The sequence below is a fragment of the Asanoa sp. WMMD1127 genome (assembly GCF_029626225.1).
Classification (GTDB): domain Bacteria; phylum Actinomycetota; class Actinomycetes; order Mycobacteriales; family Micromonosporaceae; genus Asanoa.
Map to the genome: position 1 here is coordinate 1704137 of NZ_JARUBP010000001.1, position 229074 is coordinate 1933210.

The 229074-nt window shown below is 69.7% G+C and carries 214 protein-coding genes and 7 tRNA genes (2 of these 221 only partly in view); 107 read left to right on the plus strand and 114 right to left on the minus strand.

Going from position 1 to position 229074, the window contains the following annotated elements; all coding sequences use genetic code 11:
- Both O7635_RS08195 and O7635_RS08200 read left to right on the plus strand, forming a co-directional pair.
- Positions 1-128, plus strand: partial view of an organic hydroperoxide resistance protein gene (locus O7635_RS08195; protein ID WP_278079814.1) — the 3' end only. Its footprint begins 310 nt before the window's first position; 128 of the gene's 438 nt are visible here — the last part of the coding sequence; its start codon lies beyond the left edge, outside the window; it ends in the stop codon at positions 126-128.
- A 75-nt stretch (positions 129-203) separates the two neighbouring features.
- On the plus strand, positions 204-698 hold the full coding sequence (locus tag O7635_RS08200; RefSeq protein WP_278079815.1) for a carbonic anhydrase: 495 nt from the start codon (positions 204-206) through the stop codon (positions 696-698).
- On the opposite strand, the gene O7635_RS08205 is transcribed toward O7635_RS08200, so the two are convergent.
- Positions 695-1528 carry an LLM class flavin-dependent oxidoreductase gene (locus O7635_RS08205; protein ID WP_278079816.1) on the minus strand — a complete coding sequence of 278 codons (834 nt, stop codon included), beginning with the start codon at positions 1526-1528 and terminating at the stop codon, positions 695-697. The two genes, O7635_RS08200 and O7635_RS08205, sit on opposite strands and share 4 nt — an antisense overlap.
- 17 nt (positions 1529-1545) lie before the next feature.
- A complete protein-coding gene (locus tag O7635_RS08210) occupies positions 1546-2007 on the minus strand; it encodes a GNAT family N-acetyltransferase (RefSeq protein ID WP_278079817.1) in 462 nt (153 codons plus the stop codon).
- 320 nt (positions 2008-2327) lie between these two features.
- On the opposite strand from O7635_RS08210, the gene O7635_RS08215 reads away from it, so the two are divergent.
- The 4 genes from O7635_RS08215 to O7635_RS08230 all read left to right on the plus strand — a co-directional run bounded on the left by O7635_RS08215 (position 2328) and on the right by O7635_RS08230 (position 7202).
- Entirely contained in the window at positions 2328-3410 is a 1083-nt protein-coding gene (locus O7635_RS08215; RefSeq protein ID WP_278079818.1) for a helix-turn-helix transcriptional regulator, read from the plus strand.
- Positions 3407-4540, plus strand: coding sequence for a hypothetical protein (locus O7635_RS08220; protein WP_278079819.1), 1134 nt, complete (start codon positions 3407-3409; stop codon positions 4538-4540). The genes O7635_RS08215 and O7635_RS08220 overlap by 4 nt, the downstream gene beginning before the upstream one ends.
- A gap of 18 nt (positions 4541-4558) precedes the next feature.
- Positions 4559-5350 (plus strand): PIG-L deacetylase family protein, encoded by a 792-nt coding sequence (locus O7635_RS08225; protein ID WP_278079820.1) that lies wholly within the window; start codon positions 4559-4561, stop codon positions 5348-5350.
- A gap of 97 nt (positions 5351-5447) precedes the next feature.
- On the plus strand, positions 5448-7202 hold the full coding sequence (locus O7635_RS08230; RefSeq protein WP_278079821.1) for an adenylyl cyclase: 1755 nt from the start codon (positions 5448-5450) through the stop codon (positions 7200-7202).
- Positions 7203-7299: 97 nt separating this feature from the next.
- On the opposite strand, the gene O7635_RS08235 is transcribed toward O7635_RS08230, so the two are convergent.
- Positions 7300-8703 (minus strand): MFS transporter, encoded by a 1404-nt coding sequence (locus O7635_RS08235; RefSeq protein ID WP_278079822.1) that lies wholly within the window; start codon positions 8701-8703, stop codon positions 7300-7302.
- Between the two features lie 163 nt (positions 8704-8866).
- Between O7635_RS08235 and O7635_RS08240 the strand changes: the two genes are divergently transcribed.
- Positions 8867-9469 carry a helix-turn-helix domain-containing protein gene (locus O7635_RS08240; protein ID WP_278079823.1) on the plus strand — a complete coding sequence of 201 codons (603 nt, stop codon included), beginning with the start codon at positions 8867-8869 and terminating at the stop codon, positions 9467-9469.
- A 477-nt stretch (positions 9470-9946) separates the two neighbouring features.
- On the opposite strand, the gene O7635_RS08245 is transcribed toward O7635_RS08240, so the two are convergent.
- Genes O7635_RS08245 through O7635_RS08255 form a run of 3 tightly spaced genes read right to left on the minus strand, consistent with a single transcriptional unit; the run spans position 9947 to position 12985 of the window.
- Positions 9947-11095, minus strand: coding sequence for a low temperature requirement protein A (locus O7635_RS08245; RefSeq protein ID WP_278079824.1), 1149 nt, complete (start codon positions 11093-11095; stop codon positions 9947-9949).
- 10 nt (positions 11096-11105) lie between these two features.
- Positions 11106-11768: a response regulator transcription factor gene (locus tag O7635_RS08250; RefSeq protein ID WP_278079825.1), complete on the minus strand. Its 663-nt coding sequence runs from the start codon at positions 11766-11768 to the stop codon at positions 11106-11108.
- A complete protein-coding gene (locus O7635_RS08255) occupies positions 11765-12985 on the minus strand; it encodes a histidine kinase (protein WP_278079826.1) in 1221 nt (406 codons plus the stop codon). Before O7635_RS08255 ends, O7635_RS08250 begins: the two co-directional genes overlap by 4 nt.
- A gap of 129 nt (positions 12986-13114) precedes the next feature.
- Between O7635_RS08255 and O7635_RS08260 the strand changes: the two genes are divergently transcribed.
- The 5 genes from O7635_RS08260 (at position 13115) to O7635_RS08280 (ending at position 17204) form a co-directional block, all read left to right on the plus strand.
- Positions 13115-14011, plus strand: a complete 897-nt coding sequence (locus O7635_RS08260; RefSeq protein ID WP_278079827.1) for an ATP-binding cassette domain-containing protein — start codon at positions 13115-13117, stop codon at positions 14009-14011.
- Entirely contained in the window at positions 14008-14802 is a 795-nt protein-coding gene (locus O7635_RS08265) for an ABC transporter permease (protein WP_278079828.1), read from the plus strand. The genes O7635_RS08260 and O7635_RS08265 overlap by 4 nt, the downstream gene beginning before the upstream one ends.
- Positions 14803-14878: 76 nt before the next feature.
- Positions 14879-15256: a YchJ family protein gene (locus tag O7635_RS08270; protein WP_278079829.1), complete on the plus strand. Its 378-nt coding sequence runs from the start codon at positions 14879-14881 to the stop codon at positions 15254-15256.
- A 15-nt stretch (positions 15257-15271) separates the two neighbouring features.
- A complete protein-coding gene (locus O7635_RS08275) occupies positions 15272-16297 on the plus strand; it encodes an FAD-dependent monooxygenase (protein ID WP_278079830.1) in 1026 nt (341 codons plus the stop codon).
- A gap of 28 nt (positions 16298-16325) precedes the next feature.
- Positions 16326-17204 carry a LysR family transcriptional regulator gene (locus O7635_RS08280; protein ID WP_278079831.1) on the plus strand — a complete coding sequence of 293 codons (879 nt, stop codon included), beginning with the start codon at positions 16326-16328 and terminating at the stop codon, positions 17202-17204.
- On the opposite strand, the gene O7635_RS08285 is transcribed toward O7635_RS08280, so the two are convergent.
- Complete coding sequence (locus O7635_RS08285) at positions 17201-17920, minus strand: SDR family oxidoreductase (RefSeq protein WP_278079832.1); 720 nt, start codon at positions 17918-17920, stop codon at positions 17201-17203. The two genes, O7635_RS08280 and O7635_RS08285, sit on opposite strands and share 4 nt — an antisense overlap.
- Before the next feature lie 91 nt (positions 17921-18011).
- On the opposite strand from O7635_RS08285, the gene O7635_RS08290 reads away from it, so the two are divergent.
- Positions 18012-18893 (plus strand): aminoglycoside phosphotransferase family protein, encoded by an 882-nt coding sequence (locus tag O7635_RS08290; protein WP_278079833.1) that lies wholly within the window; start codon positions 18012-18014, stop codon positions 18891-18893.
- Here O7635_RS08290 and O7635_RS08295 read toward each other — a convergent pair.
- Positions 18884-21553 (minus strand): discoidin domain-containing protein, encoded by a 2670-nt coding sequence (locus tag O7635_RS08295; RefSeq protein WP_278079834.1) that lies wholly within the window; start codon positions 21551-21553, stop codon positions 18884-18886. The two genes, O7635_RS08290 and O7635_RS08295, sit on opposite strands and share 10 nt — an antisense overlap.
- A 259-nt stretch (positions 21554-21812) precedes the next feature.
- Here O7635_RS08295 and O7635_RS08300 point away from each other — a divergent pair, with 259 nt between their 5' ends.
- On the plus strand, positions 21813-22466 hold the full coding sequence (locus O7635_RS08300) for a DUF305 domain-containing protein (protein ID WP_278079835.1): 654 nt from the start codon (positions 21813-21815) through the stop codon (positions 22464-22466).
- 32 nt (positions 22467-22498) lie between these two features.
- Positions 22499-22873, plus strand: coding sequence for a hypothetical protein (locus tag O7635_RS08305; RefSeq protein ID WP_278079836.1), 375 nt, complete (start codon positions 22499-22501; stop codon positions 22871-22873).
- Between the two features lie 110 nt (positions 22874-22983).
- Here O7635_RS08305 and O7635_RS08310 read toward each other — a convergent pair whose 3' ends face one another.
- The gene (locus O7635_RS08310; RefSeq protein ID WP_278079837.1) at positions 22984-24123 is read right to left on the minus strand and encodes an epoxide hydrolase family protein; all 1140 of its coding nucleotides are present in this window, start codon (positions 24121-24123) and stop codon (positions 22984-22986) included.
- Between the two features lie 133 nt (positions 24124-24256).
- Here O7635_RS08310 and O7635_RS08315 point away from each other — a divergent pair, with 133 nt between their 5' ends.
- Positions 24257-24904, plus strand: coding sequence for a nucleoside monophosphate kinase (locus O7635_RS08315; RefSeq protein ID WP_278079838.1), 648 nt, complete (start codon positions 24257-24259; stop codon positions 24902-24904).
- A 10-nt stretch (positions 24905-24914) separates the two neighbouring features.
- Positions 24915-26411, plus strand: a complete 1497-nt coding sequence (locus O7635_RS08320) for an aldehyde dehydrogenase family protein (protein ID WP_278079839.1) — start codon at positions 24915-24917, stop codon at positions 26409-26411.
- Between the two features lie 72 nt (positions 26412-26483).
- Here the strand turns inward: O7635_RS08320 and O7635_RS08325 are convergent, their stop codons facing one another.
- The 4 genes from O7635_RS08325 to O7635_RS08340 all read right to left on the minus strand — a co-directional run bounded on the left by O7635_RS08325 (position 26484) and on the right by O7635_RS08340 (position 28796).
- The gene (locus O7635_RS08325; RefSeq protein WP_278079840.1) at positions 26484-26891 is read right to left on the minus strand and encodes a GNAT family N-acetyltransferase; all 408 of its coding nucleotides are present in this window, start codon (positions 26889-26891) and stop codon (positions 26484-26486) included.
- 2 nt (positions 26892-26893) lie between these two features.
- Positions 26894-27478 carry a hypothetical protein gene (locus tag O7635_RS08330; RefSeq protein WP_278079841.1) on the minus strand — a complete coding sequence of 195 codons (585 nt, stop codon included), beginning with the start codon at positions 27476-27478 and terminating at the stop codon, positions 26894-26896.
- A gap of 217 nt (positions 27479-27695) precedes the next feature.
- Entirely contained in the window at positions 27696-28049 is a 354-nt protein-coding gene (locus O7635_RS08335) for an MmcQ/YjbR family DNA-binding protein (protein WP_278079842.1), read from the minus strand.
- Between the two features lie 9 nt (positions 28050-28058).
- The gene (locus O7635_RS08340) at positions 28059-28796 is read right to left on the minus strand and encodes an A24 family peptidase (RefSeq protein ID WP_278079843.1); all 738 of its coding nucleotides are present in this window, start codon (positions 28794-28796) and stop codon (positions 28059-28061) included.
- A 480-nt stretch (positions 28797-29276) separates the two neighbouring features.
- Here O7635_RS08340 and O7635_RS08345 point away from each other — a divergent pair, with 480 nt between their 5' ends.
- The 12 genes from O7635_RS08345 to O7635_RS08400 all read left to right on the plus strand — a co-directional run bounded on the left by O7635_RS08345 (position 29277) and on the right by O7635_RS08400 (position 38529).
- Positions 29277-29822, plus strand: a complete 546-nt coding sequence (locus O7635_RS08345; protein WP_278079844.1) for a hypothetical protein — start codon at positions 29277-29279, stop codon at positions 29820-29822.
- Entirely contained in the window at positions 29816-30742 is a 927-nt protein-coding gene (locus O7635_RS08350; protein WP_278079845.1) for a hypothetical protein, read from the plus strand. Before O7635_RS08345 ends, O7635_RS08350 begins: the two co-directional genes overlap by 7 nt.
- Positions 30743-30768: 26 nt before the next feature.
- Positions 30769-31386: an SAF domain-containing protein gene (locus O7635_RS08355; protein WP_278085402.1), complete on the plus strand. Its 618-nt coding sequence runs from the start codon at positions 30769-30771 to the stop codon at positions 31384-31386.
- 2 nt (positions 31387-31388) lie between these two features.
- Complete coding sequence (locus O7635_RS08360; protein ID WP_278085403.1) at positions 31389-32186, plus strand: ParA family protein; 798 nt, start codon at positions 31389-31391, stop codon at positions 32184-32186.
- Complete coding sequence (locus O7635_RS08365) at positions 32176-33729, plus strand: ATPase, T2SS/T4P/T4SS family (protein WP_278079846.1); 1554 nt, start codon at positions 32176-32178, stop codon at positions 33727-33729. Before O7635_RS08360 ends, O7635_RS08365 begins: the two co-directional genes overlap by 11 nt.
- Positions 33730-33731: 2 nt before the next feature.
- The gene (locus O7635_RS08370; RefSeq protein ID WP_278085404.1) at positions 33732-34631 is read left to right on the plus strand and encodes a type II secretion system F family protein; all 900 of its coding nucleotides are present in this window, start codon (positions 33732-33734) and stop codon (positions 34629-34631) included.
- On the plus strand, positions 34631-35494 hold the full coding sequence (locus O7635_RS08375; RefSeq protein WP_278085405.1) for a type II secretion system F family protein: 864 nt from the start codon (positions 34631-34633) through the stop codon (positions 35492-35494). Before O7635_RS08370 ends, O7635_RS08375 begins: the two co-directional genes overlap by 1 nt.
- Before the next feature lie 27 nt (positions 35495-35521).
- Entirely contained in the window at positions 35522-35749 is a 228-nt protein-coding gene (locus O7635_RS08380) for a hypothetical protein (protein ID WP_278079847.1), read from the plus strand.
- A 77-nt stretch (positions 35750-35826) separates the two neighbouring features.
- Positions 35827-36195, plus strand: coding sequence for a TadE family protein (locus O7635_RS08385; RefSeq protein WP_278079848.1), 369 nt, complete (start codon positions 35827-35829; stop codon positions 36193-36195).
- 2 nt (positions 36196-36197) lie between these two features.
- Positions 36198-36644 (plus strand): TadE family protein, encoded by a 447-nt coding sequence (locus O7635_RS08390; protein WP_278079849.1) that lies wholly within the window; start codon positions 36198-36200, stop codon positions 36642-36644.
- Positions 36641-37099 carry a hypothetical protein gene (locus O7635_RS08395; protein WP_278079850.1) on the plus strand — a complete coding sequence of 153 codons (459 nt, stop codon included), beginning with the start codon at positions 36641-36643 and terminating at the stop codon, positions 37097-37099. Before O7635_RS08390 ends, O7635_RS08395 begins: the two co-directional genes overlap by 4 nt.
- 8 nt (positions 37100-37107) lie before the next feature.
- Positions 37108-38529, plus strand: a complete 1422-nt coding sequence (locus tag O7635_RS08400; RefSeq protein ID WP_278079851.1) for a LysM peptidoglycan-binding domain-containing protein — start codon at positions 37108-37110, stop codon at positions 38527-38529.
- A 430-nt stretch (positions 38530-38959) separates the two neighbouring features.
- Here the strand turns inward: O7635_RS08400 and O7635_RS08405 are convergent, their stop codons facing one another.
- Positions 38960-39421, minus strand: coding sequence for a DUF1707 domain-containing protein (locus tag O7635_RS08405; protein WP_278079852.1), 462 nt, complete (start codon positions 39419-39421; stop codon positions 38960-38962).
- An 89-nt stretch (positions 39422-39510) separates the two neighbouring features.
- Here O7635_RS08405 and O7635_RS08410 point away from each other — a divergent pair, with 89 nt between their 5' ends.
- Entirely contained in the window at positions 39511-39933 is a 423-nt protein-coding gene (locus tag O7635_RS08410; RefSeq protein WP_278079853.1) for a hypothetical protein, read from the plus strand.
- 60 nt (positions 39934-39993) lie between these two features.
- Here O7635_RS08410 and O7635_RS08415 read toward each other — a convergent pair whose 3' ends face one another.
- Positions 39994-41121: a ScyD/ScyE family protein gene (locus O7635_RS08415; protein ID WP_278079854.1), complete on the minus strand. Its 1128-nt coding sequence runs from the start codon at positions 41119-41121 to the stop codon at positions 39994-39996.
- Positions 41122-41228: 107 nt separating this feature from the next.
- Here O7635_RS08415 and O7635_RS08420 point away from each other — a divergent pair, with 107 nt between their 5' ends.
- Positions 41229-41978: a crotonase/enoyl-CoA hydratase family protein gene (locus O7635_RS08420; protein ID WP_278079855.1), complete on the plus strand. Its 750-nt coding sequence runs from the start codon at positions 41229-41231 to the stop codon at positions 41976-41978.
- Positions 41979-42387: 409 nt separating this feature from the next.
- Here the strand turns inward: O7635_RS08420 and O7635_RS08425 are convergent, their stop codons facing one another.
- The 8 genes from O7635_RS08425 to O7635_RS08460 form a co-directional block, all read right to left on the minus strand.
- Positions 42388-43143, minus strand: coding sequence for an alpha/beta hydrolase (locus O7635_RS08425; RefSeq protein WP_278079856.1), 756 nt, complete (start codon positions 43141-43143; stop codon positions 42388-42390).
- A gap of 78 nt (positions 43144-43221) precedes the next feature.
- A complete protein-coding gene (locus O7635_RS08430) occupies positions 43222-47514 on the minus strand; it encodes a discoidin domain-containing protein (protein ID WP_278079857.1) in 4293 nt (1430 codons plus the stop codon).
- A gap of 53 nt (positions 47515-47567) precedes the next feature.
- Positions 47568-50678 carry a discoidin domain-containing protein gene (locus O7635_RS08435; RefSeq protein WP_278079858.1) on the minus strand — a complete coding sequence of 1037 codons (3111 nt, stop codon included), beginning with the start codon at positions 50676-50678 and terminating at the stop codon, positions 47568-47570.
- 99 nt (positions 50679-50777) lie between these two features.
- Entirely contained in the window at positions 50778-52391 is a 1614-nt protein-coding gene (locus O7635_RS08440; protein ID WP_278085406.1) for an alpha-amylase family glycosyl hydrolase, read from the minus strand.
- Between the two features lie 84 nt (positions 52392-52475).
- The gene (locus tag O7635_RS08445; RefSeq protein ID WP_278079859.1) at positions 52476-53444 is read right to left on the minus strand and encodes a carbohydrate ABC transporter permease; all 969 of its coding nucleotides are present in this window, start codon (positions 53442-53444) and stop codon (positions 52476-52478) included.
- Positions 53445-53454: 10 nt separating this feature from the next.
- The gene (locus O7635_RS08450) at positions 53455-54366 is read right to left on the minus strand and encodes a sugar ABC transporter permease (RefSeq protein ID WP_278079860.1); all 912 of its coding nucleotides are present in this window, start codon (positions 54364-54366) and stop codon (positions 53455-53457) included.
- A gap of 70 nt (positions 54367-54436) precedes the next feature.
- Positions 54437-55804, minus strand: a complete 1368-nt coding sequence (locus O7635_RS08455) for an extracellular solute-binding protein (protein ID WP_278079861.1) — start codon at positions 55802-55804, stop codon at positions 54437-54439.
- Between the two features lie 209 nt (positions 55805-56013).
- The gene (locus O7635_RS08460; RefSeq protein ID WP_278079862.1) at positions 56014-57021 is read right to left on the minus strand and encodes a LacI family DNA-binding transcriptional regulator; all 1008 of its coding nucleotides are present in this window, start codon (positions 57019-57021) and stop codon (positions 56014-56016) included.
- Between the two features lie 134 nt (positions 57022-57155).
- On the opposite strand from O7635_RS08460, the gene O7635_RS08465 reads away from it, so the two are divergent.
- Positions 57156-57713, plus strand: coding sequence for a Uma2 family endonuclease (locus O7635_RS08465; protein ID WP_278079863.1), 558 nt, complete (start codon positions 57156-57158; stop codon positions 57711-57713).
- 57 nt (positions 57714-57770) lie between these two features.
- Complete coding sequence (locus O7635_RS08470; protein ID WP_278079864.1) at positions 57771-58181, plus strand: Uma2 family endonuclease; 411 nt, start codon at positions 57771-57773, stop codon at positions 58179-58181.
- Here O7635_RS08470 and O7635_RS08475 read toward each other — a convergent pair.
- On the minus strand, positions 58178-59536 hold the full coding sequence (locus O7635_RS08475; RefSeq protein ID WP_278079865.1) for an NAD(P)/FAD-dependent oxidoreductase: 1359 nt from the start codon (positions 59534-59536) through the stop codon (positions 58178-58180). The genes O7635_RS08470 and O7635_RS08475 overlap by 4 nt on opposite strands.
- Before the next feature lie 193 nt (positions 59537-59729).
- Between O7635_RS08475 and O7635_RS08480 the strand changes: the two genes are divergently transcribed.
- Positions 59730-60824, plus strand: coding sequence for a serine hydrolase domain-containing protein (locus O7635_RS08480; protein WP_278079866.1), 1095 nt, complete (start codon positions 59730-59732; stop codon positions 60822-60824).
- Here the strand turns inward: O7635_RS08480 and O7635_RS08485 are convergent.
- Both O7635_RS08485 and O7635_RS08490 read right to left on the minus strand, forming a co-directional pair.
- Positions 60815-62011: a deoxyribodipyrimidine photo-lyase gene (locus O7635_RS08485; protein WP_278079867.1), complete on the minus strand. Its 1197-nt coding sequence runs from the start codon at positions 62009-62011 to the stop codon at positions 60815-60817. The two genes, O7635_RS08480 and O7635_RS08485, sit on opposite strands and share 10 nt — an antisense overlap.
- Positions 62011-62952, minus strand: a complete 942-nt coding sequence (locus O7635_RS08490) for a phytoene/squalene synthase family protein (RefSeq protein ID WP_278079868.1) — start codon at positions 62950-62952, stop codon at positions 62011-62013. Before O7635_RS08490 ends, O7635_RS08485 begins: the two co-directional genes overlap by 1 nt.
- A 136-nt stretch (positions 62953-63088) precedes the next feature.
- Here O7635_RS08490 and O7635_RS08495 point away from each other — a divergent pair, with 136 nt between their 5' ends.
- The 8 genes from O7635_RS08495 (at position 63089) to O7635_RS08530 (ending at position 68659) form a co-directional block, all read left to right on the plus strand.
- On the plus strand, positions 63089-64141 hold the full coding sequence (locus O7635_RS08495) for a polyprenyl synthetase family protein (RefSeq protein WP_278085407.1): 1053 nt from the start codon (positions 63089-63091) through the stop codon (positions 64139-64141).
- A gap of 22 nt (positions 64142-64163) precedes the next feature.
- Positions 64164-65642, plus strand: coding sequence for a phytoene desaturase family protein (crtI, locus tag O7635_RS08500; RefSeq protein ID WP_278085408.1), 1479 nt, complete (start codon positions 64164-64166; stop codon positions 65640-65642).
- Positions 65639-66232 carry an isopentenyl-diphosphate Delta-isomerase gene (gene idi / locus O7635_RS08505; protein WP_278079869.1) on the plus strand — a complete coding sequence of 198 codons (594 nt, stop codon included), beginning with the start codon at positions 65639-65641 and terminating at the stop codon, positions 66230-66232. The genes crtI and idi overlap by 4 nt, the downstream gene beginning before the upstream one ends.
- Positions 66222-67133: a MerR family transcriptional regulator gene (locus O7635_RS08510; protein WP_278079870.1), complete on the plus strand. Its 912-nt coding sequence runs from the start codon at positions 66222-66224 to the stop codon at positions 67131-67133. Before idi ends, O7635_RS08510 begins: the two co-directional genes overlap by 11 nt.
- Before the next feature lie 289 nt (positions 67134-67422).
- Positions 67423-68235 carry a polysaccharide deacetylase family protein gene (locus tag O7635_RS08515; RefSeq protein WP_278079871.1) on the plus strand — a complete coding sequence of 271 codons (813 nt, stop codon included), beginning with the start codon at positions 67423-67425 and terminating at the stop codon, positions 68233-68235.
- A gap of 153 nt (positions 68236-68388) precedes the next feature.
- Positions 68389-68461: transfer RNA gene (locus O7635_RS08520), tRNA-Glu, on the plus strand.
- A gap of 37 nt (positions 68462-68498) precedes the next feature.
- Positions 68499-68572: transfer RNA gene (locus tag O7635_RS08525), tRNA-Asp, on the plus strand.
- Between the two features lie 13 nt (positions 68573-68585).
- Positions 68586-68659, plus strand: a tRNA-Phe gene (locus O7635_RS08530).
- Between the two features lie 130 nt (positions 68660-68789).
- Here O7635_RS08530 and O7635_RS08535 read toward each other — a convergent pair.
- The 5 genes from O7635_RS08535 to O7635_RS08555 form a co-directional block, all read right to left on the minus strand.
- The gene (locus tag O7635_RS08535; protein WP_278079872.1) at positions 68790-70124 is read right to left on the minus strand and encodes a site-specific integrase; all 1335 of its coding nucleotides are present in this window, start codon (positions 70122-70124) and stop codon (positions 68790-68792) included.
- A gap of 526 nt (positions 70125-70650) precedes the next feature.
- Positions 70651-72342 carry an FtsK/SpoIIIE domain-containing protein gene (locus tag O7635_RS08540; protein WP_278079873.1) on the minus strand — a complete coding sequence of 564 codons (1692 nt, stop codon included), beginning with the start codon at positions 72340-72342 and terminating at the stop codon, positions 70651-70653.
- Between the two features lie 59 nt (positions 72343-72401).
- The gene (locus O7635_RS08545) at positions 72402-72713 is read right to left on the minus strand and encodes a hypothetical protein (RefSeq protein WP_278079874.1); all 312 of its coding nucleotides are present in this window, start codon (positions 72711-72713) and stop codon (positions 72402-72404) included.
- Positions 72710-73399: a DUF2637 domain-containing protein gene (locus O7635_RS08550; RefSeq protein WP_278079875.1), complete on the minus strand. Its 690-nt coding sequence runs from the start codon at positions 73397-73399 to the stop codon at positions 72710-72712. The genes O7635_RS08545 and O7635_RS08550 overlap by 4 nt, the downstream gene beginning before the upstream one ends.
- 1 nt (position 73400) lies before the next feature.
- Positions 73401-73595 (minus strand): hypothetical protein, encoded by a 195-nt coding sequence (locus O7635_RS08555; RefSeq protein ID WP_278079876.1) that lies wholly within the window; start codon positions 73593-73595, stop codon positions 73401-73403.
- 366 nt (positions 73596-73961) lie between these two features.
- On the opposite strand from O7635_RS08555, the gene O7635_RS08560 reads away from it, so the two are divergent.
- From O7635_RS08560 to O7635_RS08570, 3 genes are all read left to right on the plus strand, one after another.
- Positions 73962-74705 (plus strand): helix-turn-helix transcriptional regulator, encoded by a 744-nt coding sequence (locus O7635_RS08560; protein ID WP_278079877.1) that lies wholly within the window; start codon positions 73962-73964, stop codon positions 74703-74705.
- Complete coding sequence (locus tag O7635_RS08565; RefSeq protein WP_278079878.1) at positions 74693-75184, plus strand: NUDIX domain-containing protein; 492 nt, start codon at positions 74693-74695, stop codon at positions 75182-75184. The genes O7635_RS08560 and O7635_RS08565 overlap by 13 nt, the downstream gene beginning before the upstream one ends.
- A 73-nt stretch (positions 75185-75257) precedes the next feature.
- On the plus strand, positions 75258-75641 hold the full coding sequence (locus tag O7635_RS08570) for a hypothetical protein (protein ID WP_278079879.1): 384 nt from the start codon (positions 75258-75260) through the stop codon (positions 75639-75641).
- Positions 75642-75643: 2 nt separating this feature from the next.
- Here the strand turns inward: O7635_RS08570 and O7635_RS08575 are convergent, their stop codons facing one another.
- Together O7635_RS08575 and O7635_RS08580 are read right to left on the minus strand one after the other, a co-directional pair.
- Positions 75644-76192: an HD domain-containing protein gene (locus O7635_RS08575; RefSeq protein WP_278079880.1), complete on the minus strand. Its 549-nt coding sequence runs from the start codon at positions 76190-76192 to the stop codon at positions 75644-75646.
- A 46-nt stretch (positions 76193-76238) separates the two neighbouring features.
- Complete coding sequence (locus O7635_RS08580; protein ID WP_278079881.1) at positions 76239-76487, minus strand: hypothetical protein; 249 nt, start codon at positions 76485-76487, stop codon at positions 76239-76241.
- Between the two features lie 107 nt (positions 76488-76594).
- Here O7635_RS08580 and O7635_RS08585 point away from each other — a divergent pair, with 107 nt between their 5' ends.
- Complete coding sequence (locus O7635_RS08585) at positions 76595-77365, plus strand: XRE family transcriptional regulator (protein WP_278079882.1); 771 nt, start codon at positions 76595-76597, stop codon at positions 77363-77365.
- A gap of 1028 nt (positions 77366-78393) precedes the next feature.
- On the opposite strand, the gene O7635_RS08590 is transcribed toward O7635_RS08585, so the two are convergent.
- From O7635_RS08590 to O7635_RS08615, 6 genes are all read right to left on the minus strand, one after another.
- A complete protein-coding gene (locus O7635_RS08590; protein WP_278085409.1) occupies positions 78394-79410 on the minus strand; it encodes a pyruvate kinase in 1017 nt (338 codons plus the stop codon).
- Between the two features lie 86 nt (positions 79411-79496).
- Positions 79497-80564, minus strand: coding sequence for a thiamine-phosphate kinase (locus O7635_RS08595; protein WP_278079883.1), 1068 nt, complete (start codon positions 80562-80564; stop codon positions 79497-79499).
- Complete coding sequence (locus O7635_RS08600; protein ID WP_278079884.1) at positions 80561-81733, minus strand: DNA methyltransferase; 1173 nt, start codon at positions 81731-81733, stop codon at positions 80561-80563. Before O7635_RS08600 ends, O7635_RS08595 begins: the two co-directional genes overlap by 4 nt.
- Entirely contained in the window at positions 81699-82985 is a 1287-nt protein-coding gene (locus tag O7635_RS08605) for an HD domain-containing protein (protein ID WP_347405266.1), read from the minus strand. Before O7635_RS08605 ends, O7635_RS08600 begins: the two co-directional genes overlap by 35 nt.
- Positions 82986-84212 (minus strand): hypothetical protein, encoded by a 1227-nt coding sequence (locus O7635_RS08610; RefSeq protein ID WP_278079885.1) that lies wholly within the window; start codon positions 84210-84212, stop codon positions 82986-82988.
- Between the two features lie 1768 nt (positions 84213-85980).
- On the minus strand, positions 85981-86613 hold the full coding sequence (locus O7635_RS08615) for a class I SAM-dependent methyltransferase (protein ID WP_278079886.1): 633 nt from the start codon (positions 86611-86613) through the stop codon (positions 85981-85983).
- A 57-nt stretch (positions 86614-86670) separates the two neighbouring features.
- Between O7635_RS08615 and O7635_RS08620 the strand changes: the two genes are divergently transcribed.
- Positions 86671-87393, plus strand: coding sequence for a Stf0 family sulfotransferase (locus tag O7635_RS08620; RefSeq protein ID WP_278079887.1), 723 nt, complete (start codon positions 86671-86673; stop codon positions 87391-87393).
- Here O7635_RS08620 and O7635_RS08625 read toward each other — a convergent pair.
- The 4 genes from O7635_RS08625 to O7635_RS08640 all read right to left on the minus strand — a co-directional run bounded on the left by O7635_RS08625 (position 87380) and on the right by O7635_RS08640 (position 90283).
- The gene (locus tag O7635_RS08625; protein WP_278079888.1) at positions 87380-87916 is read right to left on the minus strand and encodes a putative immunity protein; all 537 of its coding nucleotides are present in this window, start codon (positions 87914-87916) and stop codon (positions 87380-87382) included. The genes O7635_RS08620 and O7635_RS08625 overlap by 14 nt on opposite strands.
- 160 nt (positions 87917-88076) lie before the next feature.
- Entirely contained in the window at positions 88077-88514 is a 438-nt protein-coding gene (locus O7635_RS08630) for a PASTA domain-containing protein (RefSeq protein WP_278079889.1), read from the minus strand.
- Positions 88515-88856: 342 nt separating this feature from the next.
- Complete coding sequence (locus O7635_RS08635) at positions 88857-89603, minus strand: GNAT family N-acetyltransferase (protein ID WP_278079890.1); 747 nt, start codon at positions 89601-89603, stop codon at positions 88857-88859.
- A complete protein-coding gene (locus O7635_RS08640; protein WP_278079891.1) occupies positions 89600-90283 on the minus strand; it encodes a DUF2786 domain-containing protein in 684 nt (227 codons plus the stop codon). The genes O7635_RS08635 and O7635_RS08640 overlap by 4 nt, the downstream gene beginning before the upstream one ends.
- A gap of 101 nt (positions 90284-90384) precedes the next feature.
- Here O7635_RS08640 and O7635_RS08645 point away from each other — a divergent pair, with 101 nt between their 5' ends.
- Positions 90385-90804 carry a hypothetical protein gene (locus O7635_RS08645; RefSeq protein ID WP_278079892.1) on the plus strand — a complete coding sequence of 140 codons (420 nt, stop codon included), beginning with the start codon at positions 90385-90387 and terminating at the stop codon, positions 90802-90804.
- Here O7635_RS08645 and O7635_RS08650 read toward each other — a convergent pair.
- Together O7635_RS08650 and O7635_RS08655 are read right to left on the minus strand one after the other, a co-directional pair.
- Positions 90798-91187, minus strand: a complete 390-nt coding sequence (locus O7635_RS08650) for a hypothetical protein (RefSeq protein WP_278079893.1) — start codon at positions 91185-91187, stop codon at positions 90798-90800. The two genes, O7635_RS08645 and O7635_RS08650, sit on opposite strands and share 7 nt — an antisense overlap.
- A gap of 45 nt (positions 91188-91232) precedes the next feature.
- Positions 91233-91634 carry a hotdog fold thioesterase gene (locus O7635_RS08655; RefSeq protein ID WP_278079894.1) on the minus strand — a complete coding sequence of 134 codons (402 nt, stop codon included), beginning with the start codon at positions 91632-91634 and terminating at the stop codon, positions 91233-91235.
- A 111-nt stretch (positions 91635-91745) separates the two neighbouring features.
- On the opposite strand from O7635_RS08655, the gene O7635_RS08660 reads away from it, so the two are divergent.
- The 3 genes from O7635_RS08660 to O7635_RS08670 all read left to right on the plus strand — a co-directional run bounded on the left by O7635_RS08660 (position 91746) and on the right by O7635_RS08670 (position 93957).
- Positions 91746-93095: an ABC transporter substrate-binding protein gene (locus O7635_RS08660; RefSeq protein WP_278079895.1), complete on the plus strand. Its 1350-nt coding sequence runs from the start codon at positions 91746-91748 to the stop codon at positions 93093-93095.
- 56 nt (positions 93096-93151) lie between these two features.
- Complete coding sequence (locus O7635_RS08665; RefSeq protein ID WP_278079896.1) at positions 93152-93622, plus strand: hypothetical protein; 471 nt, start codon at positions 93152-93154, stop codon at positions 93620-93622.
- Between the two features lie 83 nt (positions 93623-93705).
- Positions 93706-93957, plus strand: a complete 252-nt coding sequence (locus O7635_RS08670; protein ID WP_278079897.1) for a hypothetical protein — start codon at positions 93706-93708, stop codon at positions 93955-93957.
- On the opposite strand, the gene selA is transcribed toward O7635_RS08670, so the two are convergent.
- From selA to O7635_RS08715, 9 genes are all read right to left on the minus strand, one after another.
- Positions 93954-95252, minus strand: a complete 1299-nt coding sequence (selA, locus tag O7635_RS08675) for an L-seryl-tRNA(Sec) selenium transferase (RefSeq protein WP_278079898.1) — start codon at positions 95250-95252, stop codon at positions 93954-93956. The genes O7635_RS08670 and selA overlap by 4 nt on opposite strands.
- Positions 95253-95272: 20 nt before the next feature.
- Positions 95273-95368, minus strand: a tRNA-Sec gene (locus tag O7635_RS08680).
- Between the two features lie 123 nt (positions 95369-95491).
- Positions 95492-96280, minus strand: coding sequence for a hypothetical protein (locus O7635_RS08685; protein WP_278079899.1), 789 nt, complete (start codon positions 96278-96280; stop codon positions 95492-95494).
- A 22-nt stretch (positions 96281-96302) separates the two neighbouring features.
- The gene (locus tag O7635_RS08690) at positions 96303-97805 is read right to left on the minus strand and encodes a DNA methyltransferase (protein ID WP_278079900.1); all 1503 of its coding nucleotides are present in this window, start codon (positions 97803-97805) and stop codon (positions 96303-96305) included.
- A gap of 175 nt (positions 97806-97980) precedes the next feature.
- A complete protein-coding gene (locus O7635_RS08695; protein ID WP_278079901.1) occupies positions 97981-99363 on the minus strand; it encodes a PrsW family intramembrane metalloprotease in 1383 nt (460 codons plus the stop codon).
- The gene (locus O7635_RS08700) at positions 99360-99923 is read right to left on the minus strand and encodes a hypothetical protein (protein WP_278079902.1); all 564 of its coding nucleotides are present in this window, start codon (positions 99921-99923) and stop codon (positions 99360-99362) included. Before O7635_RS08700 ends, O7635_RS08695 begins: the two co-directional genes overlap by 4 nt.
- Before the next feature lie 51 nt (positions 99924-99974).
- Positions 99975-100760: a class I SAM-dependent methyltransferase gene (locus tag O7635_RS08705; protein WP_278079903.1), complete on the minus strand. Its 786-nt coding sequence runs from the start codon at positions 100758-100760 to the stop codon at positions 99975-99977.
- 150 nt (positions 100761-100910) lie between these two features.
- Entirely contained in the window at positions 100911-101120 is a 210-nt protein-coding gene (locus tag O7635_RS08710) for a BldC family transcriptional regulator (protein ID WP_007073996.1), read from the minus strand.
- Between the two features lie 247 nt (positions 101121-101367).
- A complete protein-coding gene (locus O7635_RS08715) occupies positions 101368-102207 on the minus strand; it encodes a hypothetical protein (RefSeq protein ID WP_278079904.1) in 840 nt (279 codons plus the stop codon).
- A gap of 185 nt (positions 102208-102392) precedes the next feature.
- Here O7635_RS08715 and O7635_RS08720 point away from each other — a divergent pair, with 185 nt between their 5' ends.
- Positions 102393-103475 (plus strand): Glu/Leu/Phe/Val dehydrogenase, encoded by a 1083-nt coding sequence (locus tag O7635_RS08720; RefSeq protein ID WP_278079905.1) that lies wholly within the window; start codon positions 102393-102395, stop codon positions 103473-103475.
- 234 nt (positions 103476-103709) lie between these two features.
- A complete protein-coding gene (locus O7635_RS08725) occupies positions 103710-103934 on the plus strand; it encodes a DUF3073 domain-containing protein (protein ID WP_278079906.1) in 225 nt (74 codons plus the stop codon).
- A gap of 77 nt (positions 103935-104011) precedes the next feature.
- On the opposite strand, the gene amcA is transcribed toward O7635_RS08725, so the two are convergent.
- The 5 genes from amcA to O7635_RS08750 all read right to left on the minus strand — a co-directional run bounded on the left by amcA (position 104012) and on the right by O7635_RS08750 (position 108737).
- Positions 104012-104242, minus strand: a complete 231-nt coding sequence (amcA, locus tag O7635_RS08730; protein ID WP_278079907.1) for a multiple cyclophane-containing RiPP AmcA — start codon at positions 104240-104242, stop codon at positions 104012-104014.
- The gene (gene amcB, locus O7635_RS08735) at positions 104211-105317 is read right to left on the minus strand and encodes a cyclophane-forming radical SAM peptide maturase AmcB (RefSeq protein ID WP_278085411.1); all 1107 of its coding nucleotides are present in this window, start codon (positions 105315-105317) and stop codon (positions 104211-104213) included. Before amcB ends, amcA begins: the two co-directional genes overlap by 32 nt.
- Before the next feature lie 156 nt (positions 105318-105473).
- Positions 105474-106625 (minus strand): phosphoribosylformylglycinamidine cyclo-ligase, encoded by a 1152-nt coding sequence (gene purM / locus O7635_RS08740; protein ID WP_278079908.1) that lies wholly within the window; start codon positions 106623-106625, stop codon positions 105474-105476.
- Positions 106626-106674: 49 nt separating this feature from the next.
- Complete coding sequence (gene purF / locus O7635_RS08745; protein ID WP_278079909.1) at positions 106675-108252, minus strand: amidophosphoribosyltransferase; 1578 nt, start codon at positions 108250-108252, stop codon at positions 106675-106677.
- A gap of 134 nt (positions 108253-108386) precedes the next feature.
- The gene (locus O7635_RS08750) at positions 108387-108737 is read right to left on the minus strand and encodes a sterol carrier family protein (RefSeq protein WP_278079910.1); all 351 of its coding nucleotides are present in this window, start codon (positions 108735-108737) and stop codon (positions 108387-108389) included.
- A gap of 235 nt (positions 108738-108972) precedes the next feature.
- Between O7635_RS08750 and O7635_RS08755 the strand changes: the two genes are divergently transcribed.
- Complete coding sequence (locus tag O7635_RS08755) at positions 108973-110811, plus strand: carboxypeptidase regulatory-like domain-containing protein (RefSeq protein WP_278079911.1); 1839 nt, start codon at positions 108973-108975, stop codon at positions 110809-110811.
- A 60-nt stretch (positions 110812-110871) separates the two neighbouring features.
- Here the strand turns inward: O7635_RS08755 and purL are convergent, their stop codons facing one another.
- Genes purL through purS form a run of 3 tightly spaced genes read right to left on the minus strand, consistent with a single transcriptional unit; the run spans position 110872 to position 114190 of the window.
- On the minus strand, positions 110872-113244 hold the full coding sequence (purL, locus tag O7635_RS08760) for a phosphoribosylformylglycinamidine synthase subunit PurL (RefSeq protein ID WP_278079912.1): 2373 nt from the start codon (positions 113242-113244) through the stop codon (positions 110872-110874).
- Positions 113241-113924 carry a phosphoribosylformylglycinamidine synthase subunit PurQ gene (gene purQ / locus O7635_RS08765; protein WP_278079913.1) on the minus strand — a complete coding sequence of 228 codons (684 nt, stop codon included), beginning with the start codon at positions 113922-113924 and terminating at the stop codon, positions 113241-113243. The genes purL and purQ overlap by 4 nt, the downstream gene beginning before the upstream one ends.
- Positions 113921-114190 (minus strand): phosphoribosylformylglycinamidine synthase subunit PurS, encoded by a 270-nt coding sequence (purS, locus tag O7635_RS08770; protein WP_278079914.1) that lies wholly within the window; start codon positions 114188-114190, stop codon positions 113921-113923. The genes purQ and purS overlap by 4 nt, the downstream gene beginning before the upstream one ends.
- Before the next feature lie 309 nt (positions 114191-114499).
- On the opposite strand from purS, the gene O7635_RS08775 reads away from it, so the two are divergent.
- Positions 114500-115192: a trypsin-like serine protease gene (locus O7635_RS08775; protein WP_278079915.1), complete on the plus strand. Its 693-nt coding sequence runs from the start codon at positions 114500-114502 to the stop codon at positions 115190-115192.
- Between the two features lie 70 nt (positions 115193-115262).
- Here the strand turns inward: O7635_RS08775 and purB are convergent, their stop codons facing one another.
- From purB to O7635_RS08795, 4 genes are read right to left on the minus strand one after another with little or no spacing between them, the layout of a single operon-like run.
- The gene (purB, locus tag O7635_RS08780) at positions 115263-116687 is read right to left on the minus strand and encodes an adenylosuccinate lyase (RefSeq protein WP_278079916.1); all 1425 of its coding nucleotides are present in this window, start codon (positions 116685-116687) and stop codon (positions 115263-115265) included.
- Positions 116688-116715: 28 nt separating this feature from the next.
- Positions 116716-117975 (minus strand): MFS transporter, encoded by a 1260-nt coding sequence (locus O7635_RS08785; RefSeq protein ID WP_278079917.1) that lies wholly within the window; start codon positions 117973-117975, stop codon positions 116716-116718.
- Positions 117972-118520 carry a helix-turn-helix domain-containing protein gene (locus tag O7635_RS08790; RefSeq protein ID WP_278079918.1) on the minus strand — a complete coding sequence of 183 codons (549 nt, stop codon included), beginning with the start codon at positions 118518-118520 and terminating at the stop codon, positions 117972-117974. Before O7635_RS08790 ends, O7635_RS08785 begins: the two co-directional genes overlap by 4 nt.
- Before the next feature lie 54 nt (positions 118521-118574).
- On the minus strand, positions 118575-119867 hold the full coding sequence (locus O7635_RS08795; protein ID WP_278085412.1) for an acetyl-CoA C-acetyltransferase: 1293 nt from the start codon (positions 119865-119867) through the stop codon (positions 118575-118577).
- 39 nt (positions 119868-119906) lie between these two features.
- On the opposite strand from O7635_RS08795, the gene O7635_RS08800 reads away from it, so the two are divergent.
- The 6 genes from O7635_RS08800 to O7635_RS08825 all read left to right on the plus strand — a co-directional run bounded on the left by O7635_RS08800 (position 119907) and on the right by O7635_RS08825 (position 126168).
- A complete protein-coding gene (locus O7635_RS08800) occupies positions 119907-121226 on the plus strand; it encodes a 3-oxoacyl-ACP reductase (protein ID WP_278079919.1) in 1320 nt (439 codons plus the stop codon).
- Entirely contained in the window at positions 121227-122087 is an 861-nt protein-coding gene (locus tag O7635_RS08805) for a MaoC/PaaZ C-terminal domain-containing protein (protein WP_278079920.1), read from the plus strand. It abuts the gene before it with no gap.
- A gap of 101 nt (positions 122088-122188) precedes the next feature.
- A complete protein-coding gene (locus O7635_RS08810; RefSeq protein ID WP_278079921.1) occupies positions 122189-122944 on the plus strand; it encodes an NUDIX domain-containing protein in 756 nt (251 codons plus the stop codon).
- Positions 122941-123906 (plus strand): serine/threonine protein kinase, encoded by a 966-nt coding sequence (locus O7635_RS08815; protein ID WP_278079922.1) that lies wholly within the window; start codon positions 122941-122943, stop codon positions 123904-123906. The genes O7635_RS08810 and O7635_RS08815 overlap by 4 nt, the downstream gene beginning before the upstream one ends.
- A gap of 13 nt (positions 123907-123919) precedes the next feature.
- Positions 123920-124882: a hypothetical protein gene (locus O7635_RS08820; RefSeq protein ID WP_278079923.1), complete on the plus strand. Its 963-nt coding sequence runs from the start codon at positions 123920-123922 to the stop codon at positions 124880-124882.
- Complete coding sequence (locus tag O7635_RS08825; protein ID WP_278079924.1) at positions 124879-126168, plus strand: adenylosuccinate synthetase; 1290 nt, start codon at positions 124879-124881, stop codon at positions 126166-126168. The genes O7635_RS08820 and O7635_RS08825 overlap by 4 nt, the downstream gene beginning before the upstream one ends.
- Here the strand turns inward: O7635_RS08825 and O7635_RS08830 are convergent.
- Positions 126107-126691 (minus strand): TetR/AcrR family transcriptional regulator, encoded by a 585-nt coding sequence (locus O7635_RS08830; RefSeq protein ID WP_278085413.1) that lies wholly within the window; start codon positions 126689-126691, stop codon positions 126107-126109. The two genes, O7635_RS08825 and O7635_RS08830, sit on opposite strands and share 62 nt — an antisense overlap.
- Positions 126692-126800: 109 nt before the next feature.
- On the opposite strand from O7635_RS08830, the gene O7635_RS08835 reads away from it, so the two are divergent.
- The 4 genes from O7635_RS08835 to O7635_RS08850 all read left to right on the plus strand — a co-directional run bounded on the left by O7635_RS08835 (position 126801) and on the right by O7635_RS08850 (position 131468).
- Positions 126801-127253, plus strand: coding sequence for an SCP2 sterol-binding domain-containing protein (locus tag O7635_RS08835; RefSeq protein ID WP_278079925.1), 453 nt, complete (start codon positions 126801-126803; stop codon positions 127251-127253).
- Between the two features lie 8 nt (positions 127254-127261).
- Positions 127262-128476 (plus strand): acyl-CoA dehydrogenase family protein, encoded by a 1215-nt coding sequence (locus tag O7635_RS08840; protein WP_278079926.1) that lies wholly within the window; start codon positions 127262-127264, stop codon positions 128474-128476.
- Positions 128473-130245, plus strand: coding sequence for an AMP-binding protein (locus O7635_RS08845; protein ID WP_278079927.1), 1773 nt, complete (start codon positions 128473-128475; stop codon positions 130243-130245). Before O7635_RS08840 ends, O7635_RS08845 begins: the two co-directional genes overlap by 4 nt.
- A gap of 113 nt (positions 130246-130358) precedes the next feature.
- Entirely contained in the window at positions 130359-131468 is a 1110-nt protein-coding gene (locus O7635_RS08850) for a DUF5925 domain-containing protein (RefSeq protein WP_278079928.1), read from the plus strand.
- 546 nt (positions 131469-132014) lie between these two features.
- On the opposite strand, the gene O7635_RS08855 is transcribed toward O7635_RS08850, so the two are convergent.
- From O7635_RS08855 to O7635_RS08870, 4 genes are all read right to left on the minus strand, one after another.
- Positions 132015-132362 (minus strand): NUDIX hydrolase, encoded by a 348-nt coding sequence (locus O7635_RS08855; RefSeq protein ID WP_278079929.1) that lies wholly within the window; start codon positions 132360-132362, stop codon positions 132015-132017.
- Between the two features lie 720 nt (positions 132363-133082).
- Positions 133083-133625, minus strand: a complete 543-nt coding sequence (locus O7635_RS08860; RefSeq protein ID WP_278079930.1) for an SRPBCC family protein — start codon at positions 133623-133625, stop codon at positions 133083-133085.
- Positions 133625-133936: a metalloregulator ArsR/SmtB family transcription factor gene (locus O7635_RS08865; RefSeq protein ID WP_278079931.1), complete on the minus strand. Its 312-nt coding sequence runs from the start codon at positions 133934-133936 to the stop codon at positions 133625-133627. The genes O7635_RS08860 and O7635_RS08865 overlap by 1 nt, the downstream gene beginning before the upstream one ends.
- A gap of 50 nt (positions 133937-133986) precedes the next feature.
- Complete coding sequence (locus tag O7635_RS08870; protein WP_278079932.1) at positions 133987-134292, minus strand: DUF1801 domain-containing protein; 306 nt, start codon at positions 134290-134292, stop codon at positions 133987-133989.
- A 119-nt stretch (positions 134293-134411) separates the two neighbouring features.
- On the opposite strand from O7635_RS08870, the gene O7635_RS08875 reads away from it, so the two are divergent.
- Complete coding sequence (locus O7635_RS08875; protein WP_278079933.1) at positions 134412-135155, plus strand: SDR family oxidoreductase; 744 nt, start codon at positions 134412-134414, stop codon at positions 135153-135155.
- 14 nt (positions 135156-135169) lie between these two features.
- Here O7635_RS08875 and O7635_RS08880 read toward each other — a convergent pair whose 3' ends face one another.
- Positions 135170-135952 carry an SDR family oxidoreductase gene (locus tag O7635_RS08880; protein ID WP_278079934.1) on the minus strand — a complete coding sequence of 261 codons (783 nt, stop codon included), beginning with the start codon at positions 135950-135952 and terminating at the stop codon, positions 135170-135172.
- Positions 135953-136064: 112 nt separating this feature from the next.
- Here O7635_RS08880 and galE point away from each other — a divergent pair, with 112 nt between their 5' ends.
- From galE to O7635_RS08895, 3 genes are read left to right on the plus strand one after another with little or no spacing between them, the layout of a single operon-like run.
- Positions 136065-137054, plus strand: coding sequence for a UDP-glucose 4-epimerase GalE (gene galE / locus O7635_RS08885; RefSeq protein WP_278079935.1), 990 nt, complete (start codon positions 136065-136067; stop codon positions 137052-137054).
- Positions 137009-138022, plus strand: coding sequence for a UDP-glucose--hexose-1-phosphate uridylyltransferase (locus O7635_RS08890; protein WP_278079936.1), 1014 nt, complete (start codon positions 137009-137011; stop codon positions 138020-138022). Before galE ends, O7635_RS08890 begins: the two co-directional genes overlap by 46 nt.
- 52 nt (positions 138023-138074) lie before the next feature.
- Positions 138075-138677, plus strand: coding sequence for a hypothetical protein (locus O7635_RS08895; RefSeq protein WP_278079937.1), 603 nt, complete (start codon positions 138075-138077; stop codon positions 138675-138677).
- A 24-nt stretch (positions 138678-138701) separates the two neighbouring features.
- Here the strand turns inward: O7635_RS08895 and O7635_RS08900 are convergent, their stop codons facing one another.
- Together O7635_RS08900 and O7635_RS08905 are read right to left on the minus strand one after the other, a co-directional pair.
- The gene (locus O7635_RS08900; RefSeq protein ID WP_278079938.1) at positions 138702-141095 is read right to left on the minus strand and encodes a discoidin domain-containing protein; all 2394 of its coding nucleotides are present in this window, start codon (positions 141093-141095) and stop codon (positions 138702-138704) included.
- 118 nt (positions 141096-141213) lie between these two features.
- Entirely contained in the window at positions 141214-141546 is a 333-nt protein-coding gene (locus O7635_RS08905) for a YnfA family protein (protein ID WP_278079939.1), read from the minus strand.
- Positions 141547-141637: 91 nt separating this feature from the next.
- Between O7635_RS08905 and O7635_RS08910 the strand changes: the two genes are divergently transcribed.
- The 8 genes from O7635_RS08910 to mycP all read left to right on the plus strand — a co-directional run bounded on the left by O7635_RS08910 (position 141638) and on the right by mycP (position 151983).
- The gene (locus O7635_RS08910) at positions 141638-142591 is read left to right on the plus strand and encodes an ABC transporter ATP-binding protein (protein ID WP_278079940.1); all 954 of its coding nucleotides are present in this window, start codon (positions 141638-141640) and stop codon (positions 142589-142591) included.
- The gene (locus O7635_RS08915; protein ID WP_278079941.1) at positions 142591-143370 is read left to right on the plus strand and encodes an ABC transporter permease; all 780 of its coding nucleotides are present in this window, start codon (positions 142591-142593) and stop codon (positions 143368-143370) included. Before O7635_RS08910 ends, O7635_RS08915 begins: the two co-directional genes overlap by 1 nt.
- A gap of 14 nt (positions 143371-143384) precedes the next feature.
- The gene (locus O7635_RS08920) at positions 143385-144140 is read left to right on the plus strand and encodes an ABC transporter permease (RefSeq protein WP_278079942.1); all 756 of its coding nucleotides are present in this window, start codon (positions 143385-143387) and stop codon (positions 144138-144140) included.
- 103 nt (positions 144141-144243) lie between these two features.
- Positions 144244-146052 carry a gamma-glutamyltransferase gene (ggt, locus tag O7635_RS08925; protein ID WP_278079943.1) on the plus strand — a complete coding sequence of 603 codons (1809 nt, stop codon included), beginning with the start codon at positions 144244-144246 and terminating at the stop codon, positions 146050-146052.
- A 92-nt stretch (positions 146053-146144) separates the two neighbouring features.
- Positions 146145-147785, plus strand: coding sequence for a S8 family serine peptidase (locus O7635_RS08930; RefSeq protein ID WP_278079944.1), 1641 nt, complete (start codon positions 146145-146147; stop codon positions 147783-147785).
- 54 nt (positions 147786-147839) lie between these two features.
- Positions 147840-148457 (plus strand): hypothetical protein, encoded by a 618-nt coding sequence (locus tag O7635_RS08935; RefSeq protein WP_278079945.1) that lies wholly within the window; start codon positions 147840-147842, stop codon positions 148455-148457.
- A 27-nt stretch (positions 148458-148484) separates the two neighbouring features.
- A complete protein-coding gene (locus tag O7635_RS08940; protein WP_278079946.1) occupies positions 148485-149867 on the plus strand; it encodes a WXG100 family type VII secretion target in 1383 nt (460 codons plus the stop codon).
- Positions 149868-150522: 655 nt separating this feature from the next.
- Positions 150523-151983, plus strand: a complete 1461-nt coding sequence (gene mycP / locus O7635_RS08945; RefSeq protein WP_278079947.1) for a type VII secretion-associated serine protease mycosin — start codon at positions 150523-150525, stop codon at positions 151981-151983.
- Positions 151984-152924: 941 nt separating this feature from the next.
- Here mycP and O7635_RS08950 read toward each other — a convergent pair.
- The 3 genes from O7635_RS08950 to eccCa form a co-directional block, all read right to left on the minus strand.
- The gene (locus tag O7635_RS08950; RefSeq protein WP_278079948.1) at positions 152925-153209 is read right to left on the minus strand and encodes a WXG100 family type VII secretion target; all 285 of its coding nucleotides are present in this window, start codon (positions 153207-153209) and stop codon (positions 152925-152927) included.
- A 23-nt stretch (positions 153210-153232) separates the two neighbouring features.
- Positions 153233-153547 carry a WXG100 family type VII secretion target gene (locus O7635_RS08955; RefSeq protein ID WP_278079949.1) on the minus strand — a complete coding sequence of 105 codons (315 nt, stop codon included), beginning with the start codon at positions 153545-153547 and terminating at the stop codon, positions 153233-153235.
- Between the two features lie 82 nt (positions 153548-153629).
- Positions 153630-157592 (minus strand): type VII secretion protein EccCa, encoded by a 3963-nt coding sequence (gene eccCa / locus O7635_RS08960; protein WP_278079950.1) that lies wholly within the window; start codon positions 157590-157592, stop codon positions 153630-153632.
- Between the two features lie 129 nt (positions 157593-157721).
- On the opposite strand from eccCa, the gene eccD reads away from it, so the two are divergent.
- Positions 157722-159119, plus strand: coding sequence for a type VII secretion integral membrane protein EccD (eccD, locus tag O7635_RS08965; protein WP_278079951.1), 1398 nt, complete (start codon positions 157722-157724; stop codon positions 159117-159119).
- A gap of 160 nt (positions 159120-159279) precedes the next feature.
- On the opposite strand, the gene O7635_RS08970 is transcribed toward eccD, so the two are convergent.
- Together O7635_RS08970 and eccE are read right to left on the minus strand one after the other, a co-directional pair.
- Complete coding sequence (locus O7635_RS08970; protein ID WP_278079952.1) at positions 159280-159945, minus strand: hypothetical protein; 666 nt, start codon at positions 159943-159945, stop codon at positions 159280-159282.
- Positions 159942-161042, minus strand: coding sequence for a type VII secretion protein EccE (gene eccE, locus O7635_RS08975; protein ID WP_278079953.1), 1101 nt, complete (start codon positions 161040-161042; stop codon positions 159942-159944). The genes O7635_RS08970 and eccE overlap by 4 nt, the downstream gene beginning before the upstream one ends.
- 98 nt (positions 161043-161140) lie before the next feature.
- Here eccE and eccB point away from each other — a divergent pair, with 98 nt between their 5' ends.
- From eccB to O7635_RS08990, 3 genes are all read left to right on the plus strand, one after another.
- On the plus strand, positions 161141-162547 hold the full coding sequence (gene eccB / locus O7635_RS08980; protein WP_278079954.1) for a type VII secretion protein EccB: 1407 nt from the start codon (positions 161141-161143) through the stop codon (positions 162545-162547).
- 136 nt (positions 162548-162683) lie between these two features.
- The gene (locus O7635_RS08985) at positions 162684-163046 is read left to right on the plus strand and encodes a hypothetical protein (RefSeq protein WP_278079955.1); all 363 of its coding nucleotides are present in this window, start codon (positions 162684-162686) and stop codon (positions 163044-163046) included.
- The gene (locus O7635_RS08990; RefSeq protein WP_278079956.1) at positions 163039-164400 is read left to right on the plus strand and encodes a hypothetical protein; all 1362 of its coding nucleotides are present in this window, start codon (positions 163039-163041) and stop codon (positions 164398-164400) included. Before O7635_RS08985 ends, O7635_RS08990 begins: the two co-directional genes overlap by 8 nt.
- Before the next feature lie 15 nt (positions 164401-164415).
- Here the strand turns inward: O7635_RS08990 and O7635_RS08995 are convergent.
- A protein-coding gene (locus tag O7635_RS08995) for an IS5 family transposase (protein ID WP_278085414.1) occupies positions 164416-165272 on the minus strand; the annotation gives its coding sequence in 2 pieces (ribosomal slippage) (positions 164416-164927 and positions 164927-165272; 858 coding nt in all).
- A gap of 382 nt (positions 165273-165654) precedes the next feature.
- On the opposite strand from O7635_RS08995, the gene O7635_RS09000 reads away from it, so the two are divergent.
- From O7635_RS09000 to O7635_RS09015, 4 genes are all read left to right on the plus strand, one after another.
- The gene (locus O7635_RS09000) at positions 165655-166776 is read left to right on the plus strand and encodes an ATP-dependent DNA ligase (protein ID WP_278079957.1); all 1122 of its coding nucleotides are present in this window, start codon (positions 165655-165657) and stop codon (positions 166774-166776) included.
- A gap of 131 nt (positions 166777-166907) precedes the next feature.
- Complete coding sequence (locus O7635_RS09005) at positions 166908-167783, plus strand: DUF998 domain-containing protein (RefSeq protein WP_278079958.1); 876 nt, start codon at positions 166908-166910, stop codon at positions 167781-167783.
- Positions 167780-167986 carry a hypothetical protein gene (locus tag O7635_RS09010; protein ID WP_278079959.1) on the plus strand — a complete coding sequence of 69 codons (207 nt, stop codon included), beginning with the start codon at positions 167780-167782 and terminating at the stop codon, positions 167984-167986. The genes O7635_RS09005 and O7635_RS09010 overlap by 4 nt, the downstream gene beginning before the upstream one ends.
- A 38-nt stretch (positions 167987-168024) precedes the next feature.
- Positions 168025-168219, plus strand: a complete 195-nt coding sequence (locus tag O7635_RS09015) for a hypothetical protein (protein WP_278079960.1) — start codon at positions 168025-168027, stop codon at positions 168217-168219.
- Between the two features lie 47 nt (positions 168220-168266).
- Here the strand turns inward: O7635_RS09015 and O7635_RS09020 are convergent, their stop codons facing one another.
- Genes O7635_RS09020 through O7635_RS09030 form a run of 3 tightly spaced genes read right to left on the minus strand, consistent with a single transcriptional unit; the run spans position 168267 to position 171834 of the window.
- Positions 168267-169118 carry an LLM class flavin-dependent oxidoreductase gene (locus O7635_RS09020; RefSeq protein WP_278079961.1) on the minus strand — a complete coding sequence of 284 codons (852 nt, stop codon included), beginning with the start codon at positions 169116-169118 and terminating at the stop codon, positions 168267-168269.
- Between the two features lie 26 nt (positions 169119-169144).
- The gene (locus O7635_RS09025; protein WP_278079962.1) at positions 169145-170137 is read right to left on the minus strand and encodes a cobalamin B12-binding domain-containing protein; all 993 of its coding nucleotides are present in this window, start codon (positions 170135-170137) and stop codon (positions 169145-169147) included.
- The gene (locus O7635_RS09030) at positions 170134-171834 is read right to left on the minus strand and encodes a PP2C family protein-serine/threonine phosphatase (protein ID WP_278079963.1); all 1701 of its coding nucleotides are present in this window, start codon (positions 171832-171834) and stop codon (positions 170134-170136) included. The genes O7635_RS09025 and O7635_RS09030 overlap by 4 nt, the downstream gene beginning before the upstream one ends.
- A gap of 182 nt (positions 171835-172016) precedes the next feature.
- Between O7635_RS09030 and O7635_RS09035 the strand changes: the two genes are divergently transcribed.
- The 6 genes from O7635_RS09035 (at position 172017) to O7635_RS09060 (ending at position 178194) form a co-directional block, all read left to right on the plus strand.
- Positions 172017-172379: an STAS domain-containing protein gene (locus O7635_RS09035; RefSeq protein WP_278079964.1), complete on the plus strand. Its 363-nt coding sequence runs from the start codon at positions 172017-172019 to the stop codon at positions 172377-172379.
- Between the two features lie 78 nt (positions 172380-172457).
- Complete coding sequence (locus O7635_RS09040) at positions 172458-173078, plus strand: TetR/AcrR family transcriptional regulator (RefSeq protein WP_278079965.1); 621 nt, start codon at positions 172458-172460, stop codon at positions 173076-173078.
- Complete coding sequence (locus O7635_RS09045) at positions 173072-174805, plus strand: ABC transporter ATP-binding protein (RefSeq protein ID WP_278079966.1); 1734 nt, start codon at positions 173072-173074, stop codon at positions 174803-174805. The genes O7635_RS09040 and O7635_RS09045 overlap by 7 nt, the downstream gene beginning before the upstream one ends.
- A complete protein-coding gene (locus O7635_RS09050; protein WP_278079967.1) occupies positions 174802-176844 on the plus strand; it encodes an ABC transporter ATP-binding protein in 2043 nt (680 codons plus the stop codon). Before O7635_RS09045 ends, O7635_RS09050 begins: the two co-directional genes overlap by 4 nt.
- A 10-nt stretch (positions 176845-176854) precedes the next feature.
- Entirely contained in the window at positions 176855-177415 is a 561-nt protein-coding gene (locus O7635_RS09055; protein WP_278079968.1) for a GNAT family N-acetyltransferase, read from the plus strand.
- Between the two features lie 191 nt (positions 177416-177606).
- A complete protein-coding gene (locus tag O7635_RS09060; RefSeq protein WP_278079969.1) occupies positions 177607-178194 on the plus strand; it encodes a TMEM165/GDT1 family protein in 588 nt (195 codons plus the stop codon).
- Positions 178195-178202: 8 nt separating this feature from the next.
- Here O7635_RS09060 and O7635_RS09065 read toward each other — a convergent pair whose 3' ends face one another.
- The 3 genes from O7635_RS09065 to O7635_RS09075 form a co-directional block, all read right to left on the minus strand.
- Positions 178203-178721: a very short patch repair endonuclease gene (locus O7635_RS09065; protein WP_347405267.1), complete on the minus strand. Its 519-nt coding sequence runs from the start codon at positions 178719-178721 to the stop codon at positions 178203-178205.
- Positions 178697-179512: a hypothetical protein gene (locus O7635_RS09070; protein ID WP_278079970.1), complete on the minus strand. Its 816-nt coding sequence runs from the start codon at positions 179510-179512 to the stop codon at positions 178697-178699. Before O7635_RS09070 ends, O7635_RS09065 begins: the two co-directional genes overlap by 25 nt.
- Before the next feature lie 244 nt (positions 179513-179756).
- Positions 179757-181112: a DNA cytosine methyltransferase gene (locus O7635_RS09075; RefSeq protein WP_347405268.1), complete on the minus strand. Its 1356-nt coding sequence runs from the start codon at positions 181110-181112 to the stop codon at positions 179757-179759.
- Positions 181113-181505: 393 nt separating this feature from the next.
- Here O7635_RS09075 and O7635_RS09080 point away from each other — a divergent pair, with 393 nt between their 5' ends.
- Complete coding sequence (locus tag O7635_RS09080) at positions 181506-183284, plus strand: thiamine pyrophosphate-requiring protein (RefSeq protein WP_278079971.1); 1779 nt, start codon at positions 181506-181508, stop codon at positions 183282-183284.
- A 3-nt stretch (positions 183285-183287) separates the two neighbouring features.
- On the opposite strand, the gene O7635_RS09085 is transcribed toward O7635_RS09080, so the two are convergent.
- A complete protein-coding gene (locus O7635_RS09085) occupies positions 183288-185174 on the minus strand; it encodes an esterase-like activity of phytase family protein (protein WP_278079972.1) in 1887 nt (628 codons plus the stop codon).
- Positions 185175-185587: 413 nt separating this feature from the next.
- Between O7635_RS09085 and O7635_RS09090 the strand changes: the two genes are divergently transcribed.
- Entirely contained in the window at positions 185588-186379 is a 792-nt protein-coding gene (locus O7635_RS09090; RefSeq protein WP_278079973.1) for an SAM-dependent methyltransferase, read from the plus strand.
- Here the strand turns inward: O7635_RS09090 and O7635_RS09095 are convergent.
- Positions 186369-186986: an NADPH-dependent F420 reductase gene (locus O7635_RS09095; RefSeq protein ID WP_278079974.1), complete on the minus strand. Its 618-nt coding sequence runs from the start codon at positions 186984-186986 to the stop codon at positions 186369-186371. The two genes, O7635_RS09090 and O7635_RS09095, sit on opposite strands and share 11 nt — an antisense overlap.
- 254 nt (positions 186987-187240) lie before the next feature.
- Here O7635_RS09095 and O7635_RS09100 point away from each other — a divergent pair, with 254 nt between their 5' ends.
- Complete coding sequence (locus O7635_RS09100; RefSeq protein ID WP_278079975.1) at positions 187241-187636, plus strand: DUF488 domain-containing protein; 396 nt, start codon at positions 187241-187243, stop codon at positions 187634-187636.
- Between the two features lie 11 nt (positions 187637-187647).
- A complete protein-coding gene (locus tag O7635_RS09105; protein WP_278079976.1) occupies positions 187648-188370 on the plus strand; it encodes a DUF429 domain-containing protein in 723 nt (240 codons plus the stop codon).
- On the opposite strand, the gene O7635_RS09110 is transcribed toward O7635_RS09105, so the two are convergent.
- The 9 genes from O7635_RS09110 to O7635_RS09150 all read right to left on the minus strand — a co-directional run bounded on the left by O7635_RS09110 (position 188367) and on the right by O7635_RS09150 (position 200911).
- On the minus strand, positions 188367-188768 hold the full coding sequence (locus tag O7635_RS09110) for a hypothetical protein (protein WP_278079977.1): 402 nt from the start codon (positions 188766-188768) through the stop codon (positions 188367-188369). The genes O7635_RS09105 and O7635_RS09110 overlap by 4 nt on opposite strands.
- A complete protein-coding gene (locus tag O7635_RS09115; RefSeq protein WP_278079978.1) occupies positions 188765-189172 on the minus strand; it encodes a hypothetical protein in 408 nt (135 codons plus the stop codon). Before O7635_RS09115 ends, O7635_RS09110 begins: the two co-directional genes overlap by 4 nt.
- 4 nt (positions 189173-189176) lie before the next feature.
- Entirely contained in the window at positions 189177-189554 is a 378-nt protein-coding gene (locus O7635_RS09120) for a DUF2750 domain-containing protein (protein ID WP_278079979.1), read from the minus strand.
- On the minus strand, positions 189551-189901 hold the full coding sequence (locus tag O7635_RS09125; RefSeq protein ID WP_278079980.1) for a hypothetical protein: 351 nt from the start codon (positions 189899-189901) through the stop codon (positions 189551-189553). Before O7635_RS09125 ends, O7635_RS09120 begins: the two co-directional genes overlap by 4 nt.
- A 181-nt stretch (positions 189902-190082) precedes the next feature.
- Complete coding sequence (locus tag O7635_RS09130; RefSeq protein ID WP_278079981.1) at positions 190083-190481, minus strand: barstar family protein; 399 nt, start codon at positions 190479-190481, stop codon at positions 190083-190085.
- 70 nt (positions 190482-190551) lie between these two features.
- Positions 190552-191088: a hypothetical protein gene (locus tag O7635_RS09135; protein ID WP_278079982.1), complete on the minus strand. Its 537-nt coding sequence runs from the start codon at positions 191086-191088 to the stop codon at positions 190552-190554.
- A gap of 38 nt (positions 191089-191126) precedes the next feature.
- A complete protein-coding gene (locus O7635_RS09140) occupies positions 191127-191450 on the minus strand; it encodes a hypothetical protein (protein WP_278079983.1) in 324 nt (107 codons plus the stop codon).
- 288 nt (positions 191451-191738) lie between these two features.
- Positions 191739-192224, minus strand: a complete 486-nt coding sequence (locus O7635_RS09145; RefSeq protein WP_278079984.1) for a hypothetical protein — start codon at positions 192222-192224, stop codon at positions 191739-191741.
- Complete coding sequence (locus tag O7635_RS09150) at positions 192221-200911, minus strand: DNRLRE domain-containing protein (protein WP_278079985.1); 8691 nt, start codon at positions 200909-200911, stop codon at positions 192221-192223. Before O7635_RS09150 ends, O7635_RS09145 begins: the two co-directional genes overlap by 4 nt.
- 436 nt (positions 200912-201347) lie before the next feature.
- Between O7635_RS09150 and O7635_RS09155 the strand changes: the two genes are divergently transcribed.
- Complete coding sequence (locus tag O7635_RS09155) at positions 201348-202451, plus strand: hypothetical protein (protein WP_278079986.1); 1104 nt, start codon at positions 201348-201350, stop codon at positions 202449-202451.
- Between the two features lie 397 nt (positions 202452-202848).
- Here the strand turns inward: O7635_RS09155 and O7635_RS09160 are convergent, their stop codons facing one another.
- Positions 202849-203616 (minus strand): (2Fe-2S)-binding protein, encoded by a 768-nt coding sequence (locus tag O7635_RS09160; protein ID WP_278085417.1) that lies wholly within the window; start codon positions 203614-203616, stop codon positions 202849-202851.
- 327 nt (positions 203617-203943) lie between these two features.
- Between O7635_RS09160 and O7635_RS09165 the strand changes: the two genes are divergently transcribed.
- Entirely contained in the window at positions 203944-205569 is a 1626-nt protein-coding gene (locus O7635_RS09165; RefSeq protein ID WP_278079987.1) for a peptide deformylase, read from the plus strand.
- A 400-nt stretch (positions 205570-205969) separates the two neighbouring features.
- Here the strand turns inward: O7635_RS09165 and O7635_RS09170 are convergent, their stop codons facing one another.
- Entirely contained in the window at positions 205970-207085 is a 1116-nt protein-coding gene (locus tag O7635_RS09170) for a globin domain-containing protein (RefSeq protein WP_278079988.1), read from the minus strand.
- Between the two features lie 391 nt (positions 207086-207476).
- On the opposite strand from O7635_RS09170, the gene O7635_RS09175 reads away from it, so the two are divergent.
- On the plus strand, positions 207477-207839 hold the full coding sequence (locus O7635_RS09175; RefSeq protein WP_278079989.1) for a hypothetical protein: 363 nt from the start codon (positions 207477-207479) through the stop codon (positions 207837-207839).
- Between the two features lie 36 nt (positions 207840-207875).
- Positions 207876-208658 (plus strand): CPBP family intramembrane glutamic endopeptidase, encoded by a 783-nt coding sequence (locus O7635_RS09180; protein ID WP_278079990.1) that lies wholly within the window; start codon positions 207876-207878, stop codon positions 208656-208658.
- Here O7635_RS09180 and O7635_RS09185 read toward each other — a convergent pair.
- Positions 208645-210423: a hypothetical protein gene (locus tag O7635_RS09185; protein ID WP_278079991.1), complete on the minus strand. Its 1779-nt coding sequence runs from the start codon at positions 210421-210423 to the stop codon at positions 208645-208647. The two genes, O7635_RS09180 and O7635_RS09185, sit on opposite strands and share 14 nt — an antisense overlap.
- Positions 210424-210563: 140 nt before the next feature.
- Between O7635_RS09185 and O7635_RS09190 the strand changes: the two genes are divergently transcribed.
- The 3 genes from O7635_RS09190 to O7635_RS09200 all read left to right on the plus strand — a co-directional run bounded on the left by O7635_RS09190 (position 210564) and on the right by O7635_RS09200 (position 211793).
- A tRNA-Ser gene (locus O7635_RS09190) sits at positions 210564-210653 on the plus strand.
- A gap of 34 nt (positions 210654-210687) precedes the next feature.
- Positions 210688-210760 (plus strand) — tRNA-Arg (locus tag O7635_RS09195).
- Positions 210761-211058: 298 nt separating this feature from the next.
- Positions 211059-211793, plus strand: coding sequence for a DUF6082 family protein (locus O7635_RS09200; protein ID WP_278079992.1), 735 nt, complete (start codon positions 211059-211061; stop codon positions 211791-211793).
- A 377-nt stretch (positions 211794-212170) separates the two neighbouring features.
- Here the strand turns inward: O7635_RS09200 and O7635_RS09205 are convergent, their stop codons facing one another.
- Together O7635_RS09205 and O7635_RS09210 are read right to left on the minus strand one after the other, a co-directional pair.
- Complete coding sequence (locus O7635_RS09205) at positions 212171-212401, minus strand: hypothetical protein (protein ID WP_278079993.1); 231 nt, start codon at positions 212399-212401, stop codon at positions 212171-212173.
- A gap of 381 nt (positions 212402-212782) precedes the next feature.
- The gene (locus O7635_RS09210) at positions 212783-214549 is read right to left on the minus strand and encodes a hypothetical protein (RefSeq protein ID WP_278079994.1); all 1767 of its coding nucleotides are present in this window, start codon (positions 214547-214549) and stop codon (positions 212783-212785) included.
- A gap of 153 nt (positions 214550-214702) precedes the next feature.
- On the opposite strand from O7635_RS09210, the gene O7635_RS09215 reads away from it, so the two are divergent.
- Positions 214703-215413 (plus strand): class I SAM-dependent methyltransferase, encoded by a 711-nt coding sequence (locus tag O7635_RS09215; protein ID WP_278079995.1) that lies wholly within the window; start codon positions 214703-214705, stop codon positions 215411-215413.
- 14 nt (positions 215414-215427) lie between these two features.
- Here the strand turns inward: O7635_RS09215 and O7635_RS09220 are convergent.
- A tRNA-Ser gene (locus O7635_RS09220) sits at positions 215428-215514 on the minus strand.
- A 51-nt stretch (positions 215515-215565) separates the two neighbouring features.
- Here O7635_RS09220 and O7635_RS09225 point away from each other — a divergent pair.
- Positions 215566-216498 carry an NAD(P)H-quinone oxidoreductase gene (locus tag O7635_RS09225; protein ID WP_278079996.1) on the plus strand — a complete coding sequence of 311 codons (933 nt, stop codon included), beginning with the start codon at positions 215566-215568 and terminating at the stop codon, positions 216496-216498.
- On the opposite strand, the gene soxR is transcribed toward O7635_RS09225, so the two are convergent.
- Both soxR and O7635_RS09235 read right to left on the minus strand, forming a co-directional pair.
- A complete protein-coding gene (gene soxR / locus O7635_RS09230) occupies positions 216491-216952 on the minus strand; it encodes a redox-sensitive transcriptional activator SoxR (RefSeq protein WP_278085418.1) in 462 nt (153 codons plus the stop codon). The two genes, O7635_RS09225 and soxR, sit on opposite strands and share 8 nt — an antisense overlap.
- Positions 216949-217635 carry a glycosyltransferase family 2 protein gene (locus O7635_RS09235; protein ID WP_278079997.1) on the minus strand — a complete coding sequence of 229 codons (687 nt, stop codon included), beginning with the start codon at positions 217633-217635 and terminating at the stop codon, positions 216949-216951. The genes soxR and O7635_RS09235 overlap by 4 nt, the downstream gene beginning before the upstream one ends.
- A 194-nt stretch (positions 217636-217829) precedes the next feature.
- On the opposite strand from O7635_RS09235, the gene O7635_RS09240 reads away from it, so the two are divergent.
- The gene (locus O7635_RS09240) at positions 217830-219440 is read left to right on the plus strand and encodes a ricin-type beta-trefoil lectin domain protein (protein WP_278079998.1); all 1611 of its coding nucleotides are present in this window, start codon (positions 217830-217832) and stop codon (positions 219438-219440) included.
- A 40-nt stretch (positions 219441-219480) separates the two neighbouring features.
- On the opposite strand, the gene O7635_RS09245 is transcribed toward O7635_RS09240, so the two are convergent.
- The 5 genes from O7635_RS09245 to O7635_RS09265 form a co-directional block, all read right to left on the minus strand.
- Complete coding sequence (locus O7635_RS09245) at positions 219481-220047, minus strand: hypothetical protein (RefSeq protein ID WP_278079999.1); 567 nt, start codon at positions 220045-220047, stop codon at positions 219481-219483.
- A 57-nt stretch (positions 220048-220104) separates the two neighbouring features.
- Positions 220105-221511 (minus strand): HAMP domain-containing sensor histidine kinase, encoded by a 1407-nt coding sequence (locus O7635_RS09250; RefSeq protein ID WP_278080000.1) that lies wholly within the window; start codon positions 221509-221511, stop codon positions 220105-220107.
- The gene (locus tag O7635_RS09255) at positions 221504-222187 is read right to left on the minus strand and encodes a response regulator transcription factor (RefSeq protein WP_278080001.1); all 684 of its coding nucleotides are present in this window, start codon (positions 222185-222187) and stop codon (positions 221504-221506) included. Before O7635_RS09255 ends, O7635_RS09250 begins: the two co-directional genes overlap by 8 nt.
- Before the next feature lie 46 nt (positions 222188-222233).
- The gene (locus O7635_RS09260; RefSeq protein WP_278085419.1) at positions 222234-222782 is read right to left on the minus strand and encodes a hypothetical protein; all 549 of its coding nucleotides are present in this window, start codon (positions 222780-222782) and stop codon (positions 222234-222236) included.
- Between the two features lie 95 nt (positions 222783-222877).
- The gene (locus O7635_RS09265) at positions 222878-224050 is read right to left on the minus strand and encodes a thiolase family protein (protein WP_278080002.1); all 1173 of its coding nucleotides are present in this window, start codon (positions 224048-224050) and stop codon (positions 222878-222880) included.
- 77 nt (positions 224051-224127) lie between these two features.
- Between O7635_RS09265 and O7635_RS09270 the strand changes: the two genes are divergently transcribed.
- Complete coding sequence (locus O7635_RS09270) at positions 224128-224532, plus strand: PH domain-containing protein (RefSeq protein ID WP_278080003.1); 405 nt, start codon at positions 224128-224130, stop codon at positions 224530-224532.
- Here the strand turns inward: O7635_RS09270 and O7635_RS09275 are convergent.
- Positions 224529-225476 (minus strand): rhomboid family intramembrane serine protease, encoded by a 948-nt coding sequence (locus O7635_RS09275; RefSeq protein ID WP_278080004.1) that lies wholly within the window; start codon positions 225474-225476, stop codon positions 224529-224531. The two genes, O7635_RS09270 and O7635_RS09275, sit on opposite strands and share 4 nt — an antisense overlap.
- Before the next feature lie 27 nt (positions 225477-225503).
- A complete protein-coding gene (locus tag O7635_RS09280; protein WP_278080005.1) occupies positions 225504-226034 on the minus strand; it encodes a peptidylprolyl isomerase in 531 nt (176 codons plus the stop codon).
- 154 nt (positions 226035-226188) lie between these two features.
- Here O7635_RS09280 and O7635_RS09285 point away from each other — a divergent pair, with 154 nt between their 5' ends.
- Positions 226189-226848 (plus strand): hypothetical protein, encoded by a 660-nt coding sequence (locus O7635_RS09285; RefSeq protein ID WP_278080006.1) that lies wholly within the window; start codon positions 226189-226191, stop codon positions 226846-226848.
- A gap of 55 nt (positions 226849-226903) precedes the next feature.
- Here O7635_RS09285 and corA read toward each other — a convergent pair whose 3' ends face one another.
- Together corA and O7635_RS09295 are read right to left on the minus strand one after the other, a co-directional pair.
- The gene (corA, locus tag O7635_RS09290) at positions 226904-228037 is read right to left on the minus strand and encodes a magnesium/cobalt transporter CorA (protein ID WP_278080007.1); all 1134 of its coding nucleotides are present in this window, start codon (positions 228035-228037) and stop codon (positions 226904-226906) included.
- A gap of 341 nt (positions 228038-228378) precedes the next feature.
- A protein-coding gene (locus O7635_RS09295) for a PLP-dependent aminotransferase family protein (protein WP_278080008.1) crosses the window boundary here: on the minus strand, positions 228379-229074 show its 3' portion. It continues 399 nt past the right edge of the window; the window shows 696 of its 1095 coding nt (coding positions 400-1095); its start codon lies off the right edge, out of view; it ends in the stop codon at positions 228379-228381.

Consider the following 229074-nt stretch of genomic DNA (forward strand, 5'->3'; position numbering starts at 1 on the left):
CCTCGGTCGCCGACGACGCCCAGGCCGTCGAGCTGGTGCGGCTGGCCCACCAGGTCTGCCCGTACTCGAACGCCACCCGGGGCAACATCGAGGTCACGCTGACGGCCAACGGCAAGCCCGTGGACTGACTTTTCGCCGTGACGTGTGCGGCAAACCGCGGGAAGATGTCGCCGTCGCGACCGGCAGTCTGTTGTACTCCCTTTGTGTCCGCGATCGACCACCTGCTGCATGCCAACGAGACCTATGCCGAGCGGTTCCCGGGGCCTCGCCCCCAACGACCCAAGCTCCGCCTGGCCGTGGTGGCCTGCATGGACTCGCGGCTCGACCTGTTCGGCGCGCTCGGCCTGCAGATCGGTGACGCCCACCTGATCCGCAACGCCGGCGGGCTGCCGACCCCCGACGTGCTGCGGTCGCTCGCCGTCAGCCAGCACTACCTCGGCACCCGCGAGGTGATGGTGATCCACCACACCGACTGCGGGATGGAAGGCTTCGACGACGACGCGTTCCGCGAGCGGCTGACCGCCGAGACCGGGGTCGCGCCGGAGTGGGACGTGCCCGGGTTCGCCGACATCCGGCTGACGGTCCGCAAGTCGCTCGCCACGGTGCGGGGTTGCCCGTGGCTGCCGCACCGGGGCGACGTGCGCGGCTTCGTCTTCGACGTCAAGACGGCCCGCCTCGACGAGGTCGCGTCCGACTAACGGAGCTTGGGCAGCACCTCGGTGGCGATCCGCTCCACCATCGCCGGGTCGTCGGTCCAGATCGGGTCGTCCGGCCGGGGGTGATGGAAGACCAGGTCGGTGAAGCCGAGCTCGGCATAGCGGCCGACGACGTCCGTGAACGCGTCGACGCTCGCCAGCGGGCGCTCGGCGCCGTTGTCGGCCAGCAGGATGCGGTCGATCGCCCGGCCCGACTCGTCGAGGACCGCCGCGTTCGCCCGGATCGCCGCCGGGTCGCCTTCGGTGATCCACGCGTCCGCGTACCTGATGACGGTTTGCAGGGTTTTGCGCCCACCGGCGGCGACGGCCAGCGGCAGCCGGGGCTGTTGGACGCAGCCGGGCAGCATCCGCGCCTCGTCGACCGTGTAGAACTCGCCGGCGTGCGACGTCGAGGGCGAGCGCAGGAGGGTGTCGACCGTGCCGACGAACTCGTCGAGCCGGCGGGCCCGCTCGCCCGGTGTGAGCACCGTGCCGCCCAGCACGGTCGCGTCGAAGCCGATCCCGCCCGCGCCGATGCCCAGGGTCAGCCGGCCGTCGCTGACGTGGTCGAGGGTCATCGCCTCCTTGGCCAGCGTCACCGGGTGCCGGAAGTTGGGCGAGGAGACCATGGTGCCGAGCCGGATCCGGGAGGTGGCGGCCGCGATGCCGGTGAGCCACGGGATGGCCGCGTGCCAGGGGCGGTCCCGGTAGCGCCGCCACGACAGGTGGTCGTAGGTCCAGAGGTGGTCGTAGCCGAGTTCCTCGAGCCGGCGGGCCATCGCCACGCTCTCCGGCCACGGGTCGGTGGGCAGCAGCAGAACCCCGATTCGCACCCGCCGACCGTACCCGCTCAGGCTGGATCGAGATCCTTCACGAAGATCCGGCAGACGTCGGGCTCGGTGGCCACCTCCCCGTCGGGCGCGTAGTGCTCCTGAACGGTCTCGACCAGCCCATGCGGCCACTCGCGGTAGCCCAGCCGCTCGTAGAGGCCGACCACCCGCACGTTGCGCGGGTCGATGCCGGCGGCGAGGCGGCCGGCGGCGCGGACCTCGGCGAGCGCTTCGGCCGCGCCGAGCAGGGCCGTGCCGCGGCCCTTGTTGCGCAGGGGAGGCAGCACATAGAGACGGTGGAGGAACGGGACGTCGGGCAGGTGCTGGCGGACCACGTCCTCGTCGGCCGGCTCCCAGGTGACGTAGACCGCGCCGACCAGATGGTCGCTCGCCCAGGCGGTGAGCACGACTCCCCTGCGGTCAAGCCGGAGCCGATAGAAGGCGGCCCGCTCCGCGCCCAGGACACGCTCGATCGCGCGCATGTCCGCAGTGGAGGCAGGTCGGACGTTCACATGGCAATGGTGAACGCACAGACACCCTCGGTGCCGGCCGAGGGTGTCCGTCGTTTTTTTCGCGCGCTGTCACAGCCAAAGTGCCCCTGTTACGCTTCCCCCGACTTCACCCCTTCCCGTTAAGGTTCAGTGACGTCGCTTGATCTTCAGGTTAAACTTCAGCAATTCGCTGAATCAAGGTGCTATCGTGCTCTGGACGGCAGTTATTGCCGTGAATGTGGCATTCATTGGTGCTCACTCGCGCCAGGTTGACTTCAGTTAATCAACTGAAGTTCGCTGAAGGGGATGGCATGACAGGCGGCGGCCCGTCGGCGGCGCTCGCGGAGCGCCTGCGCCGCCTCCGGCTGAGCGAGTGGTCGTCACCCGTCAAGCAGCAGCAGCTCGCCCGCGCGCTCGGCGTCAGCGTCCCGCTGATCTCATCGTGGGAGCGCACCACCGACCCGCGGACGCCACCGAGCGAACGGCTCGCCGCGTACGCCCGGTTCTTCGCCACCCAGCGGTCGCTCGACGGTGGCAAGCCGGGGCTGCGCACCGATCTGTCCCCTGAGGAGGAGACCCGGCGCCGGCAGCTCGAGGACGAGTTGCTGACCCTGCGCGACGCGGCCGGCGCCCTGCCCGGTCCACGGCTGCCCGACCGGCTCGCCAACCTGCCACCCCGGGCCGGTCCGTGGTATTTCGCCGATGGGGCGCCGGTGACTATCGTCTGCGGTGAACTCCCGGCGGAGCACCGTGCGGACCCGGCCTACACCGATCCGGACAGCCCGGACTACGTCGCTCTCTACAACTACGCCGACCTGGACTCCCTGGTCGAGCTGCACGGACACGTTCGGGCGGCGAACCCGCAGAGCGACGTCTGGTTCATGCCCGCCTCGTTGGTCACGAGTGACCACCTCACCACCCACCTGGTCCTGCTGGGAGGCGTCGACTTCAACGACCTGACCACCGCCGTACTGGACTCGTTGGGTGTGCCGGTCCGCCAACAGACCCGGCTGACCGGCGACCCGGACGACGAAGGCGAGCTGGGCTTCGAGGTCCGGGAGGGCGCCGGTCAGTCGTTCCGCCCGGTCCTGCACGAGGAGAACGGCGGCCGGATCCTGGTCGAAGACGTGGCGCATCTCTGTCGGGGGCAGAACCCGTACAACGCTTTGAGGACCGTCACCGTGTGCAACGGCATGTTCGGTCGGGGAGTCTACGGCGCGGTCCGGACGCTCACCGACAAACGCTTCCGCGACCGCAACGCGAACCACATGTGGAGTCGCGTCCCCGACGCCCAGACGTTCAGCATCCTTTTCCGGGTCCGGATGGTGATGGGCGAGGTCGTCACGCCCGACTGGACCCGCCCGGAGAACGTCCTCCACGAGTGGTCCGCGTGACCGCGAGCCTGGCCCCGGCCGCCGGTCCACCGGTGCGGGCGACCCGGCACCACACCTCACACACCCGGCTGCTGCGCTACGTCGACCAACCGGCCACCTCGGCCCGGCTCGACGCGATCATCGTGCCGACGGGACGCCCGACCGTCTACCTGACGTTCGCGCTGCAGCTGGCCCGCCAGCTCGACTGCCCGCTGGTCGCCCTCTGCAGCCTGCGGGCCAGCGCCGACCGCACGTTGCGGGCCGCGCAGCGCGCCGGTGTCCAGCTCATCGCGACCGAGGTGCACGATCGCGTACGCCTGCCCGCCTTCGCCACGTCGGCGCTGCCGGAGGAGCCGCGGTTCCGCCGCAAGGGTGACCTGAGCCTGAAGCGCAACATCGGGCTTGCGCTGTCGCGGATGCAGGGCTGGGAGCGCGTCGCGTTCCTCGACGACGACATCCGCTCGGTGCGCCCCGCCGACATGCGGGCGGCCGCCGGCCTGCTCGACGAATTCAACATGGTCGGGCTGGGCAACACCGGCTTCCCGGACAACTCCGTGGTCTGCCACGCGCTGCGCGCGGTCGGCGTCGACCAGAAGACGTTCGTCGGCGGCGGCGCGATGGTCGTGCCGGTCCGGCGCACCACCAGCTTCTTCCCGGACATCTACAACGAGGACTGGTTCTTCCTGCTCGGCGAGAAGCGGCTGAGCCAGATCGCCGTCACCGGCCAGATGTACCAGGAGCCCTACGATCCCTTCCGGACGACGGAGCGGGCCCGGGCCGAGGAGTTCGGCGACTGCCTGGCGGAGGGCATCTACGCGCTGCTCGACGAGGGCGGTTCGGTGGAAGACGCCGACAAGGAGTTCTGGGCCGCGTTCCTCGCCGACCGCCGGGCGATGGTCGACCGCATCATCGCCGCCATTCCGCACTCCGACCGGTCGGCCGAGGAGAAGCGGCGGATGGACGAGGCGATGCGGGCCTCCCACGGGCGGCGGCAGTTCATCACACCCGAACTCTGTGTGCGCTACCTCGAGGCTCTCGCCGCCGACCGGGGCGTCTGGCGCGCGCGGATCAAACAGCTGCCGAAGGGCCTCGACCCGGCGCGCTCGCTGTCTCATCTCGGACTCAACGCCACGCACGTCTACGAACCCTGAAACGCATAAGGTTTGGCCGTGACTGACGTTCTGCTGCCGCCGCTACCGGAAGACTGGGAGCGGGCCATGGCCGTGGCCGCGCACCCCGACGACATCGAATACGGCACCGCCTCGGCCATCGCGCGCTGGACCGCGCAGGGCAAGACGGTGACCTACCTGCTCGCCACCCGGGGCGAGGCCGGCATCGACTCGCTCGCGCCGGAGGCCGCCGCGCCGCTGCGTGAGCAGGAGGAGCGGGCCGGCGCGGCCGAGGTCGGTGTCGACGTCGTCGAGTTCCTCGACCACCGCGACGGCGTCGTCGAATACGGCAACGCGCTGCGCCGCGACATCACCCGCGCGATCCGGCGGCACAAGCCGGAGATCATCCTGTCGGGCGCGTTCTCGATCCGGATGATCGGCGGCATGACCAACCAGGCCGACCACCGGGCCGTCGGTCTGGCCGCCCTCGACGCGGCCCGCGACGCCGGCAACCGGTGGATCTTCCCGGAGCTGGCCGACGAAGGCCTCGAGCCGTGGAACGGCGTGCGGTTCGTCTGCTTCGCGGGTGCCGAGCGGCCCAGCCACGGCGTCGACATCACCGGTGAGCCGCTCCAGCGCGGCATCGCCTCGCTGGCCGCCCACGCCGAATACACCAAGGGCCTCGGCGCCGGCGGCCCCGAACCGGGACCGTTCCTGACCTGGATGGCGGGGATGGCCGGGCCGGCGCTGGGCGTGCAGCACGCGGTGCTCTTCGACGTGCACGCGCTGCGCTTCGAGGGCCCGCCGCCGTGGGCGCAGGGCACCCAGCCACCGGTCGTCACCGATATCTGACCGACCGGCACCTAGCGCGACACCCTCATCACCGTGTAGAAACGGGTCGATCCCTTGTGAGAGCGCTCTCTCACACCCGTCCCCGTTAGGCAGGTCGATGAGAACCGTCCGTCTCCTCGCAGCCGCCACCACGGTGGTCACGCTGGCCAGCGTGGTCGCCGTGCCCGGCAGCGCGGCCGCGCACCGCGGTGGGCCCGACTTCGGCCCGAACGTCTTCGTCTACGACCCCAGCACGCCGGCCGCCGAGATCCAGGCGAAGTTCGACGAGCTGTTCGCACAGCAAGAGAAGAACGAGATGGGCACCAACCGGTACGCGGTGCTCTTCAAGCCCGGCCACTACGACGTCAACGCCAAGCTCGGCTACTACACCACCGTCTCCGGGCTCGGTCGCTCACCGGCCGATGTCGACATCACCGGGGCCGTCCGGGTGATCGGCCAGCCGAACCCGGACGCGCACGGTGGCGTCTCGGCGCTGACCAACTTCTGGCGCTCCGCCGAGAACTTCACGGTGACACCGACCGACTGGTCCAACCAGTGGGCGGTGTCGCAGGCGTCGCCGATGCGACGCGTCCACGTCAAGGGAATCCTCTGGCTCGAGCCGGGCAACGAGGGCTACTCCAGCGGCGGGTTCATCGCCAACTCCAAGGTGGACGGCATCACCATCAACGGGTCGCAGCAGCAGTGGATGACCCGCGACAGCGAGCTCGGCGACGCGTGGACCAACGGCGTGTGGAACCAGGTGTTCTCGGGCGTCACCGGGGCGCCGCCGACCGGCTTCCCGAACCCGCCCTACACGACGCTGCCGACCAGCCCGGTCAGCCGCGAGAAGCCCTATCTTTTCGTCGACGACCGCGGCCGCTACCGGGTGTTCGTGCCGGCGCTGCAGCGCAACACCTCGGGGACCACCTGGGCCGACGGCCAGGAGGCCGGTTCCTCGATCTCGATCGACGACTTCTTCATCGCCAAGCCGACCGACAGCGCGGCCCGGATCAACCTGGCGTTGGCGCTCGGCAAGAACCTGCTGCTGACGCCGGGCGTCTACCACCTGGACCGGCCGTTGCGGGTACTGCATCGCGACACGGTGGTGCTCGGGCTGGGCATGCCGAGCCTCGCGCCGGACACCGGTCAGGCGGCACTCAAGATCGCTGACGTCGACGGCGTCAAGGTGGCGGGCGTGCTGGTCGACGCCGGCGCGCGCGAGTCCGACACGCTGATCGAGGTCGGTTCCCGGTTCAGCCACCGTGACCACTCGCGCAACCCGACCTCGCTGCAGGACGTGTTCATCCGCATCGGCGGGCCCTGGGTCGGTCGGGCGCGCACGAGTCTCGTGGTCAACAGCGACGACACGATCCTCGAGAACATCTGGGCGTGGCGGGGTGACCACGGCAACGGCATCGGCTGGACACAGAACACCGGCGACGTGGGCGTCGTGGTCAACGGCGACGACGTCATCGCGTACGGCCTGTTCGTCGAGCACTACCAGAAGTGGCAGACCATCTGGAACGGCGAACGCGGGCGGACGATCTTCTACCAGAGCGAGATGCCGTACGACCCGCCGAGCCAGGCCGCGTGGACCAGCCCGACCGGGCCGGGCTGGGCGTCCTACAAGGTGGCGCCGTGGGTGCGCACCCACGAGGCGCGGGGCCTGGGCGTCTACTCGTACTTCAACCAGGGCGTCGACATCCGGGCGGCCCGCGGCATCGAGGTGCCAGAGCGGCCGGGGGTCCGCTTCCACAACATGATCACCGTCTTCCTCGACGGAAGCGGTGGCATCGAACGCACGATCAACGACGCGGGTACGCCGGTCGTCGGCTCGTTCGGCACGAGCGCGGTGACGGAGTACCCGGGCTGAGACCGCGCGGCGGGCCCACCCGGACCGGGGTGGGCCGGCCGTGCATGCGAGGGCCCGCGCCGAACCGGCGCGGGCCCTCGTCCCCCATCCCCCTTGTTCAGACCGACACGGCCGCGGGGCTTTCCTCTTCCTCGTCGACCGGGACGGGCTGCTTCTTCAGACCCGGCAGGAAGGCCGCGGTGAAGACCGCGCCCAAGGCCGCCAGGCCCGCGCCGGCCAGCAGGGCCAGCTGGAAGCCGTCGGTGGCGGCCACCGGCGGCGCGTTGCCGCTGGTGAGCGAGGCCGTCGTGGCGGCGGTGGCCACGGCGACCGTGATCGCCAGGCCGATCGAGCCGCCCACCTGCTGGGTCGTGTTGATCAGGCCGGACGCGAGGCCCGACTCGTTGGCCCGGGCGCCGGCCGTGGCGGCCAGCGTGACCGGGATGAACATCAGCGCGCCACCGATGCCGGCCAGCAGCGACGGGCCGAGCAGCTCGGTCCAGTAGCTGCCCTGTGCCGTCAGCAGCGACAGCCAGACCAGCGAGCCAGCCGTGATCACCATGCCGGCCAGCAGCGGCGTCTTGAACCCGATGCGGGTGACCAGCCGCGACGTGAGCCCGGCGAACAGGATCAACGTGATCGCGAACGGCAGCTGACCGAAGCCGGCCTTGATCGGGCTGTAGCCCCAGACCTGCTGCATGAACAGCGTCAGCACGAAGAACATCGGGAACACCGAGCCGGTCACGGTCAGGGCGATCAGGTTGGCGCTCCGCAACGTCTTCTGGCGGAAGATCTGCAGCGGGACCAGCGGGTGCTTGGCCCGCGCCTCGATGAACACGAACGCGACCAGCAGGGCGATCGCCACGGCGGCCGAGGCGATGGTCTGGACCGAGGCCCAGCCGGCGTTGTTGCCGTCGACCAGCGCGTAGACCCCCAGGGCGAGACCGCCCGTGACGGTGACCGCACCCATCACGTCGAAGCCGCTGGCGCCGATGGCCTCGCGGGCCGCCGGCAGCAGCCGCGGCGCGAGGAGCAGCGCGGCGACGCCGATCGGCACGTTGACCCAGAGGACGGCCTCCCAGCCGATCCACTCGGTCAGCACGCCGCCGAGAATCGAGCCGGCCGCACCGCCGGCACCGGCGACCGCACCCCAGACACCGAGCGCCCGGTTGCGTTCGGCGCCGGCGGGGAAGATCGTCATCAGCAGCGACAGGGCGGCCGGTGCGACCAGCGCGGCGCCGAGACCCTGCACCGCCCGGGCGATCACCAGCATGGCCGGACCCTGGGCCAGCGCGCCGGCCAGCGAGGCGACGACGAACAGCCCGAGGCCGGCCATGAACATCCGGCGTCTGCCGAGCAGGTCACTGATCCGTCCGCCGAGCAGCAGGAAGCCGCCGAAGGTCAGGGTGTAGGCGTTGGTCACCCAGGACAGCGAGTCCTGGGAGAAGTTCAGCTCGCGGCCGATCGACGGGAGCGCCACGTTGACGATCGAGGCGTCGAGGACCAGGACGAACTGAGTCACCGCAAGCAAGGCCAACGCCAAGGTCTTGTGCGGTGTTGCTTCCGCGCGTCTCATCTGCGCGTTCCCCCCGAGGTTGAAGTGGAAGTCGGATTCCGCTTCCGCTATGTTTGAACCTACGGAATCGAGATTCCGGTTGTCAATCGCATTAGCTAGGATTGGCGTGATGACCACCACAGCTCAGCCCCGCCGCCCGGGTGGGAAGATCCTCAACCCGGAGCTGGCAGGCGCCCCCCGACCGCTGCGCGGCGACGCGGCCCGCAACCGCGCCCGCGTCCTCGACGCCGCCCGAGCCGCCTTCACCGAAGACGGCGCCGACGTCCAGATGGAGCAGATCGCCCGCCGCGCCGGCGTTGGCGTCGGCACCCTCTACCGGAACTTCCCGACCAAGCAGGCGCTGATAGCCGAGCTCGCCCAGCGCTGGATGGACGAGCGGGTCGAGATCGCCGAAGAAGCACTGGCCATGCCGGATCCGGCCGAGGCCTTCGGCTGGTTCGTCCGCCGCACAGCCGAAGACATGGCCAGCGACGCGGGCCTGTGCCACATGTTCTCGGGCGGCAACTGCGCGCTGCCGAGCCTCCTGGTCGACCGCACCGAGGTCCTGCTGTCCCGCGCCCGCTCGGTCGGTGCGGTCCGCGCGGACCTGAGCGTCAGCGACTTCCAGGCCATCCTGGGCGGCCTGTCGGCCGCCATCGCCCGCACGGAGAAGTGGGAACTGTTCGCGGAGATGCTCATCACCGGCCTCCGCGCGCCCACCCCCTGCCCCTGACGCCACGCCCGCTCCCGGCCGGCGTCGCAGTTCCGCCTGCGAGGGCGCTCGGCCGCCAGCCCGTCAGCCGCGGCCGCAATTGCGCGAGCGGGCGCGCCCGTTGGCGCTATTGCGGAAGCCGAGATTCGCGCGAGCGCCGACACGTAGCCACCCGGCCGCACAGCGCGAGCGCGCACTATGACAGCAGCACACAAGCTCGGGTCCGCTCGACCGTCGCGCCGCGAGCACCGGCACCTACCCGTCGCCCGGGCAAGCCCGCCGGCCGCTCGGCCGAGTTTGGCGTTGGTCCGCGCGCCGGTCGGTGGGCTGCGAGGGCTCTGCGAGCGTGCGGGCCCATAACTATCCGCCGCGGCTTGTTCGTCGTCGGGGTCGGGGAAGGTCTCCTGGAGCGGACGTGCTTTGGCATGTGCGTACATGCAAAAGCATGTCGGCTCCCGGAGAGAGTGCCGCCCCGCGGCCCGACACACCGACCCAGGGTTAGCGGCCGAAGGTGTGCAGGTTGGTGCTGCGCGAGCGGATCAGTTCCGGCAGGTCTTCGATGATCAGGCCCACCGACATGATGGCCAGGATGGCCAAGACCTGGGCCGTCGCGTCGATGCGGCCGATGAAAACCGTCGGCAGGATCAGGACAGCCGCCATCAGGCGGTGGGGCACGCCGTGGCGGATACCCAGGATCAGCAGGAAGACCGCGTGGCCGACCAGGAACAGGGCCGCGCCGGCGGCGAGGGCCGCAGCGGCCGACCAGGCCAGCGGGTCGAAAGCCGCCGGGATCGCTTCCTTGATACCCGCCGAGAAAAGCACGATGCCGATGACCATCGGGAAGTGGGCGTGGCCGAAGGCCCAGATCGCGATCCAGGCCCGGCGCACCGGGTCGGTGATGCCGGCCAGGGCGGCGGTGGACCGCTCTTCGTCGCCGGCGAAGTACGCCCACCAGAAGTAGTAGGCGACGCCCAGACCCAGCAGCGCCAGCAGGATCGACGCCCCGTCCAGCGATACTCCAGCGAAGCCCAGGCCGATCGAGACGATGGACTCGCCGATCACAATGATCATGATGAGCCCGTGTCGCTCGACGAAGTGGCCGGCGATGAGGGAGACACCGCCCAGGCGGCGCAGGAACGGGATCACGAACTGCACCACGAGCGCCGCGCCCCACCAGATGGCGCGGCTGGACGAGGGCAGCAGGCCGCCAGCTAGGACCAGACCGGCCGAGACCAGGTTGAGCGGCGCGAAGCCGACCGCGGCGCGGACCGCCGACGCACCCGCGGAATGCAGGAACAGCACGCTGTGGGCCAGCGTCACCAGCAGATAGCCGACGCCGAACGCCCAGCCCTTGGCGCCGAACGAGCCCGGGATCGCCAACGCGATGATGAGGAAGCCGGCCATGCCGACGAGGAGCAACGTACGCCGGTAGGTGCTGCTCGGCGCCATCGCGTTGGTGAGCCAGGCGTAGCCCGAGTACATCCACCAGATGAGCGCGAGCATGAGCACGGTCTCGCCCAGCGCCGCCCAGCCCAGGTGGTCGGCCAGCGAGTCCGTGAGCTGCATGATGGTGAAGACGACGACGAGGTCGAAGAACAGCTCGAGGGTCGAGACCCGCACGCTGGTCTCGACCGGGGGCTCCGTCACGCCGGGAACCCTAGGTCAGGCCGGCATCCTGCGCCAGGAGCGCCACCTGTACGCGGTTGTTGAGGTCCAGTTTGGTCAGCATCCGGGTCATGTGCGCCTTGACCGTCGCCACGCTCATGAACAGCTCCGCGCCGATCTCCGCGTTGGACTTGCCCCGGCCGACGGCGACCGCGACCTCGAGCTCACGTTCGCTGAGCCGGGCCAGCAGATCCCGGGACCGGGTGCGGCGGGCATCGGCGCCGTCGTCGGCGACGTGGGCGATCAGGCGACGGGTCACCCGTGGCGAGAGGATGGGTTCGCCCGCGGCCACCCGGCGCACCGCCTGCACGATCTCGGCCGGCGGGGTGTCCTTGAGCAGGAAGCCGCTGGCGCCGGCCCGCAGCGCGCGCAGCACGTACTCGTCGGCTTCGAAGGTCGTCAGCACCAGGACCTCGGGCGCGTCCGCGGCCCGGCGCAGCCGCTCGGTCGCGGTCAGCCCGTCCATCTTCGGCATGCGGATGTCCATCAGCACCACGTGCGGCCGCAGCTGGGCGACCGCGGACGCCACCTCACTGCCGTCGGCCGCCTCGCCGACCACGGCGAGCGCCGGCGTGCCACCGAGGATCATCGACAGCCCGGCCCGGACAAGGGGGTCGTCGTCGACGATCAGGACACGGACGGGTTCGTCGCTCATGCGGGCCACGGTAGCCAGGCGCGCAGCTCGAAGTCGCCTGTGTCCGTGCGACCGTGGGTGAGCCGGCCGCCGGCCAACCCCGTGCGCTCGATCAGCCCGACGATGCCCGTGCCGGCACCCGGGATCATCGCCAGCCCGCCGACGGGCGCCGGGTTGCGCACCGCGACCGTGAGCCCGTCACCGGCGTTGCCCTCGAACAGCACGTCGACCAGCACGCCCGCCGCGTGCTTGCGGGCATTGGTCAAACCCTCCTGCACGATGCGGTACGCGTTGCGCCCCACCGCGGCCGGCACGGCGTCGAGGTCGGCGATGCGGCAGTCGACGCGTACCTTCATGCCGGCGCCGCGCGATTCCTCGATCAGCGCCGACACGTCGGCCAGGGTCGGCTGCGGTCGGATCGGCTCACCGTCTTCCTCGCGCAGCACGCCGATCACCTCGCGCAGGTCCTGCAGCGCCTGGTGCGCGCTGCCGCGGATCACGGCAGCGGCCTTGGCGACCTCGTCCGCGGGCAGGTCCGGGCGGATCTCCAGCGCGCCGGCGTGCAGGCTGAGCAGCGAGATCCGGTGGGCCAGGACGTCGTGCATCTCGCGGGCGATCCGGGCGCGTTCGAGGTGCTGGGCCTGGGCCACGCGCAACTGCTGCTCCGACTCGGCGCGCACGGCCCGGTCGTGCAGGGAGACCACGAGTTGGCGCCGGGCCCGCACGAACATGCCCCAGGCGAAAACGGCCAGCGTCGCCACCACGGAGAAGGCGGTCACCAACCAGTAGGGCAGGTTGGGATCGGGACGCCAGGCCAGGAAGATCGGGGCGACGGCGACGTTGAGCGCCGCGACCGTGCCCGAGACGCCGAACCGGCGGTGCACGGCCACCGTGAACAACGCGATCATGCCGGCGACGGCCGAGGTCAGCGACACCCCGCCGATCGGCACCATGATCAGCGCGATCGCGACCGGCCAGCGCCGGCGGAACCAGAGCAGCCCGGGCGAGATCGCGCCCAGGCCGATGTCGAGCCAGCGGGCCCAAAGGGCCAGGCTGTCGTCGTTCCAGACGCTGAACGCGAAGAGGATGACGAAGCCCACAGCCAGGACGAAAATGATCCAGTCGACGACCCAGTCGCGGGTCGAGCGCCGGACCGGCCGTTCGGCGTCGACGGTGCGCAGCAGCCCGCCCGGCAGCAGGGACGGAATGTCCGGGCCGTCACGGGTTGCCACACTCATGATCAAATGGTACGACCACCCGGCGCACCCGGCATCAGACCAAAGTCGGTATCGGTCGTCGACCTTCGGCGCGCGGCATCGACCTTGGCCCGACGCGCTGGACCACCCGGCGCCGGCAGGCTTGTTCGCATGATCAGTGTGACCAGCTTGACCAAGCGGTACGGGGCGCACACGGCCGTCAACGACGTCTCGTTCGAGTGCGCCCCCGGCACCGTGACCGGCTTCCTCGGCCCCAACGGCGCCGGCAAGTCGACCACGATGCGGATGATCACCGGGCTCACCCCGCCCAGCGCGGGCCAGTCGACGGTGGCGGGGCGGCCCTACCGGGACCTGCCCAACCCGGCCCGCGAGGTCGGAGTCCTGCTGGACGCCTCGGCACAGCACCCCGGCCGGACGGGGCGGGAGGTGCTGACGTTGTCCGCGCGTACCCAAGGGATGGGTAAGACCAAGGTCGACGAGCTCCTCCAGCTGGTGGGGCTGGCGGGTCCGGCGGCCGGGCGACGGGTGCGGGGCTATTCGCTCGGCATGCGGCAGCGGCTCGGCATCGCCCACGCTTTCCTCGGCGACCCGCGGGTGCTGATCCTCGACGAGCCGGCCAACGGGCTCGACCCCGAGGGCATCTTCTGGATGCGCGGCCTGCTGCGGGACTTCGCCGACCGGGGCGGCACCGTGCTGCTCTCCTCGCACCTGCTGCGCGAGGTCGAGGCGGTCGCGGATCGACTGGTGGTCATCGGGGGCGGTCGAATCGTGGCCAACGGCAGCAAGGAGGAGCTGCTCGCGGCCGGTGGCGTGCGGGTGCGCGCGCTGGACCCGGGCACGCTCCAGAAGGCCCTGGAGCGCAGCGGCCTCGCGGTCACCGCTGGCGCCGACGGCGCGCTCATCGTGCAGGGCGAGGCGGAGCAGGTCGGCCAGGTCGCGGCCGCGATCTCCGCCGTGCTGCTCGAGCTGCGCCCGGTCGACACCGGCGGCCTCGAAGAACTGTTCCTGACCCTGACCGCCGCCGAGGCCAAGGAGACCGCGCGATGACCGCGACCATGACGGAGACGCGTACGCCGATGGCGGCGCCCCGGACCTTCCCCCGACCCGGGCTGATCCGGCTCACCGGCATCGAGCTGCGCAAGATGGCCGACACCCGGGCCGGCTTCTGGCTGATGATCGCGACCGCCTTGATCTCCGTGGCGATCGTCGTCATCCAGCTGTTCGCGGCCGACCCGCCGGACCAGACGTTCAAGAACATGTTCCAGTCGACGCTGTTCCCGGTCGGCGTGCTGCTGCCGGTCCTCGGCATCCTGTCGGTGACCAGCGAGTGGACCCAGCGGACGGCGCTGACCACGTTCGCGCTCACCCCGCGGCGCGAGCGGGTCGCGCTGGCCAAGGTGTTCGCCTCGGTGGTCCTCGGCGTCGTGGCGCTGCTGCCGAGCCTCGGCTTCGCCGCGATCGGCAACGCGGTCGCGGGCGGCATGGACAGCGCGGCCGGGAGCTGGTCGTTCAGTGGACTGCTGCTGGCGTACGCCCTGCTGTTCAACGTCATGAACGTGCTCTTCGGCCTGGCGTTCGGCATGCTGTTCATGAACTCGGCCGTGGCGATCGTGCTGTATTTCATCGTCCCGACCGTCTGGTCCGTGCTGACCGGCATGATCGAGAGCCTGCGGGGCACCGCCGAGTGGCTGGACCTGTCGGTGACCTCCACGCCCCTGTTCGACGACGCCGCCCTCAGCGGCGGCGAGTGGGCGCGGCTGGCCGCGTCGGTCGGGCTCTGGATCGTGCTGCCCGGCGTGCTGGGACTGATGCGCCTGCTGAAGCGCGAAGTGAGCTGAGCTTTTCTCCACTGTGGGCGGTCGCGGGTCGGGGGTCCCGCGGCCGCCCACGTTCGCGCTGGGCCACAATGGCGGCGTGCTGTGTCCGTGCGGGTCGGGGCTCTCCTACGCGTCGTGTTGCGGCCCGCTCCACGCCGGCGCCGACCGGGCGGAGACGGCCGAGCGGTTGATGCGGTCCCGCTACAGCGCCTTCGCGGTCGGGGACGCCGACTATCTGCTCCGCACCTGGCACAGCCGGACCCGGCCGGAGTCACTCGACCTGGACCCGGCCCAACGCTGGGTGCGGTTGGAGATCCTCGACACGGTCAAGGGCGGCGCGGCGGACCAGACCGGTGTCGTCGAGTTCCGCGCCGTCTTCCGGCACGCGGGTCGGACGGACGAGTTGCACGAACGCAGCCGCTTCGTACGCGAAGACGGCTCCTGGGTCTATGCAAGCTCGCTGCAACCGCGATAGCGCACACTGATCGGCATGACGGATCCACGGGTGTTGATCGTCGGAGGCGGCATCGCCGGGCTCGGTGCGGCGCACGCGTTGCGGGCCAAGGGGATCCGGGCCGACGTGTTCGAGCGCAACCCGCGGCCCGAGGCCGGTGGCACCGGCATCTATCTGCCGGCCAACGCGGTGCGGGCGCTGACCACGCTGGGCTTCGGTGCTGAGATCCGGGCCGCCGGACACGAGATCCGGCAGATCCGGATGCTCGACCACCGCGGCCGGCCACTGATCGAGTTGCCGATCGACGCGGTGTGGGGCGGCATCGCGCCGAGTGTCGCGGTGGAGCATGCCGAACTGCGGCGGATCCTGCGCGGCGGGATCGACGTGCTCACCAAGTCGTTCGTGTCTGACGACGCGGCGCCCTACGACCTGGTCGTCGGCGCCGACGGGATCCGGTCGGCGGTGCGCGAGTGGGTCTTCCCGGACGCCGCGGCCCCGCGGCCGGTCGGCGAGGTGGCGTGGCGGTTCGTCACCGACGGCTACCCCGTCGAGCATCTGTGGTGCACGTGGCAGGGGCACGGCCGCACGTTCCTGGCCGTCTCGCTCGGCGCCGGGCGGGTCTACTGCTACGCCGACCTCACCACCGCCGCGGCCGCTCCGTCCGCGGACTGGCGCACGCTCTTCGCCGAGTTCCCCGAGCCGGTCCAGGCGCTGCTGGCCGGGGCCACCGACGTGCACCACGGCACCATCGAGGAGGTCTTCCTCGACGAGGTGCACCGCGGCAAGACCGTGCTGATCGGGGACGCCGCGCACGCGTACTCGCCGAACATGGCGCAGGGCGCCGCCCTCGCCCTCGAGGACGCCCTTGTGCTCGCCGGGACGGTCGACGACCTCGACGGGTACGCCCGGCGGCGGGTTGCCCGGGCCCGCTGGGTCCGCGGCCAGACCCGCCGCCGCGACCGGGCCCGCCACCTGCCCCCGCTCCTGCGCGACACGGTTCTCCGCACGATCGGTCCGCGCCTGTTCAAGGCCGCCTTCCGCCCGCTGCTCGACCCGCCCTGACGGGGTAGCGTTGCGTCCGGGGACCGTGATGGATCTTGATCTGCGCCGGTTGCGCTACTTCGTCGCCGTGGCCGAGGAGCTGAGCTTCGGGCGCGCAGCCGAGCGCCTGCGCATCGCCCAACCGGCGCTGAGCCGGCAGATCCGGTCACTCGAGCAGGAACTGCGCATCGCGCTGTTCACGCGCTCGAGCCGCGGCACCGAGCTCACTCCGGCCGGCGCCCAACTGCTGGCCGACGCCCGGCCGCTGCTGGCGTCCGCCGGGGCGATGGAACGACGGGCGCGGCTGGCCGCCCGGGGTGACAACCGGTTCACGGTCGCCTTCATGCCCGGCATCCTCGTGACGCCGGTGGTGCGGGCGTTCACCGACGCCTTCCCCGCGGTGAGCGTCGAGGTGCTGCGCACGTCCTACTACGAGCAGGCGGCGGTGGTGCACGACGGCCGCGCCGACGTCAGCTTCGTGCGACTGCCCGTCCCGGCCAACGGTCTGACGATCGTGCCGCTGTTCGCGGAGCCGCGGGTGGTCGCCCTGCCGGCCGGGCACCGGCTGGCCGGCAAGGACCGCGTGCACGTCAGCGACCTCGTCGACGAACACCTGTTGCAGGATCCCGCCCTCGTGCCCGAGTGGCGCAACATCGCCACCGAGGAGCGCCAGGGCGCGCGGCCGCATCATTGGCGGTCCGGTCCCGGGTCCACAATGGAGGAGAAGCTGGAGCACGTCGCGGCCGAACAGGGAATCATCATCGTCCCCCGCTCGACCGCGGCGCTCTACACCCGGTCGGACGTTTCTTACAGCGCCCTCGACGGGGTGGCCGACAACCACGTCGCGCTCGCCCACAGCGACCAGCGGGAGTCGGCCGAGGTGCGCCGCTTCGCGGAGCTGGCCGCGCGGCTCATGCGGACCGCCTAGACGAGCAGCTGGCCGCCGTCCACAGCGAGCACGGTGCCGGTGGAGAACGGCTGGTCGATCAGGTACGCGTATGCCCGGGCGACTTCTGCGGTCTCCCCCACCCGGCCGATCAGGGAGGTCTCGCCGACCTGCCGGAAGTAGGCCTCCCGGTCGTCCTCCCCCATCCCCGCCCAGAGGGGTGACCTGGTCACGCCGGGCGCGACAGCGTTGACCCGCAGCGGGGCGAGCTCGACCGCCAGCGCCTTGGTCAAGGAGCTCACCGCACCACAGATCGCGGCCGCGACCGACCACCCGGCCGACGGCCGCTCGCCCGCGGAGCCGGTGGTCAGCGTGATCGAGCCGCCCGGCCGGATCCGCGGCGCCGCGTGCTTCACGGCCGCCAGCACGCTGAAGAACCGCAGCCCGAAGAAGTCGTGGGCCCGGTCGAGCGCCATGTCGTCGACCGGGAGCAGGCTCAGCGGCTCGCCGGCCGTGTAGACGAGGTGGTCGAAGGGGCCGATCGCCTCGAACAGGCGCTCGATCTCGCCCTCGTCCCGCAGGTCCGCGACGTGGCCGGTGGCTCCCGCGGGCAGCTTGGCCAGCGCCTTGTCGACGCTCGGCTGGCGGCTGGAAACGATCACGATCTCGGCGCCGCGCGTGGCCAGCAGGTCGGCGACGGCGAACCCGAGGCCCGACGTGCCACCCAGCACGACGATCCGTTGCTGCACATCAGTCATGCCACCAACCCTCCGCCCGAACTCAGACGCCCACCAATACCTGTTGCGTCGTGGTCCATGCCGGTCCGGCATGGCCGGCAGAATGGGCCGGATGAGCGCTCCCCTCGCCGAGATCGACATTGACGCCGACCTGGTGGCCCGCCTGCTCCGCGCCCAACATCCCGACCTCGCCGATCGGCCGTTGACGCTCGTCGCCAACGGCTGGGACAACGTGATCTTCCGGCTGGGTGACGACCTGTGCGTGCGGCTGCCCCGCCGGGAGGTGGCCGTCCAGCTGATCGTCAACGAGCAGCGCTGGCTGCCCGCGCTCGCCCCGCGGCTGGCGGTGAGCGTGCCGGCGCCGGTGCGGGTCGGCCAGCCGGGCGACGGCTACCCGTGGCCGTGGTCGATCTGCGCGTGGGTCGACGGCGAGATCGCGAGCCGGGTGCCGGTCGTCGAGCGCCGCGCCGTCGCCGGGTCGCTGGCCGAGTTCATGAACCGGCTGCACGTGCCCGCTCCGGCGGAAGCGCCGGTCAACGCGGTCCGCGGCGTGCCGCTGTCGCATCGCGACGGGCAGATCCAGGAGCGGCTGACCAGCGGGAAGCTGGCCCGCGAGGACGAGCTGCGGCGACTCTGGGACGAGCTCAAGGCGACGCCGGCGTGGGAAGGGCCCGAGCTGTGGCTGCACGGCGACCCGCACCCGGCCAACCTGGTGCTGCGCGGCAACCCGGCGACGCTGGCCGCCGTGCTGGACTTCGGCGACCTGACCGCCGGCGACCCCGCAACCGACCTGGCCGCCGCGTGGCTGGTCTTCGACCCGCCCGGCCGGGCCGTCTTCCAGGCCGGTGTCGAGGCCGACCCGGCCACCTGGCGCCGGGCCCGGGCCTGGGCGCTGGCGATCGGCACCGCGATAGCCGTGTTCGCCGACATCCACCCCGGTTTGGCGGATGCCGGCGAACACGCGATCACTCAGGTGTTAGCGGATCACGGGTAGTTGTTCAGGTACTGGATCTCGGCGCCACGCCGGGCCGTACCGCCGGTGTTGTTGATGATGCGGTTGATCGTGCCCTGCCCGCCGAGCGAGACGGTCACCATGTTCTGGAACCGCACGCCTGGCTTGGTCGGCACCTCGAACGAGCGCTCCGCGACCACGGACTCGTCCAATGTGAACACACAGTACGAGCCGAGGCCGATCGCGTAGTGCTCGTTGACCGCGTCGTTGACCTTGTATGCCGCATAGCCTCTGGTCGACCCGTTCATCCAGGCCGCCTGGTTGGGCATCTCGTAGGGGAACTCGTTCTGATAGAAGTACGTGCGGCCGCGCTCGCCGTTCCAGATGGTCTGGTACTTCTGGAAGTGCTCGACGAACAGGCCGTACATGGTGACGTCGTCGCCGTTGACGGTCAGGCCCGTGTCGGCCGTGTTGACCGACCAGCCGACCCCGTCGCCGTGGTCGGCCCGCCACAACCACATGTGGTCACCGATGACGTCGTCGCTGTTGACCGTCAGGCTGTTGGTCGCCCGACCGACACCGGGGCCGCCGATCCGGAAGAACACGTCGTGCAGCGAGACCGGGTTGGCGGCGTGGTCCGCGCTGGAGCCGGCCGGGCCGACCTCCATCAGCACCGGCGAGTTGGTCGCGCCGGCCTCGAACATGATGCCGCCGACCTTGACGCCGTCGACGTCCGCGATCCGCATGCCGACCGAGCCGTTGTCGGCCTGGATGGTGGCCAGGCCCAGACCCAGGATCACCGTGTTGGCCCGGTTGACCTGGATCGGCTGGTTGACGTGGTGCACGCCCGGGGTGAAGAGCAGGTTCTTGCCCTGCGCCAGCGCCAGGTTGATGGTCGCGACCGGGGTGCCCGGACGCACGATGAAGAACGTCGACAGCGACAAGGAGGAGCCCGCCGGCGTCTTGTTGAACCACGTTGTGCCGCTCGAGTTGGTGCGCAGCGCGGGCACGAACACCCGGTACTCGCCCGAGCCGTCGACGTAGAGGAACGGCTTCTCGCGTACGACCGGGGTGTTGGCGATGACCGTGTGCGAGGGGTTCGGGAAGTGGTTGGGCGGCGCACCGGCCACGCCCTGGAACACCATGTTCCAGACGGAGCCGCTCCAGGAGCCGAACTCGCTGTTACGCGAGTACCACTGCTGCTGCGAGCCGGAGACGACCATGCCGTCGATCTTGGTGTCGGCCATGAAGCCGCCGCTCGACCAGCCGTCGCCGCCGTTCCAGAGCTGGATCTGATTGCCGCCGCCACGCAGATGCATCCGGCGGTACGGGGCCGCCTGCGAGACCGCCCACCGCTCGACGCTCACGCCGGCCGGCAGGGTGACGCTCAGGTTTTCCGCCGCGCGCCAGAAGTTCTGGGTGGCGTTGCCGCCGAACCAGAACGCCTCGGCGCGCACGTGCCCGTTGAGGTTGACGTCGTCGGGCGACATGCCGAGGCCGGCGACCTGGGTGAAGAAGCCGAGGTTGACGTCGGCGGTGTAGTTGCCCGGCTTGAACAGCACGGCGTAGCGCTGCGGGCCGAACTGGTTGGTCTCCTGCTGGGTGAAGATGGTGTTGAGCCGGCTCTGGATGGTCGAGGTCGGCGTCGACGGGTCGAACACGAACGTGTTGGCGCCCAGGTTCGGGTTGCGCGGGTCGGTCGGCTCGACCGGTTCGCCGGTGGGCGGCGGGTCGGTCGGCGGATCCGTCGGGTTGGTGCCCGTGCCGGTGAAGATGCGGATCTCCCACAGTGAGTAGCCGTAGGCCGTGCCCCGGGCGGTGCCGTAGACGCGCAGGTAGCGCGCGCTGGCGTTGGCGTTGATGGTCTGCGTGCCGCCGGTGCCGGTCGTGGTGCTGTAGATGTTGGTCCAGGTCGAGTCGTTGGTGCTGGTCTGGATCTGGAAGGCCCGACCGTACGCGGCCTCCCACTGCAGCACCACCTGGCAGATGTTCTGGACGCTGCCGAGGTCGATCCGGATCCACTGTGGATCAGAAGCGGCCGACGACCAGCGGGTGCCGGCGTTGCCGTCGACGGCCGCGCTGGCCGGGAAGCCGGCGCCCTGAGTCGACGACGCGGTGGCCGGCTTGCCCTGGGCGGCGTTGGTCGTGCCGCAGGTGCCGGGGTTGGTGCCGCCGAACGTGCCGTGGACCTGGAACTCCCACAGGCTGTAGCCGTAGGCCGTCGCCCGGGCCGTGCCGTTCATCCGGACGTAGCGGCCGCTGCCGGTCACCGGCAGCACCTGCGTGCCGCCCGCGCCGGTCGTGGTCGAGTAGATGTTGGTCCAGGTGTTGCCGTCGGCGGAGGTCTGGAGCTGGAACGACCGGGCGTACGCGGCCTCCCAGTTGAGCGTCACCTGGGTGATGGTCGCCGTGGCGCCAAGGTCGATGCGGATCCACTGTGGATCGGCGAAGGCCGAGGCCCAGCGGGTGCCGGCGTTGCCGTCGACGGCCGCGGTGGCGGGGGTGCCGGCGTTCTCGACGGACGAGGCGGTGACCGGCTTGCCCTGTGAGATGACCGGGTCGGCGGCGTGGGCCGCGGTCGAGACGGTCAGGGCGGCGGCCACCAGGGCGGCGGCGGCCAGGCCGGCGATCGCGGCGTGGCGCCGGACGCGGGTGCGGTGTTTGGTCTCCGGGACTTCCGGGGGTGGTGCGTCGGTTCTCATGTGCCTGCCTAACGGTGATAGGCGGCGCGCGCGGTGTGCACGCCGGGACGGGGGCGTGGCGCTCGGAGAGCGCTCTCCGAGCGGCTCTGAGTCTGGACCGCGGTTCGGTTCTCGTCAATATCCTGGGGAGCGCTTTCCGGGGATTGACACGCATCGCAGTCTCGCACAAACTGGCCTCCAGCGAGAGCGCTCTCTCGCAGAATTTCATCGATGGCCCAAGATTTCTCAACGACGACCGTCCCCGTCGAGGAGTCGACCGATGACCCGTCGCCGCGCCGTGCTCGCGTACGTGTCGCTCGCCCTGCTGGGCGGGTGCACGGCGGCTGATCGCGATGCCGGCGGCGGGGCGGGCAGCCCAGGTGCGGGCGGGAGCTCGGGCCCATCCGCCCCTGGCTCTGGCTCTGGCTCGGACCCCGGCCCGGGCTCGTCGGGTTCGGCGGGGCCGAACACCACCGACATCGCGTGGTTGCAGCTGTTGATCGCGATGAACGAGCGGCTGTTGCCGGTGCTGGACCTGGTGCCGAGCCGCAGCGGCGACCCAGCCGTGCAGCTCTACGCGTCGGTGGCCCGCCGTTCGCGCCAGACCGAGCTCGACTCGCTGCGCAAGCTGGCGGCGGGGTTGACGCTCCCGGAGAACGAGCACCTCAAGCACGACATGCCCGGCATGCCGACCGAGGCCCAGCGCGCCGCGCTGACCAAGCTCACGGGAAAGGAGTTCGACCGCGGCTTCGCCGCCGCGATGATCGCGCACCTCGACCAGGCCTCCCGACTCTGCGCCGGCGAGCGAAATGCCGGCGCCGACCCGGCGTTCCGCTCACTCGCTGAGACGATCGCGCGCGGAGTCGGAGAGGAGCGAGCCCGGGCGTCCGCACTGGACGCCCGGGCCGCTTCGCCCACCGCGAACACGCCTTGACGTCAGGCCAGCTTGACGGAATGTTTCTGTTCATGACGCCTGACCTGCTGGAACAGGAACACACCTTGGCGACGGCCGCGGCCCGCTATGACCAGTTGCGGACGTGGGAGGCGCTGGGCGAGCCGGCGCTGGGTCGGGCAGAGGTGTTGGAACTGCTGGCGCTGAGCGAGGTGCTGACCCGCAAGGTGGCCTATGGGCGACAGCTCAGCGTCCGCGCGGCTCGCGCCGCAGGGGCGTCGTGGTCCCAGATCGGGGCGGCGCTGGGCACCAGCAAACAGGCGGCCTGGGAAGCCCACGCCAAGTGGATCGACGACCAGGCCGACCAGCACCGCGCGACCGGCGTCGCCGGTCTGGCCGACCCGGAGATCACCCACCTACGCGACCTGGCCGGCGACGCGGACACCTAGGGTGCTGCGCGACCTGGGCCCTAACCACCGCGGACCCGGGAACACCGGTTCTTGAACGTGCCACGACGGAGCCCGCCGCGGTGAGGCGGCGGGCTTCCGGGATGGGGGTTTTAGCGGACCGTGCGGAAGAAGGTGCGGACGTCGTCGACGAAGAGGTCCGGGGCTTCGAGGGCCGCGAAGTGGCCGCCGCGGTCGTACTCGGTCCAGTGGGTGATCGTGTTGGTCTGTTCCGCGTAGCGGCGGATCGCGACGTCTTCCGCGAACACGGCGACGCCGGTCGGCACGCCGCTCGGGGTCGGCCAGTTGCCGCTGTGCATGCTCTCGTAGTAGAGGTTGGCCGACGTGCCGGCGGTGTTGGTCAGCCAATAGAGCATGACGTTGGTCAAGATGCGGTCGCGGTCGACGACGTCCTCGGGGATCTTGCCGCCGTGCGTCCATTCCTGGAACTTCTCGACGATCCAGGCGAGCTGGCCGACGGGTGAGTCGGCGAGGGCGTACGACAGGGTCTGTGGGCGGGTCGCCTGGATCTGGAAGTAGCCGTTCATGTCCTGCATGTAGTTGGCGAGGCGGCCGAGTCGGACCCGTTCCGCGTCGGTCATCGTGGCCTGCTCCTCCTCCGGCACCTCGCCGAACGGGATGAAGCCCAGCGTGGCCGCGTTGACGTGGATGCCGACCACGTGCTCGGCGTCGACCCGGCCGAGGTCCGGCGCGATGAAGGCGCCGTAGTCGCCGCCCTGTGCGCCGTAGCGCTCGTAGCCGAGGCGGCTCATCAGCTCGGCGAACGCGCCGGCGATGCGGCGGCTGTCCCAGCCCGGCTCGGTGACCCGGCCGGAGAGGCCGAAGCCGGGGATGGACGGGATGACGACGTGGAACGCGTCGGCCGGGTCGCCGCCGTGCGAGCGGGGGTCGGTCAGCGGGCCGACCAGCTCGAGGAACTCCATGATCGAACCGGGCCAGCCGTGGCTGAGGATCAGCGGCAGCGCGTTGGGCTCGGGCGAGCGGGCGTGCAGGAAATGCACCTGCTGACCGTCGATCTCGGTGGTGAACTGCGGCACCTCGTTGATCGCGCGCTCGGCCGCGCGCCAGTCGTAGCCGTCGGCCCAGTAGGCCGCCAGGTCGCGCAGGTAGTCGACGGGCACGCCGCGCGACCACTCGGCGCCCGGCAGGGCGAACGGCCAGCGCGTGTTGGCGAGGCGGGCGCGCAGGTCGTCGAGGTCGGCCTGGGGGACGTCGAGGCGGTACGGGTTCATCGTGAAACCTCCATCGGAGCGTTGCGTTCCGTTCCGGTCTGCCTCGACTCTAGCAGAACGGAATGGTCCATTCCAAGAGTTGGATCCGACCAATCTGTTGGCACGGTTCGCGCCCGAGTGGGAACGTTTTCGCATGCGGAAGTACGTGATCATGGGTGTGCAGGGCAGCGGCAAGGGCACGCAGAGCAACTTCATGCGGCGCGACCTGGACCTGACCCACATCAGCGTGGGCGACATCCTCCGGTGGCACGTCCAGCAGCACACCAAGATCGGTGCACAGGTACGCCGCACGATGACCGCCGGCGAGCTCGTCGGCGACGACCTGGTCGAGTCGATCGTGCGGGACCGGCTCCAGCAGCACGACTGGAACTACGGCTTCCTGATCGACGGCTTTCCGCGAAACGTACGCCAGGCCGAGTTCTTCCTGGAGAGCTACGACATCGACGGCGTGATCCACCTCGACCTGCCCGACGAAGAGGTGCAGAAGCGGGTGCTCAGCCGCCGGCTCTGCGCCAACTGCGGCATGGACTACAACTTGATCTCCGACCGCCCCGAGGTCGAGGGCAAGTGCGACGTCTGCGGCGGCGACCTGGTGCCGCGCGACGACGACACACCCGAGGCGTTGGCCTCCCGCTTGCGCGACTACTACACCAAGACGGAGCCGGTGCTGGAGCTGTTCCGGCGCAAGGAGTACGTGCTCACCGTCGACGCGCGGCCCGACCCGGTGACGGTCCAGGACGCGATCCGCGCCGGTCTCGGGCTGCCGCCCCACCGTCCGTAGGGTGGGTGGCATGACTGTCTACCGCTCGGTCAACCCGGCTCGGCTCGACGACGTGGTGGCCGAGGTGCCGCTGACCGACGCGGCCGGCTTCGTCGACGCGTGCCGCACCGCGCGGGCCGCCCAGCCGGGCTGGGCCGCCGTGCCGGCGCCGGTGCGCGGTCAGGTGATCGGCAACCTGGGCCGGCTGGTCCGCGCCAACTTGGAGACGTTGGCGCAGCTCGTCACCCGCGAGATCGGCAAGCCGATCGTCGAGGCCCGGGGCGAGGTGCAGGAGATCATCGACACCTGCGACTTCTTCCTGGGCGAAGGGCGGCGGCTGTACGGGCAGACCGTGCCGAGCGAGATGCCCGACAAGCAGCTGTTCACGTTCCGGGTGCCGGTCGGGGTGGCCGCGATCATCACCGCGGGCAACTTCCCGGTGGCGGTGCCGTCGTGGTACCTGGTGCCTGCCCTGCTCTGCGGCAACGCCGTCGTCTGGAAGCCCGCGGAGTACGCGTCCGCGAGCGCGGCCGCGCTGGCGGAGCTCGTGCGGCGGTCGGGGGTGCCCGACGGAGTGTTCGCGGTGGTCGACGCGGACGGGTCGGCGACGTTCGAGGGCTTGTCGTCGGCGCTCTCCGCGGGGCTGGTGGACAAGGTGGGTTTCACGGGGTCGTCGGCGGTCGGGGCGCAGATCGGTGAGTTGACCGGTCGGCATCTGCAGACGCCATGCCTCGAGCTGGGTGGCAAGAACCCGATGGTGGTCACGCCGTCCGCCGACCTGTCGCTGGCCGTCGAGGGGGCGCTGTTCGGCGGCTTCGGCACGGCGGGGCAGCGCTGCACGTCGCTGGGCACGGCGATCGTGCACGAGTCGGTGTATTCGTCCTTCGTGGACTCGCTCGGGAAGGCGTTGGCCGATGCGGTGATCGGTGATCCGACCGGTTCTGATGTCCTTTATGGACCGTTGTTGGCCGAGCGGTTCGCGACCCGGTATGAGGAGTATCTGTCCTGGATCGGCCCGCATCATCGGGTGGTGCCGGGGCCGCGCGGTCGGATCACTGCCGACAACCCCAGGCCCGGCTTCGTGGGTGATCCTTCTCTGGGGCTGTTCTACCACCCGGTGGTGGTGGCCGATCTGCGGCCGGACGACTCGCTGTTCCTGACGGAGACCTTCGGTCCGATCGTGGGCGTGATGCCTTACGGGGAGCTGGACGAGGCGATCGCGTTGGCCAACGCGCCGGGGTACGGGTTGTCGTCGTCGATCTACACCAACGATCCGCGGGAGGCGTTCGCCTTCCGCGCCGGTGTGTCGGCGGGCATGGTCAGCGTGAACAACTCGACGTCGGGGGCTGAGGCTCATCTGCCGTTCGGCGGGAACGGGCGGTCGGGGAACGGGTCGCGGCAGTCGGGCGTGTGGGTACTCGACCAGTTCACCCGCTGGCAGTCGATGAACTGGGACTATTCGGGGCGGCTGCAGAAGGCCCAGATGGACACCCAGACCGTCACCCCGGACCTGGACTTCCGCCTGTAGCTGGCCCGCGGCGATGCCGGAGGGCGGTCGCCCTCCGCGTCCGCGTTGCGAAGCCAGCCGGTGGCGCCGCTCTCAGGGCGGCGACAGGGCGATGAGGCCGGCGTCGGTCGGCGTGAAGCCGCAGGCGTCGAGGTAGAAGGCGCTCAGGTGCGGCTCGAAGTCGACGTGCAGCCAGGCCGCGCCGGCGGAGCGGGCTTGTTCGGTGGCAACGCGGAGCAGGCCGGTGCCGACGCCTTGCCGGCGGGCGCGGTCGGCGACCACGGTATCGAGGACGAACGCGTGCGTGCCGCCGTCCCAGGCCACGTTGACGAAGCCGACCAGCGCCGCGTCGCTGTCGCGGGCGCAGACCCAGCCGAGGCTGTGCCGCTGTAGCCGGTCCCACCAGTCATCCGTTGTGGTCGCGGGACCGAAGCCTTCGACGTGCAGCGCGGCTACTTCGGCGTTGACGAACCGCCCGCGCCATTCGTAGGTGAGCGCCACCCTCAGTCCGGCGCCGCGGCGACGTGCAGGGATCCGGGTGCGGGGCGGCCGTCCAACGCCGTGGGGTCGACGCTCCAGCGGCCGGCCAGCCGGGCCACGTCGTCCTCGCCGACCAGCAGGTCGTCGCCGTCGGGGGCGGTCTCGGGGATGCCCAGCGACCGTTCGGCGTCGTCCGGGTCGCCGCGCCACTCGGTGACCTTGCCGATCTCGCCGACGAAGTCGAACGCGCGGACGAGCACGCCGTCGACGGCGCGTACCCAGCGGTGCTGCTCACCCACCCGGTGCGTGGCGAAGAACTGCACCTCGGTAGCCAGCGCCACGGACAGCGCGACCGCCTCGACCGTGCTCGGGATCGTGAAGAGCCGCCGTCCGGCGACCAAAATCCAGGCGTTGTCGCGCGCCCCCGGCAACGGCGGCGGCACCACCAGGCGGTCGTCGGTCAGGTGCGCGAGATCGACACCCTCCCGCCACGGCGCCGGCCCAAGATCCCGCAGGCCGAGCGCGTCGACGATCGCTCCAGGGTCACCGCCGCGAATCGCCAACCACGCCTGCTTGCGGCCGAACCCGACCATCGTCTCCGCTGTCACCCGTGCGACGTTAGCTCGCTCACCGCCCAGTTCCGCAGACCCGCACGCACCACCTCCCGATCGCGTCCAGCTTCGCGCGCATCAGACCGGGCACGATCGAGGCCCGGCGTCGCCGCGGCGGACGCGACCCTGGCGAACGGCCCGGCGCAGCCGCCGCCACGCGCGAGATGGCCTGATGTGGGCCGCCGGCGGCGCGGCGCGCGGGCGAGCCGGCTATTCACTGCGACGTCGTTGCCTCCAGGTATTCGCGGGCTACGAATTTCGGGACGCACATGCGCCAGGAGTCGAGGACCAGCTCGTGCATCTCGGGTACGTCGATCGCCGATAGTCGGACGCGGACCCAGTTGTAGCGTTCGTCGGACTTGATGGGCATGAGGAACTTGTCGGGCTCGGCCTCGACCAGGGCGGCGCGTTCCTCCTTGGGATAGCCGAAGCCCATCAGCGTCTCGTCGCGCGAGAACGAGAGAAACACGATCTGGCCCACGCGGAACTTGACCTGGTCGCGGACCAGCACCTCATAAGCCCGCGGCAGGGTGGCGGCGAGCCTCCGGACGTCATCGATGGTGACCACATCGACACGCTACGACTGGGGTCCGACAAGAATCAGCGCCAGCACCGTGCCGGTCACCAGGAACGGGCCGAAGGGCAGGTGACTCGACCAGCGCACCCGGCCCGCCGCCAGCAACCCGATGCTGACCAGCGCCGACGCCAGCAGGCCGGCCAGCAACCCGAGCAACACGGCGCCCCAGCCGAACCAGCCGAGCAGGGCCGCGCAGCTCAGCGCCAGCTTCGCATCGCCCAAGCCGAAACCACGGCGGCCGAGCACGAACGTGGTCGCCGCGAAGAACGCCGCCACCAGCACGCCGGCCGCAGTGGGCCGCCACCACGGTCCGCCCGCGACAAACGCCGCCGCGCCCGACAACAGCACCACCCCGCCGGCAGCAGGCAACGTCAACCGATCAGGCAACCGATGCACAGCAAGATCCACCAACACGAGGGGTACGGCGAACGCCGCCCACCACGCATAAGCGGCGACAACCTGCGCCGGCACGGCGAACAGGCCCACCAGAACCGCACCCAGCGCGAGTCCCTCCACAGTGAACGGCGGCGGCCCCACCCGTACCCCACATCCACACCGCGCTCCCGGCAGCGCCGCCCGACCACCCACCGAAAAGGCGGCCCCGCACGCCGCACAGGCCCGCCGCCACGCCGCACCCGACACCACCGAATGACGAAGTGCCAACCACCGCAGCACCGGCGTCACCGACACGGCTGGTAGCCACGACGGTGCGGTCCGTACGCCCACCGGCGCCGTCATGCCAACCACCCCAGCAATACGGAGAGTGACGCCATGATCGCAACAAACGATCTTCCACAAGACTCGCCGGGTCCACACAGGACGCCAGCGACGGCACCCGCGACTCCGATACCAGAATCGGACACAAACCGACGGTCTCGCGCATATCGCGGCCTGAATCGCACAGCCTGTCCGTCGGTTGATAAGAACGGCGGGATGCGTACACCCGAGTCTTGCAACCAGTCGGAAAACATCGCCACCGTTGATCCTTTCAGGCTGGTCAGGACCACCGCCGTGACCCTACGTGTTATTTCTGATCGCCTCTGTTGCATCGGCGATCGTCAGCCTATGCTCGGCCCTCGGGTGTTGCACTACCCGCCATAAAGACACCTGGCCCACGCTTGTCATATCAATAGAAAGCGCGGTCGGATCACCGTCCGACCCTTAGTCAAACGCGCCCAGTTTCGCCCACGGTCCCAGGCGACGCAGGGAGGATGCACCGTGCCCGCACCACGATCGGCGAGCGCCGTTGTCGCCGTCGCGCTTGTGGCGGCCCTGGCCGCCTGCGGTTCCGAACCGCCAGCGACGGCCACTTTCGACAACGCGCCCGCACGCGCGGCCGAACCCGATCAGGCCGCCGCGACCAAGTCCGCACTCGACGCGTACGCCGGTTATCTCGCGGCCGCCCGAAAGGCCGAGGCAATTCCCGATCCCAACTATCCGGAGCTGAAGAAATACCTCGGCGACCCGTTGTTGACGCGGGTCCGCACGACTATTCGCGACATTAAGGAGCACGGTGCGATGCGTACCGGCAAACTCATTTCCGACCCACGCGTGACCGCCGTGAGCTTGGATTCCGTGCCGGCCACCGTCTCGATCCAGGACTGCATCGACGCCACCGGTTATGCGATGGTCGACGCGAAAACGAAGAAGCCGGTGCCGGGCCACGCGGCCGGCAGATACGTCGCCACGGCGACCGCGAGTCGCTATCCCGACGGCCGCTGGCTGATCGACTCCGGCATCGCGCACCGGGACCAGCCGTGCTGACCGGGCGCCGCGTGACCCGCTTCGGCGTGCTCACCGCCAGCCTCGCGCTCGTGTTCACCGCCAGCTTCACCACGCTCGCCGCAGCCGACGACGGTGGTGCGGAATGCCCGCCCAACCAGACCACCTGCGAGGGCTGGGGCGAGGGCGGCGGCGGCACCGGCGACGGCGGCGGCAACGGGGACGGCAACGGAAACGGTGGCGGTGGCGGCAACGGCGGTGGCGGCCCCTGCGTCCGCGACGGCGAGGAAGTGCCCTGCTACGACGACCTGCTCGGTTGGTTCAACCCCTCCGACGGCTGCTACTACCGGGTCACCGAGCCGCAGCCGGCCGGCGTGCCGGAGGGCCAGACCTCCTACACCCGCAGCTGCGGCGCGGGCGGACTGGCCGGCGGCGAGCCGGTGCTGCTCGACGACCCGCCGCCCGGCTTCGCGGCCCCGCCCGACCCGGCCGAGCTCGCCGAACGCGCACTGGCCAGCCTCGACCTCCTGCCCCCGGCGATCGGCATCGCGCCGGACCCGGCGATCGGCCCCGGCCTGGTAGGGCTGCCGATCTGGCTCTGGGTGCCGGCCGACGACAACCCGGGCGACGACGCCAGCACCTGGGGCCCCCTGACCGCCAGCGAGTCCGAGCGCGGCGTCACGGTCAACCTGACCGCGGTGGTCGGCCGGATCGTCTGGGACATGGCCGACGGCAACACCGTGACCTGCACCAACCCGGGCACGGCGTACGCGCGCCAAGGTGGCGAGTCGCCGACCTGTGGCTACGAGGGTTATCGCGCGGCCGGGACCTACAACGTGGTGGCGACGACCACCTGGTCCGTCACCTGGGACGCCGGCGGCGAGAGCGGCACGATCGAGGGCGTCACCCGGTCGAGCGACGCGGACATCCAGATCGACGAGCTTCAGGTGGTGACCAAGTGACCGCGACGCCGACCCGCAACGCCGCGATGCCCGTGCCCGCTCCGGTCGCGCCGCCCAAGGTGATCCGGCAGCGCCGGATGCGTCCCGGGCTGCTCGGGCTCGCCGTGCTGCTGATCGCGCTCGGCGGCCTCGGCGCCGCGTTCGCGATCACCTCGGTCAAGGCGACCGGCTCCTACCTCGCCGTGGCCCGCCAGGTGCCGCAGGGCACCGCGCTGACCGCCGACGACCTGGTGACCGTGCAGGTGGCTGGGGGCGCCGGGCTGGCGCCCGTGCCGGCCAGCCAACAGGCCCAGGTCGTCGGCAAGCGCGCCGCGGTGCCGCTGGTCCCCGGCTCCCTGTTGACCATGGCGCAGCTGACCGACAAACCGCTGCTGAGCCAGGGGCAGCAGCAGGTCGCGCTCGGCCTGCGGGCCAACCAGGTGCCCGCCCGCCGCCTACTACCGGGCGACCGGGTCATCCTGGTCGGCACACCGGAGAAGGGCGAGGCGCCGGCGGTCACCCGCTACGACGCCACCGTCATCGACATGGCCCTCGACCGCACCAACGCGACGGTCTACCTGGCGCTCAAGGCATCCGACGTGGCCGCCGTGGTGCTGCTCGCGGACGCGGACCGGATCGCCGTCGTCCTCACCCCCGGTGCGTGACCGTGGCGATCATCGCGCTGGTCTCGGGGAAAGGCGCGCCCGGCGTCACCACCGCCGCCCTGGCCTGCACGCTGACCTGGCACCGCCGGCTCGTGCTGGCCGAGTGTGACCCGGCCGGGGGCTCGATCCTGGCCGGCTACCTCGGCGGCGCGCTGGAGGGCCGGCGCGGGCTCGGTGAGGTGGCCGTCGCCGAGCTGCGGGACGGCAACCTGGAGGCCCACTTCTGGTCGCAGCTCGTCGACCTCGACGCGCCGAAACGCGAGCGGCTGCTGCTGCCCGGTGTCGTCGACGCCGCCCAGGCGGGCAGCGTCACCCCGCTCTGGCAACGGTTCGCGGACTTCTTCGTGTCGCTCGAGCGCGGCCAGCCGCCCTTCGACGTGTTGGTCGACTGTGGACGGATCGAGGTGGCCAACCCACCCTGGCCGCTGCTGCGCGCCGCTGCCGTCGTGCTCGTCGTGACCGGCGCCCGGCTCGCCGACCTGTCGGCCGCCCGCGGCGCGATCAAGGCGATCGAACGCGACTTCGCCGACCACCGGGTGCCGGCCGGCAACCTGCGCCTGCTCACCGTCGGCGACGGTCATCCGAAGTCCGAGATCAGCAAGGCGTTGCGGCAACCGGTGATCGGTCACCTGCCGGACGACCCGCGCACGGCCGAAGTGCTGACCCACGGCGGCACCGTACGCGCCAACCGGCCTCTGATGCGCGCCGCTGGTGCGCTGGAGGTGCCGGTGCACAGCCTGCTCGACCGCCGGAGGGCCAGGTTGAGCTGGCCGACCGCGGAGGTGGGCCATGCGGTTTGAGCCCGTCGCCTATGACCCCCGCGGCCTCGACGGCGCCACCTCAACGGTTCCCCCGATCCTGCCGAACGGCCGGCACCACCAGCCGGAGCCGCCCCCGATCAACCAGCCGGTCCAGCCGCACGCGCCGGCCCAGCAACTGCCGCAGCACCGCCGCCGCCTCGACTTCGCGCTGGTCCGGGAGCTGCGGCGGGAGCTCACCGAGCGGCTGACCCTCTGGCAACGCGGTCGCGACTACACGGCCGGTGAGGAGGACATCGAGCGCACCCGGCTGGCGGCCGAGGTCGTCGCCGCGTACGCCGACGCGGTCCGCCGGGCCGGCACGCCCCTGCACGCCGCCGACGAGCGCGCCCTGCTCGACCAGGTCACCGCCGAGCTGGTCGGCCTCGGCCGGCTGCAGTCGCTGCTGATCGACGAGTCGATCGAAGAGGTGCACATCCTCGGCTGCGACCAGGTCCGGATCACCCGGCACGGCGGCGGCGTCGACTGGGGCGACCCGATCGCCGACAGCGACGACGAGATGGTGGAGATCCTCCAGGCCGCGGCGCGCCGGGCCGGCTCGACCGAACGCTCCCTGTCGACGTCGAAGCCGACGCTCGACCTGCAGCTACCCGACGGGAGCCGGCTGGCGGCGGTGTTCCTGGTGAGCCACCGGCCGTACGCGGTGATCCGAAGGCACAACACGCTCGACGTGACGCTCGACGAGCTGGCCGGCGCCCGCGCCGACCTCGACGAGATGATCGATCCGCTGGTCCGCGACTTTCTCCGCGCGGCGATGCGGGCCGGGCTCAACATCATGGTCGCCGGGTTGGCCGGTGCCGGTAAGACGACGGTCATCCGCGCGCTGATGAACGAGATCCCGGCCGACGAGCCCTACGTGCTGCTGGAGGAGAGCCGCGAGCTCCTGCCCGCCCGCCGGCAGCTCAAGCACCGCGCGGTGATGAGCTTCGAGTCGCGCGAAGGCCATGGTGAGCGCGGCTTCGACGGTCGCCCGGCGGGTGAGGTCACGATCGCCGACCTGATCCCGGTCTCGCTGCGGATGGGCGTGCTGCGGATCATCGTCGGCGAGGTCCGGTCGCGGGAGATCGTGCCGATGCTGCAGGCGATGACCACCAGCCGCGGGTCGATGTGCACCATCCACGCGCGTACGCCCGGCGGGGTGAGCGAACGCATCATCGAGCTCGCGCTCTCCCACGGCCGGGAGATGACGGTCGACCAGGCCCGGCGGATGGCCGGCAATGCGCTCGACCTGATCGTCTATGTGACCGTCGAGGACGAGACCGCGATCGGCGGCCGCAAGCACCGGTTCATCTCGCACATCGAAGAGGTCATCGGGGTCAGCGAGCACAACCGGATCTCGACCACGACGGTCTTCGGCCCCGGCCCCGACGGCCGCGCGATCCCCCGGCACCTCCCGGAGCGGGTCCGCGACCAGCTGCTCCGGATCGGTTACGACGCCCGGATGCTCACCCGCTACATCGAGGCGGGCGCCGGCGCCTGGCGCCGCCCGCGACACACCCAGCTGCAGCAACGGAGGGCGCTGTGAGACTGCCCGCCGACGTCGAGTTGATCGCGCTGCTCGCCGGCGCCGCCTGTGTGGCCGGCGCGATCCTGGCCGTGGTCGCGATCGTCGGCACCACCCGACCGGCCCGCCCCGCCTCCGGCCCGTCTGCCCTCCGTCGACTGTGGACCGGCACCAGCGACCACCCGCGCGACCGCCGGCGGCACCAGACGCTGCTCGTCTGCGCGATCGGGGCCGGGGCGCTCGCCTTCCTCGTCACCGGCCTGCCCGTGGTCGGCCTGCTGGTCGCGATCGCCGTGCCGGGCACGCCGTGGCTGTTCACGGTCGGGCGCGCCGAACAGCGGGCGGTCGCCCGGATCGAGGCCATCGGCGAGTGGACCCGTCGCCTCAAGGACGTCTCGGGCACCGGGCAGGGCCTGCAACAGGCCATCGTCGGCACGGTCGCGACGGTGCCGGAGCAGATCCAGGAGGAGGTACGGCTGCTCGCCGCGCGACTGCAGGCCGGCTGGCAGGCGCGCACGGCGTTGCTGGCGTTCGCCGACGAGATCGCCGATCCGGTCGCCGACCAGGTGGTAGCGGCGCTGATCCTACATCTCAGCGACCGTGGCGAGCGGCTCGGCGACGTGCTGGGCTCGATCGCGTCGGCCGCCGCGGCCGAGGTCAACACCCGCCGAGAGGTGGAGGCCAAGCGCACGCAACCCCGGTTCGCGGTGCGCTTCCTGACCGGCATGGTGCTGCTGGTGCTGGGCTATGGGTTGATCAACCCCGACTACATGGCGCCGTACGGGACACCGGTCGGCCAGATCGTCATGGTCGTGCTCGGCGCCATCTTCGTCGGTCTGCTCGCCTGGGTCCGCACGATGAGCCTGCCGCCCAAGGCCGCCCGCTTCCTCGCCGCCCCCAAGCTCGAGGAGGCGGTCCGGTGATCGTCAACGTGCCGTTCGTGTCCGGCGTCCTCGGCGGGGCGCTGATCGGCGCCGGCGTGTTCGTCATCGTCCGGGAGTCGCTGCCCGCCGCGCCCGCGCTGGCGCCGGCCCTGCGCCGGCTCCACCAGTCGGGACCGCCGGTCTCGTCGCACGCCCGGCGCAACCTCGACTGGCTCGGCGGGCTGTCCCGCTGGCTGCGCCCCCCGACCCGCGACCTGGCCCTCCTGGGCCGCACACCCGAGCAGTACGCGCTGTCCCTGCTCGTCGCGGCCGGCGCCGGGCTGCTCGCGCCCGTCCTGCTGACCTTGACCTGCCAGGTCCTCGGCATCGGCGTGCCGTTCTTCGTCCCGGTGATCGGCAGCCTCGGCCTGGCCGCCGTCGCCGCGTTCGTGGCCCACCGCGACGTGCTCAGCAAGGCCGACCGGGCACGGCGGGAGTTCAGCCGGGCCGTGTGCACCTACCTCGACCTGGTGGCGCTGCAGCTCACCGCCGCGCACGGCCCCGTGCAGGCGCTCGAGAACGCGGCGGCGGTCTGCGACGGATGGGTGTTCGAGCGGATCCGCTCCGCGCTGCGGATGGCCCAGCTGCAGATGCACTCACCGTGGGAGGAACTGCGCGAGCTGTCCGAGGAGATCGGCGTGCCCGAGCTGGGCGACGTCGGCGCCATCATGCAGTCCTCCGGCACCGAGGGCGCACAGGTCCACGAGACCTTGCGCAACCGGGCCGACTCGTTGCGCGACCAGATCCGCACCGACAACCTCAGCCGCGCCGAGGCGGTCACCGGCCGTCTCGACATACCCGGAGCGATGCTCGTGTTCGTGCTCATGGGCTTCGTTCTCTACCCCTTCCTGACCCGGGTCTGACCGGGCGTCGCGAAAGGAACAACCCCCATGGCGCACCTTGCCTACCTCTACACCGTCGCGCTGCGGCGACTACGTGACATGTCCAGCGGCGGCGAAGGGGACCGGGGCGACAACCCGGTGCCGACCGCGATCATCATCGTCGGCCTGGCCCTGATGGCCGGCCTCGTCGTGGCCTGGGCCATGACGACGGCGCAGGGCTTCATGGACCAGTCCGGCAACATCGCGCCCATGCCGGGCGGCGGCGGCGACAACTGACCATGATTCGACTACCGATCCCGGGTACGGACGCGGCTTCCGCGCGCCGGCGCCCGGCCGTACACCGGGATCGGCTGTTGTCCGACCGTGGCGCCTCGCCGGTCGAGCTCGCGATCGTCGCGCCGCTGATCATCCTGCTGCTGTTCGTGGCCATCCAGATCGCGTCGATCTTCATCGCCCGCTCCGCGGCGCTGTCGGCGGCGCAGGAGGCGGTCAGCGCGCAGCGCGCCTACCAGGCACCACCCGGCGTCGGAATCTCCAAGGCACAGGCGTTCCTGGCCAACACGAGCGAGTGGCTGGGCGCGGCCTCGGTGGTGCCGGCGCCGGCGCCGGCCGACGAGGTGGCGTTCACGGTCACCGGCCAGGCCCTGTCGGTGATCCCGGGCGTCAGCTTCCCCGTGTCGCAAACCGCGCACGGCACCATCGAACGATTCACAGTGGACTGACGATGATCCAGTCGCGGGACCGCGGGTCGGCGTCCGTCGAGGTGGCCATCCTGCTGCCGGCGTTCATCATGCTGATGGTGGTGGCGACGTTCGTCGGGCGGGTCACCATCGCCCAGAACGCGGTCGACCTGGCCGCCCACGACGCGGCCCGGGCGGCGTCGATCGAGCGCGAGGGCGGTCTCGCTGCCGCCGCCGCGACCGCCGCCGCCAACGACACGCTCGACGAGCTCGACGTGCTCTGCGCGACGCGGACCATCACCCCTGACGTGGCGGCCGCGTTCAGCAACGACGACTTCGGCCCGCAGGAGGGACCGCCGCCGGTGGTCACCGTGACCGTCGACTGCACCCTCGACTTCACCGGCTTCCCGTACCTCGACTTCACGACGACGACCGTGTCCGCGCGCTACACCTCGCCATTGGACTGGTATCGCGGCCGGAGCCTCGGATGAACCGGCTGCGGCACGACGACCGCGGTCGGGTCAGCGTGTTCATCGCGGTCGCGCTGATCGGCGTGCTGGTGGTGATCGGGCTGACCTTCGACGGGATCGGCCGGATTCGCGCGTACCAGCGGGCCGCCAACATCGCCGCCGAGGCCGCCCGGGCCGGTGGTCAGGCGATCGACGTCGCCGACGCGATCGCCGGCGCACCGGCCGCGGTGGACGAGGCGGCCGCGACCGCCGCCGCGCTGGCGTTCATCGACAACCTGGACGACCCGACCGTCGTCGACCGCGCGGTGTCACTGGGCGAGGACGACGACGGCAACGAGAGCACCCAGTTCCTCACGGTCACGGTCACGATCTCGTACGACGCGGTGATGCTCGATTTCTTCGGGTTCGCCGACACGTATCCCGTGCAGGCCGAGGCCACGGTCGAACTGGTCACCACCACCGATGCCATTCCCTAGGGGGTTCCGTGAGCGTTTCCGCGCCCCGACGCGTGGGGCAGATCGTCACCGGCCTCGGCGCGCTGGTCGTGCTGGTCGGTCTGGTCGGCGGCGCGCCGGTCGCGCTGCTCGCCTTCGCGGGCAATCCGTTGCCTGATCACGTGCCCACGCTCGCCGAGATCGGCACGGCCCTGACGAGCCGCGACGACGGACGCCTGTTCGTACGCGCGCTCGCCGTCGTCGGCTGGCTCGGCTGGGCGACGTTCGCCGTGTCCGTGCTGGTCGAGCTGCCGTTCCGGATCGTCCGCCGGCCGACGCCCCGACTACCCGGGCTCCGCCGCCAGCAGCGGATGGCGGCGGCGCTGATCGGATCCGCGCTGGTGCTGATCGGCAGCCCGACCACGGCCGCGATCGCGGCGCCGAGCTACGCGCCGGTGCTGCACGTGCCGGCGTCCGCCAACGCGGCCCAGGCGCATGCGGTGGGGCAGTCACCGCTGACGCATCCAGGCGCGGCTCGCTCCGCACTTGCCGGTTCGACCGTCGCCCACTCGCCGCTGATCGCAACCGCGACAACGCACTCCACGCCGTCCGGACCCGCCACCGCGCAGTCGCCGCCGCCCGGGTCGACGGCCGTCGGCGTTCCGGCACCCGCCCGGGCGGCCGTTGGCCAGTCGCCGCTGGCCGGGTCGGCGGCCGTGGGCGTTCCGGCACAAGCCCGGGCGGCCGCTGCCCAGTCGCCGCTGGACGTGACGCCGTGGGCGTCCATGCCGGACCGGCCCAGCCACGCGCAGACGCCGACGGCCGGGGGTGCGGCGCCGAGCACCGGCGTCGCGCGGCTGCTGCCAGCCGCCGCCCAGCGACAGGACGGGGGCAACGAGGAGCCGCGCTATCAGGTCGAGCGGGGCGACTACCTGGGTGCGATCGCGGACCGGTACGTCGGCGACTTCACCGACTATCCGGAACTGGCCCGGCTCAACAAGATCGACGATCCCGACCGCATCTATCCGGGCCAGCTGTTGCGGCTGCCGGACGAGGCGCGGGACCGCGGCTACCGGCCGCACGCGAGCGGAATGGTGATCCAGCCCGGCATCGACGACGGCCACGACCCGAGCAAGCCGCCGCCGGCCCAGCCGGAACGGCCGGCGCAGCCACCGACGCAGCCGGCGCCGATCCAGCCGAGCCCGCCCACGGTGACGGTGCCGCCGGTGCTGCCGGCGCCCGGGCCACCCAACGTGGTGCCGCTGCCACCGGCATCACCCGACGAGAACATGGCGGCCGGACCGCCCGCCCAGGGCGAATCCACCTTGCAGATCAACCGTCCGCTAGCCGTCTCAGCCGTGATCGCCGCCGCCGCGATCGTGGGCGCGCAGGTCGGCACCGTGTTCGGACTACGTCGTCGGCCGGCCGGGACCCCGGTCGACGGCGGCCGCCACCGCGCCGAGCACGACTGACCTGCCTGGGCCGCGGGTTCCCGCCGTTGTTCGGGCGGCGGCGGGAACCCGCGGTCTGTCCAGGGCCGAGACCCGGCCAGCTTGGCGGGTAAGCCAGGCCTCGGAGGCCGCCCAGGCCGGATTAACCTGCAGGCCAAGCCCTGGCCCAGACCCGGCCAGGTTCACCCGCAAGCCAAGCCCGGGCAAGCCTGGCCTCGGAGGCCGCCCAGGCCGGATTGACCCGCAGGCCAAGCCCTGGCCCAGACACGGCCAGGTTCACCCGCAAGCCAAGCCCGGGCCCAGACCCCGGCCAGGTTCACCCGCAGGCCAAGCCCTCGACGCCGACCCAGGCCGGCCGGGTTCACCGGTTGGCAGGCCCTGAATGCAACGTGGGCCGAGACGAGCCCCGGACGCCAGTAGGTGGCGGTTGGGTCCCGCAGCAGGACAGGCTTTAGAACACGCCGCGACCCAGTGCGGGCGGGAGACCGCCCTCGTTGCGCAGTTGGCGGGCCTGGCGCAGCGGCTTTGTGTGGTGGTAGACGCCGAAGCCCCAGCCGATGATCGGCCACAGTGGCCATGGATACCAGGCGCCCGTGGCCACTCCGACCGCCAGCCAGATGAAAATCATCAGGCCGCTGCCGGCGAGGTAGGCCGCCAGATGTTTGCGGGCCGATGCCTGCTGGGCGACCACCTTTTCGGCCCGGCGGCGGGACCTTTCCCAGCTGCGCACCCACTCCGGCGGAATCTCGGCGGCGACCCGGTCGAGATCCGCCCGGGTGACCGCGCCGTAGGCCGCCGCTACGCGTCCGTCGAACTCTTCGGCCGTGAGGTAGCCGGCGCCGGTGGCATCCGCCAGCATCCGCGCGGCCGTCTCGCGCTCGGCGTGCGACACACGCTCATGAGGTTTCGTCATCTCTGGGCCCCCCTCTTCCCACCTTCCATCTTCAAGGCTAGTCTTGTCACCGTCAAGATATCTAGCCAGCGTCAAGATTAGGTGTCATCATGGCCCTCACCGCACAATCTCTGGGCATCGCCGGCGCACTCCTGTTGACGATCGTGACCATCGAGACCGGCGGTTACTACCTGACGCGGGTGGCTCGCGGTGCGGTCGCGCTCACCGATTTCCAGAAGTCCTTCGCCCGCGCCGGGCACGCCCACGCCGGCGTCTTCGTGATCCTCAGCCTCGTCGCCCTGCCGTACGCGGACGCGGCCGGCGCACACGGCTTCTGGGGCTGGTTGGCCCGCACCGCCATCCCGATCGCGGCGATCCTCATGCCCGCGGGCTTCTTCTTCTCTTCGATGGGCGCCGGCCGCACCAAGCCCAACGCCCTGATCGTCCTGCTCTGGGCCGGCGCGCTCTTCCTCGCCACGGGCGTGCTGACGCTCGGCATCCTCGTCCTCCAAGCCGCGGCCTCAACGGGCTGAGCGCACAAGAACGGCCCCCGGTCCACACTGGACCGGGGGCCGTTCAGGAGGGAAGAGAAGCTACACGTTGCTGATCCGCAGCAGCTCGCCGCGGCCCGCCGAAGTGGAGCGGTTGGTCACCCAGAGGGAACCGTCGCCGGCGACCGCGAGCCCACCCGGCGCCGTGAGCCGACCGGGTACGAGCTCGACGTGCTGACCGCGCCGGTTGACCCGGATCAGCGCGCCGGTCTGGTCGCCGGTCGCCAGGCCGTCCCGCGAGATCTGCAACACCAGCAGCCGGCCCTGGCGGTCGAACGCCAGGTCGACGATGTTGGTGAAGCCCCGCGCGAAGACCGTGGGCCGCTGGCCGGGCACCACCCGGTAGACGTTGGCGCCGCCGGCCGGGAACGGGAAGCCGGTCAGCTGTCCGACGTAGAAGGCGCCGTCCGGACCGCGTACCACCGAGGTGGGCACTGCCTGCATGGACACCGGGTCGCCGTTGGGCGACCGGGCCGGCCGGTTGGGGAAGACCGCGGCCGTGGAGACCTGGCCGCGCCGGTCGATGTTCAGCAGGGTGTTGCCACCGGCGTCGACGGCCACCGCGCCACCGCGGGTGCCGAGGATGCTGTACGGGTTGGAGTCGACGCCCTGCCGGTCCGGGTCACGCCGGCCCTCGAACGCCGCCGGGTCGCCGAACGAACGCACGCTGCGCCCGTTGCGGTCGGACCGGGCGAGCACCGTCTGGCCGAGCAGCAGCCCCGCGATCCCGAGCTGGAAACGGCTCTGCGGGGTGCCGCCGAGACCGAGCGCGACCGCGTACTCGTTGCCGCCGTAGGGGGACACGTCGTGCGGGCCGACCGCCTGCGCACCGTCGCGGCCCGCGAGCGAGGGAAGACCGCCCACGATCCGCTGTTGCGTCCAGCCGCGCCTGCCCTGCGTCACCGAAGTCAGCGCGCCGGTCAGCCCGAGGCAGACCCGACCGCCCTCGGGGTTCTCGAGGCACTTGTCACTCCGGCCACCGCGGCCCGCCTCCGCCAGCACGACGGCGCCGTTGTAGCCGATCGTCACGCCGCGGGGGTTGTCGAGGCCACGGGCCACGGTTACGACCCACGGCCGGTTGTTCATCGGTGCGGCGTTGGCCACCGCCGGTGCGAGCATGGTGACCGCGAGCGCCCCGACGACAGCCGCAGCGAAGCGATGAAGTCTCATAAAACCCCCGTATGGTTACAAAGGACGCAGATATGCTGGCACGAAAGATCGCGTTCGCAGGGCTGCCCCGCCGGACGTCACCCGTGCGGGTCTGTGATCGTTGACCGATGACCGTCCGCATCGAACGTTCCGGCGCCGTCACCACCGTGCTGGTCGACCGGCCCGCGCAGCGCAACGCCGTCGACGGGCCGACCGCCGCCGCCCTGGCCGACGCGTTCCGGGCGTTCGACGCCGACGACGAGGCCGCGGTCGCGATCCTCACCGGCGCGGGCGACACGTTCTGCTCCGGCGCCGACCTGCACGCGATCGGCACCGACCGCGGCAACCGGGTGGCGCCCGACGGCGACGGCCCGATGGGCCCGACCCGCATGGCACTGTCCAAACCGGTCATAGCCGCGATCGAGGGGTACGCCGTCGCCGGCGGCCTGGAGCTCGCCCTCTGGTGCGACCTGCGCGTCGCGGCCGAGAACGCGGTGCTCGGCGTCTTCTGTCGGCGGTGGGGCGTCCCCCTGATCGACGGCGGCACGGTGCGACTGCCGCGCCTGATCGGCGAGAGCCGCGCCCTCGACCTCATCCTCACCGGCCGCCCGGTCGGGGCGCCGGAGGCGCAGCAGATGGGCCTGGTCAACCGGCTCGCCCCGCCCGGCGGTGCGCTGGCCGCCGCCCGCGCGCTCGCGGAGGACCTGGCCAGGCTCCCGCAGGCGTGCCTGCGCAACGACCGCCGGGCGGTCCACGCCGGCACGATGCAAGCCGAGTTCGCCTTGGGCCTCGAGTCCCTGGCGGCCGGCGCCGCCGAAGGCGCCGCCCGCTTCACCCGCGGCGAGGGCCGCCACGGCACGCCCATAAGCGACCGTTAGGCCTCGAGTCTCCCGGCGGCCGAAGGCGCCGAAGGTGCCGCCCGCTTCACCGCGGCGAGGGCCGCCACGGCATTCGCAGGCGACCGCTATGCCTCAAGTCTTTGGCGGCCGGCGCCGCCGAAGGCGCGGCCCGCTTCACCCACGCCGAGGGCCGCTACGGCACGACCGCCGGCGGCTGTTAGGCCGCGACTCCCCGGCCGCCAGCGCCGCCGAAGGCGCCGCCCGCTTCACCGCGGCGAGGGCCGCTACGGCACGACCGCCGGCGGCCGTTAGGCCGCGACTCCCCGGCCGCCAGCGCCGCCGAAGGCGCCGCCCGCTTCCCCGCGGCGAGGGCCGCCACGGCACGCCCGCGAGCGGCCGGCAGGAAGGCCGCCTTCCTATGCGAGAAGCGATAAGAAGGGGCCCTTCCTTACACCGGGGCGTGTTCGGTGAGGAAGTCGAAGAAGGCCGCGCGCAGTTTCGGGTCGCCGCCCTCGATGACGAGCGGCACTCCGTGGATCGCGCCCGGTGTGACGACCGCCGTCGCGTCCCCGCAGGCCGCGGCCAGTTCCCGGGCGGAGTCGCCGAAGATGCCGTCGTCCTCGTGGGCCAGGAACAGCGCCGGCACGCCGACTGACGGCGCCGACTGTTGAGCACTGACGCCGCCGTAGGCCAGTGGCGCCGACACCGACACCACGCCCGCCACCGGTGGCGTGATCTTCGCGGCCGCCGCGAGCGAGAATGTGCCGCCCATCGACGCGCCGACCAGCACCACCGAGGTCGCGCCGGCGGACCGCACCACCGCGGCGGCCGCGGCCACGTCCTCGTCGAAGCCCGCCTCGCTGCTCTCCGACGCCCCGTGCCCGTGGAAGTCGAACGCCAGGACCCGGTAGCCGCGACCGATCAGCTCGTTGAAGCCCAGGATCCACTGGCACAGGTCGGCCTCGGCCTGATGGGCCAGCACGATCCCCACCGAGCCCGAGCCACCGATCAGCCCGGCCAGGTTGGTCGCGCCACCGACACCGAACCGCACCGGCGTGGCACCGACCCCCGACGCCATGCCAGGGCACGAGCCACCCGGCACCAGCGCGCTAGCACCAGGCGCCGGCGCCGGCGCCGCGGCGCCCCCGCCGCACCCGGCCATGAACAGCGCGGCCACCACAACGGCCGCCATCCCCCGTCGCATGCGAAGACCTCCAAAGGGGAGTGCCCCGGGGACTCGGCGTTGCCCCCGGGGCACTCGGTCTCGAAGAACCGAACAGAATTAGTTGATGATCAACTGGAACGTGGACGTCGTGTTCTTGATGTCCTGGAAGTTGTTGCTGAACCGGAGGTTGTTGAACGTCGCCGAACCCACCGCCGGACCCTGCCCAGGTTCGGGCATCTCGTTGACCCAGATGCCGAAGCCGGACTTGGCGTCGAACGCGTCGCCGCTCTTCTGCGCACCCGAGATCGAGATGTTCGTGAAGACGGTGTCCTGCACCGGGTTCTCCGGCGTGGAACCGTTGTACTTCGTCTGGAACATGATCCCGGAGTACGTCGGATCGACGATGTCCACGTTGGATATCCGGATCGCTCTGAACTCCTTCGACGCCGAGAAGATCCAGATCGCTCCGAAGGTCTGGTTGCCCCAGAAATGGCCACCGGACCGGACCAGCGAGATGTTGTCGAACGTGGTGATCCCTGGCCCGAACCCGACGAACGGGTAACCGAAGTCCAGCGAGCTGATCGTCAGGCCCGAGTAGGTGAGCTGGTCGGCGATGTAGAGGTTGCGGAAGGTGTTGTTCTGCCCGCCGTACACCGCCACGCCGGCCGCTCGCCAGGTGACCGTCGCGGTCAGGTTCTCGAACACGTTGCCTGTGTTCGCTCCGCCGCCCGCGTCGGTGGCCGAGAAGAGCGCGAACGCGTCGTCGCCGTTGCCCCGGCCCTCGTTGTTGGAGATCAGGTTGTTGGTGCTGCCGTTGGTCATGTTGACCGCGTCGGCGAACGTGTTGCGGAAGCGGCTGTTGGTGATCTTCAGACCGCTCACGCTCACGCCCCAGTAGGCGCAGATCGTGTGCTCGACCCAGACGTTGTCGATCGTCATGTTGTCGACGTTCTGCAGCTCACCCCAGACCTTGCCCGGCCCGTCCTGGCGGGACGTGTAGTTGCCGAAGAACGCGAGGTGCTCGAACGACGACCCGCTGGCCGACGCCTGCACGTCGAAGCCCGCGTTGGTGTCCTGCTGGGTCTGCGGTGTCTGGAACCGGGTGTACCAGATGCCGGCGCCGACCACCTTGATCGGCCGGAGGTAGATCTGGAACTTGTTCTGCGTCTCGTAGGTGCCCGCCGGCAGGTAGACACCGAGCGAGTTGGCGTCCTGCCGGGCCGCGTCGAACGCCGCCTGGACCTCCTGCTGGCTGGTGCCGGTGGGCACCTTGTAGCGGGCCGGGTCCGGGTTGGCCCGCGGCGCCACCTGCTCCAGGTTGACGAAGTCGACGGTCGCCTCGGTGCCGGTGTCCTTCTGCAGCCGGATCGTGGCGCCGGCCGGGATCGACGAGTTCAACATGATGTTGGCCTCGTCGTAGATGTGCCGCGGCCCGCCGGAGCCGGGCGAGTTGTTGGGGCTCGCCTCCGCGCCGTAGAGCCAGGCGTACCGCGAGTTCAGCGGGATCGCCTTGTGCAGCGTGCCGTTGACGTAGATGTTCAGCGACGAGGACTGCCCGCCGCCGCCCGCGGCGTCCGGGATGGAGAACCGGACCACGAGGGTGTTGGTCGGGTTGCGGGTCGTCCACTGCACCCACGAGCCGTTGGACGGCAGCCGCACGGCCCGCCGGCCGGACGCCTCGCCGGCGAGGTCGCCGATGGTGCGGTTCGGCGCCAGCGACTGCGCGCCGCCGCCGATCGTGCCGTCCTCGGCCTCGTACATGTCGTAGGGCAGGTTGGCGCCACGACCCGAGAAGAACGGCCGGTCGCTGGTGTTGTTGGCCCGCTTGACCGGCAGCTCGTTGGCGTCGTCGGCCAGCACGACCCGCACCGTGTAGCGACCGTTGGCCGCCGTCCACGTGCCCAGGTTGACCGCGGGCGCCGTGGCGCCGGCCGCGATCGCGCCGCTGTAGGAACCGGTCAGCGTGCGCACCACGGACCCGGACTCGTTGAGCACCGTGAGCGTGATGCCGTGCGCGCCGCCGGCCGAGGCGATCGTGCCCTGGTTGCGGATCGCCACCGAGAACGTGACGGTCTGCCCGGCCGACGGGTTGTTCGGCGACCAGCTCACCGAGCCGGCGACCAGGTCGGAGCTCTGCACCTGGCCGACGACCAGGTTGCCACCGGTGAAGGTGTTGTTGGCGTCGCTCTGCTCGATCACCGTGTTGCTCTCGTCGACCTTGGCGACCAGCTGGTACGTGCCGGCGTCCCGCGGCCCGATGTTGGCGCTGACGGTGGTCTGGCCGCCGGCGGCGAGCGCACCGACGTTGGCCGTGGCGACCTTGGTCGTACCCAGGTAGAGCCCGACGGTGGTGGCGCCCGAGCCGGCGTTGCCGATGTTGCGGACCGTGGCCGACAGCGTGACCGCGTCGGTCTCGATCGGGTTGGCCGGCGACGACGTGATAGCGCTGACGGTCAGGTCCGGGTTGGGCGCCGGCGTGCCGATCACCTGGAACTCGGAGACCTGGCCGTTGGACGAGCCGCTGTTGGCCGTGAACGTCAGCCGCACGTCCGCGACGGAACCGCTGACCGGGATCGTCACCGTGTTGCCGCCCGACGAGTTGCTGAAGCTGTACGTGGCCGAGCCCACCAGGGTGGTGAAGCTCGACGAGCTCTGCTCCCGACCGGAGATCGAGAACGTCTGCGTACGCGGACCCCATGCGCTGTCCGGTGGCAACTTGACCACCACGGAGCTGACGCTGGCGTTGGCGCCCAACGACACGGTCAGCGTGCTCGGGTACGCGCCCGGCGCGCCCTCCCAGTAGGTGGTGGCGTTGTCGTCGTTGGCGTTGGCGGCGACGAACGTGTGGACGGTCGACGAGCCGGTGATCGGCTTGCCGACGGCGAGGTTGGTGCCGCCGGGGCCGCCGCTGCCGGCGCGGGTGACCGTGTTGCTGTTGCCGGAGACGTTGCCGGCCGCGTCCTTGGCCCGCACGTAGTACGACACCGTCGCCGTCGACGGCTGCGTGTCGGTGTAGGTCAGCACGTTGCCGGCCACGCTGCCCCGCACGGCGCCGTTGGCGTAGACGTCGTAACCGGTGACGCCGACGTTGTCGGTCGAGGCCGTCCAGGTCAGCCGGATCTGGTTGCTGCCGGGCTCGGTGTAGGCCAGCCCGCCGGGCGCCGACGGCGCCTGGGTGTCGGTCGAGGTGCCCTGCCGGGTGACGGTGTTGCTGTTGCCCGACTGGTTGCCGGCCGCGTCCTTGGCCCGCACGTAGTAGGACACCGTCGCGCTGGTCGGCTGCGTGTCGGTGTAGGTGGTCACGTTGCCGACGCTGGTGCGCAACTGGCCGTTGGCGTAGATGTCGTAGCCCGTCACGCCGACGTTGTCGGTCGAGGCGGTCCAGGTCAGCCGGATCTGGCCCGACACCGGCTGGGTGAACGCGAGGTTCGTCGGCGCGCTCGGCGCCTGCGTGTCACCGCCGGAGGGGCCGTAGACCTCGAACTCCGAGATCTGGCCGGCCGGCCAGGCGGTGTTCGCGGTGATGTTCAGCCGCACGTACCGCGTCGTGGCCTGGTTGAAGGTGATCGACACGGTGTTGCCGCTGGCCGGGTCGAACGTGCGGCCGGCCGAGGGCGACAGGTCGTTGAACGTCGAGCCGTTGGTGCTGCCCTGCACGGCCAGCGTCTGGGTACGCGTGCCCCAGCCCGAGGTCGGCAGCTTCAGCACGACCCGGTTGACCGCCACGGCCGCGCCGAGGTCGACCTGCAGGTGCTCCGGGAACGAGTTGTTGGTGCTCTCCCAGTAGGTGCCCTGGTTGCCGTCGACCGCGTTGCCCGAGCCGTAGACGTCGGAGTGGCCGCTCTCGCTGGTCGCCTTGCCGAGCGCGAGGTTGGCGGACGACGTCGCGGCGCCGTACACCTCGAGCTCGGAGATCTGCGCCGCGCCCCAGCCGGTGTTGGCCGTGATGTTGACCCGCACGTAGCGGGTGCTCGTCGCGCCGAAGTTGATGGTGACGGTGTTGTTGTTGCTGGGCGAGAACGTCTGCCCGGCCGACGACGTGATGGCCGAGAAGCTGGTCCCGTTGGTGCTGCCCTGGATCGACAGCGTCTCGGTGCGCTGCCCCCAACCGTCGGGCAGCTTGAGCACGACCTGGTCGATGCTGACCGCGCTGCCCAGGTCGACCTGACCCCACTGGGGCAGGGCGCCGGAGCTCTCCCAGTAGCTGCCCTTGTTGCCGTCGGTCAGGTTGCCGGCGACGAAGCCGCCGTTGGTGCTGCTGGCCGAGGCGGGCTTGCCGGCGGCCAGGTTGGGGCCGCCGGCCGCGGCGGCCGGGGTGCTGGACACGGCCGCGACGGCGGTGCCCACGAGCAGGGTCGAGATGGCGCCGGCGATCAGCCGTCTGGCACGTCTGTGCGGGGATGGGGTCATGACGGGGGTTGCACCTCTTCCGTGAGGGGATTCCGTGGAGTCGGAAGGGATGATCAGGAGGCGTAGACCTCGAACTCCGCGAGCTGGCCGGCGGGCCAGCCCGTGTTACCGGTGAACGTCAGCCGGACGTGGCGTTGCGACGTCGCCGGGAACGTGATGGTGGCGGTGTTGCCGCTGGCCGGGTTGAAGGTGCGGCCGGCGGCGCCGGACAGGGTGGTGAACGACGATCCGGTGGTGGAGCCGAGCACCGCGACCGTCTGCGTACGCGTCGCCCAGGCGGCCGCGGGCGGCAGCTTGAGCACCACCCGCGAGATCGACTGCGCGCTGCCCAGGTCGACGGTCACCGACTGCGGGAACGCGTTGTTGGCGCTCTCCCAGTAGGTGTTGGCGTTGCCGTCGACCGCGTTGGCCGCTCCGTAGACCTGGGAGTGGCTGGTCTCGGTGATCGGCCGGCCCGCGGCCAGGTTGGTCACCGGCGGCGGTGTGGTGCCACCGCTGCCGTAGACCTCCAGCTCGGAGAGCTGGGCCGCCGGCCAGACGTTGTTGCTGGCGAAGGTGAGCCGGACGTACCGACGGCTGCCGGATGGCAGGTTCACCGTCACCGACGAGCCTTGGTTGAACGTGTAGTTGGCGGCGCCGAGGATCGACGAGTACGACCCGCCGTCGGTGGAGCCGAGGACCGCGATGTTCTGCGTACGCGTCTCCCAGTTGCTGGGCAGCTTGAGCACGAGCCGGTTGACCGTCTGGGCGGTACCGAGGTCGACGGTCAGCGACTGCGGGAACTGCCCGTTGTTGCCCTCCCAGTAAGAGGCCGCGTTGCCGTCGACCACGTTGCCGGCCACGTACGGCCCGTTGTTGCTCGTCGCGCTCACCGGTCGCCCGGCGGCCAGGTTGCCGGTGCCGGGGTTGGTGCCTCCGGTGCCGTTGCCCGACAGACCGACCACCAGGTCACCCGGCGTCGTCTGGACGAACAGCATGCCGGCGCGGTTGCCCGTGGCGGTCGGCCGGAACGTCACCGAGACGGTGCAGGTGGCGTTCGGGGCGAGCGTGGTCGGGCAGTTGTTGGTCTGCGCGAACTCGGCCGGCGAGGCCGAGATGCCGGACACCGGCGCGTTGGCGTTGCCGGTGTTGCGCAAGGTCACCGTGCGGGCCGCGCTGGTCGTGTTGACCGCCTGGTCGCCGAAGGCGACGCTGCCCGGCTCGGCCACGATCTGGCCCGATCCCGGCGGTGTGGTCGGCGGGTTGGTCGGGCCGCTGTTCCACTGTGGAGCGGGCCACGGACCGCAGGCCGGGGTCGCGGTGTACCAGCCCGAGTTGCCGGCGCCCTGGGTGATCTGGAACCCGCCGCCGACGCAGTTGTGGATCGGCACGGGCTGCGCGATGCCGGTCGCGGTCACGTTGGTGAAGGAGACCTGGCTGGGGGCCTGCACCTGCAGCGCGTACGTGCCCGCGCCCTGGATCCGGACGTTGTTGAAGTTGATCCCGCGGGTCTGCCCCTCGATCCAGTGCAGGGCGGCGTACGAGCTGTCGAGGATGTCGGTGTCCGTGATGTTGATCGTGGCGTCACCGGCGAACGCCTCGTTGAGCGCCGAGAACCAGATCGCGCCGACGCCGAAGTTCCAGTTGTAGTCGGAGTTCCCGGCCCGGATCGTCGTGTTGCGGGCGATGGTCCAGGTGCCGTGCACGGCCGTGGCGCCCTGCACGCCCGGATAGCGGTTGGCGACGTGGATGCCGCCGCCGTTGGTGAGCGAGTCGGCCACCACGTTGTCGCTGATCGTGATGTCCCGGCCGCCGTAGCTGACCAGGTGGTTGGCCAGCAGCGTGACGCCGATCGTGTTGCGGGTGAACGAGTTGCCGACGTTGGGCACGTTCTGCGCCCACATGGCCAGCGCGTCGTCGCCGGTGTTGCGGACGAACGTGTTGGTCACCGTCGAGTTCGTGACGCCGGTGTGGAAGTTGACCCCGTCGGCCGTCTGGTCGAGGATCCGGCTGTTGCGGATCGTGAAGTTGTTCATCGGCCCGTCCATCCAGGCGCCCACCTTGGTGTGCTGGATCCAGACGTTGTCGATGACCGAGTCGCTCATCGCCCCGCCGAACGCGTTGACCTGGTCCTCGTCGACCCGCTCGCGGATGTCGCCGATGATCGCCAGGTCGCGCACGGTCACGTTGCGGCTGGGGCCGTTGGCCTCGTGGGGCCGGATCTCACCGGTGTAGCCGCCGCCGGGCACGTACTTGCCGTAGATGCCGGCCGCCCGCTTGCGGTCGGTGGGGTGGCGGCCGCCGAGCACCGAGTACCACGGCCCGGCGCCGCGCAGCGTCACGCCGTCGACCACCACGTGGTCCCAGAGGGTGAAGTTCCCCTGGGGCACGTAGACCGGGCGGCCCTGGGCCTGGCCGGCGTTGACAGCGGCCTGGAACTTGGCGGTAGAGTCGGTGGCGCCGGTCGGGTCCGCGCCGTAGTCGGCCACCACGTCGATCGCGTTGGTCGGCTTCCCGATCGCCGCCGGCACGTTCTCGAAGTCCGCCAGGTCGATGGTGAACGTCGGCGACTGCGCCGTCGAGTTGACCTGCAGCCGGATCTTGGTGCCGGCCGGCTGGGTCGAGCCGAACAGCGCCCGCGCCTCGTCGTAGAAGTGGTGCGGGTTCGTGTCGCCCGGGTTGTTGTTGAACGGGTAGCCACCGTAGTACCAGCCGTACTTCGAGGTGACCGGCACCGTCTTGAGCAGGGAGCCGTTGGCCCGCAGGTCGATCGTGGCGTCGCGGCCCTGGCCCGACGGCCCGTCCGGGATGCTGTAGCGGAAGGTCACCGCGTTGGCCGGCGCGGTCAGCGTGAACTCGACATATTCGCCGACCGCGTCCAGCGTCACCGCCTCCCGCCCGGACGCCTCGGCCGGAAGCTGGCCGTAGAACCGGGTCGGGCCGATCTTGGTGCCGTTGTGCGCGACCTCCTCCGCCTCCTGCTCGACGAAGGGCACGGTGGCGCCGCGGCCGGTGATGTCGAACGGCGAGAGCCCGGCCGCGCTGGCCGGCGCGGACAGGGTGACGACCGTGAGACCGGTCGCCACCAGGGCGGAGCTCGCCAGGACGGCGAGCCCCACCCGGCGGTGGCTGGTGCGCGATGCGGTGCCGGCTGTGGGCGCAGCTGCGGCTTCTGGGTGGGGCATGGGTTCCCTTTCGAGAGGCGGGCGGTTCCCCCCGTGCGGTGTTGCCCTTGGTGCGCGTTCCCCCGTGGTCTTCAGTTGTCGTGCCGTGGAGCCGTCAGTTCAGGCGGTGCGGAGCCAGGCGGTGGTGTCCGGCGGCAGGCGGTCGCCGTCCAAGGGGCCGCTGGCCAGCCAGATCTCCTCGTGCTCGGGGAGGTCGACGGCCACCGGCGACAGGTTGGCGACGCAGACGAACGCCGGGTCGCGAGCGAACATCAGCACGCCCTCGGCCGAGGGCAGCCAGCTCATCCCGCCGTCGCCGAGCGCCGCGGCGTCGCGCCGGACCCGAAGCGCGCTGCGGTAGAGCTCGAGCATCGAGTGCGGGTCGCCGGTCTGCGCCTGGACGGTGCGGTCCTTCCAGTCGGCCGGCTGCGGCAGCCACGGCGCGGCGGCGCCGGCCGGGCTGAAGCCGAACGGCGACTCGACGCCGGACCACGGCAGCGGCACCCGGCAGCCGTCGCGGCCCGGGTCGACGAAGCCGGACCGGGGGTACATCGGGTCGGTCCGCATCGCCGGCGGAATGTCCTCGACCTCCCAGAGGCCGAGCTCCTCACCCTGGTAGATGTAGGCGCCGCCGGGCAGCGCGAGGCAGAGCAGCGCGGCCGCGCGGGCCCGCTGGTAGCCCAGCTGCAGGTCGGTCGGCGTGCCCTCGCGCTTGGTGGCGAAGCTGAACGTGGTGTCGGTGCGGCCGTAGCGGGTCACCGGCCGGGTCACGTCGTGGTTCGAGAGCACCCAGGTGGCCGGCGCGCCGACCAGCGCGTGCGCCTCCAACGTGCGGTCGATGCACGAGCGCAGCAGCTCCGGGTCCCAGGCGCAGCCGAGGAAGTCGAAGTTGAACGCCGCGTGCAGCTCGTCCGGCCGCAGGTAGTTGGTGAACCGCTGCGCGTCCGGCATCCACACCTCGCCGATCAGCGCCCGGTCCGGGTACTCGTCGGCGACGCGGCGCCAGCCGCGATAGATCTCGTGCACCCCGTCGAGGTCGTGGAACGGGTGCCGGGCGGCCGCGTCGACCTCCGGCAGCGCCGGGTCCTTGAGCAGCAGCGCGGCCGAGTCGATCCGGATGCCGTCGACACCCCGGTCGAACCAGAACCGCAGGATGCTCTCGAACTCCGCGCGGACCTTGGGGTGGTCCCAGTTGAAGTCCGGCTGCTCCGGCGTGAACAGGTGCAGGTACCACTCGCCCGGCGTGCCGTCGGGGTTGGTCGTGCGGGTCCAGGTGGTGCCACCGAACTCGCCGCGCCAGTCGGTCGGCATCTCGTCGCCGTCGGGGCCGCGCCCGGGGCGGAACCAGAACAGCTCCCGCTCGGGCGACCCGGGCCCGGCCGCCAGCGCGGCCTGGAACCACGGGTGCTGGTCGGAGCAGTGGTTCGGCACGACGTCGACGATCACGCGAATGCCGCGCTCGTGCGCCTCGGCGATCATCGCCTCGGCCTCGTCGAGCGTGCCGAAGATCGGATCGATGTCCCGGAAGTCGGACACGTCGTAGCCCGCGTCCGCCATCGGCGACGGAAACCAGGGGCTGAGCCAGACCGCGTCGACCCCGAGCTCGGACAGGTAGTCGAGGTGTGCCCGGATGCCGGCGATGTCGCCGATGCCGTCGCCACTGCCGTCGGCGAAGCTACGGGGGTAGATCTGGTAGATCACCGCCCCGCGCCACCACGGCCGGCTTTCTGCGATGGACACTGGATACCTGCTTTCTTTGGGGTGGTTCCGCCTCGCGCGGTCGTCACTGACCGCCGTTCGTACTGCTGGAGGAACTGGTCAGCCCTTCATACTCCCCGCCGCCAATCCGCCGATGATGCTCCGCTGGAAGATGAGGAAAACCACGATCATCGGGACGCTGGCGATCGCCAACCCGGCCATCAGCTGGGTCGGCGGCACCTGGCTGGTGGAGGCGAGCCGGCTGAGCGCGACGCTGAGCGTCTGCGTCTCCGGGTCCTGCAGCACCAGCAGCGGCCAGATGAAGTCCTTCCAGATCGCCACGATTGAGAAGATCGACACCACGCCCAGCACCGGACGGGACAGCGGGAGCACGATGCTCCAGAGCACCCGGAACCGGCCGGCGCCGTCGAGCGCCGCGGAGTCGAGCAGGTCGTTGGGGATCTGGTCGAAGAACCGCTTCAGCACGTAGATGTTGAACGCGTTGGCCACCGCCGGCAGCCAGAGCGCCCATGGGGTGTTGAGCAGGTTCCAGCCGAAGATCGGCACGTCGGTCACGGTCAGGTAGGCCGGAATCAGCAGCGCGGTGGCCGGCAGCATCAGGCTGGCCAGCATCGCGCCGAGCACCACCTTGCCGAACATCGGGCGGAGCTTCGACAGGGCGTACGCCACGGCGACCTGGAAGACCAGCTGGATCAGCCAGCCGCCGAACGCGTACAACGCGGTGTTGCCGAAGAACTTGGCGATCCGCATCTGGTCCCAGGCGAGCTGGTAGGTCTCCGGGACGAACGACTGCGGGAACAGCGTCGGGTCCGGTTGCGCGTACTCCTCCGGTGTCTTCACCGCGCTGCTGAACATCCAGTAGAGCGGGAAGATGAACACGGCCAGGAAGAGCAGGAAGACCAGGGCCAGCACGATCCAGTAGAGGACGCGGCCCTTGCCCCGGCCGATCTCGGTCTCGGAGAAGAGGGTACGGGCGCCCCCGGAGCTGCTGGCGCTCCGGCGCTTGCGGGGCGGGGGCGCGACCGGCGGGGTCGCGGGCAGCGGCCGGATCGGCGTGGTGATCGTCATGGCTGGCCCCTCAGTCCCGGTCGCGGGTGACGCGCAGGTAGATGGCGGAGAAGATGGCCAGCACCACGAACAGCAGCACGCTCATCGCGGCGGCCATGCCGAAGTCCTGGTTGACGGTGAACGCGTAGCGGTAGATCAGCACCATCACCGTCACGGTGTCCGGGTTCGAGGTGCCGGTCAGCTGGTAGGGCTCGATGAACACCTGCATGGTCGCGATGATCTGGAGCAGCAGCAGGACCAGCATGATGAACCGCAGCTGGGGCAGCGTGACGTGGCGCAGCCGGCGCCAGGCGCTCGCGCCGTCGAGCTCCGCCGCCTCGTAGAGGTCGCCGGGGATGCTCTGCAGCGCGGCCAGGTACATCAGCGTCGCGCCGCCGAGGTTGGCCCAGGTGGAGACCAGAACCAGCGAGATCATCGCGGTCGACGACGACTGGGTCCACTGGGACTCGGGCAGGCCGACCCCGCGCAGCACGGTGTTGAACAGGCCGAACCCCGGGTCGTAGAAATAGCGGAAGAGCAGCACGCCCACGATCGGCGGGAGCATCACGGGCAGATAGACGGCGACCCGGAAGAAGCCCTTCAGGTGCCGCATCTCGTTGATCAGGATCGACAGCACCAGCGGTACGGCGAAACCGAAGATCAGCGCGATCCCGGTGAAGACGAGCGTGTTCTTCCAGGCCGTGGCGAACAGCGGGTCCTCGAAGATGGCCGTGAAGTTGTCGGCGCCGACCCAGTACGGGTCCGTCACGAAGTTGATCTGCTGGAAGCTCAGGATCACCCCGCGGACCAGGGGATACCACGAGAAGAGCGCGAAGCAGGCGATGCCTCCGGCCATGAAGGCGTACGCCATGAGGTTGTCCTGGATCTTCCGGCTCAGGCGGCTGCGGAAGGCAGTCCGTCGGCCGGCGGTGGCGACCGCCATCTCCAGCGTCCTCTTTCAGGGTTTGTCGGGCCGCCGCCGGCCGTGCTCGGGCCGGCGGCGGCCACGATGGCTACTTGACGCTGGCGAGGATGCTGTTGACCTGGGTCTCGGCGTCCGAGAGCAGCTTGGCGATGTCGGCGTTCTTGTCCGTCAGCACCTTCTGCATCGGCACGTCGAGCACCGCGTAGATCTGCTGGGCGTTCGGCGGCTCGACCTTCAACGGGATGTTGGCGGTCGCGTCGGCGAACGGCTTGTAGTTCTCGACCGGCAGGTTCTTGAGCTTGTCGATGGCCGCCTGCTGCTTGGCCTTCGCGTCACCCGTCCACAGCGCCGGCTCGGGCAGACCGACCGGGGTCTTCTGCTCGGCGGCCCACTGGTATTCCGCCTCGATCCGGTCCGGGTTGTTCCACCAGTAGGTCAGCCACTTGAGACCCGCGCGAATCTTCTCGGGCGTCGCCTTGGCGTTGAACATGTAGCCCTCGCCGCCGGCCAGGGTGGCGGTGCCGTTGGGGATCGGGCCCAGGCCGTACTTGTTGAAGTCGCCCTTGAACTGGTTGACGATCGTCTCGACGTTGTCGGGCGCCGCGACGTACATGCCGAGCTTGCCGGAGCCCATCATCTGCAGGAGGTCGGCCCACTCGAGGAGCTGGCGCGAGCCCATGCTGTTGTCGGTCCAGCGCATGTCCTTGAGCTGCTGGAGGACCTGGGTGCCCTTCTCGTTGTTGAACGCGGCCTTCCAGGTGCCACCCTCGTTGACGGCGATGTCGCCGCCGAGCGAGTACATCTCGGCGGTGAAGTGCCAGCCGCCGGTGTTGTTCTTGCTGTAGTCGCCGTAGCCGACGTAGTCCTTGCCCAGGCCGGCGATCGCCTTGGCGGCGGTGCGCACCTCGTCCCAGGTCTTCGGCGGGTTGTTCGGGTCGAGCTTGGCCTTCTCGAACAGCTCCCGGTTGTAGAGCAGGCCCAGGGAGTAGTTCTTGGCCGGCAGGCCGTAAACCTTGCCGCCGTCGTCCGAGAAGATCTTCATCAGCTCGGGGCGGATCTCCTTGGTCGAGGGGAACTCCTCGAGGTACTTGCTGATGTCGGCGACCTGGCGCTTCTGGATCAGGCTGGCCGGGTCGGTGAAGTAGACGTAGAAGACGTCCTCGAGCTGGCCACCCGCGAGCTTCGACTGGAAGGTCTGCGGGTCCATCTTGCCTTCTTTGGCATCGACGTCGATGTTCGGGTTGAGCTTCTCGAACTCGGCGACGTTGTCGAGGAAGTGCTTGCGGTTGACCGCCTCGGTGTCCGGCGGCAGACCGTTGATGACGAGCGTGACCTTGGCATTGGGGTCAGAAGCCGGCGCTTCGCCGCCGTCGTCGGAGCCGCAGGCGGCCGCTGACAACGCGACCCCGGCGACCAGCAGCAGCCCGACGGCGCTACGCAGCCTGGATCTGTTCATGAGGTGAACGCCCTTCCTGGGTGGAGCGGGGATTCTCGGGTGTGATGTGGGTCTCGCACGTGCATGTTTCGTGGCGATGACGATACAAAGACCGACTACCCGCCGCAAGAAGCCGACTGGTCTCAGAAAAAACAAGACTTGCTGTGGGAGCGCTCCCAGCCTGGTCGCAAAAATGGGGCGGACCGTTAGGTCCGCCCCATCGACGCAGGTCAGCGCGAGCCGGCTGGGCCCGTCGACCCGCGTACGACCAGCTCAGGCTCGAAAAGAAGCTCGTCGGTGTTGACGCCGACGCCCTCGATCTGGTTGACGAGGATGTCGACGGCCGCCTGGCCCATCATCTCGATCGGCTGGCGGATCGTGGTCAGCGGCGGGTCGGTGCAGGTCATCAGGCCGGAGTCGTCGAAGCCGATGACCGAGATGTCGTCGGGCACCTGCTTACCGAGCCGGCGGACGGCCCGGATGGTGCCGAGCGCGATCACGTCGCTGGCGCAGATCAGGCCGGTGGCGCCCTTGTCGATCAGCTTGGTCGCGGCGACCCGCGCGCTCTCCATGGAGAAGCTGGTGCGACCGACCCACCGCTCGATGTCGTCGCCCTTCCAGCCCGCGGCGTCGGCCATGGCGGCCAGCTTGCGCCGTGACGGCACGTGGTCCTCGGGGCCGAGCACGAGGCCGATCTGCTCGTGGCCGAGCGAGCGGAGGTGACCGAACGCCTGCTCCACCGCGACCGCGTCGTCGGTCGAGACCCGCGGAAAGGGCAGGTCGTCGACGCCGGCGTTGACCAGCACGACCGGCAGGCCGCGATCGGTCAGCTGGCGGTAGTGCTCGTGCTTGGCGTCGGCGAGCGCGTAGGAGCCACCGGCGAAGATGACGCCGGAGACCTGGTGGTCGAGGAGCATGTCGACGTAGTCGGGCTCCGAGATGCCACCGATCGTGCGGGCGCAGAGGGCAGGGGTCAGGCCGCGCTGGGCCAGCGAGCCGGTCACGACTTCGGCGAGGGCGGGGAAGATCGGGTTCTGCAGCTCGGGCAGCACGAGCCCGACGAGCCGGGCGCGTTCGCCGCGGAGCTTCGTCGGTCGCTCGTAGCCCAGCACGTCGAGCGCGGTCAGCACCGCGGTGCGCGTCGACTCGGAGACACCGTCACGGCCGTTGAGCACCCGGCTCACGGTCGCCTCGCTGACGCCGGCCTTGCGCGCGACCTCGGTCAGTCGTCTGGTCACGCCGCAAAGCGTACGTCATCTTTTTGCAAGAACATGACAGCCATTTGCCCGACCCCGACAGCCACCGGTTATCCACAGGTTGTAATCGACCAAACGCAGATGCAACGCTGACCCCGTAGAAAGGAGGCGTGACAGTGACGATCCCCTATCACCCCGCCCGCTCCGGTGCCGACTTCACCGTCGGCGAGCTGTTCGACATGCCCGACGACGGTTACCGGCGCGAGATTTTCAATGGGAGCCTGCTGGTGACGCCTCCTCCGCCGCTTCCGCACGCGGTGACGACCGCCAACCTCCGTGATCGACTCTACGACCAGGCGCCGCGACATTTCCGCGTGCTGGAGGGAGTCGGGGTCTATCCCGATGAACGCAACTACTTCATCCCCGATGTGGTCGTGATTCCGCAGGAGGTAGCTGTCAGCAACGCTCCCGGCGCGCGTCCGCACGAGACGCTGCTGGTCGCCGAGGTTGTCTCACCGTCCAACGCTGACAACGACCTAGTCATAAAGCGAGAGTTCTACGCCCGCGTCCGCATCCCCGAATACTGGATCGTCGACCGCCGCGACCGGTCGCTGACCATCCTGCAACTCGCCGACGACGGAAAATACGCTGAGCGCGCGGTCCTCCACGCCGGGCAGACGTGGCGAAGCGGCTTCCCGTTCGCGCTCCAGATCGACCCAGCAGACTTGTTCTAGCACGGTGAAGCTTCGGCTGACCCTGCTACGTCCGGTGATGGGTGACAGACGGGAGGCGTGACGTCGCTTGCGTCGCATCCTCGAGCGGCAGGCACACCCTCGCTCGCCGTCGTGACCGAGGGCTGGGGCGTCTATGCCAACGAGAGCAACTACTACGTGCCTGACCTACTGATCGCCGAGGCCGCGCAACTCGCTAGCGGCGGCAAGGGCATCGATCCGAAGGGCGTGCGACTCGCGGTCGAGGTCGTGTCTCCGTCGAATCCCGGAAATGATCTATTGCTCAAGCGCATCGTCTACGCCGATCTCGGCATCCACGAATATTGGATCGTGGACGGCCGTCATTCGCTGCTGATCGTCCTTCAGCTAGGCGAGAGCGGCTATCTCGAAGCGGCGGTGTGCAAGCCGGGGCAGCGATGGTCGGCCAGCACGCCTTTCCCGCTAGAGGTCGACCCGGCGGAAATTTTCTAAGCAAGGTTGCGGAGGGCGTCCTCGACGGCGCGGTGGAAGGTGGGGTAGGCGTAGACCATGCTGCGGAGTTGAGACAGGGGCACCCGGGCGTGGACGGCTAGGGTCAGCATGCTCAGGACCTCGCCGCCCATCGGGCCTACTGACGTCGCGCCGACCAGGAGGTCGCCGTCGGCGATCAGTTTGATGAGGCCGGCGTTGCCTTCCTTGTGGATCCAGCCGCGGGCCGACGTCGTGAGGTCTGTCTGTCCTACTCGGACGTTCAGGCCGCGGTCGCGGGCCTCCGCCTCCGTCAGGCCGACCGAGCCCAGCTCCGGGTCCGTGAACGTCACCCGCGGCACGGCGCGATAGTCCGCCGGCGGGCCCTCCTGACCCAGGATGTCGCGGATCGCGACCCCGGCCTCGTACATCGCCATGTGGGTGAAGGCGCCGTTCCCCGTCACATCGCCGACCGCCCAGATGCCGTCGGCCGCCCGCATCCGCTCGTCGGTGGCCAGCCACCGCGCCTCCGCGTCGAGGCCGGCCGCCTCCAGACCCAGGTCGGCCACCCGGGCCTTGCGGCCCGTGGCCACCAGCAGCCGGTCGCCGGTCACCTGGCCCGCGCCGTCGGCCAGCTCGACCGCGAAGCCGTCCGCTTCGCTGTGCAGCACCCGGGCCGCCTTGACCCCGGTGCGCACGGTCACCCCGTCGGCCTCCAGCGCGGCCTGCACCAGCGCCGACGCCTCCGGCTCCTCGATCGGAACCAGCCGGTCCGCCGCCTCGACCACCGTGACCCGCACACCGAAGCGGGCGAAGACCTGGGCCAGCTCGATCCCGATCGCGCCGCCGCCGAGCACGATCAGCGAGACCGGCAGGTCTTCGACCTCGATCGCTTCGCGGTTGGTCCAGTACGGCGTGCCGGCCAGGCCCTCGATCGGCGGCGCGCTGGGCTCGGTGCCGGTGGCGATCACCAGCGCGCGGGTGGCCTCGTACTCCTCGTCGCCGACGGTCACCGTGCGCGCACCGGTCAGCACTCCGTAGCCGCGTACGAACCGGCCGCCCTTGCCGACGAACCGGTCCACCGCGACCGTGTCGTCCCAGTCGTCGGTGGCCTCCTCGCGGATCCGCTTGGCGACCGGGGTCCAGTCGGGGTGCACCGTTGCCGTCCCGCCGAGCTGCGGGATCCGCCGGGCCTCGGCGAGGGCGTTGGCGGCCCGGATCATCATCTTGCTGGGCACGCACCCCCAGTAGGGGCACTCGCCGCCCACCAGGTTGCTCTCGATGCCGACGACCGACAGCCCGGCCTCGGCCAACTTGCCGGCGACCTCCTCGCCACCGACGCCCAACCCCACCACGACCACGTCAACTCGCTGCGCCACCCCGCCATTAAAGCCCAGGGCCTAGCTGGTGGATTACGGCGGAGTCGCGGCGAGGCCCAGACGGTGTCCGGGCGTGCGCGACGGACGTCTGAATACCGGTGTTGTATTCAGATGGCCGGCGCGTGCGGTCGGGCGCCGTCTGGGTCCGGCGCGGCCCGTCGTAATCCACCAGCTAGGCCCTAGAGTGGCGGCCATGTCGCAGGTGACCGGTCACAGCGAAGCGGATTTCACACCGGTCCGCCGGCTCTTCGAGAGCTTCTTCACCGACGGCCGGGACACCGGCGCGGGCCTCGCCGTGGTGCACCGCGGCCGCCTGGTGGTCGACCTCGTCGGCGGTTGGCGCGACGACGACCGCCGGCGACCGTGGACGCCCGACACCGTCGTCGCGGTCTACTCGGTGAGCAAGCCGTTCGCCGCCGCCTGCCTGATGATCCTGGTCGACCGTGGCCGGGCCGGCCTCGACGACCCCGTGCACCGGCACTGGCCCGAGTTCCCCGACGACGGCACGACCGTGCGGCACGTCCTCGCCCACACCGCCGGCCGCCCGGTCTTCCCCACGCCCCGGCCGGCCACCGCGTGGTCCGACTGGCCGACCCTGACCGCCGACCTGGCCGTCGCACCTCCGATGTGGACCCCCGGCACGATGGCGGCCGAGCACGCGCTGACCTACGGCCACCTCGTCGGCGAGCTCGTGCGCCGCGTCGACGGCCGGTCGATCGGAGCCTTCCTCACCGAGGAGATCGCCACACCGTGGCGGCTGGACCTCGCCTTCGGCGCCGGCGACCGGCCGGCGATCGCCGACCTGACCTTCGGCGACCCGGAGTGGCCGACCACGACCGTCGGCGCGCCCGGCAGCCTGCGCCACCGTGGCCTGACCAACCCGGACGGCTGCCGCGACCTGACGGTGCTCAACGGTCCACTGTGGCGAGACACCGAGGTGCCCGCCGTCAATATGCACGCCACCGCCACTGCGGTAGCCCGCTTCTATCAAGGCCTCCTGGCCGGCGGCACCCTCGACGGCCAGCAGATCCTGAGCGCCGAGGCCACCGCCGAAATGATCCGCGTGCAGCACGACGGCCCGGACCTGCTGCTGGACCGCTCGGTCAGGTGGTCGCTCGGGTTCCAGGTCGAGGACGACGGCAGCTTCGGCATGGGCGGCATCGGCGGCAGCTGCGGCTACGCGTTGCCCAGCGCCGACCTGGCGATCGGCTTCGTCACCCGGCATCTCGCCGACTTCGACCGGATCGGCGAGATCGACGACACGGTGATGGCGATCGTTCAGGCGTAACGCGCGACGTACTCCCCGGTCGGGTCGTAACGCTCCCGCTGCCGTTCCGGGTTGAACCGCCGGTAGGGCCGCGTGTCGTTGCCGGTCCCGGCCACCCACTGCCAGTTGCCCGAGTTGTTGGGCACGTCGCCGTCGAGCAGCCAGCGGTAGAACTCGCCGAGCCCGCGCCGCCAGTCGACGCCGAGGTCCTTGGTCAGATAGGACGCGGTGACCAGTCGGGCCCGGTTGTGCATCCATCCCTCGCGGCGCAGCTGGTGCATGCCGGCGTCCACGATGGGCACTCCGGTGCGCCCCTCGGCCCAGCGCTGGAACGCCTCCTCGTTGTCGCGCCAGCCCTCGGTGGCCCCACGCCGATAGGCCTTGTGGGAGATCTCCGGGAACGCGTACGCCACCTGGTAGTAGAAGTCGCGCCAACAGAGCTGACGGACGAAGGGGTCGCTGCCGGGCTTCCCCAGCGCGGCATGCGCGAGCTCGAGCGGTGACAGGCAACCGAAGCGGAGGTACGGGCTGAGCCGCGACGTGCGGTCGCCGGCGAGGTCGTTGTGCCCGTCGTCGTACTCCTCGACGTTGCGCAACCAGCCGCGCAGCCGTTGCCGGGCCGCGGTCTCCCCACCCGGCGCGGCATCCGGCGACGCGCCGGCCGGCGCCGCCGGCAACCGACCGACCTGCACACCCGGCGGCAGCGGCACCTTCTTCGGGACACCCACCTCGTCGCGCCACTTGGCCGCGGTCCAGGACCGGTGGTACGGCGAGAACACCCGGTAGTGGTCGCCACCGCCCGGCTGGAGCGCACCCGGGTCCACAATGGTGAGTCCTGGGAAGAACCGCACCGAGAGCCGATGCCGCTCCCCCTCGGCGGTCAACCGCCGCTCCCGCCGACGCGCGTAGTTGCTGACGTCCGCCGCCGCGGCCACCCCCTCCGCGCCCACCTCGCCGGCCAGCCGGACGGTCTCCGCGACCGGGTCGCCCTGGCGCACCACCAGGTCGCTGCCCCGGCTCCGCAGGATCTCGCGCAGGTCGGTGACGCTCTGGTGGAGGAACCGGTCCCGGTTGGGCGAGCGGCCGGCCAGCTCCGGGTCGAACACGAACAGCGGCACGACCTGCTCCGCGGTGGCGCACGCGCTGGCCAGCGCCGGGTTGTCGTGCACCCGCAGGTCACGGGTGAACAGCACGATCGCGGTGCGCATCAGGCGGCCCCCACCGGCATCCGGGACGCCGTTCGCAGGTTCGTCGGCGGCACGGCGATGGGTGCGTCCCCGGCGGCGAGCAGCGCGCGGGCGGCGACCGCGGCCCGCCGGCGGTTGGGCACGGTGGCCCGGCGGACGAACACGTCGTAGTCGGCGGCCACCACCTCGTCGAGGATCCCGCCGTAGAGGGTGTAGGCGGCCCGGATGCACGACCGCGACCCGGGCGCCAGCATCGCGACACCGGGCGCCGCGGCGGCGTAGTGCAGGCGGGCGCGCTCCACCTCGTACGCGATGAGGTTCTTGATCTGCGGTGTGGCGGCCCGCCGGGTGACGGCGCCGGCGAGGTCGGCCCGGCTGACGCCGAACCGGTCGAGGTCCTCGTCGGGAAGGTAGGTGCGGCCGCGGTAGAGGTCCTCGCCCACGTCACGGATGAAGTTGGTCAGCTGGAAGGCGAGGCCGAGCTCGCGGGCCGGCCCGCGCGCGGCAGCCGGGTCGGAGCTGCCCAGGATCGGCAGCATCATCGTGCCGATCACCGCCGCCGAACCTTCCATGTAGTCGAGCAGGTCGTCGTAGGTCGCGTAGCTCGTGACCGTCAGGTCCATCGCCATGCTCCGCAGGAAGCTCGCGAAGTCACCGCGGTCGAGGTCGAAGACGGCGATGGTGTGCAGCACCGCGGGCAGCAACGGGTCGTCGACCGGCGCACCGTGCAAGCCGGCGACGAAGCTCTCGGACCACTGGCTCAGCTGGTCGGCGCGCGCGGCCGGCGGCAGATCGTCGGTGCGGTCGACGATCTCGTCCGCGTAGCGGGTGAAGCCGTATAGCGCGTGCACATGTCGCCGTTTCCACGCGGGCAACAGCCGAGTCGCGAGATAGTACGTGCGACCGTGCTGTTTGTGCAGCTCACGGCAGCGTTCGTAGGACACCGCCAGGGCCTCGTCCACCACGCCTCCCGACCAGAACCGACTCAGCAATCGACGCAACTCGCAAGTCTAGGGTACGCTCACCGTCGTGGCCAACGACACGCTCGCGGGGGATACCCGTGACGCGCTGATCCTGAGCCCGCCGCCGCAACGGCACATGCCGCCGGTCGACGGGCGGTTCCGCGCGGCGATCGACACCACCCTCACCGAGTTCCTCCGGCACGAATGCGCCCTTCTCGAGTCCACCGACGCCGCGCTGCGACCGTTCGCCGCACAGGCCCACGACAGCGTGCTGGCCGGCGGAAAGCGACTCCGGCCGACCTTCGCGCACTGGGGCTGGCGCGGCGTCGTCGGTCCCACGCCCGCCGTCGAGCCGGTGCTACCCGCTTTTGCCGCGCTCGAACTGCTGCATTCCTTCGCCTTGATCCACGACGACGTGATGGACGAGTCGGCGACCCGGCGCGGGCGGCCCACGGCGCACGAGACGTTCGCGGCGCAGCACGTCCGGGCGGGCCGGGTCGGTCCGGCCGAGCGGTTCGGCACCGCGGGCGCCGTGCTGGCCGGCGACCTGTGCCTCGTCTGGGCCGATCGGCTGCTCGCTCGCGCCGACGTGCCGGCGGAGGCGCTGCTGGCCGCCCGGCGCTGCTACGACGAGATGCGCGTCGAGGCCATCGCCGGCCAGTTCCTCGACGTGTTGGGCGACGCCGAGCCCGACCGCTGGTCGGTCGACCGCGCGCTGCGGGTCGCCCGGCTCAAGACCGCCGCGTACACCGTGACCTGGCCGTTGCTCTTCGGCGCCGCGCTCAGCGGTGGCGGGGCGGCACTGACCGACGCCTACCGGCGCTACGGCGCCGCGGTCGGCGAGGCGTTCCAGCTCTGCGACGACCTGCTCGGCGTGTTCGGCGACCCGGCGGTGACGGGCAAGCCCGCCGGCGACGACCTGCGCACCGGCAAGCCCACGGTGCTGCTGTTACTCGCCCGCCAGCTGGCCACCCCGGCCCAGGCGGCCCACCTGACCCGCAATGCCTGCGCCGACATCGAACACCTCGCGAAAATCGTCGCCGACACTGGCGCGGTGGCCGCGGTCGAGGCCATGATCGACAACCGGGTCAGCGCGGCGCTGGCCGTGCTGGACGAGGCGCCGATCGACCCCACCACGCACGCCGCGCTGCGCGACCTCGCGGTGACGGCCACGCACCGGTGGTCATGACGGCTAACTTCAGGAGATGCGCGTGCGAACCGTGACCGGACCCAGCGAGCGGGTGGTGGTGGTCGGCGCCGGCCTCGGCGGCCTGGCCGCGGCCCTGCACCTGGCGGGCGCGGGCCGGCAGGTCACCGTGGTCGAGCGGGAGGCCGTCCCGGGCGGCCGGGCCGGCCGGCTAAGCCTCGACGGCTACGAGTTCGACACCGGCCCCACCGTGCTCACCATGCCCGACCTCATCGCCGAGGCGCTGGGCGCGGTCGGCGAGGAGCTCGGCGACTGGCTCGACCTGGTCCCCCTGGACCCGGCCTACCGGGCGCACTACCCCGACGGCTCGACGCTCGACGTCATCACCGACACCGCGCGGATGGCGGCCGAGATCTCCCGCGTGTGCGGCCCCCGTGAGGCCGACGGCTACCTGCGCTTCGTCGACTTCGCCCGCGACCTCTGGCGGCTCGAACGGGCCGACTTCATCGCCCGCAACTTCGACGCGCCGCGGGACCTGCTCACCGGCAACCTGCTGCGGCTGTTCGCCACGGGCGCGTTCCGCCGCCTGCAGACCAAGGTCAACCAGTTCTTCCGCGATCCGCGTACCCGCCGGATCTTCTCCTTCCAGGCCATGTACGCGGGCCTGGCGCCGCACGACGCCCTCGCCATCTACGCCGTCATCGCATACCTCGACTCGGTGGCCGGCGTGTTCTATCCGCGCGGGGGCATCCACGCGGTGCCGCGCGCGCTGGCCGGCGCGGCCGAGAAGCACGGCGTGCAGATCCGTTACGGGACGGCGGTGACCCGGGTCGAGACCGCCGGCGGCCGCGCGGTTGCCGTGCACACGGCCACCGGCGAGCGCATCCCGGCCGACGTCGTGGTGCTCAACCCGGACACGGTCGCGGCCAACACGCTGCTCGGCGAGGCGGCGCACCGGTCGCTGCGCTACTCGCCGTCCGCCGTGGTGCTGCACGTCGGCTCCCGCCAGGGCTACTCGAAGATCGCCCACCACAACATCCACTTCGGTCGGGCCTGGCGGCGCACCTTCGCCGAGATCATCGACCGCGGCGAGCTGATGTCCGACCCGTCGTTGCTGGTCACCAACCCGAGCCGCACCGAGCCCACGGTGGTGCCGGCCGGCCGGCACAGCTACTACGTGCTGGCGCCGGTCCCCAACCTCGACCGGGCGCCGCTGCACTGGCGCGGCCCGCTCGGCGACCGCTACGCGGGCGAGCTCATGACCACCCTGGAGCAGCGTGGCTACCACGGGTTCACGGCCGGCGTCGAGGTGTCGCGGGTGATCACGCCGGCCGACTGGGCCGCCGCCGGCTTGGCCGCGGGCACCCCGTTCGCGGCCGCCCACAGCCTCTTCCAGACCGGGCCGTTCCGCCCGGGCAACCTGCACCGCACACTGTCCAACGTGGTTTATGTCGGCTCCGGGACCCAGCCCGGCGTCGGCGTGCCGATGGTGCTCATCTCCGGCAAGCTCGCCGCTGGCCGGATCGTCGGAGGACTGACATGACCGACTCTCGCGAACGACACCTCGTCGAGCTCGTCGACGACGACGGCCTGCCGATCGGCAGTGAGACCGTCGAGGTGGCGCACCAGCGTCCCGGGCTGCTGCACCGGGCGTTCTCGGTGGTGCTGATGGACCCCGATGGGCGGGTCCTGCTGCAACGCCGAGCCGCGGTGAAGACGCGCTTCCCGCTGCGCTGGGCCAACACCTGCTGCGGCCACCCCGCGCCGGGCGAGGAACTCGCGGTCTCCGCCAACCGGCGGCTCAAGGAGGAGCTCGGCGCCGCGCCGGTGTCGCTCACCGAGGTCGGCGTCTACGTCTACTACGCGGAGGACCCGACGACCGGGCGGGTCGAATGGGAGTACGACCACGTGCTGCTCGGCCAGGTCGGCGGCGACGAAACCATGCTGCCCGACCCGGACGAGGTCGCCGAACTGGCCTGGGTCGACCCGGACGTGCTGCCGCGGGCCATCCGGGCGGAGCCGACCCTCTACTCGCCCTGGCTCGCCGGTGTGATCAACAAGGTCGCGACGGCCCGCTCGGTCGGCGCGGCCGCCGCCGACGGCGACACCGCGGAGCGGTCGGGTGGCCGATGAGGGCCTGAGCGCCGGGGCCGTCGCGCGGCGCCTCGGCGTCGCCGTCACCACGCTGCGCACGTGGCACCAGCGCTACGGGCTGGGGCCGAGCCGACACGTGCCCGGCCACCACCGGCGCTACACCCCGGAGGACCTGTCGCGGCTCGAGGTGATGCGCCGGCTCACCGCCGAGGGCATTGCCCCGGCCGAGGCGGCCCGCTGGGCGCGCTACGCGCCGGACCTGCCACCCCGCAGCGAGGCCGCCCCCGCCGCCGTCCGGGCCGGTGGTGGTTTCGCCATCCCCGTCGGGCGGGCCGGTCCGGCCGCGCGCGGCCTCGCCCGGGCCGCCATCCGCCTCGACGTCGTCGCGATGCGCGACATCATGACGCGGGCCGTCGCCGCGGACGGCGTGGTGTCCACGTGGGACGGCGTGCTGCGGCCCGTGCTGGCCGGGATCGGTGAGCGGCACATGGCGACCAAACGGCTGATCGAGGTCGAGCACCTGTTCTCGCGTACGGCCACCGAGGTGTTCGCCGCCATGCCGCGGCCACGGAACGGGGAACCGCCCCGCGTGCTGCTGGCCTGCACCGACGAGGAGCAGCACAGCCTGCCGCTGGAGGCGCTGGCCGCCGCGCTCGCCGCCGACGGGGTGGGCAGCCGGCTGCTCGGGGCGCGGGTGCCCCCGACGGCGTTGAGCGACGCGGTCGAGCGTACGGGCCCGGATGTGGTCATGCTCTGGTCGCACGCGCCCGAGACCGCGCACGTGGCGCAGTTGGTGGCGCTGCAGGAAGCGCCCCGCCGACCGGTGATGATCGTCGCCGGCGGTCCGGGGTGGACGGTCGACGCGCTCCCCGCCGGTGTAATCGCGCCAACCACGCTCGGTGAGGCGCTGCAGCTCATCGAGACGTGGGTGCGCCGTTAGCTCTCGGGTCATACTTTCGGGAGTCGAAACTCGGCTTTTCGTCCGCTACCGTGTGTGCGGTCCTCGCCGGTTCGGCCGGTGCCCCTAGGGAGCACGCCCCCGCTCCCGCCGCCCAGGGCCTGTCCTGCCGATCAACGTGAGCCGAGACGGAGTCCAGGTGTCGTCTGGTGGTGGCCCGGAATTGCCCGGATACCGGTGTCGTATCCGGGTGATTCCGGGACGCCGCCAGGCGGCAGCTGGGCCCGTCGCAGGCCGCGTTGATCGGCAGGACAGGCCCTAGGAGTGGACGATGACGAGACGCGTCGCGGTCGCCGCCGCGCTGGTCGTCCTCACGCTGCTGGTGGGCTCACGCTGGGTGACCAATCGGTCGGCGGTGTTGGCCAACGAACGCGTCCCCTCCTCGCCGAGGCCGTCGGTCGCCCCGGTGGTGCCGCCGCCCACGCCGTCTCCCTCGACCTCGCCGTCGAAGCAGGTCGCGGCGCCGAAACCCAAGCCGAAGCGGCCCGGGAGTGGCCCCTTCGGCAGCCTCAAGTTGACCGGGCGCAAGCAGGTGGCGCTGACGTTCGACGACGGGCCGCACGCGGTCTGGACGCCGCAGGTGCTCGACCGGCTCAAGGCGGCCAAGGTCAAGGCCACGTTCTGCGTCGTCGGCTCCCAGGTGAAGAAGCACCCCGAGCTGGTCCGGCGGATCGTCCGCGAGGGCCACACCCTCTGCAACCACAGCTGGAACCACGAGCTCGACCTCGGCACGAAGAAGCCCGCCCAGATCAAGGCCAACCTCGAGGCCACCAACCGCGAGATCCGCAAGGCGGTGCCGAACGTGAAGATCAAGTACTTCCGGCACCCGGGCGGCAAGTGGACCGCCAACGCCGTCAAGGTCGCCGACGAGCTCGGCATGCAGCCGCTGGACTGGGACGTCGATCCGCGCGACTGGGAGGCGAAGGACGCGAAACTGATCGGCTCCCGCGTCATCGGCGGCGCCCGCTCAGGCTCGATCATCCTGATGCACGACGGCGGCGGCGACCGCAAAGCCACCCTCGGCGCCTGCCCTAACGTGATCAAAAACCTGAAATCCCGCTTCGGCATCGCGCTGCTCCGCTGACCTGGTGGGGTTTCGGCGGGTTTGCGGTACCGCTGATACCGGTTTGGAGAGGGAGTCGGGCATCGCGTATGCTTTCGAAGCCTCCGGCGGGGCCGGATGGGAGCACTGCCGCAGATTCGCGCCTGGATCCTCATGTGCGATGATTGCGGGGCCGCCCTCATCGTCTAGCGGCCCAGGACGCCGCCCTTTCAAGGCGGTAGCACGGGTTCGAATCCCGTTGGGGGCACGGTAGGACCCCGGTTCCGGCCGGGGAGCAAGAGCAAGGTCCTGTGGAGCAGTCGGAGTGCTCGCCGCCCTGTCAAGGCGGAGGTCGCGGGTTCAAGTCCCGTCAGGACCGCGTTTAGCACCACGGCCAGGTAGCTCAGTTGGTACGAGCGTCCGACTGAAAATCGGAAGGTCGGCGGTTCGACCCCGCCCCTGGCCACATAGCCTTTCGCCGGGCTACAGCAGCGTCCACCAGCGGAAACGCGTCGGTGGGCGTTTTGCTTTCTGTGGCTCTTCGTGCGGTCTGGAGATCGTTTAGGGCTGGATTGTCAGGGCGTTGTCAGGGTCGGTCAGGCTGTCCGGCCGCGGGCGACGTAGCCGCGGGTCTTCTTGGCAAGATCCATTGCGGCCTGCTCCTGGAGTGAGCCGTAGATGTCGCTCGTGATCGCGATTGACTTGTGTCCGAGGGTCTTGCTGACCACCGCGATGTCCGTGCCCATGGAGATCAACCATGCGGCCCGGAAGTGGCGGAGCGCGTGCAGCTTGGCTGCCGGGATGTTGGCTCGCCGCAGCAGCCGCGAGACGACCTTGGTGATGTAGTCGGGGTGGTACGGCGTGCCGTCCTCCCTCGTGAAGATGTAGCCCGCGTCGTGGTAGTCGGTGCCCCACGCGAGGCGCTCCTTGGCCTGCTTCGCGCGCCAGGCGGAGAGGTCTTTGCGCGCGTCGGCGTCGAGGTAGACGACCCGGTCCTGGCCCGCCTCCGTCTTGGCCTCGCGTTCGACCACCTGGTAGCCGACGCTGACGCGCTGTCGGCGGACGACGAGGCGACCCGTCTTGAGGCTGACGTCCTCCCACTTGAGGCCGGCGAGTTCGCCTCGGCGGAGACCGGAGTAGCCGGCGACGACCACGAGCGGGAACAGCCGCTCGTTGACGATCCGGTCCAGGAGAGCCGCGTACTGCTCTGGCTCCGGTGGCGTGACCTTGTGCCGGTCGACGCGCGGCAGTTCGGCGTCCATGGCGACGTTGCGCGGGATGAGTCCCGCCTTGACGGCGCTTTTGAGCGATCCTGACAGGCAGGCGTGGATACGGGCGACGCTGGCGGACGAGATCGGTCGCGGGACCGCGACCCGCTTCGGCGCGACCATGCGGATCTTGCCGGCCGCTTTCCGTTTCGCGTTGACCCGCTCGGCCTCGTCTTTGTGGATCTTGTTCTTGGCTTCGGCCGCCGCGATCTCTTCGCGCCGCTCGCGCTGGATCTCCGCGTACGCGCGGGTGATGTCCAGCCCGCGCAGCTCGGCGAGCTTGCGATGGCCGAGCTTCGGGACGAGATGGTTCTTGATGTTGTCGGCGTAGCCGCGCGCCGTGGTGTCCTCGATCTCGTCGCGCTTGATCTTGCCGTCGAGCCACTCGGGCAACCACTCACCGAGCGTCTTCTTGGTGTCGCTCGGGAGCGTGCCGGTCGCGTGCCGACGGACTGTCTCGGCGCGAGCTTCGGCCGCGTCCTTGACGCTCTTGTAGCCGTCCTTGCCGAACTGGCGCCGCTTGCCGTTGGCGCCAGCCGATGCCTCGAACCGCCACGAGAACGTGTGCGTCCGGCAGCGTTCGCCCTTGGGCGGGCACGCCTCGGTGCAGCGCTGGTACACCCCCTTCTGGCGGGGTGCCGGTCTGTACCACGTCTTTGCCAAGGTCATTTGCTCCTTTCGATATGTGAGGTGTACCCACACCGTACGCCCAGGTGTGGGTACACCTCAACCTTTTGATCAGGGATCGGACGCTGATCTCCTGAGCTGGGTCAACTCAGCGTTGTCAGGTGGATGTCAGGCGGCCGGTTGCTCCGGGATGCCGAGCGCCCGCATGATCGAGGCGCGGGTTACGCGTAGCCGGCCGCCCAACTCCAGTACGGGAACGGGAAACTGTCGCGTTCGTGCGAGTGCGTAGGACGCATCGCGCCCGAGTCCCCAGCATCGGCCCGCTGTCGGAACGTCTACTGTGGCCTTGAAGTGACGAATCTCTTCTGTGCTCGGCACGTTTACAACGCGCCTTTCTTGTTGCCTCCCCTCGTCTGTCGTGTCTCCGTTGGCAGTGATCGTGGCTCACCTCCTTCCGCTGGTGTCGTCGGTTTGTGCGTCTCGTTGTCCGTCCCGTCGTCCGTCCGCGCGCTGATCTGCGCAGACGCGCGCGAGCGGACGGACGTCCGTGCGGACGATCGGGTCAGGCGCGCCAGCGGCCGCGGGCGACTTGGCGGGCGCGGCCCGCGGCCGCGTGGACCTGGAGCCGGTCGTAGATCCACGTACGCCGCATGCCAGTGATCCTCATCAGTTCAGGCACGGCGAGGCCGTCATCCGGCGCTTGCTCCAGTGCCGACAGCAGCGTCCGGTCTGGGTCCACGGTCGAATGCGGGTCGATGATCTCGCTCGGCTCGATCGGTGTCGTGGTGTGGTCGATCGCTGCTTGGGAGAGCGGATCGAGGTCGGGCCGCGTGCTGGAGTAACGCGCGGCCGTCGCGCTGACGTGGTCGTCGGTAACCAGGTAGGCCCGCGCACGACGCGGCTGTGTGTGGCCGTCGGCGAGCACGTAGAACTTGCCTGGGGCGTCGAGGGTATGAGCGTGCCAGCCAGCGGCCAGCAAGCCCTTGTCGAGGATGAGATCGACGTCCCGGCGTTCCCGGACCCGTAGGCAGACGCGGACGCTCATCTGCGAGCGCAGTGCCCCGCCTCCCATGGCCTTCTGCGTCGGGCGCTGAGTTGCGGCGAGCAGGTCAACGGCGACGGCCCGTCCGCGTCGGGCGATGGACTCGGCGTGCGCTACAGCCTCCGGGGCGGTGTCGGCAAGCTCGGCGTACTCGTCGATCACGATCACGAGCGCCGGTGCCGCCGCGGTGGGCTGCCACACGCGGCTGTTGTCCCGGCTGGACGCGTGGGCGCGGGCTTCGAGCACGGCGACGGCATCGGCTAGGAGGCGGGTCGCCTCGGCTGGCGTGGTCGCCAGCCGCGCGAGACACGGCGCCCACGGACGTAGCTCCATGCCTCCCTTGAGGTCGATGCCCCACAGGACCACGTCGGGGCACGCGGCGAGGTTGCCGAGGATGACGTTCAGTACGCCGCTCTTGCCGGAGTCCGTCGTGCCGCCAATCAGCGCGTGGCGCCGCTGGAGCGGGACGCGGACAGTGGTCGCGTCTTCGAACACGCCGAGTTCGATCGGATCGGCGAGGGATCGGGCGGTTGGCCCGGGCCACGGGATGGCGCCGGCGTGCGGATCGGCGGCGAGCACGCGCATCACGAACCGACCAGCGTGCGCCGGGTCCTGCTCGACGCGGACCGCACCGGGTCGGGTGCCGAGTGCGGATTCGATCGCGGGAACGTGGGCGATGACGTCCGCGACCGTCTGACCGGGTCGTAGCGACATCCGGGCGCGCCAGCCCCACGTGTCGACCACGGCCGACCGGATGCGCGAGCCCGTGAGGCCGATCGCCTCCGCGATGTCGGGCCAGGCGTGGATGACCCGGTCGACCTTTACGCGGGCGCGGCGGCGCCGGTGGGTCCACCAGGGCACGGCGAGCACGACCGTGCCGAGGACGAGGACCATGAAGAGCGGTCCGCTCCCCGGGCCGTACGCGGTCGCTGCGCTGAGCCAGGCGCCAGCGGCGGCACTCGCGATTGCCGCGTAGACGCGTTCCTCGGTGCGTTTGATGCCCCACGGCAGACCGCGCAGCCCGGCGGCGAGCGTCGCAGCGACGGTTGCCAGCGAGACCCACGGCCACGCGTAGGCGTGCGCGTGGTGCAGCCACACCGAGGCGATGCCAAGCACCAGCGCGGTCGTCAGGGGTGCGAGTTCGGAGCGGTAGCGGAACAGGCCACGCCCGATCGCGGCAATCGCGATGAGGAAGAGCGGCTCGTCAGGCACGAGGAGCAGCGGCTGCGGGTTGCGACGGCTCCACCGGCGGTGCCGCCGTCCGTATGCCCTCATCGGCCGAGGCTCGCGTCGGGCGCCCACGGCTTGTGCTCGGCGACCTGGTCCCGGAGATAGGCGAGCGGGTCGGCTTCGCCGTCCTTGTCGGCGTCGAGCGTGGCGCGGGTGGCGGCGAGCAGGTCAGCGAAATCCCACCTGGCGCGGGACAGGAGCGAGGCGAGCCGGTCGAGCTCGGCGAGCAGGACCGGGATGTCAGCGATGGCGGTCCAGATGTGGGTTGGTGTCAGGCGGGTCTGTGCGGCGTGCAGGTGAGCAGTGATGGCCTCCGGGTCGACTGTGGGTCGTGGCACGTACGGCGTGGTCATCGGTTGGTCTGAGCCTCCTTCCGGTCGGTGGTTCCGGTGGTCTCGGCGGCGAGGCGACGACGGATCTCGGTCGCTTTAGGCCCGGCGATGTGGAGCGTCGAGCGCAGCGCGTCGCGGGTGATCGCTCGGCCGTCGTGAGCGGCGCGGTACCGGGCGTCGGCCTCCCGCGCGGCCTTCATGAGCGCGTCGTCGGTCCGTGGACCAGGTCTGCCTGGTCGCCTCCGGGGACGGGACTGAGTCCGGGACTCGGGACGGTCCTGCGCGGCTGTCGCCGTCCCGCGGATCGCTCGCAGGGCGTGCAGGTGAGCGGTCAGGCCGAGGACGGCTGCGGGCACCGCGCCCACGAGAACGACGATCGGCCACGAGATCGTGAGCAGTCCCGCGGCAACCAGGTGGTATCCGGCGTTGCCGACGATGCTCGTACTGATGGCGCCGACGGCGTTCGCGCGGGCGAAGCGCTGCGCGCGCCCGGCGTTCGACGGCTCGGCGAGCCAGACGCGCGCCGACGTCATGGCGTACGCGTCGATGGTGATCGGCAACAGCCAGGCGAGCCGGTCGGGCCAGCCGGCGACCTCGGCCAGCCCACGCAACCCGGCAAAGCTCGCGATTGCAGCGGACGCGGCGGCGACGGCCATGCCGGCCATCACCCACCCGTCGCGCTGTGCGGTGTTGACGTGGCGCCCCACGTCAGAGGTCCAGTCCGGCGATGAACCGAGCCAGGGACCGGAGGCCGTTCCCGATCTCGGGGCCGATCGAGGACGACGCAAGGAAGTAGCCGAACGCGGCGCAGATCGCGGCTTGCCAGAGCGGGAGCTGGGCGTACCGCCACAGCAGGTAGACGAAGACGCCCAGCAGGAGCACTGCTGATACGGCGATTGTCACCGTGTGCCGCCGTGAGATTCGCGGCGGCCGGACCGGCGGCGCCGTAGCCGGCTGGCGCGGTCGAGGTCGGCGTTGCTCAGGCGCGTGCGGTGCCGCCGGTTCCAGCGCTGGCGGGCAACGCACTTGCGGCAGAGGGTCGGATGGTCGGCGTCGAGCTGGGCACCGCAGGGACAGGTCGGCTCCGCGGACTGGTTGTTAGGTGTGATCGTTGATCCCTCCTCTCGGGCAATGCCGATCGCGTCGGTCGCATCGGCTGCCATCGAGAGTGCTGGGAATAGACGGGACGTAATCAGGTCGTGGCTGGACGTGTCAGAGATGTCTCGCCTATCGTGGTGCGGTCGCGGGGACGTCTTGACTGGGGAGACGATGGCGAACGATCGACTACGCACTGCGATGCTCGAACGTGGCGTCACTCCGCAGGACCTGGCGGAGAAGCTGAACGTCGACCCCAAGAGCGTCGAGCGGTGGGTCAACGGACGGACGCCGTACCGGCGACACCGGTACGCGGTCGCGGCACACCTCGGCGTGGACGAGGCCTACCTATGGCCCGACGCCCTCACCAGGGATCAAGCGGCGAACGCCAGCGAGAGCGAGATCATCAATATTTTCCCGCACCGCTGGACAGTGCCCACGGACTTGTGGCGGAACTTCTTCGACACCGCAGAGGACGAGATAGGTGTCCTGGTGTTCAGCGGCCTGTTCATCCCGGAGGACGCAGGAATCCTGCGCGTCTTCCGCCGCAAGGCCGACGATGGCGCCCGCGTGCGCATCCTGCTCGGCGACCCAACCAGCGAGGTCGTGGCTCAACGCGGCTTGGACGAGGAGGTCGACGACCTCCAGGCGGCGCGAATCAGGAACTCGATCGCGCTCTACCGGTCGCTACGCGACGTCGAGGGGATCGAGTTCCGCTTGCACCGGACCGTCCTCTACAACTCGATCTATCGCGCGGACAACCAGTTGCTTGTGAACTCCCACATCTACGCCCTTCCCGCGTCGAGCGCACCCGTGCTGCAACTCCGCGCGGTCGCAGGCGGCAGCATGGTCACCACCTACATGGAGAGCTTCGAACGCGTCTGGATGGGCGCCACGCCGCTGGAATGGGAGAGCTGACGGTGGCTCGGCGGATCGACTTCTACGACGATCCCGAGGCGCCCGCAGCCAACAGCCTCGTCCCGTCCGCGAACGTCGTTGTGGTGAACGATGCGGGCGAGCTGCTGCTGATTCGCCGTTCGGACAACGAGAACTGGGCGTTGCCGGGTGGGGCGATGGACCTGGGCGAGTCGCTGCCGGACACGGCGGTCCGCGAGACGCTGGAGGAGACAGGCGTCCGGGTCGAGATCACGGGCTTGGTCGGCATCTACACCGACCCGCGGCATGTACTGCTCTACACGAGCAACGGCGAGGTCCGGCAAGAGTGCTCGATCGTGTTCGTGGCCCGGCCGACCGACGGCACGCCGACCCCAAGCGCCGAGTCGGCCGAGGTCCGCTGGACGGCCCCAAGCGACGCCGCGACTCTGCCGATGGACCGCTCCATGCGGATGAGGATCGACCAGTTCCTCAAGTCGCCTGGCGCGGTCCACATTGGATAGCGACGCAATCGGTGCCGCCGCCGATGTCTTCTCGGCCATTGGCACCGTAGGCGCTCTGCTCCTGGGACTCTCCTTGCTGCGCCGCGAGTTGCGGCGCGAAGCCTCCCGCGTAGAGGACGAGCGCCGCGCGCAGGCCGAACGGATCAGCGCATGGGTAGAAGCCGTCCGGACGGTGGACGGCAAGCGCGAGCTGGCGTTCCACATCCACAACGCGAGCGGCATGCCCATCTACGAAGTCGAGTTGCCGTTGCCCGCCCACGAGGGCGAAGAGCAGGGTTCGGAGTTCGTCGGTCTGGTGCCTCCGGGGCAGACGGTCAAGCGACCCGCACCGCACGAGTGGCTGCGCTCCTACGTCGAGCCTGAGCCGGTTCAGATCGAGTTCCAGGACAGCGCCGGGCGCCGCTGGAATCGAGACGAGCAGGGCACGCTGTCGCGCGCCGACGACGACCGCGACTGACGCTACGAGCCGTTGACGAGCGCTCGTATCGTTTGGACAGAACCGACGATCCTCGAACTCGCCTCTCGGATCGACTCGGCGACGACATCGCCGTTGCCGTACCGGGAAAGGATCTCCGCGAGGCGCTGGTGAACGTCGACCGGATCACCGTCCGGACTCGTGGTCATGTCCGCGTAGGTCAGCGCGTCGGAAACCAGCCCGTCGACCTCGGGGAACTCGGTGAGAAGCTGCTCGTCGAGATCCCGGTTGCGCGCCTCGATGGCGGCACACGAGTGGTGGGCAACGAGGCGACACACGAGGCTGTCGACCTGGGCGACGTCCCGCAGATATCGCGCGCCGTCGAGCTGATGCAGTCCAGTGCGCACCAGGTCTGGCGCATAGCCCACGTCATGGAGCCAGGCGGCGCGCACCAGAGCCTCGGCCTGATCGCCAACCAGATGAGCGACGGCCTCGGCCTTACGCCCAACACCCTGACTGTGCGCCCAACGACGCGGCAGCGACTCGGCCAGCAGAAGGCGCGCAAGGTCCCGCGCACGTTCAGCCGCCTCCACGGAGACAGGCTAGCGAACGCGCTCGTTGCGCAGGTGTCTGCTGGATCTACCTACCAGCCTCCTCGATAAGGCTTATGCCGCACTCGGCGGCGCGGGACAGAACGAGCGCGAGCCGATCCGCCGTAGCCGACCCGATGTCACCGAGGCGGACGACCGCTATGCCGTGCCGCCCCATGGTGTGGTGGAGCGCGCCGAACTCCTGACCGACGTCAAAGCCCACGTCTTCGAGCGCCAACGCGAGCCGGTCCGCCGACGCCTGCGCGTCGCCTGTCCCGCCCCGTTCGTCGCTCGTCATCGGGAGTGCTCCTGTCGGCTCGAATTGACGCCGAGTCTTCACGTTTCGTAACGGACGGTGAACCACACGGTAGGGACGTCTAGGGACCTCTTCGATACGATGGCTCCGTGAACGGTCCGCTCGCACGAGCACTGCGCAGCGCCGGCCTCGACGCCACCGGCGCCGCGGCGCGGCTGGGCGTCGATCCAAAGACTGTGCAGCGGTGGATGGCAGGAAGAATGCCGTACCCGCGGCATCGCGACGCCCTCGTGCGCCTGACCCGATGGGCACCACACGACCTATGGCCGAACCTTCCCCACCCGGCAGAACCGGCCAGGGCGGACGACGAGGTCCGGATCGTCTACCCGCACCGATCGTCGGTGCCGACCGACGCGTGGACGCGGCTGCTCGGCAGCGCCGAGCAGGAGATCGGCGTGCTCGCCTACAGTGCTCTCTTCCTAGCCGAGGACGCATCGGTCCCGCATATCCTCCGCGAGAAGGCGCAAGCAGGAGTGCGGGTCCGAATCGCACTTGGAGACCCAGAGAGCGAACACGTCGCACGCCGAGGTGACGAGGAGGGCATCGGCGACGGAATGAGCGCCCGCATTCGCACGGCGCTCGTGGGCTTCCAGCCGCTCACTGAGGAGCCCAACTTTCGGATCCGTCTCCATGACACGGTGCTCTACAACTCGATCTACTGGGCGGACCACGAGTTGCTCGTCAATACTCACATCTATGGCCGGCCAGGTGCGCATGCGCCGGTCCTACACCTCAGACAGGTACGACTGGACGGCATGGTCACCACGTATCTTGCCTCGTTTGAGCGCGTCTGGTCAGCGGCGCGAGACGCCGCAAGCGGCGCGTACCAAGGCCACGAGGTCCCGGCCCGCGGAGCCTGACCGACACCCGCATGTCACCGCGGGCAGCTCGCCGGCTTCACCTCTGGCGGCCAGCCTCGGACTCCTCGTGCAAAGTTACGAGCGAACGGATCGCATGCTCGACCAAGATAACCTGGTCGAGGGGGAGCACGTGAGACTCCACCTCATCGTCAGCTAAGAAGTCGATCCGCATCACGGGCAATCCCGAGCTAACGGCAAGGTCAATCAGAGTGAGACGCACGTCGACTAGGTCGGTCTCACGCGACGCTCGCGCCTCATTCGAGCGATGGGCTGCGCCATGCGGCTCACCACCGGCGCACCAATATGGGTGCTCAATGTTCACGATGCCTCCTCGGGCTTGGGCGAGGCGCGGGAAAGGGTCATGCCGTCGGCGCACGACCTGTGCAGACCAGGCGTCGCGACCCCAAACCGTCAGTCGCCACAATTGAGAACTTTGCAGATCAGGCCCAGGCCGACGGCCGATCAATGACGTAGCGGCCCATGTCAGTAGGTGACCAACCGGACGGAACCATGCATCTGTCGCTTACCGCTGAGTGTCCTGTCCTCCGCCGATCCTCACCCCACCCTGTACCTGCAGCCCGGCCGCCCGGAGGCTGTTGTCACGGACGGCCGGGGCCTCAGGAGTGGATAACCACCGCCGGGACGTGGCGTTCCGCCCCAAGAAGAGTCGCGGCGTCAGCACAAATGCGGAACCGCATCTTCACGGACGTCCCGGGACACTTCGCTGTCCCGGACGGAGTACACGATGGCCGGCGCCAGGCACGGGGATTGGTGTCGGCTCGTTGCGACCTTTTGGTAGAGGCCGACCGGCTCATTCCTTAGACGTCGCGGCAGAGTTGGCCACTATCCACAAGGGTGTGCCGCCGATCGGCATCCGTCGGAAGCTGCTAGTCCGCGCACCTGGACACTTGCAGAACAGTCGGCAAAGTTGAGATACTGAGAGTAGGTGACCGCGTTCGGCTGCGGAGATGCGTGCCAAACCTCCATAGGAGAACACGTCGCCAATATCGACCTGAGGCGGCCCGACCCTAACGCATCCGCAGAGATTTCCAGCGGTCAGCGATCGTCCTAACTACGCGTACAGCCTCCACCGGCTTCGAACCAAATGCCGACTCATATGACAACATGAGCCCGGCACAGCCGGAGTCGAGCCAATGCCAGATGTCACAAATCTCGGCACGAGTAGGAATGGAGAAGCGCTCAAGGCCCTCAACCAATTGAGTTGCGAGGACCCACGGAACGTCAGCTTGAACCGCCGCTTGTGCAATCTTCTCGACGTAGAAAGGCAATTCCGCCCAGTGCGCGGACAGAGCGAGGTCTCCACGAGCGGCCATCACGAAGTCAGACACCGCGCAGATAGAGTCCAGCCTTTCTATCCCCCGCATGGTCTCAATCTTGGCCACGATTTTCAGATGAGGCGCGCGTTTCGCCAGAAGATCGCGGAGGTCGTGAATATCCGCATCGTTTGATGCAAAGGACAGGGCAACTGCATCGAAACAGCCACTGTTGGCGATGAAGTCAATCGCTGCAAGATCTTTTTTACAAAGGGACCGCGGAACGTACCCACCGCCCTGGATCGTTAATCCTCTAGACTGTTCAACCGTGCCGCTAGCAGCCAGATGAACCATTGCGCTCCTTAGATCAGCGCCAATGGCGTCAACCACTAATAAAGCACCGCCATCGCCAACCACCACATGATCGCCCACACTGAGGTTTGCGAAGAATGCCTGGTCAGTCACTGGCAACTCGCGAGACACCGCCACGTCAGATCGCGCACCATGGACGAGTCTCAAGGACTTTCCTGCCTCCAGTTTGACGGACAGACCCTCGTCGAACCGGCCCAGCCTGAACTTCTCCCCTGGAAGGTCCGCAACTACAATAGAACTGACATCATTCCGATCGGCATACTTTTTGAACGTCAGCGCAGTTCTTTCATGCACTTCATAGGCATCGTAAGAGAACCCCAGCCGAACACCAGTTGCGCCTGCTTCAACGAGCGCTTCCTCCTTGCCTGAAGCCGCAGGGCCAGCCGTGTACCAGAGCATCGACACGTAGTTACTCTACATCCCCGCGCCAACGTACGGCCTACACCAGGCGCCAATATAGGTGCAAAGCGTCCGCACCAACCGTGTCATTCAATCAAACTAGCCCCGAGAAGACGCGATACGTAGGCTTCAAGGCCAGCCGTAAACCACGAGTCAGCAGCGAACCGCTCGGAATCCAGCGTGAGGAGCCGACCCGAATGTCCCTCGTGTACTAGGTGGACGCCTTCTTCATCGATCACCTCTCCTACGTGGTGCACAGGCACGCCAAGCAGCGAACATGCGTCCTCGATCATATGAACGCTACCGGCAGCGGCGGTGGCAACCAGTTGCCAATCTCCCCAGCCCAGCGCTAATCGTACCGGGTCAACGTCAAGCTCTGCCGCTACAGCTAAGACCTCCTCAGAGAAGCCCACTGCGGAAAAGTTCAGCCTAACGCCCACACGACTTGCATGACATAGACCGTTCAAGGACGGGAAAAGGCCATCCGAGTTGTCCATGACTGCGGTTACCAATGAGGCTCTAGCGAGCGCCGAGCCGACTGCGACCTTGGGCTGAGGCGTTAATACGTTGCGCAAGAGTCGATTCCTGTATCGCCGCAGGCTTTCCAAGCCACGTGTAACGGAGAGATACCCGGCCCAAAATAGGCCAAGGTCGCCAAGGACGAGCACTACATCACCAACTTTCGCCCCCTTCCGGCTGAGTGGCTGCCCGAGACAGGTGCCAATAGCCGTTCCTGAGAGAGCGACCTCCTTCGCCTCCTTTAAATTGCCGCCGACAACTGCCGCCCCACTCTTGGCGCAGCACTCGTCCAAGCCATCGAGTATTCGAAGAAACTGCTTCAACAGCATCGACCTAGGTAGTTCGTATGAAGCGAGAAAACTTCGCGGGACCGCGCCGGCGGCTGCAATGTCGCTAAGGTTGATTACACCGAGAAGCCAGCCCCAGTAGTAAAAGTCATCAAAGCCAAGCAGCGATGCGACCGGAATGGGGCACGGGTCAGTGGATGCGACCACAGGCCCGAGCAATTCCTCAACCTCAAGAACACGAGCACAGTCATCACCGAAATGGTCGTTGGCAGCGCCATACCGGGGAGCAAGAACCTGAGAAATCAACGCTCGCTCTCCGATATCACCCAACGCGACATCGTCCTTCATGTGTCTGCATTATTTCTCGCCAGAATGATCCGCTCTTCGTGTACCTGCGGCTTCATAACTCGGCGTTTTGAGACGTTCCGGGTAAGGCGCGCCTCAACAGTGAACCCAATCTTCGCGAGGTCAATCTCGAAGTCGTCCAGATACGTATCTCGATTAGGCGACTCCCCAATCACAATGGCACACATAGCACCAACCTTCAGAACGCGCGCGATCGCCATAAAGGATTTCCCCATGTCACTCATGTATTCAGACAGAGCGGTTAAGCGACGCCGCCTGTATCGTGCGCCTGTCTCGTCAGCTCGGCAGTCTTCCAAACTCCACTCGAACCAAAGAAATGTGAGTCGCTGCGAGCGGACGTAGTCGGTCATCCCGAAGTACGGAGGCGAAGTCACGACCAAATCGACCGAACGCGGGGGCAAGCCGGCAAGAACGGTAGCGCAAGAGCCTCGTACTACATGTGCGACCGGCGCCTGCATGTCAGCCGTTTCCTGACCTAGATGTAGTTCTGCAGCGGAGGTCGCGTACTGTTCAAGCCGCTGAAAGAAGAGAGTCATTGCCGACTTGTACACAAACTCCTTCGGCCACACGTTGTCACAAATCCAGCCCCAATGTTTGGTCTGACTGCAGGCGAATCGCAGAATGGCCGAAAAGGTGGCCTCTGCAACGAGACGATACTCGCTATCCTGTGCCCGAATCGCTTGCCATATAGCGGATAGTTCGGCTAGAGTGTCTGGGTGATACCACTTTGCGTTTTCTAGGTAGTTTGGAACCTCTTCGGAGATGGTTGCCCAGTTCGACTTCCCCCCTCGGACGAAGAAGTGCTGGCAGGAATGCTTAAGGGAGTCTCTAAAACTCTTCCAGCCTTCCCGTTCAAAAGGTATGAGCTTGGCAGAACTCATCAACGTCGCGGCCGGGTTGGTGTCAACCCCTAAAGATGAGCGACCGAGTCTATGTGCCTCTACAAGAGTTGTGCCACTCCCACAGAACGGATCGAGGACCACCTCACCTGGTCTGCTGAAGTAGCCGATAAGCACACCAGGAACATTAGGCACGAACCTAGCTGGGTACCAGTGGTACCCAGCTAGGCCGGTGTTTCCGCTTGCGCCGTCGAAGTCCCAGTCAAGACCGCGCAGCTCAGAAAGGTAGTTCTGCCTGACCAGCGATTTCATATACTCCACGCTTCGATGGGATAGGACTTCTTCGGTCCGGCGCCAAGCCGAACTCTTCCAAAACCTCGATAGCCTTCTCTTGCATCCATCGGACCGGCTTTACATGCCTTCTGCTCGTAAAGACTCCTGCCAGAGTAGAAACTGATGTCTGACCGATCTCCTCAGGTACCCAACCGTCCCGGCCTATTATCCGAAGAGAAAGCCTCTTTTCGAAGGTGCCACGATCATAGAAGACGTAAGGAACGCAGGGAATTCTCAGCCGCTCCTCGAGACGGGCACGCAGCTCTGCTCGGGGCTCCGGGGCCCTCAGGTCCACGTCCCCCATAGGTTGCCTGTACCAGCCCACAAAGACGGTAGAAAAGAAGTCACCGACAAAGAACCGCTGAACTATTGACGAAACCCCTTTGACCTTCGGCCGCATCCCAGCAAGGTACTTGAGTATATCTTCGTCTGTGAGGCTCCAGTGCTCTTCTCCGAGGAGGCCGGCGTCGATGGCGGCGGTGAAACACTCGGTAAGCATTGCCTGGCTTTGAAGCGTCGGCTCATCAAATGCCAGGATCTCATAAGCCTTCCTACGCCACTTCCGCCATAGGTGGAGGTGTTTGAGGGCGGATTGCGATACACCTAGCGTCGTTTCGTCTGGGAAGAGGCCTTGAGCCAGGCTCGTCGCTGCCCCTATGTCCGGTTGAAATCCCAGACTGACGGACATTCTGTATACGTTGTCGATATTGTCGAGATCGACCGAGCCAGCGACGAGCCTTCCTAGAGGCCCCACGCCCATCACCATGTCCACAACAGACTTCGGGTCGATCTGCATGGTCTCCAGGATCGCCTTTAGCCTCAGTCCTTGCCCATGGTAAACCTGGTGATAAATCGATTCCGGGCGGTAATCGCCCTCGATTATGTGCACCAACATGGACTCGTGAGTCCAGCCGCCGGTTGACTTAAGGATGTATTCAAATAGATGGGCGAAAGCCGGACTACCAACATCATGCAACACCACTGCGGCTAAGAACGTTTCCACGTCCTCCTTCGTGTGCTCTTGACGTAACCTGGGCGCCAGCCTTAGACCGAGCGCGAGGACTCCTAACGTATGGGCATACCGCCGGACGTCGCTTAGCGCAGCGAGATTGGGTGTCGAGGTGTTGATTAGTCGAACTTCACGCAGGCGCTGAACCTCCGGCGCAGCTAAGAGGGAGGTAATTCCGTCAGGCACGCTGAAGGGACCGTACAGCGGATCGGCAACAAACACCTATTTTCCTCCGATCCACTTCCAAATTGCTGTCGCAAGTACTCCGAGCATTACTGCTGCCGCAACTCCCCCGGCGACCCGTAGCCATGCCCAGATATCGGCATCGATGGATATCGCTGTTCCCGCTAGCCCTATGGCAAGCAATGCCAGAGCCGTAAGAGCTTGTCGGATTCGAGTGTGAGAGACGACCTGCGCCACCCGCGGGACCACGTTTCGAGGCGACCGCTTCACGGCTGCTTCGAAGGCGTCGAAGAGGCGACTCGCCCAAAGTTGATCCACCGTTGCAATGCGGTGGCTCGAACGTGCGCGAAGTCCGCCGTTGGCTTTCACGTTGGTTGAGGCATACCTAACAACGTCAAGCGTGTACTCGCGGGTTGCCTGGGGATTACCAGCTTGGATTAACGCTAGGGCGACCAATATGTCAGTCGGGTAGAAGACGTAGTGGTTGCGTTGACCGGCCTTTTCCCGAACCGAGTAGTGATAAGACCGGCTTTCTCCGATGACTTGAGGCTGACGACCACCTGCCCAGTTCAGAAGGCGACTAACTGCCATATCATGCGCCGCATCAAATTCGTGGACGGCGGATTTAAACCCTTGATAGTCTGCGAGCGCAAGGACCGCTAGGGCTAGCTCATCTGGTTGCAGATCAGCGTCTTCTGAAAGTTCTCGACATATCCAGGCCGTGACGTGTTCCGCGTCTGCGGAGGTTTTAAAAATTCGCGAATGACGGAGGCTATACATGGCTTGAGCAGTGGCTAAGAACTTGGGTGACGTGTCTCTGTCGTCGTCATCGTAGTAGTAGTATCCCCAGCCGCGACCGTCGATAATTTTGCTTTTCAAAAGCCTCTCGAATGGTCTCAAATTGTCGCTTTGTCGACCCGCATACTCAGCGTCGACCAGCGCGGCTAGCTTAAAGGTGATGCCAAGGTCGGCCAAGTCGTATGCAGGCGACTTTGACGTCGGAGAAGAGGCATCAGGCACGCCCCCCCAAGCTTGACGAATAAGACGATTATCTGGAGCCATCCCGGCGATCGTAAGTATTTCGATGGCTGCCGACGTCCCGTAGAATCCGAACTGACTTACTTGACGCGAATCGTCCAGGAATTGCCCCCAAGCAACGGCATCACCGATATTGAGGGCCGTCGCTTGCACCAGCTCCCCGATTCGATACCGAGACTCTCGCGCCTGCTGAGCAAGGCGATTGACGTGCCGCGCGGTAGCGATCACCTCTCGCTCCCGTCTAGATTGTGATCTCTGGCGCTTGGGATTGCTGGGGTTTGTCAGCGTCAGGGTACGTGATCAGGTCCGATGACGTCAGAGCTGGGTCTCCATGGCGTGGGTCCACGGAAGCTCGTGTTGGCATCTTAAGTGGCGTCCCGGCTCCGGCCTAGCGGCCTGCTCAACGAGATTGACCCGACCACGAAGCGGCATCTCCGGCCCTAGGCGCAGATCTTGCTGAGCAGGGCGTGCAGCCCTACACTTTCTACATCGGACGGTAGGGCGGTCGTGATCATGGAGCGAGACTGCGACTTCTGCGAGCGGTTAAGCGGTGCTCATCACAGCCGACCATGGTACGACTTCAAGATCTTGGATGCCGACGACGCCTTCGTCGTGGTAGCGGCTCTTGGAGCGTTGGCGCCTGGCCACATCATGGTCGTCACGAGAGATCATCTTGAAAGCATGGCCGAGTTGTCTGTCGAAAACATCCACAGATTAGAAGCGGTCGCAACCAGATGGACTGACAAAGTACGTGAGCGCTGGGGTTGTGCGTTTCTCTTTGAGCACGGAGGTCGCACGTCCGGCGGCGCATGCATTTCCCACGCGCATCTCCAACTCTTGCCGCTTGCCAGCCCGCCCCAATTCGCTGGCCAGGCCCTTAGTTCGCTTGCCGACTTACGGGACGTATGTGGAGGAGGCAGGTCGTATGTCCTCGTCTGGGACGATAACGGCATTAGGCTCGATCCTGATCGAAAACCTGGCGCGAGATCGCTGCGCCGTCTCATCGCTCACTCGCTCGGAAGGCCGGACGAGTGGGATTACCTGGTCTTCCCTAACCTAGATAACGTGCGTCGCACGATCGAGGGTCTAGAACCGCCGCGCGTGTCGTGACGCCGCGCGGTTATGCCCTGCTCTAGCAAAGGCCTTGACGTGTCAATAGCGGACGTACGGCTGGCTGTAGCGAACCAAGACTGTCCTATCAGTTGGCCGCGTAAGAATCGGACCCCATACCTCGCCGTACTTGCATCCGAAGCGCTCCATTGCCGATTCCACAGCTATCTCTGCCGCACCCTTGTCGGCGCACCAGGCAACAGTCTCCCAGCCAGGGCCTTCTAGATCGCCTCTCGATGATCTGACTACCTTGCGCCATACCCGAGCCTCGTAGATGCGGTCGGCCGCCGGTGGTCGTGTTGCGGGAGCAGAACGCGGAAAGTCCAGGTCATCGAAGCGCATGAGGCTAGGGTACGTTGATTCCCCTTGCGCCAACAGGCTCAGCAGTCGCACCTGCCTTGATGGGACCGCTGATAAGGCCTGCGGCTCGGGTGTGCCGACGCTACCTTGAGAGGTCTGGATGCCGAACCAGCCCAAGACGCCGCTTAGGCGAATTCGCTGCGACGAGTCTTTGTGGAACCGGTTCGGTGAGCTAGCGGAGCCTGACCGGTCGGCTGCGCTCCGCCAGTTCATGCGTTGGTACTGCCGCGAGCCGGGGGTCGTCATGCCTAAGAGGCCATCCGGAGATCGGAGCTGAGGCCCTCGTTGTTAGGACGGTGTCAGGAAACCGCGCCGAACTTGTACGAGCGGATCCGGACCACTTCGCGTGGAAGTCGACGCATGCACATGCTAGAGCTGGTGCTGGGCCATGGAAGGGCGGAGCCGGACCGCCAGCGTAGAACTGAAAATCGGAAGGTCGGCGGTTCGACCCCGCCCCTGGCCACATAGCCTTTCGCCGGGCTACAGCAGCGTCCACCAGCGGAAACACGTCGGTGGGCGTTTTGCTTTATCCGCGGGCCAGCACGCTCACCCGGCCCGGTTCGCTGTCCCGTTCGACGACGGTCAGGCCCTCGTCCTCCAGCAGATGCGTGAGCGAGTTGTCGTTGTAAAAGCGGACCGCGCCGGGCACTACGCGGTAGGACGCCGCACGCAGCCGCCAGTACCAGCTCGGTGACGTCTGCCGGGTGCCGTCGCGGGTGGGAGCGGTGATCAACAAGTGCCCGCCCGGGCGGAGGCAGCGGCGGATCTCGGCGATGAAGGCCGCCGGCTGCGGGAGATGCTGGAGCACCAGGACGGCGAGGACGCCACCGAGCGATCCGTCCGGGAAGGGCAGCGGCGCGCGGACATCGTGCGCGGCGAAGGCCGCTGCTGTCGCGTCGCGGGCGGCGCGCGCTCGTGCGACCTCGACCATGCGAGGCGAACCGTCGAGGCCCGTCACGTCGTAGCCGCGGCGCGCGAGGGCCAGGGCGTGCGCGCCGGGTCCGCAGCCGAGGTCGGCCACCGGTCCGGGCGGTGTGACCAACCTGGCGAGCGCGTCCGCGGTCCGCTCGACGAGCTCTCGGTGGTCATCGCGGCGCCGTTCCCAGGCTGCGCTCTCCCGGTCGTACATGAAGCGAAAGAACCACTGCGGTGCCGGCATGGCCGTAACGCTATTTCGGTTGGGTGCGTGGTCAGCCCTTGGTTACCGTCCTCGTCTGTGACACGCCCGGATTTCGACTCCTACCTGATCTGCGCGACGCCCCGCTCCGGCAGCACCTTGCTGTGCGGTCTGCTGGACTCGTCCGGAGTTGCTGGTCACCCGGCCTCCTACTTCAACCGCAAGACCCTGGATCAATACGCCGGTGAGTGGCGGATCGCCCGGCCGCGGGACGGGCGGATCGACGAAGCGTTCGTACGCGCGGCGCTGGTCGCCGGCCGGACTCCGAACGGTGTTTTCGGCGGGCGGATCATGGCGGAGACGATGCCGGAGCTGATCAGCGACCTCGCCGACGGGGCGGCCGAGACAATCGACCTGCTGAGCGCCCAGTTCGGTCGCCTCAAATTCGTCCACCTGCGGCGGCGCGATCCCGTGGCCCAGGCGGTGTCGTGGGCGAGGTCGTTGCAGACGCACTTCTGGCATCCGGGGGAAGCCGTCGAGCCCGGCGGCCAGGATCCTTACTACGACGAAGAGCTTATCGGTGGGCTGGTCGACAGCATCGAGCAGTACGAGGCGGATTGGTCAGCCTGGTTCGCCGCGCACGGCATCGCGCCCTGCGAGGTGACGTATGAGGAGTTGGCGGCAGATCCGCTCGGCACCGCGGAGCAGGTGCTCGGCTATCTCGGTCTGACCGTCCCGCCGGATCGGCAGCTGGTCGTCGGCCACCGTCGACAGGCGGATCAACTCAACGCCGAGTGGATCGCGCGCTTCAAAGCTCGCTGATCTGCTCGCGCAGGGCGTGGTCGAGCTCGCGGATCAGCTCCCCGACCCGCCCGCCACCGGTCGGCGCCGCCGGATAGCGGCGCAGCACCTCGATCACGAGCGGCGCCGCCCGCCTCGCCGCGCGCGCGAGCTGTTCGTCCGCGTCGCCGCCCAGCAGCTCGGCCGCCCGGGCCGCGTGGGCGGCGGCGCCCAGGATGTGCTTGACCTGGGTGGCGTTGGCCAGCGGGTGGAGATATGCGGCGCCGGCGGCGGCCATCGCCGCGCGGACGGCCTCGCCGGCCGCCGAGGTGTTCGCCGCACCGGCCGCTTTCAGGGCGGCCCAGGCGGTGTCGCGCAGAACCTTCCCGCGCTTGCCGCCGGCGGCGAACGCCGAAGCGGCCTCGATCGCCTCCCGGGGCCGCGGGTCGCCGGGCTGGGCGCGCTCGTAAATCTCCAACGCCGCCAGGGCACAGTCCGCGGCGAAGCCCGCGACCGCCCGCAGCTCCGCCATGGTCAACTCGATGTCGCCGGATCCACCCGCCACGGCTCGCCATCCTCGCCTGCCAGGCGGGCGCGAGCCAACGATTGCGCAGCGGAGATCGGGTTTCGGTTCACGAGCGGTTCGGCACGCCGGCCTCGCGGGCGCGGCCGCCCCTCTCCTGCTGTCCCAGTCCCTTCCGACCACCTTGTCGGCGCCCAGGAAATCAACGCTTCTTCGTGCACGTCAGCACGATCAGGCCACCCGGTTCCACCTTCGACCCGGCCTTCTCCGACTGCTTTGTGACCGTCCAGTTCGCCGGCAGGATCACGAACGTGTCCATCTCGTCCTGGGAACCCAACTCGATCTGCTCCGGCGGCCAACCGAGCCGCTCCAGCTTGTCCTGTGCGACCGCCGCGTTGAGGCCGACAAGGTCTGGCATCCGCACCGTGACGGGTGGTGCCGGGGACAGGTCGTCCTGCGCTGCTTCGGGCGGCTCGGTTTCGGCCACCGGGGCCGGGACGTAGGGCTCCTTCTGCTGCCGCGTCTCCGTCGGCTCGCTGCTCGCCACCGCGGCCTCGTTCCCGGTCGTGGTGGTGTCGCCGTTGAGCGCCGCGATCCCGATGCCGCCGCAGCACAAGGCGAGGAGAACGACGCCGCCCACGATCCACGGCGTTTTGGAGCGCCGCCGTGGAATCGGCGGGCCGTAGTGGGGCACGCCGGGTGGTGGCGGGAATGCGGGGCCATGGTTCGGCGGCGGCGGCGGGGGCTGGTAGGTCATCGTGGTGCTCCGGTTCTGGATCGCGCCTCTTGGGCGTGCTGGCGACTTGGGGTATCTTGCCCGCTTTTGTCACCAACGCGACATCGAGAACACGTGCCTAGCTGCACGACGACAAGCGGCGTTGAAAATCCCTCGGCCAGCCGTGGGCCTGAAACGGCGGAGTGCGACTTCGGATCGGCTGACCCCGGTCGAGTGATCACGGGGCGGGCGGTCAGCCGGGCGGCGTCAGTGCGGACGCCAGGCGTGTTCGATCACGTCACCGAAGGGTTGGAAGCTGAGGCGTTCATAGAGGCTGACCGCGCCCTGTGCCGCCTGCAGGACCGCGATGTCATGGCCCTCCGCCGCCGCGAGGTCCAGGCCGAAGCTGAGCAGCGCGCTCGCCCAGCCCTGCCGCCGCGCCCCCTCCAGCGTGCAGACGTTGTAGAACCCCGCCACTCCGCCGCCGTAACAAAGCTCCGCCGCGGCGACCGGAACGTCGTCGGCGTACCCGATCAAGTAGCGCGACGTGCTCACGAGCGCCCACGGCGCCGCCCGCGCGAAGAACTCCACCACCGTCCCCGACGGCGGCGTCCAGTTGGCGGCCACCACGCCCGCCCAGTCCGCCAGCTCGAGCGACGTCGACGCCACCCGGACCGGGCGGTCGACCAACCGCCGGCCGGTCGGGCACCACATCGCCACCTCGCGCTCCGGGATCGGCAGACCAGCCGCCAGCAGCCGATCCGACAAATCCGCGGGTGCCGAGCCAGGACCGACCCACCAGGTGTACGGCCGGTCGAGCAGCGCCAGCACCGACGCGATTCGCGCATCCACGTCGCCGTCGAAGCGGGCCGCGGCCACGGTGTTGAACGTGTCGTCCGCCAACCCGCTGTCACAGACGACCACATCGCCGGTGGCCAGCAGCCGCATGCCCGGCGCGAACCGGTGCAGGTGCGACGCGTGCCACGCGAGGTTGTCGTCGAGCGCGCGGTTCACGGCAACGCCGACCGCGAGCCGCCCCGAACCCCCACGCCTCCGCCGAGGTCAGCGCTCGTGCCGGCCGCGTACCCCGACGCCCCGCCATCCCCGCTGAGCCGCCGCGGCCGCGCCATCCGGGCCGTCGGATAGGCCTCGTCCCGGCGCCGCTCCACCGCGCCCGACCGGTCCGCCAGCACGAGGTCCATCGACGGCACAGCCGAGGAGGCCGCCGACTCCGCCGCGCGCAGCCGGGTCGAGACCGCCGCGGCGAAGCCCGCCAGCCACGACCGCCGGAACGCGGCCGGGTGCTGGCCCCACGGCACCGGCGTGGCCGACAGCCCGTGGGCCGCCTGCACCAGCAGCGACGTGAAGAGCAGCTCCGCCCGGGTCACGTCGCTGTCGAAGCCGAACAGGTGCACCGCGATCGAACCGTTTCTGGTCAGCCGGACCGTGCGGCAGCGCAACGGGATCGCCACGCCGACCAGCAGGCCGGCCTTGTCGGTGGCGTACGGCGCCGGCACGTCGATCAGGCGGTCGACCACCGGGTCGCGGGCCGGATCCCGGGCGGCCAGCAGCGCCTGGTCGACGCCGTACTTCGCGATCAGCTCCGTCGCCTTCGCGGTCAGCGCCTCGGCCTCGGCCGGCGAGCAGGCCGGGTCCTCGGCCTTCGCCAGCAGCTTGCGCACCTTGTCAAGCACGAGGTCAAGAGATAGCACATCGTCGGAAACGACTGTCAGACATGGATGCTCGTCAGTACGCTGAGCCCCGGCCCGCGATGATCCACCCTGGAGGTCCCGCGATGCGACTGCTCCGCGTTCTGCTCGCGTTCACCGTCACCGTTTTCGGTCTCGTCGTCGCCAGTCCGGCGGCCCGTGCCGAGCCCGTCCCGCTCACCGCCGCCGACCAGGCCGCCGCCGCAACCTGTTATGGGGGTTACGTGCGCAAGACGTTGACCCGCGGCGGCAACGGCTTCGACGCCGGCCCCTACACCACCTCGTCGCGCTGCCGGGACATCAACGTCCGCAACGGAAGCGTCTACCCCTACAAGGTCTGCGTGATCTTCGTGTCCGTCGGCTCGTGCAACTACTGGACGAGTGTGCCGACCGGCGGCAGCTGGCGGGTCGCGGCGACCAACGTGCGCGACAACACCCGCTTCTACGTGCGGGTGGTCACGGCCGAATACAAGTACGAGCCGTTGGTGATCGACACCGCTTACTGAGAACGGCGGCGCAGGGTCGCCACGGCCGACCCCGCCAGCGTCAGCAAGCATTCCGGCAACTGACCGTCGGCCAGCGCGGCGCCGAACAGCGCCTCGCCGGTCGACGCGTCGCTGTTGGCGTAGGCGCTGACGAACCGGGCCACCCAGCGGGTGTCGTACCCGGCCTCGTCGATGTTCGGGAAGTCGAGCGTCCACCGACCGACCGGCACGCCCTCACCGACCATCGTCGCGGCGAGGCACCACGCGACGTCGTAGGCGCCGACCACGCCGGACCGGTCGACCACCGCGTCGAAGGCGTTGGCGACCGCGTCGCTGTCGCCGTCGAGGGCGAGCCGCAACACCTGCGCGGCGTCGTCGACCGCATCCGGGGGAACCTCGACCACGGGCGAACTCTACGACCCGGCGTCAACTCCGACCACCGGAACGAGTCAGCTCGGCGCGCGCAGCAGACAGGTGAGCCGGGCGGTGCAGACGCGGTCGCCGCTCTCGTCCGAGATGACGATCTCGTACGTCGCCATGCTGCGCCCCCGATGCGCGGGTGTGGCGACACCGGTGACCGTGCCCTCCCGCAGCGCCTTGTGGTGGGTGGCGCTGATGTCGACACCCAGGGCCAGCGGGCGGCCGACGGTCTGCCCGTGCAGGGCCGCGCCGTAGGAACCCAGCGTCTCCGCGAGCACGCAGGACGCGCCGCCGTGCAGCAGCCCGTACGGCTGGGTGTTGCCGTCGACCGGCATGGTGGCGACGACCCGCTCCGGGGTCATCTCGGTGACCTTGATGCCCATCCGCTCAGCGAGCGCGCCGGGGCCGTGGTCGAGGGGTGATGTTGACACGCAGTCACGTTACCTGCCGGTAGACCGGCTTTCGTCGGGCGCTATCCCACATATCGACTGCGGCACGCTACTGTGCCCCTGACCTTCAGGGGAGGAAGGACGGACACCCCCATGCTCGTCTCCCGCGGAGCGCGCCACGTGGCCATCGCCACGTGTGCCGCCCTCGTGCTGACCATCGCCGCCTGTGGCAAGGACACACCGGCGCCGCAGACCACCGAGACGGCCGCCACCCCGGCCCGGCTCTACGGCACCGACGGCAACATGATCAACTCGTTCGCCGACGAGTTCAAGGACAAGGCGGGCATGCTCGCCGGAATGAAGGGGACCACCCCGCTCACCCGGCTGTCCGAGGACTTCAAGGCGCGGCTCAAGGGGCTGCGACCGAGTCTCACGGACTACTCGTACGCGGGTGAGACCTATGACGCGATGGTGATCAGCGCGCTAGCGGCGCAGCAGGCGGGCTCCACCGCACCGGACGCGATCGCCAACCAGATCAACTCGGTCACCACCGGCGGCACCGAGTGCGAGACGGCCAAGGACTGCCTGGCGCTGGCCCGCGACGGCGCCGACCTGCAATACCGAGGTGTCTCGCTGACCCGCGGTGGGTTCACCGACGTGGGCGAGCCGTCCACCGCCAGTTACGCGACGCTGCACTTCGGGCCGTCGGACCGGCTCGACGACAGCAAGACCGAATATGTGGGCGCCGGCGACGAGTCGGCCACCACGACCAAGAAGCCGCCGGCCGGCGGGTCCGACGCGAAGGCCGAAGACCTCGACCCGCTGAAGATCGGTGGCCTGCTGCCGGAGACCGGTGACCTGGCGCTCGCGTACCCGCCGATGGAGGCGGCCGCCGCGCTCGCCATCAAGGAGATCAACGCGGCCGGCGGCGTCTTCGAAAAGGACGTCGAGTGGGTGCCCGGCGACGACGGCACCAACCCCGACGTCGCCAAGGAGACGGTCGCCAAGCACGTCAAGGCCAAGGTCAGCGTGATCATCGGCGCTGGCGCGTCCAGCATCTCGCGGGCCGTGCTGCCCGACGTGATCAAGGCCGGGCTCGTCCTCTTCTCGCCGTGCAACACCGACGCCGGGCTGAGCACGTTCGACGACAAGGGCCTCTATTTCCGCACGGCGCCGTCCGACATCCTGCAGGGCCGGGCGCTGGCCGACGTGATCCTGCGCGACGGACCGCACAAGATCACGATCGTCGCCCGCAACGACTCCTACGGCACCGGCCTCCAGGGCAACGTGAAGGCCGAGTTGGAGCGCGCCGGCTTCCCCGCCGACCAGATCCAAACGTTGGTGTACGAGCCTCCGACGCCCGCCGCGCCGGACATCGACTTCGCCGCCGGCGCCGACCAGATCCGCAGCAGTGGGCCCGACGGCATCCTGGTGATCGGCTTCGGTGAGTCGGCACAGATCATCAAGGCGCTCGACAAGGTCGGGGTCCAGATCCACCACTGATCGTCGTGGCACGTTTCCGGGAGCCGGCGCGTCAGCGCCGGCTCTAGGTTCAGCTCATGAGCGAGTGGGATTCCTCCTTTCTGGCCAGTGACCAGGATCCGGGTCCGGTTGACGGGTTCGGTTCGTCGTCCGAGGCGCCGCAGTCCATCGTGGAGCTCGAGGCCGACGGCGGTCGGCGCTACATCACCGACGACGACGGAGACGGCTACGCGGACCTGGTCGCCGTCGACGGCGACCACGACGGCGTGATCGAGACGGCCTACAGCGACGCCAACGGCGACGGCCGGCTCGACACCACGATGCGGGACTACGACGAGGACGGCCTCGCGGACCAGCTGCTCCACGACGCCAACGGCGACGGCCGCACCGACGCGGTCGCCTCGGACCACAACAACGACGGCCGGATCGACGCGGTCTCCTTCGACACCGACTTCGACGGCCGCAACGACACCTGGGTACGCGACACCAACTACGACGGCGTACCGGACATGGCGACGATGCGCGCGTACCCGTACGTGAGCAACTAGCTTTGGTCTCGGCTCGCGCCCGGGGCTTGTGGGCCGTAGGTTGTGCGGCGGAACGCACACTTGCACCCGCGCGAGGAGATCCGATGAGCGAGTCCGAAGAGGTAGTCGAGACCCGCGGCGACGAGCACGTCGAACTCTTGACGGCCGACGCCAACAACGACGGCAAGACCGACGTGTGGGTGGTCGACACCGACGGCGACGGCAAGCCCGACCTGTTCCAGTTCGACACCGACGGCGACGGCCAGGTCGACGTGACGATGGTCGACCTCGACGAGGACGGCAAGCCGGACGAGATCGTCGACGGCGACGGCGGCCACCCGCCGGTGACTGTCTAGCTTTGTTTTGCCGCTGACAGGACGGCGGCGGCCAGATCGTCGTCGTCCTGCGGCGCCACCGTGCGCAGGTCCAGCAGGCACCGACCCGACGCGACGCGACCGACCACGGGCGGATCACCCTGGCGGAGCAACGCGGCGTACGCCGTCGGCAGGCTCAACGCGACGCTCGGCAGCACGACCCCCGGCGCGCCGCCCCCGCCCACCGTCGACCCGGAGTCGACCACCTCGGCCTCGACGCCGGCGTCGGTCAGCGCGCCCGCCAGCCGCCGGGCCCGTTCGCGGAGGGCCGTCACCGGCGTACGCAGCGCCACGGTCGTCGGCGGCAGCGGGCCACGCACGGTGGCCTCCAACGCGGCGAGCGTCAGCTTGTCGACCCGCAGCGCGCGGGCCAGCGGATGGCGTGCCAGCTGGCTGACGAGGTCGGCGCGACCGAAGATCAAACCGGCCTGCGGCCCGCCGAGCAGCTTGTCGGCGCTCGCGGTGACGAGGGCGGCCCCACTGGTGAGCGCCGAAGCGGCGTCCGGCTCGTCGGGCAGCAGCGGCTCCGGCGCGAGCAACCCGGAGCCGATGTCATAGACGACGGGCACGTCGAGGCTGGCCAGCTCCGCCAGCGTGGGCGCGGCGGTGAACCCCGTGACCCGGTAGTTGGAGGGATGCAGCCGCATGACGAGCGCGGTCTCGGACCCGATCGCGTCGGCGTAGTCGGCCAGCCGCGTCCGGTTGGTGGTGCCCACCTCGCGGAGCTTCGCACCGGCCGCGACGAGCAACTCCGGGATCCGGAATCCGTCGCCGATCTCGATCAGCTCCCCGCGACTGACCACGACCTCACGGCCGCCCGCCAGCGCGAACACGATCAGCGCGAGCGCGGCGGCGTTGTTGTTGACGACGTGCACCGCCTCGGCGCCGGGCACGGCGGCCCGCAGCGCGCTGAGGACATCGACCCCACGCTTAGCTCGTACGCCGGCTGCCAGGTCGAACTCGACGTCGGTGTAACCGGCGGCGTCGGTGACGGCGGCCACCGCGGCGGTCGACAGCGCGGAGCGGCCGAGGTTGGTGTGCACGATGACGCCGGTCGCGTTGATCACGCGGCGCATGGACGCGGCCGAGGCGGGGAGCGCGGCAACGGCGACATCGGCGGCGGCGTGGGCCGGCAGCCGCCCGGACCGCACCTCGTCGAGCGCGCGGGTCACGGCGGCCCGCACGAGCTGGGGACCCAACCGCTCGGCGGCCGCGACCAGCCGCGGATCGGCAAGCACGGCATCGACCCGCGGCGTCGCGCGGCGAGGATCGTTCATCCCACCCCTGAGCTGCACGTTGGCGGAGGCGTACGGGAATCGAACCCGCCTGACCCGGATGCCGGGCCACGCCGGTTTTGAAGACCGGGAGGGCCACCAGGCGCCCACTCACCTCCGGCGCAGAGCTTAGGCGACGAACAGGCCCGCAGCACGGCGAACGGCGCAGGAGGTCGTCGGCGGTACTGTCTTCTCGGGCCGAGACAGCGAACCAGCGATGTAATTAGGCAAACGACAAACTGCTACGTTAGGTCGCGACCTCGACGCTTCAGGTATTTCACCATTCGATTGACCGAGTCAACGCTCAGACCAAAGAGGTCTTGCGCTTCCTCAATGTCGTAGATCTTCTCTGGGTGTTGCGTAGGGTTTCGAAACCCGACCCGCAAGCCATCAAGGTTATTCAGCAGGATTAGCGGAGGTGGATCCAATTTATCACGCAGGTGCGCAACCATCGGCCCCCACAACAATGGCGAGACCTGATCTTCAATAAGCGTCCGATAGAACGACTTGAGTACGTCCTCAGTCCCGCGCATTAGATGGAACGCCGCTGCCGTGGGGAGCTCGAAAGCAATGCACCGGCCGGCCTCGCCGAAGTCATACTTGGCGACTTTCGGCATCGAATCAAAGATCCCTGGCGCCATAAGAGAAGCTACGTTGTAGAGCAAACGATCGACGGAAAAGCGCTTGTCCCTCGTGACGTGGGCGAACACATTTTGGGCCTCAGCAAGCATTACCGTTTGAAGTTGGTAAGATGCCTCTCTTACCAACGCCGTCTCCTCGGTCGTAAGCTTCCTAGCCTGTGCCGAAGCGCGGCCTTCATGTCTTGCCCAATCCGCTAGAACCCCTCGAAAAAGCTCGGAGGCGGCGCGTGCAGTTACGTGCAGTCCACACTGAGAAGCAGATGCAATGAGCGATTTGATCGTTTCTAACACATGTTTCTCGCCGTACACCGGATGATCAACTGACACGTCGAGCAGATAGCGCAGCTTGTAGCCCATTGTTACGTACAAGCGGATCGGCTCTGCATGCATCACCGCTCCATCTCGGATCAGTTCACGCCGAAGCCAAGTAACGGCTACGACGTTCGCTCTCGATTAGCGCCTCGACCGAGGGCAAGTCAGACTTCTTGCGCATTTGAAGAACTAGCGCGTCAGTCGGATCGTTGGGTTGTGGCCCAAACTTTCCATGTGGTCGTTGACGCATCATCAACAGCTCGACAGCTGGCAGCAACGTTATATCCAGTCCATCGCGGGCTGCGCGGCTCGCCTCCTCCCTTGCGCTGCGAGTAAAGCTGAATGCGACGACATACCCTTTAGAGTGGTTAACCCGTCGTACGGCAGTTTCAAAGCTCGCAACGACATCTCGACCAACATTTTCGGTTTGCCTTATGCGAATTGGATCGTTATTTAAGAACCAGTATGCGTCGATTCCCGAGTCGGCGTTGTTTCGTGAGCTATGTGTACCGCAGATCGTACTGACAACCCAATTCCTGAACTCGAAAGGCTTTAGTTCTTTCAGGTCGTCTACAGAGTCGGGCTCGTTGATCACGATGGGGCGGCAACCCAATGCAAACAACCTGCGCCTCATCACATCTATTGCAGTGGTGGAGATGTCGATTCCGATCCAATGTCGGCGGAGTCGATGGGCTACCGCAACAGAGGTTCCGCAGCCACAAAAGGGATCCAGCAGGACGTCGCCCTCGTTGCTGCTCAGTCGAATAATCCGGTCGAGCAACGCTTCTGGCTTTTGGGTGGGCCACCCCCAACGCTCGCGAGCCCTAGAATTTATTGGTCCTATATCGGTCCACACGTCGTCAAGTGGGCGTCCACGTTGTTCGTCGAGGTATCGCTTCATCCTCGGCACTGCACCAGGTCTCGGTTGAACCACCAGACCGGCCTCGTACGCGGCCTGCATCCGCTCGCGGGTCCATCGCCATACCCTGGTTACACCTAGGAACTCGTAGGTAAGATTGGGTCGATCCGGACTTGGGTTGATAAGGCTTGTAAGTTGATACCTGCGCCCGTCTGCGTCGCGCAGGTTGTATTTCGTCGCAGTCTTATCGTCTAGTTCACTCTCGCGGTAGGGCGCAAACATTGCTGGCTCGTTCCAGACTGCACTCGGGCCCTTCTGATAGACGAGGAGCAGATCATGATTTGTGGGTAAGCGATTGCTCATCAGTCCTTTTGCCAAAGATCTGCGCCAGACAATTTCATTCTTGAAGCGCTCATAGCCGAAAATTTCGTCCAGCATGACTCTTAAATAGTGACTGGCATGTGGATCGCAGTGTAGATAGAGGGTTCCAGTTATTTTAAGTACGCGATGTAGTTGAATCACACGCTTACGCATCCAGTCGATGTATACCCCGACGCTGCCGCCCCATCTGTCTTCGAAGGACCGGATCTCGGCCTCTTCCCCCCAGATGACCTCGTAACGTCGATTTGTAAAGAACGGTGGATCTAGATAGACGAGGTCGACGGAGTCGTTCGGAAGATCAGCTAGCCGGCTTAGGCAATCGTCTCTATACAGCGTCTCGGTCTGTAGAGACTGCGCGCGCATGGGCGACCACCCTCCAGGTTTGCAACCCAAGGTGACTTCATGCTCACAGATTGTTGCTTGGCAATACAAGAGACGATTGGTCGATGCACTCAATCGAGGAAGGTTGCTTAAATCAGAACCGTGTGGTTTAGATGCGGTCCACACCAACACCATGCCGGCGAGCGGTGGCTACTGATCACGAGGCGCCGAGGGCGATCAACGACAGGCCGACCGTGAACATGGCGCAGAGGAAGACCGCTACCCCGCCCACCACCCGGCGGATGTTGCCGTTGCGGCTTAACGGCGCGGTCGCTTCCGCGTGGCCCAGGGCGTGCATGCGGGCGCGTTCGAAGAGGACTCGGTCGCGCCAGCGGACTGCTTTCGGGCCGCCCAGGATCGGGACGTAGATCGGGGCCGTCGGGACATGGGCCACGCCGACCGCGACCCCAGACCCGCCCACCGGGGCAGAGGCCATCGGGGCCGGCGGTACGACAGACCGGGCGCCGCCGGTCGAGCGGCTCAGCTCCACCGCCAGTCGGGCCTGGGCCCGCTGCAGGCGAGCCACGGCCCGCCGGCCGCGTACCCCCGCCCGGCCATGGGCGTAGCGCCGCGCCCCCGCCCGCAGGTGCCCCGATGCCAGCACCCGGAGCTCGTCCTCCGTCGCGATCCGCCGATCCCCCAGCGCCGCCAACTGCCCCATGTAGTAGTCAGCCTCGCGGTGCCGCACGCCACGAACCAGCAGCAGGATCATCAGCAGCGGCGGGATCCCCTTGACGATCAGGTCGCCGAAGATGCCGAGGCCGCCGCCCAGGCTCAGGAGCGGGGAGTTCCACACGAAGTGGATGGCCATCGCGCCCAGGACCGACAGGACCGCCACCGAGACGCGGACGAAGAGGTTGCGGTCCGTGCGGACCGCCAGGTAGCCGATGCCGGCGCCGGCCAGCGCGCCGAACAGGGTGTGGCTCCACAGGCCGGCCAGGAAGCCGCGCAGCAAAAAGGTGGCGATCACCGGGGCCACCTGGTCGCCGCGGCCCGCCACCGCGACCGCGTTGACCGCGTAGACCACGTCCTCGACCACCTGGAAGCCCAGGCCGACCAGCGATCCGTAGACGACCCCGTCCAGGACGCTGTTGACCTGCGCCCGGGCCACCAGCACGATCGCGATGATGCCCAGGGCCTTGGCGATCTCCTCGACCGTCGGGCCGGCCAGCGCCGAGCCCCACTCCGCGGCCAGGCCGGGCGACGCCAGCTTGGCGACCAGGTTGTGCACCGCGGCGTTGCCCCGGATGGAGATCGACGTCGCGACCAGGCCGCCCCAGGCGAACGCCGTGGCCAGCAGCAGCGGCGGCTCCCGCTCCAGGTAGTCGAGCGCGGCCACGAAGACACAGAACGGTACGGCGTAGAGGCCGAACAGGATCAGCGCCGTGAGGGTGGCGGCGGGATAGAGGGCGAACGACTCGCGTACGAACATGCCCAGCCGCACCGCGCCGCCGGCGATCAGCATGAGGACCACCCAGAAGGCGGGCAGGAGGAGCGACTTTCCGGCGCGGGCCCACTCGGGAGTGGGGTGGACGCTCATGCCTTGCCGCCGCGGTACGCGATCGTGCGCGTGCTCGCGTCGATCGCCCCCAACGCCGCGCGCAGGGCCGGCGCACTGCCCGCCACCGTCACCTCGATCGCCACGTCGCCAACCCGGAACACCAGGTAGCGACCGCCCCGGCCGGGTGCGGCGTAGGTGCCCTGCACGCCCTCGAGGCCACTGGCCGTACGGGTCGGGAACTCCTTGCCGGTGATCTCGTGGCCGCGTACACCGGTGATCTTCTGGCGCAGCCGCTCGGTGGCCTCGGCCAGCGAGCCGTCGAAAGGCGTGACCACGATGACGTAGCGGACGGTCCCCACCAGGAAGACCGCGGTGCCGCGGGTGTCGCGCGGCCGGGTCAGGGTGACGTCGAGTCGGGCGTCCGGCGGCGGGGTGACGGTGACGCCACCACCCACGGGGTACGGGCCGTCGCCGACCGGGCGTTGGGCGGGCAGGGCGCGGTCGAGGGCGGGCAGCCCGAACGCCAGCCCGGCCACGGTGCACAACACCCCGAAGCTGCCGGCGAGGTTCCGCAGCAGCGTGCCGCGTGCCACCCTCATAGAGGGCACGCTACCGACCGACAAGTCGGAATTCCGAGGTTTGTTCGCCTTTTAGGCGGGGGCGGCCAGCTCCAGCGTCGCCAGGTAGTAAGGGGCGTCCGCGTCGTCGATGTCCGCGATGTGCCACGGGGTGCCCGCGACCAGCCCGCGCAGCTCTTCGACCGAGCAGACCAGGTAGTCGAACCACTCCGTGGCCAGCTCCCGGTAACGCACCCGCAGCCGCAGCTGCCCACCGAGCCGGCCGCGCGACCGGTTGAGGCGGTGGTAGGCCGTGTGCACCGGGTCGGTGGTCCCGTAGGGATCGGTGCCGTGGGCGATCAAGCGGGCGCCGGGCTTGGCCAGCGCCGCCAGCGCGCCCAGGAAGGCCGGCGCCCGGTCCGCGCCACCGATCAACCCGAGGTTGTTGCCGAGCAGCAGGAACGTGTCGTAGCGCGGGCCGACCGCCGCGTGCTCGTCGACCGTGGCGAGCACCAGGTCCCGCACCCCGCGCTTGCGGGACACCTCGATCGCGCCGGCTGAGACGTCGAGCCCGGTGACCGCGACACCGCGCTGCTGGAGCTCCAGCGCGATCCGCCCGGCGCCGACGCCGATGTCGAGCACGTGGCCGCGTACGCGGGAGAGGGCTCGATGGTCATGGTCCGGCCAGGCGGACGGCGGGTCGAGGTAGGGGGCGGCGGGGGCGCCGTTGATCAACCCGTCGTCGCGCTCGATGATCTCGATGACCGGCCGGGGCAGCCGACCGCCCGCCAGCGGCCGCGGCCCGATCCCGGTGGCGACGGCCAGGGCATCCCGCACCAACTCACCGAACGCGTCGCCGACCAGGGGTTCACTCACCACCGAACCTTAGGCCCTGGTCACGGGTTCGGCAGGGGGGCGTGCGCCACAGGGGTCGCCCGTCACTCGGCCCGGACACGCATCAGGGGCGGGACCCACACGGTTCGTGTGGCTCCCGCCCCTGTCCGACGATCGTTCGACCGGGGGGTTTGGTCAGTCGCCCTGGCGCTGCTGGGGAATCTGCCCCTGCAGCAGGGCGCGAACCTCGGATTCGCGGTAGCGGCGGTGGCCGCCCAGCGTGCGAATCGCGCTGAGCTTGCCGGCCTTCGCCCACCGGGTCACCGTCTTCGGGTCGACACGGAACATCGACGCGACCTCTGCCGGCGTGAGTAGCGGCTCGGGTTCGTGCGTACGCGATGCCATCGGTCACTCCTCCACAGGTACCTATAGACATCGGCCGGGGTCCCGCCGGCCGACGCGTCTCTCATGGTCCGGCTAGTCCCCGATGTCCGACATGGGCCGAACGGCCGAACGTCCCTGGATGGACGGATGAGCAATGACCGATTTATGGCGATTTTATATGCCAGAAACCGCCTTATTTGGACTCTACGTCACCGTTCGTGTTCAGGAAAACACGAGGTTACCTCATTTAAGGCCACCTATTTGCACCCTAATTACACCGTTCGAGGAGCTGGATCGCGCGCCAACGAGTGACCAAGTTCTCATAGACCTCGGTGGCCCCATCCGCATCACCGCGCGACAGAGCGGCCAGCCCGGCCGCCACCAGACCCGGGGAGTCGTCCTCCTCCAGAGTGGTGTCGGAGAGCAGTTCCACGAGCCCGCCGTAGTCGAGCTCGACCACCGAACGCGGGTGGAACTCCTCGAGCCAACGCGCGCCCTCTTCGACCGCCTCGGTGATCGGCGCATCGCCGACGGACTTGCGGAGCACCGACAGTGCGCGGGAGGCGCGGCGGCGGGCCTTCGAGATCTCGGTGCGGTAGCGCAGCGACCGGCGCTCCGGGCGCAGCACCAGGTCGCGCTCGCCGAGGTCGACGAAGACGAACCAGCGCAGCGGCACACCCCAGGTCGCGATCTGCTCGTGCACCCGCGGCACGCCGTGCTCGAGCACCCGCGCCCCACTGCGCCAGTCGTCGACCACGGCGCGGGCCTGGCCGGCCAGCACCGGCGGCACGAACGCGTCGGCGATCACGGAGGGCACCCCGTCGCGGGCGCTGAGCGCCGCCTCGGCCACCCGCAACCGCAGATTCCACGGGCAGACCAGCAGGGTGTCGTCGGCCTCGAGCACGTAGGCCTCTTCCGGCAGATCGGGCAGCCGGGTCCAGCCGGCGCCCAGGCCCTCGATCACCGCGGTGCGTTGGCGAACCGGTCCCTCGGCGGGCGCCACGGCCCGGCCTTCCCGCACGTAGCGGCGCCAGAAAACCTGACGTTCGCGATCGAATGCGGTCAACGGCTCGTAGACCCGCAGGTAGGAAGCGAACAGCGACGGCACGGCGCGATCCTCCCACGAATCGGCCCGCGACCCGTAACGACGGGGTGCTGAGCCAGCGGGTCGTCGCCGACACGCATCTGCACGGGGTTGCCAACGGGAATATCGTCGTCAGAGCCGGCACCACCCCGCCGGTGTGACCGCATGCGTGCGCCCCACGAGGACGCACGTCGACCTCAGGAGCAGCGATGGGCGTATTCGCCAGCACGGAAGACCCCGACTCCACCGGCCACGAACAGGTCGTCTTCTGCCAGGACAAGCAGAGCGGCCTGAAGGCGATCATCGGCATCTACTCGACCGCGCTGGGCCCCGCGCTCGGCGGCACGCGCTTCTACCCCTACGCCAGCGAGGCCGAGGCCCTGCACGACGTGCTGGAGCTCTCCCGCGGGATGGCGTACAAGAACGCCCTGGCCGGTCTCGACCTCGGCGGCGGCAAGGCGGTCATCTGGGGTGACCCCGAGAAGGACAAGAGCGAAAGCCTCCTCCGGGCGTACGGCCGGTTCGTCGAGTCCCTCAACGGCCGCTACTACACCGCCTGTGACGTCGGCACCTATGTCGCCGACATGGACGTGGTGGCCCGGGAGACCCGCTTCGTGACCGGCCGCAGCGTCGAGCACGGCGGCGCGGGCGACTCGTCGGTGCTCACGGCCTGGGGTGTCTTCCAGGGCATGCGGGCCGCGGCCGAGCACGTCTGGGGCACGCCGAGCCTGGCCGGCCGCCGGGTCGGTGTGGCGGGGCTGGGCAAGGTCGGCAAGCACCTCACCGCGCACCTGATCGAGGACGGCGCCGCGGTGGTCGCGACCGACGTGAGCGAGCGGGCGATCGACTGGGTTCGGGCGACCTACCCCCAGGTCGACGTGGTGGCCGACGCGGCCGCCCTGGTCGACTCCGACATCGACGTCTACGCGCCCTGCGCGCTCGGTGGCGCGCTCGACGACGACACGGTCCCGGTGCTGCGCGCCAAGGTCATCGCCGGCGCCGCCAACAACCAGCTCTCCCACCCCGGCATCGAGAAGCAGCTCGCCGACCGCGGGATCCTCTACGCCCCCGATTATGTGGTCAACGCGGGTGGTGTGATCCAGGTCGCAGATGAGATTGACGGGTTCAATTTCGAACGGGCGAAGCTGCGGGCGACGCGGATATACGACACCACGCGCGAAATCCTCCAGCTCGCCGACGCCGAGGGCGTGCCGCCCGCGGTGGCCGCCGATCGCCTGGCAGAGCGCCGGATGGCCGAGATCGGTCGCCTCCGCACCATCCATCTGCGCTGACCGGAGCACCCCTTACCGCCCCGAAGCCGGGCCGTATCGTCGACCGCCCCTCGGTGGGCGATGCGGCCCCCGGGCGCGGCACTGTCGAAAACGTGATCGACGCGCCGGCCACACCGGGCAACCCGAGGTGTCGAACCTGGCCATCCCCATGTACCGTAAGAGCCACGAGAGATGCCTGACGTCATCGGGGCCCGCCTTCGTGCTGCCCCGAATTCTGTGCGAGGGGGTCGAGCCATGGGGCGCGGCCGTGCTAAGGCCAAGCAGACGAAGGTGGCCCGGGAGTTGAAGTACCACTCCCCGAACACCGACCTCGCCGCGTTGCAGCGAGAACTCGGCGGCAGCGGCAAGTCTGACCACGACTTCGACGACGACTACAGCAACAGCTATGTCGACGACGAAGACGAGGACGACAACGCAGAAGACGACGCTTCCAACAACTGGTCGTCTCGTTCCCGCTGATCCCCTGGATCACTGAGCACGCGGTGTGAAGCCGCGTGCTCGCCCGTGTCCAAGGGGTCAGCGGGGCTGCTGAAGCTTCAGCGGGGGCGGTTGTTCCAGTTGTAGAACGTCGGGATGTTCTCGAAGTGGTTCCAGGCGCACACCGCACCGCCGGCCGGATCGGCCGCCTCGGCGCGTAAGCGGCGCGCCTGTTCCGCCTCGGACAGCAGCGCGGTGAGCCCTGCCCGCGCGCCTACGAGCCGCTCCGCGAGGTCGTCCTCGCCGTCGATCTGCTGCTCAGGCAGGCGAAGGCTGGTGGTCTCGGGCATGCTGCAACACCCCTTCCAGTAGGCGGATCTTGCTGTTGCGGCAGTGGTCGGTCTCGGTCGTGTCGAACCGACCATGTTCGAAGTAGCGGTTGGCCGCGTGTGCACCGCCGCAGAAGCCGAAATAGGGGCAGCTCGCCCGGCACGCCTCCACGCCGTCGAGGAACTCGGCGATCCAGGGCGTGCGGCCGGCCGCACCGGCGATGATCTCGGTAAGGGGTGTCGTGAGCACGTTGCCGCTGCTGAAATCGCCGTGCCGGGCGTCCTGGAACCCGGCCAGCTCCGGCGAGAGCAGCACCACCGAGCCGTCGTAGGCCACGGTGGGTATCGGGTCGAGCTGCCGGGGCAGCACGCTGTCGGCCGTGCCGGCCAGCACCGCCTCGGTGTAGCGCAGGGACCACTCGATCTCGCGGACGTGGATCCGCGGGTCCTGCCGCCACGCGGCGACCAACTCGGCCCAGAAGTCGACGACCTGGCCGGCCGGGTGGGCGTTGCCGCGCGTGTTGGTGCCCTCGGTCTCCTCGATGTTGATGCCGAGCACGTCGCAGCCCAGGTCGAGGAAGTAGCGGTAGAGCTCCGCCGCCTGGCCCGGCGCCGGATCGGAGACCACGCACAGGGCGGAGAAGCCGATGCCGTGCGCGCGCAGCGCCTCGATGCCGCGCACGATCCGGTCGTACGCCGGTCGTCCGCCCCGGGTCACCCGGTCGCCGTTGCGCTCACGCGGACCGTCGACGCTGACGCTCACCCGGATCTCGTGCTCGGCGAAGAACGCGCACCACGCGTCGTCGATCAGGGTGGCATTGGTCTGCACGTGGTGCTCGACCGCCGGGTCGAACGGGTCGAGCAGCGCGGCGAAGTGGTCGCGGCCGGCCGCGAGCGGCTCGCCGCCGTGCCAGACCACCGAGAAGCGGCCGTCGCGGACCCACCGGTTGACCGGCTCGGCGACCGCGGCGGCTACGTCGACCGCCATCTTCCGGTCAGCGGACCGGAACGGCAGATAACAGTAGGCGCAGTCGAGGTTGCACAGCGTGGTGGGCTGCATGACCACGTAGGAAGGCACGGTGGCGATGCCGCGCATGCCGGTGAACTGGCCCCGCCGGACAACCACCCGCCCTCCTCTCCCCGTCGAGGTGTCGAGGCAGGACTTTAGGTTAGGCGGCGCTGGCCAATCGGGTAAGACCCAATCAGGTAGGCGAACGATCACTAGGCCCAGCCACAACGGACGGCCGTAAGGTCAGCCGCGCGTGTGCTGGCCGATCATCTGAACGGTCCCCGTGCCCTCGATGATCTCGCCGGCCTGCCACGCCTCGATGCCGCGGCCGGCGAGGAACGCGAGCGCCCGGTCGGCGTCTTCGGCGGAGACGATGGCGAACATGCCGACGCCCATGTTGAACGTCGACTCCATCTCCGGGTCTTCGATGCGGCCCTTGGACTGGACCAGGTCGAAGATCGGCTGCGGCTTCCAGGTGGACCGGTTGACCACCGCGTCGACGTGCTCGGGCAGCACCCGCACGAGGTTGCCAGGGATGCCGCCGCCGGTCACGTGGGCCAGCGCGCGCACCTCGGCCTCGGAGATCAGCTTTAGGCAGTCGCGGGCGTAGATCTTGGTCGGCGTGAGCAGCTCCTCGCCGAGCGTCCGCTGCTTGCCGAAGTCGTCGACCACCGTGTCGAGCCGCATCCGGCCGGCGCCGAGCAGCACGTGGCGGACCAGCGAGTAGCCGTTGGAGTGCAGGCCGGACGAGCGCATGGCGATGACCACGTCGCCGACCTCGACCCGGTCGCGGCCGAGGATCTCACTCTCCTCGACGACGCCGACGCCGGTCGCGGACAGGTCGTATTCGTCGGGGCGCAGGACGCCCGGGTGCTCGGCGGTCTCGCCGCCCAGCAGCGCGCAGCCGGCGTAGCGGCAGCCGTCGGAGATGCCGGCGCCGATCTCGGCGACCTTGTCGGGCACGACCTCGCCGCAGGCGATGTAGTCGAGCAGGAACAGCGGCTCGGCGCCACAGGCGACCAGGTCGTCGACGACCATCGCGACCAGGTCGATGCCGACGGTGTCGTGGATGTCGAGCTGTTGCGCGATCACCAGCTTGGTGCCGACGCCGTCGGTCGACGAGGCCAGGATCGGGTTCTGGTAGCGCTTGGTGTCGAGCTTGAAGAGGCCGGCGAACCCGCCGAGATCACCGAGCACCTCGGGGCGCTGGGCCTTGGCCACCTTGCTCTTGAGCAGCTCGACGGCCCGCTCACCGGCGTGGATCGAGACGCCGGCGTCGGCGTACGTCACTGTGCGCTTGCGACTGGCCCGGGCAGAACCGGCCGTCCATGGCTGGAGGCCGTCCGAACCCGGAGTGTTGGCCGGGCCGCCGCCCCGCTCAGTAACGTGCGTCACGATTTCTCCCTTTAACGCCTGACGCGCGGTGTCTCGCTGGAGACGCCGGCTAGGAACGGTGCGTGCCGCCGCCGTTGGAACTGGCCGCGAGACGCTGGGCGACCAGGTGGTCGCTCGACGCCGGACGGTCGGCTCCGCCATCGTTGCGCTGCTCGGCATCGGCGTCGACCCGCCGGGCGACGCCTTCGAGCACGTGCTTGCCGATCTGGTTGGCGGCCGGCAGCGGGATCGGGTATTCCCCGTCGAAACACGCGCGGCACAAGCGCGATTTCGGCTGCTCGGTCGCGGCCACCAGACCGCCGAGTGATACGTATCCCAACGTGTCGGCACCGATCGAGCGCCGGATGCCGTCGTTGTCGAGGCCGTTGGCCAGCAGCTCCGCGCGGGTGGCGAAGTCGATGCCGTAGAAGCACGGCCAGTTGACCGGCGGCGACGAGATGCGCACGTGCACCTCGAGCGCGCCGGCCTCGCGCAGCATCCGGACGATCGCCCGCTGCGTGTTGCCCCGCACGATGGAGTCGTCGACCACGACGATCCGCTTGCCGCGCACGTTTTCCCGCAGCGGGTTGAGCTTGAGCCGGATGCCCAGCTGGCGCAGGGTCTGCGACGGCTGGATGAACGTGCGCCCCACGTAGGCGTTCTTGATCAGGCCCGAACCGTAGGTGATGCCGGACTCGGCGGCGTAGCCGATCGCGGCCGGCGTGCCCGACTCGGGCACGGGGATCACCATGTCGGCCTCGACCGGGTGCTCCTTGGCCAGCTGGCGGCCGATCTGCACCCGGGCGGCGTGCACGTTGCGCCCGGCGATCGTGGTGTCGGGGCGCGCGATGTAGACGTATTCGAAGAGGCAGCCCTTGGGCTCCGGCGCCGCGAACCGCGACGAGCGCAGGCCGTCTTCGTCGATGGCGAGCAGCTCGCCGGGCTCGACCTCGCGGACGAAGCTGGCACCGACGATGTCGAGCGCCGCGGTCTCGCTGGCCACCACCCAACCGCGCTCGAGCCGGCCGAGCACCAGCGGCCGCACGCCGTAGGCGTCGCGGGCCGCGTAGAGGGTGTTCTCGTCCATGAACACGAAGCTGAACGCGCCGCGCAGCGTCGGCAGCACCTCGAGCGCGGCGGCCTCGACGGACATGTCGGGCCGGCCGGCGAGCAGCGCCGTGACCAGCGCGGTGTCGGAGGTGGTGGCCGGGTCGGTGGTCAGCTTGCGCTCGGCGACCTCACGGGCGAGCTCGGCGGTGTTGACCAGGTTGCCGTTGTGGGCCAGCGCGATGGTGGTGCCGGCGCTGGTCGCGCGAATCGTCGGCTGCGCGTTTTCCCAGGTGGAGCCACCGGTGGTGGAGTAGCGCGTGTGACCGATGGCGAGGTGGCCGCGCAGGCTCGCCAGTGTCGGCTCGTCGAAGACCTGCGCCACGAGGCCGAGATCCTTGTAGACCACGACGCCGGAGCCGTCACTGACGGCGATGCCGGCCGCTTCCTGGCCCCGGTGCTGGAGAGCGTAGAGACCGAAGTAGGTCAGCTTGGCGACCTCTTCACCCGGCCCCCACACGCCGAAGACACCGCAAGCATCCTGCGGGCCCGGCCGTTGGGGGTCGAGGTCCTGGCTCAACCGGCCGTCGCCTCGGGGCACCTGGCGCTCCTCGCTGCTCAATTCCTGGCACGTCTTGCTCGGGCCAGTGTACGCGAGTTCGCGCCGGTCACCGTCGGCCACCTTGGGCGTGCGAACCGTCAACCGACCCATTCGGGCGACCCGAAAAATGACCTCTACGGCAGGTATGCGGAGAGATCGGCTCGGATTCCGCTGGCCTTGATCTTGCCTTGGGCGACCGCGTCGGCCCACGGCAGCCGGCCGCTGGCGACGAGCACCCAGGTCACACCATCGGTCTCGACCACATTGGAAGGCGTGCCACGGGTATGTCGCGGCCCGGGAATGGCTTGTATCGCGCCGTATGGTGGGATCCGCACCTCGACCGAGCGGCCGGGAGCCCGCTTGGCGAGGTCGGTCAGCAGCGCACGCACGGCATCACGGAGAGTAGCCGTGTCGGGGCTTTCCCCGGCGTCGACAGCGGCCAGGACGGCTGCCACCGCGGGTGACTTAATGTGCGCAGGGGACATGACGGGACGATACGACCCCTTCACGTTCCGGTTCCTTCGGCCCCTGGGTCGCGCTGATCCCGTCGGACAAGGCATAGTGACCGACGGTGTACTCGTTCGGGGGTGAGACCGGAAGGCGGTGGACGTGACAACACACCGACGAGCCTGGCGTGTACGGGCCGGTGTGGTCGTGGCGCTGATAGCTGGCGCATGGGTCACAGTATTTGCCAGCCCCGCACAAGCGGCACCACCGACGGTGTCGATCAGCGTCTCCAACGGCACACTAGCGCCGGGTGATACCGCCAACGTCCAGATCCGGGTCCGGAACAACAACCCCGACCCGAACCCGCAGGACGACGACGACAGCCAGACGGTCACCGTCAACGTGTCGTCGAGCTTCGGCGAGTTGAGCTGCATTCGCGGCTGCGACGGCGACGACGACATCGACTTCAACGGGAACGGCGACTTTACCGCGCAGGTCAGGGCCAACAACGTGCCCGACGGCCAGAGCAAGTCCGGTCAGATCACCGTGGTCGCCACCATCAACGGCGAGCAGAGCCAGCCCGCGACGCGGGCGATGACCGTCCGCAGCAACCAGCCACAACAGCCGCCGGCCGCGCAGACGATCAAGACGATCAGCGGCAAGGTCACCAACCAGTCCGACGGCAAGGCGGTCCCCGGCGCCTACGTGGCGCTCAGCGACGGCGCCAACAAGCTGCACGAGGCCTTCGCCAACGACAGCGGCACCTTCCGCTTCACCGGTTCCGAGCAGGACCCGATCGCGCCCGGCCGCATCACCATCGGCGCCTCCAAGGACGGCAAGCAGAACACCAAGTCGATCACCGTCAACGCGGGCCAGAGCCAGTCGGGCGTCGTGATCACGCTGCCGCTGCAGGCCGAGGCCACCGCGAGCGCGACACCCGGTGTCCCCACCGAGGCGCCGCTCGACGAGGAGCCGACGGACGAAGCCACCGAGAGCGCGGCCGCGATCGACCCCGCCAGCAACAACGACGAGGGCGGCGGCTTCGGCAACTGGCTCGTCGTGCTCGGCGGCGGTCTGCTGGTCGCCTTCGGCGTCGGCGGCATCGTCTGGGTCATGTTGCGCCGCAAGGACAACGACGACCCCGACGACGAGACCTCGACCACCGGCGTACGCCCGGCGGTGCCCATGGGTGGCGGCGCCGCGGCCTACCGGGGTGGCGACGACGCGACCCGGATCGCCGGTCCCGGCGGTGGCGCCCTCGCAGACGCGCCGACGATGCTGCACAGCCGCGCGCCCGTCGACGAGTTCCCCGACCCCTACGGCGCTCCGATGCCGGGTCCGAACTACGGCGCGCCGCAGCCCGGCTGGGGCGGTGCGGGCGGCGGCTACGGCGGCCAGCCCACCCAGGCCGGCGGTTACGACCAGGCCACCCAGATGTACGGCGGCGCGGCGCCGACCCAGTTCGGCAACGCGCCGGGCTCGGGCGGCGGCTACGGCGCCGGCGGCTACCCCGACGCCCCCGGCTCGGGTGGCGGCGGCTACGGCGGCGCACCGTCCTCGGGCGGCGGCTACGGCGGCGGCCAGGGTGGCTACGCGCAGGGCGGCGGCTACGGCGGCGAGCGCTTCGACGAGCCGACCGGCCGCTACGAGCCCGCTCGCGACTACGGCCAGCCGAGCGGCGGCTACGGCGGCGGCGGTGCCAACGGCTACGGCGACGACCGCGGCTACGAGCCCAACGGCTACGACCAGGGCAACGGCTACGGCGGCGGCCCGGCCGGTCGCGGCGGCTACGACCAGGGTCGCGGCGGCGGCTACGAGGGTGGCGGCTACGGCGGCGGCCAGGGTGGTGGCGGCTACGACGACACCCGCGGCTACCAACCCGGCGGCGGCGGTTACGACCAGGGTCGCGGCGGCTACGACGGTGGCGGCTACGACCGCGTGCCCGAGCAGCGCGGCGGCGGCAACTACGGCGGCCCCAACGGCGGCTACGACGACCAGGGTGACTACTACCAGGGCCAGGGCCAGCCGCGCGGCGAGGCCGGCGAAGGCCGGGCCCGGCACGGTGGTGGCCGCGGCGGCGACCGGCGCGAGCTCGGCTGGCTCGACGACTGATCGACAAGCAAAGAAGAAGGGGGCCGCGGAAGCGGCCCCCTTCTTCGTGTCCCGGCTCGGTCAGTCCTCGACCGGCAGCGACGCGCCGAAGAGCTTCGGCATGGTCGCGGTGTGCGCCTCGCGCAGCTCGTCGAGCGGCACCGAGAACTGGCCGCGGATCTCGAGCGCGTCGTTCTGTCCGTCGGTCACGCCGATCGGCGTCCAGGCGACGCCCTTCTCGGCGCAGAGGCCGGTGAACGCCCGCTCGTGGCCGCGCGGCACGGCCACCACGGCCCGGCCGGCGGACTCACTGAACAGGTAGACGAACGGCATCGAGCCGGCCGAGTAGTCCTCGGGCAGGGCGATGCGGGCGCCGACGTTGTTGCGCAGGCTTGCCTCGACCAGCGTCTGGGCGAGGCCGCCGTCGGAGACGTCGTGAGCGGAGCTCAGGTGCCCGACGCGGGCCGCCTCGGCCAGCACCTCGGCCAGCGCCTTCTCCTTGGCCAGGTCGACCTTGGGCGGCACGCCACCGAGGTGTTGGTGGGTGACCCAGGCCCACTCGGAACCGGACAGCTCGTTGGCCGTCTCACCGAGCAGGAAGATCAGGTCACCGTCGCCGGTCGCCGGCTTGGTGAAGCCGATCGGCACCCGGTCGGCCACGTTGTCGATCACGCCGAGCACGCCGACCACCGGCGTCGGGTGGATCGCCGCGGCGCCGGTCTGGTTGTAGAAGCTGACGTTGCCACCGGTCACCGGGATGCCCAGCTCGAGGCAACCGTCGGCCAGGCCGCGAACCGCCTCGGCGAACTGCCACATGACCGCCGGGTCCTCGGGCGAACCGAAGTTGAGGCAGTTGGTGACCGCGACGGGCTTGGCGCCGCTGACGGCCACGTTGCGGTAGCTCTCGGCCAGTGCCAGCTTGGCGCCGTTGTAAGGGTCGAGCCGCGCGTAGCGGCCGTTGCCGTCGACTGACAGCGCCACGCCGAGCCCGCTGCCCTCGTCGACCCGGATGACGCCGGCGTCCTCGGGCTGGGCCAGCACGGTGTTGCCGAGCACGTAGCGGTCGTATTGCTCGGTGACCCACGACTTGTCGCAGAGGTTGGGCGAGCCGACCATCCGCAGCAGGGTCGCCTTGAGGTCCTCCGGCGTGGCCGGCCGCGGCAGCGTCTCGGCCCGGTCGGCCTGCAGCAAGATCAGGTCGGCGGGCTCGCGCATCGGCCGGGCGTAGACCGGGCCGTCGTCGGCCAGCGAGGCCGGCGGCACGTCGACCACCAGGTGGTCGCGCCAGGTGATCCGGAGCCGGCCGGGCAGGCCGCTGACCTCGGACGGGGTGACCTCGCCGATCGCGGTGGCGAGCACGCCCCACTTCTCGGCGACACCGAGCACCTCGTCGAGCTGCTCGGGCTTGACGATCAGCAGCATCCGCTCCTGGGACTCGCTGGCCAGGATCTCGTGGGGCTCCATCGACGGCTCGCGCAGCGGCACCCGCTCCAGCCAGACCCGCATGCCGGTGCCCGCGGAGGCCGCGGTCTCGGTGAGCGCGCAGGTCAGGCCCGCGCCGCCGAGGTCCTGGATGCCGACGACCAGGTTGGCGTCGTAGAGCTCGAGGCAGGCCTCGATCAGCAGCTTCTCGGTGAACGGGTCGCCGACCTGCACCGACGGGCGGCGCGCGGCGCTGCCGTCGTCGAAGGTCGCGCTGGCCAGCACCGACACGCCCCCGATGCCGTCGCGGCCGGTCTTGGCGCCCATCAGCACCACGATGTTGCCGGGGCCGGCGGCGTCCTTCTTCTGCAGGCGGTCGACCGGCAGCACGCCCAGGCAGAGCGCGTTGACCAGTGGGTTGCCCTGATAGGTCGGGTCGAAGACGACCTCGCCGCCGACGTTGGGCAGGCCGAGGCAGTTGCCGTAGCCGCCGATGCCGGCCACGACACCGGGCAGCACGCGGGCGGTGTCCTCGTGGTCGGCCGCGCCGAAGCGCAGCGGGTCCATCACGGCCACCGGCCGGGCGCCCATCGCGAGGATGTCGCGGACGATGCCGCCGACTCCGGTCGCGGCGCCCTGGTAGGGCTCGACGAAGCTCGGGTGGTTGTGCGACTCGACCTTGAACGTGACCGCGAGCTGGTCGGAGATCCGGACGACGCCGGCGTTCTCGCCGATGCCGGCCAGCATCCGGTCGCTCGGCGGCTGCTTCTCGCCGAACTGGCGCAGGTGCACCTTGCTCGACTTGTAGGAGCAGTGCTCGCTCCACATGATCGAGTACATCGCCAGCTCGGACTGCGTCGGCCGGCGGTCGAGGATCCCGCGGATCCGCTCGTACTCGTCGTCCCGCAGGCCCAGCTCGGCGTACGGCTGAAGCTCCTCGGCGGTCTCGTTGGCCCGCTCGACGGTGTCGGGACCGTCGTGGCCGCCGTAGGACGCCGTCTCGCTCGGCGCCGTGTCGGACTGGGTTGTCATGCCGAGGCCCCCGCCAGGTGCTTGAAGATCGAGGTGAAGAAGCCCAGCCCGTCGAGCGACGGACCGGTCAGTGCCTCGATCGCGTGCTCGGGGTGGGGCATGAGCCCGACGACGTTGCCGGCCTCGTTGGTGACGCCGGCGATGTCGCGCTCGGAGCCGTTGGGGTTGCCGCGCAGATAGGTCGCCACGATCCGGCCGTTGGCGGCGAGCTCGTCGAGCGTCGCCTGGTCGGCCACGTAGCGGCCCTCGCCGCTCTTGAGCGGCACCAGGATCTCCTGGTCGGCCTCGAACGAGTTGGTCCAGGCCGTGTTGGCGGCGTGGACCCGCAGCCACTGGTCACGGTTGCGGAAGTGGAGGTGGCTGTTGCGGGTGAGGGCGCCGGGCAGCAGGTGGGCCTCGCAGAGGATCTGGAAGCCGTTGCAGATGCCGAGCACCGGAAGGCCGCCCCGGGCGCCGTCGATGATCGACTCCATCACCGGCGCGAACCGGGCGATGGCGCCGGTGCGCAGGTAGTCGCCGTAGGAGAAGCCGCCGGGCAGCACCACGGCGTCGACCCCGTGCAGGTCGGCGTCGCCGTGCCAGAGCCGCACCGCGTCGCCACCGGCCACCCGGATCGCCCGGGCGGCGTCACCGTCGTCGAGCGAGCCCGGGAACGTCACGACTCCGACGCGGGCACTCATGGCTGGTCACCCGCGGGCACGGGGGCCGCGGTGGCGACCTCTTGGATGGTGAAGTCTTCGATCACCGGGTTGGCGAGCAGCTTGTCGGCGATCTCGCGGACCCGCTCGGGGTCGGCGTCGCCGGCGAACTCGATCTCGATGCGGCGGCCGATGCGGACCGAGGACACGTCGGTGACGCCGAGCCGGGGCAGCGCGTTGGCGACCGCTTGGCCCTGAGGGTCGAGGATCTCCGGCTTGAGCATGACGTCGACGACGACGCGAGCCACTGGACACTCCTGACTTTCGTACGCGGTAAGCGCGCCAAGACTACCCGGTAGATAGACGTTGACCGGCACCCGCCCAGCCTCTGGACAGGCGTCGTGGACAGGCATTACGCCTGAGATATCGGATCAACGACAACTCCACCCCCATCCGTAGCCCGCGTCCGCCCCAACCGGGAGCCGCGGACCCCGGAATGGGATTTCGGCCACTGCTCATCAGCACGTCGTATGACCTGAAACTGATGCTTGTAAATCTGTCGATGTCGCAATAGCGTCTCGGGCAGTCCGATCCACCCCCCTCGGATAGGAGCCCAGATGCGCACACGCCTCACCCTGGCCGCGCTTGCCATCGGTCTGACCGGCGCGTTTCTCGCCCCCAGCGCCGCCGGCGCCGCACCCGTCGGCCCGACCGACCCGGCGCAGATCATCGGCGGCGGCACGGTCTCGTCGGCGCCGTGGGCGGCCGCCGTGCTCAGCAACGGCTCGTTCACGTGCTCGGGCACGATTATCGCGCCGACCTGGGTGCTGACCGCCCGCCACTGCATCAGCGGCTCGATGTCCGTGCGCGTGGGCAGCGTCAACCGCACCTCGGGCGGCGTGACCCGGACCGTCAGCGCCACCTACTCCCGCTACGACCTCGCGCTGATGCGGCTGAGCAGCTCGGTCAGCACCAGCTATGTCACGCTGTCGAGCGCCTACCCGCCGGTCAACTCCACCAACACCATCTACGGCTGGGGCATGACCTGCTACAGCGGCTGCTCGGCGTCGACGGTGCTGAAGACCGCGAGCGTCCGGGTGACCAGCACCAACGTGACCGACGCCTACGGCGGCCGGGCGATCCGCAGCACCCGGATCAACGGCAACGCGTGGCGCGGCGACTCGGGCGGCCCGCAGTTCTACAACGGCGCGCAGGTCGGCGTCGCGTCCACGGCGGACGGCGTCAACATCCAGAACTACGGCAGCGTCGCCTACAACCGGGCGTGGATCCAGAGTACCGCCGGCGTCTGACGCCACCCAAGAGCAACGCTCTCCCACAGCGGCGTGGCGCCCACCCCCGGGCGCCACGCCGTGAAGCGCGTCAGAGGATGGCGCCCGGTGTGTAGCCCGCAGCCGCCGGGTGCTGGCGGACCACCTCGTCGATCTTCTCGGCCACCGCGGCGACCTGCGCGCCCGCCGCGCCCACGAAGGCCGCCCGGTCGGCCACCAGTGCGTCGATCTCGCCCCGGGTCAGGCCGAGCCGGCCGTCGGCGGCCAGCCGGTCGAAGAGGTCGTTCTCCCCGGCGCCCTTCTCGCGCATCTCGAGCGCCACGGCGACCGCGTTCTCCTTGATCACCTCATGCGCCGTCTCGCGACCGACGCCCCGGCGTACGGCGGCGACCAGGATCTTGGTCGTGGCCAGGAACGGCAGGTAGCGGTCGAGCTCTCGGGCGACCACCGCGGGATAGGCGCCGAACTCGTCGAGCACTGTCAGGAACGTCTGGAAGAGGCCGTCGGTGGCGAAGAAGGCGTCGGGCAGGGCGACCCGGCGGACCACCGAATCCGAGACGTCGCCCTCGTTCCACTGGTCGCCGGCCAGCTCGCCGATCATCGACACGTAGCCGCGGACCACCACCGCCAGCCCGTTGACGCGCTCGCTGGACCGGGTGTTCATCTTGTGCGGCATCGCGCTCGAGCCGACCTGACCGGGCCGGAAGCCTTCGGTGACCAGCTCCTGGCCGACCATCAGCCGGATCGTGGTGGCCAGGCTGCTCGGTGCGGCGACGACCTGGGCCAGCGCGGTCACCACGTCGAGGTCGAGCGAGCGCGGGTAGACCTGGCCGACGCTGCTCAGCACCGACGCGAAGCCCAGGTGCGCGGCGACCCGGCGTTCGAGCTCGGCCACCTTGGCCGCGTCGCCGTCGAAGAGGTCGAGCTGGTCGGCGGCGGTGCCGACGGGGCCCTTGATGCCGCGCAGCGGGTAGCGGGCGATGAGGTCGGTGAGCCGCTGGTACGCGATCAGCAGCTCCTCGCCGGCCGACGCGAACCGCTTGCCGAGCGTGGTCGCCTGCGCGGCGACGTTGTGCGAGCGGCCGGCCATGACCAGGTTGTCGTGCTCGACCGCCAGCCGGGCGAGCCGGGCCAGCGCCGCCACCACCCGGTCCCGGACGAGCGCGAGCGACGAGCGGATCTGCAGCTGCTCGACGTTCTCGGTTAGGTCCCGCGAGGTCATCCCCTTGTGGATCTGCTCGTGGCCGGCCAGGGCCGCGAACTCCTCGATCCGCGCCTTCACGTCGTGCCGGGTGACCCGCTCCCGCTCGGCGATCGAGCTCAGATCGACGTCGTCGAGCACCGCCCGGTAGGCCTCGACCACCCCGTCGGGCACGTCGATGCCGAGGTCGCGCTGCGCCTCCAACACCGCGATCCACAGGCGCCGCTCCAGCTTCACCTTCTCGGTCGGCGACCAGAGGGCGACCAACTCAGGCGAGGCGTATCGGGCGGCGAGAACGTTGGGTACCTGCGTCACCCGGCCATCCTCCCACCACGCGCGACGGCTAGATCGCGTGGTGCAGCCGGCGGACGTCGCGGCTGAGCAGCATGGCCGCGGTGGCCAGGGCCATCAGGGCCGCGGCACCGACCAGGGTGGGCCGCACCCCGAAGTGCTCGGCGAGCGGCCCGGCCGCGACCTGCCCGATCGGCACGGCCAGGATCGAGCCGAGCATGTCGTAGGAGTAGACCCGGGCCAGCAGCTCGCTCGGCACGTGCTCCTGCATCGTGGTGTCCCACGCGACGGTGAACTGCTCCAGCGCGAACCCGACCACGAACCCGGCCACCAGCAGGACCAGCACCGCGGGGGTCAGCCCGAGGGCCAGCACCAGCAGCGCGTCGCCCAGGCACCAGAGCACGCCGTAGAAGAGCAGCCGGCTCACCCGGATCCGCATCGCGACCAGCGCGCCGACGATCATGCCCGCGGTCTCCACGGCCAGGATCAGCCCCCAGGTGGCGCGGCCGAAGCTCTCGTCGGCGACCACCGGACCCAGCACGGTGACCGATCCCGACAGCGCCGCGTTGATCACGCAGAAGCCGGCGACCACCGTCCAGAGCCAGGTGCGGCTCGCGAACGCCGACCACCCGAGCCGCATCTCGGTGAAGAACCCGAACCGCTCGGCGGCATCGGGCCGTTCTCGTCGCGGCAGCCGCACCAGCGCGAACAGCAGGCCGGCGAGGAAGAACGTGCCGGCGTCGACCGCCAGGCCCCAGCCCGGCCCGGCGGTGGCGACCAGCAGGCCGCCCAGCGAGGCGCCGGCGATCATCGCGGAGTTCCAGGCGAGCCGGTTGATGGCGTTGGCCTGCTGCAGCACGCCGGCCGGCACCGTCTGCGGAAGGATCGCGGAGATGGCCGGGAACGCGACCGCGGCCGCCACGCCGTTGACCGCCGACAGCGCCAGCAGCAGTGGAATCGTCGCGGTGCCGGTGAGCACGGTGACCGCGACCGCCGCCTGGGTCGCACCGGCCAATGTGGACGCGCCGACCATCACCAGGTGGCGTGGCAGCCGGTCGGCGATGACGCCGCCGAACAGGATGAAGACGACGTTGGCCAGCGAGCGCGCGCCGACCACGAGGCCCAGGTCGCGGGCCGAGCCGGTGAGGTCGAGCACGGCGAACGACAGCGCGATCGGCGCCACGGCGTTGCCCAGCATCGTCGTCGTACGGCCGGCGATCAGAAACCGGAACGGCCGGTGTCGCAGCGGTGCCAACAGACCCGGGCGCGGTTGCTCCGCGGCGGCCGGCGGGGCCGGGGTGACCGTGCTCATTTCGCGTCAGGCTCCATTCTGAACAGCGCGATCGTGGCGTTGACCCGGATCGCGCCAGGGGTACGGGGGGCGACCGCGGCCCGGTGCAGGGCTCGGCTGGCCTCGGTGATCTGCTCCTCGACCCGCAACCAGACGGCAGGGTCGACCCAGAGCTCGGCGTCGGTGAAGTGGTTGCCCTGCGCCCGCATGACGGCCCGGGAACGGCGCCGGAGCTCGGCCGCCAGCGCCTCGTAGATGAGCAGGTGGTCGGCCGTCCGCTGCGCCCCTTCGGGGATCGCGGCGCGCGGCTTGTCGAAGCCGGCCTCGGCGGGATGACGATACCTCTTCGCCACCCCGCCGCGAATCTTCTCCTCGCCGGCGACCTCGATCTGGCCGGCCGCGAGCAGGTGGCGCAGGTGGTAGCTGGCGTTGGCGTGCGTCAGGTCGAGCTCGCGGGCCACCTCGGCGGCGGTCATCGCGGCGCCGGTCAGCAGCGACAGGATCCGTAGGCGGAGCGGGTGCGCCAACGCGCGGAGCTTGACGGTCGGGTCGTCCCCCAAAGACATGTTTGACAGTGTGCGCGACACGCACGCACACTGTCAAACAGTCGTTTGGGGGTCTCAGCGCTCCAGGATCGCCACCACGCCCTGGCCGCCGGCGGCGCAGATGGAGATCAGCCCCCGCCCGCTGCCCTTCTCGGCGAGCAGCTTGGCCAGCGTCGCGACGATCCGGCCGCCGGTCGCGGCGAACGGGTGGCCCGCCGCCAGCGACGAGCCGTTGACGTTGAGCTTGGCCCGGTCGATCGCACCGAGCGGGGCGTCCAGCCCGAGCCGCTCCTTGCAGAACTCCGGCGATTCCCAAGCGGCCAGCGTCGCCAGCACCTGCGACGCGAACGCCTCGTGGATCTCGTAGAAGTCGAAGTCCTGCAGGCTCAGCCCGTGCCGGGCCAGCAGTCGGGGCACCGCATAGGCCGGGGCCATCAGCAGCCCTTCGTCGCCGTGCACGAAGTCGACCGCCGCCGTCTCCGCGTCGACGAAGTGGGCCAGCACCGGCAACCGCCGCTGCGCCGCCCACTCCTCCGAGGCCAGCAGCACGGTCGACGCGCCGTCGGTCAGCGGTGAGGAGTTGCCCGCGGTCATCGTCGCCCGCTCGGCGTCGGGGCCGCGCGTGCCGAACACCGGCCGCAGCTTGCCCAGCTTCTCCACCGAGGTGTCGGCCCGTAGGTTCTGGTCGCGGGTCAGCCCCAGATAGGGCGTGACCAGATCATCGAAGAAGCCCCGGTCGTACGCCGCCGCGAGCCGCTGGTGCGACGCCAGCGCGAGCGCGTCCTGGGCCTCCCGGTCGACGTTCCAGCGCAGCGCCGTGATGGCGGCGTGGTCACCCATCGACAGCCCCGTGCGCGGCTCCGCGTTGCGTGGCCGGTCGGGGATGAACGCCTGGTGCGGCCGCAGCCTGGTGGCCGCCCGCAGCCGCGCGCCGGTCGTGCGGGCCGCGTTCATCTGCAGGAGCGTGCGGCGCAGGTCCTCGTTGAGCGCGAGCGGCGCGTCGGACGTCGTGTCGACCCCGCCGGCGATCCCGGCGTCGATCTGGCCCAGCGCGATCTTGTTGGCGACCAGGATCGCCGCCTCCAGCCCGGTGCCACAGGCCTGCTGGATGTCGTAGGCCGGAGTCGTCGGGTCGAGCCGCGAGCCCAGCACGGCCTCGCGGGTCAGGTTGAAGTCGCGGGAATGCTTGAGCACCGCGCCGGCGACGAGCTCGCCGACCCGGGCGCCGGCCAGCCCGAACCGGGCGACGAGCCCGTCGAGCGCGGCGGTGAGCATGTCGAGGTTGCTGGCCGCGGCATAGCGGCTGTTGGAGCGGGCGAACGGGATGCGGTTGCCGCCGACGATCGCGACTTTACGGGTCTCCATCAGTCGCCTCCCTCCAGGGTTACTCACGAGTAGGCTACCGCTATGAGCGACCGCTACGCGAGCTTCGCGAACTCCGGTCCCGGCCGTGCGCTGGTCAAACGGCTGGGGCTCCCGGCGCCGCCGGTGTTGCGGCGGTTCCGTCCCGGTGATCCGCTGGTCACCGGCCCGGTCCTGCTCGGCGGGGCACCCGGCGGGCGGCTCGACGGCCCGGTGCGCAAGATGCTCACCATCGCCGGCGTCGCCCTCGACGGCGGGCCGCCCTGGTCGGCGCTGCTCTTCGACGCGACCGGCATCGCCGACTCAGCCGCCCTGCACCCGCTCTACGAGTTCTTCCACGCCAACGCCCGCGCGCTCGCCCCCAACGGGCGCGTGATCGTGTTCGGCACACCGCCGGCCGCCTGCGCCTCGCCGCGGGAGGCCACCGCGCAGCGCGCACTCGAGGGCCTGACCCGCAGCATCGGCAAGGAGTTCGGCCGCGGCACCACGGCGCAGCTGGTCTACGTCGCGCCCGGCGCCGAGGAGTTCACCGACTCGACGGTGCGGTTCCTGCTGTCGGGACGCTCGGCGTACGTGTCGGGACAGGTCATCCGGATCGGCCAGGTGAGCTCCTCGCCGATGACCGACTGGGCGCACCCGCTCGAGGGCAAGGTGGCCCTGGTGACCGGCGCGGCGCAGGGCATCGGCGCGGCCATCGCCCGGGTGCTGGCCCGCGACGGGGCCCGGGTCGTCGCGCTCGACGTGCCGGCCGCCGGCGAGGCGCTGGCCCGGGTGGCCAACGAGATCGGCGGCACGGCGCTGCAGCTCGACCTCACCCGCCCCGATGCGCCGTCCACGCTGGCCGCGCAGCTGCTCTCGCGACACGGCCGGGTCGACATCGTGGTGCACAACGCCGGCATCACCCGCGACAAGACGATCGCCAAGATGTCGGGCGAGCAGTGGGACGCGGTGGTCGACGTCAACCTGTCGAGCCAGGAGCGGATCAACGACGCGCTGATCCCGCTGCTGCCCGAGGGCGGCCGGATCGTCTCGGTCTCGTCGACCAGCGGCATCGCCGGCAACCGGGGCCAGACCAACTACGCCACGTCCAAGGCCGGCGTGATCGGGCTGGTGCAGTCGATGGCGCCGATCCTCGCCGCCCAGGGCGTGACCATCAACGCGGTGGCGCCCGGCTTCATCGAGACCCGGATGACCGCCCGCATGCCGCTCGGGGCCCGCGAGGTGGGGCGCCGGATGAACAGCATGTCGCAGGGCGGCCTGCCGGTCGACGTCGCCGAGACCATCGCCTGGCTGGCCGCACCCGGCTCGTCCGGCGTGACCGGCAACGTGGTGCGGGTCTGCGGCCAGATGTGGTTGGGTGCCTAGATGTCCATCGTCGAGCTCGACGGCCCGCCGGAGCTGGGACCGCTCTACCGGCGGGCGGCGATCCGGGCGCTGCCCCGCATCGGCCTGGTGCCGGGCAGCGACCGGCGGCCGCCGATCGAGGTGTTGCCCGACGTCGAGCTCGTGTTGCGCGGGGTCGAGGTGAGCCGCAGCTGGCTCGCCGACTACGACCGGGTGTGCGGGTTCCGGTTGACCGACCGGTTGCCGGTGACCTTCCCGCACGTGCTGGCCACCCCGCTGGCGATGCGGCTGATGACCGGGCCCGACTTCCCGTACCCGGTGGTGGGGTTGGTGCACGTCGGCAACCGGATCACGGCGACCCGGCCGATCGACGCCGCGGAGCGGCTCGACCTGTCGGTGCGCGCGGTCGACCTGCGGCCGCACGAGCGCGGGCGCCAGTTCGACATCGTCGCCGTGGCCACGGTCGACGGCGTCGAGGTGTGGCGCGACGTCTCGACCTACCTGCGCCGGGGCCGCGGCGACGGTTCGGGCGGGTCCGGACCGCGCGACGTGCCGCCACCGGCCTCGGCGACCTGGCGGGTGCCGGCCCGGGTCGGCGTCGACTACGCCCGCGTCTCCGGCGACCGCAACCCGATCCACACCTCGCGGCTGGGCGCCCGGCTGTTCGGCTTTCCGCGCCCGATCGCGCACGGCATGTGGAGCAAGGCCCGCTGCCTGGCCGCGCTGGACGGGCGGCTGCCCGACGCGTACACGGTCGAGGTGGCCTTCAAGCGGCCGATTTTGTTGCCCGGCACGGTGGCGTTCTCGGCCACCCCGGGTGAGACCTTCGCTCTGCACGATCCGAAAACCGGCGCGCCGCACCTGATCGGCACCATGAGCTAAACCACGCCGCGCACGGCACCTTGTCGCTTCCTGTGCCCACGGTTATTCTCATCTTGAGTTGTTCTTAGATCGAGAAGTTCTAAGTGTGAGAAGGATGGGCCGTGGTCAACGAGCAGGAGTTCCTGGCGGGGTACGACCCGCGGGCCTATCCCGCGGTGGCGGTCACGGTCGACGTGGTCGCGCTCACCATTCGCGACGGCGAGCTCCAGGTGCTGTTGATCCAGCGGGCCGCCCCACCGTTCGCCGGCTTCTGGGCCCTGCCGGGCGGTTTCGTCCGACCCGAGGAAGACCTGCCCGTCGCCGCCCGGCGCGAGTTCGCCGAGGAGACCGGGCTGGGCGGCGAGCCGCTGCGCCGGGTGCACTTCGAGCAGCTCGCCTCCTACGGCGCCCCCGAGCGCGATCCGCGCATGCGGATCTTCTCGATCGCCTACCTCGCCTTCGCGCCCGACCTGCCCGAGCCGTCGGCCGGCTCCGACGCCAGCGCCGCCCAGTGGCTGCCGGTCACCGCGCTGCCGAGCCGGGAGCTGGCCTTCGACCACCGGCGGATCGTCGACGACGGCCTCGAGCGGGCCCGCTCCAAGCTCGAATACACACCGCTGGCGACGCGCTTCGTCGGCGAGGAGTTCACCATCGCCGACCTGCGGGCCGTCTACGAGACGGTCTGGGGACACCCGCTGCACGCCGGCAACTTCCACCGCAAGGTGCTCTCCGTGCCAGGGCTGGTCGAGGGCACCGGCGCCACCACCGAGCACGGCGGCCCGCGCGGCGGACCCCGCGCCCGCCTCTACCGGGCCGGCGACGCCAACCTGCTGCATCCCGCCCTGCTCCGGCCGGCCCGAGAGGAGACCGTCCGATGACCACGCTCGACGACGCGATCCGCCGCGTCCACGAGGCCACCAGCGACGAGGAGCTGTTCGGCCCCGACGACCCGCACCGCGGCTACCTGCGGCTGGCCGCCGTGCTGCACCCCGACCGCGTCGCGCCCGGCGCCCGGGCCGCCGCGACCGACGCGTTCGTGACGCTCACCAACCGCTGGCGGGCCCGCGGGACGGTGGTCTTCGGCCGCTACCGGGTCGGCGCGGTGGCGCACACCGGCGACCTGGCCAACCTGCACGACCTCGGCCGCGGGCTGTTGCTCAAGCAGCCGCGCCGGCCGGTCAACAACGACCTGATGGAGCGCGAGGCGACGGCGCTGCGCCGGATCGCCGACGCCGGCGACCCGCGCTACCTGCCCTACGTGCCACGGATGGTCGACACGTTCCGGCACCGCGACCCGGGCACCGGCCAGGAGCGCCGGGTCAACGTGCTCGGTTCGGTGCCCCACCTGACCAGCCTGGCCGACGTCATGCGGCTGCGGCCCGAGGGCCTCGACCCGCGCGACGCCGCCTGGATCTGGCGCCGGTTGCTGGTGGCGCTCGGCCTGGCCCACCGGGCCGGCGTGGTGCACGGCGCCGTGCTGCCCGAGCACATCCTGATCGAGACCACCGACCACGGCGTCGTGCTGGTCGACTGGTGCTACTCGGTGGTCGACGGGCTCGACCACGTGCCGGCGGTGGTGGAGCGCTACGCCGACTGGTACCCGCCCGAGGTCCACAATCGACTGCCGCCCGAGCCGGGCACCGACATCGCGATGGCCGCCCGGTCGATGACCGCGCTGATGGGTGGCCACGCGCCGGCGGCGCTGCTGTCGTTCGCCGACGGCTGCACGCTCCCGTCGCCACGGTCGCGCCCCGACGACGCCTGGGCGCTCCTCGCCGAGCTCGACGACCTGCTCGAACGACTCTACGGCGTGCGGAAGTTCCGCCCGCTCAACCTCTAGAAGGAGGCCCGCGATGGGCAGCGGAGTCTGGTCAACCGATGTCTACGATGCCGCCGACCGCTACCGGCGCACCACCGGCCGCAGCGCCTTCGCCTACAGCGACAGCGGCGCCCGCACCGTCCACCCGAAGCTCGACCCGCACGGCACCGTCCGGGAGAGCCGTGACTCGCGGGAGCACCCGGAGTCCCTCGCGATCGCGGTGGTCTTCGACGTCACCGGCTCGATGGGTGACATCCCCCGCGTGCTGCAGACCAAGCTGCCCAAGCTGCTCGGCCTGCTGCTCCGCAAGAACTACGCCCGCGACCCGCAGATCCTCTTCGCCGCGGTCGGCGACGCCACCTGTGACCGGGTGCCGCTGCAGATCGGCCAGTTCGAGTCCGACAACCGGATGGACGACGACCTCGGCCGGATCGTGCTCGAGGGCGGCGGTGGCGGCCAGATGCGCGAGTCCTACGAGCTGGCCTTCTACTACCTGGCTCGGCACACCGAGCTCGACTGCTTCACCAAGCGGGGCCGGCGCGGCTACCTGTTCGTGATCGGCGACGAGCTGGCCTACGAGCGGGTCAAGGCGCGCGAGGTGCGCAACGTCTGCGGCGACGACCTGGCCGAGGACATCCCGCTGCGGCGGATCGTCTCCGAGGTGCGCCGCAAGTACGAGACGTTCTACCTGCTGCCGCGCGGCGCGAACTACTCCGGCAACGCCACGGTCCTCGACTTCTGGCGCGGCCTGCTCGGGCAGAACGCGATCGAGCTCGACGACCCGGAGGCGGTGTGCGAGACGATCGCGCTGGCGGTCGGGCTCGGCGAGGCGGCGATCGACCTCGACGCCGGCCTGGCCGACCTGGCCGAGACGGGCAGCACGGTGTCCACGACGGTGTCCAGCGCGCTGGCCACGGTGGACCGTGGCGGTCGGGTCCTGTCGACCTGGGGCCTGCCGACCACGCTGCAGGGCGACGACCGGATCAGCCGGCTATGAACCACGTGCTGGTGGCCGACCTGGGATACGGCGACGCGGGCAAGGGCACCGTCGTCGACTGGTTGTGCGCGAAGGGAATCGACGGCCGCCCGGTTGCCGCAGTGGTGCGGTACAACGGGGGCGGGCAGGCCGGCCACAGTGTCGTTCTGCCCGACGGGCGGCGTCATGTCTTCGCCCAGTTCGGCGCCGGCACGTTGCGTGGCGTGCACACGCACCTGTCGCGGTTCATGGTGGTCGACCCCTTGGCGCTCGTCGTCGAGGCCGACCACCTGGCCGACATCGGCGTGCCGGACGCGTTCGAGCGCCTGACCGTCGAAGGTGACGCGCTGCTCGCCACGCCTTACCACCGGGCGGCCAACCGCGCCCGGGAGATCGCCCGCGGTGCCCACCGGCATGGGTCCTGCGGGAAGGGGGTGGGCGAGGCTATGGGGTACGCCCTCGCCCACCCCGCCGACGCGCCCCGGGTGGCCGACGCGCAGGCGCCCGGGGTGCTCGGCGCGAAGCTGGCGGTGCTCCGCGACCGGCTCGTCGACGAGCTGGGTCCGCTGGACGTGCCGCCGATCGACGCGACGGTGCGCGCCTTCGGCGCGTTCGCCGCGCGGGTCCCGATCGTCAGCCGGGCGTTCCTCGGCGACCTGCTGGCGGTCGGCCCGGTGGTTTTCGAGGGTGCGCAGGGTGTGCTGCTCGACGAGTGGCACGGCTTCCACCCGTACACCACCTGGAGCACGACGACGTTCGACAACGCGGAGACGTTGCTGGGCGAGGGGGGTCAGGCCGGCAACGCGACGCGGCTCGGCGTGCTCCGGGTGGTGACCACGCGGCACGGCCCGGGTCCCTTGGTCACCGAGGACCCGGGTCTGCCGCTGACCGACCCCAACAACCCGACCAACCGCTGGCAGGGCCGGTTCCGGTTCGGGCACTTCGACGCGGTGGCGCACCGGTACGCGGTGGAGGTGTGCGATGGGGTCGACGGGATCGCGCTGACCCACCTCGACGTGGCTTCGCCGGCCCTCAAGTTCTGCTCGTCCTATGACTGGACGGACCGGCTGGTGCCCGGACCCGTCGGCGACCTCCACCGGCAGGAGGCGTTGACCCGGCGGCTGTTCAGCACGCGACCGCGCTACTCCCCGGCGCCGGTCGACTGGCCGGGCACGGTCTCGGCCGAGCTGGACACCCCGGTGGTGATCACCTCGCACGGCCCGACGGCGGAGGCCAAGCAGGTGCTCAGGCCGAACTGGGCTGCCAGAGCTCACCCCGTAGGAGCTGGCGGGCACCCAGCCAGGTGAAGTTCATCAGGCGCGCGGCCGAGTGGTCAGGGTCGGCCTCGGGATGGTCGGCCAGCCAGTCGGCGACCGACTCGGCCGCGCCGACCAGGGCGTACGCGCTCGCGGTCAGGTCCTGGTCGCGGGCCTCGGTGCCCTGGGTGCGCACCGCGCGGGCCAGCATGCCGGCGATCACCTCGACGATGCGGGCCCGCAGCGCGGCGAGGTCGTCGGCGAACGGCTGGCGGCTCTTGGCCTGGCGGTAGAGCACGGCCCAGCCCGCGCGGTGCTCGCCGACGAAGCCGAAGAAGCCGCGCAGCCCGCGCCAGAGCTGCTCGTCGGCCGGCAGGTCGTCCTGGACCATGGCGACGATCGACTCCAGCAGGCGCGTGCCCTCCCGGTTGACGCAGGCCCGGAACAGGTCGTCCTTGCTGCCGAGGTACGCGTACACCATGGGCTTGGAGATGCCGGCCTCTTCGGCGATCTCGTCCATGCTGGCCTCGTGGAAGCCGCGGCGCGAGAAGACCAGCACAGCGGCGTCGAGCATCTGCTGCTCGCGTACCGCTCGTGGAAGGCGCCTCACGGTTGCCAGCATATCTACTCGTGCGTAAGGTTACTGCGGAGTAGGTATTTCACTTTGAAGGGGAAGCGCCGCGATGTCTGACTTCGACCCGACCCAGTTCGCCTCGGTCGGCCCCAAGGAGTTCGCGCAGCTCGTCAAGTCCACCCCGGACACCAAGATCGCCGAGGTCATGCAGAGCGACGCCCGGGGCAAGATTCTTGACCAGGTCTTCGACCGCATGCCGACGCTGTTCCGTGCCGACCGTGCCGGTTCGACCAACGCGGTGATCCACTGGACCGTTACGGGCCGTCCCGACGGTGGCAGCGACACCTACGAGGTGGTCATCGAAGACGGTGCCTGCACGGTCAACAACACCGCCGAGCGCGACCCGCGCCTGTCGCTGACCATGGGCCCGGTCGACTTCCTCAAGATCGTGTCGGGCAGCGGCAACCCGGTGATGATGTTCATGACCGGCAAGCTGAAGGCCAAGGGCGACCTCGGCCTGGCCGCCAACATCGCCAACCTGTTCGACATCCCCAAGGCCTGAGGTTTTTCGTGCCTGAGTTCTCGCTCGACCTGAACGAGGAGCAGCGCGATCTGCGCGACTGGGTGCACGGCTTCGCCGCCGAGGTCGTGCGCCCCGCCGCCGCCGAATGGGACGACCGCGAAGAGGCGCCCTGGCCGGTGATCCAGGAGGCGGCCAAGGTCGGCCTCTACGGTTTCGAGTTCCTGGCCAACACCTGGGCCGACCCGACCGGGCTGTCGCTGCCGATCGCGAGCGAGGAGCTCTTCTGGGGCGACGCCGGGATCGGGCTGGCCATCATGGGCACGTCACTGGCCGTCGCGGCGATCTACGGTTCGGGCACGCCCGACCAGCTCGTCGAGTGGGTGCCGCAATGCTTCGGGTCGGTCGACTCGCCGGCCGTGGCGGCTTTCTGCTCGACGGAGCCGGAGGCGGGGTCCGATGTGGGCGCGATGCGCACCCGGGCCGTCTACGATTCGGCGGCCGACGAGTGGGTGCTGTCCGGGCAGAAGGCCTATGCCACCAACGGCGGGATCGCTGCCGTGCACGTGGTGACGGCCAGTGTCGACCCTTCTTTGGGTGCGCGGGGGCAGGCGGCGTTCGTCGTGCCGCCGGGGACGGCCGGGCTGGCGTCGTCGCGCAAGTTGCGCAAGCTGGGCCTGCGGGCCTCGCACACCGCCGACGTGTTCCTCGACGACGTGCGGGTGCCGGGGTCGTGCCTGCTGGGCGGGCGCTCCGCTCTGGAGGAGCGGCTCGCGCGGGCCCGTTCCGGGCAGCGGTCACAGTCGTCGTCGGCGATGCGGACGTTCGAGATCACCCGACCCACCGTGGGCGCGCAGGCGATCGGGGTGGCCCGGGCGGCGTACGAATATGCGCTCTCCTATGCCAAGGACCGCGTGCAGTTCGGCCGGCCGATCATCGAGAACCAGGCGGTGGCGTTCGCGCTGGCCGACATGCGCACCGACATCGACGCGGCGCGGCTGCTGGTCTGGCGGGCGGCCTGGATGGGCCGCAACAACCGGCCCTTCGAGGCGGGCGAGGGCTCGATGTCGAAGCTGCGGGCCGGCGAGGTCGCGGTCTCAGTCACCGAACGCGCCCTCCAGATCCTCGGCGGCGCCGGCTTCGTGCGCGACCATCCGGTCGAGCGCTGGTACCGCGACGCCAAGATCTACACGATCTTCGAGGGCACCTCGGAGATACAGCGGCTGGTGGTGTCCCGGGCTATCTCGGGCCACCAGATCCGGTGAGTGCGGCCCACACACTGTTCACCCTCGGGCGCCGGGGGTTGTTGACCCCCGGCTCGCCGCGGCGTCTCGCTTTGCAGTTGAGGGCGCTGCGGCGGTGGGGGTTCGGGGTTGGTGGGTCGCTTTTGTCGGCGGCTGCGCGGTCGCCGTCGCGGGTGGCGCTGATCGACGATGCGGGTGCGCTGACCTATGGTTCGCTGCGCGACCAGGTGGTCGGTGTGGCCTCGCGGCTGCCTGTCTCCGCCGGTGATCGGGTGGGGGTGTTGTGCCGCAACCATCGTGGGTTCGTGTTGTCGGTGGCGGCGCTGTCGCTGCGCGGGGCCGACGCTGTTTTGATCAACACGGGCTTCTCGGCGGCGCAGATCGAGGCCGTTGTGCGGGACCACGGGTTGAAGCTCGTAGTGCACGACCCGTCGTTCGAGGTCAGTGGGCCGGCGCTGGTGTCGACGTTGCTGTCCGGCTCGGTCTCTGGATCCTCCTCGGCGGCCGGTCCGCTCGACGCTTCTATGGGTGCGGCGGCTTTGCCGGAGGCGGGCTCGTCCTCAGCCTCCGGTCCGCTGCCGGACCCTTCGTCGCCAGCTGTGGACACGGCGGCTTCGCCGGAGGCGGGCTCGTCCTCAGCCTCCGGGCCGCTCCCGGACCCTTCGTCGCCAGCTGTGGGCACGGCGGCTTCGCCGGAGGCGGGCTCGTCCTCAGCCTCTGGTCCGCTCGCATCGCTATCTGATCGTCTCGGCACCGGATCGTTGGCGCCGCCGGAGCGGCCTGGGCGGACCGTCGTGCTCACGTCGGGGACGACTGGGACGCCCAAGGGTGCCCGGCGGCCGAATCCCGGTGGGCTGGGGCCGTTGGTCTCGATCCTCGATCGCATTCCGGTGCGGGCCGGCGCCCGGATCCTGATCCCCGCGCCGTTGTTCCACACCTGGGGTTACGCGGCTTTGCAGCTGGCGCTGGGGCTGCGCGCCTCGGTGGTGCTGATGCCGCGGTTCTCTCCGGAGTCCCTTGTGGACCTCGCCACCCGGCACGCGTGCTCAGCCGTCTTCGCCGTGCCGGTGATGCTCGAGCGGCTGCTGGAGACGAAACGGGTGCTGCCGCCGTGCGTACGCGTGGTGGCGGTGAGTGGTTCGGCCCTGCCCGGGGATCTGGCCACGCGCTTCATGGACACGAACGGCGACGTCCTCTACAACCTCTACGGGTCGACCGAGGTGTCCTGGGCCTCCGTCGCGACACCGGCCGAGTTGCGCCGGACGCCGGGCACCGCGGGCCGGCCGCCGCGCGGCACCCGGGTGGCCATCCTGTCCGCCGCCGGAACGCCGGTCGCGCCGGGCACCGTCGGCCGGATCTTCGTGGGCAACGACATGCTTTTCGAGGGGTACGCCGGACACGCCTCCGTCGAGTCCCACGACGGGATGCTGTCGACCGGCGATCTCGGGTTCGTGGACTCCGCGGGGCTGCTCACGGTGTCCGGCCGCGCGGACGACATGGTCATCTCCGGCGGCGAGAACGTGTTCCCGTCGGCGGTCGAGGACCTGTTGTCGACGTTGCCCGGGGTGCGGGAGGCGGCGGTGGTGGGCGTGCCGGACGCCGAGTTCGGGCAACGGTTGGCGGCGTTCGTGGTGACGCATGACGGGGTGACGTTGACGGCGGACGAGGTGCGCGATTACGTGCGTCGGGTGGGCGCCCGGTTCGCGGTGCCGCGAGACGTCCGTTTCGTGACTGAGCTGCCGCGTACGACGACTGGCAAGGTCATGAAGCGCGCTCTGCTGAACGACTGATCGCGCCGGTATCGTCACTCTCTGTTGCTGCTGGCGGCTTCCCGGCGCGACAAATGCCACACACCACGCATAGCCGGTGGACGCTCGTAGCCGAGAGTAGTCACACTCGGTGCATGCTCGACGGCCGAATCCCCAGCGGCGGTGCCGGCGAACACACCGGTCCCCTGGGTCGCATCCTCCACTTCGACGACATGGACGTGCCGTCCGACGTCGTCGACGCTCTGGCGCTGTCCAGTTTCGTCTCCGGCGACCAGCCGTGGGCGCGGACGAAGCGCCTCGACCGCGTACGTGCTGACGCCAGCCTGCTCCCAGCCGGCGCCAAGCTCGCCCGGGTCGCGGTCGACGAGGGCCGCGACGCCCGCCTCGCGATCGGCGAGGGTTGGACGGTCCGCGCGGTCCGCTGGCGCACCGGTGGCGCCTCCGTCACCGTCACCGCGACGACCGAGGACCTGGCCGAGTCAGTACTGGCCGAGTGTGTCGCCGGCGCGGCCGAGCCGCCCAAGGTCGACACCAGCGAGGTGGAGATCGGCTTCTGGCACCAGTCGCAGATGGGCCCGACGCGCACGGCCCGCAACGTGGCCTGCGACGAATGGACGGCGATCCGCGACAACTACGAGAAGACCGCCGGCGAGGCGATCGACCGCTTGACGGACCTCACCCCCGCCACCGTCAACGGCCGGCTGCTGATCATGCACGGCAGCCCCGGCACGGGTAAGACCACCGCGCTGCGGGCGCTGGCCCGCGCCTGGCGGGACTGGTGCCAGGTCGACTTCGTGATCGACCCGCAGCAGCTGTTCACGGACCCGGGCTACCTGGCAAAGGTCGCGGCCGGCGGGCCGACGGACAGCCGCCGCTGGCGACTGCTCCTCCTCGAGGACAGCGACGACCTGATCCGCGCCGACGGCATGACCGCCACCACCCAGCAGCTGTCGCGCCTGCTCAACCTGACCGACGGCCTGCTCGGCCAAGGCGGCAACGTGATCGTCGCGGTGACCACCAACGAGAAGATCGGCCGCCTGCACCCCGCGGTGCTGCGTCCGGGCCGCTGCATGGCCCAGATCGAGGTCGGACCGCTGCCCTACGAGCAGGCCACGCAGTGGCTGGGCTCCGCAACAGGCGTCGGCGCGTACGGCGCGACGCTCGCGGAACTGCTGGCGCTGCGCGACGGCAAGCCCGCGGTGGCGACCCCGTCCGCGCCGCCCTCCAGCGGCTTCTACCTCTGACCGAACTGCCTCAGGAGCCAGCGCCACCCCAGCTTTCCGCGGAGCCGCCCGACGCCGACACGAAACCGATGTCGGGCGGCTCCACCCCCCGAAGACTTGGCACGGAGCCGCCCGACGCCGACACGAAACCCGACGTCGGGCGGCTCCACCCCCCGAAAACTTGGCACGGAGCCGCCCGGCGCCGACGCGAAACCCGACGTCGGGCGGCTCCACCCCCGAAAGCTTTTCTCCGGGGCCGCCCGGCATGGCTCACGCATCATGTCGGGCGGCCCCACCCCCCGAAGCTTTCGCCACGGTCAGGGTGTAGGCCGCCCGTCGGGGCGGCACCGCACCTGACCGTGGGTCGCTTCTCCGCACCCTCACAGTCCGCAGCTCGCGTCGCCCGTGCCGCGCGGCCCGCAGCTCGCGTCGCCCGTGCCGCGCGGCCCGCAGCTCGCGTCCCTATGCCGTGCGGCCACAGCTTGTGTGGCCAACGCCGCTCGGCCGGCGGGTTGCCGGGCAGGCCGCAGGTGCCGACGGGGGTGGCACCGACGCAGTCGGTGGCTGCTAGCTGTGCCGCAGTTTCCGCAGAAAGCGGCCGAAGTGAGGGTCGAAGCGGGCCGGGTCGGCGCTGTCGTACTCGTCCCTCGACCACCAGCGCGCGCCGGCGAACTCGTGGTCGTCGAGGACGAGCGGCTGGTCCTTGGCGACCGCGATCGGGTACCACAGGCTCACGTCGGTGTGCCCGCGATCCATGCCGACCGTGACCGTGACGGTGACGAAGATCGGCTCGGTGACGGTGACGTCGAGCCCCAGTTCCTCGTGCGCCTCGCGGCGGGCCGTTTCCGCCGGGTCTTCGCCGGGTTCGACGTGCCCGCCCGGCGGCAGCCACAGCCCGGCGTTCACGTGATCCACCAGCAGCACGCTGTGATCGCGTTCGTCGACCGCACGACGTACGACACCAGATGCCGCGGCGGAGTGTCCGGCTTCACGCGCCGGTAGATATCGTCGGTGCTGGCCAGCCACCTGAGCGTGTCGTCCCGATGCGCGGACTCCACCGGATCGCCCGCGACCAGCCCTCGTACGAGATCTATTACCCCCGCGACCGTCACCGCGTCAGTATGTTGGACCGATCATGAAGGCGCTCGCCCTACTTCTTCGCTTCCTGCTTGAGCTTCCAGACAGGCGAAGAATCGTCCGGAGCCGCCACTGACCGCCTGGCCCCTTGGCCATTGCACGCCGACACCGGCGGCGCGTCCCTGCCAACACGAGCACGCTGACCACGGTCCGCGCTCTTGCGCCGGCGGGGTCGTTGAAAGCGCCCCCGCCTTGGCCGGCCGCCCTTCGATCGACGATCATGTCGACCCGCGACAGATCGCGGAGGCCGAGCGGGTTGTCGAAAGGTCACCGTCACCCGTCCCATGCACGCCAAGGCATCGGCCGTCAACGGCTGGGCTGACGACGTGGCACACGCCGGCGGGCCTGAACTCGACCGAGGCCGGCGCGGTTGCCTCGGCGGCGGTGGCGGCGCAGCAGCGTTGTTCGTAGCACAGGGGATTCCAGGGCAGACGCAGCGACCGGCCGGCGCAGGACGGAGTCGCGGTCTGAAGGCTGGGAGACCGCAGCTGCGACGGCCTATGCGTTGTCCTCGGTCGGGATGTCGAGCTTCGTGGCGTAGGCGTCGCGTAGGGGTTCCCAGCCGTAGGCGCGGGCCGCGTTGCCGCGGATCGGGCCGATGGGGTCGTCGGCCAGGAGGTGGTCGGCGACGTCCAGGCAGATGTGCCAGCCGGCGGCGACCTGGCTGATCCAGGACGGGTCGTTGACCGTGTGGTGGAGGGTCAGGCGGGTGCCGATCGCGGTGGGCGTCAGCTGCCAGCGCAGCAGGTCGGTGTCCCAGGTGTAGACCAGCGCTCGCTCGGGGTCGACGTCGGTGACCTCCACGGGGATGTCGACCCGCTCTTCGCCGTCGATCATCGTCAGCTTGGCCGGGCCCAGCGTGGAAAGGTTGCGGTCGGCCGTGTACGGCGCCCACTCGGTCAGCTCCGCCGGCTCCGTCAGCGCGCGCCACACGCGTGTCGGTGGGTGCGGGAAATCCCGGACGAACACGAGGGTCCAGCGGCCGTCGATCGCCTGCTCGGCGCGTACGTCCGCCAGTGGGCTGGGTTCGTAGCTCTTCATCACTGCTCCATCGCGTCGAGATGGCGCGCCAGCTTGTCGAGATGTGTCGTCCACAGTCGACGGTAGGGCACGAGCCATTCGTCGAGGGCCACGAACTGGGCCGGCTCGACGTGGTAGATGCGCTGCTGCGCAGCGGTGCGGGACGAGACGAATCCTGCGTCGCGCAGCACCCTGAGGTGTTTGGAGACCGTCGGCTGGCTGATCGTCAGCGCGACGACCAGCTCGCCCACGCTCCGGTCGGCGACCCGCAGCTCGTCGAGGATCCGGCGGCGGGCAGGCTCGGCCAACACGGCGAAGGCGTCAACAGGCACCCCACCAATATGGCGCATCAGGCATATGCCTGTCAAGGCATATTGGCTTCTCAGACCATATCGCGCTGACGCTTCACCGCCTCACGCACCAGCGACTCCACGGCTGCGGGCGCCGCCCGAGCCGCCGCGGCGGAGACCTCGCGGACATAGGCGCCGGAGCCGGTGAGTAGCCCATCCGGGTCGGCCAACAGCGCGCCCTTGTGAAACACGATCTTCTGCGGCGTCACGGCGCAGACCCAGTGGTGCCAGTCGCCGTCGACCGTGAACGTGCGCCGGCCCCACTTCACGGCCTCGTCGAAGTCAGGCTGGACCCGCCGCACCATGGCGATCAACTCGTCGCGCTCGTCGTCAGTCATGCGGGAATCGTCGCGCGGCGGTGTGACAGAAATTCGGGATCATGATTGCCGTCAGTAGTTATCCACAGGCCATCGAACGATCACGACACGCGCCCGCTCGCGTGGCTAGGCTCGTCGCCATGTCACGGATGGTGGTAGTCAGCGGCGGCGGCACCGGCATCGGCCGGGCGCTGGCCGCATCATGCGCGAAGGACGGCGACGCGGTGGTGATCGTCGGCCGCCGGGCCGACGTGCTGACCGCGGCGGCAGCGGAGATCGGGGCGCACGCGATCGTCGCCGATGTCGGCGAGGTGAGCGAAGCCGAGCGAGTGGCGGCGGAGGTGGGCGAACGCTTCGGCCGGGTCGACGTGCTGGTCAACAACGCCGGCGGCAACGCCGCGCTGACCCTGCCGGAGTCCGGCGAGGCCGGCGCGGTGGCGCGGGCATCGGCCGCGTGGGCGGCCAACCTACGGTCCAATGTGCTGACCGCGGTCCACCTGACCGAGGCCCTACGTGACCTGCTCGCCGACAACGCCCGCGTGGTGCTCCTGAGCTCCATCGCGGCCTTCCGCGGCTCGGGTTCGGGTTCCTACGGCGGCAGCAAGGCCGCCCTGCACCCCTACGCGATCGACCTGGCCGCGGCGCTCGGGCCCCGCGGGATCACCGTCAACGTGGTCGCGCCCGGCTACACGGCTGACACCGAGTTCTTCGCGGGCACCATGACGAGCCAACGGCACGAGATGCTGGTCGGCCAGGCGCTCAACAAGCGCGCCGGCCACACCGACGACGTGGCGGCGACGATCCGCTGGTTGACCTCCCCCGACGCCGGCCACGTGACCGCACAGATCATCCAGGTGAACGGAGGTGCGCTACCAGGCCGTTGACCCGCGACGGGCGGTCAGTCGACCACGGCGCCGCCGGTGGCGTTCAGCACCGTGCCGGTCAGGGCGGTGGACCGGTCCGACGCCACGAACGCGGCCAGTTCGGCCACCCGCGCCACCGTCAGCGGGCGACCGAGCGGGCTCCCAGCGCCAGCGGCCTCGACGATCTCCTCGAACGACAGGCCCAGGCGGAGCGCGGCGTCGCGCCACATGCGTTCGGTCAGCGAGCCGAGCCGCGTCGCCGTTTCCGGGATCCCGGTCAGCCGAAGACAGACCACCCGTGTGCCACGGGGCCCGAGTTCGGCCGCCAGTTGCCGGGCCATCGTCTCCACCGCCGCGGAGGCGCTGCCGAAGGGACCTGTCGTGGCGACCGGCACCCGGGCCATCGGCGCCGACAGCATGATGATCACGCCGTCGGTCATGTGGGCGGCCGCGGATTTCGCGATGGTGAAGGCGGCTCGGGCGGCGTCCGCGATCGGCTGGACAACCGCGTCCGCGCTCATTTCGATCAACGGGAGGCCCTGGGCGCCGCCGTCGAGGCCGACCGCGTTGACACAGATGTCCACCGGACCGACCTGAGCCGCGAACGCGTTCACCGCAGCCTCGTCGAGCACATCCAGCACGGCGGCCTCGGCCGGCCGGCGACCGAATGTGGCGATGTCGGCGGCCACCGCGGCCAAGGCCGCGCCGGTCCGTCCCGCCAGGTGGACACGAGCGCCTTGAGCTGCGAAAACGCGAGCTATCTCGCCGCCGATCGCACCGCCACCGCCGTACACGATGGCTGTTTTCTGCTCGAGCATGAGTGTTCCTCCGAGGACAACTTCTTCATCGTCTCGTCATTGAGACGACATTTCCGCCGATTGCCCATCAGCGGATGCCGCACCGGGTACTCGTGGCCCTATCGTCAGACCTATGAAGTTGCTCGTGACCGGCGGTGCCGGCTACATCGGGTCCGTCGTCGTGCATCAACTGCTCGACGCCGGCCACACGGTCGAGGTCATCGACGACCTGTCGACCGGGCACGTCGGCTCCCTGCCGGGCGAGGTGATGCTGCACAAACGCGATCTGCACGAGGTCGGCGAGATCCTCACCGGGGACGCCGGCTTCGACGGCGTGCTGCACTTCGCCGCCAAGATCGCGGCCGGTGAGTCGGTGGAGCGGCCGGAGATCTACTGGAACACCAACGTCGGCGGCTCGCTGGCGCTGCTCGACGCGATGCGCCGGGCCGGCGTCCAACGGCTGGTGTTCAGCTCCACCGCCGCCGTCTATGGCAACCCGAGCACGCTTCCGATCACCGAGCAGGCACCGGTCGCGCCGACCAACCCGTACGGCTGGACCAAGCTCGCCGTCGACATGGCCATCGCGCACGCGGTCAAGGCGCATCAGCTCGGCGCAACCAGCCTGCGCTACTTCAACGTCGCCGGAGCCGCGCTCGACGGGCCGATCCCGCTCGGCGAATGCCACGAGCCGGAGACCCACCTGATCCCGGCCGCGCTGGAGGTCGCCGCCGGCCTGCGCCCGAGCCTGCGGATCTTTGGCGGCGACTACCCGACCCGCGACGGCACCTGCGTGCGCGACTACATCCACGTCGAGGATCTCGCCGCCGCCCACCTGCTGGCCCTGGAGGCCATCGACCCGGGCCGACACAAGATCTACAACTTGGGCAACGGCAAGGGGTTCTCCAACCTGCAGATCGTCGAGATGGTGCGCCAGGTGACCGGCGAGGAGGTGAAGGTCTCACCCGCTCCGCGCCGCGCCGGCGACCCCGCTACGCTCATCGCGTCGTCGGTCCGGGCACGCGCTGAGCTGGGCTGGGTCGCCGCGAAGCCCGACCTGGCATCGATCGTGGGGGACGCATGGACCTACTTCCAGCAGCGCCGCATCGCCGGCTCAACCGGCTGACCGGCGAATGGGTCCTGGTTTCCCCGCACCGCACCGCTCGGCCATGGCAGGGCCAGGTCGAGGAGACGACGAGCGAAAAGCGCCCTGAGTACGACCCGTCGTGCTACCTCTGCCCCGGCAACACCCGCGCCGGCGGTGTCAAGACGCCGGTGTACGACTCGACGTACGTATTCGACAACGACTTCGCCGCCCTGCTGCCCGACGCGTCGGGCGGCGGAGTCGACAACGGCTTGCTGGTCGCCCGTCCGGAGCGGGGCATCTGCCGCGTCGTCTGCTTCTCCCCGCGGCACGACTTGACGCTCGGCGACATGTCGCAGCCCGCGCTGCGGACCGTGGTCGACACCTGGGCCGACCAGACCACCGCGCTGGGTGAGATCGACTGGGTCGACCACGTGCAGATCTTCGAGAACCGCGGCGCGATGATGGGCGCCAGCAACCCCCACCCGCACGGCCAGATCTGGGCGACCGAGAGCCTGCCCAACGAGCCGGCCAAGGAGCTCGCGCAACAGTCTTCCTACGAGGGCGACTGCCTGCTCTGCGACTACCTGGCCGCGGAGCTCAGCGACGGCACCCGGATCGTCGACAGCAACGAGCAGTTCGTTTCGCTCGTCCCGTTCTGGGCGGTCTGGCCGTTCGAGACGCTGGTGCTGCCGCGCGACCACCACGGCTCACTGACCGACCTCGACGGCGCGACGCGCGACGGGCTGGCCGACATCCTGGGCAAGGTCACCCGGCGGTACGACCGGCTGTTCGGCATCACGTTCCCCTACTCGATGGGCTTCCACCAGCGGCCCACTGACGGCGGCGAGCACCCGAAGGCGCACCTGCACGCCCACTTCTACCCGCCACTGCTGCGGTCGGCCACGGTCCGCAAGTTCATGGTCGGTTTCGAGCTGCTGGCCCAGCCACAGCGCGACATCACGCCCGAGAGTGCCGCCCAGCGGCTGCGTGACCTCGACACAGATTGATCTCCACCGCCAGCGGGTAGCTCCCTCGTGGACGGACACGGGGAGGTTTGGGATGGGTCTGACCACGGAAGAGCGGGGACGGCTGCGGGCGGCGGCCGAACGGCGCAACAAGTCCAGCGGCGTCTATGTTCTGGTCGGCGGGGTGCTCGGCGCGGTCGTGCTGCTCACCGCGATCGCGGCCATCGCGACCGACGAAGGGCTGTCCGCGAGCACCATCGTCGGGTTCGCGACCGCTGTGCTCCTCGGCGGCGTGTTGGTGCCGATCCTCGTCCGGCTCCGGCGGAGAAGGACCTGGCCGTTGATCGACGGGGCGGACCAGCAGACCCGCAGGGCCGTAATGAGGGCGATCCGGGCGGGAGAGTCGCCGGATCCCCGGATCGACGACCTGGTCGTCGATCTGCGCGAGCACGCATGGGGGCGGTCACTGCGGTCGGTCGCCGTCATCCAACTGGTCGTGGCCGGCATCATGTTCGTGGCCGCGGTGCTGGTCGATTCGCTGGTTGGCCGCATCTGCATCGGCGTGGGTGCTGCGGCGAACCTCGTGGCAGCGATATTCGCGCTGCAGCGTTTCCGTCAGCTCCGGAACTACCGCAGCGCGGGCCGTCAGGACGCGGACCGGGCCGCCGGACCGCCGGCCGCTGCGAAGGGCGATTGACAGCGGCCGGCGGGGTTCCGGTCGTCAGGTCGCGTACACCTCGAGCTCCGACAGCTGGCCCGCGGGCCAGCCGGTGTTGCCCGTGACGTTGATCCGCACGTAGCGGGTCGAGGTCGCGGTGAAGGTCACCGTCACCGCGTTGCCATTCGCCGGGTTGAAGACCCGGCCCGCGGAGCCGGCGAGCGTGCTCCACGAGGAGCCGTTGGTGCTGCCCTGAATTGACAGGGTCTGGGTCCGTGTCTGCCAGGCGGCCTGCGGTGGCAGCTTGAGCACGACCCGCGACACTGAGGTCGCGGCGCCCAGGTCGACCTGGACCCACTGCGGGAACGCGTTGTTGGGGCTCTCCCAGTAGGTGTTGGCGTTGCCGTCGACCACGTTGCCCGAGCCGTAGCTCTGCGTGTGTCCACTCTCGGCGGTCGGCCGGCCCAGCGCGAGGTTGGTGTTGGCCGGCGGCGGGTTGGTGGTCGTCGTGACCACGTTGGACGAAGCGGAGACGTTGCCCGCGTTGTCGCGTGCGACGACCGAGAAGCTGTAGCTGGTGTTGGGGGTCAGGCCGCTGACGGAGTAGGAGGTGCCGGTCGGGGACCCGACCACCGTCGTGCCCTGGCGCACGTCGTAGCCGGTGACCGCCGTGTCGTCGGTCGACGCCGTCCACGACAGCGAGACGCTCGTGGTGGTCTTGCCCGTCACGGTGAGGTTGCCTGGGGCGGTGGGCGGGCCGCCGGGCTGGGCGGTCCCTCCGTAGACCTCGAACTGGGCGACCTGGGCGGCGGGCCAGCCCGTGTTCCCGCTGATCGTCACGCGCACGTAGCGGGCCTGCGCGGCCGTGAGCACCAGTGTGGCGGTGTTGCCGGAAGCTGGGTTGAACGTCGCCCCCTGGCTCGCCGCGAGAGTGCTCCACTGTGTGCCGTTGGTGCTCCCCTGGACCTGCACGGTCTGCGTGCGGGTCTCCCAGCCGGTGGGCAGCTTGAGCACCACGCGGTTGACCAACACCGACGTGCCGAGGTCGACCTGTAGCCACTGTGGGAACGCGCTGTTGGCGCTCTCCCAGTAGCTTCCGGTGTTGCTGTCGACCGCGTTGGCCGCGACGAAGCCGCCGTTCTGCGAGCTGGCCGAGGCCGGCTTGTTAAGGGCGAGGTTGCCGGTCGGGGGCTCCGGCTGACCGCCGGTCGTGGGCTGAGTCGGGCGGTTCGGCGTCAGGGCGAGCTGGCCCTTGAGCATCCGGCCGCCGTCGGCGGTGATCCGCAGGTAGTAGTCCGAGGAGCAGAACGTGCCGTCCTCGTCGAGAGCGCGGATGTTGGCGCCGGCCGGCGTGGTCGCCTGCGTCTCCGAGGTCTTCGCGATCTGGTTGCCCTCGTTGTATTCGTCGAACATCGACACATAGAGCCCGGCGGCCCCGACGCGGATCATGTTGTAGAGGTGGCGCCAGTAGAAGTCGCCGTGCCTGCGGTGCCCGGACGACAGGTCACCCGGCATCACGCACGGCTGGTAGTCGATCCCGTTGGCATTGCAGTCGGCCTGGTCGGGCACGTTGACGTTGGAGTAGAACCAGTCGAGGCCGGCCAGGTCACCGGTGCGGCCGACCATCCACGGCGAGATCATGTTGAACGCGTGGTAGACCTCGGAGAAGCCCGGGCGGGAGTCGTTGATGCCCTGCCGCCAGTAGGTCGGCACGCCGCCGATGACGTAACAGCCCTGTGCCTTGAACCAGTTGACGACGTCGAGGCACTGGGCCGGCGCGAAGGGACGGCCGTCGTCGTTGAAGCCGAAGCCCCAGATGCAGACGACCGGCTTACCGTTCTGCCGGGCGTACGCCGGGGAGGCGGTGTGCGCGGACATCTTGCTGGTCCAGTCGGTCTTGATCTGCGACTGCATGCTGGTCCAGCTGGTGACGTCGTACATGATGTAGAACTTGCGGCCGTACTTCTCGGCCGCGGCCCGCACCTTCTGCGCCATCGCGTCGCGGGTCGGCCCTTCGTCGCCGAACGGGTTGAAGCGCTGCAGCGCCGCGGTGTCGCAGTTGTACTGCTGCATCCACTTGAAGTGCGTGTCGACGGTCTGGTCGTCATAGGACGAGAACAGCTGCGCCGGCTGCCCGTTGCCGAGATTCGGGTACGCGGTCGTGTAGCCGCGGCTGTATTCGCGCATGTCGGGCCAGGACACGATGGTCGTGTTGGCCGGCGACGGCGGCTGGAACCGGTCCCTCGACCAGTGCCACCAGCCACCGATCGGCGCGCCGTCACCGGGGCAGGCGAACCAGCCCTGGTAACCGACGGAGATCTTGCCGACGACGTCGCCGGGTGGGCTGGCCGCGCTCGCGGGACTGGCCAGGACGGCGGCCAGCTCGGTGGTGGAGACAGCGGCCAGGGCGGACCCGGCCGCCACTGAGGTCACGAATCTTCGGCGCGAGACCGCCATGTCTACCGCTCCTTGGGGGGTCGGGACGGATCGACGGTCATCGTGCCAGGACACGACACGATCACGCAATAGTCGTACTCATCGCTGTAATCTCTCGACAATCTCCTCGCAAGAACGCTCAGCTGCGCGGGGCGTACATGATCACCGCAACGCCGACCAGGCAGATGGCGGCGCCGATCAGGTCGAAACGGTCCGGGCGGAAGCGGTCGACGACCACGCCCCAGATCAGCGAGCCGGCCACGAACACACCGCCGTACGCCGCGAGGATCCGCCCGAAGTGGGCGTCGGGCTGGAAGGTGGCCACGAAGCCGTAGGCGCCGAGAGCGATCACGCCGGCCGCGATCCACCAGAGGCCGCGGTTCTCGCGCCAGCCCTGCCAGATCAGCCAAGCGCCGCCGATCTCGGCCAGCGCGGCGAGCACGAACAGCGCGATTGAGCGAGCGACGGTCACCGCCTGACCGTACCGGTCTGGCGTGCTCCTGAATTTTCGTTAGCTTGTTAAGTTCTTGCTGAAGGCTGCTCAGTTTTCTACGATCTTCACCATGCCCGATGTCCTCGTGGAGGCGGCCGGCCTCGTCAAGCGTTATCCGCCCCGCAACCGACACGGGAAACCGTTCACGGCGGTTGACGGCATCGACTTCACACTGCGGCGTGGCGAGTCGTTCGGCTTCCTCGGCCCCAACGGCGCCGGCAAGTCGTCGACGATGCGGATGATCGCGTGCGTATCGCCACCGACCCACGGCACGCTGCGGGTGCTCGGCATGGACCCGCTCACCCAGGGCCGCCGGATCCGTGCCCGGCTCGGCGTCGTGCCGCAGGACGACGCGCTCGATCGCGAGCTCACGGTGTTGGAGAACCTGCTGATCTACGGTCGCTACTTCGGGCTGGCGAAGCAGGCCATCGCCGAGCGGAGTGGTCAGCTGCTCGAGTTCGCGCAGCTCGAGGAGCGCGGCGGTGAACGCGTCGACGCGCTCTCCGGCGGCATGCGCCGGCGACTCACGATCGCCCGCTCGCTGATCAACGACCCCGAGATGCTGCTTCTCGACGAACCCACGACAGGGCTCGACCCGCAGGCCCGGCACGTGTTGTGGGACCGGCTGTTCCGGCTGAAGCAGCAGGGGGTCAGCCTGATCCTGACCACGCACTACATGGACGAGGCCGAGCAGCTCTGCGATCGGCTGATCGTGATGGACAAGGGCCGCATCGTCGCGCAGGGATCGCCGGCTGAGCTCATCGCCGCCCACTCGACTCGCGAGGTGCTGGAGCTGCGCTTCGAGATCGGCGAGCAGGACAAGGCGGTGGCGAAGCTGCGGGACGCCGCGATCCGCGACCGGCTGGAGGAGCTGCCCGACCGGGTCCTCTGGTACACCGCCGAGGGTGAGACGGCGCTCGCGGTCGTCCATCAGCTCGGCCTGCGCCCGGCGACCGCCATGGTGCGGAGGGCCAGCCTGGAAGACGTGTTCCTGGCGCTCACCGGCCGGACGCTGGTCGACTGATGGCGACCGCCGACGCGATGGCGCTGCGCGCCTACCAATACTGGATCCTGCGCTACCGCCACACCTGGCGCGGCACCGTCGTCATCAGCATCGCGAACCCTCTGCTGTTTCTGGTCGCGATCGGCCTGGGCCTCGGCCGGCTGATCTCTCCCGACACGGCGGTCCTGGGCGGCGTCGACTACCTGGCGTTTTTCGCTCCCGGGATTCTGGCTGCCGCGGCGATGCAGAACGGCATCATCGAGGCCGCGTTCCCGGTGGCGGTCAACCGCGGGCCGGGCGGCGCCTATCCGGTCGCCGCCGGAACCCCGCTCGAACCGGAAGACATCCTGCACGGTCATCTCCTCTTCATGGCGGCACGGGTGACCTTGAGCGCCACGGTGTTCGTGGCGGTGATGGTGGCGTTCGGGGCGGCGCACTCCCCGCTGGTCGTGCTCGCCCTGCCGGCCGCCGCGCTGACCGCGATGGCCTTCGCGGTGCCGTCGGCGGCCTGGGCGGTCACGCTGGCGGACGTCCGCCCGGTGAACGGCATCTTCAAGTGGGTGGTGATGCCGCTCTACCTCTTCTCCGGCACGTTCTTCGCCGTCTCGCAACTGCCCGAGGTCCTGCGGCCGCTGGTCTATGCAACTCCGCTCTGGCACGGCGTCGACCTGTGCCGGTCGTTGAGTCTCGGCACGGTGTCGTGGCCGTTGGCGGCGGTCCACATCGGATACCTGGCGACCCTGTGCGCCGTCGGCTACCTGGCGGCACGTCGCACGTACCGGCGCCATCTCCACGCCTGAAGGGAAGCGCAACCGTGTCCTCCGCCCATCTCATCGTCGTGCGCCATCTCTGGGTGCTGCGCCATGGCCGGCCGTGGAACCTGGTCGTGAACGGCATCTTCGAGCCCTTCCTCTATCTGCTGTCGATCGGCGTGGGCATCGGACAACTGGTCGGCGGCGAGTCTGGGGTCGCGACCTACGCGGCGTTCGTCGCGCCCGCACTGCTGGCCACGTCGGCGATGAACAGCGCGGTCAACGAGACGACCAGCAACGTCTGGTGGCGCGTCCGCTTCGACAAGGTGTACGACGCGATCGTCACGACGCCGATGCGGATCGGGGACATCGCCGTGGGCGAGATCGCGGCGTCCGTTCTGCGCAGCACCCTGTCGTCGAGCTGCTTCTTCGTGGTCATCGCACTGCTCGGCATGGTGCACTCCGCGTGGGCGGTGCTCGCGGTGCCGGCCGCCGTGCTCATCGCCTTCGCCTTCTCCGCCGCGGGCCTGGCGGCCGCTACCTACATCCGCGAACCGCACCACAACCAGTACCTGCAGCTCGTCATGCTCCCGATGTTCCTGTTCGCGACCACCTTCTATCCGTTGTCGGTCTATCCGTCCCTTCTTCAGGGCCTGGTCGCGGCGCTGCCGCTCTACCAGAGCATCGAGCTCATGCGCGGCCTGACCACGGGCGAGCTGGGGTGGGGAATGCTCGTCGCCGTCGCGTACCTCCTTCTCATGGGTATCGGCGCGACCTTGCTCGCGCGCCGGCGGCTCTCCGCGCTCCTCCTGACCTGACCCTTATGTCCAGCCGCCGCTGGATCCGGCCGCGGCCGGCCCTGTTGCCGATCGTGGACGGTGGCGGTAGGACATAAAGACGCATGCTGATCCAGGAGGGGCAATGAAGCTCGGAAAGATCGCAGTCGTAGCTGTCGTGGCCGCGGCAGGACTGGTGGCGCCGGGCTCTGCCCCGGCGCTCGCGCACGGCGGCGGCGAGCCGCCCAGAGACCCCACGGCTGTCGGACGTGGCGGTGCTGTCTCGACCGTCGACCCGACCGCGACCGCGGTCGGCCTTGAAGTGCTCCGGCGCGGCGGCAATGCCGTCGACGCCGCCGTCGCGGCCGCCGCGACGCTCGGTGTGACCGAGCCGTTCTCCGCCGGCATCGGCGGCGGCGGATTCTTCGTCTACTACGACGCCAAGACCCGACGGGTTCACACCATCGACGGGCGGGAAGCGGCGCCGCGGGCGATGGAGGAGGACGCGTTCCTTCGGGCCGACGGCACCCCGATGGCGTTCCAGGAGGCTCGGGTCAGCGGCATCTCGGCCGGCGTGCCCGGATCGCTGCTCACCTGGAAGGAAGCCCTGCGCAAGTGGGGCAGCCGGTCGCTGCCGGCGGCGCTCGCGCCGGCGGCCGAAGTGGCTCAGCGCGGCTTCACCGTCGACGCCACGTTCCGTCAGCAGATCGCCGACAACCAGGCCCAGTTCGCGCAGTTCAGCTCCACCCGCGACCTCTACCTGCCCGGCGGCCAGCCGCCCACGGTGGGCACACGCTTCCGCAACCCGGATCTGGCCGACACCTATCGCGAGATCGCCCGGCACGGCACCGACGTCTTCTACGAGGGCCGGATTGCCCGCGACATCGTGTCGACGGTGCAGAACCCACCCGTCGCCGCCGATCCGGCGGTGCCGTGGGAGTTCCCGATCCGGCCGGGCGAGATGACCCTCGCGGACCTCGACCGCTACGACGTGCGGTTCCCGGCGCCGACCCGGTCCGACTACCGCGGCTACACCATCTATGGCATGTCGACGCCGTCGAGCGGTGGCATCGCGGTAAGCGAAGCCCTCAACATCCTCGAGCAGTTCGACCTGTCCGACATGACCGTCGTCGAGGCGCTGCACCACTACCTCGAGGCCAGCGCCCTCTCGTTCGCGGACCGCAACCGTTATGTCGGCGACTACACCTCGCGCCGGCTGATCCAGCAGTTGCTCAGCGACCGGTTCGCCGCCGAGCGGGCCTGCCTGATCGACCCCGCGAACGCGCTGGCCAAGCCGGTCGCGCCGGGCAACCCGGACGGTCGCTATGGCGACTGCGCCACCGCCGCGGCGGTCGCGGACGGCAACCCGGGCCAGAGCACGACCAACCTCACCGTCGCGGACAAGTGGGGCAACGTCGTCGAGTACACCCTCACGATCGAGCAGACCGGTGGCAACGCCATGGTTGTCCCGGGTCGGGGTTTCCTGCTCAACAACGAGATGACGGACTTCAACTTCATCCAGACCCCCGGCGCGCCGCCGGACCCGAACCTGCCCGCTCCGGGCAAGCGACCGCGCTCCTCGATGTCGCCGACGATCGTGTTCGACGACGGGAAGCCGTTCCTCGCGCTGGGCACCCCGGGCGGCGCGACGATCATCACCACTGTGCTGCAGATGCTGGTCAACCGCATCGACCTCGGCATGACGCTGCCAGAGGCGATGGCCGCACCGCGAGCTTCGCAGCGCAACAGTGCGGCGCCCCAGGCCGAACCGGCTTTCATCACCGCGTACGGCGCCGATCTGACCGCCCTTGGTCAACCGACGTTCGTGAGCACTCCGGAGCTCGGCGCCGCCACGGCGATCGAGTTCACCCGGCACGGAATGATCGCCTCGGCCGAACCCGCGCGCCGTGGCGGCGGTGCGGCAGGCGTCGTACGACCTGACAAGTCTCACTAGAACCTCCCGCACGATCCCGCGGACGCGGTGGCGAGCCTCGCCACCGCGTCCGTTGTGGTTGGCCCGCCCAGTGTCGAGGAGCGACAAGTCGGGTGGCCGGTTATCCACAGATCGAAAGTTATCCACAGCCCACTTGCGGGGTCGTTCCGCGTCTGGCACCGGCCTCTACACTTGGCGCACGGACAGTCACGACCACCTATGTGCGGTCGACTGCCGTTCCAGACAGCGACTCGGGCGGTGAGATGAAGCAGTCCAAGGACCGACGTTCGCGCGCACGCTGGTTCGCCGCGGTGCCGGCCATGGTGATGGTCGCGACGATCCCGCTGCTAGCAGGGCCGGCGCACGCCGACACCGTGCGGTCCCTGTCCTGGCACCTCGACGCGTTGAAGATCCCCCGCGCGCAACAGATCACCAAGGGCGCCGGTGTGACGGTTGCCGTGATCGACAGTGGAGTCCAGGCGAACCATCAGGATCTCGTGGGTCAGGTCGTGCCGGGCAAGGGCTTCGGCTCTGACTCGTCCGCTGACGGGCGCACCGACCCGGACAAGAGCCTCAGCCACGGCACAGCCATCGCGAGCCTCATCGTCGGCCGGGGTGGCGGCCAGCAGCGCATGCTCGGCATCGCTCCGCAGGCCAAGGTCATGCCGGCCTCGGTCGGCACCGATGCGACGACGATGCCCGAGGCGATCAGGTGGGCGGCGGACCAGCGGCCGGGGGTCATCAACATCTCGATGGGTGTGGTGACCCCAGGGTTCGGGCCCGAGTTCAGGGACGCGATCGCGTACGCACAGCAACGTGACATCGTCGTCGTGGCCAGCGCGGGCAACGAAGGCAAGGAACTCGGCGAGATCGCCGGCCAGCCAGGCGTTGTCGCGGTCGCCGCGAGCAACCGAAACGGCAAGCTTTGGGAAGACTCCGGGTGGGGGCCCGGCCTGGCCGTCACCGCACCGGGTGTCGACGTGATCATGTCGGTCAACGCGTCGACGTCCCCCAACGGCTACGGCGTCGCCACCGGGACCAGTGGGGCCGCGGCGATCACCGCTGGCGTGGTAGCGCTGATCAGATCACGTTTCCCCGAGCTCGACGCCGCCAACGTCATCAACCGGCTGGTCAAGACCGCCACCGACAAGGGTGAGAAGGGCCAGGACGGGCACTACGGCTTCGGCATCATCGACCCGGTGAAGGCGTTGACCGCCGACGTCCCGCCGGTCAATGCCAACCCGCTGGGCGCCGTCGATCCGCTACCGAGTGACACCGCCAGCGCTCCGGCCGCCGATGACGACAGTGTGGACAGCGGCTCGGGGCTCGGCATCAAGGTGCACGCCGATCCGGGTGGTTTGCTCCTCTACGGCCTCGGCTGCCTGGCGGTGGTCGCCGCGATCGTGGTCCTCATCGTCTGGTCCAGCCGTCGGCGTCGGCGGCGGCCCGCTTACCCGGGCCCGAGCGTCCCAGGTGGTCCGCCTCCGATGCCGCCGGGAAACTGGGGTGGGTCGCATCCGCCCGGTCACCGGGCGCACTATCCACCACCGCATCCGGGCTACGGCCCCCCACCGCCTCCTCCGGGCTACCAGCAAGCTCCGAGTCAGCCAGGCCAAACGCCGCCGTGGCCGTCAGGTCCCGTACCCGCGCGCCCACGGCCGGGCGGCGGCGCGATGCCGCCTGGTCCATATCCGCCCGCGTCCGGTCGTCCAACCAGCGAACAGCGGCAACCACCACCGCCGGGTGACCGGTAGGGTACGCATTGACGTCCGGCACCACGATTGGCCGCCGAGACCTGGGGAGTAGCAATGGGGGACGAGTTCAAGACCGGCAACGAGGAGCTGGACGCAAAGGTCGAGAGCTACCGGCGGATCGACCAGAACACTGTGGAGATCCACCTCAAAGACGGCTCGGTCATGACGGTCGACAACAACGGTGACCGGATCGTCGGCACGGTCGATCGGCCGTTCGACCTGGACATGCGGATCGACCAGGCCAACGTGGGCTTGTCGCGGCCCGATGCCGCTCCGGTCGGGTTGACGGAGGACGCGCCGGGCGCCAAGACGGCGGTCGACCTCGAGTCGCTCGAGAACACGCAGAAGTGGCTGCGTGAACGAGCCGATTATCTCGGCCGTCTCTACTACGCCATGCCGGAGCTCCTGGCGAAGATCGACGGACCGGCGAGCAAGGGCGCGCCGACTCTGGGCGGCCACAAAGGCGCGATGGCCATCCACACCAAGCACACGGCGCTCTACACGTCGTTCCGCGAAGGGCTCAAGCAGACCATCGAGCAGCTCTATGACACCGCCGACGCCTTGGGCAAGATCAAGGAAAACTACGCTGCCGCTGAAGAGCGCAACGCATTGACGGCGCAGCAATGGCAGTCCATCTTCACCGAGGCAGCGAAGAAGCAGCACCAGATCTAGCGATCCGCGAAGGAAGGGAACGAACAGATGGCGCTCGACTGGACGACCATGGTCAACCACGTCGTCATCGACGGCCGTCCCGCCGACGTGGAGGACGCTGCTCTGGGTTGGCAGGAGCTGATCGGCAACGTCCGCGACGTCTGCACCACGCTCGAGCGTGACATCAAGGGCCTCGACGGTTTCTGGACCGGCAAGGCGGCGGACGCCTTCACCGAAAAGGTCAAGGGCATGAGCCAGCAGCTCAAGACCGTGACCGACAGTGCCGCGCCCGAGGGCGGCACAGGCATCGTCGAGACGCTGCGCGGCGCCGCGCGAGACCTGTCCGCCGCGCAAGCGGCGATGCCGGTCCCGGCGAGCATGCTCGGCGAGCTGATGGCCGCCCGCGACGCGCGAATCTATATCGGACCACGTGCGCTCGAGATCGAGCTAGAGGCTGGTTTCTTCAACAACGCGCCGATGAGCGCGCTCGGCTGGGTCGGCGACCAGTTCCGCAAACTGCTCACCGACGTCGAAGGCGACGCACGCGAGGCCTACGACAAGGTCAGCGCCGAGCACGAGGCGGCAGCCGACCGCGCGCCCGCCGCCACCACCAGGGTGGGCGACGGGGAGTTCCCTCAGGTCAGCACTCCCAACCTCGGTGGCGGCGGCGGTGGCGCAGGCGTGGGCGGCGTTCCCGAGATCGGTGGAGGCGGCGGCGCGGGCGTGGGCGGTCTCGACGTGCCCAAGGGCGGCGGCAGCGGTGTCGGCAACATGCCCGGCCTACTCGACGGCTCGCCCATCGACCAGCCCAGCACGGGCGGCCTAGGTGACTACGAGCCAGGCTCCGGGCTGGCCGGCGCCGGCGGCGGTGGTCTGACCACCGGTACGCCCGGCCTGGGCGGCGGTGGCCTCGGCACGGGCGGCCTCGGCGGCGGCGGGCTGGGCACGGGTGGCCTCGGCGGCGGCGCCGGCCTTGGTGGTGCCGGTCTGGGCGGCGCGGGCATGGGGCGCATTCCCGGCGGCGGCTCGCTGGGCAAGCCCGTCACGCCCACCGTGGCTCCCATGGGCGGCGGCCTCGCCGGCCGCGGCGGCGGCGGGGCTGGTCGAGGCGGCGCGGGCCGGCTGGGCGCCGGTGGCGCTGGCATCGGCGGAGCCGGCGCCGGCGGCGCGGGCGCTGGCCGCGGCACCGGCGCAGCCCGAGGCGGCGGCATGGCCGGCATCGGCGGCATGGGCGCCGGAGCGGGCGCGGGCGCCGGCAAGGGCGGCGCCGCCGGGAAGGGCGGCGCTGGCCGCGGAGCCGGTTTCATGGGCGGTCCAGGTGCGGGCAGCGGTCACGGCGAAGAGGACGAGTACGACAGCTGGCTTTATGAAGACGACAACGTCTGGAGCGACGGCAACGACGCGCCACCGCCGCCGGTGCTCGGCAACTAACCCAACGACCACTTCGATGCACGCACAACCCGCGACACCGGTCGACCACGCCGCGCCAACGACGAGCGTGGCCGATCAGCTAACCGATCGCACCGCGACATCGGCCCACGGAGCCGCGCCACCGACCAGCCCGGCCGATCAACGAACCGAGCGCACCGCGACATCGGCCCACGGAGCCGCGCCACCGACCAGCCCGGCCGATCAACGAACCGAGCGCACCGCGACATCGGCCCACGGAGCCGCGCCACCGACCAGCCCGGCCGATGAACACGCTAACGACACCGCCACATCAGTCGACCGCGCAGGATCATGCCGACCAGGCTGCGAAGCTCAGCCCGGCCAGCGAGGTGGGGCGCGGTCGCCACGGCGTCGGCGAGCCGCTGAGGCGTGCGCTAGCTCTCGTAGCAGCGACGGCCGATGTGTCACGTCCGCGGGCCTAGCCGACCAAGGCGCCGACGGCTCGGCTATCTCCGATGCTCGGCCTCGCGACGGCGGTTGGTCCGGTCAAGGCGATGTCATCGGCCCAGCGTCGTCAGCGCTTCCAAGCGGCACACTCGTCCGGCGGCGAATCACCCAGCCCGGAGACGGTGCTGGTCGGGGCAGGTCTGCGGGCTGGCGCAGTGTGCATTCTGTAGGTGTCGCTGGCGTCGGCTTGGTGAGGCGGGCCGCGGCGCTGATTGGCGCTGCGACGGTTTTGACGTCTGTTTCCGCGCTTGGTGTGGGGGCGCCGGCCGCGGCCGCGGTGCGGGCGCCGTCGTGCGGGCCCAACGCGGGCGAACCGATGACGTCGTTGCCGTGGCCGTTGCAGCAGCTGCGGCCCGACCTGGCGTGGCCGATCAGCGAAGGCGCCGGCATGACGGTGGCAGTGATCGACTCGGGCGTTTCAGCGACGCACCCCGCCTTGGCGGGGAAGGTGCGGGAGGGTCGCGACTTCGTCCAGCCGTCGGCCAAGGGCCAATGCGACGAGGTCGCACACGGGACGCTCGTCGCGGGTGTGATCGCCGGGCGTACACCTGAGAATTCGGTGTTCAGTGGCATTGCGCCGAAGGCCTCGATCCTGCCGATCCGCGTGCTGCGGGATCTCAGCAGAGACTTCAACCCGAACACGTCCTCCGACATCGCGACGGCCATCAGGTGGGCCGCTGACCAGGACGTCGACGTCATCAACCTGTCGCTGACCACCGATCCGACGTCGACGCTCGAATCGGCGATCGACTACGCGATCGATCGCGATGTCGTCGTGGTGGCCGCCGCCGGCAACGACGGCGGCAGCAAGGGCAACGAGCAGACGGCGTACCCGGCCGCGTACGAGGACGTGATCGCGGTCGCGGGCATTGACAAGGAAGGTCATCACGTCGACACCTCGACGTCCGGAGACTATGTGGACGTCGCGGCGCCGGGCGCCGAGGTCGACGGGCCGATGCCACGCGGGGACGGGTACGCACGGTTCAAGGACGGCGGCACCAGCTTCGCGGCGGCGTACGTGTCGGGGCTCGCGGCGCTGCTCAAGTCCGCGGATCCCGAGCTGACGCCCGCCCAGATCGCGCAACGCATCGCCGCGACCGCCGACCATCCGCCGGAGGGGCGTAACAACCAGGTCGGCTTCGGCATGATCAATCCCTATCGGGCCCTGACCGCCATCGCCGGCAACCCCAAGGCCTCGCCGGCGCCCGCCGCACTCACCCCCGTGACGCTGCCCCAGGACCCGATGGGCAACACCCGTGCGATCGCGACCTGGACCGCCGGCGGCCTCGCCGCGCTGGCCCTGCTGATCGCGCTCGTAGCCGGCGTGGTCCGCGGCACCAGGCGGCGCCGCGGTCTCACCGAGCCAGCCGGAGCCGCACCGGTCCGGAGCGCCGATCCCCGGCGCGGCGCTGCCGCGCCCGCTCGCCGCACGGCGGCGAACAGCGGGTCGGCAGACGGACAGATCACCGCACCGAAGGTCCGATCCCGCAACGCCACGGCGCGGTCGGCAAACCCTGCCGCGGGAGCGGCCACGGCGACGCTGGGCGGGCGTCAGCAGCCCTTGAGCTGGCAACCGGGCGCCCAGCGGTCACCCGGCCAACCGCCGGCCGGTGCGCCCCCCAGCGGCCGCGCCCAGGTCCCGCGACGCTAGGCCTCGGACAGCGCCAACAGGCGTCCGCGAGGAGCCGCGGCCGACCGGGGACCGGCAGCCAACCGGGGACCGGCAGCCAACCGGGGACCGGCAGCCAACCGGGGACCGGCAGCCAACCGGGGACCGGCAGCCAACCGGAGACCGGCAGCCAACCGGAGACCGGCAGCCAACCGGAGACCGGCAGCCAACCGGAGAGCGGCAGATACTGGGCGAGGCATGCCCGCGCATGCGCAGCCTCTCGGCGACGGCCTCAGGCGACGCGCACGACCGGTGGGCTGCACTCCTGCCGTGGGCTCGCGGCAAAGCCTTCGGACAAAGCGTGCAGCTGGCGGCGTCGTTCTGCACGCGTGCCACTTGTGGAGATCGGTCGCCGTTGTCACAGGCGTTTAGGCATGCGCGCCCGAAGGCGCGAATCCGAATCGGACCGTCGCCGCCACGCAATCAGTTGCGGTGGTCGGTGCGCGGCGATCAACGGCACCCGAGCTCAAGAGTCCCGACGACGCGCAGCGGGGCCTGAGATCCAGACCAGGCCGCCACCGCAGACCACATTGTGCCGGGTCGGTCCATCAAGTCGCAGTGACGGCGCCGGCAGCCGCCACGCGCGGCGCCAGACCCGCCAGTGCGCGGCCCATGTGGGGGGTCGGGCATCATCGACTTAACGGCATTCCGGTCCGAGATGTCTTCACGCACGCGCGGCGCCAGACCCGCCAGCGCGCGGTCAACCTCGGGGGTCGGCATCATCGACTCGAAGCATTCGCGTCGGAGACGTCTGCACGCATGCGCGGCGCCGCCCAGCGTCCAACCCGACTGCGGCTGCTGGCGGCTCATCACGTGTCCCGGTGGCGCTGAACGGCCAGCAGGGTTCGGGCTCCCACCAACGCCGAGCGCGGCCCGGGATTTGTCCCGGGCCGCGCTGAGGCGTTTCGCGCCAGTTGGGGCTGTCAGCCCCAGACCTTGGCGTTGTTGGCTTCCGTGCTGACGTAGTTCTGGTTGGCTACGCCGACCGCGGCGCCGATTTCGTTGAGGATGGCGTTGATGTCGGCGACGGCCGCGTCCCATTGGGCCTGGTAGGCCTGGTAGGCCTCGCGGTCGGAACCGTTCCACTGCATCTGCTGCAGTTGCGAGCGGAGGGTGTCGAGGCGGCCGTCGATCGTCTTGGAGATCGACTGCATCTGCGACTGCGCGTTTTCGAGCGCGGCGTAACTGACTTGGATCGGCTGCGACATGATCTCGAAATCCTTCGCTCAGGTCACGGGTTCAGGGCCGAGTTGAACTTGTTGAGCATTTCGCTCTGCTGCTCGTCGTTGACCTGGTGCGTGGTGCCACCCTGGTCGAGCAGGTCCGCGATGTTGTCCAACGCGGTCAGCAGCTTGGTCACATCGCCCTGCCACCGACCCATCAGACTCTGGAAGCCCGCGGAAGCCTGGCCTTGCCATGCGACAGCCAGATCATCCAACACGCCCCAAAGCCGCTTGAGATCACCGTCGACATCAGTCCTCGTCGACCGCACATCCCCCGCAGCCTTGTGGAGCGTCGCGGCATCAACCAAGAACGGCTGACCCATAACACTCACCCCTCGCTTGATTCGTGCGACACGTCCGGACTCACCGTAACGGACGGGGGCACCATGGCGCAGCCCCGGATCGTCATGGCTCTATCCAGGCGGTCTGGATAAGTTGCTGCCCGTCCTGCCTGCGGATCAACGTGCCGCGGCCCGCCGGCTGTGGACTCGGCTTGAGACTGCCCACCAGCGCGCCCTCTTCCGGCTTGCCGGACATGAGGAACACCGGGGTGTCGAGCTCCCGCATTCGTTGCACCAGCGGCTCGTAGAGGGCGCGCGCGGCACCGCCCATGCGTCGCGTCAGGATCATGTGGAGGCCGATGTCGTTGGCCTGCGGCAGCAGCTCGATGAGTGGCGACAGTGGATTGTTGCCGGCCGTGGCGACCAGGTCGTAGTCGTCGACCAGCAGGAACAGCTCCGGGCCGTGCCACCAGCTGCGGTTGCGCAGCTGCTCGGGCGTGATGTTGGGCCCCGGCAACCGCTGTTTCATCGAGTCGCGCAGGAAGCCCACCATCTCGCCCAACGCGGTGGCGGACGGCGCATAGCCCAGCTGGTGTTCGCCCTCGATCGCACCGAGCAGGCCGCGCCGGTAGTCGACGATGACGAGCCGGGCCTCCTGCGGCGTGTAGCGCTCCACGATGGACCGCGCGACCAGCCGCAGCAGGTTGGTCTTGCCCGACTCGACGTCACCGAAGACCAGCAGATGCGGGTCGACCGAGAAGTCGAGGCGCACCGGCGCCAGGTGGGACTCGTTGAGCGCGATCGGGATGCCGGGCCCGTCGGTGCCGGCCAGCTTGGTGAGCTCGTCGACCTGCAGGCGGCGCGGCAGCAGCCGCACCTTGGGCGCCGGCGGGTGGACCCACGACTCGGCGATCGCCGCGACCATGCCGGCGGTGCCGTCGACGAGGGTCTCCGGGTCGCCCATGCCGTCGGCCCGCGGCAATGCGCTCAGATAGTGCAACTTCTCGCGGGTGAGGCCGCGACCCGGTACGCCGGCCGGCACGTTGACCGCCGCCCGACGGTCGATCTCGGACTCGGTGGGATCACCGAGCCGCAGCTCGAGCCGCGTGCCCAGCAGGTCGCGGACGTTCATCCGCAGCTCGGCCCACCGGTTGACGGTGATCATCACGTGGATGCCGTAGCCCAGACCCCGCGCCGCGAGCCGGGTGATCCGGGTCTCCAGCTCCTCGAAGTCTTCCCGCAGCGTGCCCCACCCGTCGACCACCAGGAACAGGTCGCCGAACGGATCCTCGGGGAACCGCCCGGTCGCCCGCATCCGCCGGTAGGCCGCGATCGACTCGATGCCCCGCTCGGCGAACCGCTGCTCACGCTCGTCGAGCAGCGCCGTCGCCTCGCCGACCGACCGCCGCACCCCCTCGATGTCGCGCCGACCGGCCACACCGGACATGTGCGGCAGGCCGGCGAGGCTCCGCAGCGTGCCACCGCCGAAGTCGAGGCACATGAACGCCACCTCGCGCGGCGTGTGGGTCAACGCCAGCGACGAGATCAGCGTGCGCAGCAGCGTGCTCTTGCCGGACCGCGGACCACCCGCGATCACCGTGTTGCCGGCCGCGCCCGACAGGTCGACCACCAGCGGGTCGCGGCGCTGGTCGAAGGGCCGGTCGACGACACCGACGGGCACCGTCAGCTGGCCATTGCCGGGCCAACCCACGGCCTGCAGCCCACGGTCGGGATCGCGCTGGAGCTGGGGCAGCAGCGCGTCGAGCGGCGCGGGCTGGTCGAGCGGCGGCAGCCAGACCTGGTGCGCCGGCGGGCCCTGGCCGCGCAGTCGGCCGGTCACCACGTCGAGCATGGTCACCTGGCGGGCCGACTCGGGACCGCTGGACGTGACCTCGGCCGGCTCGGGCTCCGCCGCGACCGGCACCTTGGGCAGCGCGACCGGGGCCATCGTGTAGGGCACCACCTGCCCCTGCACGCGGGCTTTGGCAGCCTGCGTGGTGGCGGTCGCCTGACGGTAGGGACCCGACACGTACGCCCCGCGGAAGCGCAGCATGGTCTGGGTGTCGATTTTGAGATAGCCGTGGCCGGGTGCGTTGGGCAGCTCGTAGGCGTCGGGCACGCCGAGCACGATGCGACTTTCCACCGCCGAGAAGGTGCGCAGGCCGATCCGGTAGGAGAGGTGCGTGTCGAGACCGCGCAGTCGGCCTTCCTCCAGCCGCTGCGAGGCCAGCAGCAGGTGGATGCCGAGCGACCGGCCCAGCCGGCCGATCTGTACGAACAGGTCGATGAAGTCCGGCTTGGCCGCCAGCAGCTCGCTGAACTCGTCGCAGATGATCACCAGCGACGGCAGCGGCTGCAGGTCTTCGCCGCCGGCGCGGGCCCGCTCGTACTCGTGGCGAGAGACGTAGTTGCCCGACGACCGCAACAGCTCCTGCCGGCGCTGCAGCTCACCGGCGATCGCGTCGTGCATGCGGTCGACCAGGGGCAGCTCGTCGGCCAGGTTGGTGATCACGGCGCTGGTGTGCGGCAAGGCGTCGAGCGACGCGAACGTCGCGCCACCCTTGAAGTCGACCAGCACGAAGTTGAGCTCTTCGGACGAGTGGGTGATCGCCAGCGCCGCCACGATCGTGCGCAGCAGCTCCGACTTGCCGGAGCCGGTGGCGCCGATGATCAGGCCGTGCGGGCCCATGCCCTCGAGCGCCGACTCCTTGAGGTCGAGCTCGACGACCGCGCCGTCGGGGCCGAGGCCCAGCGGGATGCGCAGCGTCTCGCGCACGGGTCGCGGTCGCCAGTTGCGGCGCGGGTCGACCGACGCCGCGTCGCCGACACCGACCAGTTCGGGCAGCTCAGGGCTGCGAGACAGCGGCTCTTCGCTGGTGGTCTGATGTGACAGCCGGTACGGCGCGAGCTGGCGGGCCACCGCCTCGGCCGCAGGCAGAGCGAGGGTGTCGGCCCGGCCGAGCGAGGTGCTCCGGTTGCCCTGGTTGACCTCGATGCGGTCGCCGTTGACGGTCAGCGCCAGCAGCCACCGGCCCGCCTCCCGCGGCACCGCGCCGGACAGGTCGAAGACCGTGGTGCCGAGCAGGCCCGGGCCGGTCAGCTGGGCCGCGGCCGGCGCCTCACCGCCGTCGAGGATCACCACCAGGTGCGCCTGGGTGGTCAACGCCTTGGCCGACGGGTTGAACCGCGGCCGGCTGCTCAGCTCCTCGTCGAGCGCGTCCTCCAGCTCGATCATCGACTCGAACACCATGCGGATCGGCCCGGCGCCGTCGACCTTGCGATCGATCTGCACATGCGGCAGCCACTTGAGCCAGTCCCAGTCGGCGACCCGCTCGGGCGGAGCGACCAAGGCGATGCGTACGTCCTCCGGCGAATGGAACGTGACCAGCTGCGCGATGGCGGCGCGGGTCACCTCGAGCACCCGGGCCCGCTCGCCGCGCAGCGAGACCCGGCCGAAGGCCCGCAACGACAGCGCGATCGGCAGGTCGGGCACGGCCTTGAAGGTGTTCATGAACCGGCGCAGCGCGATCGCCGACATCGGTTCGAGGTCTTCCACGGGCTTGGTCTCGGGCGGAGTCACGTCGACGGCGAGCTGCTGCGGACCGACCGCGATGCGGATCTGGCCGAAGTCCTCGTCGGTCGATCGCCGTTCCCACATGCGTCGCGAAGCGGCCAGCGACCACAGCGCGTCGGGCGCCGGGTGGACCCACATCGCGGCGGCCCGCTGCTGCTCGGCCGCACGGCGTACGCGTTTGCGGATCTGGGCCAGATAGCGCATGTAGTCGCGGCGCTCGGCGTCGAGCTCGGCCTTCTTGTTGCCGCCGCCGCCCATGGTGCCGATCGCCATGCCGAGCATCGAGACGCCGAACAGGCCGCCGGCGATCCAGGTGACGGCACCGCCGCCACGGCCGGCGTAGAGGAACGCCATCGCGCCCACGCCACAGACCATGGGCAGCACCATCAGCAGCTGGCCGAACCCCTTGGGCAGCACCTCGGGCAGCTCGGGCGGCGACTCGACGAGCAACTCGCCGCGTGGCATGGCGGGGCCCGGCCGGCGCGGCGGCCGACGGAACAGGACGGTACTCAACGCCATTCCTCCCCAGGGCGGCGCTCACGGACCGGGTGGACACCGGACCGTGGCCATCGTATGTACTCTGCCGGAAGCGGTGGCGCCCGCGATACGCCCGGGCGCGACCTGTGGACAAGGAGGGCGATCGTGGCGGGCACGATGACGGCCGGATCGAGTCGCGTGACGATAGTCGCGCCCAAGACCCGGGTCGACCTTGCCCTACCGTCCGATGTGCCCCTCGCGGACGTGTTGCCGACGCTGCTGCGGTTCGCCGGCGATCGGCTCGCCGACGACCCGGACGGCCGTTATGGCTGGTCCCTGGCCAGGCTCGCGGGTCCGGCGCTCGACATCGCACAGTCACCGGCCCAGCTGGAGATCCGCGACGGCGAGCTGCTCTACCTGCGCCCGCGCGGCGGTGAGGAGCCGGAGCCCGTCTTCGACGACGTGGTCGACGCCATCGCCACCGCGACCCGCATGCGGCCCGGCCGCTGGTCGACCGCCACGACCAAGGTCTTCGGGCTCGGTCTCGGCGCGGCCGCGCTGGTCGGTGGTGCCGTCGCGCTCGCGCTGACCGGCCCGCCGCGCGGTGTGGCCCCCGCCGTCGCCCTGGTCCTCGCGCTGCTCCTGCTGGCCGGCGCCGCCGTCGCCGCCCGCGGCTTCGGCGACCACCGCAACGGGTTGCTGCTGGCGGTCGTGTCCATGGTGTACGCCGCGGTCGGTGGCCTCACGCTCTTCGCCGGCAGCCGTGGCTTGGACGACCTCGCCGCACCTGACCTGCTGGTCTGCGCGGCCGCGGTGCTGTTCGTCTCCGCCGTCGCCGGCAGTGCCGCGGTCGCCGCGTACGGCCAGATCTTCCTCGCCGCCAGCGCCGGCGCCCTCGCGCTCGGGGTGGCCGCCGCGATCTGCATGATCTTCGGTGCCACTCCCGCCGGCGCCGCCGCGGTCGTGCTCGCGATCGCGCTGGTCATGGTGCCGGCGATGCCGATGATGTCCTACCGGCTCGCCGGGCTCCCGGTGCCGACCGTGCCGTCGGGCACCGAGGACCTGCGCACCGACACCGAGACCGTCGACGGGGCGCGGGTGCTGCGCCTCGCCGAACGCGCCGACGACCTGCTCGCCGGCATGCTCGGCGCGGTCGGTCTGATCGCGGCCGGTTCGGCGATCGCGCTGGTCACGACCGGTGGCACGGCGGGGTACGCGCTGTGCGCCGCCCTCGGCCTCCTGCTGTTCATGCGGGCCCGCTGGTTCATCTCCACCGCGCAGCGCCTGCCGTTGCTCGGCGCCGGCGTGGTCGCCCTCGCCGCGCTCGCGGTCGGCGGCTTCGTGACCATGGACATGCTGGGCCGGCTCACGCTGGTCATCGCGGGCCTGCTGGTAGTGGCCGCGATCAGCGTCGGCGCGGCCCTCGGCGCCGGCGGCCGCCGTTCGCCGATGCTCGGCCGCACCGTCGACATCCTGGAGATCCTGCTGATCCTCGGCATCCTGCCGCTGGTCGTCTGGGTCAGCGGCCTCTACGCCTGGATCCGCGCCATCCGGGAAAGCTAGGGTCTGTCTCGATGCGGGGGCCGGAGCGAGGCGAGGCCCAGACGTCGGCTGGGGCCGCGCCGGGCGCGGCCGGATACCGGTGTCGTATCCGGGTGTGACCGACGCGGCTCCAGCCGACGTCTGGGTCCGCCGCAGCCCGGTCAGCGCATCGAGACAGGCCCTACAGACGGCCGGGCGGGCCGAACATCTGTTGTTCGATGTCGGTCGCCGAGATCCAGGCCAGGCGGACCTGGCCGTCGCTGAGCAGGGCCACCGTGTCGTCGGGCAGACTCTCCACTTCGGACGCCGCGTCAGGGTCGACGCCGAGGCGGGCCGCGACGTAGACCGCCTGCTGCGCCCACATCCGTTGCACCAGCGCCGCGTCGGCGACCGCGAGCGCGTCGGCGGCGGTGTCGGTGAGCTGCGCGGAGATCGTCAACGTGGTCTGCCACGCCTCGCCGGGTTGCAGGTCGAAGCCGCGCTGGCCCTCGATGTCGTGCACGTGCAGCACCGGCTCCCCGACCCAGCCCGCGACGGCCGGGCGGCCGCCGGTGACCACGCGGACCCGCTCGTGGTTGCCGACCGCGACCTCGCCCAGGCCGTGCCAGCGCCGCTCGTCGGAGGTGCGGACGAACACCTGGGCACCTAGCGCCAGGGCGCGGAAGACGGCGACCCGCGCGAGCCACAGCCCGCCGATCAAGGCGATCCGGGTGGGTTGGGGCCGGAACATCCGCAGGAGTACGGCGTTGCCGTCGGCGCCGCGGCCGAGCAGCAGGCCGGTGTGCTCGGCCAGCATGCCGATCGCGCCGGCGTCGGCCGGGGACATGGGCTGACCGGTGCGGGTCACCACGGGCCACCTCCGGTCGGTGCGGACGCGTAGGCGGCCGGCCCCTGCCAGCCGTCGAGCCGCCGTAGCTTGAGGCCGAGCTGCCCGGCGTGGCCGGCCAGCGTGCGCGCGACCTCGGGCAGGCGCGGGGCCGGCGCGGCCATCCGCACGACCGTGCGGGTGAGGACGGCGGCCTGCCCGCGCTCGGACCGCGGTCGCATCTCGACGGACAGCACCATCTGGGCCGCGGGCGCCCGCAGCAACGACGACAGCGGCGCCTCGCGCGGCGGCAGGCCCTGCACCTCGAAAGCCAGGTGATGTAGGCCCGAGGCGTAGAAGGTGGTCCAGTCCTCGGCGGGCGCGCTGTCGTCGCGCCGCCGGCCGTCGACGCCCGCGCAGAGCCGGACGGCGGCCGCGAGCTGTTGCGGACCGAGGATCTCGGTCACCACGCCGGCGCTGTTGAGCGCCTTGCTGACCCGGCCGAGGGCGGCGGCGACCGCACGGTGCACGCCTTCGACACCACCGCCGCGCCGGTGGGCCGCGACCGCGGCGTCGGCGACGTCGAGCCGGACCGCGACCCAGTCGCGCTGGTCGACGGGCGCCGGCCCGGAGGCCAGGAGGTCGGTGGCCAGTTGCTGGTAGGAGGCGACGCTGGGGACCTGGCTCGGCAGCAGGTGGTGCGGCGCGGGGGCGGCCCAGCTGACCACCTGGACTCCGCTGAGCGGCAGGCTCGGGTCGTCGAGCAGCTCGGCCAGCTTGGACACCGGGACCGGGACCCCTCGGGCGCCGGACACGCCGAGCGGAGGCGCGATCGCGACCGCGGCGAACCAACCGCCCTCGTCGCAGCCGATGCCGACGCTGGTGCCGCGGTCGTCGTACCCGTTGATCGAATGGTTCTGCAGCGCCGCGCCCGCACCGCGCCGGCGACGCCAGCGACGGCGGGCGAGCAGACCGTCCATCCACCATCGACCGTCGCGGCGCGCGTAGACGAAGCCCGCCACCAGGACCGCCGCGGCGGCCGCGACGCCCAGCCCGATGGGCGATCTGCTGAACGCGGCGAGCGCGATGGCCACGATGGCGATCTCGGCGACAACCAGCCGCCACACAGCCGTTCGCATGCGCGTCCTCCTCCCCAGGGGCACGGCGGGGACAGCGTACGACGAGTCGCCTATCGTAGGGTGGCCGCGTCGCGGAAAGCGGTTCCTGGAGGGTCGTCATGCGCAGCCGGCAAGAGCAGGTGCAGGCGCACCGGTTCATCACCCGGCGCATCATCTCCGGGCTGCTCAGCGGCGAGCCGGAGACCAACGAGCTCCCCATGCGACGGTTCGGTCTGGCGCTGTTCGGCAGTGTCATGGTCGCCGCGATCGTGTTCGCCATCATCGGCGTGATCGGCCTGGTCAACCCCGGTGGCGGCAAGCCCGGCACCGGTGAGCTGATCATCATGCGGGAGACCGGCGCGCGGTACGTGCTGGTCGACGACACGCTGCATCCGGTGCTCAACTGGAGTTCGGCGTTGCTCTTCGCGGGCACCGAAAATCCCGCCATTCGCCAGATGTCGCGCGATTCTCTTTCCGCGTACGCCGTGGGTGAGCCGATCGGCATCCCTGGCGCGCCCGACCCGCCGCCGGCCCGCGGCGCCCTGCTCCGGCTGCCGTGGAGCGTCTGCAGCACGCCACCCGACGGCGGCGGCGCACCGACCACCACGCTGTTCGTCGGTCGCGAGCCGGCCACCGGTGAGCCGCTCGGCGCCGAGTCGGCGCTGCTGGTGGTGACGCCGCCCGACGACAGCGGCGCCGCGGAGACCTATGTGGTCTATCGCGACCGGCGCCACCGCGTCGTCGACGAGACCACGCTGACCGCGCTCGAGCTCGCCGCGATCACACCGGTCGTCGTCGGCAAGGCCCTGCTCAATGGCATCGCCGGCGGCCCTGACCTGCGGCAACCGCGCATCGACGGGCTCGGACAGACGAGCTCGCGTGAGGTGGGCGGCGAGGAAGGCGAAATTGGCCAGGTCTATCGCGCGGGTCAGCAGCGCTACGTGCTGACGCAGGAAGGGCTCGTCACCATCGGCGACGTCTCGGCGAAGCTGTTGCTCGCCGACGACCCGCGGGAGATCGAGATTTCCGCCGCCGAGGCCGCGGACGCGCTGGTCCGGGGCGCGACGGTCGAGCCCAAGGACTTCCCGCGGACGCTGCCGGCGATCCCGACGGGCCAGGCCGCCGATCCGATGGTGTGCGCGGTGCACGGTGCGAGCGGCGAAGCGGCGGCGGTGCACCGCTATGCCGCGGCGCCGCCGGGTCCGGCGGGCGGCGCCGGCGCCGTCGGGGGTCCGGGTTCCGGTGGCGTGGGTACGGCCGACCGCGTGATCGTCGCCAGCGGAAAGGGCGCACTGGTGCGGGTCGAACCGGCACCCGGGGTCAACGTGGACACCACGACCTATCTGATCACCGATCAGGGCTACAAGTATCCGTTGCGTAACGAAGGCAACGTCAACGCGCTGGTGGCGCTGGGCTACGGCGGTGTCGAGCCGCTGCCGGTGCCGTCGTCGTTGCTGGCCCTGGTGCCCAACGGTCCGGTGCTCGACCCGATCGCGGCGCAGCGATTCGTGCGTCCGGCCACATGACCATGGTTACCGGCCAGTGACGGGTCGAAAAGTGTCGCTGCCTACCGCTAGTCTCGACTGTGGACGACGTGCAGTGAGCTAGCCACCGGCGACCCCGGCATCCGGGGCCACCCAGACAAGACTGGACATCTGATCGATGGGGAACGAACAGACCAAGGTCGACATTCTGTCGCTGGAAGACTTCCGTCGGGCGCTCAACGCGCGACTGACCGAGGCCGAGACGCTGCTCAAGACGGTGACCGGCTCGGCCGCCGCCCGTCCGCCGCTGGGCGGGTTCGTCGACGCCAAGCAGATCACCGACGCCCATGACACCCGGCAGGACGAGCAGGTCGCCCGCGTACGCCGGCTGATCGACGCCATCCGGGCGGCGCAATCGGCGACCGACACGATCATCAGCAACTACCGCACGACCGAGGCGCGCAACGCGGCCAACTCGGCCGACATCGCCAACGTGCTCGGTGGGGTCCAGAAGGCACTGGGGGGTTCCAGCAATGGGTGACGGGGGCCGCTACGCGGGGATGAGCCACCGCGAGCTCTACGACCAGTTGATGGCCGGCAACCCGTGCGTCGTCGAGAACACGGTGGCGGCGTGGAAGTCCGCCGAGCGCCAGGCCGACACCCTGGCCGGCGCCATCGACCGCGACCTCGAGCGCGTCCGCGCGGGTTGGGAAGGCGCGGCCGGCACCGAGTTCAACGAGCGGGTCGGCAAGATCTCGACCTACTCGCGCCAGCTGTCCGGCGACTTCCTCGCGACGCACAGCGGCCTGAGCCAGATGAGCGCGGCCCTGGCCGACGCGCAGGCCAAGGCCGAGACGCCCGAGGAGCACGACGACAACGACAAGATGTGGAGCGGCGCCGCCTCCGGCGCGGCCAAGGGCGCGATCCTCGGCCCCGCGGGCGCGGCCGGCGGCGCGCTGATCGGCGGCATCTTCGGGCACAACCAGGACGAGGAAGAGAAGGAACGCGCCCGCGAGCGCATGGCGGCCCTGGTCGCCGGCGTGGCGACGCAATACGAGGTGGCCGACCGGTCTGACTGGCGGCCCGTCACCGCGCCGCCGCCCGGCCTGCCCGAGGGCGACCCCAACCGCCGCACGACCCCAGCCGGCGGCCCGCGCGTCGGCGCGCCCGCCATCGACCCCGGCACCGGCGTCGCCGGCACGGCCCCGACCGGCTCGGTCGGCACTCCAGGCCACGTCGCAGCCGACCCGGGCCTGACCGGCGGCCCGGCCACCACGGGCGCGGGCACGACCGACGCCGGCACCCAGGTCGGCTCGCAGCTCACCGGCAGCGGCGACGGCGCGATCGCGGCCGGCGCGGCCACGGTGGGCGCCGCAGGCGCCCTGACGGGCCTCGTCGGCGCGCCGGGCGGCCCGGGCGGGACCGGCACCGGTCTGACGGCAGGCTCGCTGCCGCCGGGCGGGGTGTTGGGCCAGACGGGCAAGCCGGGCGCCACCCCGGGCGGGTCGGGCACGTCGGCGTCGGCTGGCGGCAAGGGCGCCAACGCGCCCAAGCCGACGACGGCTGGTGGGCAGTCGGCGGCCGGCCCCCGCGGGGCCGGTGGGCGGACGACCGGGGTGGGCGGCACGCAGTCGGCCTCGGGACGGGCGGGCGCGAACGCCGCCAACAACGCGGCGGGCACGCGGGGCGGTGGTCGGCCGACGACCGCAACGGGTCAGACCCCGGACGGCCGCAACACGACCTCGTCGGCGGCCCGCTCCTCGCAGGCGGCGGCCGGCGCCCGGTCGAACAATGCCACCGACGAAGAGCCCGACGAGCACACCACCTGGCTGACAGAAGACGACCTGGTCTGGCGCAACGCGGACGACGTCCCGCCGCCGGTGCTGGGCAGCTAGGGCGTGTCCTGCCGATCATGAGAGCCAGATGATGGTGGCGATTAGAAGCAGGCTTGCCCGGTAGATAGCGGCCCGTTTGGCGAAGCGGGTGGCTAGGTCACGCCATTGTTTGAGGCGGTTGAAGCAACGTTCGACGACGTTGCGCTGCCGGTAGATCTGCGGGTCGAACGCGGGCGGGCGTCCGCCGCGGCTGCCACGCTGCCCGCGGCGGACGATCTGGTCGCTGCGTTCCGGGATCGTGTGCCGGATCCGGCGGCTGCGTAACGCCTGCCGGGTCGAGTCGTGGGCGTAACCCTTGTCCGCGATGAGCATGTCCGGGCGTTGACGCGTCCGGCCCGGCCCGCGCCGCACGGTGATCGCGTCGAGCAGGTTGAGCAGTTGCGGGTTGTCACCGGCCTGGCCACCGGTCAGCAGGATCGACAACGGCCGACCACGGCGGTCCACCGCAAGATGGATCTTGGTGCTCAGTCCGCCGCGGGAGCGACCCAGCGCCTCACCCTCTTGCGCTGCCACGGCACCGCCGCCGGCACCCCCTTTTTCCGGGCTCCAGCGGCGTGCTGGTGCGCCCGGACAATCGAGGAGTCCACGCTGACGATCCATTCGACCGGCTGGCCATCATCGAACACCTGCGCATGGGCCAGGATCCGGTCCCACGTGCCGTCAGCGGTCCACCGTCGTAGCCGTTCATGACAGGTCTTCCACGGCCCATACCGTTCGGGAAGGTCCCGCCATGGCGCGCCTGTGCGTAGCTTCCACAGGATCCCGTTGATCACCTGCCGGTGATCACGCCACCTGCCCGACCGCGTACCCGGCTCGGGCAACAACGGCTCGATCACCGCCCACGCCCTGTCCGTCAGCTCACCGCGACCCACCACCACGGCATATTGGACGACCAACCCCTACATGATCGGCAGGACACGCCCTAGGACAACCGCGCCGGTCCGGGCCGTAGGCCGGTCCGGGCCGCTCGCCGGTCCGGGCCGCTCGCCGGTCCGGGCCGCTCGCCGGTCCGGGCCGCTCGCCGGTCCGGGCCGCTCGCCGGTCCGGGCCGCTCGCCGGTCCGGGCTTTAGGCCGGCCAGGACCGTAGACCCGTCCGGGCCGCGCCCCGGTCCAAGCCGCACCCGGTTCGGCCCGGGTCGCAATCGCATTCGTCCGCGCGGCTGCGTGGGCAGGACCCGGATCGAACGGACCCTGCGCCGGCCCGCCACCGGGGACGGGGCGGTTTTGTCGGCCGGGCGGGACAGAATGGGGGCGTGCAGCTGCCCGTGATGCCGCCTGTGCAGCCGATGTTGGCCAAGTCGGTGGCGGAGATACCGGATGACCGGTTCTATGAGCCCAAGTGGGACGGGTTCCGGTCGATCGTTTTCCGTGACGGTGACGAGGTCGAGGTCGGGAGTCGCAATGAGCGGCCGATGACTCGCTACTTTCCTGAGATCGTGGCCGCGGTCAAGGAGAGTCTGCCGCCTCGATGCGTGATTGACGGCGAGATCGTCATTGCCAGCACCGACACGCAGGGGCTCGACTTCGGGGCCTTGCAGCTCCGGCTCCACCCCGCGGCCAGTCGGGTGCGGCTGCTGGCCGAGCAGACACCGGCCAGCTTCATCGCGTTCGATCTGCTGGCGCTCGGAGACGAGGACTACACCGGGCGGCCGTTCCGGGAGCGGCGGGCCGCGCTCGAGCACGCGCTGCGGGACGCGCGGCCGCCGGTGCATCTCACGCCGATCACCACTGATCGGGGCATCGCGCGGCAGTGGTTCGACCTGTTCGAGGGGGCCGGGCTCGACGGGCTGATCGCCAAGAGCGGCGACGAGCCGTACCAGCCCAACAAGCGGATCATGGCGAAGGTCAAGCATGAGCGGACCGCGGATTGTGTGGTCGCCGGCTACCGCCTGCACAAGACCGAGCCCGAGGCGATCGGGTCGCTGCTGTTGGGCCTCTACGACGATCCGGCCAACCCGGTGCTGCCCGCGGCCTGGCGTGAATGGAACGGCGGCACCAACCTCAGCTCCGTCGGTGTCATCGGCGCCTTCCCGATGGCCCGCCGCAAGGAACTCTTCCAAGACTTGCAGCCGCTGGTCACCGACTTCGCCAGCCATCCGTGGAACTGGGCGGCCGCCTTCGAGGGCGCGGCCGACAGCAACAACGCCAGTCGGTGGAACCCTGACAAGGACCTTTCGTTCGTGCCGCTGCGACCCGAGCGGGTGGTCGAGGTCCGCTACGACCATCTCGAAGGGCACCGCTTCCGGCACACCGCGCAGTTCGTCCGCTGGCGGCCCGACCGGAACCCGGAATCCTGCGGGTACGACCAGCTTGACCAGCCCGTACGCTTCGATGTCGCCGATGTGCTGGCTGGCCGCATCGCACCGGAGGCGTAGCCACCACCGGCGGCGGTGGGGTTTTCCCGACCCTGAGCGGTAGGCCCGTTGATTTCCCCGAGATGATTCGAGGGGTCGACCGGGGCGCTTCCCGATATCGGCGACGAGGCCGCGGCGGAAGCCTTGATGGCATGACAAAAACCGCCGCCGCCCGCGCTTTCGGAGTCGTTTCGATCCTCGGACTGCTGACCGCTGTCGTGGCCACGGTGGTCGGACACATCGGACTCGGCCCTGGGTACGACCCGCTGAAGCTCACGATCAGCGACTACGCGCTGTCCAACCGGGGCGTGACGATCGAGATCGCGATGGTCGCCCTCGCGCTCGGCGCGCCCGCCCTGCTCGCCGGCCTCCGCGCGGTCGGGGTCGCGATCCGGGGGCTGCCGACCGTACTCCTGTCGATCTGGTCCGTCGGAATGCTGATCGCCGCGATCATCCCGACCGACCCGCCCGGCATGGAGGTCATGTCGACCGCCGCGTTGATCCACCGGTACGCGTCGGTGGCCGCGTTCGTCGTCCTGCCGGTGGCGGCCGTGCTAATCGCCAGCCGGTTCGCCGGTCTCGGCCGCGGGCTGGCCTCGACCGTCCGCCGCCTCGCCGTCAGCTGCGCGGTCGGCGTCGCGGTGCTCTGGTACGTAGCCTTTCCCGGCGGCCGCGTCATGATGGGCCTGGTCGAGCGCGGCCTGGTCGGCATCGAGATCGCCATCCTCGCCGTCCTCTCGATCGGCCTCCTGCGCGCCACCCGGACGGGCAAGCCCGCAAGCGCCGAGCCGGCGCCCGTGATCACGACCCCCACGACCACCGGTGCCGCGGCCGAACCGGCGCTCGCGTCGCCGCGAGCGACCGCCCCGAACTCCGAGGCCGCGATCGCGTCGCCCAAGGCGGGAGCGGCAGTGCCCGCGGGCGTCGGGGCGGAGATCACGGCCGGCCCGCGACGGGCCGACGCGGCCGGTCGCGCGCTGGTCGGAGCGGTTAGCAGCCCCGCACACCGGGGTAGTCCGCGGGCATGACCGACGACCGCACCCAGTCCGGCGCCGACCGCGAGCCGCCTCAGGGCGACGTGCTCGGCAGCGACGACTACCAGGAACAGGGCGAAGCCATCCTCATGGAAACGGACATCCGGGACGAGGAGCCCGAGGCCACCGAAGAGGAGGTCCTCCAGCACCGCACTCCCGAGGTGATCGAGGAGCGGCTCGACGAGGACCCGGAGTAACGGTTAGCGAAAGATCCGACCGGGGTAGTCCCGGATGCATGACCGACGACCGCACGCAGGCCCGGGCCGAATATCCGCTTCCTGAAGAGGAGCGGGTGGGCAGCGACGACTTCCAGGAACAAGCCGAGGCGATCCTGCTGGAATCGGACATCCGGGAGGGAGAAGCCGAGGCCAACGTCCGAGGCGCAGATCCGCCGGTCGAGCGCCGTACGTCCGAGGAAGCAGCCGAATAGCGAAGATCCCGGCAGCGATGCCGGGATCTTCGTCTGTGCGCGGGGGGTCAGGGTCGCAGCGGCGCCTGCGAGACGGCGGTCCGCATCTCGTCGGGCGTGCCGGGCGGCACCCACTCCATCCACCACGTCGCGCCCGCCTCGGCCACGGTCGCCACGTGCAGCCGCTCCGCCGACCAGTCCGCCCGCCGCCGCCGGCCGCCGACCACCAGATCGAAGCCCTCGACCGCACCCCGGTCGGCCCGCACCCGCTCGAGGATCGCCGTCACGTCGGCGGCCGACAGCTCCTCCGGGGCGTCGGAGTAGCGATCATCCGACGACCGCCGGTACGGCAGGAAGCCGTCGTGCCGCGCCGCCCGGGACACCGCCGCGCGACCCGGCCAGCCGCCGCCGATCCAGATGGGCACCCGTACCGGTGCGGGTTGGAACAGCACGTCGTCGACGCGGAAGTGGGCGCCGGCGAAGCTGAACCGCTCCCCCGAGAACAAACCGACGAGGATCCGCAGCGACTCGTCGAGCAACTGGGCCCGCACCCGGGGATCAGAGACACCGCCGAACCGGGCGTACGCGTCGTCCTTAGGATCGCCGACCCCGAGGCCCAGCACCACCCGCCCGCCGCTGAGCTGGTCGAGCGTGGCGACCCGGCGAGCCAGCTCCCACGGTAGGTGCCGGGCCCCGCCGGTCACCGTCGTGCCGAGCCGCACCGACGACGTCGCGGCGGCCATCGCCGCCAGGGCCACCCACACGTCGGCCGTCGGACAGTCGGGTTCCGCGTTGTAGACGAGGTAGTCCTCGAGGAAGACACCGTCCCAACCGGCGTCCTCGGCGCGGCGGGCGAGCTCGGCCAGCAGTCGGGGATCGGCACACGCGGCGCCGCAGGGCAGTTCCAGTCCACAGAGCATCCCGCCGCTTTACCCAGCGGGCAGGCTCAGCTCACGGCGGCGCCGCGCAGGAAGGCGTGGGCGCGCGGGAAGTCCCGCAGCCGATCGGCCAGGACGTCGAACGTCCGCCCGACGGTGTGCAGCGGCACGCCGCGGCTGTCCAGCACCTCGCAAAGCCAGCCGACGAACTCGCCGAACAGCGTCGCGTCGTCGACGTAGACCGCGGCCGCCAGCGAGTCCACGATGTAGCCCAGGTCCGCGACCGTGGCGTCGACCTGAGCGGGCGAATAGCGCGACAGGTCCAGCCGGTCCAGCGCGAGGTCGATCAGCTCGACGCGGGCGGCGACCAGGCCGGCGTACTCGGTGTCGTCGACGAGCGACGGTGCGGACGCGCTGTCGAACGCGGCCGTCGCCAGCACCGACGAGGCGGCCCGGGCGTCGGTGGCGTAGGCGACGCCTAGCTTGCTCGCCCACCGGCCGTCGGCACCGAAACCACGGCCGCCGACCAGCACGGGTACGTCGGTGCGCCGGCACGCCTCGATCGCCTGGAACGCGAGCGGCAGCCGCATCGGCAGCGCGCAGGCGAGCAGCACCGCGCGCGGGTCGTGGCGGTGCAGGTAGGAGACGAGGTGCGGGGACGGCACGCTGGCGCCGAGGAAGGTGACGTCCCACCCGTCGAGCCGCAGCACCTCGGACACGAGGCGGGCCGGCAACGCGTGCCATTCGCCGTCCATGCAGGCCACCACGACCCGGTCGCGGGTCGCGCGCGGCCGGACCGCGACCGACACCGCCGCCACCACCCGCTCGCTGACGTGGGTGGCGGCGTGCTCCTGGGCGACGCTCCACTCGTTGCGCTGCCACCACTCGCCGACCTGGGCCTGGGCGGGGGCGACCAGCGAAAGCAGCACCTCGTCGGCCGGCACCCCGTCGTCGAGCAACGCCAGGGCGATGTCGATCGCGCCGTGCTCGTCGGCCGCGTCGAGGCAGCGCAGGTAGTCCGGGTAGGCGCTCTCCAGGGTCGGCGAAAGCACCGCGGTCACGAAGCCGACCGCCGATCAGGGACGGCGTGCAGGTGCCGAGCCGGCGAGCCGGGCGAGACGGCGCGCACCGCGAACACGGCGATGTCGTCGTGGTTGCGACCGCCGAGCCAGTCGCCGATGACCTGCTCGACCCGTTCGGCGAGCGCGGGCGCCGGCATCCGCTGGCAGCCGCCGAGCGCGTCGACGAGCCGCGCGGCGCCGAACTGCTCGCCCCGGATGCCGCCACGGGCCTCGGTCACGCCGTCGCTGAACAGCAGGCAGGTCTCCCCCGCCGCGAGCTGGACGGTGATCGACGCGATCCGCGGGTCGGGCACCACGCCGATCAGCATGCCGCGCAGGTCGACCGTCTCCACCGCGCCGTCGGCGCGGACCACGATCGGCGGGAGGTGGCCGCCGCTGGCCAGGGTGAGCGACAAACCGCCGCCGTGCACGGGGTTGGCCCGGCCCAGCACCATGGTGGCGAAGCGGCCGTGGCCGTGTGCTCGGGTCGTCTCCAGGACGGAGTCGTTGAGCAGGGTCAGCAGCCGGGCCGGGTCGGACTCGATCCGCCGCAGCGCCTGCAGGCCCTGCCGGATCTGGCCGGTGAAGACGGCCGCGTCGACGCCCTTGCCGGACACGTCGCCGAGGTAGAAGAGCGCGCCGCCGTCGGGCAGCTCGTGGGCGCCGTAGAAGTCGCCGCCGATCCGCAGCGAGCTCTGCGCCGGCCGGTAGGCGGCGCCCCACTGCACGCCGCCGACGCTGGGCGGCTCGGTCGGGGCGAGGCTGGCCTGCAGCGTCTCGGCCACCTCGGCCTGGTCGCGGTAGAGGACAGCGGCGTCGAGCGCGGCGCCGGCCCGGGCGGCGAACCCGCGCAGCATCTGCATGTCGTGTTCGTCGAGGTCGGCGGACCGCACGACGACCAGCGCGCCGGTCGCGGCCGAGCTGCCGGGCAGCGGGACCACCCGGACCGCGACGGTGCCGGGGTCGCGGTCACCCAGCCAGCCGGCCTCGGCCAACTGCTCGGCGAGCCAGTCGGCCTCGGAAGGCTCGGTGCCCCGCAACGCGTCCTCGACCCCGGGTGGCAGGTCGTCGGCGTTCAGCACGCCGCCGTCGACGAGCGCCGGGCCCTCGGCGTCACCGCCGGCGGCGCGCCACCACCGGGCCCGGCCGCGGCGCGGCGCGAGCACGACGACCGCGACCTCACCCAGCGTGGGTACGGCCAACCGCACGGCCGCCCGGGCCGCCCGGTCCTCGTGCAGCGGGTTGCCGAGCTTCTGGCTGGCGGTGGCCAGGAACCGCGCCCGCCCGCGCTCGGCGAGCAGGGCATCGGAGCGGGCGATGGCGTCGGTGACGTCCTCGACGTACCACGCGATGCTGGTGGCGCCCCCGACCGTGAGGTCGACGCGGCGGCAGCGCACCCGGCGCTCGCCGATGGTCAACTCACCCGGTTCCAGTGGGGCGATGCCGCAACCGGCCAGCGTGCGGCCGACGGCCAGGCCGGGCATCAGCTCGAGCGCGGGCTGGCTGAACTCGCGGACCACGCCGGTCGGATCGGTGACGACGACGCCTTCACGGAAATGGTCGACCAGCGTGGTTTCGGTCAGGACGGGAGAGATGCGACGTGGCGCGGATGGTGCCACGGCGGACCGGCCGGGCGCCGCCGTTGCCGGGACCTGGCGACCGCCCGACTCCGAACCTGCCAGGTCGGCGGTACTCACGTGCGTCGACTACTCCCTGATCAGTCGGCCTTGGAAGCCCACCCTACGCGCTTGTTTGCCATGCGGCATGCGACGCCTTCCGGAGCTGATCACCCGATCGACCGTACCCCCACGTCCAACCGGGCGGACCAGGCGCGGGTGTCCTACAGTGGAGCGGACGTTACGGCACGGAGGTGGCAACGGTGAGTCGGCTGGTACCTGACCCGACACCGCTTGTCGTCGATGTCGCCGACGGTGCCGATGCCGTCGTCACTGTGCGAGGTGACCTCGACTTCCCGTGCGCCGACGTCCTGCGGGTCGCGCTGACCACCGCCCTCGATCGCGAGCCGGCCAGCCTGACCATCGATGTCGAGCGACTGACGTTCATCGACAGCACCGGCCTGGCCGTGCTCGTGCACGCCTGGCGGCGCGGCAGCGAGGCCGGCGTCCCCGTCAGCCTGCGGTCGGTCCCGTCGTTCCTGGCATCGATCCTCGACATCACCGGCGTGGGCGAGCTGCTCTCCCGCCCGGCGTCCGCGGCCACCTCCGACGCCGCCACCGCCTGAGACCGTCGTTCGCCGATGGCGAACCTTTGCGTAATTCGGTTGTGAGTGAGTCACTCACTCAGTTAACCTCGCGACGTGATGACGTCCAGTGCCACCGGCCGGGCCCGCCCGCTGCCGCCCGAGGAGCGACGCGCCGCCCTGGTCGCGGCGACGCTGCCGCTCGTCGTGCAACACGGCACCAAGGTCACGACGAAACAGATCGCCGAGGCCGCCGGTGTCGCCGAGGGCACGATCTTCCGCGTCTTCCCTGACAAGGAGACGCTGGTCCGCGAGGCCATCGCGACCGTCCTCGACCCGCTGCCGACCGTGGCGGCACTCAACGCCATCGACCTCGACCTGCCGGTCCGCGAGCGGATGGCCGAGGCGGTCGACATCCTGCGCAAGCGGCTGGAGACGGCCTTCGCGGTGATGTCGGCGCTGCGGATGGACGGCCCGCAGCATCACAAGCCCGAGGACCGGCCGAGCCATCAGCCGATGCTCGACGCGATCGAGCGGCTCGTCGCGCCCGACGAGGACCAGTTCCGGCTGCCCGCGACCGAGGTCGCGCGGATGCTGCGGCTGCTCACCTTCGCCGGCACCCACCGGATCATCACCGACAACCACCCGCTCACCACCGAAGAAGTCGTCTCCGTGCTGCTCGACGGCGTGCTCCGCCGTCCGGGCGACGAGACCGCAAGCAACCCGGGGGAACGTTGCTGATCAGACTCCTGCGGCGCTACCTGCGCCCGTACTCGAAACCGCTTCTGGCGGTCGTCGCCTTCCAGTTCGTCGGCACGCTGGCGTCGCTCTACCTGCCGAGCCTCAACGCCGACATCATCGACAACGGCATCGCGCGCGGCGACACCGGCTACATCGTGCGGATCGGCGGCTGGATGCTCGCCGTGACGATCGTCCAGATGGCGTGCTCGATCTTCGCCGTCTACTTCGGGGCGCGCACCGCGATGAGCTTCGGCCGTGACGTGCGCGGCGCGATCTTCCACCGGGTGCAGCTCTTCTCGGCCCGCGAGGTCAACCAGTTCGGCGCGCCGTCGTTGATCACCCGCACGACCAACGACACCCAGCAGGTGCAGATGCTGGTCGTGATGACCTGCACGTTGCTGGTCACCGCGCCGATCACCGCGGTCGGCGGCGTCATCCTGGCCCTGCGCGAAGACGTCGGCCTGTCCTGGCTGATGGTCGTCTGCGTGCCGGTGCTGGCCATCGCGATCGGCTTGATCATCCGCAGGATGGTGCCGACGTTCCGGTCGATGCAGACCCGGATCGACGGCGTCAACCGGGTGCTGCGCGAGCAGATCACCGGCGTACGGGTGGTCCGGGCGTTCGTCCGCGAGCCCTACGAGACCGAGCGGTTCGACGGCGCCAACGGGGCGCTGACCGAGACCGCGCTGCGCGCCGGCCGACTGATGGCGTTGATCTTCCCCACGGTCATGCTCGTGCTCAACGTGTCGAGCGTCGGCGTGCTCTGGTTCGGCGCCAGCCGGGTCGACTCGGGCCAGATCGAGATCGGCGCGCTGACCGCGTTCCTCAACTATCTCGTGCTGATCCTGATGTCGGTCATGATGGCGACGTTCATGTTGATCATGGTGCCGCGGGCCGCCGTGGCGGCCGAACGGATCACCGAAGTGCTCGACACCGACAGCACCGTGGTCGCGCCGACCGAGCCGGTCACCAGCGTGACCGAGCGGGCCAGCCTGGAGTTCCGCGACGTGACGTTCCAATACCCCGGCGCCGCCGCGCCGGTGCTGCGGGGCATCGACCTCAAGGCCGAGGCGGGCCGCACGACGGCCATCATCGGCAGCACGGGCGCCGGCAAGACCACGCTGATCTCGATGGCGCCGCGGCTGTTCGACGTGACCTCGGGCGCCGTGCTGGTCGACGGCGTCGACGTCCGTGACCTCGACCCCGACCTGCTCTGGAGCAAGATCGGGTTGGTGCCGCAGCGGCCCTACCTGTTCACCGGCACGGTCGCCAGCAACCTGCGCTACGGCAACCCGGACGCCACCGACGAGGAGCTGTGGGCGGCGCTGGAGATCGCCCAGGCCAGGGACTTCGTGGAAGAGATGCCCGAAGGGCTCGACGCGCCGATCGCCCAGGGCGGCACCAACGTCTCCGGCGGCCAGCGGCAACGGCTGGCCATCGCCCGGGCGCTGGTCCGCCAACCCGAGATCTACCTGTTCGACGACTCGTTCTCCGCGCTCGACCTCGGCACCGACGCCCGGTTGCGGGCCGCTCTGCGCCCCGTCACCGCCGACGCCGCCGTGGTCGTCGTGGCCCAACGCGTGTCCACGATCATCGATGCCGACGAGATCGTCGTGCTCGAGGACGGCGCGGTGGTCGGCCGCGGCCGGCACGCCGAACTGCTGGACACCTGCCCGACGTACGCCGAGATCGTCGAGTCGCAGCTCACCGTGGGAGCCGCCGCATGACCGCACAGCAGAACAGCCCGGCCCGCCCGACACCGGGCCGGCTCCCCGCCGCCGGGCGGCGACCCGCGGGCGGCGGCCCACCGTGGATGTCCGCGGGCATGCCGGTCGAAAAGTCGATGACGTTCGTCCCCTCGGCCAAGCGCCTGCTCCGCCGGCTCAGCCCGTACCGCGCCCAGTTGGTCCTGATCGTGTTTCTCGCGGTCGCCAGCGTGGCGCTGTCGGTGATCGGTCCGAAGATCCTCGGGCACGCCACCGACGTCATCTTCCGCGGCGTGCTCGGCCGCCGGCTGCCCGCCGGGACCACCCTCGACCAGGCGGCCGCCGCGGCCCGGGCCGCCGGCCAGAACAACTTCGCCGACCTGCTGCTCAAGACCAGGCCGATCCCGGGCGTCGGCATCGACTTCCACCGGCTCGGCCAGATCCTGCTGCTGGTGCTGGGCATCTACGTGCTGGCCAGCCTGCTGTCCTGGCTGCAGGGTTGGGTGCTCAACGGGGTCGTGCAGAGCGCGATCCGCAAGCTGCGCGCCGACGTCGAGGACAAGCTCAACCGGTTGCCGCTGCCCTACTTCGACCAGCAGCCGCGCGGTGAGCTGCTCAGCCGGGTCACCAACGACATCGACAACATCTCGCAGAGCCTGTCGCAGACGCTCAGCCAGCTGTTGACCTCGCTGCTCACGGTGATCGGCGTGGTCACGCTGATGTTCGTCATCTCGCCGCTGCTCGCGGTCGTCGCGCTGGTCGCGGTGCCGTTGTCGGTCCTGGTCACCCAGCAGATCGGCAAGCGGTCGCAGAAGAAGTTCATCGCGCAGTGGACGCACACCGGCCGGCTCAACGCGCACATCGAGGAGGCCTTCACCGGCCACGAGCTGGTCAAGGTGTTCGGCCGGCAGCGGGAGGTCGAGAACGACTTCGCCGAGAAGAACGACCAACTGTTCAAGGCCGCGTTCGGGGCGCAGTTCATCTCCGGGATCATCATGCCGGCGATGTTCTTCATCGGGAACCTGAGCTACGCGGTGATCGCGGTGCTCGGTGGCCTGCGGGTCGCCTCGGGCACGATGACGCTGGGCGACGTGCAGGCGTTCATTCAGTATTCGCGCCAGTTCACCCAGCCGCTCACCCAGGTCGCGTCGATGGCCAACCTGCTGCAGTCGGGTGTCGCCTCGGCGGAGCGGGTGTTCGACCTGCTCGACGCCGACGAGCAGGTGCCCGACCCGTCCCCGGCGGTCGAGGTGCGCCAGCCGCACGGCCGGGTCGAGTTCGAGCACGTCTCGTTCCGCTACACGCCCGACACTCCGCTGATCGACGACCTGTCGCTGGTCGCCGAGCCCGGGCACACGGTGGCGATTGTCGGGCCGACGGGGGCCGGCAAGACCACGCTGGTCAACCTGATCATGCGGTTCTACGAGCTGGACGGTGGGCGGATCACGCTCGACGGCGTCGACATCACCACGATGAAGCGCGAGACCCTGCGCGGCGAGATCGGCATGGTGCTGCAGGACACCTGGCTGTTCGGGGGCACGATCCGGGACAACATCGCGTACGGGAACCCGTCCGCGACTGACGCCGACATCCACGCGGCGGCCGAGGCGACGTTCGTCGACCGGTTCGTGCGCAGCCTGCCGGACGGCTACGACACCGTGATCGACGAGGAGGGCAGCAACGTCAGCGCGGGTGAGCGGCAGCTCATCACGATCGCGCGGGCGTTCCTGTCCAACCCGTCGCTGCTCATCCTCGACGAGGCGACCAGCTCGGTCGACACGCGCACCGAGGCGTTGCTGCAGCGGGCGATGGCGGCGCTGCGCTCCGACCGGACGAGCTTCGTGATCGCCCACCGGCTTAGCACGATCCGGGACGCCCATCTCATCCTGGTGATGGAGAAGGGCCGGATCGTCGAGCAGGGCACGCACGAGGAGCTGCTGGCGGCGAACGGCGCGTACCGGCGGCTGCACGACGCGCAGTTCACGCAGGCGGCCGTCGACCTCGACGAGGGTCCCGCGGCCGGGGGAATCGCGCTCGCGGGGGCGCCGGGGCAACGTTAGTGTCCTTCGCATGATTCACGTGGAACGGGCGACGGCGGCCGACCGCCAGCAGGTGGTCGAGACCGTCGTCGCCGCGTTCGACCAGGATCCGGCGTTCCGGTTCTTCTTCCGCGACCCGGTCACCCGCGACGCGGAGGCGGCCGAGTTCGCCGGGCACCTGTTCGACCAGCGGGTGGCGCCGGGCACGACCTGGGTCATCGAGGGCGGCCGGTCGCTGGCCATGTGGGACGCGCCTCGCGGGTGGTCGTCGTCTGAAGGCGAGCCGAAGCTGGCTGTCTCCGACGAGGCGCTCGCCCGGCTCGACGACTACCACCGCGCGGTGCAGGGTTTCTTTCCGCGCCGCCAGCCCTTCTGGTACCTCGGGGTGCTCGCGACCCACCCGTCCCACGCGGGGCGCCGGCTGGGCCGCGAGGTGATGAAACCCGGCCTGGCCGCGGCCGCCGCCGCCGGCCTCCCGGCCTATCTGGAGACGACCAACCCGCACAACGTCGGCGTCTACGAGCGCGCGGGCTGGCGGGTGAGCGGCAGCACACACCTCGATGATCTTCCGATCTGGGTGCTGACCCAGTAGATTTGGGCTCTGCGAAGGGGAGTAGCTCCCAACGTGGTGGTCGACACACTGGTGCCCTCGGGCGCCCGGCCACCCGACCTCCGGCCTCGGCCATGAGGTGAGCGAGACCTTCGGCTACGGCAACGACCACCGTTGCCGGGTCGAAGTCTCGCGTTCTCCGACCCGGTGACCACATCCCGGGGAGGACATTCGTGGGAGGCTTTCTCGCCGCGCTCGTCATCAGCTTCGGCGTCATCTTCGTGGCCGAGCTCGGCGACAAGTCCCAGCTGATGGCGATGACGTTCGCCACCCGCTACCGCGCGCTGACGGTGCTGATCGGCATCACGGCCGCCACGGCCGTCGTACACCTGGTGTCGGTCGCGGTCGGCTACGGCCTCGGCGCGACCCTGCCGACGGGCTGGATCGGCCTGGCCGCCGGCGTCGCGTTCCTCGCCTTCGCCGCCTGGACGCTACGCGGCGACAGCCTCACCGAGGCCGAGAAGTCGAAGGCCCAACGCTCCCAACGGTCGGCGGTGCTCGCCGTCGGCGGTGCGTTCTTCCTGGCGGAACTCGGCGACAAGACCATGCTGGCCACAATCACCCTGGCCACCCAACACGGCTGGTTCGGCGTCTGGATCGGCTCCACGATCGGCATGGTGGCCGCGGACGCCCTGGCCATCGTGGTCGGTCGCATGCTGGGCCGCCGCCTGCCGGAAAAGGCCATCAAGTGGGGCGCCGCGGCCCTGTTCGTCATCTTCGGCATCTGGCTGATCGCGGACTCGCTGGTCGAACTGACCTGAGGCTCGCACTACCTCCCAGATCGCACCCTTCGGGAATCGATTTGGTCCACCACTCGCTGCGCCGATGCCTGGAGAGGATCATGTTCCCAGAAGCGGAGGACGATCCAGCCATCTTCCTTCAAATCTCTGTTCGTCAGCATGTCGCGTTCAACTGTGCGAGCCAGCTTTGGCGCCCAATACCATTCATTCGCCGATGGCACCCTGCCGTGCTGTGGACATGAATGCCAGAAACAGGAATCGTAGAAAACCGCCACACGCTGACGGGTAAAGACGATATCTGGTCTTACGCGACGGCCGCTACTTAGCCGCAACGACAAGTCCTTTCGAAAGCGAAGGCCCGCTCGATGCAAAGCCGATCGTAACACCCTCTCAGGTTTGGTATCAGACCTTCGGATAGCCTGCATATTCCGAGATCGCCCCTCGGACGACGGCTCGGGAGTAGTCCCATTACGACGTGCGCGCAACCTTCTCTCCACGGCACGTTCGACCTGGACGGGACGGATTAGCCTGCGATCGCCGTCAGCCACTTCTCAACGCCAATCAATCGACCCGAGGTAACGTGCCCCTTCGCACGCTCGATGCCGCGGCCAGGAGCCTGAACCGCACCGTCGTAGGCAGCCAGCGGTCCGCTGGGATTAACATGCACCACGGAAGAAAAAAGCTGGTTGGCCCCTTCCATCACTTCGCAAGCAGCGGCCAACCGCGCCGGATCAAACTCATTTGTGATGAGAACATAATCGAACCTCTGCCTCGAGGATTCGAGGCGAGAGTATGCATTAAAATCGGTGGCGAACTGCTCTTCGCGGTCAGATCTGATGGACCACTTACAAGTCACTAGTATCCGGTGATTATCAGTTCTTCGTATAAGCGCAAGATCGACCTGGCGGGTTTTGTCGCCTTGCCTTGGTGGGTAAAACCCAGGCAGGTCATGCAGATTGGGCCTAATGTATATCTTATACAGAAGTTGCAGTCCTTCGATCTTGGACAAAATGGCCGCGAGGGTGTCCTCGAAGCCTTCACCGACTAGATTTTTCCTCTTGTTTTCTTGGCCGATATAGGCACGCGTTCGCCGTGAAAGATGTTGCCAAGCGTCAGTGGAGGGTTCATGCCTCAGCCAAGGTCCTAGAACGCTGGTAATGATCTCTCTCAACTCTGGGTCATCACCTGGCATAGGTACTGAGCCATCGGCATGACGCGCGCGCTGAAGCTGCGCTTGGATACGATACCGCCGCTCGCGTGCTTCTGTTGCGCGAGTGAGATCGAGCGTTGCACGCTTAAACAAATAGTCAATATGGCTACCAAGATCCATGGCCGTCACGCCAAGAGAATGCGCTACCCATGTGTGGAACGCGAGAGATCGTGCATACCACGGGCGCCCAGGCTGACATTTGTCTGACTCATAACAATGCGCTAGGCCAGTCGTGGGATCGAGCCACATCAGCAAATGATAGATATGGCGCCAGGCACTTGCTGGCGTAACGCTCACATGATCCGTGAAGTACTCGTCCAGCAAAAGCTGTCGATTGGCCTCTCCGAATGGCCTCTCGACCAGCGACTGAAGATTAGTTTGTTCGAGGGGTAGCTCCGTCAACGCTTGCATCCTCCAACGCTGATTCTCGTATGCGATCGGCTATGCTCCTGGCTGCCGCGTGAGCGAGTAACGGGGGTACAGCATTGCCGACTTGGCGATAGCGCGAGTGGGCCGCACCGCCGTCGATGCGGCCCTCGATGGCCCCCTTTCGGTCATCAGTGGTGAATGTGAATTTGTCAGGGAAAGACTGTATCCGTGCGAACTCGCGGACGCTCAAACACCTGGCTTGCGAATAGTGATAGACCGAGTCAGCCTTGGTGTTCAAGGTCCATGCCCACATGTCTGGGTGCAAACGGCGATATGCATAATAATGCCGTCGACTCATCCGACCGGTGCCGTTGTGTGGTCCCCACTTTGCCCCGGAAATGTAACGTTGAAGCAGCTCGTCAGGAAGATCTCGGTGGTTGCCGCCTGCTGGAATGCCAGCGAGACGCAACGCTGTATCGGCTAGAACTTTGGGAACACTGACGTTGTTGACAAGCGCCTCGTCCGAGAGACCTCGGCGCATTAGCTCTTGGTACGCGGATTCCGCCGGGGGAAGCCCTTCGCTTAGCAGGTCATCTTGACGCCCAGCTGTCAGTTTGATTAAGTCGCTGATAGCTTGCGAAGCAGTTACGGCTGCGGTGTCAAACGGGTCAGCAAGAACGTCCGCGAGATTTTGTCCAAGGTGCTCACGGCTAGAAACGACATACCGTATGGCCTTGCCGTCGTAACGATTGAGCGTTACCAACGATGTCACACCAGAGCCAGCGAGCGTAGGCGGAGCAACCCCGAGGGATCGATGGACGCCTAGGAATAGGAGCCGTTTACGAGTTTGCGGAACCCCGAAGTCCGCAGCGTCACATAATTGCGGCTCAACTAAGTACTCTCCGTTTAGGGATAGATCCTGCGCGACCTGTTCCTTGACGCCCATTTGCGCCATACCCGGAACATTCTCCATCAAGAATGCCTTCGGTCGAACCTCGCCAACGATGTTAACGAACTCTCGATATAGCGAATTTCTAGGGTCATCGATAATTCGGCTATGATTCCGTACCTGGGAGAACGCTTGACACGGAGGCCCACCGACGACCACGTCCGCACCTCGCGCTACGCCGAGGATGGCTTCGCGGACGATCGGATCTCGCACGTCACCAACGATGGTCTTCGCCCGCGGAAAGTTTCGCCTGTAGGTAGCGGCTGCGTCTGGGTCATAATCGCTACCAGCCTTGACCACGAATCCCGCTTGACGAAACCCCTCAGACAGACCACCGGCCCCTGCAAACAAGTCCACAATTGTCAATGCCCGGCGCGATCTCGTGATCATTCGACCGCTCGACACTGCCATGGTTACCCCCTGCTTCCTGGACCACTACGTTCAGCGAAGGGGCCCGTGCATTTCTTCCGCACGGTAGTCGATTCGAGCTGATTGCGTCGACATCGACTAGCGCCGCGGGGGTATGGGCCAAGCCTTCACGACGTTCGCACGAGCGTACGACAACCACATGTCGATTCTTCCCGACGCGCCGAAGACGGTCTCGACGCCTGCCGCGATCTGCCCTATAAGGCCGGTATGTTACCAGGCCTTGGTTGAAGCGACGACGTCTGACTCACCGCCCAACGCTTATAGATAACAGAGCGTTGCTCGCCCAAATACGGACGGCGTCTTGGTCACGGCGGTGCGGCACGGCGCTTCGAGGGGTTCCGGTTCGCGGGAGCGCGGCCCGGGTAGACGGGCTTCATGGGTGACAAGACGGTCTCCGATCTGGTTGTCGAGCGGCTTACCGAGTGGGGTGTGCCGCGGGTGTTCGGGTACTCCGGTGACGGCATCGACGGGGTGATGGGCGCGCTGCGGCGGGCCGGGAAGCCCGAGTTCGTGCAGGCCCGGCACGAGGAGACGGCGGCGTTCATGGCTGTCGGGCATGCGAAGTACACCGGGGGTGTCGGGGTCTGTCTGTCCACCCAGGGGCCCGGCGCCGTGCATCTGCTCAACGGGCTCTATGACGCCAAGCTCGACTCGAAGCCCGTGGTGGCGATCGTCGGGCAGCAGGTGTCGACGGTGCTCGGGAGCGCGTACCAGCAGGAGATCGATCTCGTGCGGTTGTTCGGCGACGTCTGCGCGCAGTTCGTGCAGGCCGCCCACACGCCCGAGCAGGTGCCGCTGCTGCTCGACAAGGCGTTTCGCACGGCGCTCGCCACCCGCAGCCCGACCTGTGTGGTGCTGCCGCAGGACGTGCAGACCGCACCCGCGCCGGATCCGACCGCCCAGTCCCACGGCGTGCTGGTCACGGCGCCGGGTCTGCGGCCGGCGCGGGTGGTGCCGTACGACGACGACGTGCGCGCCGCCGCCGAGCTCCTCCAGGCCGGCGAGCGGGTCGCGATCCTGGTCGGGCAGGGCGCGTACGGCGCGGCCGACGAGCTCACCGAACTGGCCGAGCGGCTCGGCGCGGGCGTGGCGGCGTCGCTGCTCGGCAAGCCGGTTCTGGACGAGCGCCTGCCGTTCCACACCGGCGTGATGGGCCACCTGGGCACCACCGCGAGCGCCGAGCTCATGCGCGGCTGCGACACGCTGCTGATCGTCGGCAGCAACGATCCGTGGACCGAGTTCTATCCGGCGCCGGGGCAGGCGCGGGCCGTGCAGATCGACGTCGACGGGCGGCGGCTCGGCGTGCGCTACCCGGTCGAGGTGCCGCTGCTCGGTGACGCGGCCGCGACGCTGCGGGCCCTGCTGGCGGTGGTCGAGCGGCGCGCCGACCGGTCCTGGCGGGACCAGGTGACCCGGTGGGTGACCCGGTGGCACGAGATCGCCGACGCGCGGGCCGACGCGGCGGCCGAGCCGATCAACCCACAGCAGGTGGTACGCGCGCTGTCCGACCGGCTGCCCGCGGACGCGCAGGTGGCCGTGGACGTCGGCTCGGTGACCTACTGGTACGCGCGACACCTGCGGCTGCCCGTCGGTGCGCCGGCACACCTGTCGAGCACGCTGGCCTCGATGGGCTCGGCGCTGCCCTACGGCCTGGCGGCGAAGCTGGCCCACCCCGACCGGCCGCTGGTGGCGCTGGCCGGCGACGGTGCGATGCAGATGAACGGGCTCGCCGAGCTGATCACCGTGGCCGCGCGGTGGCGGGACTGGGCCGACCCGCGGTTCGTCGTGTGCGTGCTCAACAACCGCGATCTGGCCGAGGTCAGCTGGGAGCAGCGGGAGACGGAAGGCGAGCCGCGGTTCGAGACGTCGCAGGAGCTGCCCGACGTGCCGTACGCCGGGTGGGCCTCGCTCCTCGGTCTGCACGGGATTCGGGCGAGCACGCCGCAGGAGGTCGAGGCGGCGTGGGACGAGGCCTTGCGGGCTGACCGGCCGGTGGTGATCGACGCGGTCACGGACCCGGCGGTGCCGCTGCTGCCGCCGTTGCAACCGGAAGAGAAAGTCTCCCCGATGTACGAGGGCCTGAGCGCCGAGGACACCGACCTCGCCCGCCGCGCCGAGGAGCACCTGCGGCGCGAGCGGGCGAGCGAGGGGTAGGTCCTACCTGAACACCTTCTTGGCCTGGCCCAGGCGCATGAAGACGGTCTCGCCGGTCGCGTCGTCGACGCCGTCGTTGTCGGTGACCGCGAACACCTCGCCGTTGCCGGCGATGGTCAGGCCCTCGACCTTGTCCTGCACCCAACCGTTGTCGGCCTCGAGCAGCGGCAGCAGGTCGACCGCCAGGGTCTTCCGTGCCGCGGGCAGGGCCTCGGTCCCGAAGCCGGCCGGCACATCGAAGGTGTAGACCTTCTTGACCGTCGCCTTCAGGCCACGCTGGTTGTCGCGCTCGATCACCGCGAAGGTGTCGTTGTCGACCGGCACGAGCTCCGACAGGCCGATCCAGGCGCCGGCCGGTGCGGCGTCGAGCTGGTAGCCCAGCCACGCCCACCTCTTGTCGGCCACCGAGTAGCGACCGATCCGCACGGTGCCCTTCGGGTCACCCTTGAGCTCGCGCTGCACGGCGACCCAGACCTGCTCGCCGTTGCCGACGCCGGTCACCGCCACACCCTCGAAGCCGTTGCTCGTCACGTTGGCCGCGACGTCGGCCGGCAGCGGGATCTCCTCCTGCACGGCGCCCTTGGCGTCGAGTCGCACGATCAGGTTGGGCTTGGCGGCGGTGCCGTCGCCCTCGATCGCGATCCAGTAGCCGCCGGCGGCCCGGGCCGCGACACCCTCGGCGTCGTACCCGACGGGCTCGCCGCCCTTGGTCACGGTCAGCTCGCCCTTGACCAGCGCCGGCTGCTGCGCGGTGTCGATGGTCAGCAGGCGCGTCGGCGTGTAGACGCTGTCGGTGATCGACACGACCTGGGCCGGCTGCCCCGGGACGGCGGACAGGCCGCTCAGGGCACCCCAGGCGATCGGGGCCTTCTGCTCACCCGGCTCGTACGCCGAGCGGATCGTCGGGAACGCGCCCTTCTTGTCGCCGTAGCGGAAGATCGTCACCGACGCCCGGATGCCGTCGTCGGGCAGGTCCTCCTCGCTGGAGACCACGAGCAGGCCGCGGGACGGCACGGTGGTGACGCCTTCGGGGCCGTTCGTGGTCGGCAGGATCTGCAGGAAATCGGGCTTCTTCGGCTTGCTGATGTCGTACGCGGCGACGAAGTTGCCCCGCTCGGAGTTGACGAACAGCACCGGCTTGCCGCCGAACCTGCCGTACGCGACGCCCTCGGGCTCGGTGCCCTTGGCGTCGGAGCGACCCTCCGGGTAGAGGCCGTGCGCGGCCGCCAGCCGGTCGAACGAGTTGCCGGCGTCGAACAGGACGTCGCCGTTGCGCTTCCACACGGTGAAACCGCGCGAGCCGCCGACGTAGTCGCCCTCGTTGGCCGTGGCGAACGTGTTGTCGTCGATCCAGACGACGCCGTCGGGCTCGCGGCGGACGGTCACCGAGTCGTCCTGTGCGATCGTGCCGTCGTCCTCGGTGTCCACACCGGACAGTTTGACCTGGCCGGCGCTGAAGTCCTTGACGACCTTCTTCTTCGCCAGGTCGACGATCGCGATGTGGTTGTTCTCCTGGAGCGTGACGACGGCCTCGTCCTTGCCGTTGATCGAAACGTACTCCGGCTCGGGGTCCTTCGGCGCCACCTTGGCCAGGCCCGTGAGCTCGACCCGCGTGAGCGCCCACTTCTTGAGGTCGACGACCTGCAGGAAGCCGGCCGGCTGCTGCGGGAGCTCACCGTCGTTGAGGTCCTCGTCGCGCTCGTTCTCGATGGCGATCGTCGCGTACTTACCGCTCGGCGCGACCGCGATGGAGTCGGGCTGGCCGCCGAGCGCGATCGTGCGTACCTCCTTGCGGGTGGCAAGGTCGATGACCACGAGCACGCCGGAGGTGTCGACGAAGTCCTCGCTGGTGTTGACGACCGCCAGCACGAGGTTCTTGTGCACGGCCACCGACGTCGGCTCGCGAGATCACCGTCTTGCCGTCGGTGCTGACGGCGCTGATCTCGGCGACGGTCTCCTGGTCCTCGGCGCTGTTGAGATAGACCGGCACGGTGGCGAGCCGGGCGAAGCCGGCGTCCTTTGCGGACGGTGCGGCGGCGGCATGCGTCGCCGGGCCGACCAGAGCCGGGACCGTTATGAGGCCGGCGACCATGGCCGTGCGGACGAACCGGCCGGTCGCGCGTGGAACGGGCATGCTGTGACTCCCTGGTTGCGTGGACCTGACCTGCCTAATGGCTCGCGTTGACGGGCGCACGACCGGAAAGCCAACGACCGGTGTCCTACGGGATGCGGAATCGTCGTGTGAGCCGCCGGGCGTTAGGCTGGGGTGATCTTCCCGATTAGCCTGGTTCGAGGAGTAGGTCGTGGCAGACGGTGGTTCGTCCTGGTCGCCCGCTGAGATCGATCGGGACAAGCCCAACGCGGCGCGGGTGTACGACTACTACCTCGGCGGCGCCCACAACTTCGCGGCCGACCGGACCATGGCCGAGCAGGCGATGGCCGACTGGCCGGAGCTGCCGGCGCTCATGCGGGCCAACCGCGCGTTCCTGCGCCGGGTGACCCGGTTCATGGTCCGCTGCGGGATCCGGCAGTTCCTCGACCTGGGGGCCGGGCTGCCGACCGCGGGCAGCGTCGTGGAGACCGCGCAGGCCGTCGAGCCGTCGTGCCGGGTGGTGTGTGTCGACATCGACCCAGTCGCGGTCATCCACGCCCGGGCCATGCTCGCCGACACCCCGCTGGTCACCGTTCTCCAGGGCGACCTCCGTGACCCCGCCGCGGTGCTGGCCCAGGCCCCGTTCGATCCGTCGGCGCCGGTGGGCGTGCTGCTGGTGGCGGTGCTGCACTTCGTCCCGGACGCCGACGATCCCGCCGGGATCATGGCTGGCTACCGGGACGCCGTGTCGCCGGGGAGCATGTTCGCGGTCACGCACGCCACCGCCGACGCGCAGCCAACCCGGGCCGCCACCCACCAACAGCTCTACCGGCGCACGGCGACACCGATGACGATGCGTACGCGGGCCGAGGTCACCGCCCTGTTCGCGGGGCTCGAGCTCGTGCCGCCCGGTGTCGTCGACATGACGCGCTGGCAGCCGGACGCCGACGCCGACCAGTCCCTCGTCCTGGCCGGGTACGGCGCGGTCGGGCTCAAACCTTGAGCGTGCGGCGCAGCGCCGGCTGGTCGAGGTCGGTCAGGTAGACCGGGGTGCCCGGCTGCTGGCGCCAGCTCGCGTCGAGCGTGCCGGCGTCGACCGGGTCGAAGCCGAGCTCGTCGACGAGGCCTTCGACCACCTGCTTGGCCGCGGTGTCGTCGCCGGCGATCGGCAGGGCGATCCGGCCGTTCTCGCCATAGGGCTTGCCGTTGCGGCCGAGGTGGCTCGCGGAGATGTTGTTGAACGCCTTGACCACGCGCGAGTCGGGCAGGTGGTCGGCGATCCACCGGCTCGACGTGACGGCGCGGTCGGCGATCGGCTCGATCTCGCCGTCGCGCTCGGCGTAGTAGTTGTTCGCGTCGATGACGATCTTGCCGTCGAACGCCTGCTTCGGGAGGTCCTCGACGGCACGGACGGGGATGGCGAGCACCACGAGGTCCGCGTCCTTGGCGGCGTCCGCGACGGTGGCGGCGGTCGCGCCCGTCTGGTCCGCGAGCGGTCGCAGCGACTCGGGGCCGCGCCGGTTCGCGACGGAGACGTCGTACCCGAGTTCGCGGAAGCGCCTGGTGAGCGTGCCGCCTACCTTGCCGGAGCCAACGATGCCGATCCTCATGACGGTGGTTGCTTCCCGTTTTTCGGCCGCTCTCCCGTGTTGGCCCGGGCCTCTGTCGGATTTCGGCGTTTTCACGCTAGGCGGTTAAGCCGGTTCGGTGGGGCCTGTCGGACGTGTTCCCGATGGGGCCATCCGCCCCGATCTGGCACGGTTGTACCTGTCTTCAGAAGTGTGGTCGTTTCGCTGGGGGTAGGTGGCCGCCCCCGCAGCTCGTCCCGGGGCTGCGGGGGCCGGCCGTGGCACGCTTCTTCCTGATGAGCATCATCGGGATCGGGTACGAAGGCCTGTCGCTCTCTTCTTTCCTCGAGCGCCTGTCCTCCCTCGGCGTGACACACGTGGTCGATGTCCGGTTCGCGGCGCGGTCGCGGAAGCGTGGCTTTGCCAAGACCGTGCTGTCTTCAGGGCTGGCTGCTGTTGGTGTGGGCTACACGCACCTTCCCGCGCTCGGCAATCCGCCCTGGAACCGGCCCGGGTTCGCCGGCTCCGCAGCGGAGTTGGCGGCGGCCCGGGCGGCGTACGCCGCGCTGATGCCCGCCGCCTCGCTGTCGTCGGTGGCTTCGCTGGCCCGTTCGTCCTCGGTCGCACTGCTGTGTTTCGAGGCGGACCAGTCGCGGTGCCATCGTGATGTGATCCTGTCGGCGTTGTCGTGATCACTGTCGGGGTGGATCTGGCTGCGGCCGATGAACGGTCGGGCCTGGCCGTCGTCTCGTGGTCGCCGGGCCGGGCCGTCGTGACATCGGCCTCGCTCGGCGCCTCGGACGCCGCGATCGTGGCGGCGATCGAAGGGTCCGACAAAGCCGGGATCGACTGCCCGCTGGGCTGGCCGTCGGCGTTCGTGTCATTCGTGGCGGCGCACTCGTCCGGTCTCGTCTCACCGCCGTCCCCCGGCGCCGGCGCCGCGTGGCGGCGGCGGCTCGCATATCGGATGACCGACGAGGTGGTCCGTTCTTCGACCGGGCTGATCCCGATGAGCGTGTCGGCGGACCGGATCGGGCATGCGGCTTTCCGGGCGGCGGGATTGCTCGCTCTGCTGGCGCCGCCATCCGGGCGTCCGCTGTCGCGGGCTGGCGACGATGTGGTCGTCGAGGTCTATCCGGCGGCGTCGCTGTTCGGCTGGGGCCTGGCCCACCGCGGCTACAAACGCCCGGGCCAGGCGTCGGACCTGGTGACGTCGTTACTGGCGGCGGCGCCGTGGCTGTCGCTGGGTGAATTCGAGCCGCTGTGCCGCCGAAGCCATGACGCCTTGGACGCGGTGATCGCGGCCCTTGCGGCGCGGGCGGCGGCGATCTGCCGGGCGACGGTTCCGACGGCGGCACAGCTGCCGGCGGCGCGGGTCGAGGGGTGGATCGCGTTGCCCACCTGCGCGTTGGCGGATCTTGTCTAGAGCTCGACCCAGTCACCGAGCTGGCTGGGCGATCCTTTGTGGAGGAGGGCCCGCAATCGGTCCCAGGCGCTGCCTGTGCGGCGCACGTAGTCGCCGGTGAACGGGGCGATCTCGTCCATCGCCGGGACCTCGATCACCTCGTCCGCTCGCGCGCTGCCGTCGCCGGCGAGCAGCAACACCTGCTCGACGTCGCGGAACAGGTGGATGACCGCCCGGTCGCCCTCGAAGCCGAGGGTGAGCTGAGGGTATTCGCTGCCCGGCAGCCGCACCTCGAGGTAGCCGGCGCCGCGCGATCGCAGCGCGTTGAAGCGACCTTCGAGTGCGGCGGTCGTCGTGGTGCGCTCGCTTCCGTCGAACCGTCCCGTCTCCGGCGACGTGGCCGCCCAGGTCACGCTCATCTCTGCGCCTCGCCGCCGATCGCCTTCGTCAGCAGCTCGTAGCCGCTCCGGCCGCCCAGCAAAGGGGCGACATCCCGCAACGCCGTTGCCTGCTTCGTCAACGACGCAGCCATGCCGGCACGTGTCTGCGCGCTCGTCGGAGCCCGCTGGGCGCCGCCCAGCCCCGCTGCCTTGACGACCTCTCCGAGCGGGGCGTGCACGTCCACGTCGCCTTCACAGAAGCGGATGTTGGCGTCTACCGTCTTGTTGCGCACGTCGAGCCCCAACCAGACCTGCCACGGTCCCCGCGTGTAGCCGACCAGCTCGTCGTGGTCGACGTCCGGGCCGGTGAACCCGAACTCGGCCACGAGATAACCGAACCGCTCGATGACGTCCTGGGCGAAGTGCTCAATGCGCGCGTCCATCGCGTCACGAGGCCGTCGGCTTGCCGTAGGGCGGCTCCCCCAGGGCGTGCGCCAGTCGGTTGCGCACCTCGTCGACCGTGAAGTCCCACCCGGTGAGTTCGGGCCCACTCCAGTTGATCCCGACCCGAACGTTGTCGGCCGCGAGGTCGGGAAGCGCCGCGTTCCGCCAGTGGTCGAGCGGCATCGAGACGACGCGGAACTCGGGCCCCCAGCGTTCCGCGGCCTGTTGGGCGCGCGCCTTGGTGGACCAGTAGGGAAACGTCGGCTCACCACAGTCGGACGTGGGTGTCGGGCTGCCACGGTCGTCCCGCACCCACCACACGACGCCATGCCTGACGATGTCGCGAAAGAACGCCGCGGTCCGGGCTCCACTGCTGCTCAACGCGCACCCGCTCCTGCCGAACGCACCTCGACCGTCGCGGGAGACAGGTCGTCGCGGCTCATGACGGCGTCGAAACCGCCAGCCACAAGGATCTCGAGAATGGCGTCGGCCATGATGTGCTGGATGCGCCCCATCTTGAACACCGACGGATGGTCGGTCTCCCCATTGGAGAGCAGTTCCAGCGCAACGGTCGACAACCGGTCCGAGGCAGACCAGACGACATAGATGACCTCGACATCGGGTTGCACCGCGAATCCACCGTCTGATGGTCCGTCGAGCGGAAGCTCGCGCAGACCTGACTGCCGCAACTCCCGCGACACGGCCTCAACCAAGGCGCCCTCGATCATGCGTCCATCCTATTCGGGCCAATCGATGTCAGTCCGCCTCGAGTTCGTCTCGCCAGCGACCGGCAGGCCCCGGCCCCGAACGTCGCCCGAGCCGTTTGTCAGCGGTGTAACGAAATTGGTCTTGACGAAGCCCAACGCAGGTCTCGGCGGAGAACACTCGTCCGGTCGACCGGTTCCGCGGTCAAGGCCATCGCCCGGCGAAGACGAACTCGATCTCGGGCTGACCGTCCGAGGTGCGCTGCAGCAGATAGACGATTTCGGCGAACAACGCCGGCGAGGCGGCAACCAGGCGATCCACCCGCTCGACGAGCACCAGGACGCGCCGTGGAAGGTCGTCGAGGTAACCGCTCAGGATGTCGTCCCACGCGTCCCAGTTGCTGCCCCACTCAGCGAACCCCAACGCACGACCGAGGCCGTCGAGCACGACGCGCCTGGACGGCCGTTCGGGAACGACCAGTGACACAACCGTCATCCCCATGCTTCGAGCGGTATGCCGGATGCGCTGAAGGTCGCCCTCCGACACCACGTAAGGAGGACCGGCCAACCGCGGCCGCATCCGCCCGATCGACGTCTCAGCCATTCTCGTCATCCGACGCGTAGAAGGCGGCGCCATCCTGGAGACTTGCGATCGTCATCTCGTTCCGCTCCGCTCAGGAACCCGGGCCATTCGGCGTTTGGCTGGTCGTTGAGCTGAATCGGTGCTCCAGCACGGCTTTCGCCGCTTCGCGGACTTCCAGTCGCCCGGACGCCGCCGCCTCACGCAGGACCGGCTCAGCCTGCGGGATACCGCCAAGCGCATACACGGCTTTGACGCCGATCGCGTGGGCTTCATCCCACTCGGGATCCCATGCCAACGTCTGCTTGAGCACGTCGAACGCCTCCGCGTCCTCCAAGATCGTCAGCAGGTCCAGGATGTCTTCGTTCGGCGCCCTCTCGTCGCGTCGGCGCAACGCCTCGATCAGCACGGGCGTCATGTCGGGCCGCGGGCGTAGGAACGCCGCCCAGAGATAGGCCTCGTAGTTCCTCCAGTCACCCTCCACGCCGGCCCGCCGCAGACCCTCCAGGATGCACACGTCTATCCCTGAAATGGCATCGAGCCGCTCCCGAAGCACGTCATGATCGATCCCCGCGTCTGCCAGCGGCGGGTGATCGAGGATCTGCTGCAGTGCGTCACACGGGTCGGGCACCTCGGCTCCTTCGACAGCGCGGACCGCAGAATCGCCAATCAAACAGCCCACGATCGCACCTGATTCGCATCGGCTGTGCTTTGCGCCGCCATGGCTCTCGCCTCGTCGCGGACGTGCCGCATCTGGTCAACGGTCAGACGTCGGACGTCGCAGATCAGCTCGGCCAGGTCGGCGACCTCTGGAGCGAACTGTGGCAGCTCCGCGGGCAGTCCCAAGCCTCCCATGGCGGTCAGATCCTCGACCGGGATAGTCAGGAACGCCGCGAAGGCCGCCCACAACTCGGGTGACGGCTTCTTGCGATCGTGGCCCACCGCGCCGACGGTCGCCGCCGACAACGGGCCGGTGCCGGTGAGCGCGAACAACAGATGCGCAGAGTCGGTTCAGCCCAGGTTCCGGTTCCGAACCATTCCTGCCACCACGGCGACAAAGCTCGGCTCGTACCGTTCCAGGTCCGCGGTATGCCGGCCGAGTGCCGGTGCGATCTGTTGCGCGCGTCGAGCCCCCCACCCACACACCTGCCAAGCGCCGCAGGTGCCGCCGACGATCGTCGTTGTCGACCGCCAGCCCGTGAAACCGAAGTCGGTCACGAGACGGCAGAACTGTTCGACGACGTCGTGGGTGAAGTGCTCGACGCGCGCTTCCCAGCATCGCTACCAGCCCAGGCTTCTCGCGTACTCCTGTCCGTAGTGCGAGATCGTCACCTCGCGAGCGCGTCTCTTGACATGCTCCTGCAGCTCGTCGAACTGCCGGGTGTCGCCCGACAACAGCGACTCGCCGCAGGTCCGCAGGCTGCTGGCCAGGACGCGGGCATTCTCGGCGCTGGGTGCGTTGAGACTGCGCTGGTCCGTCTCCGGACAGCCGGCGACGGTTTCAAGATCACCCAGGTCGAAGTAATGCAGTGTGGAGTCGGCCCGGATCTCCGTCTTTCCTTTCGGCGGGAACCCGCCGTCAACCAACCGGACGAGCCACACCGTCAGCGGGTCGCGCGGATACCAGTCGACCAAGACCCCCACGTCGTCCTTGGCGTAGCGCACCTCGAAACCGCCGTTGGCCCGGCGTTGCCCATCGCGGGTGAACCCAAGTTCTGATTCGAGGAACTCGAAGGTTGCCTCCACCTCGGCCAGCGCGTCGCTCATGATGCCGGCCACCTCATCAGATGCTTGCTCCCGTACCCGGCCGTCTCCCTGGCCTCCATGCCGTAGAAGTCGCCGAACGGATCCTTGCGGCCGAGGTCAGGGCCGATATCCACGATCTCGTATCCCTCCCGCATCTTGTCCTTGATCCACCGTGTGTTCCGACGTAGGGCCAGGGCGTTGTCCCAAGGATCGTTCTTCCACGGCTTGTACGTCAGCACGTGCCCGACGCCTTCGGCCCGGAGCGCGGCGGCGGCGTCGTTCACACGGGTCATTGTGCGCCCGATCACCAGCACCTTGTAGGGACTACCAAGCGTACGGAGGTGATCGGCCACGCCTCTGGCGGACTGCGGCGTGCCGCAGTTGTGCACCAGCACCGAGGCCGCGCCGGCCGCCACGTAGTAGGTATGGATGCCGTTGACGGTCAGGTTGTGCACCGTCCTCGCCTCGGTCCACTGCCGCGTCGCGATCACGGTCAGCTCGCCACCGTCCGGCGTCGCGACGAGGTCACCGGGCCGCAGGTCCTTCGCGGCGACGAAGCGGCCTTGGTCGTCGACCCAGAACGGGTGACCATCGGTCGCCACCAACCGGCCCGTGTCGACCGTGATCTCCACCAGCCGCTTCTCACCCGTGCCGGTGATCAGGGCGTCGACGGGCCGCGCGGCGGAGACGCCGAGCTCGGGATCGGTAGCCAGCACCTCGTCGCCGACCCGCACTTCTTCGATGGCCTTGTAACTGCCGTCGGCCATGAGCACGGCGGTGCCGGGCACGAAGCTGTTGGAAAGGCAATTGCCGCCCCGCGATGCCGCGGTGTTCCCGCCCCCACCGCGGGCCGGTGTGCCGCCGCTCGCCTTGGCCGGGCCGCCACTGCCGCCGGCCTTGGCCGGACCCGCGCTACCTCCGCCGCCGGAAGCCCTCGCACCGCCGGTCGGGCCGCCACCGCCGGATGCCGCCTTGCCTGGGCTCGGTGCCGCCTTGCCCGCGCTGGTGGCCGTGTCAGCGGCCTTGGCGCCGGAGCGGGCACCGTCGGCCGCCTTCGCGGCTGACTGCGCCGCGTCGACGCCCTTGGCGGCGTACTTGGCGCCCTTGACGGCCGAGGCCGCGTAGCCGGCGAACGGGATCGCCGACGCTGCGGACAGTGCGGCGTTGGCATAGTCGCCCTCCGCCGCGTACCAGGCGGCGTTGGCCAGGTCGGCGACCTCACCGACGCCCGGCACCAGACCGGCAACGTCGAGTGCGGCGTGGCCGATGTCGGAGAGCGAGAAGTGTCCGTCGATCTCAACCTGGGAAACCGGGTTGCCGCCACCGAACGCGTACCGATTGTTGGTGAAGGGGTCGGTCGCCAGGTTCATGTCGTCCAGGGCGCCGTTGTAGTTGTCCTGGGTCAGGAACCTGTTGAGACCAGGGTCGTAGTCGCGGAAGCCCATGTCGTAGTCGCCGGACGACTGGTCGAAGCGTTTGCCGTTGAACCGGTAGGCGTTGTACGGCTCGCGGTTCGGGTCCTCCGGGTTGCCCGCGTCGGGCTTGTCAACGCCGGTGAACTGTGGGCCGTCATTCTTGCCGTAGGCGGTGTAGCCGTAGGTCGCCCTGGAGTCGCCCTGCTCGTCAGTGAGCTGCTCCACGTCGGACTGCGCGTTGTAGCCCTGGTAGGACTCCTCGAAGCTGCCGTCGTCCTTGAACTTCTGCTGCGACAGGAGCTGGCCCTGAGCGTCGTAGTTGTAAGACTTGCGAAGCTTCCCGCCCTCCTCCTCGGCCAGCACCTGCTCGCTGAGACCGAGGTAGGACAGCGTCGTGGTCTTGTCGTTCTGCTTGCGGGTGAGCTGCCGGTCGAGCGGATCGTACGTGTATTCCGTGGTGCCGCCCGGCGTCCGCTTATGGGTCTTCGTCCGGTCGAACCCGTCGTAGGTGTAGCGCTCGATCTCGGTGTCCGCCGCGGTGACGCTCTCCAGCCGCCCGAAATCGTCGTAGCGGTACGTGGACCGGATGCCGGAGGTCGTGGACTCGTTCAGCCGGTTCCGGTCGTAGTCGAACGTCGTCCGGGTGCCCTTGATCGTTTGGTCGATGACGTTGTTGTTGGCGTCGTGCACGTACTTCTCGGTGCCGGCGCCGTGCCCGGTGGCGACCTGCTCCCGAATCCGGTCGCGGGGGTCGTACTTGTACGTGGTCGTCGTGTCCAGCATGGACGACTTGTTGTCGGCGTTCTGCTTCTTGCCGATGTCCTTGGTTCTGTTGCCGTTCGCGTCGTATTCGAGCGTGTGCTCGCTGACGACCGTGGTGTTCTGCTTCTTCTCCACCTGGTGACGCAGCGCCTGGTCGAGGAAGTACTCGTAGGTGACGGTGTTGTTGTTGCCCTTCTTCTCCGTCGCCACCTGCCGCCGCTTGGTGTAGGTGAAGGTCGTGGTCTTCTTCGCGGAGTCCGACTCGCTCTTACCGTTGGTTACGGTCTCGACCAGGTCACGGTTGTTGTACTTGTACTCGGCATAAGTCTTGTCGTGGAACCGCTTGAGCAGGTTGGAGTTGGTGTCGTACTCGAACCGCGTCGTGTTCTTAAGGCTGCCTCCGAACCGCTCCTCGATCCGGTCGACCCGGTTGAGCACGTCGTACGCGATGCTGTATTTGTCAATCTTCGCGTCGGCACTGTTGTCGAGCATCTCGGAGAGGTTGGCGTTGGCGTCGTAAGAGAACGCGAAGCTCTTGCGGGCCCCCCCGGTGGCGCCGTCGCCGTCGTCGGACTGGGTCTTCTGCTTCCCGTCCGGGAAGAAGGTCCAGTTCATCTGTCGGTTCTTGGAACCGCCCGTCACCTTGCGCGAGGTCTGGTTGCCGATCACGTCGTAGTCGTAGTCCGTGCGGATGTTCCAGGGATCGGTGCTGGTCTTGGTCCAGCTGTTGTCCCAGTAGGCGTAGCTCGTGACCGTGCGGTTGGACTCGCCCTCGGACGGCGGGGCCTCGACCGTCTTGATGTTGCCGAGCTTGTCGTACGTGTAGATCGTCGAGTCGGGCGTCGTGACCCGCTCGTCGTCGTCGTTGTACGGCTCGAGCTGCTCCTTGAGGCGGTTGAGCACGTCGTACTTGGATTCGGTCGCGAAGTCTCGGGTGTCCGTGGTCTCGGTGCCCCGCGGCGAAATGACCCGGGTCTGGTTGCCGACCTCGTCGTACTCGAAGGCGGTCGTGCGCACGACGGATCCGTTGTGCGGCACACGCTGTTCGATCAGCATGCCGCGCGGGTCGTATACCAGGACCGTCCGGTTGTTGTCCTGATCGATGACCGCTGTCGCGTTGCCGTCGCGGTCGAACTCCGTCTTGTTGGTGAACCCGTCGGCGTCGGTTACCACCGTCGCGCGCCGGTTCAGGTCGTAGTCGTACTTCTCGTTGAAGTCGTTCGGGTCGGTCGTGGCCGACTTGCGCTGGTCGGCGATCGACTTGAGGTTGCCGACGTTGTCGTAGTCGGCGGTGATGTTGCCGCCCTTAGGGTCGGTGCCCTCGACGAGCTGGTTCAGCTCGTCGTAGCGGTAGCGGGTGACGTAGTCGTTAGGGTCGGCGGTCAGTGTGCCCTTCGGCTCTGTCTCCGCGACGAGGTTGCCGACCGCGTCGTACTCGAGCGTCGTGGTGCGCTCCGGGCCCGTGGAGGTGTCCTTGGGCTCGGTGACGAATGCGAGCCGGTCCGCAGGGTCGTGTCCGGACTCCTTGACCGCCCCGTTGGCCTGCTCCTCGCGGATGACGTTGTCGTTGCCGTCGTAGGTAGGCCCGGGCGTGAAGATGTACACGTTGTTGGCGGCGTCCTTCGGGACGCGGGAGCTCAAGGGCCGTCCGAATGTGTCGTACGTGTACTGCGACGTCTTCGAGTTGGCATCCGTTATGGACACCACATTGCCGATGGCGTCGTATTCGTAGGTCTCGACCTGGTTGAGCGCGTCAGTGATCTTTCTCGGGTAGCCGACCGGGTCGTACTCGCTGTACTTCGTGGTGTTGTCGTTGGCGTCGGTGCTGGTCAGCTGCTGGCCCCACGTGTCGTACGTGTAGACCGACGTATAGTCGCCCGCGGTCGTGGTGGCGGTGCCGTTCGGGTCCGTGACCGAGGTCAGGTTGCCGTAGGTGTCGTAGCCGAAGGTGTATTTGCGACCCTCCGGGCTGGTCTTCTCAGTCAGTTCCGCGGTGTGGCCCTTGAGCCCGAACCGGTAGCCCAGCTTCTGGGGCGCCGTGTTGTTCTTGTTGGCCTCTGGGTCGCGGATCTCCAGCGGCAGGCCGGTGTTCTCGTCGTAGACCCAGGAGGTGACCGCGCCGTTGTCTTCCTGCATGCGGCGCACGTTGTTGTCGGCGTCCCAGGTCAGCTCGGTCTTCTGTTGCTTGGCGTTCGTCAGCAGCTCCGGCCGGCCGTAGCCGTCGATCTTGTAGGTCGAGGCGTGGCCGTTGGCGTCGGTGACCACGGACTCGATGTACGAGCCGGTGCTGCCGTCCGGGTCGGAGTAGTCGAACTCGGTGGCGTTGTCGACCCGGTCGGTGACCTTCTGCGCCCGCCACCGCAACAGGTCGCTGGACGACTGCGGGAAGTACGCGACCTTGGTGCCGTTGCCGCGCGGGTCGTCGACCCGGACGAGCTTGGGGTTCGTGATGCCCAGGGAGTCGTCGTAGTAGAAGCCGAACGGCTTCTCGTCGGGCGTGCCCTGGCCGTCGATGACCTGCCGCAGCGTGCCGCGGTCGCTGTAGGTGAGAGTGATCCGGCGGCCGGTGATGTCCACGATGGACCGCAGCTGGTTGACGATCTGCGCGTTGGCCAGGTTGGTGCCGTTCTGCTTCGTGTTGCCGACGAAGTACTGGTAGCTGTCGCCGGTGTTGAAGTATTCGAAGGTGAGCGTGCGGCGCCCGGTGCTGTCCGTCAGGTACTTCAGGACGCCGGTGTTCCGGTTGCCGATGTTGGTCCGCTCGTAGGTGAACAGCAGGTCGTTGCCGTTCTTGTCGATGATCGCCGTCTGGTAGCCGTCGGCGTCGAAGTAGAACTGGCTGCGATCCGGCCGCGTCATCACCCACGTGCGCACCGGGTCGTTGGCCGGGTTGCGCTGCAGGTAAAGGTGCACGCCGGCCGGGTTGTCGTAGTCCCAGTCGGCCTCGTTCGTGCTGTTGTGCTTGTTGAGGTCGAAGAAGTGGCTCGTGCCGTCGCCGTCGGTCAGCGTGATCTTCGCTGGCCAGCGGGCGTCGCCGCCGGCGAACACCAGTGGCGAGCCGAGGCGTTGCACCGTCGAGGTCGACAGCGACCAGCCATATCCGACGTACGAGTTCGAGCTGTCCTGGCTGTTGTAGGACAGCCGGACGAACGTGGAGGAGCCGCGGCTCGGGTTGCTGAACGCGTTGTAGCTGAACACCGCGTTGCCGGAGAACTGGTTGACCATCACGGTCGAGCCGGCGCCGGCGTTCTCACCGGTGTATTGGTAGAACTTCTCCAGACCGAGCTGGTCGGAGGTCGGGTCCTCCACCGCGATCCGTTGGGCCAGCGGCGGGATCTCCCACACCTGCGACAGCCACTGGCCGGTGGTCTTGTTGCGCAGGTCCCACTTGAGCACGAAGGCGCGGCGCTTGTTGCCCTGGTCCGTGCGTACCGGCGTCATGATCTTCGCCTGCACCGTGGTGACCGCGCCCGACGTGAGGTCGACCGGCAGTGGCGTCTCGCGCTGGTTGTCGGGCGTCGTCACATCCGTGCCGTCGGCGAGCTCCCAGCGGTAGGAAAGCACCCAGTCGGCCTTGGCCAGCGTCGAGCTGACCGTGTTGGTGATGCTGACCGGCGAGGTGTATTCGTCGCCCGGGATCATCCGGGACGGCACGGTCGGCGCGTAGTAGGTGTTTTCCGTCGCCGGCGCCGTGTAGACCACCTCGAGGCGTGGCCGCTGCCGGATGTCGGGCACCTCGCCCGAGGTGAACAGGACCCGCTGCGTGGGGGTGGTCTCGTTGGCCAGGCGGAAGAGGACGCCCTTGTTGCTCGTCGGGTTGTTGACCCAGCCCTGCACGAGACTCGTCGCGTTCCAGTTCTGCCAGCGCGGGTCGAGGCCGATGTTGGTCACCGCGCTCGTCGCCGCGGCGGTGTAGTCACCGCCGGCCGTCGTCCAGGCGGTGGCTGTGCTCGCCCGGTTCCAGGAGGCGGTGGCTTCGTCGAAGTCCCGGGTCAGTCCGTGCATGTTGAACGTGGCGCCGGTGCCGCCCTCCGAGTACGCACCCCACAGGCCGACCTTGGCGCTCAGCACCTTGGTGCCTGCGGGTAGGCCGGCCATGCTCGGCCACTTCACGACCGTGCGACTCGTACCGAAGATCGAACCGTTGTTGCCGATCTGGACCAGGCCGCCGCCGTCGAGCACGTCGTGCCCGGTGGTCGGCTGCTTGCTGGTCAGCGTCGTGTCGGTCGAGTTGCCCTGCAGCACCCGCACGATGTGGCCGGCCTTGGGCAGCTGCACCTGCTCGGTCGGCGACGGGATGAGCTGACCGTCGCGGGTCTTGACGACGATCATGTAGTAGAACGGCGCCCCGAACTCGGTGGGGTTGTTGGCCGCCGTCGGTGTGCCGCTCGTGTCGCTGTAGTTGGTGCGTTCCTTGATAACCGGCGCCACCAGCGTCTTTGCCGACGGGATGAAGCTCTGGGCGTTGCTGCGGTGCACCTGGTATTCGACGATGTCGTCGGGCGTGGTGGTGCCCGGCGACGGATCGGTGTAGGCGCTCCACGCCAGCTCAGCGCCGGTCGACCGGATGGTGGTCGGCATCTGCAGCGTCACGCCGGGCCGGCCCCAGGTCAGCAGCAGCGTCGGGAAGGTGTCGACCTCGCCGCCGTACGCGTTCTCGGCGCCCTCGTAACGTGGGCCGCTGAGCACGGTGGCTTCGTTTGCCGTCTTGACCATGAAGCCGTAGTTGGGCTGCTTGTTGTCGATCCAGTCCTGCACGATCGAGCGGACGCTGAAGTTGTGCCAGGCGTGCTGCTGCAGCGGCGTCTTCGTGTCGGCGGCCCGCTTGATCAACCGCACGCCGTCGCCCACCACGACCTTGTTGGCCACGTCGCCGAGGACGACCTTGTGGGTGGTGCCGGCGTTGAAGGTGTACGAGCCGAGCGAGACCCACGCGCCGTTGCCCGAGCCGGTGGTCTGGTTGACCGTCTTCGGCGTGCTGCCGCCGGCGTGATGGATGGTGTAGGGCGCTGCCGTCGCGCGATCCGCTCCCGGCACATAGTGGACCTGGACCTCGTAGCTGCCGGTCTCGGTGACCCGCGGCACCCAGGTGAACGTGTCGCCCGTGGTGGCACCGCTGTTGCTGCGGAAGGCGCCGTTGAGCGCGGCCGCGTTGCTGGTCGACGGCCACTCGCCGCCGGCGGCGGTCTTGCCGGAGTCGGCGTTGTCGACGAGTTCGGTGTTGCTGCCCTGCTCACCGAGCGCCGCCTGGATGTTGTTCCAGGTGACGGTGTTCTCCGCCCAGTTGGCCGTGACCCGGTGCGCCTGGATCGGGACGGTGTCCGGGTCGTTGGCGTTGACCATCGTCTGGTCGAAGTAGAGCTTCAGCTGGGCGGAGTCGAGCTTGGTCCCGGCCGGCACCTCGGTCATCGGGAACTTGACGAGACTGCGGAACGTCGCCTTGGTGGTGGTGTTGACCTGGTTGGTGCCGACCGACAGCCGCCAAAGCGAGTCGTAGTTGGTGGTCGGCTCGTACGAGTTGATCATCGCGTCCTGCGCCTGACCGACCTGTGGCTGCACCTTGATCGTCGGGTCGATCACGACCGGGTAGCGGCGGTCCGGGCTGCGCAGCCAGTCGGCGTCGGCGGTGATGGTGAGCCGGTCGCCGGTTAGGGTCTGCTTGACCGCGCTGCTCCAGCCGCTGCCGGTGGCGGTGCTCTTGTCGGCCGCGGCGTCGTACATGAACGGCTTCGGCAGGTAGAACACCGGAGTGTCGCCGGTGCTGGCACGGAAGGCGATCGAGCCATCCGACTGCTGCTCGGCGACGACACCATCAAGATCGAGAGTGAACGTGTACGCGGCCGCGCCGGTCGGCGGCCGCTGCAGGACGATCTTCTCCTTGAGCAGGGTGGGCGTCACGTCGTAGACGAGGTCCGCCTGTGGGAACGCCGCCGGGAACCGGACCTCGCTCTTGCTGGCCTTCGGCTTGATCGCGCGCGGGGCGCCGTCGACGCCCATGGTGATCGAGCGGCCGCCGAGGTCGAAGCGGGCCAGCCGGTCACTGCGGTCACCGAAGGCGCTGCGGAAGGCGTTGCTGTTCACCTCGTACGGCCAGCCGGCGGTGTCGCTCTTCCGCACGGTGGTGTCGATGTCCTGCCAGCGGCCGTCGGCGTCGCGGTAGTGGACCGGGTGGGTGCTGACCTCGGACTGCCGGCGGCCGTCGGCGAGCTTGTAGACCTTGGCGTTGGCGGTGCGGGCGGCCTTGTCCTCAGCGACCCGCTTGACCGCGGCGATGGCTTTGCCGGCCGGGAGTCTCGCCGGGTGGGGCAGCATGCCGCCGGGGCCGGGTGGCGTCTCCGGGACCTCGCGGCCGCGTACCTGCGTCTGGGCTTGGGCTTGCTGCGCCCGCTCGGCTCGGTCCCGGCCGCCGCCTCCGGCCCCGCTCTCGCCGAGCCGAGGGATCAGTGACTGTCCGGTGGCTATCAGGACCAGGGCGAGCACCGCGGCCCCGAGCGCGGTCAGCAGGTAGCGGCGCCGTCGTGAATTGTCCATAGCGCTGTCGGATCCCCCTCGGTAAACCAGCCGACAGCACATTTCCGCGCAGCATCGAATGCCGCGCGGCCGTTATAGCGAAAATGGGCGCATCAATGCGCGCCAGGCTGCGGCGTGGCTTGTCTCTCGACGAATGAATGAACGCTCAACCGACTCGGTGACTGTGTCTTGCGGCGCGCCGATGACGCGCCGGACCGAGCGGACCCGGCCCCCCGTGCTGCATGTCTGCCGTTCGCTGCGGGGAACATATCAGGGCGGTTGTCGACGGGCAATGAACTGCATGGATTTTGTGCGGTGCTAAATGTCCGTTCTTCAGATAAGCCGCAAGGCGCTTTTAGGGGTCAGCGAAAGATGACGCGTAGCGATAGCGTGCGCCCGCATAGAACCGAAACGGGGAGGGCGAATGAAACCGGTTCGAAATCGTATTATTGCGGGCGTGGCAGCCGGCGTTGCCACGCTCGCCGCGGTCGCTGTGGCCTCAGCCCCGGCCCGAGCGGACACCAACCTGGGCCTACCAGCCTTCGGCGACATGATCGTCGACGGCGAGTACGACCACGTCTTCGTCACTGGCGGCCCAACCGCGAACGGCGTGGTGGTCCTCAACCTCAACGGCAACGTCGAGGAGACCATCGGCAACCAGTACGGAGCGACCGGCATGGCGCTCAGCGCCGACGGCAAGAAGCTCTGGGTGGCCCTGGCCGCCGGCGACGCCATCTCGGAGATCGACCCGCGCACCCACCGCGAGGTGGCCCGCTATTCGACCGGCACCCGCACCTGCCCGACCCACCTGGCCCGCACTGGCGACGTTTTGTGGTTCAGCCACGGCTGCGACGGCACCTGGAGCGGCGGCGTCGGCCGGGTGACGTTCCCGCCGCCACCGGAGCCCTGCCCGACCGCGTCGCCGTCGTCGCCGTCCTCACGGACGACCCCTTCCCCTACGCCGTGCCCGACCGCAACCCCCACCACACCGCCGAAGCCGAAGATCGACCTGCACCAGCAGGGCGACCTCCGCTTCCAGCGAGCTCCGTTGCTGGCGGCACACCCTGATCCCGCGGGCCCGCTGGTGGTCGGCCAGCCGAACCTGAGCCTGTCCACTGTCTACGTCTACAACGTCGGCACCAACAACGCCCTGTCGACGGCCGCCTCGAGCACGGCGCCCGGGAGCAACCTGCACGACGTCGCCCTGGACAAATACGGCCAGACCCTGTTCACCGCGGCTGGCTCGAAGAACGCGACGCAGGCGTACGCGACGGCAGACCTATCGGGCCGAGGCTCGTACTACACGGGCTACTACCCGCTAGCTGTCGCTCAGTCGCCGGACGGCTTCCACATCGCCAACGCCGTCCGCTCCACCGGCGACGACGTCTACATCTACGAAATGGGCGGCGTAATCCCGGAGCAACGCCTGAACGTGAGCACCGACGTGGTCACGCCGCGCGGCATCGCGTGGTCGCCAGACAGCGACGACCTATATGTCATCACTCAGCCCCCGGCGGGCGGACCCCCGACCCTGCACGTGGAGCGCAACTCCACTGTCTAGTCACGACAGCACGGCGCGCTCCAGCCCGCGAGCTGGAGCGCGCCGGTTCGTCGGCGATCGGGCGGGTTGGCTCGCCTCGGGCTACTCGGCGCAGCGCCCGAGCGGGCTTCCACCACAGAGCGCTTGACTACGGCCCTTGCTGTCCCGCCTCCCGCGCTGCGGGCGCCGGGCCCCGGGCCACTGCGGGCGCCGGGCCCCGGGCCACTGCGGGCGCCGGGCCGCGCCACTGCGGGCGCCGGGCCGCGGCGGACTGCGGACTGCGGACTGCGGACTGCGGACTGCGGACTGCGGACGATCGTGCGACCGTCGCCGAGCTCGATCTCGTTCTCGCGTGAAACCCGTTGTTTGGCCTACGCGAATCAACAGCGCGGACGCCCGGCCGACGACACCTAAGGGTTCAGGAAGGCTTGATGACGCAGCCCGCGCAGAGCTTTGGCTGCGGGAGCGTGAAGGCTAGGCAGCACGTCTTGCGCTGGACGTTGATTTGGCCTCCTGGGCCGTCGACCAACTCGATCAGGTCGTCGAGTTCCAGCGCCGTCAACAGCGTCGTGATGTTGTCGCGGGTCGAGCCCGGCAGCCAGTCCGCCGCGCGGAGCAGGCCGTAGGCGATGCCCGACGCCACCGAGCCCATCAACGTGCGGGCGCCGACCCGGACCTCGGTGTGGATCGCGTCCAGGAGCGGGTTGACGTGCTCGTCCAGCAGCGACCGACGGAACGCCTCCAGGAGGGCCGGCTCGTCGGGGACGACCACGACCTCCGGGAGGCCCGAGATGGCCAGCGGGTCCGAGGGGAGGACGGCGACATCAATGGTCCGGCGGTAGCCCAGGGTCAGCAGCGGGCGGTGGTCCTCGAAGTGGACCAGGACGTCCGACGAGCGCAGCAGCGGCACCCGGCGAGCCGAGGCCCAGCCCAGCACCGCCGGCAGGGTCAGCCAGTAGCTGTAGGACTTCCACGCCAGGGCCGCCGCGGCGTGGGGGGAGCCGCGCCAGCGGCGGGCGGCGGCGTCGAGCAGGTTTGGCAGGTGGGTGCCGTCGGCGAGGGACGCGGCGGGGATCCAGCCGGCCGGGTCGTGGACCAGGAGGCCGCGCGTCAGGCCCGGGAGGTCGTCCGTGCCGAACATTGAGCGCAGCGTTGCGCTGATCGGGTCGAAGGGGGCGCCGGCCATCGCGCGGAAGTCGATGGTCGCCGTCACTCCGACCCCACCACCCTCCGCGTCAGTGCTACTAGGTCTGTCACGTGCGACTACCTCTAGTTCGCCAGCCGAAACACCATAGCGTGCTAAGGCTAGCCTAACCAGAGAAACGCCACCCGGCGGGTGGACGACTCTTCTGGGCGGAAATCAACACTTCGTGCCGTGTCGGCTCGCTCGCACTCAGCGACGAATGTCAAGGCATTTGTCGGTAACGCGGCACTTCTGGCCGGGTTGCGGTTGGGCGACGCAGACTGGATTACCCGGCCCCAAGGGGAGTCCCGCCCCCAAAAGGGATGCGTGATGCCGAGCCCGCCGCCGACTTCACCAATATCGCCGATAGAACGAGCTGCCGACTCGTTCGCGGCTGAGTTGTCGCGCTGGCGGGTCGAACGCGGGCTGACCAAGAAGCAGCTGGCGACGCAGATGGGCTTCGACCCGTCGTACGTCAGTCATGTCGAAGGTCGTCGTCACCGGCCCACCGAAGACTTCGCCCGGCGTGCGGAGGCGGTGCTCAGCGCGGGTGGGGCGATCTGGCTGCGTTTCCAGGACTACGACGACCTGCGGCATTCGCGCGGGGTCGCCCAGCCCGCCCGCAGCGACCCGCCCGTGCCCGAGCAGTGGATGCCACCGGGCACCGGCTTGATCGTCGAGCAGGAGGTCGCGACGCTGGCGTTCGTCGGGGACGCGTACCGCTGTGTGATCCGCCGTTCCCTCTATAACGCGGGCACCGAGCCGGTGACGCGCTATTTGGTGCGGGTCGCGGTCGATCGCTACCCGGAGGACCCGGAGCGCTCCAACCAGCACCACCGCGACCACCCGCTGTCCTTCGAAGAGCTCGACCTGCAGGCATGGTGCGACGACCCGCCCGCGCGCGAGCCGATGGACTGGCGCAAGAAGCACGACCGCGACGCGTTCAAAGAGGTGTGGCTGCTCTTCGAGAACGCCGACGGCCGGTTCCCGCTATATCCCGGGGAACGGGTCACCATCGAGTACGCGTACACGGTGGGTCAGGAGAAGTGGGGTCGCTGGTTCCAGCGCGCGATCCGGCTGCCCACCCGCCGGCTGACCGTGCGGCTCGACTTCCCAGCGGAGCTCGACGCCCAGGTCTGGGGCGTGCAGACGTCGCTGTCGTCCGAGGAGGCGCCACTGCGCACACCAGTGAGCCGGCGTACGGAGGACGACCGCACCTGGTTCGAGTGGAGCACCGACTCGCCGACGTTGAACGCGCGGTATCGGCTCGAGTGGCGGTTCCGGGCAACCGAGCCGCCCAGCCGCTCCGGCCTCAATGGACGCCATGTGGCGGCGCCACCTGACCCGGTTGTCATGCCGGAGTCCGCCGCGGTTCTCGTGCCGGCGCAACGCCACGCGCCGCGCACGCCGAGCGAACGGATGCGCTCCGTCGGCGTCGTCCAGCGTGGGAGTGCGCTGCTCGCCCACCCGGCGGTGCCGCTGCGCCTGCCCGCCGACGCGGACGCCGGGCGGGACGTGGTCGACCGGCTGTTCGCGGCCCTCGAGCGCATCGAGGAGCTGCACATCTTCACGAAAGGCGTGGGATTGGCGGCGCCGCAGATCGGGCTAGCGGTCGCGATCGCCGTCGTCCGGCCGCCGGACCCGGCCGCGGAGCCGCTCGTGCTGGTCAACCCGCGCATCGTCGACGCGTCGCCGCAGACCGACGAGCAGTACGAGGGGTGTCTGTCGTTCTTCGACGTGCGGGGGTTGGTGCCGCGGTCGCTGCGGATCGAGGTCGAGCACGCCGACTGGAGCGGTGCGCGGCGGTTGACGACGTTCGACCGCGGGTTGGCGCGGCTGGTCGCACACGAGATCGACCACCTTGAAGGCCGGCTGTACGACGAGCGGATGCCGCCGGGGTCGTCGCTGGTGCCGCTGACGGAGTACCGCGAGACCGGCGTGCCCTGGAGCTATTAGCGCTCAGGGTTCGCAGCTGACGCGGCCCGGGAGGACGAAGAATGACCGCTGCTTGCGGCCGAGAGAGACGGACGCGCGTAAGCGTGCCCAACTGGAGTGGCCAGACGGCCCGTCGAGCGGGCCAGCGCCACCCACAGCGGCCCGGGCTAGGCATCGACGCAGCGGCCGACTCTGTCGCGCCCGGGTGGATCGCCGGCGCGCCGCGCCCGCCGACGTGGCTCAGCGCGTGGCTACATGAGACAACATGTAGCCATGGTCGAGGCCGACCCGTCGCAACGGGTCGGGGGTAAGGGCGACCGGGCGCGGACATGGCAGCGAAGCGCTCCCTGGCGGGAGCAACGGCCGCGCCCACCGCGAACCCGAGCCACCCAGCCCTTGACCCTAGATCCAGCCTTTGACCTCAGATATCGCCGAACGTGTCGTACTTGATCCGCACCGCCGGCACCTTCAGCTCGGCCAATGTGCGCAGGGTGTTCTTGACCATCGACGCCGAGCCCGAGACGAAGAAGTCGTGATCGCCCCAGGGCCCGTAGCGCGCCACGACTTCGCCGATGTTGCCCTGTTCGCCGACGAAGTTGCGGTCGTCGCTGCAGGCCGGCACGACCGACAGCCACGGGTAGCGGGCGGCGAGCTTGTTGAGTTCCGGCAGGTCGTAGAGGTCGTCGCGGTCCTTGGCGCCGAAGAACACGTGGACCCAGCGCGTGCGGTTGTAGCGGGTCAGTTCCTCGATCAGCGCCTTGATCGGCGCCAGGCCCGTGCCGCCGGCGACGCAGACCACGTCTCGGGTCGACTTGCGGTCGAGGGTCATCGTGCCCATCGGGGCCGCGACTCGCAGCAGGTCGCCCACCTGGACGCGGCGGACCAGCGCGCTCGAGACCCAACCGGCGCCCAACGCGCGTACGTGAAACTCGATCGTGCCCTCTTTGTTGGGGGCGTTGGCCATCGAATAGGTGCGCCACAGTCGGGGCTGATAGCGCGGGGCCTCGACGCTGACGTACTGGCCGGCGCGGTATTCGAGTGGATATTGCAGCGGTCGGCAGGTCAGCACCGCGATGTCGTTGGCGCGGCGCTCGTGGGTGAGCACCTCGGCGTGCCAATAGGCCGGGTTCGGGTCGGCCTCCGCCCCGGCGATCATCTTTTTCGCGATCACGTTGTACGCGTCGCCCCACGCCTGGTCGTATTCGATGCTCCACTCCTCGCCCGCGAACGTGCGCAGGGCCTCGAGCAGCGCGCTGCCGACGACGTCGTAGTGCTCCGGTTCCACGTGGAACTTCCGGTGGTCGCGGCCGAGCTGGCGGAGATATTCCTCGAACCGGTCCGGATCGTCGAGGGTCTGCACCGCGGTGACGATGGCGCCGAGCAGCCGTGCACGCTGCACGTCCATGGTCACCGGGAAGAGGTTCCGTAGGTGCGGGTTGGACAGGAAAATGCGTGCGTAGAAGTAACCGGCGACCTTGTCCTGCTGCTCCTCGACGAGGGTCCAGCTTTCCTTCAGTAGCCGTGAAAGGTTCCCCATTGACGCCCTTTTCGCTTGTCTGACGCGCCTCGGCCTCCACCCGGCCCGCCGTGCCTCTGGTTGATCAGGGTGTGTGTGGTCGCGCTGTGCACGTCTGACCAGCCTGCGCACTCTGCGTCGAGGTCTATCGCACAGAATGTGCGACGAACGCGATCCGGCCCTGTCTATGGATCTACCGTTGTGGAACCCTGAACTGCGTGTGGTGAGGCGCTGCGCGTTCCGGCTGGTCGTTTTCGGTTCTGGAGTTCGCATGGAGCGCACCGTTATTTCTGCCCAAACGGGTTCCGTCGCTCGCGGCCGGCGGTCAGCCGGTCGGCGATCGGTCGCGCCGGTCGGACGGCCCGGAACGGTGGACCCGCCGCGCGCGGACAGCCAGCGACTGGACGACCGCATGGTCGACTTCATCCGCCGCCAAGAGATGATCTTCGTGACGATGGCCGCGGGCGGGCGGACCGCGCGGCGCGGCCCGGTCGGCTTCCTCCAGGTCCCGGCCCGCCGAATGATCACGTGGCCCGAGTTCGGCGAGATCCGCGCCCCGGTGACCGGCGGGGTGCGGCTGCTCATGCTCGACCTGCTCGAGGAGCGCACCGGTCTGCACGTGACGGGCCGCGCGTCGGTCGCGCCGTTCGGTCCGCCGCAGCTATGCGGCTCCGCTCCGGCTCGTACCGCGGGCCCGCCACCCGACCGATGGGTGCGGGTGCGCGTCGACCAGGCCTGGTTCGCCGACCAGGGGCCGCTGGTGCCGAGACTTTGATGCGCGCCCTCAGCTTCATCCGGCACAGTTAGGCGCGTGACAGTCGATCTCGAGCAAGGGCAACAGCAGCCGGTACGCGCCCGGAGTGGGCTGCGGCCGGAGATCCTGATCGTGCTCGGGCTGTCGCTGGGCCAGTCGGCGATCTATTCGCTGGTGACGATCGTGGCGCGGCTCACCGCCGACCGACCGCTTTCACAGCAGACGGCGACGTTGAACGCTTCACAGTCGGCGCGGCCGTACCTGGATCTCACGTACCAACTGCTCGGGATCTTCTTCGCGCTCATCCCGGTCGCGCTCGCGCTCTATCTCCTGTCGCGCGACCACTCGCCCCGATCGCTGCTCGGCCTGGACGTCCGGCGGCCCTGGTTCGACGTCGGCTGGGGCGTCGGGCTGGCGGCCATGATCGGCCTGCCGGGCCTCGGCCTCGTGTTCGTCGCGGCGCAGCTCGGGATCAACGCCAACCTCGTGCCGGCCGCGCTGCCGCACCTGTGGTGGGCGGTGCCGGTGCTGATCTTGTCGGCCGTCCAGAACGCGGTGCTCGAAGAGATCGTGGTCGTCGGCTACCTGGTCACCCGGCTACGCGACCTCGGCTGGCGGCTGCCCGGGGTGGTGGCGGCCTCCGCGGTGCTGCGCGGCTCGTACCACCTCTATCAAGGCTTCGGCGCCTTCCTCGGCAACGCGGTGATGGGCGTGGTGTTCGCCCTGTTCTTCATCCGTACGCGGCGCGTGCTGCCACTGGTGATCGCCCACACGCTGCTGGACGTGGTGGCGTTCGTCGGCTACTCGCTGTTGCCGCGCGACTGGTTCAGCTGGCTCTGAACCGCTGCACCGCCCGCGCCGCGACCCGCTCGGTGTGGAGACTCGCCGCCGCCGCGCCGCCGGCGGCCGCCAGCCCGGGCCACCACCTCGTCAGGATCTTCAGCGCGGCCCAGGTCGCCGTCTTCCCGGCCGCCGCGATGGGCGCCCGACTGGCGCTGTGACCGGGCGTGTCATCGATCGCGGCCTGAGCGGATTCAAGATCCTGGTGTACGCCGGTCAGCACCAGAATGTCGGCCGGCGTGGCGTGCTTGCCGTACGCGGCGGCGATGTGGGCGATCAGTTCGGCATTGACCCAGCCGGTCCCCGCGAGGTCGGCAGCGGCCGACCAACCGGTAGCGAAGCTGGCAGCGGCGCCGGTGGCGGCTGACCGGCGGGTGAAGCGCTGCTGGGCCAGGCGGGCGATGCCGTCCGGAGTGGCGGCGGGGTAGGTGGCGCGGATCTCGCGCGCCCACTGCTCTGCCTGCGGACCGAACCGCCTGGCCGCCGCCAATGCGGCCTGCTCGGGCAGGCGCCGCAACGCGCTGGTGGGAGACGTCGTGCCGGTCGCCGACACTGCTTCCTTGGCTTCCCCGCGCGTGCTGGTGGTCTGTCCCTTTGCCACTGCCGCTGTTGCGGCGGCCGAGGGCTGATTCGGAGCCTGCTGGCTCGCGCCGACCAGCGCTGATGGCACGGCCGGAGTCTTGACGGTTGCGGCCGCGCCGGGCTCGCTCTGAGCGGGCTCACCTGGGCCGCCGACCGATGCCGGCGACGCGGCAGTGGTCTGCGCAGCCTTCGCGGCGTGGGACTCGTGCGGCGTGTCTCCACGAGTGGGCTCCGGGACGGCGGGCGCGCTGACGGCGTCGGAGGTCTCGACTGGCTCGGTCGCGGCGTTGGCCGACTCGTTCGGCCCCGACTGGGACACGTCGCCGGCCGGCGTCGCGCCGGCGGCGGGGGCGGCCTTGGCTGGTGCGGCCTTGGCTGGTGCGGTCTTGGCTGGTGCGGTCTTGGCTGGCGTGGCCTTGGCTGGCGTGGCCTTGGTGGCCTTCTTCGCCGCGGTCGCCTTCTTGGCGGTCTTCTTCGCCGGAACTGGAGCTGGAGCCGGAACTGGAGCTGGAGCCGGAACTGGAGCTGGAGCCGGAACTGACTCGCTCGCGGTGATGGCCTCCCGCCGTGCCGGGACCCTCGCGGAGGTGTCGCCTGGCGCGGGATCCTTCACCGCGTCGGCCTGCTGATCCGGCTTGCGGGCAGCAGGGGTCCGCTTGGCCGCCGTGGCCTTCTTCGGCGCGGCCTTCTTTGCAACCGCCGTCTCCTGGGTGCCGGCCTCCGCTGATGTCGCGGTGGCATCCTGCGGCGCGGCCGCCTCTGGCGCCGGCGGACGAGCCCCGGCCGACTTGGCCGGCGCCTTCTTCGCCGCCTTCGACGCCGCCTTCTTCGCGGTCGCCGGTGCGCTCGGCTGGGCGGGGACGTCGGCCCCGGACTGCGCCGCAGCCTTCTTCCGTGGCCGCGGCGTGCTGACCGGAGTGGCGTCTGTCACCTCACCGCCGTCACGCCCTGCGGCCGCCGACGCCCGAGGCGCCGGCGGTCGTCCGCCACCGGACTCGGCAGGAGGCTGAAAGAGCACGGCCGGCGGCAGCTTGGCCGGCCGGTCGCCACCGTCACCCGTCCGCGGTTGCGGCGCCCGCCGCTCGTCTTCCTGGTTGGGCGGCGCCGCGAAGGCCGCCTCGGCAGGCCGAGCAGGCCGCCGACCACGGGCGGACCGCTCCGGCTCATCGGCACCGGTTCCCATGGTTTGGCAGCGTAGTCCCGCGACCGGCGGTTCACCCGTTACGAGAGCCGCAAGTCTGCTCGATCGAGCCGAGGAGGTCGCTTTGCCCGGTCCACCAGGTGCCCTGTATCCTCGACCGGCGGTGGTCTGCTGGCCGCCGGGGAGACTTCGCCTAGTCTGGTCTATGGCGCCGCACTGCTAATGCGGTTGGGGTTTATCGCCCCTCCCGGGTTCGAATCCCGGAGTCTCCGCGCCAAACCCGGCGTGTATGCTGGCGTGGCACCTGCGCCCGTAGCTCAACGGATAGAGCATCTGACTACGGATCAGAAGGTTAGGGGTTCGAGTCCCTTCGGGCGCGCAAGATCGAGAAGGCGCTTGACATGCGGAGACGCGGTCAAGCGCCTTCGTCGTCTCGTCTACATGCGACGCCGACGCAGGCCCGGCCGAGCATCGGGCACCCGCCAGACCGCCGTCGACCGACCGGGGCGACCGGCCTCTAGTCGGAATCCGGGGACGCTGGCAGCGCGTCGGCGCCCCCGCCCGAGTGGCAGAACATTCACGCAATCGCATGCAGCGATCTAAAGGCGGCACCGCTGGATCTGTAGCATGGAAGGCAACTTGGCGTTGATCGATATATGAGATGCCGGGAGTGCGACGTGCGGCCAGTTTCTATCGCGAAGATAATCTCGATTGCAGTCGCATGTGCGGGCGCAGCTCTGCTGTTCCTTGCCTCCCCCTGGCTGATCCGATCTGCCAATGTGGCGCTGTTCGGCTCACCGCCTAGCGAGCTAGGGCTCATCGGGGAGTCCTATGGAGGCATCGGTGCCGCTCTTTCGGGCCTCGCCGTGCTGGCGGTGGCGGCAGCACGGGTGGTCCAGATCAGACAGGTACGCACCAGTCAGGCCCATGGCGTGCGGTTGCTCCAGCTGGAACTGATGCGAATGTTGATCGACGATCTGAAGCTTCGTCCGCTGACTTCCGACGACGGCAGGACACGTCCCGCCGATGTGCGGCGGCGGAATATCTATACGAACTTGATCTTCAAGTACATGGAACTCGGTTACGAGATCGGCTATTTCTCTTCCGACTCTCTTCAGGTAGACCTGCACGAGCAGCTCGCTGTGGAACATGTACGCAAGTTCTGGGAGGTGCATCGGATCAACCGCCTCGAGACGGCGTCGAACAAGGCCCAACGTCGCTTCTTCGAGATGGTGGATCAGGTCTACCGCAACACCGCTTCACTGGCGGCGCGAGATGCGGCGCCGCAGCCCGCACGGTCCAGCAGATGGGGTCCGGCACTGGGCGCCGCTCTCGGCTTCATAGTGGTCGTCGCGGTCAGCCGCTCCGGTTCGGTTAGACGTGGGACCCGGCGGACAGCGCGCCGGACTTAACCGCGTGCAAGAAGGCGTCGTAGGAAGAGCGCGTCAGCTCCAGAACCTGATGAGAACGGTCCCTGATGACCACGCGATCTCCGATCGCGACCTCCACGCATTGGTTGCTTTCACAACGGCTGGACCGCTTGAAGATCAACTGTTCCCTACGGGGGTTGGAACCTGCGACGCTCACGAACACTCCCAAGATGGCGATTCAGCGTTTAGGACAGGCGGACACCGACCGCCACCAACACGGGTCTAGCAGGGCCGATGTCGAAAACGTCGCCGGGTGGGGCGACGTGGATCCGTCCGGCAACGGCTGAAGAGCCTAATGATTGCCATGGCCCATGCGAAAGTGGACACTCGTGCGCGCGTCGCCCAAACGGATTCCGCTGTCATCGAGCGTCCAGCACGAACCGGGACCAGCCCCGGGCCGCGACCTCGTTCCCGGTGGCTGGTCGCAGTGCCTCATCCAGGTCTTCAACTCGGAACGGCTCGAGATCCGCCGGCGACCGATAACCGGTCAGGCACTCCTCGCACTCCAGGAACACACCGGAGACCGCGCCCATCGTGAACACGACCAGGCCGTTCGCGCAGACTTGGCAGTTGATCGACGCCACCAGCATGGCGGTGGGAGTACCCCGGTCAGTTGGCCAGGACTCCGCCGTCGACGTAGAGCTCCTGGGCGTTCACGCCCGTGTTGCGGAGGAGGAAGTCGACCACCTCAGACACCTACACCAGGCGACCCAGCGGCGTACGGGCCAGGTCTGGGTGGTTCGGGACCTCGCGCCACTTCAGGCGTCGACGGTGGCGCCAGGTCGACCGCCAGGCCGCGGGCACCGGCGCCCAGCGCCGCCGCCTCCTCCGCCCGCGCCGATTCGCGGCCGGTGCCCACCACCTCGTCAGATGCGCGACCAGGGCCAGGGCCGAGCCCGCCCGTGCCACCGACCACTACTGCCGTTCCCATGCGGCAAGCTGTGCCACCAGCTAGAACGCCACCGCGGTGATCAACGCCTCAGCGCCGCCGCGTCCCACAACCAGACATCGCCGACCTGCTGGGGTGGTACGCCGTACAGCGCGGTCATGGTCTTGATCCACAGCGACGAGTCCCGGCGCTTGGGGATCACCACGGCACCCGCGTTCCAGTACGACAGGTCGGCCAGGGCGTTCGTCCGGGTTTCCGGAGAGACCGGCGGGATGCGGCCCGTGCGGCTCACGTAGCGCAGGTAGTAGTTGGTCGGCCGGAACTCCGACGTGAAGCTCGCGATCCGGTCCGGGCCGACCGGCGCCAGGAAGTAGCCACCGGCCAACGGCATCCGGGTCATCGTCATGGCGGACCAGCGGATCGGGTCGTTGACGCCCGAGGTGGGCATCGGCACGAAGACGATGCTGCGACCACCGGAGGCGAAATCAGCCCAGGTGCCCGACGAGACGAACGAAGGCGTGTTGGACAGCTTGGTCGCCGGCAGGGCGGTCGGCGCGATCGGCACCAGCGCCACGGCCACGAAGACGGCAGCGAAAGCCCGGAAAGGAGCAGAAGACACCCGGGAAGCCGCCGCCACGCCGTACGCCAGCAGGAGGCCGACCACCGGCGTCACCGCCAGCGCCCATCGGGTCGGCACCGCCGAGCTCAGCACCGGCACGTCGTGCAGCGACGACCACAGCGACGGCAGCCCGGTCGGCGAGCCGTGCAGCCGCACCACCGGCCCCAGCGACAGGTAGGCGAACAGCACGCCGACCACGAACAGGCCCAGCACGGCCGCGCTGCGCCGCAGGGCGATCACCACCAGGAGGACGAGCACCACCAGCGGCCAGCCGAAGAACGAGTTCTCCTCGGCCGCGTTCTGGGCCAGACCCCGGGCCGACTCCATGCTGCCGAGCAGGGACTCCCGCGACAGCGCCACATAGGCACCGAGGTCGGCACCGTAGCCACGGACCTCGTACGGCAGGCCGCTGTAGGACTGGGGTCCGAAGAGCAGCAGTCCGATGGGATACCAGAGCGCCGCCGCCGCGACCCCGACGGCCACCAGGCCGCCGCCGACGAAGGGCCGCCAGCACCCCAACGCGGAGCGCCAACGCAATGCACCCGCCACGACCACGAACAGCACCAGGCCGACCGCGGTCATGAACAGGATCTCCAGGTTGATGAAGGCCTGCCAGACGACGACGAGGCCCAGCAGCACACCGTTGCGCAGCCACGGCCCCCGGCGGAGCTCGAGCGTCCGCCAGATCAGCACCGGCACGAGGAACTGGGCGACCAGGTTGGGGTGGCCGTTGGCCTGGGAGATCATCCCCGGCGCGAAGGCGCAGAAGCCGGCCCCGATCCAGGCGGCCAGCCGGTTGTGCAGGAGATAGCGGGAGAGCAGCAGGTACCAGCTCACGGCGGTCAGGATCAGCGCGCCGGTGAGGAAGACGTTGAAGGCGACGTGCGGCCCCAACAGCAGGGTCACGGGCGCCAGCGGCAGCGAGATGCCGAGCACCGACGTGTTGGCCATCAGGTTGATGCCGAGCGGCACGTTCATCTGCTCGGAGAAGAACGGCGCGGTCTGGCCCGTGGCGACCAGCGCCCCGTGGCCCAACATCCACTCGAAGAAGGCCTGATCGGCCCGGTTGGCGGCGAGACCCCAGGAGGGATGCAGCCAGATCCGCCAGGTCACCCAGAAGGCCAGCACGACGTAGCTGGCCACCGCGCCCAGGTCGCGGATCCACAGCCGGCGGGTCGCAGGCGCCTCGGCAGCGACATGAGACCCAACAGCAACATCGCCCAGCGCCATCGGCCCTCCAAGCGGCCTGTCAAGGGAATCCACAGAAGACCGGCAAATAACTGGATCTCTGGCACATCCGACCTAGGTTTCCATACCGTAACTAATAGGGAAGGGCTCTCACGTTCCATCGCGGTAACTGTCCCTACCGGGGGGAGGCGGCAGATGGCCGAGATCACCGGGGATCAGCGGGTTCAGTCCGAGGTGCTGGAAGGTCTGGCGGCGGCGGTCAACCACCGGCACTGGTTCGCCGAGTTGGCCCTGCCCTACCTGGGCAGCAACCCGATCGAGATCGGCAGCGGCTTGGGCGACTACGCCCTCGAGTGGGCGCCGCACACGGCTCGGTTCACGGCCACCGAGGCCGACCCGGACCGGCTGATCGCGCTCAAGGAGCGGCTCGCCGGCCACCCCGACATCGAGGTGCGCCAGATGCTCCTGCCGAGCCAGGAGGACGGCGCGTACACGGCGGCGGTCTCCTACAACGTGCTCGAGCACATCGAGGACGACCGGCGGGCGCTGCAGACCATGGGCCGGCTGGTCCGCCCGGGCGGCGCCGTGATCATCATCGTGCCGGCGTTCCCGTTCGCCATGAGTCCGGTGGACATCGCGACCGGTCACGTGCGCCGCTACACGATCAGGTCCCTGGCCCGGGTGATGAGCCGGGCCGACCTGCGGGTGGAACGGATCAACTACACCAACGCGCTCGGCCTGATCGGCTACTACATGGCGACGAGCGTCTTCCGGCTCACGCCCAAGGAAGGCGCGATGGTCAAGTTGTACGACAAGCTGGTGCTGCCCGCGACGAAAGCGGTCGAGCAGCGGGTCCGCCCGCCGTTCGGGCAGTCGGTCTTCGCGGTCGCCCGCCGGCCGCGGTAGGAGCGAGCAGAAAGCGGAGGGTGTGGGATTCGAACCCACGAGGACGTTGCCGCCCTACCGGTTTTCAAGACCAGCGCCATCGGCCACTAGGCGAACCCTCCTGGACGCGGGGTCAAGTCTGCCATGCGCGCCGGTACGGGGTAAGAAAGGGCATGCGCGCGATAACGATCCCCAAGCCGGGCGGACCCGAGGTGCTCACCTGGACGGAGGTGCCGGATCCGGTGCCGGGCCCGGGCGAGGTGCTGGTCGAGGTCGTCGCCTCCGCCGTCAACCGCGCCGACCTGCTGCAACGCCAGGGCCGTTACACACCACCGCCGGGCGCCTCGCCCTATCCGGGACTGGAATGCGCCGGCCTGGTCGACGGCGATCCGGTGTGCGCGTTGCTGGCTGGCGGCGGGTACGCCCAGCAGGTCGCGGTGCCGGCCGACCACCTGCTACCGGTGCCCGCCGGCGTTGCCTTGGAGGAAGCGGCCGGCCTGCCCGAGGTGGCCTGCACGGTGTGGTCCAACGTGGTCCACATCGGACGGCTCGCTGCGGGCGAGACGCTGCTCGTCCACGGCGGCTCCAGCGGCATCGGAACATTCGCCATCCAGCTGGGCAAGGCGTTGGGTGCTCGCGTGATCACCACCGCCCGCAAGGTGAAGCACGAGGCGTTGCTGGCCTTGGGCGCCGACCACGTCATCGACTACTCCACAGAGGACTTCTCGGCGATCGCGCAGGACCTGGGCGGTGCCGACGTCATCCTGGACTTCGTCGGAGCGTCCTATCTGGACCGAAACATCGCGGCGCTCGCCCGCAACGGCCGGCTGGCCATCATCGGCACCCAGGGCGGCCGGCACACGGAGTTCGACCTGGCGAAGGTGATGGCCAAGCAGGCATCGATCTCGGCGACCCTGCTCCGACCCCGGTCCGTGGCGGAGAAGGCCGAGATCATCGATGGCGTACGCGCCACCGTCTGGCCGCTGATCGAGCAGGGCCGGATCCGCCCGGTGATCGACCGCCGCTTCCCGATGCCCGAGGCGGCGGCGGCTCACCGAGTTGTCGAGGAGAGCACGCACGTCGGAAAGGTGCTGCTGGTCAATTAGCGGCCCGGCGCGCGGCTCGCCGCATCAGCAGCTGCGGGCCGCTGCCGTCGGCCGACAGCCGGTCGCCGGCGTTGTAGAGCTGGCAGCGCTGCATCGACAGGCAGCCGCAGCCGATGCACTCCGAGAGGTCGTCGCGCAGCTCCTCGAGCAGCGCGATGCGCTCGTCGAGCCGGGTCCGCCAGTGCGCGGAGAGGCGGCTCCAGTCGGCGCGGGTCGGGGTGCGGTTGTCGGGCAGCTCGGCGAGCGCGGCGGCGATCTCGTCGAGCGCGACGCCGACCTGCTGCGCGATCCGGATGAAGGCCACCCGGCGCAGCTCGGCCCGGTCGTAGCGGCGCTGGTTGCCACTGGTGCGGCCGGCGCGGATCAGCCCCAGCCGCTCGTAGTAGCGCAGCGCGGACGGCGCGACGCCGGACCGCGCGGAAAGCTCACCGATGGTGAGGGTGTCGGTGCTCAGCGCTTGCGGGCGCGCTCGCGGCCCAGGATCCACAGTGCCTCGACGCCGTCTTTCCACGTGATCTTCTTGCCCTCTTCGCGACCGCGGGCCCGGTAGCTGATCGGCACCTCGTAGGGGCGAATCTTGCGCCGCAGCAGCTTGCCGGTGACCTCGGCCTCCATGCCGAAGCCGCGCGACTTGATCTCCAGCGACCGGTAGAGCGAGACCGGGAGCAGCTTGAAGCAGGTCTCCAGGTCGCCGATGTAGGAGTTGAACAGCACGTTGGCGGCGGTGGTGACGGCCTTGTTGCCCATCACGTACCAGAAGCTGTAGGCGCTGTGGCTGCCGAACGTGCGGTTGCCGTAGACCACCTTGGCGCGCCCGTCGAGCACCGGGTCGAGCAGCCGCGGGATGTCCAGCGGGTCGTATTCGAGGTCGGCGTCGAGGATGACCATGTAGTCGCCCTCGGCGCTGTCGACGGCCGTCTTGATCGCGGCGCCCTTGCCGGCGTTGCGCTGGTGGGTGATGACCCGCAGCCGGGAGTCGTCGGCGGCGTCGAGGATCGCGCCGGTGCCGTCACGGCTGCCGTCGTTGACCACGACCAGCTCGATCTCGCACGGGTATTCCACCGCGAGCGCCTGCTTGAGCGCTTCCGCGATGCGTTCTTCCTCGTTGTAGACCGGCATGAGGATCGAGAGCTTCACCGGGACATCTCCTGGGCAGGCGACAAATCCGCATCAGCGTACCGGCTGCGCTTGAAGATCGTGTTTCACCGTCCGCCGCTGTCGCCCGGACGGGCTCGGCCAATCACCTGAGGAGTATTCACATATGTCCCTCCATCAGGCTACTCTCCAGTAACTCGATCGATACCTTCCGATCGAGTGGAAGGAGTGCGTCGATGCTCGTCTCCCCCACGGGGACCGGCAACGCGCTCCGGGCGTCGATGCGGCGTACCCTCGCCGCCGCGGCGCTCGTCGCGGGCCTCGTCCTCCCGTCCCTCGCCGCGCCGGGTTCACCCGCCGCCGCGGCCGACCGTCCCCCCGTCCAGCCGCTGCCGGCCAACCTCGAGGCGATCCGCGCCGCCGAGGCGACCGCCCTCTACGGCAGCCCAGCCGTCCGCCCTCTCGAAGAACGCCGGACCGCGCTGGTCACCATGGGTGACAGCGAGATCTCCGGCGAAGGGGTCGGCAACTACGTCCCCGGCACGCACCAGGACGGCAACTGGTGCGACCGCTCGTACGACCAGGCGGTGTTCCGCACCGGCATCGCAGCCGACACGCAGTACAACATCGCCTGCTCCGGCGCCACACCGTGGAACCTCATCGCCGGCGGCCCGGCCCAGTGGAACGAGCTCAACCAGGGCGACCACCTGGCGATCAAGGCCCGGAACACGCGGATCAAGCTGATCTGGGTCGTCATCGGCGCCAACGGTGACGGCACGATCCAGTTCGGCCCGGTGGCCACCGACTGCGCGATCCGCCGGGTGTTCTTCCAAGGCCCCTGCTACCCGACCTACACCGACGTGTGGACGACCCGGGTCGAGGGCTCGCGGGTGGCGGTCGAGGACGCGCTGCGCAGCATCCGGTCGACGATGACCGCCGCCGGCTACCTGGCGGCGGACTACGAGCTCGTGCTGCAGTCCTACCCGAGCCCGGGCAGCCCCGACGTCGAGGACAACCCCGACTTCCCCGGCTGGTACTCCGGCGGCTGCCTGCTCTACCTCGCCGACCAGGCGTTCGCCCGCAACAAGGCGGTGCCGCTGTTCGAGCGGGCCCTGCGCCAGGCGGCGGCCAACACCGGCACCCGCTACCTCGACGCGAGCCGGCTCTTCCACGGTCACGAGGTGTGCACCGACTCGACCAGCGTGCGCGGCCTGTACATCGAGGTCGGGATCTGGAACGAGAACGCCGCCCGCCAGTCGTTCCACCCGAACGCACGCGGTCACGGCATGTTCGCCGAGTGCATGACGGCCTTCTGGAACTCCGGGCTGCCCCAGGCCACCTGCGTCGACCAGGCCAGCACCGGCCGGGGCACGCTGGTCGGCGGGTTGCTGGAGTTCAAGCAGCTGCGCAACGCGGGCACCGGCAAGTGCGTCGACGGCAAGGGCTACGACTCGCGAAACGGCACGATTCAGCAGTCGTACGCCTGTCATGGCGGCCGAAACCAGGGCTTCTGGTACGACCCGGCGCGCCAGTCCCTGCACAGTGAGCTGTCCCATGACCGCTGCCTGGACGTCTCCGGCGGCTCGCTGACGGCGAACACGGCGGTCAACATCTACAACTGCACGGGCGGCGCCAACCAGAAGTGGATCTTCGCCGGCAACCAGCTCAAGACGGCCGGCAACCAGGCGCTCTGCCTGGCGTTCGACAACCCGCTGCTGGGCACGCCCCGGCTGCGGCTGGCCACCTGCGGTTCGAGCGCCCGGCAACAGTGGTCGTTCGAGTCCCGCGCGTTCGCCAACCCGGTCGGCTACGGCCACGACGACTTCATCGGCAGCCGAGTCTACTGAGTCAGTGTCGGGGGCCCGTCGCGCGGGCCCCCGACCGTCCTTACTTCGTCCGCGGGATCACGATCAGCCGGGCGTCTCCGCCGTCGCCGTCCTTGGTGCCGGCCACCCCGACCTGGTCGCCCGCGGCCAGCTCGTCAGGCTGGATCGAGCTGCGGCGCTCGACCACCCGCAGGTCGTCGGCGAACTGCCAGGTGATCGTGAAGCCGTCGGTGCTCTTGACGGTGATCGAGTCGCTGTCGACGGCCGTCACCGCGCCCCGCTGCACCAGCACGGTCTGCGTACCGCCGTCCTTGGTTCGCACGACCGCCTCGCCGTGCAGCGTGTTCTTGCGCAGCAGCACCCGCGCCTTGAGCCGCTTGCCGCGCTCCCGGTCCTTGTGCGGCGCGGCCGACGGGCTGGCCGACGGCGATGGCGCCCCCAACGCCGCCAGCTCGGCCGGCGTGATCTCGTCAGGGTCGAACCCCATCGCCGCCAACGCCTGCCCCTCGACGCCCATCCCGGCCGAGACCTCGACGCCGTCCCCGCCGCTCCCACCGAGGGCGCCACATCCGGTCAGTCCGAGTCCGACGACCGCGGCCAGCCCGACACCCGCAAGCCAACGCTTCATGGATTTCCTCTCCCTCGTCGCCTGCGACCACCATGACCGGCGACCACGTGGCGTCGATCAGGCCGAGGTAAGAGGTTGGTAAGCCTGCTGCGGCAGCCGGATCGTGAAGCGGGCGCCGCCTTCCGGGGCGTGGCCCGCCTCGATCTGGCCGCCCAGGCGGCGGACCAGGCCGTGCACGAGGGCCAGGCCCAGGCCGCTGCCGCCCGGGCGGACGCCGTCGTAGCGTTGCCGCAGCGCGCCGCGTTCGAAGACCACCCGCAGGTCGTCGTCGGTGAAGCCCGGTCCGCCGTCGCGGACCTCGATGAAGCCGTCGGCCCGGGTAGCCAGCACGATGGGCGCGCCCGCCGGTACGACGCGCAGCGCGTTCTCCAGCAGACCGTCGAGGATCTGGCGGGTGCGGCCCGGGTCGGTGATGGCGGGCACCGCATGACCCGGCGCCTCGACGACCAGCTCGACGCCGGCTGCCGCGCAGCGGGGCCCCCAGGTCTGTGCCGTCTCCTCGACGATCGCCGACAGGTCGACGCGCAGCGGCGTGAGCGGGAAGTCGACCGCGTCCAGGCGGGCGAGGGCCAGCAGGTCGGTGACCAGGCGGTCGAGGCGGGCGGCTTCGTCGAGCACGGTCCGGCCGGCCTGGGCCACACCGTCACCGGCGATCACACCGTCGGACAGGGCCTCCGCGTAGCCACGGATCGCGGTCAGCGGCGTGCGCAGCTCGTGCGACACCGACAGCAGGAAGTCGCGCTGTCGGCCCTCGCTCGTCGCGAGCGCCTCCGCCAGGCCGTTGAGGGCGTGCGCCAGGTCGGCCGCCTCCTGCGGCTGCTCGACCGGGACCCGCACGCCGCGGTCGCCGCCGCGCAGCCGGAGCGCGGCCGTGGCGGCGTTGCGGATCGGGCGGGCCAGGCGTCGGCCCAGCAGCACGCCGGCCAGCACACCGGCCGCGAGCCCGGCCAGCAGCGCCAGCCAGAGGTTGCGGCCGACCTCGCGCCAGATGCCGGTGGCGACCGGATGGGTCAGCACCACGCCGTTGCCGTTGTTGAGGGCCCGACCCTCCACAAGGGACGGCACGCCGGCCACCACCCGCCGGCCGGAGAACGCGTTGCCGCCGGCGACCCGGTCGACCACCCCGGCGGGCAGGCCGGTCCGGTCGGCGGTGCCGCGACGGATCACGTACAGCGCGATGTCGCGCTTGCGCAACGCGTCGATGACCCGTTGGTCCCCGGCCGGCCGCGGAGTCGCGCGCAGGGCGGCGGCCACCACGGTGGCCTCGGTGGCCAGCGACTCGCGGGTGCGGTCCTCAACGGCCCGCGCCGCGAGCGGAATCGCGACCAGCGCGGTGACCAGCACCGACACCAGGGCGACGACGCAGCCCACGAGGACGGCACGCGAGGTCAGGGTGCGGCCGAACCGGCGGTCCGGACGCCGCCGCGAACGGAGCACCTGCAACGGAACGGTCAGGTCAGCCATCGATCGCGTACCCCACGCCGCGGTGGGTCCGGATCAGGTCCGCGGCCTCGCCGAGCTTGCCGCGCACCTGGGCGATGTGCACGTCGACGGTACGGGTGCCCGAATGCGACGCGTACCCCCAGACCGCCGCCAGCAGCTCCTCGCGGGTGAACACCCGGCCGGGCCGGCCGACCAGGTGCGCCAGCAGGTCGAACTCGGTCGAGGTGAGCTGCACGGGCGCGCCGGAGACGGAGACGCTGCGGCGGGCCGGGTCGAGCGTGAGTGGGCCGACGCTGCGGGGGCGCTCGGCCGCCGCGGCGACCCCGCCGGAGGCCCGGCGGAGCACGGCGCGCAGCCGGGCGACGAGCTCGCGCGGCGAGAACGGCTTGGTGACGTAGTCGTCGGCGCCCAGTTCGAGCCCGACGATCCGGTCGACCTCGTCGTCGCGTGCGGTCAGGAAGATGACCGGGGTCCAGTCGCCGGCCTCGCGGAGCCGCCGGCACACCTCCGTGCCGGACATCCCGGGGAGGGCGATGTCCAGCACGCAAGCGACCGGACGCACCCGGCGGGCGGCCGCCAGGCCGGCCTCGCCGTCATGCTCCACGTGCACGCCGAACCCGTCCCGGCTCAGGTAGAGCCGGACCAGGTCCGCGATCGCCCGTTCGTCCTCGACGACGAGCACCAGGCCGTCCGCCACCGGCCCATCATGGCCGACGCGAGCACTGGACTACGTAAGAGGACTGTCAGAAGGCCACGGCCAGGTCGCGACGCGACCGGCCGAGGGTCTCCCAGGCCGCGGTGTCGCGGCGCAGGGCGTCGCGGGTGGCGGCCGGGACGTCCCCGGCCGCCGTCCCGGCTCCCACGCGTGCGGCGCGCGGGCGGAAGACGTGGCTGAGCAGCGCGTCCAGGTGCCACACCTGCTTGGGGTGGCCGACCTGGATCCAGAATCGCTCCCGCACCCCGTCGACGGCGGTGGCCGCCAGCTCAACCGCGGACAACCGCGGATCGGGGTTCCACGTCACGTTGCCCAGGTGGCCCAGTTCGGTGTTCAGGTGCAGCCGGAGGCGGTGCAGCACCCGGGACTCATGGGTCACGACCAGGCGGCGGTACGTCAACAGCATGAGGTATTCGCCCTGTGCGGGGCGGTCGGCCCGGGTGCACCGGGCGACCAGGGCGGCGGCGTCGTCAGCGGCGACGCACCGCCGGAGCACCGGCATGTGCCGGCTGACGGTCGGGATGGCCACACCGGCTTCTGCGGCGGCTGGCAGGAACGTACGGGAGAAGACGTCCATGTCGTTCACAACGACAGGCCTCGCTGGAGAGTCGCGGCCTGCCCGCCGGCGAGTTCTTTAAACCTCCATTAGGATCATTACCCCAAAGTGGAATATCAGAGCAATTCGACGATCGTTGCGTTGGCCATGCCGCCGCCCTCACACATGGTCTGCAGGCCGTAGCGGATGCCGTTGTCACGCATGTGGTGGAGCAGCGTCGTCATGATCCGGGCGCCGGAACCGCCGAGCGGGTGACCCAGGGCGATCGCGCCGCCGCGCGCGTTGAGCCGGGCCGGGTCGGCCTCCGTCTCGGCCAACCAGGCCAACGGGACCGGGGCGAACGCCTCGTTCACCTCGTACGCGCCGATCTCCTCGATGCCGAGGCCCGCGCGGCGCAACGCTTTGGCGGTGGCCGGGATCGGCGCCGTCAGCATGACCACCGGGTCGTCCGCGGCGACGACGGCCGTGTGGATCCGGGCCAGTGGGCGCAGGCCGTGCCGGGCCGCCCACTCACTCGTCGTCACCGCGACCGCCGCGGCGCCGTCGGAAATCTGCGACGCGGAACCGGCGGTCACCACGCCGTCGGCCTTGAACGGCGTCTTGAGCTCGGCGAGCTTGGCCAGCGAGGTGTCGCGCCGGACGCCCTCGTCGACGGCGACCTTGCCACCGTCGGCGGTGGCCACCGGCGCGATCTCCGCGTCGAACAGCCCGGCGTCCTGGGCGGCGGCGGCCTTGGTGTGGCTGGCCAGCGCGTACTCGTCGAGGCGCGTGCGGTCGAAGCCCCACCGACCGGCCATCATCTCGGCGCCGACGCCCTGGCTGAACGGCACCGGGTCGTCGGCGGCGAAGCCCTCGTGGTCGCGGTAGCGGGCCCGCACCTGGTCGCCGAACGCGTTGCCGTCGCCGATGCTGGAGCCCATCGGCACCCGGCTCATCGACTCGACGCCGCCGGCCACCACCAGGTCGCTCTGGCCGGCGATCACCGCGGCCGCGGCGAAGTGGATCGCCTGCTGGCTCGAGCCGCACTGCCGGTCGAGCGTGGTGCCGGGCACCGACTCGGGCCAGCCGGCGGCGAGCACCGCGCCCCGGGCGACGTTCCACGACTGGTCGCCGACCTGGGACACGCAGCCCCAGACCACGTCGTCGACCTCGGTCGGATCGAGGGCCAGCCGCTCGGCCAACGCCCGGAGAGCATGAGCCGAAAGATCAACAGGGTGTACGCCCGACAGGCCGCCGTTGCGCCGCCCGACCGGAGTTCTGACCGCACCGACGATGACCGCGTCCCGCATGATTACTCCCCGGTAACGTGAGCCTTGCCCGAATCCTACGTCGTGCCGGGGCCCGACCCGCCTGGGATGCTTGTCCGGTGACCACCCGCTGGCGCGTCAGGCCCGCCCTGCCCACCCTCAAGCTCACCGGGGCCGTGCTGCTCCTGGTGATCGCGGCCGTCTTCGCCACCGACGCGGTCGCGCTGGCCGTCGCCTCGGTGGCCGCGGCCGGCCTGGTGGTCTGGGGCTTCCGCGACCTGTTCGCCCCCGACCGGCTGGTCGCCGACGAGACGGGTCTCACGGTTCGCACCGGGTTCGCCGGCCGCCGGCACATCCCCTGGTCGGCGGTGGAGCGCGTCGCGGTCGACCGGCGCTCGCACGCCGGCGTCAGCAGCGAGACCCTCGAGATCGACACCGGCGACGCACTGCACGTCTTCAGCAAGCACGACCTCGGCGCCCCACCCGAAGACGTGGCGACGGCCCTCGAGGCGATGCGCGGCTAGACGACCGTGCCGGCGCTGGCGACCTTGGCCACCGTCAGACCGATCAGGGCGACCAGCACGATGCCGCAGCCGACCGCTTGGATGAGCGTCCTGTTGTTGCGCGGTGCGTAGGCGAGGATCGCGCCGACCAGGCCGCCGGTCACCAGGCCGCCGACGTGGCCCTCCCACGAGATGCCGCTGACGGTGAACGTGATGACCAGGTTGACGACCAGCACGCCGATGATGGCGGAGGTGTCGCGGCCGAGCTTGCGCAGGATGATGAAGAACGCCGCGAACAGGCCGAAGATCGCCGTCGAGGCGCCCGCGCCGAGGTCGTTGGGGCTGATCACGAGCGACGCGACATTGCCGCCAATGCCGGCGATCAGATAGAGCGCGAGGAACCGCCAGGGGCCGAGCGCGGCCTCCAGGTTGCGGCCGAGCATCCACAGCGCCCACATGTTCACCGCGAGATGGATGATCCCGTAGTGGATGAACATGGCGGTGATCAGACGGTAGTAGTTGCCGTCGTAGATGCCGCCGTAGACGTCGCCCAGGCCGGGGAAGGCGCCGAGCGCGACCCGGCCGTCGGTGAGCGCGGTCACGGACGGCCCGACGACCCCGCCGAACGCCTGGAGCTTGCTGGCGGAGGTGAACAGCCCGCCGCCACCGACCAGTGAGCTCGTGCCGGCCACGGCCAGGCCGATCAGGGCGACCAGGACATTGAGGCCGAGCAGCGCCTTGGTCACATAGCCGTGGCGGCCAGCGGCACTGCCACCGAAGGCAGTGCGCGCCGACCGCTGAGTCCTGCGTCCTTCCGCGACGCACTCGGGGCACTGGTGCCCGACCGAGGCCTCGCGCATGCAGTCCGGGCATATCGGGCGCTCGCACCGTGTGCAGCGCACCCAGGTCTCCCGCGACGGGTGCCGATAGCAGACCGGCGCTGCCGTCGGGGGCGATTCACTCATGCCAAGAAAGGTACCTGGCTTCGTCGATCAGCTGTCGACCCGCTGGATCTCGACCCGCTCGATGACGACGTCGTCCAGCGGCCGGTCGCCGTGGTTGGTCGGGGTGTTGGCGATCGCGTCGACGACCTTGGCCGAGTCCTGGTCGGCGACCTGGCCGAAGATGGTGTGCCGGTTGTTGAGGTGCGGGGTCGGGCCCACGGTGATGAAGAACTGCGAGCCGTTGGTGCCCGGGCCGGCGTTGGCCATGGCCAAGAGGTAAGGCCGGTCGAAGCGGAGCTCCGGGTGGAACTCGTCGCCGAACTCGTAACCCGGGCCGCCGCGGCCGGTGCCCGTCGGGTCGCCCATCTGGATCATGAAGCCGGAGATCACCCGGTGCGAGATGGTGCCGTCGTAGTAGGGCCCGTTGCCCTTCTGCCCGGTGCGCGGGTCCACGTAGTCGCGGGTGCCCTCGGCCAGCTCCACGAAGTTGCGCACGGTCTTGGGCGCGTGGTTCGGGAACAGCTCGAGGCGGATCGGGCCCCGGTTCGTATGAAGAGTGGCGTAAAGCGTCTCGGCCACGGGTACTCCTCCATCGTCGGTGAGTTTCAGTTCGATCCTCCCATGTGCCCGTTCCGGCAATGCGGACACGTCCAAAGGGGGAGGATGCAGGAGGAACTACGCCCAGGAAGGTGGGGGTCTGGTGTTTGGTATCCGGCGGAAGACTCATGCCGAGTTGATCCGTTCCGAGCTCGGCGACAGCCTCGAGCATTTGAAGGCGGCCGCGGGTCATGCGGCCGGCGGGGTCAACACGGCGGTCCGGCCGCGTGTCGACGCCGCCCGTGACTTCGTCGTTCCGTCGGCGACCCGGGTCCGCGACGCGGCCGGCAGCGGCTGGGAGTCGACCGTGTCCTCGGTCGTCCCGTTGGCCGCGTCGGCGGGTCACAAGACCCGGCACGCCGCGAAGGCGGTACGCCGGTCGAAGGGCGCGAAGAGCAACGGCAAGCGGGCCGAGAAGCTGGTCGAGGCGTCGTCCAGCCGCCGCTGGCCGATCGTCGCCGCGATCGTCGTCGCGGGCGCCGCGTTCGGGGCCGCGGCGATCATGCGTCGCAAGCGGCAGCAGCAGTGGGACGAGTACGACCCGAGCCGCTCCCTGGACGCGGCCCGGTCCAGCACCGGCGGCGCGGGTGGCGGCGGCCGGGGCCACAGCCACGGCCGGATCGGTGACGCGGCCGACGCGGCCAAGTCGTCGGTGCGCAGCGCCGCGGCGACCGCCAAGGACGCCGCCGCGACCGCCAAGAGCCGGCTCTCGTCGTCGTCGAGCTCGACGACGCCGCAGACCACGGACCCGACGGCGAGCAGCGAACACCTGAACTCGCCCAACGGCCGCAACTGAGTGCACGAAGCGACAAGGCCCCGGTCACAGTCGACCGGGGCCTTTCGCGCGGTGACTAAAGCCAGCCGGAGCGGCGGAACCAGCGGTAGAGGATGATCGCGGCGATCAGCATCAGGGTGAGCACGGCCGGATAGCCGTACTGCCAGCGGAACTCGGGCATGTCCGGGAAGTTCATGCCGTAGATGCCGGCGATGAAGGTCTCCACGGCGAAGATGGCGGCCCAGGACGCGATCTTGCGCATGTCGTTGTTCTGCTCGACGGAGACCTGCGCCAACCGTGCCTGGAGGATCGAGTTGAGCAGGTCGTCGTAGCCGTTCACCTGCTCGGCGACCCGGATCAGGTGGTCCTGCACGTCGCGGAAGAACCGCCGGATCTCCTTGGGCACGTGCCGGTTGGTCGACTCGGTGAGCTGCATGATCGGCCGGAGCAGCGGGACCACGGCCCGCTTGAACTCGACCAGCTCGCGCTTCATTTGGTAGATCCGCTGGATCCGGCCCTGCACCTGGCGGGCGAAGACCTGGGTCTCCAGGTCGTCGAGGTCGTCCTCGATCCGGTCGCTGACGTCGATGTAGAGGTCGACGACGTGGTCGGCGATGGCGTACGCGACCGCCCAGGGTCCCTGGGCCAGCAGCTCCTTGCGTTGCTCGAGCCCGGCCCGCACCGGCGCCAGCTTGCACGCGTCGCCGTGCCGCACCGTGATCACGAACTCCGGCCCGATGAACAGCATCACCTGACCGGTCTCGACGACCTCCGTGTTCTCGGTCAGCTCGGTGTGCCGCACGTAACGCGCGGTCCGCAGCACCAGCGAGTTGATCTCGCCGAACTGCTCCAGCTTGGGCCGCTGCTCGGCGTGCACCGCGTCTTCGACGGCGAGCTCGTGCAGCTCGAAGGTCTCGGCGATGCCGGCCATCGTGGCGAGGCTCGGCTCGTGCAGCCCGATCCAGACGAACGCGTCGCCGGTCTCCGCACGCGCCGCGTGCAGCGCGTCCTCCGGCGCCCACTCGCCGGGCTGACGCACGCCGTCGAGATACAGCGCACAGTCGACGATCTTGTCGCGACCCTTGAAACCGGGAGCGGGCACGGGCTTGGGTTCGGCCGGACCGAGGATGCGGGTCATCGCGCGGACGGGATCGCTCCACGACCTGGTTCTGTGGCGAACCTGACCGGCCTTGTCGGCGTCGTTTGCCATTGACACGCCTCCCTCCGAACCCGGCAACCCGGATGGGCCGTAGAGCAGGCTACGCCCGGTAGGTGGCCGCAGCCCGTCAGGATCTCGTCAGGAAGGTGTGCGCAGCTCACCACCGCCCGGGGGGCGCCGGGTGGACCGGCCGCGTCGGGGGGTGGGTGCGAGCGGCCCACCCGGCGCCATCGGGGGCGGGGTAGTGCTGAGGGGGTCGGTCAGCCAAACAGGTGACACCGGACCGACCGGTGGCTCGCATTGTTCACCGTCGACCCGTGCCGGAGCAGCCCCTCGTCACACGGATGGGGCACTCTGTCGGGAATCCGACAGAGTGCTGTTGGTCGTCCCCGTTAGCCGCGGATATCCTCGATGGCCGCCGCCAGGCGACGCACCCCTTCGTCGATCTCGTCGACCGTCACGGCCGAGTAGGCGAGCCGCAGCGCGTGCTTGCCGCCCTCGAGCAGGAAGTCGCTGCCCTTGACCACGGCCACGCCGCGCGCGGTCGCCGCGGGCAGCAGCTTGTCGACGTCGACGTCGTCCGGGAAGTCGACCCACAGGAAGTAGCCACCGTCGGGCTCGGTGAACGAGACGCCCGGAATGTGCTCGCGGAGCGCGCCGGCCAGCACCCGGACCCGCTCGGCGAGCGCCGCGCAGACGGTCTCGATGGACCGGTCGAGGTCACCGGCGACGGCGAACTGGTAGACGATCGCCTGCGCCACCATGCCCGGCGAGATGTAGAGGTTGGTGGCCTTCTTGGCGATGTCGGCGATCAGCGGCGCCGGCCCGACGAGGTAGCCGACCCGGACGCCCGGGCACACCGTCTTGGTGAAGCTGGACGCGTGCACCACCACGCCCTTGTCGTCCATCGACAGCATCGAGGGCAGCGCGTCACCACGGAACCGGATGTCCGCGTACGGGTCGTCCTCGAAGATCGTGAAGCCGTACTCGGCGGCCAGGTCGAGCAGCGCGCGCCGCTTCTCCTCCGAGAGCGTGACACCGGCCGGGTTCTGGAAGTTCGGGATGATGTGGGCGAGCTTGGGGCGGAC

Excerpts from the sequence above, each read along its gene's own strand:
- O7635_RS08210 (WP_278079817.1), bottom strand. The coding sequence starts at position 2,007 with ATGCGCGCGATCGAGCGTGTCCTGGGCGCGGAGCGGGCCGCCTTCTAT.
- O7635_RS08215 (WP_278079818.1), top strand. The coding sequence starts at position 2,328 with ATGACAGGCGGCGGCCCGTCGGCGGCGCTCGCGGAGCGCCTGCGCCGC.
- O7635_RS08230 (WP_278079821.1), top strand. The coding sequence starts at position 5,448 with ATGAGAACCGTCCGTCTCCTCGCAGCCGCCACCACGGTGGTCACGCTG.
- O7635_RS08240 (WP_278079823.1), top strand. The coding sequence starts at position 8,867 with ATGACCACCACAGCTCAGCCCCGCCGCCCGGGTGGGAAGATCCTCAAC.
- O7635_RS08250 (WP_278079825.1), bottom strand. The coding sequence starts at position 11,768 with ATGAGCGACGAACCCGTCCGTGTCCTGATCGTCGACGACGACCCCCTT.
- O7635_RS08255 (WP_278079826.1), bottom strand. The coding sequence starts at position 12,985 with ATGAGTGTGGCAACCCGTGACGGCCCGGACATTCCGTCCCTGCTGCCG.
- O7635_RS08260 (WP_278079827.1), top strand. The coding sequence starts at position 13,115 with ATGATCAGTGTGACCAGCTTGACCAAGCGGTACGGGGCGCACACGGCC.
- O7635_RS08265 (WP_278079828.1), top strand. The coding sequence starts at position 14,008 with ATGACCGCGACCATGACGGAGACGCGTACGCCGATGGCGGCGCCCCGG.
- O7635_RS08275 (WP_278079830.1), top strand. The coding sequence starts at position 15,272 with ATGACGGATCCACGGGTGTTGATCGTCGGAGGCGGCATCGCCGGGCTC.
- O7635_RS08280 (WP_278079831.1), top strand. The coding sequence starts at position 16,326 with ATGGATCTTGATCTGCGCCGGTTGCGCTACTTCGTCGCCGTGGCCGAG.
- O7635_RS08285 (WP_278079832.1), bottom strand. The coding sequence starts at position 17,920 with ATGACTGATGTGCAGCAACGGATCGTCGTGCTGGGTGGCACGTCGGGC.
- O7635_RS08290 (WP_278079833.1), top strand. The coding sequence starts at position 18,012 with ATGAGCGCTCCCCTCGCCGAGATCGACATTGACGCCGACCTGGTGGCC.
- O7635_RS08295 (WP_278079834.1), bottom strand. The coding sequence starts at position 21,553 with ATGAGAACCGACGCACCACCCCCGGAAGTCCCGGAGACCAAACACCGC.
- O7635_RS08300 (WP_278079835.1), top strand. The coding sequence starts at position 21,813 with ATGACCCGTCGCCGCGCCGTGCTCGCGTACGTGTCGCTCGCCCTGCTG.
- O7635_RS08305 (WP_278079836.1), top strand. The coding sequence starts at position 22,499 with ATGACGCCTGACCTGCTGGAACAGGAACACACCTTGGCGACGGCCGCG.
- O7635_RS08310 (WP_278079837.1), bottom strand. The coding sequence starts at position 24,123 with ATGAACCCGTACCGCCTCGACGTCCCCCAGGCCGACCTCGACGACCTG.
- O7635_RS08315 (WP_278079838.1), top strand. The coding sequence starts at position 24,257 with ATGCGGAAGTACGTGATCATGGGTGTGCAGGGCAGCGGCAAGGGCACG.
- O7635_RS08320 (WP_278079839.1), top strand. The coding sequence starts at position 24,915 with ATGACTGTCTACCGCTCGGTCAACCCGGCTCGGCTCGACGACGTGGTG.
- O7635_RS08340 (WP_278079843.1), bottom strand. The coding sequence starts at position 28,796 with ATGACGGCGCCGGTGGGCGTACGGACCGCACCGTCGTGGCTACCAGCC.
- O7635_RS08355 (WP_278085402.1), top strand. The coding sequence starts at position 30,769 with ATGCCCGTGCCCGCTCCGGTCGCGCCGCCCAAGGTGATCCGGCAGCGC.
- O7635_RS08365 (WP_278079846.1), top strand. The coding sequence starts at position 32,176 with ATGCGGTTTGAGCCCGTCGCCTATGACCCCCGCGGCCTCGACGGCGCC.
- O7635_RS08380 (WP_278079847.1), top strand. The coding sequence starts at position 35,522 with ATGGCGCACCTTGCCTACCTCTACACCGTCGCGCTGCGGCGACTACGT.
- O7635_RS08390 (WP_278079849.1), top strand. The coding sequence starts at position 36,198 with ATGATCCAGTCGCGGGACCGCGGGTCGGCGTCCGTCGAGGTGGCCATC.
- O7635_RS08395 (WP_278079850.1), top strand. The coding sequence starts at position 36,641 with ATGAACCGGCTGCGGCACGACGACCGCGGTCGGGTCAGCGTGTTCATC.
- O7635_RS08405 (WP_278079852.1), bottom strand. The coding sequence starts at position 39,421 with ATGACGAAACCTCATGAGCGTGTGTCGCACGCCGAGCGCGAGACGGCC.
- O7635_RS08410 (WP_278079853.1), top strand. The coding sequence starts at position 39,511 with ATGGCCCTCACCGCACAATCTCTGGGCATCGCCGGCGCACTCCTGTTG.
- O7635_RS08415 (WP_278079854.1), bottom strand. The coding sequence starts at position 41,121 with ATGAGACTTCATCGCTTCGCTGCGGCTGTCGTCGGGGCGCTCGCGGTC.
- O7635_RS08420 (WP_278079855.1), top strand. The coding sequence starts at position 41,229 with ATGACCGTCCGCATCGAACGTTCCGGCGCCGTCACCACCGTGCTGGTC.
- O7635_RS08425 (WP_278079856.1), bottom strand. The coding sequence starts at position 43,143 with ATGCGACGGGGGATGGCGGCCGTTGTGGTGGCCGCGCTGTTCATGGCC.
- O7635_RS08430 (WP_278079857.1), bottom strand. The coding sequence starts at position 47,514 with ATGACCCCATCCCCGCACAGACGTGCCAGACGGCTGATCGCCGGCGCC.
- O7635_RS08435 (WP_278079858.1), bottom strand. The coding sequence starts at position 50,678 with ATGCCCCACCCAGAAGCCGCAGCTGCGCCCACAGCCGGCACCGCATCG.
- O7635_RS08445 (WP_278079859.1), bottom strand. The coding sequence starts at position 53,444 with ATGACGATCACCACGCCGATCCGGCCGCTGCCCGCGACCCCGCCGGTC.
- O7635_RS08450 (WP_278079860.1), bottom strand. The coding sequence starts at position 54,366 with ATGGCGGTCGCCACCGCCGGCCGACGGACTGCCTTCCGCAGCCGCCTG.
- O7635_RS08455 (WP_278079861.1), bottom strand. The coding sequence starts at position 55,804 with ATGAACAGATCCAGGCTGCGTAGCGCCGTCGGGCTGCTGCTGGTCGCC.
- O7635_RS08480 (WP_278079866.1), top strand. The coding sequence starts at position 59,730 with ATGTCGCAGGTGACCGGTCACAGCGAAGCGGATTTCACACCGGTCCGC.
- O7635_RS08485 (WP_278079867.1), bottom strand. The coding sequence starts at position 62,011 with ATGCGCACCGCGATCGTGCTGTTCACCCGTGACCTGCGGGTGCACGAC.
- O7635_RS08495 (WP_278085407.1), top strand. The coding sequence starts at position 63,089 with ATGCCGCCGGTCGACGGGCGGTTCCGCGCGGCGATCGACACCACCCTC.
- idi (WP_278079869.1), top strand. The coding sequence starts at position 65,639 with ATGACCGACTCTCGCGAACGACACCTCGTCGAGCTCGTCGACGACGAC.
- O7635_RS08515 (WP_278079871.1), top strand. The coding sequence starts at position 67,423 with ATGACGAGACGCGTCGCGGTCGCCGCCGCGCTGGTCGTCCTCACGCTG.
- O7635_RS08545 (WP_278079874.1), bottom strand. The coding sequence starts at position 72,713 with ATGACCACGCCGTACGTGCCACGACCCACAGTCGACCCGGAGGCCATC.
- O7635_RS08560 (WP_278079877.1), top strand. The coding sequence starts at position 73,962 with ATGGCGAACGATCGACTACGCACTGCGATGCTCGAACGTGGCGTCACT.
- O7635_RS08565 (WP_278079878.1), top strand. The coding sequence starts at position 74,693 with ATGGGAGAGCTGACGGTGGCTCGGCGGATCGACTTCTACGACGATCCC.
- O7635_RS08580 (WP_278079881.1), bottom strand. The coding sequence starts at position 76,487 with ATGACGAGCGACGAACGGGGCGGGACAGGCGACGCGCAGGCGTCGGCG.
- O7635_RS08590 (WP_278085409.1), bottom strand. The coding sequence starts at position 79,410 with ATGCTCTGGTACACGGCTGGCCCTGCGGCTTCAGGCAAGGAGGAAGCG.
- O7635_RS08595 (WP_278079883.1), bottom strand. The coding sequence starts at position 80,564 with ATGAAGGACGATGTCGCGTTGGGTGATATCGGAGAGCGAGCGTTGATT.
- O7635_RS08600 (WP_278079884.1), bottom strand. The coding sequence starts at position 81,733 with ATGAAATCGCTGGTCAGGCAGAACTACCTTTCTGAGCTGCGCGGTCTT.
- O7635_RS08615 (WP_278079886.1), bottom strand. The coding sequence starts at position 86,613 with ATGCCGGCACCGCAGTGGTTCTTTCGCTTCATGTACGACCGGGAGAGC.
- O7635_RS08645 (WP_278079892.1), top strand. The coding sequence starts at position 90,385 with ATGCGACTGCTCCGCGTTCTGCTCGCGTTCACCGTCACCGTTTTCGGT.
- O7635_RS08660 (WP_278079895.1), top strand. The coding sequence starts at position 91,746 with ATGCTCGTCTCCCGCGGAGCGCGCCACGTGGCCATCGCCACGTGTGCC.
- O7635_RS08665 (WP_278079896.1), top strand. The coding sequence starts at position 93,152 with ATGAGCGAGTGGGATTCCTCCTTTCTGGCCAGTGACCAGGATCCGGGT.
- O7635_RS08670 (WP_278079897.1), top strand. The coding sequence starts at position 93,706 with ATGAGCGAGTCCGAAGAGGTAGTCGAGACCCGCGGCGACGAGCACGTC.
- selA (WP_278079898.1), bottom strand. The coding sequence starts at position 95,252 with ATGAACGATCCTCGCCGCGCGACGCCGCGGGTCGATGCCGTGCTTGCC.
- O7635_RS08685 (WP_278079899.1), bottom strand. The coding sequence starts at position 96,280 with ATGCATGCAGAGCCGATCCGCTTGTACGTAACAATGGGCTACAAGCTG.
- O7635_RS08690 (WP_278079900.1), bottom strand. The coding sequence starts at position 97,805 with ATGCGCGCGCAGTCTCTACAGACCGAGACGCTGTATAGAGACGATTGC.
- O7635_RS08695 (WP_278079901.1), bottom strand. The coding sequence starts at position 99,363 with ATGAGCGTCCACCCCACTCCCGAGTGGGCCCGCGCCGGAAAGTCGCTC.
- O7635_RS08700 (WP_278079902.1), bottom strand. The coding sequence starts at position 99,923 with ATGAGGGTGGCACGCGGCACGCTGCTGCGGAACCTCGCCGGCAGCTTC.
- O7635_RS08710 (WP_007073996.1), bottom strand. The coding sequence starts at position 101,120 with ATGGCATCGCGTACGCACGAACCCGAGCCGCTACTCACGCCGGCAGAG.
- O7635_RS08720 (WP_278079905.1), top strand. The coding sequence starts at position 102,393 with ATGGGCGTATTCGCCAGCACGGAAGACCCCGACTCCACCGGCCACGAA.
- O7635_RS08725 (WP_278079906.1), top strand. The coding sequence starts at position 103,710 with ATGGGGCGCGGCCGTGCTAAGGCCAAGCAGACGAAGGTGGCCCGGGAG.
- amcA (WP_278079907.1), bottom strand. The coding sequence starts at position 104,242 with ATGCCCGAGACCACCAGCCTTCGCCTGCCTGAGCAGCAGATCGACGGC.
- amcB (WP_278085411.1), bottom strand. The coding sequence starts at position 105,317 with ATGCGCGGCATCGCCACCGTGCCTTCCTACGTGGTCATGCAGCCCACC.
- O7635_RS08750 (WP_278079910.1), bottom strand. The coding sequence starts at position 108,737 with ATGTCCCCTGCGCACATTAAGTCACCCGCGGTGGCAGCCGTCCTGGCC.
- purL (WP_278079912.1), bottom strand. The coding sequence starts at position 113,244 with ATGACAACCCAGTCCGACACGGCGCCGAGCGAGACGGCGTCCTACGGC.
- purQ (WP_278079913.1), bottom strand. The coding sequence starts at position 113,924 with ATGAGTGCCCGCGTCGGAGTCGTGACGTTCCCGGGCTCGCTCGACGAC.
- O7635_RS08775 (WP_278079915.1), top strand. The coding sequence starts at position 114,500 with ATGCGCACACGCCTCACCCTGGCCGCGCTTGCCATCGGTCTGACCGGC.
- O7635_RS08785 (WP_278079917.1), bottom strand. The coding sequence starts at position 117,975 with ATGAGCACGGTCACCCCGGCCCCGCCGGCCGCCGCGGAGCAACCGCGC.
- O7635_RS08790 (WP_278079918.1), bottom strand. The coding sequence starts at position 118,520 with ATGTCTTTGGGGGACGACCCGACCGTCAAGCTCCGCGCGTTGGCGCAC.
- O7635_RS08800 (WP_278079919.1), top strand. The coding sequence starts at position 119,907 with ATGAGCGACCGCTACGCGAGCTTCGCGAACTCCGGTCCCGGCCGTGCG.
- O7635_RS08805 (WP_278079920.1), top strand. The coding sequence starts at position 121,227 with ATGTCCATCGTCGAGCTCGACGGCCCGCCGGAGCTGGGACCGCTCTAC.
- O7635_RS08815 (WP_278079922.1), top strand. The coding sequence starts at position 122,941 with ATGACCACGCTCGACGACGCGATCCGCCGCGTCCACGAGGCCACCAGC.
- O7635_RS08820 (WP_278079923.1), top strand. The coding sequence starts at position 123,920 with ATGGGCAGCGGAGTCTGGTCAACCGATGTCTACGATGCCGCCGACCGC.
- O7635_RS08825 (WP_278079924.1), top strand. The coding sequence starts at position 124,879 with ATGAACCACGTGCTGGTGGCCGACCTGGGATACGGCGACGCGGGCAAG.
- O7635_RS08830 (WP_278085413.1), bottom strand. The coding sequence starts at position 126,691 with ATGCTCGACGCCGCTGTGCTGGTCTTCTCGCGCCGCGGCTTCCACGAG.
- O7635_RS08835 (WP_278079925.1), top strand. The coding sequence starts at position 126,801 with ATGTCTGACTTCGACCCGACCCAGTTCGCCTCGGTCGGCCCCAAGGAG.
- O7635_RS08850 (WP_278079928.1), top strand. The coding sequence starts at position 130,359 with ATGCTCGACGGCCGAATCCCCAGCGGCGGTGCCGGCGAACACACCGGT.
- O7635_RS08860 (WP_278079930.1), bottom strand. The coding sequence starts at position 133,625 with ATGAAGAGCTACGAACCCAGCCCACTGGCGGACGTACGCGCCGAGCAG.
- O7635_RS08870 (WP_278079932.1), bottom strand. The coding sequence starts at position 134,292 with ATGACTGACGACGAGCGCGACGAGTTGATCGCCATGGTGCGGCGGGTC.
- O7635_RS08875 (WP_278079933.1), top strand. The coding sequence starts at position 134,412 with ATGTCACGGATGGTGGTAGTCAGCGGCGGCGGCACCGGCATCGGCCGG.
- O7635_RS08880 (WP_278079934.1), bottom strand. The coding sequence starts at position 135,952 with ATGCTCGAGCAGAAAACAGCCATCGTGTACGGCGGTGGCGGTGCGATC.
- galE (WP_278079935.1), top strand. The coding sequence starts at position 136,065 with ATGAAGTTGCTCGTGACCGGCGGTGCCGGCTACATCGGGTCCGTCGTC.
- O7635_RS08890 (WP_278079936.1), top strand. The coding sequence starts at position 137,009 with ATGGACCTACTTCCAGCAGCGCCGCATCGCCGGCTCAACCGGCTGACC.
- O7635_RS08895 (WP_278079937.1), top strand. The coding sequence starts at position 138,075 with ATGGGTCTGACCACGGAAGAGCGGGGACGGCTGCGGGCGGCGGCCGAA.
- O7635_RS08900 (WP_278079938.1), bottom strand. The coding sequence starts at position 141,095 with ATGGCGGTCTCGCGCCGAAGATTCGTGACCTCAGTGGCGGCCGGGTCC.
- O7635_RS08910 (WP_278079940.1), top strand. The coding sequence starts at position 141,638 with ATGCCCGATGTCCTCGTGGAGGCGGCCGGCCTCGTCAAGCGTTATCCG.
- O7635_RS08915 (WP_278079941.1), top strand. The coding sequence starts at position 142,591 with ATGGCGACCGCCGACGCGATGGCGCTGCGCGCCTACCAATACTGGATC.
- ggt (WP_278079943.1), top strand. The coding sequence starts at position 144,244 with ATGAAGCTCGGAAAGATCGCAGTCGTAGCTGTCGTGGCCGCGGCAGGA.
- O7635_RS08935 (WP_278079945.1), top strand. The coding sequence starts at position 147,840 with ATGGGGGACGAGTTCAAGACCGGCAACGAGGAGCTGGACGCAAAGGTC.
- O7635_RS08940 (WP_278079946.1), top strand. The coding sequence starts at position 148,485 with ATGGCGCTCGACTGGACGACCATGGTCAACCACGTCGTCATCGACGGC.
- O7635_RS08950 (WP_278079948.1), bottom strand. The coding sequence starts at position 153,209 with ATGTCGCAGCCGATCCAAGTCAGTTACGCCGCGCTCGAAAACGCGCAG.
- O7635_RS08955 (WP_278079949.1), bottom strand. The coding sequence starts at position 153,547 with ATGGGTCAGCCGTTCTTGGTTGATGCCGCGACGCTCCACAAGGCTGCG.
- eccE (WP_278079953.1), bottom strand. The coding sequence starts at position 161,042 with ATGCGAACGGCTGTGTGGCGGCTGGTTGTCGCCGAGATCGCCATCGTG.
- eccB (WP_278079954.1), top strand. The coding sequence starts at position 161,141 with ATGCGCAGCCGGCAAGAGCAGGTGCAGGCGCACCGGTTCATCACCCGG.
- O7635_RS08985 (WP_278079955.1), top strand. The coding sequence starts at position 162,684 with ATGGGGAACGAACAGACCAAGGTCGACATTCTGTCGCTGGAAGACTTC.
- O7635_RS08990 (WP_278079956.1), top strand. The coding sequence starts at position 163,039 with ATGGGTGACGGGGGCCGCTACGCGGGGATGAGCCACCGCGAGCTCTAC.
- O7635_RS09005 (WP_278079958.1), top strand. The coding sequence starts at position 166,908 with ATGACAAAAACCGCCGCCGCCCGCGCTTTCGGAGTCGTTTCGATCCTC.
- O7635_RS09010 (WP_278079959.1), top strand. The coding sequence starts at position 167,780 with ATGACCGACGACCGCACCCAGTCCGGCGCCGACCGCGAGCCGCCTCAG.
- O7635_RS09015 (WP_278079960.1), top strand. The coding sequence starts at position 168,025 with ATGACCGACGACCGCACGCAGGCCCGGGCCGAATATCCGCTTCCTGAA.
- O7635_RS09020 (WP_278079961.1), bottom strand. The coding sequence starts at position 169,118 with ATGCTCTGTGGACTGGAACTGCCCTGCGGCGCCGCGTGTGCCGATCCC.
- O7635_RS09040 (WP_278079965.1), top strand. The coding sequence starts at position 172,458 with ATGACGTCCAGTGCCACCGGCCGGGCCCGCCCGCTGCCGCCCGAGGAG.
- O7635_RS09050 (WP_278079967.1), top strand. The coding sequence starts at position 174,802 with ATGACCGCACAGCAGAACAGCCCGGCCCGCCCGACACCGGGCCGGCTC.
- O7635_RS09055 (WP_278079968.1), top strand. The coding sequence starts at position 176,855 with ATGATTCACGTGGAACGGGCGACGGCGGCCGACCGCCAGCAGGTGGTC.
- O7635_RS09075 (WP_347405268.1), bottom strand. The coding sequence starts at position 181,112 with ATGGCAGTGTCGAGCGGTCGAATGATCACGAGATCGCGCCGGGCATTG.
- O7635_RS09080 (WP_278079971.1), top strand. The coding sequence starts at position 181,506 with ATGGGTGACAAGACGGTCTCCGATCTGGTTGTCGAGCGGCTTACCGAG.
- O7635_RS09095 (WP_278079974.1), bottom strand. The coding sequence starts at position 186,986 with ATGAGGATCGGCATCGTTGGCTCCGGCAAGGTAGGCGGCACGCTCACC.
- O7635_RS09100 (WP_278079975.1), top strand. The coding sequence starts at position 187,241 with ATGAGCATCATCGGGATCGGGTACGAAGGCCTGTCGCTCTCTTCTTTC.
- O7635_RS09110 (WP_278079977.1), bottom strand. The coding sequence starts at position 188,768 with ATGAGCGTGACCTGGGCGGCCACGTCGCCGGAGACGGGACGGTTCGAC.
- O7635_RS09115 (WP_278079978.1), bottom strand. The coding sequence starts at position 189,172 with ATGGACGCGCGCATTGAGCACTTCGCCCAGGACGTCATCGAGCGGTTC.
- O7635_RS09125 (WP_278079980.1), bottom strand. The coding sequence starts at position 189,901 with ATGATCGAGGGCGCCTTGGTTGAGGCCGTGTCGCGGGAGTTGCGGCAG.
- O7635_RS09130 (WP_278079981.1), bottom strand. The coding sequence starts at position 190,481 with ATGGCTGAGACGTCGATCGGGCGGATGCGGCCGCGGTTGGCCGGTCCT.
- O7635_RS09145 (WP_278079984.1), bottom strand. The coding sequence starts at position 192,224 with ATGAGCGACGCGCTGGCCGAGGTGGAGGCAACCTTCGAGTTCCTCGAA.
- O7635_RS09150 (WP_278079985.1), bottom strand. The coding sequence starts at position 200,911 with ATGGACAATTCACGACGGCGCCGCTACCTGCTGACCGCGCTCGGGGCC.
- O7635_RS09160 (WP_278085417.1), bottom strand. The coding sequence starts at position 203,616 with ATGGCCGGCGCCCCCTTCGACCCGATCAGCGCAACGCTGCGCTCAATG.
- O7635_RS09165 (WP_278079987.1), top strand. The coding sequence starts at position 203,944 with ATGCCGAGCCCGCCGCCGACTTCACCAATATCGCCGATAGAACGAGCT.
- O7635_RS09170 (WP_278079988.1), bottom strand. The coding sequence starts at position 207,085 with ATGGGGAACCTTTCACGGCTACTGAAGGAAAGCTGGACCCTCGTCGAG.
- O7635_RS09175 (WP_278079989.1), top strand. The coding sequence starts at position 207,477 with ATGGTCGACTTCATCCGCCGCCAAGAGATGATCTTCGTGACGATGGCC.
- O7635_RS09185 (WP_278079991.1), bottom strand. The coding sequence starts at position 210,423 with ATGGGAACCGGTGCCGATGAGCCGGAGCGGTCCGCCCGTGGTCGGCGG.
- O7635_RS09205 (WP_278079993.1), bottom strand. The coding sequence starts at position 212,401 with ATGCTGGTGGCGTCGATCAACTGCCAAGTCTGCGCGAACGGCCTGGTC.
- O7635_RS09210 (WP_278079994.1), bottom strand. The coding sequence starts at position 214,549 with ATGGCGCTGGGCGATGTTGCTGTTGGGTCTCATGTCGCTGCCGAGGCG.
- O7635_RS09215 (WP_278079995.1), top strand. The coding sequence starts at position 214,703 with ATGGCCGAGATCACCGGGGATCAGCGGGTTCAGTCCGAGGTGCTGGAA.
- O7635_RS09225 (WP_278079996.1), top strand. The coding sequence starts at position 215,566 with ATGCGCGCGATAACGATCCCCAAGCCGGGCGGACCCGAGGTGCTCACC.
- O7635_RS09240 (WP_278079998.1), top strand. The coding sequence starts at position 217,830 with ATGCTCGTCTCCCCCACGGGGACCGGCAACGCGCTCCGGGCGTCGATG.
- O7635_RS09245 (WP_278079999.1), bottom strand. The coding sequence starts at position 220,047 with ATGAAGCGTTGGCTTGCGGGTGTCGGGCTGGCCGCGGTCGTCGGACTC.
- O7635_RS09250 (WP_278080000.1), bottom strand. The coding sequence starts at position 221,511 with ATGGCTGACCTGACCGTTCCGTTGCAGGTGCTCCGTTCGCGGCGGCGT.
- O7635_RS09260 (WP_278085419.1), bottom strand. The coding sequence starts at position 222,782 with ATGGACGTCTTCTCCCGTACGTTCCTGCCAGCCGCCGCAGAAGCCGGT.
- O7635_RS09265 (WP_278080002.1), bottom strand. The coding sequence starts at position 224,050 with ATGCGGGACGCGGTCATCGTCGGTGCGGTCAGAACTCCGGTCGGGCGG.
- O7635_RS09275 (WP_278080004.1), bottom strand. The coding sequence starts at position 225,476 with ATGAGTGAATCGCCCCCGACGGCAGCGCCGGTCTGCTATCGGCACCCG.
- corA (WP_278080007.1), bottom strand. The coding sequence starts at position 228,037 with ATGGCAAACGACGCCGACAAGGCCGGTCAGGTTCGCCACAGAACCAGG.